Source organism: Pseudomonas sp. SGAir0191, from assembly GCF_002812565.2.
In the GTDB taxonomy this organism is placed as follows: domain Bacteria; phylum Pseudomonadota; class Gammaproteobacteria; order Pseudomonadales; family Pseudomonadaceae; genus Aquipseudomonas; species Aquipseudomonas parafulva_B.
In genome coordinates, this window is record NZ_CP025035.2 from 2598687 (window position 1) to 2829372 (window position 230686).

205 protein-coding genes and 3 pseudogenes (2 of these 208 only partly in view) are annotated in these 230686 nt (G+C 58.7%); 116 read left to right on the forward strand and 92 right to left on the reverse strand.

Annotated elements, in window-relative coordinates:
* A protein-coding gene (locus CWR53_RS11600) for an acyl-CoA dehydrogenase family protein (RefSeq protein ID WP_100851576.1) crosses the window boundary here: on the reverse strand, window positions 1-96 show its 5' portion. It extends 969 nt beyond the left edge of the window; only the first 96 of its 1065 coding nucleotides appear in the window; its start codon is at window positions 94-96; its stop codon lies off the left edge, out of view.
* A 100-nt stretch (window positions 97-196) separates the two neighbouring features.
* Entirely contained in the window at window positions 197-760 is a 564-nt protein-coding gene (locus CWR53_RS11605) for a carboxymuconolactone decarboxylase family protein (protein WP_023535132.1), read from the reverse strand.
* A gap of 102 nt (window positions 761-862) precedes the next feature.
* Here CWR53_RS11605 and CWR53_RS11610 point away from each other — a divergent pair, with 102 nt between their 5' ends.
* Both CWR53_RS11610 and CWR53_RS11615 read left to right on the forward strand, forming a co-directional pair.
* Window positions 863-1774, forward strand: coding sequence for an AraC family transcriptional regulator (locus CWR53_RS11610; protein WP_100851577.1), 912 nt, complete (start codon window positions 863-865; stop codon window positions 1772-1774).
* 273 nt (window positions 1775-2047) lie between these two features.
* Complete coding sequence (locus tag CWR53_RS11615) at window positions 2048-3523, forward strand: methyl-accepting chemotaxis protein (RefSeq protein ID WP_375335495.1); 1476 nt, start codon at window positions 2048-2050, stop codon at window positions 3521-3523.
* Window positions 3524-3661: 138 nt separating this feature from the next.
* Here CWR53_RS11615 and CWR53_RS11620 read toward each other — a convergent pair whose 3' ends face one another.
* The gene (locus CWR53_RS11620; protein WP_058605894.1) at window positions 3662-5068 is read right to left on the reverse strand and encodes a cytosine permease; all 1407 of its coding nucleotides are present in this window, start codon (window positions 5066-5068) and stop codon (window positions 3662-3664) included.
* A 317-nt stretch (window positions 5069-5385) separates the two neighbouring features.
* Between CWR53_RS11620 and CWR53_RS11625 the strand changes: the two genes are divergently transcribed.
* From CWR53_RS11625 to CWR53_RS11670, 10 genes are all read left to right on the forward strand, one after another.
* Complete coding sequence (locus CWR53_RS11625; RefSeq protein WP_023535123.1) at window positions 5386-5871, forward strand: flavin reductase family protein; 486 nt, start codon at window positions 5386-5388, stop codon at window positions 5869-5871.
* Between the two features lie 100 nt (window positions 5872-5971).
* Entirely contained in the window at window positions 5972-7012 is a 1041-nt protein-coding gene (locus tag CWR53_RS11630; protein ID WP_058605895.1) for an LLM class flavin-dependent oxidoreductase, read from the forward strand.
* A 249-nt stretch (window positions 7013-7261) separates the two neighbouring features.
* A complete protein-coding gene (locus tag CWR53_RS11635) occupies window positions 7262-7858 on the forward strand; it encodes an amino acid synthesis family protein (protein ID WP_058605896.1) in 597 nt (198 codons plus the stop codon).
* A gap of 67 nt (window positions 7859-7925) precedes the next feature.
* Window positions 7926-8759: an alpha/beta fold hydrolase gene (locus CWR53_RS11640; RefSeq protein WP_100851578.1), complete on the forward strand. Its 834-nt coding sequence runs from the start codon at window positions 7926-7928 to the stop codon at window positions 8757-8759.
* On the forward strand, window positions 8756-10237 hold the full coding sequence (locus CWR53_RS11645; RefSeq protein ID WP_058605898.1) for an aldehyde dehydrogenase: 1482 nt from the start codon (window positions 8756-8758) through the stop codon (window positions 10235-10237). The genes CWR53_RS11640 and CWR53_RS11645 overlap by 4 nt, the downstream gene beginning before the upstream one ends.
* Window positions 10238-10249: 12 nt before the next feature.
* The gene (locus CWR53_RS11650; RefSeq protein ID WP_058605899.1) at window positions 10250-10735 is read left to right on the forward strand and encodes a flavin reductase family protein; all 486 of its coding nucleotides are present in this window, start codon (window positions 10250-10252) and stop codon (window positions 10733-10735) included.
* A 73-nt stretch (window positions 10736-10808) separates the two neighbouring features.
* The gene (locus tag CWR53_RS11655) at window positions 10809-11198 is read left to right on the forward strand and encodes a carboxymuconolactone decarboxylase family protein (protein ID WP_023535056.1); all 390 of its coding nucleotides are present in this window, start codon (window positions 10809-10811) and stop codon (window positions 11196-11198) included.
* 91 nt (window positions 11199-11289) lie between these two features.
* Window positions 11290-12042: a GntR family transcriptional regulator gene (locus tag CWR53_RS11660; protein ID WP_058605900.1), complete on the forward strand. Its 753-nt coding sequence runs from the start codon at window positions 11290-11292 to the stop codon at window positions 12040-12042.
* A gap of 2 nt (window positions 12043-12044) precedes the next feature.
* Window positions 12045-12608: an NUDIX hydrolase gene (locus CWR53_RS11665; RefSeq protein ID WP_058638363.1), complete on the forward strand. Its 564-nt coding sequence runs from the start codon at window positions 12045-12047 to the stop codon at window positions 12606-12608.
* 83 nt (window positions 12609-12691) lie between these two features.
* Window positions 12692-14509 carry an ATP-binding protein gene (locus CWR53_RS11670; protein ID WP_100851579.1) on the forward strand — a complete coding sequence of 606 codons (1818 nt, stop codon included), beginning with the start codon at window positions 12692-12694 and terminating at the stop codon, window positions 14507-14509.
* Between the two features lie 10 nt (window positions 14510-14519).
* Here CWR53_RS11670 and CWR53_RS11675 read toward each other — a convergent pair whose 3' ends face one another.
* Both CWR53_RS11675 and CWR53_RS11680 read right to left on the reverse strand, forming a co-directional pair.
* Window positions 14520-16703 (reverse strand): response regulator, encoded by a 2184-nt coding sequence (locus CWR53_RS11675; protein WP_100851580.1) that lies wholly within the window; start codon window positions 16701-16703, stop codon window positions 14520-14522.
* Window positions 16704-16838: 135 nt separating this feature from the next.
* A complete protein-coding gene (locus tag CWR53_RS11680; RefSeq protein WP_058605904.1) occupies window positions 16839-17543 on the reverse strand; it encodes an NUDIX domain-containing protein in 705 nt (234 codons plus the stop codon).
* 137 nt (window positions 17544-17680) lie between these two features.
* On the opposite strand from CWR53_RS11680, the gene CWR53_RS11685 reads away from it, so the two are divergent.
* The 3 genes from CWR53_RS11685 (at window position 17681) to trbK (ending at window position 19872) form a co-directional block, all read left to right on the forward strand.
* Entirely contained in the window at window positions 17681-18331 is a 651-nt protein-coding gene (locus CWR53_RS11685) for an isochorismatase family protein (protein WP_100851581.1), read from the forward strand.
* Entirely contained in the window at window positions 18328-19530 is a 1203-nt protein-coding gene (gene pncB / locus CWR53_RS11690; RefSeq protein ID WP_100851582.1) for a nicotinate phosphoribosyltransferase, read from the forward strand. Before CWR53_RS11685 ends, pncB begins: the two co-directional genes overlap by 4 nt.
* A gap of 96 nt (window positions 19531-19626) precedes the next feature.
* Window positions 19627-19872: an entry exclusion lipoprotein TrbK gene (trbK, locus tag CWR53_RS11695; RefSeq protein WP_058605907.1), complete on the forward strand. Its 246-nt coding sequence runs from the start codon at window positions 19627-19629 to the stop codon at window positions 19870-19872.
* Window positions 19873-19957: 85 nt separating this feature from the next.
* On the opposite strand, the gene CWR53_RS11700 is transcribed toward trbK, so the two are convergent.
* Entirely contained in the window at window positions 19958-20875 is a 918-nt protein-coding gene (locus CWR53_RS11700; RefSeq protein ID WP_100851583.1) for a LysR family transcriptional regulator, read from the reverse strand.
* A 110-nt stretch (window positions 20876-20985) separates the two neighbouring features.
* Between CWR53_RS11700 and CWR53_RS11705 the strand changes: the two genes are divergently transcribed.
* Together CWR53_RS11705 and ppnN are read left to right on the forward strand one after the other, a co-directional pair.
* Window positions 20986-22047: a YeiH family protein gene (locus CWR53_RS11705; RefSeq protein ID WP_100851584.1), complete on the forward strand. Its 1062-nt coding sequence runs from the start codon at window positions 20986-20988 to the stop codon at window positions 22045-22047.
* A gap of 132 nt (window positions 22048-22179) precedes the next feature.
* On the forward strand, window positions 22180-23553 hold the full coding sequence (gene ppnN, locus CWR53_RS11710; RefSeq protein ID WP_058638370.1) for a nucleotide 5'-monophosphate nucleosidase PpnN: 1374 nt from the start codon (window positions 22180-22182) through the stop codon (window positions 23551-23553).
* A gap of 179 nt (window positions 23554-23732) precedes the next feature.
* Here the strand turns inward: ppnN and CWR53_RS11715 are convergent, their stop codons facing one another.
* The 3 genes from CWR53_RS11715 to pssA form a co-directional block, all read right to left on the reverse strand.
* The gene (locus CWR53_RS11715) at window positions 23733-24881 is read right to left on the reverse strand and encodes a GGDEF domain-containing protein (protein WP_058605911.1); all 1149 of its coding nucleotides are present in this window, start codon (window positions 24879-24881) and stop codon (window positions 23733-23735) included.
* Window positions 24882-25162: 281 nt separating this feature from the next.
* Complete coding sequence (locus tag CWR53_RS11720) at window positions 25163-27703, reverse strand: EAL domain-containing protein (protein WP_100851585.1); 2541 nt, start codon at window positions 27701-27703, stop codon at window positions 25163-25165.
* A 101-nt stretch (window positions 27704-27804) separates the two neighbouring features.
* Window positions 27805-29133, reverse strand: a complete 1329-nt coding sequence (gene pssA / locus CWR53_RS11725; protein WP_100851586.1) for a CDP-diacylglycerol--serine O-phosphatidyltransferase — start codon at window positions 29131-29133, stop codon at window positions 27805-27807.
* 52 nt (window positions 29134-29185) lie between these two features.
* On the opposite strand from pssA, the gene CWR53_RS11730 reads away from it, so the two are divergent.
* Window positions 29186-30178 (forward strand): GlxA family transcriptional regulator, encoded by a 993-nt coding sequence (locus tag CWR53_RS11730; protein ID WP_058605914.1) that lies wholly within the window; start codon window positions 29186-29188, stop codon window positions 30176-30178.
* Between the two features lie 15 nt (window positions 30179-30193).
* On the opposite strand, the gene CWR53_RS11735 is transcribed toward CWR53_RS11730, so the two are convergent.
* The 7 genes from CWR53_RS11735 to CWR53_RS11765 all read right to left on the reverse strand — a co-directional run bounded on the left by CWR53_RS11735 (window position 30194) and on the right by CWR53_RS11765 (window position 38308).
* Window positions 30194-31405 (reverse strand): M24 family metallopeptidase, encoded by a 1212-nt coding sequence (locus CWR53_RS11735; protein ID WP_100851587.1) that lies wholly within the window; start codon window positions 31403-31405, stop codon window positions 30194-30196.
* A gap of 150 nt (window positions 31406-31555) precedes the next feature.
* Window positions 31556-32434 carry a DMT family transporter gene (locus CWR53_RS11740; protein WP_058605916.1) on the reverse strand — a complete coding sequence of 293 codons (879 nt, stop codon included), beginning with the start codon at window positions 32432-32434 and terminating at the stop codon, window positions 31556-31558.
* A 167-nt stretch (window positions 32435-32601) separates the two neighbouring features.
* Complete coding sequence (locus tag CWR53_RS11745; protein WP_100851588.1) at window positions 32602-34014, reverse strand: DOPA decarboxylase; 1413 nt, start codon at window positions 34012-34014, stop codon at window positions 32602-32604.
* Between the two features lie 119 nt (window positions 34015-34133).
* Entirely contained in the window at window positions 34134-35078 is a 945-nt protein-coding gene (locus CWR53_RS11750) for a LysR family transcriptional regulator (RefSeq protein ID WP_100851589.1), read from the reverse strand.
* A 99-nt stretch (window positions 35079-35177) separates the two neighbouring features.
* Window positions 35178-35888, reverse strand: coding sequence for a YebC/PmpR family DNA-binding transcriptional regulator (locus CWR53_RS11755; protein WP_058605919.1), 711 nt, complete (start codon window positions 35886-35888; stop codon window positions 35178-35180).
* A 123-nt stretch (window positions 35889-36011) separates the two neighbouring features.
* On the reverse strand, window positions 36012-36788 hold the full coding sequence (gene tam / locus CWR53_RS11760; RefSeq protein WP_058605920.1) for a trans-aconitate 2-methyltransferase: 777 nt from the start codon (window positions 36786-36788) through the stop codon (window positions 36012-36014).
* 110 nt (window positions 36789-36898) lie between these two features.
* Entirely contained in the window at window positions 36899-38308 is a 1410-nt protein-coding gene (locus CWR53_RS11765; protein ID WP_027914808.1) for an amino acid permease, read from the reverse strand.
* A 323-nt stretch (window positions 38309-38631) separates the two neighbouring features.
* Here CWR53_RS11765 and CWR53_RS11770 point away from each other — a divergent pair, with 323 nt between their 5' ends.
* Window positions 38632-40056 (forward strand): PLP-dependent aminotransferase family protein, encoded by a 1425-nt coding sequence (locus CWR53_RS11770; RefSeq protein ID WP_058605921.1) that lies wholly within the window; start codon window positions 38632-38634, stop codon window positions 40054-40056.
* A gap of 206 nt (window positions 40057-40262) precedes the next feature.
* Here CWR53_RS11770 and CWR53_RS11775 read toward each other — a convergent pair.
* Both CWR53_RS11775 and CWR53_RS11780 read right to left on the reverse strand, forming a co-directional pair.
* A protein-coding gene (locus CWR53_RS11775) for an IS3 family transposase (protein WP_375335496.1) occupies window positions 40263-41632 on the reverse strand; the annotation gives its coding sequence in 2 pieces (ribosomal slippage) (window positions 40263-41150 and window positions 41153-41632; 1368 coding nt in all).
* A gap of 86 nt (window positions 41633-41718) precedes the next feature.
* A complete protein-coding gene (locus tag CWR53_RS11780; RefSeq protein ID WP_058605922.1) occupies window positions 41719-42696 on the reverse strand; it encodes a polyprenyl synthetase family protein in 978 nt (325 codons plus the stop codon).
* 185 nt (window positions 42697-42881) lie between these two features.
* Between CWR53_RS11780 and fni the strand changes: the two genes are divergently transcribed.
* The 5 genes and pseudogenes from fni to CWR53_RS11805 all read left to right on the forward strand — a co-directional run.
* Window positions 42882-43928, forward strand: coding sequence for a type 2 isopentenyl-diphosphate Delta-isomerase (gene fni, locus CWR53_RS11785; RefSeq protein WP_100851590.1), 1047 nt, complete (start codon window positions 42882-42884; stop codon window positions 43926-43928).
* Complete coding sequence (locus CWR53_RS11790; protein WP_100852630.1) at window positions 43925-45202, forward strand: glycosyltransferase; 1278 nt, start codon at window positions 43925-43927, stop codon at window positions 45200-45202. Before fni ends, CWR53_RS11790 begins: the two co-directional genes overlap by 4 nt.
* On the forward strand, window positions 45187-46353 hold the full coding sequence (gene crtY, locus CWR53_RS11795; protein ID WP_100851591.1) for a lycopene beta-cyclase CrtY: 1167 nt from the start codon (window positions 45187-45189) through the stop codon (window positions 46351-46353). The genes CWR53_RS11790 and crtY overlap by 16 nt, the downstream gene beginning before the upstream one ends.
* Entirely contained in the window at window positions 46350-47840 is a 1491-nt protein-coding gene (locus CWR53_RS11800) for a phytoene desaturase (RefSeq protein ID WP_100851592.1), read from the forward strand. The genes crtY and CWR53_RS11800 overlap by 4 nt, the downstream gene beginning before the upstream one ends.
* Window positions 47837-48769: pseudogene (locus tag CWR53_RS11805) on the forward strand (phytoene/squalene synthase family protein); the annotation flags it as partial. The gene CWR53_RS11800 and the pseudogene CWR53_RS11805, both read left to right, overlap by 4 nt.
* Here the strand turns inward: CWR53_RS11805 and CWR53_RS11810 are convergent.
* Complete coding sequence (locus CWR53_RS11810; protein ID WP_100851593.1) at window positions 48693-49244, reverse strand: sterol desaturase family protein; 552 nt, start codon at window positions 49242-49244, stop codon at window positions 48693-48695. The pseudogene CWR53_RS11805 and the gene CWR53_RS11810 sit on opposite strands and share 77 nt — an antisense overlap.
* Before the next feature lie 240 nt (window positions 49245-49484).
* Here CWR53_RS11810 and CWR53_RS11815 point away from each other — a divergent pair, with 240 nt between their 5' ends.
* A complete protein-coding gene (locus CWR53_RS11815) occupies window positions 49485-50420 on the forward strand; it encodes a LysR family transcriptional regulator (RefSeq protein WP_100851594.1) in 936 nt (311 codons plus the stop codon).
* On the opposite strand, the pseudogene CWR53_RS11820 reads toward CWR53_RS11815, so the two are convergent.
* A pseudogene (locus CWR53_RS11820) lies at window positions 50390-51601 on the reverse strand (MFS transporter). The gene CWR53_RS11815 and the pseudogene CWR53_RS11820 overlap by 31 nt on opposite strands.
* A 192-nt stretch (window positions 51602-51793) precedes the next feature.
* Between CWR53_RS11820 and CWR53_RS11825 the strand changes: the two are divergent.
* Window positions 51794-53164 carry an 8-oxoguanine deaminase gene (locus tag CWR53_RS11825; RefSeq protein WP_100851595.1) on the forward strand — a complete coding sequence of 457 codons (1371 nt, stop codon included), beginning with the start codon at window positions 51794-51796 and terminating at the stop codon, window positions 53162-53164.
* A 164-nt stretch (window positions 53165-53328) separates the two neighbouring features.
* On the opposite strand, the gene CWR53_RS11830 is transcribed toward CWR53_RS11825, so the two are convergent.
* Window positions 53329-53820 (reverse strand): GNAT family N-acetyltransferase, encoded by a 492-nt coding sequence (locus CWR53_RS11830; protein ID WP_058605937.1) that lies wholly within the window; start codon window positions 53818-53820, stop codon window positions 53329-53331.
* A 118-nt stretch (window positions 53821-53938) separates the two neighbouring features.
* Between CWR53_RS11830 and CWR53_RS11835 the strand changes: the two genes are divergently transcribed.
* From CWR53_RS11835 to CWR53_RS11845, 3 genes are all read left to right on the forward strand, one after another.
* Window positions 53939-54559: a biliverdin-producing heme oxygenase gene (locus CWR53_RS11835; protein ID WP_058605931.1), complete on the forward strand. Its 621-nt coding sequence runs from the start codon at window positions 53939-53941 to the stop codon at window positions 54557-54559.
* 148 nt (window positions 54560-54707) lie between these two features.
* Window positions 54708-55094, forward strand: a complete 387-nt coding sequence (locus CWR53_RS11840; protein ID WP_058605932.1) for a VOC family protein — start codon at window positions 54708-54710, stop codon at window positions 55092-55094.
* A 78-nt stretch (window positions 55095-55172) separates the two neighbouring features.
* The gene (locus CWR53_RS11845; protein ID WP_058605933.1) at window positions 55173-55742 is read left to right on the forward strand and encodes a hypothetical protein; all 570 of its coding nucleotides are present in this window, start codon (window positions 55173-55175) and stop codon (window positions 55740-55742) included.
* Between the two features lie 314 nt (window positions 55743-56056).
* On the opposite strand, the gene CWR53_RS11850 is transcribed toward CWR53_RS11845, so the two are convergent.
* The 4 genes from CWR53_RS11850 to CWR53_RS11865 all read right to left on the reverse strand — a co-directional run bounded on the left by CWR53_RS11850 (window position 56057) and on the right by CWR53_RS11865 (window position 61715).
* A complete protein-coding gene (locus tag CWR53_RS11850) occupies window positions 56057-56983 on the reverse strand; it encodes an alpha/beta fold hydrolase (protein ID WP_100851596.1) in 927 nt (308 codons plus the stop codon).
* A 176-nt stretch (window positions 56984-57159) separates the two neighbouring features.
* Window positions 57160-59631, reverse strand: coding sequence for a UvrD-helicase domain-containing protein (locus CWR53_RS11855; RefSeq protein ID WP_100851597.1), 2472 nt, complete (start codon window positions 59629-59631; stop codon window positions 57160-57162).
* Between the two features lie 22 nt (window positions 59632-59653).
* The gene (locus CWR53_RS22990) at window positions 59654-60154 is read right to left on the reverse strand and encodes a hypothetical protein (protein ID WP_181405500.1); all 501 of its coding nucleotides are present in this window, start codon (window positions 60152-60154) and stop codon (window positions 59654-59656) included.
* 197 nt (window positions 60155-60351) lie between these two features.
* Window positions 60352-61715 (reverse strand): IS3 family transposase gene (locus CWR53_RS11865; protein WP_100850704.1). Its coding sequence is split into 2 segments (ribosomal slippage): window positions 60352-61250 and window positions 61250-61715, totalling 1365 coding nucleotides; the frame shifts between segments, so codons are not numbered across the junction.
* A gap of 702 nt (window positions 61716-62417) precedes the next feature.
* On the opposite strand from CWR53_RS11865, the gene CWR53_RS11870 reads away from it, so the two are divergent.
* Window positions 62418-63116 carry a pirin family protein gene (locus tag CWR53_RS11870; protein ID WP_058603303.1) on the forward strand — a complete coding sequence of 233 codons (699 nt, stop codon included), beginning with the start codon at window positions 62418-62420 and terminating at the stop codon, window positions 63114-63116.
* Between the two features lie 28 nt (window positions 63117-63144).
* On the opposite strand, the gene CWR53_RS11875 is transcribed toward CWR53_RS11870, so the two are convergent.
* Window positions 63145-63636 (reverse strand): isochorismatase family protein, encoded by a 492-nt coding sequence (locus tag CWR53_RS11875; RefSeq protein WP_078478487.1) that lies wholly within the window; start codon window positions 63634-63636, stop codon window positions 63145-63147.
* 279 nt (window positions 63637-63915) lie between these two features.
* Between CWR53_RS11875 and mrdA the strand changes: the two genes are divergently transcribed.
* The gene (gene mrdA, locus CWR53_RS11880) at window positions 63916-65811 is read left to right on the forward strand and encodes a penicillin-binding protein 2 (RefSeq protein ID WP_100851598.1); all 1896 of its coding nucleotides are present in this window, start codon (window positions 63916-63918) and stop codon (window positions 65809-65811) included.
* A 32-nt stretch (window positions 65812-65843) separates the two neighbouring features.
* Here the strand turns inward: mrdA and CWR53_RS11885 are convergent, their stop codons facing one another.
* The gene (locus CWR53_RS11885; protein WP_100851599.1) at window positions 65844-66470 is read right to left on the reverse strand and encodes a glutathione S-transferase family protein; all 627 of its coding nucleotides are present in this window, start codon (window positions 66468-66470) and stop codon (window positions 65844-65846) included.
* A gap of 228 nt (window positions 66471-66698) precedes the next feature.
* Here CWR53_RS11885 and CWR53_RS11890 point away from each other — a divergent pair, with 228 nt between their 5' ends.
* The 6 genes from CWR53_RS11890 to CWR53_RS11915 all read left to right on the forward strand — a co-directional run bounded on the left by CWR53_RS11890 (window position 66699) and on the right by CWR53_RS11915 (window position 72967).
* On the forward strand, window positions 66699-67019 hold the full coding sequence (locus CWR53_RS11890) for a DUF2388 domain-containing protein (RefSeq protein ID WP_027915726.1): 321 nt from the start codon (window positions 66699-66701) through the stop codon (window positions 67017-67019).
* Window positions 67020-67138: 119 nt separating this feature from the next.
* Window positions 67139-68638: a glycolate oxidase subunit GlcD gene (gene glcD / locus CWR53_RS11895; protein WP_100851600.1), complete on the forward strand. Its 1500-nt coding sequence runs from the start codon at window positions 67139-67141 to the stop codon at window positions 68636-68638.
* The gene (gene glcE, locus CWR53_RS11900) at window positions 68638-69693 is read left to right on the forward strand and encodes a glycolate oxidase subunit GlcE (protein ID WP_100851601.1); all 1056 of its coding nucleotides are present in this window, start codon (window positions 68638-68640) and stop codon (window positions 69691-69693) included. Before glcD ends, glcE begins: the two co-directional genes overlap by 1 nt.
* Window positions 69694-69702: 9 nt before the next feature.
* Complete coding sequence (gene glcF / locus CWR53_RS11905; RefSeq protein WP_100851602.1) at window positions 69703-70953, forward strand: glycolate oxidase subunit GlcF; 1251 nt, start codon at window positions 69703-69705, stop codon at window positions 70951-70953.
* 161 nt (window positions 70954-71114) lie between these two features.
* Entirely contained in the window at window positions 71115-71453 is a 339-nt protein-coding gene (locus tag CWR53_RS11910; RefSeq protein ID WP_058603310.1) for a hypothetical protein, read from the forward strand.
* A gap of 80 nt (window positions 71454-71533) precedes the next feature.
* Window positions 71534-72967: a PLP-dependent aminotransferase family protein gene (locus tag CWR53_RS11915; protein ID WP_100851603.1), complete on the forward strand. Its 1434-nt coding sequence runs from the start codon at window positions 71534-71536 to the stop codon at window positions 72965-72967.
* On the opposite strand, the gene CWR53_RS11920 is transcribed toward CWR53_RS11915, so the two are convergent.
* Together CWR53_RS11920 and CWR53_RS11925 are read right to left on the reverse strand one after the other, a co-directional pair.
* Window positions 72960-74156 carry a CynX/NimT family MFS transporter gene (locus CWR53_RS11920; protein WP_100851604.1) on the reverse strand — a complete coding sequence of 399 codons (1197 nt, stop codon included), beginning with the start codon at window positions 74154-74156 and terminating at the stop codon, window positions 72960-72962. The genes CWR53_RS11915 and CWR53_RS11920 overlap by 8 nt on opposite strands.
* The gene (locus tag CWR53_RS11925; RefSeq protein ID WP_100851605.1) at window positions 74153-74611 is read right to left on the reverse strand and encodes a nucleoside deaminase; all 459 of its coding nucleotides are present in this window, start codon (window positions 74609-74611) and stop codon (window positions 74153-74155) included. Before CWR53_RS11925 ends, CWR53_RS11920 begins: the two co-directional genes overlap by 4 nt.
* Window positions 74612-74804: 193 nt before the next feature.
* Between CWR53_RS11925 and CWR53_RS11930 the strand changes: the two genes are divergently transcribed.
* The gene (locus tag CWR53_RS11930; protein ID WP_058603314.1) at window positions 74805-75242 is read left to right on the forward strand and encodes a carboxymuconolactone decarboxylase family protein; all 438 of its coding nucleotides are present in this window, start codon (window positions 74805-74807) and stop codon (window positions 75240-75242) included.
* Between the two features lie 643 nt (window positions 75243-75885).
* On the opposite strand, the gene CWR53_RS11935 is transcribed toward CWR53_RS11930, so the two are convergent.
* On the reverse strand, window positions 75886-76347 hold the full coding sequence (locus CWR53_RS11935) for a hypothetical protein (protein ID WP_058603315.1): 462 nt from the start codon (window positions 76345-76347) through the stop codon (window positions 75886-75888).
* 131 nt (window positions 76348-76478) lie between these two features.
* Here CWR53_RS11935 and CWR53_RS11940 point away from each other — a divergent pair, with 131 nt between their 5' ends.
* From CWR53_RS11940 to CWR53_RS11955, 4 genes are all read left to right on the forward strand, one after another.
* A complete protein-coding gene (locus CWR53_RS11940; protein WP_100851606.1) occupies window positions 76479-76970 on the forward strand; it encodes a DUF1543 domain-containing protein in 492 nt (163 codons plus the stop codon).
* 35 nt (window positions 76971-77005) lie between these two features.
* Window positions 77006-77974 carry a 5'-nucleotidase gene (locus tag CWR53_RS11945; protein WP_100851607.1) on the forward strand — a complete coding sequence of 323 codons (969 nt, stop codon included), beginning with the start codon at window positions 77006-77008 and terminating at the stop codon, window positions 77972-77974.
* A gap of 44 nt (window positions 77975-78018) precedes the next feature.
* Window positions 78019-78789 (forward strand): SDR family NAD(P)-dependent oxidoreductase, encoded by a 771-nt coding sequence (locus CWR53_RS11950; protein ID WP_058603318.1) that lies wholly within the window; start codon window positions 78019-78021, stop codon window positions 78787-78789.
* 72 nt (window positions 78790-78861) lie between these two features.
* The gene (locus CWR53_RS11955) at window positions 78862-79626 is read left to right on the forward strand and encodes a hypothetical protein (RefSeq protein ID WP_100851608.1); all 765 of its coding nucleotides are present in this window, start codon (window positions 78862-78864) and stop codon (window positions 79624-79626) included.
* Window positions 79627-79678: 52 nt separating this feature from the next.
* Here CWR53_RS11955 and CWR53_RS11960 read toward each other — a convergent pair whose 3' ends face one another.
* The 4 genes from CWR53_RS11960 to CWR53_RS11975 form a co-directional block, all read right to left on the reverse strand.
* Complete coding sequence (locus CWR53_RS11960; RefSeq protein ID WP_100851609.1) at window positions 79679-79996, reverse strand: hypothetical protein; 318 nt, start codon at window positions 79994-79996, stop codon at window positions 79679-79681.
* Window positions 79997-80105: 109 nt separating this feature from the next.
* Window positions 80106-80294 (reverse strand): hypothetical protein, encoded by a 189-nt coding sequence (locus CWR53_RS11965; RefSeq protein WP_138031817.1) that lies wholly within the window; start codon window positions 80292-80294, stop codon window positions 80106-80108.
* Window positions 80295-80869: 575 nt separating this feature from the next.
* Window positions 80870-81094, reverse strand: coding sequence for a hypothetical protein (locus CWR53_RS11970; RefSeq protein WP_100851610.1), 225 nt, complete (start codon window positions 81092-81094; stop codon window positions 80870-80872).
* A 121-nt stretch (window positions 81095-81215) separates the two neighbouring features.
* Entirely contained in the window at window positions 81216-82277 is a 1062-nt protein-coding gene (locus tag CWR53_RS11975) for an aldo/keto reductase (protein ID WP_100851611.1), read from the reverse strand.
* 221 nt (window positions 82278-82498) lie between these two features.
* Here CWR53_RS11975 and CWR53_RS11980 point away from each other — a divergent pair, with 221 nt between their 5' ends.
* Window positions 82499-83005, forward strand: a complete 507-nt coding sequence (locus tag CWR53_RS11980) for a GNAT family N-acetyltransferase (protein WP_058603480.1) — start codon at window positions 82499-82501, stop codon at window positions 83003-83005.
* Between the two features lie 3 nt (window positions 83006-83008).
* Here CWR53_RS11980 and CWR53_RS11985 read toward each other — a convergent pair whose 3' ends face one another.
* Window positions 83009-83179: a DUF2986 domain-containing protein gene (locus CWR53_RS11985; RefSeq protein WP_081322798.1), complete on the reverse strand. Its 171-nt coding sequence runs from the start codon at window positions 83177-83179 to the stop codon at window positions 83009-83011.
* Between the two features lie 78 nt (window positions 83180-83257).
* On the opposite strand from CWR53_RS11985, the gene CWR53_RS11990 reads away from it, so the two are divergent.
* Together CWR53_RS11990 and CWR53_RS11995 are read left to right on the forward strand one after the other, a co-directional pair.
* Entirely contained in the window at window positions 83258-84124 is an 867-nt protein-coding gene (locus CWR53_RS11990; protein WP_100851612.1) for an AraC family transcriptional regulator, read from the forward strand.
* 29 nt (window positions 84125-84153) lie between these two features.
* Window positions 84154-84540 carry a cupin domain-containing protein gene (locus CWR53_RS11995; RefSeq protein ID WP_100851613.1) on the forward strand — a complete coding sequence of 129 codons (387 nt, stop codon included), beginning with the start codon at window positions 84154-84156 and terminating at the stop codon, window positions 84538-84540.
* A gap of 190 nt (window positions 84541-84730) precedes the next feature.
* On the opposite strand, the gene CWR53_RS12000 is transcribed toward CWR53_RS11995, so the two are convergent.
* The 3 genes from CWR53_RS12000 to CWR53_RS12010 form a co-directional block, all read right to left on the reverse strand.
* Entirely contained in the window at window positions 84731-86305 is a 1575-nt protein-coding gene (locus CWR53_RS12000; RefSeq protein WP_100851614.1) for an aldehyde dehydrogenase (NADP(+)), read from the reverse strand.
* An 88-nt stretch (window positions 86306-86393) separates the two neighbouring features.
* Window positions 86394-87383 (reverse strand): AraD1 family protein, encoded by a 990-nt coding sequence (gene araD1 / locus CWR53_RS12005; protein ID WP_100851615.1) that lies wholly within the window; start codon window positions 87381-87383, stop codon window positions 86394-86396.
* Between the two features lie 29 nt (window positions 87384-87412).
* Window positions 87413-88720, reverse strand: a complete 1308-nt coding sequence (locus CWR53_RS12010; protein ID WP_100851616.1) for an MFS transporter — start codon at window positions 88718-88720, stop codon at window positions 87413-87415.
* 184 nt (window positions 88721-88904) lie between these two features.
* On the opposite strand from CWR53_RS12010, the gene CWR53_RS12015 reads away from it, so the two are divergent.
* The 5 genes from CWR53_RS12015 to CWR53_RS12035 all read left to right on the forward strand — a co-directional run bounded on the left by CWR53_RS12015 (window position 88905) and on the right by CWR53_RS12035 (window position 96175).
* Window positions 88905-90638: an IlvD/Edd family dehydratase gene (locus CWR53_RS12015; protein WP_078478470.1), complete on the forward strand. Its 1734-nt coding sequence runs from the start codon at window positions 88905-88907 to the stop codon at window positions 90636-90638.
* 233 nt (window positions 90639-90871) lie between these two features.
* Window positions 90872-91594, forward strand: coding sequence for a FadR/GntR family transcriptional regulator (locus CWR53_RS12020; protein WP_100851617.1), 723 nt, complete (start codon window positions 90872-90874; stop codon window positions 91592-91594).
* A 325-nt stretch (window positions 91595-91919) separates the two neighbouring features.
* A complete protein-coding gene (locus tag CWR53_RS12025) occupies window positions 91920-94940 on the forward strand; it encodes an autotransporter domain-containing protein (protein ID WP_181405488.1) in 3021 nt (1006 codons plus the stop codon).
* 603 nt (window positions 94941-95543) lie between these two features.
* Window positions 95544-95786, forward strand: coding sequence for a hypothetical protein (locus tag CWR53_RS12030; RefSeq protein ID WP_058603331.1), 243 nt, complete (start codon window positions 95544-95546; stop codon window positions 95784-95786).
* A 116-nt stretch (window positions 95787-95902) separates the two neighbouring features.
* Window positions 95903-96175: a DUF3077 domain-containing protein gene (locus CWR53_RS12035; protein ID WP_058603332.1), complete on the forward strand. Its 273-nt coding sequence runs from the start codon at window positions 95903-95905 to the stop codon at window positions 96173-96175.
* Between the two features lie 21 nt (window positions 96176-96196).
* On the opposite strand, the gene CWR53_RS12040 is transcribed toward CWR53_RS12035, so the two are convergent.
* On the reverse strand, window positions 96197-97375 hold the full coding sequence (locus CWR53_RS12040) for a multidrug effflux MFS transporter (protein WP_058603333.1): 1179 nt from the start codon (window positions 97373-97375) through the stop codon (window positions 96197-96199).
* A gap of 144 nt (window positions 97376-97519) precedes the next feature.
* On the opposite strand from CWR53_RS12040, the gene CWR53_RS12045 reads away from it, so the two are divergent.
* From CWR53_RS12045 to CWR53_RS12070, 6 genes and pseudogenes are all read left to right on the forward strand, one after another.
* The gene (locus CWR53_RS12045) at window positions 97520-98389 is read left to right on the forward strand and encodes a LysR family transcriptional regulator (protein ID WP_100851619.1); all 870 of its coding nucleotides are present in this window, start codon (window positions 97520-97522) and stop codon (window positions 98387-98389) included.
* A 166-nt stretch (window positions 98390-98555) separates the two neighbouring features.
* Complete coding sequence (locus CWR53_RS12050) at window positions 98556-98972, forward strand: VOC family protein (RefSeq protein WP_100851620.1); 417 nt, start codon at window positions 98556-98558, stop codon at window positions 98970-98972.
* 222 nt (window positions 98973-99194) lie between these two features.
* Window positions 99195-99860, forward strand: a pseudogene (locus CWR53_RS12055) (amino acid ABC transporter permease).
* Entirely contained in the window at window positions 99841-100500 is a 660-nt protein-coding gene (locus CWR53_RS12060) for an amino acid ABC transporter permease (protein WP_058603337.1), read from the forward strand. The pseudogene CWR53_RS12055 and the gene CWR53_RS12060 overlap by 20 nt, the downstream one beginning before the upstream one ends.
* Window positions 100497-101258 (forward strand): amino acid ABC transporter ATP-binding protein, encoded by a 762-nt coding sequence (locus CWR53_RS12065; protein WP_100851621.1) that lies wholly within the window; start codon window positions 100497-100499, stop codon window positions 101256-101258. The genes CWR53_RS12060 and CWR53_RS12065 overlap by 4 nt, the downstream gene beginning before the upstream one ends.
* Entirely contained in the window at window positions 101255-102088 is an 834-nt protein-coding gene (locus CWR53_RS12070; RefSeq protein WP_100851622.1) for a transporter substrate-binding domain-containing protein, read from the forward strand. The genes CWR53_RS12065 and CWR53_RS12070 overlap by 4 nt, the downstream gene beginning before the upstream one ends.
* Window positions 102089-102266: 178 nt before the next feature.
* Here the strand turns inward: CWR53_RS12070 and CWR53_RS22995 are convergent, their stop codons facing one another.
* Together CWR53_RS22995 and CWR53_RS23205 are read right to left on the reverse strand one after the other, a co-directional pair.
* Window positions 102267-102434: a hypothetical protein gene (locus tag CWR53_RS22995; RefSeq protein ID WP_181405420.1), complete on the reverse strand. Its 168-nt coding sequence runs from the start codon at window positions 102432-102434 to the stop codon at window positions 102267-102269.
* A gap of 531 nt (window positions 102435-102965) precedes the next feature.
* Window positions 102966-103223 (reverse strand): hypothetical protein, encoded by a 258-nt coding sequence (locus CWR53_RS23205; protein WP_258313146.1) that lies wholly within the window; start codon window positions 103221-103223, stop codon window positions 102966-102968.
* A gap of 661 nt (window positions 103224-103884) precedes the next feature.
* Between CWR53_RS23205 and CWR53_RS12085 the strand changes: the two genes are divergently transcribed.
* Window positions 103885-105276 carry a site-specific integrase gene (locus tag CWR53_RS12085; RefSeq protein WP_100851623.1) on the forward strand — a complete coding sequence of 464 codons (1392 nt, stop codon included), beginning with the start codon at window positions 103885-103887 and terminating at the stop codon, window positions 105274-105276.
* A 162-nt stretch (window positions 105277-105438) separates the two neighbouring features.
* Here CWR53_RS12085 and CWR53_RS12090 read toward each other — a convergent pair whose 3' ends face one another.
* The 3 genes from CWR53_RS12090 to CWR53_RS12100 all read right to left on the reverse strand — a co-directional run bounded on the left by CWR53_RS12090 (window position 105439) and on the right by CWR53_RS12100 (window position 109719).
* Window positions 105439-107631, reverse strand: a complete 2193-nt coding sequence (locus CWR53_RS12090) for a malate synthase G (protein ID WP_100851624.1) — start codon at window positions 107629-107631, stop codon at window positions 105439-105441.
* An 80-nt stretch (window positions 107632-107711) separates the two neighbouring features.
* Window positions 107712-108977: a glycine hydroxymethyltransferase gene (locus tag CWR53_RS12095; protein WP_100851625.1), complete on the reverse strand. Its 1266-nt coding sequence runs from the start codon at window positions 108975-108977 to the stop codon at window positions 107712-107714.
* A 7-nt stretch (window positions 108978-108984) separates the two neighbouring features.
* Entirely contained in the window at window positions 108985-109719 is a 735-nt protein-coding gene (locus CWR53_RS12100) for a GntR family transcriptional regulator (protein ID WP_100851626.1), read from the reverse strand.
* A 153-nt stretch (window positions 109720-109872) separates the two neighbouring features.
* On the opposite strand from CWR53_RS12100, the gene CWR53_RS12105 reads away from it, so the two are divergent.
* The 3 genes from CWR53_RS12105 (at window position 109873) to CWR53_RS12115 (ending at window position 113297) form a co-directional block, all read left to right on the forward strand.
* Window positions 109873-111084: an alanine--glyoxylate aminotransferase family protein gene (locus tag CWR53_RS12105; protein ID WP_100851627.1), complete on the forward strand. Its 1212-nt coding sequence runs from the start codon at window positions 109873-109875 to the stop codon at window positions 111082-111084.
* A 99-nt stretch (window positions 111085-111183) separates the two neighbouring features.
* Complete coding sequence (locus CWR53_RS12110; RefSeq protein WP_100851628.1) at window positions 111184-112482, forward strand: MFS transporter; 1299 nt, start codon at window positions 111184-111186, stop codon at window positions 112480-112482.
* Between the two features lie 50 nt (window positions 112483-112532).
* Window positions 112533-113297, forward strand: coding sequence for a 2-keto-4-pentenoate hydratase (locus tag CWR53_RS12115; RefSeq protein WP_100851629.1), 765 nt, complete (start codon window positions 112533-112535; stop codon window positions 113295-113297).
* 117 nt (window positions 113298-113414) lie between these two features.
* Here the strand turns inward: CWR53_RS12115 and CWR53_RS12120 are convergent, their stop codons facing one another.
* Both CWR53_RS12120 and CWR53_RS12125 read right to left on the reverse strand, forming a co-directional pair.
* Window positions 113415-115082, reverse strand: a complete 1668-nt coding sequence (locus tag CWR53_RS12120; protein WP_100851630.1) for an NAD-dependent malic enzyme — start codon at window positions 115080-115082, stop codon at window positions 113415-113417.
* Window positions 115083-115145: 63 nt separating this feature from the next.
* Window positions 115146-116069: a LysR family transcriptional regulator gene (locus CWR53_RS12125; protein WP_100851631.1), complete on the reverse strand. Its 924-nt coding sequence runs from the start codon at window positions 116067-116069 to the stop codon at window positions 115146-115148.
* A gap of 112 nt (window positions 116070-116181) precedes the next feature.
* Here CWR53_RS12125 and gcl point away from each other — a divergent pair, with 112 nt between their 5' ends.
* The 8 genes from gcl to CWR53_RS12165 all read left to right on the forward strand — a co-directional run bounded on the left by gcl (window position 116182) and on the right by CWR53_RS12165 (window position 125564).
* A complete protein-coding gene (gcl, locus tag CWR53_RS12130; protein ID WP_100851632.1) occupies window positions 116182-117960 on the forward strand; it encodes a glyoxylate carboligase in 1779 nt (592 codons plus the stop codon).
* A gap of 19 nt (window positions 117961-117979) precedes the next feature.
* Complete coding sequence (gene hyi / locus CWR53_RS12135) at window positions 117980-118762, forward strand: hydroxypyruvate isomerase (RefSeq protein WP_100851633.1); 783 nt, start codon at window positions 117980-117982, stop codon at window positions 118760-118762.
* 182 nt (window positions 118763-118944) lie between these two features.
* The gene (locus CWR53_RS12140) at window positions 118945-119838 is read left to right on the forward strand and encodes a 2-hydroxy-3-oxopropionate reductase (RefSeq protein WP_100851634.1); all 894 of its coding nucleotides are present in this window, start codon (window positions 118945-118947) and stop codon (window positions 119836-119838) included.
* Between the two features lie 224 nt (window positions 119839-120062).
* Entirely contained in the window at window positions 120063-120683 is a 621-nt protein-coding gene (locus tag CWR53_RS12145; RefSeq protein ID WP_258313147.1) for a GntR family transcriptional regulator, read from the forward strand.
* Between the two features lie 248 nt (window positions 120684-120931).
* Window positions 120932-121678, forward strand: a complete 747-nt coding sequence (locus CWR53_RS12150; protein WP_100851636.1) for a gluconate 2-dehydrogenase subunit 3 family protein — start codon at window positions 120932-120934, stop codon at window positions 121676-121678.
* Between the two features lies 1 nt (window position 121679).
* Entirely contained in the window at window positions 121680-123452 is a 1773-nt protein-coding gene (locus CWR53_RS12155) for a GMC family oxidoreductase (RefSeq protein WP_100851637.1), read from the forward strand.
* Window positions 123453-123466: 14 nt separating this feature from the next.
* Complete coding sequence (locus CWR53_RS12160) at window positions 123467-124792, forward strand: cytochrome c (RefSeq protein WP_100851638.1); 1326 nt, start codon at window positions 123467-123469, stop codon at window positions 124790-124792.
* A gap of 517 nt (window positions 124793-125309) precedes the next feature.
* Window positions 125310-125564, forward strand: coding sequence for a type B 50S ribosomal protein L31 (locus CWR53_RS12165; protein ID WP_100851639.1), 255 nt, complete (start codon window positions 125310-125312; stop codon window positions 125562-125564).
* Between the two features lie 281 nt (window positions 125565-125845).
* Here CWR53_RS12165 and CWR53_RS12170 read toward each other — a convergent pair whose 3' ends face one another.
* From CWR53_RS12170 to metC, 4 genes are all read right to left on the reverse strand, one after another.
* Window positions 125846-126601 (reverse strand): amino acid ABC transporter ATP-binding protein, encoded by a 756-nt coding sequence (locus CWR53_RS12170; RefSeq protein ID WP_100851640.1) that lies wholly within the window; start codon window positions 126599-126601, stop codon window positions 125846-125848.
* Window positions 126598-127248 (reverse strand): amino acid ABC transporter permease, encoded by a 651-nt coding sequence (locus tag CWR53_RS12175; RefSeq protein WP_100851641.1) that lies wholly within the window; start codon window positions 127246-127248, stop codon window positions 126598-126600. Before CWR53_RS12175 ends, CWR53_RS12170 begins: the two co-directional genes overlap by 4 nt.
* A 1-nt stretch (window position 127249) precedes the next feature.
* Window positions 127250-128077, reverse strand: coding sequence for a transporter substrate-binding domain-containing protein (locus tag CWR53_RS12180; protein WP_100851642.1), 828 nt, complete (start codon window positions 128075-128077; stop codon window positions 127250-127252).
* A gap of 89 nt (window positions 128078-128166) precedes the next feature.
* Window positions 128167-129321, reverse strand: a complete 1155-nt coding sequence (gene metC, locus CWR53_RS12185; protein ID WP_100851643.1) for a cystathionine beta-lyase — start codon at window positions 129319-129321, stop codon at window positions 128167-128169.
* A gap of 106 nt (window positions 129322-129427) precedes the next feature.
* Between metC and CWR53_RS12190 the strand changes: the two genes are divergently transcribed.
* Window positions 129428-130342 carry a LysR substrate-binding domain-containing protein gene (locus tag CWR53_RS12190; protein ID WP_100851644.1) on the forward strand — a complete coding sequence of 305 codons (915 nt, stop codon included), beginning with the start codon at window positions 129428-129430 and terminating at the stop codon, window positions 130340-130342.
* Window positions 130343-130445: 103 nt separating this feature from the next.
* On the opposite strand, the gene CWR53_RS12195 is transcribed toward CWR53_RS12190, so the two are convergent.
* Window positions 130446-131408 carry a LysR substrate-binding domain-containing protein gene (locus tag CWR53_RS12195; RefSeq protein ID WP_100851645.1) on the reverse strand — a complete coding sequence of 321 codons (963 nt, stop codon included), beginning with the start codon at window positions 131406-131408 and terminating at the stop codon, window positions 130446-130448.
* 265 nt (window positions 131409-131673) lie between these two features.
* Between CWR53_RS12195 and argH the strand changes: the two genes are divergently transcribed.
* The 3 genes from argH to CWR53_RS23500 all read left to right on the forward strand — a co-directional run bounded on the left by argH (window position 131674) and on the right by CWR53_RS23500 (window position 135179).
* A complete protein-coding gene (argH, locus tag CWR53_RS12200; RefSeq protein ID WP_100851646.1) occupies window positions 131674-133221 on the forward strand; it encodes an argininosuccinate lyase in 1548 nt (515 codons plus the stop codon).
* Window positions 133222-133441: 220 nt separating this feature from the next.
* Window positions 133442-134623: an FAD-binding oxidoreductase gene (locus CWR53_RS12205; RefSeq protein ID WP_100851647.1), complete on the forward strand. Its 1182-nt coding sequence runs from the start codon at window positions 133442-133444 to the stop codon at window positions 134621-134623.
* Window positions 134624-134894: 271 nt separating this feature from the next.
* Window positions 134895-135179, forward strand: coding sequence for a winged helix-turn-helix domain-containing protein (locus tag CWR53_RS23500; RefSeq protein WP_100851648.1), 285 nt, complete (start codon window positions 134895-134897; stop codon window positions 135177-135179).
* A 75-nt stretch (window positions 135180-135254) separates the two neighbouring features.
* On the opposite strand, the gene CWR53_RS12215 is transcribed toward CWR53_RS23500, so the two are convergent.
* Together CWR53_RS12215 and CWR53_RS12220 are read right to left on the reverse strand one after the other, a co-directional pair.
* Window positions 135255-136025, reverse strand: a complete 771-nt coding sequence (locus tag CWR53_RS12215) for an SDR family NAD(P)-dependent oxidoreductase (RefSeq protein ID WP_100851649.1) — start codon at window positions 136023-136025, stop codon at window positions 135255-135257.
* 70 nt (window positions 136026-136095) lie between these two features.
* On the reverse strand, window positions 136096-136929 hold the full coding sequence (locus CWR53_RS12220) for a transporter substrate-binding domain-containing protein (RefSeq protein ID WP_100851650.1): 834 nt from the start codon (window positions 136927-136929) through the stop codon (window positions 136096-136098).
* A 292-nt stretch (window positions 136930-137221) separates the two neighbouring features.
* Here CWR53_RS12220 and CWR53_RS12225 point away from each other — a divergent pair, with 292 nt between their 5' ends.
* From CWR53_RS12225 to ppsA, 3 genes are all read left to right on the forward strand, one after another.
* Window positions 137222-137734: a heme-degrading domain-containing protein gene (locus tag CWR53_RS12225; RefSeq protein WP_100851651.1), complete on the forward strand. Its 513-nt coding sequence runs from the start codon at window positions 137222-137224 to the stop codon at window positions 137732-137734.
* A gap of 99 nt (window positions 137735-137833) precedes the next feature.
* A complete protein-coding gene (gene gabP, locus CWR53_RS12230; RefSeq protein ID WP_100851652.1) occupies window positions 137834-139225 on the forward strand; it encodes a GABA permease in 1392 nt (463 codons plus the stop codon).
* 54 nt (window positions 139226-139279) lie between these two features.
* Entirely contained in the window at window positions 139280-141697 is a 2418-nt protein-coding gene (gene ppsA, locus CWR53_RS12235; RefSeq protein WP_258313148.1) for a phosphoenolpyruvate synthase, read from the forward strand.
* Window positions 141698-141749: 52 nt separating this feature from the next.
* Here ppsA and CWR53_RS12240 read toward each other — a convergent pair whose 3' ends face one another.
* From CWR53_RS12240 to CWR53_RS12255, 4 genes are all read right to left on the reverse strand, one after another.
* Entirely contained in the window at window positions 141750-142034 is a 285-nt protein-coding gene (locus CWR53_RS12240; protein WP_181405422.1) for a hypothetical protein, read from the reverse strand.
* 158 nt (window positions 142035-142192) lie between these two features.
* Window positions 142193-143497, reverse strand: a complete 1305-nt coding sequence (locus CWR53_RS12245; RefSeq protein WP_100851653.1) for an aspartate aminotransferase family protein — start codon at window positions 143495-143497, stop codon at window positions 142193-142195.
* 216 nt (window positions 143498-143713) lie between these two features.
* Entirely contained in the window at window positions 143714-145210 is a 1497-nt protein-coding gene (locus tag CWR53_RS12250; RefSeq protein WP_100851654.1) for a CoA-acylating methylmalonate-semialdehyde dehydrogenase, read from the reverse strand.
* 70 nt (window positions 145211-145280) lie between these two features.
* A complete protein-coding gene (locus CWR53_RS12255; RefSeq protein ID WP_100851655.1) occupies window positions 145281-146627 on the reverse strand; it encodes an aspartate aminotransferase family protein in 1347 nt (448 codons plus the stop codon).
* Between the two features lie 100 nt (window positions 146628-146727).
* Here CWR53_RS12255 and CWR53_RS12260 point away from each other — a divergent pair, with 100 nt between their 5' ends.
* The 11 genes from CWR53_RS12260 (at window position 146728) to CWR53_RS12310 (ending at window position 157679) form a co-directional block, all read left to right on the forward strand.
* On the forward strand, window positions 146728-147648 hold the full coding sequence (locus CWR53_RS12260; protein ID WP_100852631.1) for a LysR family transcriptional regulator: 921 nt from the start codon (window positions 146728-146730) through the stop codon (window positions 147646-147648).
* A gap of 216 nt (window positions 147649-147864) precedes the next feature.
* Window positions 147865-148701, forward strand: coding sequence for an ABC transporter substrate-binding protein (locus CWR53_RS12265; RefSeq protein WP_100851656.1), 837 nt, complete (start codon window positions 147865-147867; stop codon window positions 148699-148701).
* Window positions 148702-148757: 56 nt separating this feature from the next.
* Window positions 148758-149579 (forward strand): amino acid ABC transporter ATP-binding protein, encoded by an 822-nt coding sequence (locus CWR53_RS12270; protein WP_100851657.1) that lies wholly within the window; start codon window positions 148758-148760, stop codon window positions 149577-149579.
* Between the two features lie 10 nt (window positions 149580-149589).
* The gene (locus CWR53_RS12275) at window positions 149590-150261 is read left to right on the forward strand and encodes an amino acid ABC transporter permease (protein ID WP_100851658.1); all 672 of its coding nucleotides are present in this window, start codon (window positions 149590-149592) and stop codon (window positions 150259-150261) included.
* Window positions 150262-150271: 10 nt separating this feature from the next.
* Window positions 150272-150937, forward strand: a complete 666-nt coding sequence (locus CWR53_RS12280) for an amino acid ABC transporter permease (RefSeq protein ID WP_100851659.1) — start codon at window positions 150272-150274, stop codon at window positions 150935-150937.
* 50 nt (window positions 150938-150987) lie between these two features.
* Window positions 150988-151863: a dihydrodipicolinate synthase family protein gene (locus CWR53_RS12285; protein WP_100851660.1), complete on the forward strand. Its 876-nt coding sequence runs from the start codon at window positions 150988-150990 to the stop codon at window positions 151861-151863.
* 58 nt (window positions 151864-151921) lie between these two features.
* Window positions 151922-153202 carry an FAD-binding oxidoreductase gene (locus tag CWR53_RS12290; RefSeq protein WP_100851661.1) on the forward strand — a complete coding sequence of 427 codons (1281 nt, stop codon included), beginning with the start codon at window positions 151922-151924 and terminating at the stop codon, window positions 153200-153202.
* Window positions 153199-154680, forward strand: coding sequence for an aldehyde dehydrogenase family protein (locus tag CWR53_RS12295; RefSeq protein WP_100851662.1), 1482 nt, complete (start codon window positions 153199-153201; stop codon window positions 154678-154680). Before CWR53_RS12290 ends, CWR53_RS12295 begins: the two co-directional genes overlap by 4 nt.
* Before the next feature lie 10 nt (window positions 154681-154690).
* Window positions 154691-155719: a proline racemase family protein gene (locus CWR53_RS12300; protein ID WP_100851663.1), complete on the forward strand. Its 1029-nt coding sequence runs from the start codon at window positions 154691-154693 to the stop codon at window positions 155717-155719.
* 251 nt (window positions 155720-155970) lie between these two features.
* The gene (locus tag CWR53_RS12305; RefSeq protein WP_100851664.1) at window positions 155971-156678 is read left to right on the forward strand and encodes a GntR family transcriptional regulator; all 708 of its coding nucleotides are present in this window, start codon (window positions 155971-155973) and stop codon (window positions 156676-156678) included.
* Between the two features lie 245 nt (window positions 156679-156923).
* Window positions 156924-157679 carry an SDR family NAD(P)-dependent oxidoreductase gene (locus tag CWR53_RS12310; RefSeq protein ID WP_100851665.1) on the forward strand — a complete coding sequence of 252 codons (756 nt, stop codon included), beginning with the start codon at window positions 156924-156926 and terminating at the stop codon, window positions 157677-157679.
* Window positions 157680-157727: 48 nt separating this feature from the next.
* On the opposite strand, the gene CWR53_RS12315 is transcribed toward CWR53_RS12310, so the two are convergent.
* From CWR53_RS12315 to CWR53_RS12325, 3 genes are all read right to left on the reverse strand, one after another.
* The gene (locus CWR53_RS12315; RefSeq protein WP_100852632.1) at window positions 157728-158348 is read right to left on the reverse strand and encodes a LysE family translocator; all 621 of its coding nucleotides are present in this window, start codon (window positions 158346-158348) and stop codon (window positions 157728-157730) included.
* Window positions 158349-158430: 82 nt separating this feature from the next.
* A complete protein-coding gene (locus tag CWR53_RS12320; protein WP_375335465.1) occupies window positions 158431-160830 on the reverse strand; it encodes a membrane-bound PQQ-dependent dehydrogenase, glucose/quinate/shikimate family in 2400 nt (799 codons plus the stop codon).
* A gap of 200 nt (window positions 160831-161030) precedes the next feature.
* A complete protein-coding gene (locus CWR53_RS12325; protein WP_100852633.1) occupies window positions 161031-161690 on the reverse strand; it encodes a TetR/AcrR family transcriptional regulator in 660 nt (219 codons plus the stop codon).
* Window positions 161691-161863: 173 nt separating this feature from the next.
* On the opposite strand from CWR53_RS12325, the gene CWR53_RS12330 reads away from it, so the two are divergent.
* The 3 genes from CWR53_RS12330 to CWR53_RS12340 are packed head-to-tail and all read left to right on the forward strand — an operon-like array spanning window position 161864 to window position 167107.
* Window positions 161864-163990 carry a hydantoinase/oxoprolinase family protein gene (locus CWR53_RS12330; protein ID WP_100851667.1) on the forward strand — a complete coding sequence of 709 codons (2127 nt, stop codon included), beginning with the start codon at window positions 161864-161866 and terminating at the stop codon, window positions 163988-163990.
* The gene (locus tag CWR53_RS12335) at window positions 163987-165708 is read left to right on the forward strand and encodes a hydantoinase B/oxoprolinase family protein (RefSeq protein ID WP_100851668.1); all 1722 of its coding nucleotides are present in this window, start codon (window positions 163987-163989) and stop codon (window positions 165706-165708) included. Before CWR53_RS12330 ends, CWR53_RS12335 begins: the two co-directional genes overlap by 4 nt.
* Window positions 165709-165760: 52 nt before the next feature.
* Window positions 165761-167107: an aromatic acid/H+ symport family MFS transporter gene (locus CWR53_RS12340; RefSeq protein ID WP_100851669.1), complete on the forward strand. Its 1347-nt coding sequence runs from the start codon at window positions 165761-165763 to the stop codon at window positions 167105-167107.
* An 81-nt stretch (window positions 167108-167188) separates the two neighbouring features.
* Here the strand turns inward: CWR53_RS12340 and CWR53_RS12345 are convergent, their stop codons facing one another.
* From CWR53_RS12345 to CWR53_RS12360, 4 genes are all read right to left on the reverse strand, one after another.
* Entirely contained in the window at window positions 167189-169291 is a 2103-nt protein-coding gene (locus CWR53_RS12345; RefSeq protein WP_100851670.1) for a TonB-dependent receptor, read from the reverse strand.
* A 244-nt stretch (window positions 169292-169535) separates the two neighbouring features.
* On the reverse strand, window positions 169536-169790 hold the full coding sequence (locus CWR53_RS12350) for a DUF333 domain-containing protein (RefSeq protein ID WP_100851671.1): 255 nt from the start codon (window positions 169788-169790) through the stop codon (window positions 169536-169538).
* A 139-nt stretch (window positions 169791-169929) separates the two neighbouring features.
* Window positions 169930-173064 carry an efflux RND transporter permease subunit gene (locus CWR53_RS12355; protein ID WP_100851672.1) on the reverse strand — a complete coding sequence of 1045 codons (3135 nt, stop codon included), beginning with the start codon at window positions 173062-173064 and terminating at the stop codon, window positions 169930-169932.
* Window positions 173065-173118: 54 nt separating this feature from the next.
* Entirely contained in the window at window positions 173119-174228 is a 1110-nt protein-coding gene (locus tag CWR53_RS12360; protein ID WP_100851673.1) for an efflux RND transporter periplasmic adaptor subunit, read from the reverse strand.
* 339 nt (window positions 174229-174567) lie between these two features.
* Here CWR53_RS12360 and CWR53_RS12365 point away from each other — a divergent pair, with 339 nt between their 5' ends.
* Complete coding sequence (locus CWR53_RS12365) at window positions 174568-175152, forward strand: hypothetical protein (RefSeq protein ID WP_100851674.1); 585 nt, start codon at window positions 174568-174570, stop codon at window positions 175150-175152.
* 504 nt (window positions 175153-175656) lie between these two features.
* Here the strand turns inward: CWR53_RS12365 and CWR53_RS12370 are convergent.
* The 12 genes from CWR53_RS12370 to CWR53_RS12425 form a co-directional block, all read right to left on the reverse strand.
* On the reverse strand, window positions 175657-176181 hold the full coding sequence (locus CWR53_RS12370; protein WP_100851675.1) for an acyloxyacyl hydrolase: 525 nt from the start codon (window positions 176179-176181) through the stop codon (window positions 175657-175659).
* A 156-nt stretch (window positions 176182-176337) separates the two neighbouring features.
* Window positions 176338-176748 carry a hypothetical protein gene (locus CWR53_RS12375; protein ID WP_100851676.1) on the reverse strand — a complete coding sequence of 137 codons (411 nt, stop codon included), beginning with the start codon at window positions 176746-176748 and terminating at the stop codon, window positions 176338-176340.
* 84 nt (window positions 176749-176832) lie between these two features.
* On the reverse strand, window positions 176833-178050 hold the full coding sequence (locus CWR53_RS12380) for a cell wall metabolism sensor histidine kinase WalK (protein WP_100851677.1): 1218 nt from the start codon (window positions 178048-178050) through the stop codon (window positions 176833-176835).
* 8 nt (window positions 178051-178058) lie between these two features.
* The gene (locus CWR53_RS12385) at window positions 178059-178748 is read right to left on the reverse strand and encodes a response regulator (protein WP_100851678.1); all 690 of its coding nucleotides are present in this window, start codon (window positions 178746-178748) and stop codon (window positions 178059-178061) included.
* A 126-nt stretch (window positions 178749-178874) separates the two neighbouring features.
* Entirely contained in the window at window positions 178875-180269 is a 1395-nt protein-coding gene (locus tag CWR53_RS12390) for a hypothetical protein (protein WP_138031819.1), read from the reverse strand.
* Between the two features lie 71 nt (window positions 180270-180340).
* Window positions 180341-181255, reverse strand: coding sequence for a helix-turn-helix domain-containing protein (locus CWR53_RS12395; protein WP_100851680.1), 915 nt, complete (start codon window positions 181253-181255; stop codon window positions 180341-180343).
* Between the two features lie 77 nt (window positions 181256-181332).
* A complete protein-coding gene (locus CWR53_RS12400) occupies window positions 181333-182088 on the reverse strand; it encodes a TorF family putative porin (RefSeq protein ID WP_181405423.1) in 756 nt (251 codons plus the stop codon).
* 141 nt (window positions 182089-182229) lie between these two features.
* A complete protein-coding gene (locus CWR53_RS12405; protein ID WP_181405424.1) occupies window positions 182230-183543 on the reverse strand; it encodes a hypothetical protein in 1314 nt (437 codons plus the stop codon).
* Window positions 183544-183556: 13 nt separating this feature from the next.
* Window positions 183557-185086 (reverse strand): M28 family peptidase, encoded by a 1530-nt coding sequence (locus CWR53_RS12410; protein ID WP_100851683.1) that lies wholly within the window; start codon window positions 185084-185086, stop codon window positions 183557-183559.
* A gap of 246 nt (window positions 185087-185332) precedes the next feature.
* A complete protein-coding gene (locus CWR53_RS12415; protein ID WP_100851684.1) occupies window positions 185333-185995 on the reverse strand; it encodes a TetR/AcrR family transcriptional regulator in 663 nt (220 codons plus the stop codon).
* Window positions 185996-186076: 81 nt separating this feature from the next.
* Complete coding sequence (locus CWR53_RS12420) at window positions 186077-187180, reverse strand: polyamine ABC transporter substrate-binding protein (RefSeq protein WP_100851685.1); 1104 nt, start codon at window positions 187178-187180, stop codon at window positions 186077-186079.
* Window positions 187181-187256: 76 nt separating this feature from the next.
* Entirely contained in the window at window positions 187257-188558 is a 1302-nt protein-coding gene (locus CWR53_RS12425) for an FAD-binding oxidoreductase (RefSeq protein ID WP_100852634.1), read from the reverse strand.
* Between the two features lie 172 nt (window positions 188559-188730).
* Between CWR53_RS12425 and CWR53_RS12430 the strand changes: the two genes are divergently transcribed.
* Window positions 188731-189342, forward strand: coding sequence for a Crp/Fnr family transcriptional regulator (locus CWR53_RS12430; RefSeq protein WP_181405425.1), 612 nt, complete (start codon window positions 188731-188733; stop codon window positions 189340-189342).
* On the opposite strand, the gene CWR53_RS12435 is transcribed toward CWR53_RS12430, so the two are convergent.
* Complete coding sequence (locus CWR53_RS12435; protein ID WP_100851687.1) at window positions 189332-191053, reverse strand: AMP-binding protein; 1722 nt, start codon at window positions 191051-191053, stop codon at window positions 189332-189334. The genes CWR53_RS12430 and CWR53_RS12435 overlap by 11 nt on opposite strands.
* A gap of 358 nt (window positions 191054-191411) precedes the next feature.
* Here CWR53_RS12435 and CWR53_RS12440 point away from each other — a divergent pair, with 358 nt between their 5' ends.
* Window positions 191412-192032 carry a LysE family translocator gene (locus CWR53_RS12440; protein ID WP_100851688.1) on the forward strand — a complete coding sequence of 207 codons (621 nt, stop codon included), beginning with the start codon at window positions 191412-191414 and terminating at the stop codon, window positions 192030-192032.
* A 97-nt stretch (window positions 192033-192129) separates the two neighbouring features.
* Window positions 192130-192594, forward strand: a complete 465-nt coding sequence (locus tag CWR53_RS12445; protein ID WP_100851689.1) for an Lrp/AsnC family transcriptional regulator — start codon at window positions 192130-192132, stop codon at window positions 192592-192594.
* 36 nt (window positions 192595-192630) lie between these two features.
* Here the strand turns inward: CWR53_RS12445 and ggt are convergent, their stop codons facing one another.
* Window positions 192631-194214, reverse strand: coding sequence for a gamma-glutamyltransferase (gene ggt, locus CWR53_RS12450; protein WP_100851690.1), 1584 nt, complete (start codon window positions 194212-194214; stop codon window positions 192631-192633).
* 329 nt (window positions 194215-194543) lie between these two features.
* Here ggt and CWR53_RS12455 point away from each other — a divergent pair, with 329 nt between their 5' ends.
* The 7 genes from CWR53_RS12455 to CWR53_RS12485 all read left to right on the forward strand — a co-directional run bounded on the left by CWR53_RS12455 (window position 194544) and on the right by CWR53_RS12485 (window position 202471).
* Complete coding sequence (locus CWR53_RS12455; RefSeq protein ID WP_219995111.1) at window positions 194544-195830, forward strand: HAAAP family serine/threonine permease; 1287 nt, start codon at window positions 194544-194546, stop codon at window positions 195828-195830.
* A gap of 55 nt (window positions 195831-195885) precedes the next feature.
* On the forward strand, window positions 195886-197298 hold the full coding sequence (locus CWR53_RS12460; RefSeq protein ID WP_100851691.1) for a M20 family metallopeptidase: 1413 nt from the start codon (window positions 195886-195888) through the stop codon (window positions 197296-197298).
* Window positions 197299-197360: 62 nt separating this feature from the next.
* The gene (locus CWR53_RS12465) at window positions 197361-198368 is read left to right on the forward strand and encodes a bile acid:sodium symporter family protein (protein WP_100851692.1); all 1008 of its coding nucleotides are present in this window, start codon (window positions 197361-197363) and stop codon (window positions 198366-198368) included.
* 175 nt (window positions 198369-198543) lie between these two features.
* Window positions 198544-199761: a diaminopropionate ammonia-lyase gene (locus tag CWR53_RS12470; RefSeq protein ID WP_100851693.1), complete on the forward strand. Its 1218-nt coding sequence runs from the start codon at window positions 198544-198546 to the stop codon at window positions 199759-199761.
* A gap of 359 nt (window positions 199762-200120) precedes the next feature.
* Entirely contained in the window at window positions 200121-200489 is a 369-nt protein-coding gene (locus CWR53_RS12475; RefSeq protein ID WP_100851694.1) for a transposase, read from the forward strand.
* Entirely contained in the window at window positions 200486-200821 is a 336-nt protein-coding gene (gene tnpB, locus CWR53_RS12480) for an IS66 family insertion sequence element accessory protein TnpB (RefSeq protein WP_100851695.1), read from the forward strand. Before CWR53_RS12475 ends, tnpB begins: the two co-directional genes overlap by 4 nt.
* Window positions 200822-200902: 81 nt before the next feature.
* Window positions 200903-202471 carry an IS66 family transposase gene (locus tag CWR53_RS12485; RefSeq protein ID WP_100851696.1) on the forward strand — a complete coding sequence of 523 codons (1569 nt, stop codon included), beginning with the start codon at window positions 200903-200905 and terminating at the stop codon, window positions 202469-202471.
* A gap of 37 nt (window positions 202472-202508) precedes the next feature.
* Here the strand turns inward: CWR53_RS12485 and CWR53_RS12490 are convergent, their stop codons facing one another.
* Both CWR53_RS12490 and CWR53_RS23505 read right to left on the reverse strand, forming a co-directional pair.
* The gene (locus CWR53_RS12490; protein ID WP_100851697.1) at window positions 202509-203318 is read right to left on the reverse strand and encodes a class I SAM-dependent methyltransferase; all 810 of its coding nucleotides are present in this window, start codon (window positions 203316-203318) and stop codon (window positions 202509-202511) included.
* A gap of 100 nt (window positions 203319-203418) precedes the next feature.
* Window positions 203419-203730 (reverse strand): VOC family protein, encoded by a 312-nt coding sequence (locus CWR53_RS23505; protein ID WP_219995112.1) that lies wholly within the window; start codon window positions 203728-203730, stop codon window positions 203419-203421.
* A gap of 122 nt (window positions 203731-203852) precedes the next feature.
* Here CWR53_RS23505 and CWR53_RS12500 point away from each other — a divergent pair, with 122 nt between their 5' ends.
* A complete protein-coding gene (locus CWR53_RS12500) occupies window positions 203853-204257 on the forward strand; it encodes a YafY family protein (RefSeq protein WP_100851698.1) in 405 nt (134 codons plus the stop codon).
* Between the two features lie 107 nt (window positions 204258-204364).
* Window positions 204365-204541: a WYL domain-containing protein gene (locus CWR53_RS23510; protein ID WP_375335497.1), complete on the forward strand. Its 177-nt coding sequence runs from the start codon at window positions 204365-204367 to the stop codon at window positions 204539-204541.
* 303 nt (window positions 204542-204844) lie between these two features.
* Here CWR53_RS23510 and CWR53_RS12510 read toward each other — a convergent pair whose 3' ends face one another.
* From CWR53_RS12510 to CWR53_RS12540, 7 genes are all read right to left on the reverse strand, one after another.
* The gene (locus tag CWR53_RS12510; RefSeq protein ID WP_100852637.1) at window positions 204845-205621 is read right to left on the reverse strand and encodes an amidotransferase; all 777 of its coding nucleotides are present in this window, start codon (window positions 205619-205621) and stop codon (window positions 204845-204847) included.
* 111 nt (window positions 205622-205732) lie between these two features.
* Entirely contained in the window at window positions 205733-206629 is an 897-nt protein-coding gene (locus tag CWR53_RS12515; RefSeq protein ID WP_100851699.1) for an ABC transporter permease subunit, read from the reverse strand.
* Window positions 206626-207546, reverse strand: a complete 921-nt coding sequence (locus CWR53_RS12520) for an ABC transporter permease subunit (RefSeq protein WP_100851700.1) — start codon at window positions 207544-207546, stop codon at window positions 206626-206628. Before CWR53_RS12520 ends, CWR53_RS12515 begins: the two co-directional genes overlap by 4 nt.
* Window positions 207543-208685: an ABC transporter ATP-binding protein gene (locus tag CWR53_RS12525; RefSeq protein WP_100851701.1), complete on the reverse strand. Its 1143-nt coding sequence runs from the start codon at window positions 208683-208685 to the stop codon at window positions 207543-207545. Before CWR53_RS12525 ends, CWR53_RS12520 begins: the two co-directional genes overlap by 4 nt.
* Window positions 208686-208742: 57 nt before the next feature.
* Window positions 208743-210038 (reverse strand): FAD-binding oxidoreductase, encoded by a 1296-nt coding sequence (locus CWR53_RS12530; protein WP_100851702.1) that lies wholly within the window; start codon window positions 210036-210038, stop codon window positions 208743-208745.
* A gap of 13 nt (window positions 210039-210051) precedes the next feature.
* Window positions 210052-211140, reverse strand: coding sequence for a polyamine ABC transporter substrate-binding protein (locus CWR53_RS12535; RefSeq protein WP_100851703.1), 1089 nt, complete (start codon window positions 211138-211140; stop codon window positions 210052-210054).
* A gap of 43 nt (window positions 211141-211183) precedes the next feature.
* The gene (locus CWR53_RS12540; RefSeq protein WP_100851704.1) at window positions 211184-212542 is read right to left on the reverse strand and encodes a glutamine synthetase family protein; all 1359 of its coding nucleotides are present in this window, start codon (window positions 212540-212542) and stop codon (window positions 211184-211186) included.
* Window positions 212543-212974: 432 nt separating this feature from the next.
* Between CWR53_RS12540 and CWR53_RS12545 the strand changes: the two genes are divergently transcribed.
* Window positions 212975-215065 (forward strand): CocE/NonD family hydrolase, encoded by a 2091-nt coding sequence (locus CWR53_RS12545; RefSeq protein ID WP_100851705.1) that lies wholly within the window; start codon window positions 212975-212977, stop codon window positions 215063-215065.
* Between the two features lie 202 nt (window positions 215066-215267).
* On the opposite strand, the gene ykgO is transcribed toward CWR53_RS12545, so the two are convergent.
* The 4 genes from ykgO to hisI all read right to left on the reverse strand — a co-directional run bounded on the left by ykgO (window position 215268) and on the right by hisI (window position 217724).
* Window positions 215268-215408, reverse strand: a complete 141-nt coding sequence (gene ykgO / locus CWR53_RS12550) for a type B 50S ribosomal protein L36 (RefSeq protein WP_100851706.1) — start codon at window positions 215406-215408, stop codon at window positions 215268-215270.
* 124 nt (window positions 215409-215532) lie between these two features.
* Complete coding sequence (dksA, locus tag CWR53_RS12555; protein WP_100851707.1) at window positions 215533-215937, reverse strand: RNA polymerase-binding protein DksA; 405 nt, start codon at window positions 215935-215937, stop codon at window positions 215533-215535.
* Window positions 215938-215967: 30 nt separating this feature from the next.
* Window positions 215968-217314, reverse strand: a complete 1347-nt coding sequence (locus CWR53_RS12560) for a dihydroorotase (protein ID WP_100851708.1) — start codon at window positions 217312-217314, stop codon at window positions 215968-215970.
* Complete coding sequence (hisI, locus tag CWR53_RS12565; RefSeq protein WP_100851709.1) at window positions 217311-217724, reverse strand: phosphoribosyl-AMP cyclohydrolase; 414 nt, start codon at window positions 217722-217724, stop codon at window positions 217311-217313. The genes CWR53_RS12560 and hisI overlap by 4 nt, the downstream gene beginning before the upstream one ends.
* A gap of 102 nt (window positions 217725-217826) precedes the next feature.
* On the opposite strand from hisI, the gene CWR53_RS12570 reads away from it, so the two are divergent.
* The gene (locus tag CWR53_RS12570; protein WP_100851710.1) at window positions 217827-218264 is read left to right on the forward strand and encodes a DUF4440 domain-containing protein; all 438 of its coding nucleotides are present in this window, start codon (window positions 217827-217829) and stop codon (window positions 218262-218264) included.
* A 68-nt stretch (window positions 218265-218332) separates the two neighbouring features.
* The gene (hemB, locus tag CWR53_RS12575) at window positions 218333-219340 is read left to right on the forward strand and encodes a porphobilinogen synthase (RefSeq protein ID WP_100851711.1); all 1008 of its coding nucleotides are present in this window, start codon (window positions 218333-218335) and stop codon (window positions 219338-219340) included.
* Window positions 219341-219395: 55 nt separating this feature from the next.
* Here the strand turns inward: hemB and CWR53_RS12580 are convergent, their stop codons facing one another.
* On the reverse strand, window positions 219396-220595 hold the full coding sequence (locus tag CWR53_RS12580) for an N-acetylmuramoyl-L-alanine amidase (RefSeq protein ID WP_100851712.1): 1200 nt from the start codon (window positions 220593-220595) through the stop codon (window positions 219396-219398).
* Window positions 220596-220778: 183 nt separating this feature from the next.
* Between CWR53_RS12580 and CWR53_RS12585 the strand changes: the two genes are divergently transcribed.
* The 11 genes from CWR53_RS12585 to CWR53_RS12635 all read left to right on the forward strand — a co-directional run.
* Entirely contained in the window at window positions 220779-221180 is a 402-nt protein-coding gene (locus tag CWR53_RS12585; RefSeq protein ID WP_100851713.1) for a Fur family transcriptional regulator, read from the forward strand.
* Between the two features lie 46 nt (window positions 221181-221226).
* On the forward strand, window positions 221227-222438 hold the full coding sequence (gene zigA / locus CWR53_RS12590; protein ID WP_100851714.1) for a zinc metallochaperone GTPase ZigA: 1212 nt from the start codon (window positions 221227-221229) through the stop codon (window positions 222436-222438).
* A gap of 52 nt (window positions 222439-222490) precedes the next feature.
* Entirely contained in the window at window positions 222491-223411 is a 921-nt protein-coding gene (gene folE2, locus CWR53_RS12595) for a GTP cyclohydrolase FolE2 (RefSeq protein ID WP_100852638.1), read from the forward strand.
* Complete coding sequence (locus CWR53_RS12600; RefSeq protein ID WP_219995113.1) at window positions 223356-224528, forward strand: GTP-binding protein; 1173 nt, start codon at window positions 223356-223358, stop codon at window positions 224526-224528. Before folE2 ends, CWR53_RS12600 begins: the two co-directional genes overlap by 56 nt.
* Window positions 224525-225940, forward strand: a complete 1416-nt coding sequence (gene cysS, locus CWR53_RS12605) for a cysteine--tRNA ligase (protein WP_100851715.1) — start codon at window positions 224525-224527, stop codon at window positions 225938-225940. The genes CWR53_RS12600 and cysS overlap by 4 nt, the downstream gene beginning before the upstream one ends.
* Window positions 225937-226191, forward strand: coding sequence for a membrane protein insertion efficiency factor YidD (gene yidD, locus CWR53_RS12610; protein ID WP_100851716.1), 255 nt, complete (start codon window positions 225937-225939; stop codon window positions 226189-226191). The genes cysS and yidD overlap by 4 nt, the downstream gene beginning before the upstream one ends.
* The gene (locus tag CWR53_RS12615; RefSeq protein WP_100851717.1) at window positions 226185-226778 is read left to right on the forward strand and encodes a 6-carboxytetrahydropterin synthase; all 594 of its coding nucleotides are present in this window, start codon (window positions 226185-226187) and stop codon (window positions 226776-226778) included. The genes yidD and CWR53_RS12615 overlap by 7 nt, the downstream gene beginning before the upstream one ends.
* Before the next feature lie 744 nt (window positions 226779-227522).
* Window positions 227523-228260 carry a hypothetical protein gene (locus tag CWR53_RS12620; RefSeq protein WP_100851718.1) on the forward strand — a complete coding sequence of 246 codons (738 nt, stop codon included), beginning with the start codon at window positions 227523-227525 and terminating at the stop codon, window positions 228258-228260.
* Window positions 228261-228373: 113 nt separating this feature from the next.
* Window positions 228374-228589, forward strand: a complete 216-nt coding sequence (locus CWR53_RS12625) for an AlpA family transcriptional regulator (protein ID WP_100851719.1) — start codon at window positions 228374-228376, stop codon at window positions 228587-228589.
* Window positions 228590-228592: 3 nt separating this feature from the next.
* The gene (locus tag CWR53_RS12630) at window positions 228593-229471 is read left to right on the forward strand and encodes a ParA family protein (RefSeq protein WP_100851720.1); all 879 of its coding nucleotides are present in this window, start codon (window positions 228593-228595) and stop codon (window positions 229469-229471) included.
* Window positions 229472-229485: 14 nt separating this feature from the next.
* A protein-coding gene (locus tag CWR53_RS12635; RefSeq protein ID WP_100851721.1) for a ParB family protein crosses the window boundary here: on the forward strand, window positions 229486-230686 show its 5' portion. It continues 341 nt past the right edge of the window; only the first 1201 of its 1542 coding nucleotides appear in the window; its start codon is at window positions 229486-229488; its stop codon lies beyond the right edge, outside the window.

Genomic DNA, 230686 nt, shown 5'->3' on the forward strand with positions numbered 1-230686 from the left:
CGCTATCTGGGACAGCACCTGTTGCGGCTCGCACTGGCCACGGTCGATGGCTTCGGCATTGGCATCCAGCCACTGTCGAAATGCGCACTCTTGCATGTTTTCTTGCTCCTTTTGAAACGCCGCGGCCGCCTGGCGACCCGTTCACGGCCACTGGCCGTTCCTGCACCGACCGCCAAAGCGGCGGGTTGCCTGCGTCTTACGCAGACGGCTGTTGCCAGCGATACTTACCCAGCTCGTCGTTGAGCGGCGTCTGGGCGAACACATTAGCAAAGTTGCACAGGGTTGCGAGGCTGACACCCAGAATCACTTCCAGCGCATTGCCCTCGGTGAAGCCCGCGTCGCGAAAAGCCTGATAAGTGGCCGGGCTCACATCGCCGCGGGTGGCGATCACTTCGCGGGCAAACGCCGCCAGGGTTTCGTATCGCGCGTCGGGAAGCTCGCCGCGCGCGCGCAGGGCGTCGACCACTTCGTGGGGCAGCTTGGCTTTGTTCAGGGCCACTGCCGTATGGCCCGCCACGCAGAAGTCGCAACCGTGCTGGGTGGCGGCGATCAACTGCACCACTTCGCGCTCGGCCAAGGTCAGCTCCGACTTGCCGTTCAACGCCGAAACGGTGACATAGGTTTCCAGCGCGGCTGGGGCGTTGGCCAGGACACGCAGCAGGTTGGGGATGAAGCCCGAGTTCTTCTGGGCGTTTTCGAGGAACGGCTTGGCCGCCTCTGGTGCGGTCTGCAGGTCGTGTAGGGTAATGCGCGAGGACATGGGGTACTCTCCTTTGCCGTGTATCAGTACAGTCTGTTGGTTATAAGAAGTACGCTCCATATTCATCAGTCGTTTTTACTTGCTCCTGAGTGTTTGCCTTAGATGATTTCGTCCAGCCATCTCGTCGAGCGGTTATTAGAAAGCCTCGAGCTAGACGCCAGCCTGTTTCATGTCGGCCGTTACTGTGGAGGCTGGCACGCCAGCACCCACGGCATGGGCCACGCCAGTTTTCACCTGGTCGTGCAAGGCGGCTGTTGGCTGCACGCAGAGACCCTCGAGCAGCCGGTGCGCCTGGAGCGCGGCGATGCCGTGTTCCTGCTGCGTGACGTGAGTTATCGGCTTGCCAGCGAAGCCGATGCCGCGCAGGCCTGCGCCCAACCGCGCCAGCCCATGCAGCCCCTTGATGCCGAGGCGAGCGATGGGGTGGGCCTGGTCTGTGGGTTCTTCCATTTCAACAGCGGCCTCTCGGCGCTGATCATCGACGCAATGTCCGATCTGATCATCCTGCGCGCCGAGGATCCCGCAGGTAGCGCTGCACGTGCCTTGTTCGATCTGATTCTGGAAGAATGCCGGCGCGCCAACGGGCCCTCTCAAGTCTTGCTGGAGCGACTGACGCACCTGTTGTTCCTGTATGCCCTACGCCAACAGGTGCATGGCGCTCAGCCGCTGGGTGGGCTGATCGCCCTTGCCCGCCAGCCGGTGTTTGCGGACTTGCTCGAACAGTTGATCAAGGCGCCTGGGGCCATCTGGACGCTGGAACGCATGGCGGCGTCCACGGGTTTGTCGCGGTCGGCGTTCTTCAAGCGTTTCAGCGAGCTGGCCGGGCAGTCACCCGGCCAAGTGCTGTTGGCATTGCGCATGCGCCATGCCAGCCAGTTGCTGCGCGCCGGCCATACGGTCGAGCAGGTAGGTGCTCAGGCGGGGTATCAATCGGTAGCGGCGTTCACGCGTGCCTTCGCCAAGGCCGTGGGCGTACAACCGGGGGCGTATCGGCGTCAGCAAAGTGGACGGTGAGAGGCCGCTTCAAGAACTCAGTGTAGGGGCACCGGCACTCTCATCTCGTTACATTGCATGACTGTCCTACAATAATGGCTTTATGTCATCATCCGCGCGTTCAAGTCCACCGCTCTCCCTCTCCTGCCCCATAGCATCCCCAGAGCTTGTCGCCGTTTCGAACGGCTTGCGTCAACGCGCCTCGCCCCTGCACGCCTTCCCTAGGAGCCTTCAATGCATTTCAGGAACATGAAGATCGGCATTCGCGCAGCCTGCGTGTTTGCCTTGTTAGGCATGCTGATCCTGACCATGGGGCTGGTCGCCCTGTATGAAACACAGCAGATGGATGAGTCCACGGATGAAATCCGCCTGACCTGGATGCCCACCGTCATGTCGCTCAGTGCAATCAACAGCAACCTGGGCCGTACTCGCGCCCTCACCCTGCGCGGTGCATTGGAAGAGAATGCCAGCGAGCGCACCCGCTACCTGAGTACGATCCAGAGTATCGAACGCGAATTGGATGAAGGCTTCGAGGCCTATGTGGCCACCATCGTGTCCAACGAAGACCGCGCGCTGTTCGAAACCGCTCGCAGCGCCTACCAGCATTACCACGAGCTCCAGGAAACGGTCCTGGCCGAGCTTTCGGCCGGGCGCATGGACAGGGCTCGCCAGCTGATCAACGGCCCGCTGACGGCACGTGCCGAAACGATGATGCAAGCCATGTCCACGCTCATCGCCTTCAACGCCAAAGGCGCAGAAGCTGCCTCCCAACTGAGCAGCGACGTGGCCGATGAGGCACTGGTGGCCGTTATCACGGCACTGGTTGTGATCCTGCTGGCACTGGTGATGATCGCCTACCTGCTCACACGCAGCATCATCGTGCCGCTAGCCCAAGCCGTTACCGCCGCAGAGCGCGTGGCGGCCGGTGACCTGACCCAGCCCATCAAGGCCGAGGGCCGCGACGAGCCCGCCTTGCTGCTGCAGGCCTTGGCCCGCATGCAAGCCAACCTGCGCCAGACCATTGCCCGCATTGCGACCTCGTCGGACCAACTGGCGTCGGCGTCCGAAGAGCTGCACACCGTGACCGAAGACACCAGCCGTGGTCTGCACCAGCAAAGCGCCGAAATCGACCAGGCTGCCACGGCCGTCAACCAGATGACCGTCGCCGTGGAAGAAGTTGCCAGCAATGCCGTGAGCACGGCCGATGCTTCCAAAGACGCAGACCGCACGACCCGCGACGGCCGCGACCAGGTCAACCAGGCATTGCAATCCATCGAGCAGTTGGTAGCCGAAGTTACCGGCACTTCGGCGCAGGTGCAGCAGCTGGCCAGCAGCGCCGATGCCATTACCCGGGTGCTGGACGTGATCGGCGCTATCGCAGGGCAGACCAATCTCCTGGCACTTAACGCCGCCATTGAAGCGGCGCGGGCAGGTGAAGCGGGCCGAGGGTTCGCGGTGGTGGCCGACGAAGTGCGCGCCCTCGCCCACCGCACTCAACAATCGACTGCGGAAATCGAACAGATGATCGCGGGCATCCAGAACGGCACCGAACGCGCCGTGACGGCGATGTCCAGCAGTCAGGGTCGGGCGGCCGGTACGTTGGAGGTGGCCCAGGGTGCAGGGCGCGCGCTTGAGGTCATCGCCGAAGCCATCGCCTCGATCAACCAGCGTAACCTGGTGATCGCAAGCGCCTCGGAGGAGCAGGCTCAGGTGGCCCGAGAAGTGGATCGCAACCTGGTCAACATCCGTGATCTGTCAATGCAGACCTAGGCCGGGGCCAACCAGACCAGCGCAGCAGCGCAGGATCTGTCACGCCTGGCGGTAGACCTCAATGCCATGGTTGCGCAATTCAAGGTGTAATCCTGAGAGAGGGGCCGACCAGCGGCCCCCCAACGTGAGGCCACTGGCTCACTTGCTGACGCTGACCACCCGCCCCACGTTTTGCGCTGCCTTACCACGGGTTGCCAGGCAGTAGTACAGCGGCACCGTTACCAACAAACCGAACAGCCACGACAGATCGGCCCCTTCGACGATGTTCGAGTACGGGCCGACATACAGCGCCGTGTTGGCGAATGGCAATTGCACCAGGATGCCGCAGGCATAGGCAATGATCGCGTGGTGGTTGAAGCGGCCATAGATGCCGCCGTCGGCGCTGAAGATCGAGGCGATGTCGTACTGGCCTTTCTTGATCAAGTAGAAGTCGACCAGGTTGATCGATGCCCAGGGTACCAGCACCAGCAGAAGCGCCAGGATCAGACCGATGAACTGGCTGATGAAGTCGGCCGATGCATTGAGCGCCACCAGTGCGCAGGCCACGAGGATGACGCTGGCCAGCACCACACGCACCTTGATGCTCGGCGTCCACTGGGCGAAGAACGTCTGGATTGCCGTCACGATCGAAAGCACGGCGCCGTACAGGTTCAGGGCGTTATGGCTGATGATGTTGAGCAGGAACAGCACCATCAGGATCGGCCCGAGCCAGCCGGTGGCCTGTTTGACGGCATCCATGGCATCGGTGCCTTCGGGCACGCACAGCACGGCCACTGCCCCGAAGCTGAAGCACAGGATAGTGCCCAGGGTGGCGCCAAAGTAGGTCGCCCAGAATGGACGCGCGATCCCTACCTCACGCGGCAAGTAGCGCGAATAGTCGGAGGTGTACGGCGAGAAGCTGATCTGCCAGATCGTGCCCAGCGACACGGTGGCGATGAACCCGGACAGGTTGAAGGCACCACGGCTGAAGAAGTCGCCCGGCAGTACCTGGGTGAACATCATGATGAACCCAGCCAGCAACGCCGAGCCCATGACCCAAGTGCCGATGCGGTTCAGAATATGGATGAAGCGATAGCCCACGATGCCAATGGCAGTGGCGCTCAAGGCGCCGATCACGATCGCGCCGGGCATGGGGACCGTGGGTGCGATGCCGTGGATGGTCTTGCCTGCCAGCACGATGTTGGAAATGAAGAAGCCCACGTAGATCAGCGCGGTGAAGAAAACGATCAGCAGCGCGCCGTAGCGTCCGAACTGGCCCCGGCTCTGCACCATCTGCGGGATGCCCAGCTGCGGCCCCTGTGCAGAGGCCAGGGCAATCACCACGCCTCCCAGCAAGTGCCCCATGACGATAGCGATCAACCCCCACAACAGGTTCAGGTGGAACACCTGGATCACCATGGCGCCGGTGACGATGGGCAGTGGCGCAATGTTGGTGCTGAACCAGAGGGTAAACAGGTCGCGCGCCTTCCCATGGCGCTCGGCAGGTGGAACGTAATCGACCGTGTGATTCTCGACAAACTGATGTTGCGACGACGGTTGGGACATGGTTTTTAGCTCGAAAGGTCGTTTTTATCGTTGTAAGGAAACCGCATCTAGGCGGCCTCTCAGCTGAAGACCATATTATGGTATTCCAGGTTTTTGACAATACTGATCCGCATTTCTAAATGCCAGCTGATCCGATTCAGCCATTAACGAAAAGTGATCATGAGCGCTTGTAACCCTTTAAACACGCGGGTTTGGACCACTCATCGCGGTTTTAGCCAAGTCTAAAAATGTGCTTGCAAAAAAGGTATTACGGTATACCATCAGACACATCAACGATAAAAACCGCGGCCCACCGCAGCTTTAAAGAGGTACATCAGATGATCGACGCAACCGTCTACAAGAACGTCCTGGGTTCCTTCCCCTCCGGCGTTACCGTCATCACCACCCTGGACGACGACGGCTCGGTCGTTGGCTTGACCGCCAGCGCCTTCTCATCCCTGTCGATGGACCCTCCCCTGGTGCTGTTCTGCCCCAACTACACCTCCGACTCCTACCCGGTGCTGATCAAGCACAAACGCTTCGCCATTCATCTGCTGTCCGGCAATCAGCAGGCCGAGGCCTACGCCTTCGCCAAGAAGGGCAAGGACAAGGCCGCCGGCATCGAGTGGTCGTTGAGCGCGCTGGGCAATCCCATTCTCGCCGGTGCTACCGCCGTGATCGAATGCGAGCTGTGGCGCGAATACGAAGGGGGCGATCACGCAATCATGGTGGGCAAGGTGCACAACCTGATCGTGCCGGAGCAAGCGCCGCTGCCGATGGTTTACTGCCGCGGGAAGATGGCCAGCCTGCCTGCACTCGCCTGACCTCTGCCCCCCCTGAACGCACTTGGCGCAAAGCATTGCGCTGTCCGCTGCGATACCCGGCGGTACGCCGGGTGACACTACCCAGTCCGAGGAATTGCCCATGAAATTTTCGTTGTTCGTGCACATGGAACGTTGGGATGAACAGGTCAGCCACCGCCAGTTGTTCGAAGACCTCACCGAACTGACCTTGATGGCCGAAGACGGCGGTTTCAGCACCGTGTGGATCGGCGAACATCACGCCATGGAATACACCATTTCGCCAAGCCCCATGCCATTGCTGGCTTATCTGGCGGCGCGCACCGAGAAGATCCGCCTGGGTGCCGGCACCATCATCGCCCCGTTCTGGAACCCGATCCGCGTCGCCGGCGAATGCGCTTTGCTCGATGTGATCAGCAACGGGCGCATGGAAGTGGGCCTGGCCCGTGGCGCCTATCAATTCGAATTCGATCGCATGGCCAATGGCATGCCAGCCACCGATGGCGGCAAGGCACTGCGCGAGATGGTGCCTGTGGTACGCAAGCTGTGGGAGGGTGACTACGCCCATGAAGGCGAGGTGTACAAGTTCCCGACCTCCACCAGTGTTCCCAAGCCGTTCAATGCCACTCCACCCATGTGGATCGCGGCCCGTGACCCTGACTCGCATAACTTCGCCGTGGCCAATGGCTGCAACGTGATGGTGACGCCGCTGATGAAGGGCGACGAGGAAGTGCTGGACCTTCGCAACAAGTTCCAGGCCGCCTTGGACAACAACCCCGACGTGCCGCGCCCACAATTGATGGTATTGCGCCACACCCACGTACACAGCCCGCAAGAGCCGGACGGCTGGAAGGTGGGCGCCAGCGCCATCTCGCGTTTCTACCGCACGTTCGACGCCTGGTTCGGCAACAAGACCACGCCGGTCAATGGTTTCCTGGAGCCCAGCCCTGAAGCGAAGTTCGCCGAAGTGCCTGCATTCGAGCTGGAGAACATCCGCAAGAACACCATGATTGGCACTGCGGAAGAAATCATCGCGCGCATCAAGTACTACCAGGAACTGGGCGTCGATGAATTCAGCTTCTGGTGTGACAACAGTTTGCCCCACGCCGAGAAGAAAAAATCGCTGGAGCTGTTCATCAAGGAAGTGATCCCGGCATTCACCTGAATTCCCTTTACCTGATTCTTTGCGGGGCATGCCCGCTCGCGCGGGTCGTCTGGCCATGCGCGAGCGGGTTTTTTTCAGCCCAAATACAGGTACCGCCCCAGCGCGCTCAATACAGATGCGATGCGGACCTGCACATCAGCTCACCTTTCGTCTCGGTGGGATGAGAAAACGCCACGCAGTGCTTGCAGAACAAATATTATGGTATACCATCAGACAACAAGATCTGATCACACCGTACAGGAGCCCCCCATGAGTTTTGAAATTCGCAAGATCGTCACCTACTCCGAAGAGACCCGTATCGAAGGTGGCAAAGCCACTGACACGCCGGTCACCATGGTGGGCCTGGCGGTGGTCATCAAGAACCCTTGGGCTGGCCGTGGCTTCGTCGACGACCTCAAGCCCGAAATCCGCGCGCATTGCTCGGAACTCGGCGCGCTGATGGTCGAGCGACTGACCGCCGCCATCGGTGGTGCCGACAAGATCGAGGCCTACGGCAAGGCGGCAGTGGTGGGCGCCGACGGTGAAATCGAACACGCATCGGCCGTCATCCATACCCTGCGCTTCGGCAACCACTACCGCGAAGCCGTGCAGGCCAAAAGCTACCTGAGCTTTACCAACAAGCGCGGTGGCCCTGGCACGTCCATCCAGATTCCGATGATGCAAAAAGACGACGAAGGCCTGCGTTCGCACTACATCACTCTGGAAATGCAGATCGAGGACGCACCGCGCGCCGATGAAATCGTGGTGGTTCTTGGCGCTGCCGATGGCGGCCGCCTGCACCCGCGCATTGGTAACCGCTACATCGACCTGGAAGAACTGGCGGCCGAGAAGGCCAACGCTCAATAACAACAATCAAGCCGGGCCTGGGTGTGGCGATCCTTTCGCCACCCCCGACCTCAAAGGAGCGCCCTCCATGATTCAGCCCGTCGCTGAACGCACCCCCGCCGGCACCAGTTACCTGTCCGTCGGTCAGGGTCAACCCGTGGTACTCATTCACGGAGTGGGCCTGAACAAGGAAATGTGGGGCGGTCAGATCGTTGGCCTGGCCAACGACTACCGCGTCATCGCCTATGACATGCTCGGCCACGGCCAGAGTGCCTTGCCCCCGGCCGACGTCGGCCTCGAAGGCTATGCCGCCCAGTTGGCCGAGGTACTCGATCACCTGCAACTGAGCCAAGCCATCGTCGTCGGTTTCTCCATGGGCGGCCTGGTCGCACGTGCCTTCGCCCTGCACTACCCCCAGCGCATCGCTGCCCTGGTGGTGCTCAACAGCGTCTTCAACCGCAGCCCCGAACAGAGCGCCGGGGTTATTGCCCGTGCCGCTCAGGCAGCAGAGCTGGGCCCGGACGCCAATGTCGAGGCGGCACTGGACCGCTGGTTCAGCCGCGAGTACAAGGCGGCGAACCCCGCCCAGGTGGCTGCCATCCGTCAAGTGCTGGCCAGCAACGACCCACAGGGTTATCACACCACCTATTCGTTGTTTGCCACCCAGGACATGTACCGCGCAGGTGATCTGGGCAGCATCCAGGTGCCGACGCTGATCGCCACGGGTGAGCTCGATACCGGCTCTACTCCGGCCATGGCCCGCCAGCTCGCCGCCCGTATCCCGGGTGCGCACAGTGTGGTGCTGGCCGAGCAGCGGCATATGATGCCGGTGGAGGCACCGCGCGAAGTGAACAAGATGCTGCTGGATTTTCTCGCCAAAGCCCGCAGCCTGACCGAATCAGCCAAGGGGATTGTGGCATGAGCCTCGTTCGTTTTCAGATGTGCATCGACGGCCAATGGTGCGATGCGCAAAGCGCCAAGACCTTCGACAGCCTGAACCCGGCCACCGCACAGCCCTGGGCGCAGCTGCCGGACGCAGGCGAAGCCGATGTGGAGCTGGCGGTTCAAGCCGCGCAGCGGGCATTCGAAAGCCAGGCTTGGCGGGGTATAACCGCCACAGCCCGTGGCAAGCTGTTGCGCCGTCTCGGGGACCTGATCGCCGAGAACAAGGAACACCTGGCCCAATTGGAAAGCCGTGACAACGGCAAGCTGATCCGCGAAACCCGCGGTCAGGTGGGTTACCTGCCAGAGTTCTTCCATTACACCGCAGGCCTGGCCGATAAGCTCGAAGGCGGCACGCTGCCCTTGGACAAGCCGGATCTGTTCGCCTACACCGTGCACGAGCCTATCGGTGTGGTCGCCGGGATCATCCCGTGGAACAGCCCGCTGTACCTGACGGCGATCAAACTGGCGCCGGCCCTGGCTGCAGGCAATACCATCGTGCTCAAGCCCTCAGAGCATGCCTCGGCGACGATTCTGGAACTGGCGCGCCTGGCGTTGGAAGCAGGGTTTCCGGCTGGCGTTGTCAACGTGGTCACAGGCTACGGCCCGAGCACCGGCGCGGCGCTGACCCGTCACCCGCTGGTGCGCAAGATCGCCTTCACAGGCGGTGCGGCCACCGCTCGCCACGTGGTGCGCAGCAGCGCCGAGAACTTCGCCAAGCTGTCGCTGGAGCTCGGCGGCAAGTCGCCGAACATCATTTTTGCAGACGCCGACCTCGACAGCGCCATCAACGGTGCCGTGGCGGGGATCTATGCAGCGTCCGGACAAAGCTGCGTGGCCGGGTCGCGCCTGCTGGTGCAGGATGAAATCTTCGACGAGTTCGTCAAGCGCCTGATCGAGCGTGCCCAGCGCATTCGCATTGGCAACCCCCAGGACGATGCCAGCGAGATGGGCCCGATGGCCACTGCACAGCAGTTGGCCGTGGTCGAACAACTGGTCGCCGCGGCCAAGGCCGAAGGCGCCAAGCTGCACCTGGGCGGTAAACGGGCCCAGGTCGACGGCGAGGGCTGGTTCTACGAGCCAACGCTGTTCGAATGCGACAGCAACTCGATGAGCATCATGCAGGAAGAGGTGTTTGGACCGGTGGCGGCCGTCATTCGCTTCAAGACCGAGCAAGAGGCGCTGGCCATTGCCAACGATTCACAGTTCGGCCTGGCCGCCGGTATCTGGACCCGCGATTTGGGTCGTGCCCACCGCCTGGCGCGCGACGTGCGTTCGGGGATCATCTGGGTCAACACCTACCGCGCCGTATCTGCCATGGCGCCCATCGGCGGCTTCAAGAACAGCGGCTACGGACGCGAAAGCGGCATCGACTCCGTGCTGGCCTACACCGAGCTGAAAACCGTGTGGATCAACCTGTCCACCGCCCCCATGCCCGACCCCTTCGTGATGCGCTAAGAGGTAACACCGATGATCGAACCTGGCATCTACAAAGACGTGATGGGCTCCTTCCCGTCCGGGGTGACGGTCGTCACCACCCTGGACGCCGAGGGTGGCATCGTCGGCATCACTGCCAGTGCCTTCAGCGCGCTGTCGATCGACCCGGCGCTGGTGCTGTTCTGCCCCAACTACGCCTCCGACACCTACCCGATCCTGCGCGACAGCAAGCAGTTCGCCATTCACCTGCTGTCGGCAGGCCAGACGGCCGAAGCCTACGCCTTCGCGGGCAAAGGCAAGGACAAGGCCAAAGGCGTACAGTGGCACTTGAGCGCCTTGGGCAACCCACTGCTCGACAACGCCACGGCGATCATCGAATGCGAGCTGTGGCGAGAGTACGACGGCGGCGACCATGCAATCATTGTGGGCGCCGTTAAAAACCTGGTGTTGCCCGCCGACCCGATGACGCCCATGGTGTACCACAAGGGTAAGCTGGGCGCCCTGCCCCCACTGGGCTGAGGCGCGACTTTTTCAGGGGCGCGCTGGCCTCTAACTCTCCTTAGCGCCCCTGTTTTATTCCGGAGTAGCGTACATGAGCAATGAAAAGTACGAAAAAGGTCTGCAGATTCGCACACAGGTCCTGGGCGAAGACTATGTTAACCGGTCGATCCAGAATGCCGACGCATTCACCCAGCCTCTGCAGGAGCTGGTGACCGAGTACTGCTGGGGCCATGTCTGGGGCCGCGAAGGCTTGTCGCTCAAGGAGCGCAGCATGATAAACTTGGCCATGATTTCGGCACTCAACCGGCCACATGAGCTCAAGCTGCACATCCGCGGCGCCTTGCGCAACGGCCTGAGCCGCGAGCAAATACGCGAGATTCTGCTCCAGGTCGGCATTTATTGCGGCGTCCCGGCGGCGGTGGACAGTTTCCGCCTGGCCCGGGAAGCGTTCGCCGAGGCCGACGCGGAGTCCACCCGTTAACACCGGGCTGTTCGTACCCACGCAAGGAGCACCCAGGGTCGTGGTGCCCCGTTACGGTCGTGGCCGGGCAGCCTCATTCAGAGCGCACTCGATGAAACGCCAGCCACTGGACGACAGCTTCAAGGTCAATCGCAACCCCGTCACCCTGCGCGAAATCGTGCTCGACAAACTGCGCGGCGCGATCATGAACTTCCACCTGCTCCCAGGCGACCGCCTGGTGGAGCGCGATCTGTGCGACCGCCTTGGCGTCAGCCGCACGTCCGTGCGTGAAGCCCTGCGCCACCTGGAGTCCGAAGGCCTGGTGGAGTTCGCCGACGCCAAGGGCCCCCGTGTTGCGATCATCACCCTTGAAGATGCACGCGACATCTATGAGTTGCGCTGCGTACTCGAAGGCCTGATCGTGCAGCTGTTCACGCTCAATGCCAAGGCCAAGGACATCCGCGCGCTCGAACGAGCCCTGGACGTCAACCGTGAGGCGTTGGAAGAAGGTGAGCTGCAGCAGGTGCTCGAGTCGGTGCAAGGGTTCTATGACGTGCTGCTCGAAGGTTCGGGCAACCAGGTCGCGGCGCAGCAGCTTCGTCAGTTGCAGGCGCGCATCAGCTACCTGCGTGCCACATCGGTATCCCAGGCCAACCGCCGTGGTGCCAGCAACCTGGAAATGGAAAAAATGGTCGAGGCCATCAAAAGCGGCGACCCCCTGGTAGCTCACCAGGCCTCGGTCGATCACGTGCGTGCAGCCGCCAAGGTTGCACTGGACTATCTGCGCCAGAAACAAGACGACAACGCCAAGGTTCGCGAGATCGTCGCTCCCCTGGCCCTCAAGGAACCTCGCATAGGTCGCTGATCATGCCCAGTGCTCCCCGCTACTGCCCTCATTGCACCACGACGCTGGCCCAGGGCACACCTGCGGGGGACACCCATGAACGGCTGCACTGCGCCAGCTGCGGCTACATTCATTACATCAATCCGAAGATCATTGCCGGTTGCATCATTGAGCGCGACGGCAAATACCTGCTGTGCCAACGCGCCATCCCCCCTCGCCCCGGCACCTGGACACTTCCGGCAGGCTTCATGGAAGCCGGCGAGACCACCGAACAGGCGGCGCTGCGCGAAGTGTGGGAGGAAAGCGGCGTACGGGCGGAGATCGTCTGCCCCTACTCCATTTTCAGCGTGCCGAAGATCAGCGAGGTCTACATCATCTTCCGCGCCTTCGTCACCGAGGAAACGGGCCAGTATGGACCGGAAACCCTGGCCTATCGGTTTTTCGAACCAGAGCAGATCCCGTGGGACGACATCTATTACCCCGCCATCCGGCAGATTCTCGAGCGTTACATTCTCGAGCGTCAGGCCGGTGTCTACGGGATTTATACCGGCAACGATGACGTGGGCAAGGTGCACTTCATTCGCTGACTGGCCAAGCGCCATAAAACGCTCGCCAATCGTGCCTTCAGGGTGCACCCTAGAGCACCCTGTTTCAATGACCGGCAGAGCAGATGGCGAAGTGGCTAGCAGGCGGCGGCGTGATGGCCGACCGCATTCTTGGGCATGACTGGACGTGCACCTCGTTGGGTCCGCTGGAAAACTGGCCCGATACCCTCAAGACCACCTTGGCGCTGTGCCTGGGCTCGCATTTTCCACAGGCTGTGCTGTGGGGGCCGGATCTGCTGACCTTCCACAACGATGCCTTTCTCCCGATTCTAGGGCGCAAGCCGGTGGCGCTGGGGGTACCGTTTGCAGAGGTCTGGCAGGAAGCATGGGACGATATCCGCTGCATGGCCGACAGGGCACTCCAGGGCGAAGCGGTCTACATCCAGGACTTCCCCTTGGTCATCGACCGTAACAACGGGCCGGAGCGTGCCTATTTCACGTTCTGCTACAGCCCAATTCGTGACTTGCATGGCAATGTGCTTGGAATGCTCGATACCGTCACCGAAACCACGGCCACCGTGCTGGGGAACCAACGCCTGGCGTTTCTGGACACCCTCGGCCGGGCAGTGGCACAAGCGGTAGACCCTGAGGAGATTCTGGCAACGACCACGCGCCTGCTCGCTGAGCACCTTGGGCTATCAAGCTGTATCTATGCGGTCATGCAAGCAGACGATGACACCTTCACGGTCTGTGGTGAAGCGGTGACCGACGCGAGCCCCTCGTTGATCGGAGAGCATCGCCTGGGAGCTTTCGGCAAGCAGGTGAACGACCGACTGCGCAGCGGTCTGACATTGGCGCTCGATGATTGCAGGCAGGCACTTCCCGAGTCCGAGGCGGCTGTATTTGCAGCCCTTGGGATCAATGCCACGTGCTGCGTGCCGCTGATAAAAGGCGCAAGGCTCACCGCCTTGATGGCGGTCAACAGCGCGTCAGCGCACGCGTGGACCGAATACGAGCGGGTCTTGCTCGGTGACGTGACCGAACGCAGTTGGGCGCATATCCAGCATGCCCAATCCACGGGCGAAACGCAGGCCGCCTTGCTTGCGCTCGAGGCGCTCAACTCCAGCCTGGAGCAACGTGTGCAGACCCGCACCACGCAACTGCTGCACACCGAAGCGGAACTGCGTCAGGCCCAGAAGCTTGAGGCCATCGGCCAGCTTACAGGGGGTGTGGCGCACGATTTCAACAACATATTGACCATCATCCATGCCTCGCTGCATTTCTTGCAGCGTCCGGGCCTGGACGACGATCGGCGCATGCGCTATCTACGCACCATGGTCGAGACGGTCGAGCGCGGCTCCAAGTTGACCGGCCAACTGTTGGCCTTCGCACGGCGCCAGGCCTTGAATCCGCAGGTGTTCGACGCAGCGGCACGGCTGGCAGCCATGGCCGACCTGTTCGATACCGCAGCAGGCGCGAGCATTGATGTCGAGCTGGACTTGCCTGCTTCGCCGTGTCATGTGCGCGCCGACATCAGCCAACTGGAAACGGCGGTTATCAACCTGATGCTCAATGCCCGCGATGCCATGGCCGGTGTGGGCACCGTGCGCGTGCGCCTGCAAGCCCACCAGCACCTGCCGGTCAGCCGCGATGAGGTTCCCGATCCGTGCGCGTATGCCGCGATTTCCGTAACCGACACGGGAGTTGGCATCAGCACGGAGCTGTTCGAGCGGATATTCGACCCTTTTTTCACCACCAAACCCGCCGGGCAAGGCACTGGGCTGGGGTTGTCCCAGGTATTCGGTTTCGCCAAGCAGTCCGGGGGGGATATCAAGGTCAGCAGTGTCGAGGGCAAGGGCACGACCTTCACCCTGTACCTGCCGCAACAGGCACCGACGGCCTTGTCCGGAACGGATAGGACATGCAGCGTGCAAGCGGGCTAAAGCTTGCGTTTCAGCCTCGGTTAAGGGTAGTCCCGGCCAGCAGGCGCGCCACGCTCTGGGCGAGTTCGGCGCGTCGATAAGGCTTGCGCAGCACTTCGAAACCGCTTAGCTGGCGCGGCGTCAAATTGGCATAGCCCGTGATGATCAGCACCGGCAGCTCGCTGTGATGCTGGCGCATTTGCTGGGCAAAGCGTACACCGGTCATCTCCGGCATGACGTGGTCGGTCACCAACACATCAGGCAGCCACCCCTTTTCCACCAAGCGCAAAGCGGCCACGGCACTTGGCGCTTCGGTCACCTCATAGCCCAGGTCGCGCAATTGCAAAGCCGTTGCGTGACGCACAATCTCTTCGTCGTCCACCAACAACACCCGGCTTGGACGCTCGGCCACAGGTCCGTCGCAAGCCTCGGCATCGCGATGGGTGGGCAACGCATCGCTGGCCGGCAGCCACAATGTCGCCTGGGTGCCTTTCCCTGGCGTGGACTGGATCTCGAACCCTCCGCCGGATTGAACCGCCAAGCCCTGGACCATGGGCAAGCCCAGGCCAGTCCCCTTGCCCACCTCCTTGGTAGAAAAGAAGGGTTCGATGCACCGCCTGAGCTGTTCATCGTCCATACCGCAGCCATTGTCCCTGACCTGAATCCATACCAGACGTTTGCCCGCAAGGTCCTCGGGGGGTGTCAGGCAGTAGGTGTCATCACCGGCAATGATTTGCAGCTGACCGGCGCCGCCGATAGCATCCCGGGCATTGACCGCCAGATTCAGCAGGGCCAGCTCCAGTTGGTGAGGATCCACCACGACGCAGGGCAACGACGGGTCGATATTCACATGCACGGCAATGGTGGGTCCGAGCGAACGCGCCATCAACTCGTGCATGTCCTCGACCAGGGCTGCCAAGGATACCGGTTGCGGTTTGAGTGTCTGACGGCGTGCAAAGCTGAGCAGGCGAGCGACCAGATTGCGCGCCCGTTCTGCTGCCTGCAGGCCCCCGTCGATCAGCCGGGGCGCGCGCTCGGCATGTGGATGCCGGCGCAGCAGCTCGAACGACCCAATGATCGGCGTGAGCATGTTGTTGAGGTCGTGGGCGATACCGCCGGTCAATTGCCCGATCATCTCCATCTTGTGGGCTTCGTGCAGTTGCATCATGACTGATTCGCGCTGGGCCAGCGCCGTGGCAACCCGCTCCTCAAGGCTCTGGTTTAGCAAGTGCAACGCCTGCTCGGCACGGGCATGGAGGATTGCAGCCCACACTTGCTTGGCGGTTTCCTCCACAAGCTGACAGTCCTCCTCGAAGCACCCTCGCGCATCGCTGAAATGAACGCCTAACACTGCTTCGAGTCGCCCACCCCGTAGCACAGGGGCATGCAAGGCGGTGCTTATGCCCGCCAGACAAGGCTCAGGCTGTTCGTACCTGTGCTGAACGGTCCTGCCATCGCTCAATTGCTCATACAAGTCGGCGCCGAACGTCATGTACGAATGGGTGCCCACCAAGGACGCCACGCCATCGGACCAATCATGGCTGACTTTGAAACCAACACCGTCGCCTTTGTCTTCACCGAAGCAGACCCTGGCTGCGCCCAACTCCTGGGCCAGACGCTGAACGGCATACGACTCGATACGTGCGGCATCACCCAGCCCAGGCAATGTACGGCTCAATTCCAGGAGAAAAGCCTGGCGCTGGTGGAAACGCACGCGGTCCGTGGTCTCGGTGACCAGGCACAAGACCCCGCCGACGCTTGCATCAGCCTCGCGCACGGCGGAATACGACACGTCGAAATACACTGTCTCACCGTGCCCTCGGCGCTCGATGTAGAAGGGACGGTCCTTGGCCGAAAACGTCTGTCCTGTTTCACGCACACCGCGCAGCAACGGTTCGAGGTCGTCCCACAGTTCGGCCCAGTGCTCGCGCGCCGGGCGCCCGAGGGCTTGCGGGTGCTTATGACCAATAGTGGGCGCATAGGCATCGTTGTACAGCGCGACATAATCCGGGCCCCAGAACAATACGACCTGGGTCTGCGCGGGCAGCAATGTGGCCATGGCGGCCTGAAGGTGCGGGGACCAGCCATGCGGCGTCCCAAGTGGCGAATTCTCCCAGTTCATCGTTTGGAGCAGACGGCCAATCTCACCGCCATTGAGCAGGAAGCTCAGCGGTGTGGAGGCGTCGTCGATTAGAGGGGTTTGAAGCGATCTCATGTCAGGGGAATCCGCGGCACAGGCCAGCCATCTCTGGATAAGAGGCATTGATTCGCGGTTCGTTCCACTGAGATTGATCAGTCGTTCAATGTCAGTGTTGACCGCCCCGCGCACTCAATCTGCCAGAAGGGACGCTTAACTGCCCTCCGGCAGCAGGCTACGGTCGAACATGAATGGCCCCTGCCCTTGCGCCATGTATTGGTACAGTTGCTGCGGACGCCCCATGGGTGGCTGATTCTTTTCGCCTGTGTCCCTGACCCAGCCGAGCACGCGCAAACGCTCCAGGCGCTTGCGCAGCGACGTTGCATTTACAGGCTGGCCCAGACAGGCCTGCATGGCCCCCAGCGCGTCGAGCACGGTGAACCGGGTGTCGAGCAGGTACAACGGCAAACTGCTGTAGACGGACTTGGCCGCGAGCCGCTCACAGGCTCGGCGCGCCAACAAGTTGTGATCGAATGGCAGCAGCACCCTGCTATCTACCACGTCGGCGAGGTCGAAAAAGGCTAGTTGCTCATCCTCGACTTCCTGGCGGGCGGGCAACAGCGCCAAATAGCAGGTGCTCAATGACCAACCCCGCGGATCCCGAAAGGCATTGCCTTCAGTGCCGACTTGCTCCAGATAGTGTGGCTGTACGCGCGCTTTTTCGCTCAAGGCGCGATGGGCAGCGCTCTGGAGGCTGGTATCAGGCGTGCGCCCATTGATGATCACCCCAGGCAGTGCCCATTGGCCCTGATGCGGTTCTCGCTCACGGCGATGCAAAAGCACCTGCAGGTGCTCGCTGCCGGGCGGCAGGCGCAGCGCGACGATGTCGACGCTTGCCAGGACTTCAGCTGTACTCACTCGTAACTCCTTGACCGAAGTCTTTTATAGTTCACCAGAGCGAATAAGTAAATCGGCCGTAACGTCCAGATAATGGATGCTTGACACATATACAACACCAGGTGGATTATGTAGCCATTCCAGCGAGGAGAACCTCCATGAAAATCGCCAGCTTCGATGTCGACGCACAAATAGGCTTCACGTGCCATGCGCCCGAGGAACTCCCAGTCCCCGAGGGTCATGAAATCGCACCAGACCTCAACGTCATGGCACAACGGGCCGACCTGCGACTGGGCAGCAAGGATGCACATCCCGCCAATGCCGCGTGGGTAGTGGCCCAAGCCACGCAGATGCTGCAGCCGCTGACCCTGGCCAACGCGGACCTCACCTGGGTCAGTCATTGCGTCCCTGGCACTCCCGGTTTCGAGCTGCTGCCAGGCCTGCCTGCCCCCATCGAGTACGACTATTTCGTGTGGAAAGGCGTGGAGCCCGACCTGCATCCCTATGGTGCCTGCTACCACGACTTGGCCGAACGCCGCTCCACCGGCGTCATCGAATACCTCAAGGTGCATCAGGTGGGTGCTGTCATCGTTGGCGGGCTCGCACTGGACTACTGCGTGCGCACCACGGCCCGACAATTGCGCCAGGCCGGGTTCGAGGTGCTGCTGTACCTACCGGCCTGCCGCGCCCTGAGCCAGGCCGGTGCGATAGAGGCCTGCGGCGCCCTGGCTGCCGACGGTGTGAAGCTGTGCGGCGACGAGTCGGCCCTCGACCATCAACTGGCCCTGATCAAGGAGCAAGCAGCATGAGTGACAGCGTATTTGGCCCCCGTATCGTTCAGAACCTGCTGGACACCGATTTCTACAAGATCACCATGATGCAGGCGGTGCTGCACAACTACCCCAATGCCGAGGTGGAGTGGGAATTTCGCTGCCGCAACGGTGAAAACCTGGCCCCGTATCTCGCAGAAATCCGCTACCAGGTCGAGCAACTCGCCGAAGTCACCGTCACCCAGGATCAGCTTGCTTACCTTGAGAAGATTCCCTTCATCAAGCCTGACTTCATTCGCTTTCTTAGCCTGTTCCGCTTCAACTTGCGCTACGTGCATGTTGGCCTGGACGACGCCGGCCAGCTTGCGATACGCGTACGCGGCCCCTGGTTGCACGTCATCCTGTACGAAATCCCGTTGCTGGCGATCATCAGCGAAGTCCGCAACCGTTACCGCTACCGGGAGGTGGTGATCGAGCAGGTACGCGAACAGTTGTACCGCAACCTCGACTGGCTCAAGGCCCAGGCCAGCAGTGACGAATTGGCAGGCTTTCAGCTGGCGGATTTCGGCACTCGTCGACGCTTCTCATATCGGGTGCAGGAAGAGGTGGTGCACATCCTCAAGCGCGATTTCCCAGGCCGCTTCGTCGGCACCAGCAACGTGCACCTGGCCCGGGAATACGAGCTACGGCCAATTGGTACCATGGCCCACGAATGGTTCATGGCCCACCAGCAGTTGGGTCCTCGCCTGGTGGACAGCCAGGCTGCAGCCTTGGAGTGCTGGGTGCGCGAGTATCGCGGCCTGCTCGGTATCGCGCTGACCGACTGCATCACCATGGATGCCTTCCTTGGGGTCTTCGACCTCTATTTCGCCAAGCTCTTCGACGGCCTGCGTCACGACTCGGGCGACCCGCTGGCGTGGGCGGAGAAAGCCATCGCGCACTACCACCGGCTGGGTATCGACCCGAAGACCAAGACCCTGATCTTCTCGGACGGCCTGGACATGCCGAAGGCGCTTGGGCTTTACCGCGCGCTGCACGAGCGCATCAACGTGAGTTTTGGCATCGGGACGCGCCTGACCTGCGACATCCCGGGGGTCGAGCCGATGAACATGGTGATCAAGATGACGGCCTGCAACGGTGCGCCGGTGGCCAAGATTTCCGACAGCCCAGGCAAGACGCAGTGCCGCGATGAAAATTTCGTGGCCTATTTGAAGCACGTATTCAACGTAGGCGCGTGACTTTCTGCAGGTGGCATCGCAAGGACAGTGTCCGTATCATGCTGCCCGGTTCAACAATCACCTCCCCTTTCAGCGCACCAGGAGAAAGATCGCGATATGGACATCAAATTGGCAAAGCTGGTCACGGCAATGGGCTTGGCAGCCTTGCTCGCAGGCTGCAGTGAAGAAACGGTGCCCGAGCCGACCGCTGAGAACTGCACCCCGCAGATGCAGGAGAAAATTCTGGCGGATTTGTCCAAAGAGGCCAATCGCAATACCTTTACCGCCAACTGCAACAGCTTCCTCCAAGCCCGCAAGCATACCGACTGGACCTTCAAGAAGAGCCCGAAAGACGACTTCTGATGAGGTAGCGGCGGCCCTGACAGCACACGTGCCGCGTGGCAGTCGGGCTGCCTTGCGGCGATGTCTGCAGGGACGGGCGCATGTTTCATGAATTGCCGGTGGTGCGTGAAACGTGGGTCGAAGCCCCGGAGAAGGCCACACAAAGATCGTGAAAGCGGGCAGCCGCTCGAGAGGGTGAGCCTGCGTGGGGCAGGACTATCGAAAACCGGCGAACCAGTGAACGCGGCCCCACCTGGACCTTGCGTAAAACCATCCCTTCGTGACGAATCGACATGGCAGACACGAAACCTACGCCCATACCGGCGCGTACTGCTTCCTTCACCCCCTCCACGCCGGCGATCTCCAGGCCAATCCTCATCTGTAGTTGACTGTTGGCAAACGCTTGCTCGACGACCTGACGCACGCCCGAGCCCTGCTCACGCAGCACTATTGGGAAGTCGGCCACCTCCTTCAAGGCGCGAGGTCCGGCGCAAGCCAAGGGGTGTGCAACCGGGACGATGGCGACGATTTCGTCCTCCAGCCACTCGGTCACGCCAGTGCCCACGGGCAGGTCTCGCCCCGGCGGCCCTTCGATCAACGCCAAGTCCACGTCACCCAAGGCGGCGACGATTTCGGCGGTGTTGCCCTGGATGGTGGTGATCACCACCTCAGGGTAGCGTGCCTTGAATTGGGCGATCAGGTACGGCAGCGCGTAGCTTGCAGGCGTAGTGCTGGCACCGATCCGCAATGTGCCGCGCTGAAGGCCGCGCATCGCTTCGCGAAGTGACCGCGCCTGATCGAACGTATCGCGCAGGCGAGTCGCATACGCCAGTAGCTGTTCACCTGCTGCTGTCAGGCGCACCCCGCGCCCTGCCCGGTGATAAAGAGGCTCGCCAAACGCCTCCTGCATAAGTTTGAGTTGGCCAGACACCGCTGGCTGAGACAGATGCAGGGCCAATGCGGCATGGCTGATGTTGCCGTGCTCGGCGACGACGGCGAAAGTTATAAGCTGCTCTGGAGTCATCCCGAAAAACTATCAGCTAAATGGATATTTTTCATCCCTAATTACGATTTTTCATAAGCTTATAACCAACATACCGTGGTGTTCATTGATTCCAGTTGCTGGAGAATTCCATGACACCTGCCCCTTCTACGCCATCTGACGCACCTGCCGCGCACCGCTGCGCAACGCTCAAGGGTGTGCTTTTCGTTACCGTTCTCGCGCTTGGCATCAGCCAGGCGGCTGCCCTGCCCCTCTTCGTCCAGCTTGGCCTCAGCCCGTTGATCCTCGGCATCGTGGCCGGCGCGTTCGTTGGCAATGTGCTGAAAGATCGCTTGCCGGCCTGCTATGCACAGGGCATACACTTCTGCGCCCGGGCCCTGCTCCGGGTTGCCGTCGCCTTGTTCGGCCTGCGGATCAGCTTGCAGGAAATTGCACACGTTGGCTGGCCTGGCCTGGTGATCTCGCTGCTGGTGATCAGCAGCACATTGGCGATAGGCCTGTGGTGTGGCATGAAACTGCTCGGGCTTGACCGCGAGACTGCTCTGCTTACAGCTGCGGGCAGCGCCATCTGCGGGGCTGCGGCCGTTTTGGCCTTTGAATCGGCACTGCGCAGCGCGCCGCATAAAAGTGCAGTGGCCGTAGGCAGCGTGGTGCTGTTCGGCACGGCGTCGATGTTTTTCTATCCCTTTCTGATTCAGGCTGGCTGGCTGCACCTGGATGCCCAGACCGCTGGGCTTTGGCTGGGCGGCACCCTCCATGAAGTGGCTCAAGTAGTCGGCGCCGCCAGTACCCTCGGCCCTGATGCCAGCCATGTGGCAACCATCGTGAAAATGACGCGTGTGATGCTGCTGGTGCCTGTCTTGTTACTGGTTGGCTTGTGGATCAGCCGTACCCCAAAATCCGGCTTGGCGTCAGGCAAGGGTCGGCTCACGGTGCCGTGGTTTGCGTTCGGGTTTCTGGCACTGGTAGCGGTCAATTCGCTAGAGGTTCTACCTTTGAGCCTGCGCGAAGCCGTCAACGGCTTGGACACCTTTGCGTTGACCATGGCCATGACGGCATTGGGCATGGAAACCCGCTTCGAACAGATACGCCACGCCGGGCCTCGCGTGCTGGCAACGGGGGCAATCCTCAACGTGTGGCTGTTTGGGGGCGGCTTGGCCATTACCCTGGCCGTGCAGCGGCTGCTGGGGTGATTGTTTCGCAATGCGCGCCGCTGGGGCCGCCATGAAGTGCCGGGCTTTTTTTGCATGCCTCTCGTTGCCGCTTCCATTTCTCGGTATGGTGTGGTCAAAGAAGGATGTTTTACCCGCACAGGAAAGACTTAGATGCCCCAACGCCATGTCATCAATGCATCCGTCAGCCCCAAAGGCAGCCTAGAAACGCTGTCCCAACGTGAAGTACAGCAACTGAGCGAAGCCGGCTCCGGCACTCTTTACACCCTGTTCCGCCAGTGCGCCCTGGCCATCCTCAACACCGGCGCCCATGTCGACAATGCCAAGACCATCCTCGAGGCCTACCAGGATTTCGAAGTGCGCATCCATCAGCAGGACCGAGGCGTTCGCCTGGAGCTGCTGAACGCCCCGGCAGATGCCTTCGTCGATGGTGAAATGATCGCCAGTACCCGGGAGATGCTCTTCAGCGCCTTGCGCGATATCGTGTATACCGAAAGCGAGCTGGCCAGCCAGCGCATCGATCTGGAAAGCTCCCAGGGCATCACCGATTACGTGTTCCACTTGCTGCGCAACGCCCGCACCCTGCGTCCTGGCGTCGAGCCGAAGATGGTGGTGTGCTGGGGCGGTCACTCGATCAGCACCGAGGAATACCAGTACACCAAGAAGGTGGGCCATGAGCTGGGCCTGCGTAAGCTGGACGTGTGCACCGGTTGCGGCCCTGGCGTCATGAAAGGCCCGATGAAAGGTGCCACCATTGCCCATGCCAAACAGCGCATGCAGGGCAGTCGCTACCTGGGCCTGACGGAACCGGGCATCATTGCCGCCGAGGCGCCCAACCCGATCGTCAACGAACTGGTGATCCTGCCAGATATCGAGAAGCGCCTGGAGGCGTTCGTGCGGGTCGGTCACGGCATCATTATCTTCCCGGGCGGTGCAGGCACGGCAGAAGAATTCCTGTACCTGCTGGGTATCCTGATGCATCCGGATAACCAGGATGTACCCTTCCCGGTCGTGCTGACGGGCCCACGCAGTGCAGAGCCCTACCTGCAGCAATTGCATGCCTTCGTCGGCGCAACGCTCGGCGAGGCAGCGCATCGGTTGTACGAGATCATCATTGACGACCCGGCTGAAGTGGCGCGCCACATGGTCGAAGGGCTCAAGCAGGTCAAGCAGTTCCGTCGCGAACGCAACGATGCGTTCCATTTCAACTGGTTGCTCAGGATCGAAGAGAGCTTCCAGCGACCCTTCGACCCCACTCACCAGGCCATGGCTGACCTGGATCTGCGTCGCGAATTGCCACCTCACGAACTGGCGGCCAATTTGCGCCGAGCGTTTTCCGGGATTGTGGCGGGTAACGTTAAGGACAAGGGCATTCGCCTGATTGAAGAGCACGGGCCCTACCAGATTCGCGGTGACAGCGCTGTGTTGGATCCGCTGGGGCGTTTGCTGCAGGCATTCGTTGACCAGCATCGGATGAAGTTGCCGGGTGGGGCGGCTTATGTGCCTTGCTATCAGGTTGTGACTTGATTCACGCTTGACGGATAAAAGGGTCGCTGCAATGGATGGCGCAGCGGCCCCAGCCTACAAACTTCCCAGCCGCTTTTGCCCGAACACTGCGGCCCACTCCGGCCGGTGAGGCCTACAGGGCTGCACACGTAGATCAATGACGAGGCAGGATTAGCCGAACAACCGCACCCCTACCTCGCTCAAGAAAACTCGCCACCTGTCACCTGTCGCTCCACAAATCGAATGCTGTTGCGCCCTGCGCGCTTGGACTCGTACAACGCCACATCCCCCTGCTCGATCAGCGCCGCCAGACTCGCTGGCGCCTGGTCAAACACATTCACCCCAATGCTCAACGTCACCGCTGCAGGTGTCGGGACTGCCCCGCCGGCATAGGCCTGAAATTGCTCGCGCAATCCCTTGGCCAACCCCAGGACCCCTTCACGGCTTGCCCCACTGAGCAAAATCACGAACTCATCCCCGCCCAACCGTGCCGCCAGGGAGCGCTCGGGCAACACCGCACGAATCATTTCACTCAAGGCCACCAGCAACCGGTCCCCCGCTGCATGCCCATGCAGGTCGTTCACCAGCTTGAAATTGTCGATATCGATCAACAACAACGCTGCAGGCCGGACATTGCTGACCTCCTTGAAGAAAGGCCCCGCACGCACTTCCAGGGCACGCCGGTTGTACAGCGCAGTCAGCGGATCCCGTGCGGCCAGGCGAGCGATGCGTTCTTCGCGGCGGTAGCGAACCGTGCCTGTCATCGACAACGCGATTAGCATGATCGCCATGGCACCCTCCACCAGGGAGACCTGGATGATCAACCCCCCGAAACTGGCCAGGTCAATCAACGTGCCCGGCGCAATCGCAATGATCGCCTTGATCACGTAGAACAACCCATGGACCAGAAGCACGTACCGCAACTGGACTGCACCTACGCTCAGCGACTGCCCATGCGGCTGCAGCAGGCTACTGGCCTTCAAGGTCAGGGCGGCAACCAGCAGCGAGTTGGCCATCAGCATGACTTTCGACCACTCTGGGCCTGCAGGCAGCAGTAACAGGGCAAACCAGATCAGCACGATCACCAGCCAGGCCCGCGAAATCCGGTCCTGGGTGAAGCGCAGCACGCCTAGCAGGAACAAGCCATGGGCCACGACCAGCAGGCCGTTCGCGAACCAGATGCCGATGAACAAAAGGCCAACGCCTCGCAGCAGCGCCAAGGTGCAACCGACGGTAATGGTCGCGAACCCGGCGCTCCAGTACAGCAACGATGACTCGCGGACACTGCGCCACTCTATTGCCAGGTACAACGCCGCCGCTGCCGCCAAGGCGATGGAAATGGTGAGCATGGTAGGTGGGTCTAGCGCCATGGCGGGTGTAGCCTATCGAAGTGGTTCGTAAAGACGGCGATTGTATGCGCTCACGCTGGATTTTCAGAGCAGCAGACGACCGCGTGCGCCAGACTTTTCTGCTGCCGTGACTTGCAGCTTCATAGCAGCCCTCTGGTAGGCGCGGCCCTTGTGCCGCGATGGGCCGCGCAGCGGCCCCGGCGATCCGTGGTACAGCGTTCAAATCCCAGGGCCGCTGCGCGGCCCATCGCGGCACAAGGCCCGCTCCTACACGTGCTGCGTTAATCAGGGGTATGTGTGGCGGCCGACGCCATCAATGAGATCAACGCCTGGTTGTCCACCGGACGACTCAACCAGTAACCCTGCACCTCATGGCACTGGTCATCACTGAGCAAAGCGAGCTGCTCCGCAGTTTCCACCCCCTCGGCCGTGACCGTCATGCCCATGGCGTTCCCCAGGCTGATGATCGCCTGCACCACACTGCGGTCACTGCTGCTCTTGCCCAGCGACTGGACGAACCGACGATCGATCTTGATGCTGTCGAACGGATAAGTACGCAGGTAGCCCAGTGACGAATAGCCTGTGCCGAAGTCGTCCATGTTCAAGCGCACACCAAGTTCCTTCAATGCGTTCATCGTCTGCAACGCGCCTTCAACGTCGTTGAGCATCACGTTCTCGGTGATTTCCAACTCCAGCCGGTGCGCAGGCAGCCCGGTGGTGCGCAAGGCCTCGGCCACATCGCGTACCACGTCGCTGCGGCTGAACTGGGCAGGCGACATGTTCACGGACACCAGCACATCGAGCGGCCAGGCTCCTGCCTCCTTGCAAGCCTCCTGCAGCACCCAGTTGCCCAGCAACACGATCACATCGCTTTCCTCGGCAAAGCCGACAAATTCGTCCGGCATCAGCAACCCAAGGCGGGGGTGCTGCCAGCGCACCAGCGCTTCGGCGGAGGCGATCGTTACCCCGTCCACCTTGAACCGTGGCTGGAAATGCAAACGCAGTTCGCCACGGGGGATGCCTTCGCGCAGCTCCTGTTCGAGTACGCGCTTTTCAAGCAATGCAGCGCTCATCTGCGTGGAGAAATACCGCCATGTGTTCTTGCCCGATTGCTTGGCCCCGTACAGCGCGACGTCGGCATAACGGATCAGGTCGCTAGGGCCACCTGGGTAATCGTCGGAGATGACCACACCCAGGCTGGCGCCTATCTGTACCTTGTGGTGCTCCACCGCCATCGGCTGCTTGAGGGTGTCGATGAGCCGGGCACAGAACCGGTCGAGTTCATCACGCGTGCCCGGTGCGATCAGGACGATGACGAACTCGTCCCCGCCCAGGCGCGCTACCAGGTCGCTGGAACGGGTCATTTGACCAAGCCGCGTCGCCACCTCCATCAACACTGCATCACCGGCCGGGTGGCCGAGGCTGTCATTGATTGGCTTGAAGTTGTCCAGGTCGAGCATCAGCACGGCCCGCGACACCTTGGCGCTGTCCTCGAGGAAGCGGAACAGCTTGTTACGGTTGGGCAGCCCGGTCAGGGCGTCATGTTGTGACAGGTGCTGAATTCGGGCATGGGCTGCCACCTCATCGGTGATGTCGGTACAGGTGCCGCGGAATCCCTTGCAGATTTTGTGCTCGATGATGGCCCTGGCCGCGATTCGGCACTCGCGTCGCTGCCCGGCCTTGTCCAGGTAATGGCAGCGCAGCGTGCCGGTAGACTCGCTGGCGCCCAGGCTGTGCAGCCAGGTTTCGACATGACCGGTTTCACAATCGAACAACGTGCAGATCGGCTGATTGAGCCAGAGCTCGGCGTCGTGCCCGGTCAGTTCGGCAAAGCGTGGTGAAAGATAGATCAGGTGCTGCTGCGCATCGGTCTCCCAGATCCAGTCGGAAGCCGCCTCGGCCACGGCCTTGAAGCGCGCTTCGCTGGCCTCCAGCGCCCGCTTGGAAATAGCCAGCTGATGGTAGCTGCGGTCAATGTCGGCGCTGGTGCGCATGGCATAGCGTGCAAGCAATACCATCAGCGCCAGGATGATCAGCAGCGCCACCGCCAGCGGTGTGAATACCGTTTGCAACAGATCGCTGCCGGGCTGGTCCATGCGCCAGGTCAAACGATAGGGAACCCCCTGAAGTCGCAAATGCCCCATATCGTCCGCAGCATTGTCGCTTGCAGCGATAGCCAAGTCCGTGAGGCCGGCCGTCTTACCCATCTGACTCAACAAGTCGGCCTCGATCAATCGAATGAAGACCATCACCGAGTGATGCTTAGCCAGGCTGTCGGCGAGGCCAGGAGGACGTATCACGGCAGAGGTGAAGACCGCAGGCTGGCCTGCAAACATGACGTAGCCCGACGCCGGTTGCTTCTGCGCCATGGCCTGGCGGGCTTGTTGCAGGATGCGATGACCCTCGGGGCTGAAGTGATCGAAACCCAAGTCTGTCAGACGCCCTTGCACTATTGCATAAAGCGTACCTTGATCGTCCAGGACGAACACGCCCGCATAGCCATCATCGCTATAGAGCGTGGCACCAACGTTGCCCTCATCGAACGCCCATTGCCGGTCCGCTGGACGCGCCAGATGGTCGTAAGCTGCCTGCCAGGAAGCATGGGTCCACAGATAGGCGCGCTCGGCCTTGTGCAACTGTGCCAAGGCCGCATTCGCATGGAATCGGCTTTGTTCCAGTTCCCGCTGATCGAGCGAAACGGCGATGCGATAAAGCGACACCAGCCCCAGGATCATCGCCAACAAAAGCAGGCCCGAAAAAGCCAGCACAAGGCGGCGAACCATACGGCTGCGCGGCGAATCATTGCCAAAAGCTGCTTCCATTCCTTGAGCGCCTATTGTCGGGGATGCACAGGGTGGACCTACAGCGTGCCCGGCCGATCAACGCTATCGACCATCGGGCAGGCCGCACTACAGCCCCTGCCCTACAGCACCCGCTTGATCAACGGTTCCAACCGACTATAGCGTAGCCTGCGCAGCAGCTTGCGCACGGGTTTGGGGTGTTCGGCCTTGACGCCTAGAGCGTGCGCCGAACCGATAGCCGGGGCATGTTCACGCAATGCGCTCAGCTCCTGCTCGCACGGCCCCCGCCATTGCCCAAGGGGGTCATCGATAAGCAGGCCGTTCTCCAGGTCCAGGTTGAAGCCGCGCGGGTTCAGGTTGTTGCCGGTCAGCAAGCAATAACGCTCATCGACCCACACGCCCTTGGCATGAAAGGTGTGCCCGGGATCGTTCCACAATCGGACCTGCAGCTGACCACTGGCCAGCAGGTGCTCGCGACGGCGCGCAAAGGCCCTGAGGTTGTCCTCATACAGATAAGGCAATGCCCCGCTGGCATGGAACGGCTCCCCCGGAGGGACGTAGAAGTCATTGGCCGTACGATGGCCGACGATGAACTCTACCCGCACGCCGCGTGCCAACGCGTCGTCAATTTCGCGCATCACGACCCGCGGCGGATTGAAGTACGGGGTGCTGATGACGATACGTTCGCGGGCCACGGCCAACAGCGCGCACACCGTCTTGTTCAATGCATTGCGCCTGCCGACGCCGATCAGCGGAATCACTCGCAGGTGCCCCGGCTCGGTTGCAGGGCCTGGTGCATATGTCAGCCGGCGCATCCGTGCCCGCAGACGGCGAATGTCACTGCGCAAATCGGCGGTCGAAGGCGGCGCAGGAAGGTCCAGGCGCGGCGTGGCCTGCGGGTGAAGCAGCCGATGCACCAGGTCGGCCATGCAGTCGGCCAGGGCCTTGCTGTGGAACAGGTGGTAGCGATCGAGCCGGTAACGGTCGAACCGATGCAGGTAGACGTTGTTGAGGCTGGCACCGGTGTAGATGACGCAGTCATCGATGATGCTGCCCTTGAGGTGCAGCACCCCGAAGAGTTCGCGGGTCTGCACAGGCACGCCGTAGATCGCGATGTCCAACTGGCGGCTCTGGCGCTCGGCCTGGTACCAGGCTGCATTGCCAGGCTGCCTGCCCGCCCCCAGCAGGCCACGCCGGGCCCGGAACCAGTCCACCACGACGGTTATTTCAAGCCCTGGCCGAGCCGCCTTGGCCTGATAGAGTGCGTCCAGCACCTCCTGGCCCGCCTCGTCATGTTGCAAGTAGAGCGCCACGATGACGATCCGCCGGGTCGCTGCGCCGATACGCTCGAGCAGGCAGGCCCGGTAGGCCTGGGCATCGGGGAGCACTTCGATCGCATCGGCGGCCAACGGGTAGCCTGGCAACTGGGCCAACAGGTTTTCTGGGTTCACTTGCAGCCACCTTCTGGGCAAACTATGCCCCAGCTTGCACAGGAATCGCCCAATGGTCCACCCCGCTTCGGTAAATCCACACTCCGGCACGGTCAAGACATTCGGTTTTCTGATCATGCCCAATTTCACCACCATCGGCCTGGCATCGGCGGTGGAAACACTGCGCATGGCCAACCTGGCCGCATGTAGGCCCGTGTTTCGCAGCGTACTGATCGCGGCGCAGGAGGGGCCGGTCACCGCCAGCAACGGCATGCGCGTGCTGCCCGATTGCACGCTCGGTGACGCGCCAGCGCTGGACGTACTGTTGGTAGTGGGCCCCAACCCCATCGAGCGCGGCCCTGCCACCGGGGCGCACATCCGCTGGCTGCGCGAACGGGCCAGGCAACGCCTGCCGATCGGCGGCATTTGTACCGGCAGTTACCTGCTCGCCAAGGCAGGGTTGCTCGACGGCTACCGCTGTACCATTCATTGGGAGGACCTGCCAACGCTGCGCGCCCGCTTCCCTAACATCATTTGCTCGCAGCAGTTGTTCGAGCTGGACCGCGACCGCTACACCTGCTCAGGCGGTGTGGCGGCCATCGACATGATGCTGCAACTGGTGGCTCGCGAGCCGGACGGCCAAGCCATTGCCGCCAAGGCCGCCGAACTGCTGCTGTGCGACCGGGTGCGTAGCGAGCGCGAACGCCAGCGCGTTTCGCTGAGGACCTTGCTGGGTACTGCGCAACCGCGGCTCAGCCAGGTCGTTGCGATCATGGAAGCCAACCTCGAGGAGCCGTTGGCACCCAGCGAGCTGGCCAACCTGACCGGCATCACCGTGCGTCAGCTCGAGCGCCTGTTCAAGCATCAGCTGCAACGTACCCCCACACGCTATTACCAGGAACTACGGCTAACCCATGCCAGGCAGTTGCTGCTGCAAGGCGACGCGCCGGTTGGCGACGTCGCACTGGCCTGCGGCTTCGGCTCGGCGGCGCACTTTTCCAAGGCGTACAGCCGACTGTTCGGTGTTTCGCCTTCCGCGCAGCGCCGCCTGGCAGCCTTGCGCTGACAGAGCACTCGCTGCTCATTTGCAGATGACGTTGTGCTGCGGCCCATAGGGGAACTGGGTAATGTTATCGGCCCCCTGCTCGGTCACGACCAGAATGTCATGCTCGCGATAGCCGCCTGCCCCTGGCAGGCCCTGTGGCAGCATGATCATGGGCTCGATCGACACCACCATGCCCGGCTCCAGTACGGTGTCGATGTCCTCGCGCAACTCCAGGCCGGCCTCGCGCCCGTAGTAGTGGCACAACACGCCGAAGGAATGGCCGTAGCCGAAGGTACGGTATTGCAGCAGGTCGTGCTGGCGGTAGATTTCATTGAGCTCAGCAGCAATGTCGCAACACCGTACGCCTGGACGGACGAGGCGTTGACCTGCCTCGTGCACCTGAACGTTCACCTGCCACAGGCGCAGGTACTCGTCCGGGCAGTGATCGAGAAAGAGTGTGCGCTCCAACGCCGTGTAGTAGCCGCTGATCATTGGGAAGCAGTTGAGGCTTAAGATTTCACCCCTGCCCACGCGACGGCTGGTTACCGGATTGTGGGCGCCATCGGTGTTGGGCCCGGATTGAAACAGCGTCCAGGTGTCCATCAACTGGCTGTCGGGATAGCGCCTGGCAATGTCCCGGACCATGGCCTGGGTGGCATGCAGTGCCACCTCGAACTCCGGCGCCTGGTCAGCCAGCGCGTCGATCACCGCCGCGCCGCCAACATTGGCGACCTGTGCCCCCTGGCGGATCAGGGCCTGCTCTTCAGCCGACTTGATCAGCCGCAGGCGCATGCAGGCGGTGCTGATATCGACCAGCTCGGCATGCGGGTAGCATGCCGCGAGCGCGGCATGGGTGTGGAGCGTCAGGTGATCACCCTCCACGCCAATGCGCCCCGCCTGCGGCAGCGCCTGGCGCAGGGCGGTGAAAAAACTGCCCTGCCGCCAGTCGGTGTAGACGATGTTGTCGGTGCCGACCGACCGACGCCACGGCTGACCGCCATCGATGTTGGCACTGATCAGGACGACCTGATCAGGGGTGATCACCACCGCGTAGGCGCGCCCAAACGCGCAATAGAGGTAGTCACTGTAGTAGTTGACGTTGTGATAGGAAGTAAAGACGAGTGCCTCGAGCTGCTGAGCGCTCATCAGGGCGCGCACCTGGGCATGCCGGCGGGCATATTCTTGAGCCGAGAACGTCGCTTCGACCTTCTGGCCATTGCGAATCCTGAGGGTATCGGGCATGTGCATGATCGTGATTCCTTGGGGTTGTGAGCACGCAAGTCAGGCCGGCCGCCTGAAAGCATTGCAGCACGCATCCCACATGCACGTTTGTACCCAAGCGACTTCGAATTGGCAGCAGTACTGCCTTTCACATCTGCAGTGGCACTGGCCAGTGCGCTAACGCCGCCGTTGCATCCAGGCTGCCCCCAGCCCACTGAGGCAGATCACGCAAATCCCGACCAGGCTGAGCGTATCGGGGGTCTGGCCATAGAACACCAGGCCCAGCAGGCCAGCGAAGACGATCTGGCAGTAGCTGAACGGCGCCAACAGCGCAGGCGCTGCGAAACGGAAGGCCTGGGTCAGCAGCAGGTGAGCGGTCATACCGAAACCACCCAGCGCCAGCATCAGCAAGGCATGGTCCCAGCGCGGCGTTTCCCAGAAAAACGGCACCAGCGCACTCATGGCCAGGGTGTTGCACAACCCTGCATAGAAGTTGCTGGTGGTCGGGCTGTCGTGCGCCGCCAGGATGCGGGTCAACAGTTGGTAGAAAGAGAAGCCCAGCGCCGAGCCGAACGGGTACAGGATGGCGGGCGTGAACAGCGCCCCGCCTGGATGCACGACAATCAGCACCCCCAGAAAGCCCAATACCACTGCCACCCATTGCGCTACCGTGACCCGTTCCTTGAGCAGTGGTACAGACAGGGCAGTGACCAGTACCGGTGCAAGGAAGTTGACCGCAGTCGCTTCGGCCAATGGCAGGTACTGCAACCCAGAGGTGAACAGCAGGCTGGTGCTGAGCAGGCTCAAGGCGCGCAAGGTTTGCAGCAGCGGCCGTCGGGTGCGCAACACGTTGAGGCCCGAGCGCGGCAGGAAAATGCCAGCCATCAACAGTGTGTGCACCACGTACCGTGCCCACACCACCATCACGATCGGGTACAGCCCTCCCAGGAACTTGGACAAGGCGTCGTGGCTGGCGAACATGAACGTGGCGCACACCACCAACACGATGCCGCGAAGCGGTTGGTTGACGCCGGACAGCGGGGTACTGGAACTCATGGCTCTCTCGAAGTGGACGCAAAACCGCGCTGCGCCATTATGAAGCCGCGCGCACGCCCCGATTGGGCGTGGCAGCAGGATTCTAGAAGAGATACCGGGAACGCGGAAGTTCAATCATCACCACAGCGTGTTTTTCCTTGGGGCAACGGGCATGGGCGCCACGGTTGTCAGCCCTGCACCACATGCTGCAGCCTGGCCCAGAGACGTTGCACATCCTCCCTCTCAGTGCCCAGGGCGCCAATCGACACACGCACCATCCAGCGTCCATCAAGCACCGCGGGAGTCACATAGGCGTCGCCTGATGCATTCAGGCGCTCGGCCCAGGCTCGGGTATGGGCGTCCAGCGCCTGGCCGGCCATCCCTTCAGGGCAATGCCGAAGACACAGCGTCTGCAACGGCACAGGGGCGAGCAACTGCCAGTCGCTTGCCGCGCGCACTTGTTCGGCCAGCCACCTGGCATTGTCCAGGTCCCTGCGCAGCCGTGCTTGCAAGGCCTCGACACCTTCTGCGCGCAACATGAACCACAGTTTCAAGGCGCGGAACCTGCGCCCCAAGGGAATGCCCCAGTCGCGCAGGTTCTTGACCTGCCCATCGACCGAGGACTGCAAGTAGCTGGGGTTGGTGCTCATCACGCGCACGAGGTGCTGGGGGTCGCGCACATAATAGACCGAGCAATCGAACGCTACCCCCAGCCATTTGTGCGCATTGACCACCACCGAATCGGCAAGCTCTATCCCATCCCACATCCAGCGGCACTCGGGCAGTATCATCGCCGAGCCGGCCATGGCTGAGTCCACATGCAGCCACAGGCCATGTTGCTGGGCCAGCGCGCCGATGGCGCGCAGCGGATCGAGGGCCGTAGTGGCGGTAGTGCCGCAGGTGGCAACGATCGCACACGGGCGATTGCCAGCCGCCAGGTCCTGTTCGATGGCCTGCTCGAGCGCAGTCGGGCACAGCCCATAGGCTTCATCGGTCGCGATCAGGCGGATATTGTCGCGGCCAAAGCCTGCCAGCAACGCCGCCTTGTCCACCGAACTGTGGGCATGGGCGCTGACATACACGATCAGGGGCTTATCCTGGCCTTGAAGCCCGTGACGGACCAGGGCGTAATCACTTGAGCGCTCACGGGCGCAGATGAGCGCGACCAGGGTGCTGGTCGAGGCGGTGTCCTGAATCACCCCGCTCCACTGCTGCGACAAACCCAGCATCTGGCGCAACCAGTCCAAGGTCGTTTCTTCCAGTTCGCTCAACGCTGGGCTCGATTGCCACGACAAGCCCAGTACGCCAAGCCCGGTACTCAGGAAGTCCCCCAGCACGGAGGACAGCGCCCCATTGGAGGGAAAATAACCGTAGAAATCCGGGTGCTGCCAATGGGACAGGCCGGGCATGATCAACCCGTCCACGTCCTTGAGAATCGCGTCGAACGGCTCGCCCTGTTGCGGCGCGGCCGGCGGCAGCGCCGCCTTCAGGTAACCGGGCTCGACCTGGGCCATGACCGGGCGCTGCTGCACGGTCTGGCGGTAATCGGCGATCAGGTCGATCAGTTGATGGCCATACTGGCGAAACGCTTCGGGGGTCATGCACGTGCTCCTGTGGTGGGCGCCTCACGCGCTGATGGCGGTCAGTGCGGGTCGGCGGCTGGCTGGGAGCAGTGTAGAGTGCGCCGCCTGCGCGAAGAACCGCGCCCTGCGCATAGCTGCTATGGCAAATACGCAACGCCGCCCTGGACACCGAATTGAGATTGGCGCCACAGGTCGAACACCCGGTTTCGAAACCAGCGATGCTCGGCCGACCCATGCAAACGTTCGTGCCACACCACCCAATACCGCTGACTGTGCTCGACGAACCCCAACGGGCGCCACGCCAGCGGATACAGGCGGCACAATTGGCGGGCGATGTGTTCGGGCACGGTAGCCACTGCCTGGCTGCTGGCGACCACCTTTACCGTTGCGCAAAAAAACGGCACTTGCAGGCTGATGTGCCGTTGCAGGCCCTGCGCACGCAGATGCTGGTCAATGAAGCTGTCCTTGTCCCCGCCACCGGAGATTCGTACATGCCTGCACGCCAGGTAGTCGCTTTGCGAAACCCGCCCATGGGCGGTCAAGGGATGATCCGGTGCCATCAGGCACACCGCCCGATCCTCGCCAAGCAGACGCCCGTGCACATTGGGCGGCGACTCGTCGAACAAGGTGGTGGCAAGGTCGATCTCGCCACTGGCGAGCAGGTCATATTGCCCGGCTTGCCAGGTGCGGTATTCCAGGCTGATGCCTGGCGCTTCCTGCTCCAGCGCCGTCACCAGCAAAGGGAGCATATGCTCGGCGACATAATCGGAAGCAGCAAGGCAAAAGCGGCGTTGGCAGCGGCCAGGCTCGAATACCGCAGGCTGACGAAGCGCCTGCAGCTCGTCCAGCACCTGGCGCAAGGGCTCGCGTAGCGTCTGGGCATGCTCGCTCAGCACATAGCCTCGGCCTTGACGCACCAGCAGCGGGTCGTCGAAGGCCTCGCGAAGTTGAGCCAACTGACGGCTCAAGGCCGACTGGCTCACGCCCAGGCGCTCAGCCGTCCGGCTGAGGTTCTGCACCTGCAGCAGGTGATCGAGCACCCGCAGGTGCCCAAGGCTGAGCGTGGCAAAGGCTGGATTCACGGCAGCTCCCGCTCGGGGCACACCCCGGTGCGGTGCTGCCCAGCCATCGCCTGTGCGAGACGCCTGGCAATGGGCAGCATCGGCAGATGGGGCTCGCGCTTACTGCGTCAAGCCAACGTAGACGTTCTGGACGTCGTCGTTCTCGTCGATGGCTTCGAGAAACGCCTCGACTTCGGCCAGGGCTTCGGCACTCAGGCTCGAAGCACTCACCGGGTTTTTCGGGGTGTAGCCGATCTTGGCCGACGTGACGGTGAAACCGTGCCCCGGCAGGGCCTTCTGCACAGCGTCCAGGTCGGTGGTATCGGTGATGAACAGGGTTGACCCCTCCTCTTCGCCTTCTTCGAAGTCCTGGGCCCCGGCTTCGATGGCAGCCATCTCAGGATCAGCGTCACCGTTGGGGGTGGCCTCGATCAGCCCGACATGGTTGAAGTCCCAGGAGACCGAGCCGCTGGCACCGAGCTGACCCTTGCGGAACAGCACACGAATTTGCGCGACCGTGCGGTTGACGTTGTCAGTCAGGCACTCGACGATCAGCGGGACCTGGTGCGGGGCGAAGCCTTCGTAGCTGACAGCCGCATACTGCACGGCATCGCCATCCAGGCCAGCACCCTTGCGAATGGCCCGCTCCAGGGTTTCGCGGGTCATCGAAGCCTTCTTGGCCTGTTCGATGGCCAGGCGCAGACGCGGGTTCATGTCCGGGTCGGCGCCGGATTTGGCGGCGATCTGGATTTCCTTGGACAGCTTGCCCATGACCTTGCCCTTGGCATTGGCCGCGGCTTCTTTATGTTTGGCTTTCCACTGTGCGCCCATGTCGACTCTCTTGTTTCAGCGGCCGGTTCAGGAAGCGACCGGCACAAAAAGTGGGAGCAGTTTATACGCCTATGGGCAAGGATCGACAACCGTCTGCGCTGCGCCGACCCCTCACCAGAAGATTCAGCGGGTGGCGATCACGAACAAGCGCGGAAACGGCAGCAGTACCTTGCCGTCGGAGGCTGGCGGGTAGGCGCCTTGCATCGCCTGCAGGTACATCTGCAGGAAGGCCTCCTGCTCGTGCGGTTGCAGCCGCGACAGATAAGGCCGCAAGGCCGAACCCTTGAACCACTGCACCACGCCCTCAGCGCCGTCGGCCAAGGGATGGTGGTAGGTGGTGCGCCACACTTCGACCCGGGCACAGAGCGGGCTCAACAGGTCGTAATAGAACGCCGCGCCATGGCGCGGCGGCAACTGGAAGTCCTCGAACGTGGCCGCCCACGGGCCACGGCAGGCGATCTCGCGCAACGCGGTGTGTGCGGGCTCCTCCAGGTTGTCGGGCGTCTGCACTGCAAGGCTCGCCCCTTCGCTGAGCTGACGCACCAGGTGCGGGTACAGCCGCCCGTGGTCGGGCACCCATTGCAGCGAGGCGTTGGCCAGGATCAGGTCCTGGGGCTCAGGAGCGGCCCAGCCTGCGATGTCCGCCGTGACCATGTGCACGCGGGGGATGCACAGCCGCTTGCGCTCTCGGGCCTTCTCGATCATGTCCGGGTCGCTGTCCAGCGCGGTCACCTGCGCGTCGGGGCAGCGCTGCAGCAGCACCTCGGTGGAATTGCCGGGCCCGCAGCCCAGGTCGGTGGCATGCCGCACCGGGCGCGGCGGCACCGCCCCCAGCAGGTCGCGCACCGGCCGGGTGCGTTCGTCTTCGAACAAGGAATACTGGGTGGCAGACCAGGACATGGCGACGTTCTCCGATGAGCGATGCCCTCCAGCATATGCCATCTGTCGCCCAAAACGCGAAGCGGCCGGCCCCTTGGAGGGAACCGGCCGCTTCGCAGAGCCAATGAGGCTTAGTGTCGAGGCGCGCTGCGCATCTGGTGCACAACCCCCATCGCTACCACCAGCGCCGCCGCGATGCCGGTGGAGATCACCAGGATCTGGTAGTCAGGCATGAACGCCATGGTTACCAGGGCCGCTACGATGAAGGCGATCACCAGGTAGGTGAGCCACGGGAACAGCCACATCTTCAGGCGCACTTCCTTGCCTTCGGCAATCAGCTTGCGGCGCATGCGCAGCTGGGAGAACGCGATCACCAGGTACACCAGCAGGGCAATCATGCCCGTGGTGTTCATCAGGGTATCGAGTACGTCCTTGGGGCGCAGGGTCTCGCTGAAATTGATCAGCGCACACACCACTGCCACCGCGCACGAGCCCATGATCGCGTACACGGGCACGCCAGTGCCGGCACGAGTGATCTTGAAGAACGACGGTGCGTCGCCACGCTGGGCCAGGGAGAACAGCATGCGCGAGGCGGTGTAGTGGCCAGAGATCAGGCAGCTGCTCACCGAGGTCAGCACCACGAAGTTCATCAGCAACTCGGCGTAAGGCACGCCCAGCAGCTCAAGGGTACGGCGATAGGCGCCGTAGCCGGAGACGCCCAGGTGCGGGTCGTTCCACGGTACCAGGCAGACGATCAGGAAGATCGAGCCTACGTAGAACAGGCACACGCGCCATACCACCGAGTTGGTGGCCTTGACGATCTGCGCTGCCGGGTCTTTGGCCTCGGAGGCTGCGATGGTCACGATCTCGGCGCCCAGGAATGCAAACATCACCCCCAGCAACGCCCCGATGACGGTGGTGATGCCATTGGGCATGAACCCTTCGGCGGTCAGGTGGGTAATGCCCCGCACCTCGCCGAATTGCCAGATGTTGAGCACCGCTGCGGTACAGACGATCAGGAAGCAGACGATCGCGATGACCTTGATCAGGGCGAACCAGAACTCGAACTCACCGTAGTGCTTGACGTTGAAGAAGTTGACCGTGATCAGCAGCAACGTCGTGGCCAGCACGAACACGTTGACACTCACATCTGGGAAGAACCCGTGCAGGATCTTGCCGGCTACGTAGGCTTCCCAGGCCATGAGAATGACCCAGTACCACCAGTACAGCCAGCCGATGGTGAAGCCGGCCCAGCGCCCGATGGCACGGTCGGCGTAGGTGGAAAACGAGCCCGTGTCGGGTGAAGACGTTGCCATTTCGCCAAGCATGCGCATGATCAGCACCACGAGGATGCCGCCTGCCAGGTAGGCCAGCACCGCGGCCGGCCCGGCGCTGTGGATCACGCTGCCGGATCCTACGAACAAGGCGCCGCCGATGACCCCGGCGATGGACATCATCGTCAGGTGGCGCGACTTCAGCGAGGCACTGAGCTTGCTCTCATGCCCGCCGTTCGCGGTGGTGGTTGTGGATGTTGCGTCCATCAGTTGTGTACCCCGTGCTTCTTTTTATCCAAGGAAAACCGTGAAACCCCGATGGCTGGCGGTTTCACCTGTACATCAGTGCTAATGCGCGCAGGAGGTGTGAACGAACACACGCAGGCCATCCATGGCGGCCTGCTGACGCGCCCCAGGGCTGAGGCCTGGAGCGAACTGAACATGCTTTGTGTGGCGATATCCGACACCTAATGTAAAAATGTCCATCGCAGAGAGCCATGCACAGTGGCATGAAACTCGCACTGCACTGTACAGGTCGCCAACCCTATACACCGGGCCAGCACCTGGCGTTACACACCTGAAGGTCCCCCATGCTGCAATTGAACCCAGACGCTTCCACACCGTTGGTCAACCAGATCATCGACGGTCTGCGCACCCTGATCGACACACAGACGCTCAAGCCTGGCGCCAAGGTGCCGTCGATCCGCGCCTTCGCCGCCACCTACTCGGTCAGCACCTTCACCGTGGTGGAAGCCTACGATCGCCTGGTCGCCCAAGGGCTGCTGGTAAGCCGTGGCAACGCTGGCTTTTTCGTCAATCGCGCCGCCGCTGAACTGCTGGACACGCACACGGCTGACCCTGATGCAAGCCGACCAACGTTCAACACCGAGTGGTACCTGCAGCAGATCTTCGAAACCCGGCAGTTGCCGTTCAAGCCAGGCTGCGGCTGGCTGCCCAATGACTGGATGTACGAAGATGGCCTGCGCCGAGGGCTGCGGCAGGTGGCTGGCAGCCCACTGGAACTGTCCGGTTACGGTGACCCCATGGGGTTGCCCGAACTACGCGCGTTGACGGCGCAGAACCTGCAGCAGGATTTGTCGATCGTCGCCAACCCCGCTCAGCTGATGTTGACCCACGGTGCCAGCCAGGCCCTGGACCTGGCCGTGCGTACGCTGGTCCGGCCAGGTGACGTGGTACTGGTGGACGACCCTGGCTATCCCAACCTGATGAGCATTCTGCGCACCCAAGGCGCAACGCTACTGGGGGTGGCGCGCACGCCCAATGGCTACGACCTCAATCAGCTTGAGCGGTTGCTGGCGCAACATAGGCCCACGGCTTTCTTCACCCAGCCTCACTTGCACAGCCCGACGTGCTCGCGCACGCCGTTGCCCCAGCTGCACCGCCTGCTGCAACTGGCCAACCAGCATGGTTTCCGGCTGGTCGAAAACAACCTGTACGCCGACATGATCGCCGATCCGCAACCCTGCCTCGCCAGCCTGGACCACCTGCAGCAGGTGGTCTACGTGGGCAGTTACTCGAAAAGCATCTCGCCCAATGTGCGGGTGGGCTACCTGCTGGCCAATCCTGAACTGGCGCAACAGCTGGTACACCTGAAAATGCGCTCGGGCCTGACCACTTCGCAGGTCATGGAGCGGGTCGTCTATGCCGCCATCATCGACGGTCGCTGGCGCAAGCACCTCAAGCGTCTGCGCCAACGCCTGGCCGAGGCGCATCAACGGGTGGGTGAGCATCTGCACCGGCTAGGCTTCGAACTGTTCACCGAATCGGACGAGGGGATGTACATCTGGACCCGGCATCCCTCGATTCCCGACAGCGCGCTGTTGCTCGATGACGCGCTCGAAAAAGGCATCATGCTCGGCCCCGGACAGTTGTTCATGGTCGATGCCAGGGCAACGGGCTGGATGCGTTTCAACGTGGCGTTCAGCCTGGACCCAGTCATGTGGGAACTGCTGGAAAAGGTTTTTGCCCGGCATGCGAGGCAATTGGATCAGTGAGCCCGCTATTGCGCAGGCGCTTTGACTCCAGCTTCACAGGTTACGCGGCCCCCCGTAGGAGCGGCCCTTGTGCCGCGATGGGTCGCGCAGCGGCCCTAGGATTTAAGCTTCGCAGCTCATCTCGCCGGGGCCGCTCTGCGGCCCATCGCGGCACAAGGGCCGCTCCTACAGGGACTTGAGCTGCGCCCCAAATGTTGGACAGTTGGTTAGCCTATCTCAGCCTGAGTCCTGTAAGCCACAGGGCTCAGGCCGTTGAGCTTCATTTTGATTCGATCATGGTTGTAATAATGGATGTATTCATCCAACCCCGCCTTAAGCTCAGCCACGCTTGCGAAGCGCTCACGGTGGAAGTACTCCGATTTGAGCGTCCCAAAAAAGCTTTCCATCGCCGCGTTGTCCAGGCAGTTGCCCTTGCGTGACATGCTCTGTTCAAGCCCTGCTTCTTTCAACCGCTTGCAGTAGTCAGGGTATCGATAATGCCAGCCTTGATCTGAGTGCAAGAGTGGCCGGCTGTTAGCTGGTAGCCTATTGATTGCTGTCTCCAACATTTCGCCTACCAAGGTAAATCGGGGTCGGGAGTCGGTACGATAAGCAACGATCTCGCCGTTATAAAGATCCATGATCGGAGAAAGGTATAGCTTCTCACCTGCCACTTTGAACTCGGTAACATCCGTTACCCACTTTTGATTTGGCTGGTCTGCGCGGAAGTCGCGCTTAAGGATGTTGGGGGCGGCTTCGCCCATTAGCCCCCGATAAGATTTGTACTTCTTGGGGCGCACTGTACATTTCAGGTCCAGTTCGGCCATCAGACGGCGTACCTTCTTACTGTTAACCGATTGCCCTTCGCTACGCAGCGTAGAGGTGACTCGCCGATACCCGTAGCGGCCGCGGTGCCGGTGGCTGATGTCTTGTATCAACGTTTTGAGCGAGGCACACCGATCCCCAGCCTCGAGCACGCCGAGCTGGTAATAATAAGTGCTGCGCGACAAATGAGCTGCTTTGAGCAGCCAGGCAAGCGGGTAAAGCTTACGTAGCGCCGCGACTAGCCGGGTTTTTTTCTGGCTATCTTCTTCCTCGCCTTCTCCTCGTCTAGCTCCTCGAGCTTTTTTAGATAGGCGTTCTCCGCTTCGAGCTGGGCTAGCCTTGTCAGCAACTGCTCACGAGTGAGTTGCTCAGTAGGCGTGGATGAAACGTCTTCAGACTTGCGGGGTGCTTTAGGCATCGCGGTAATCACTGGCTTCTTACGGGGCGGTCGGGGTTGATGTCCGCCACTGTAATACTGTTCCTCCCAACTGCGAACCAGTGTGGAATTGCCAAGGTTGTAAAGCGCTGACGTGGCACGCAACGAAAGGTCTTCGCGCCATTTATGATGAAGAACGGCGAGCTTGAACTCGGCGCTGTAATGGCGGCCTGTTTTCTCCAGACTGGCCTGACCGTGCGTACGGTAGGCCACGACCCAGCGACGAAGGAGCGTCGGATCCATTTGGAACTGTGCGGCAACATGGCGAAAGCCATACCCGCGATCAAGAAAGGCCTGAATGGCTGACAGCTTGAACTGCTTCGAATACCTGCGCATAAAAACCCCAAAAGTGGACGGATGTCCAACATTTGGGGCGCAGCTCAACTTGCGTAGACCTTTGGATTGGCGCAACGCCCTGCGCCTTAGACGTGATGCACGACCGCTCCACCTACCGCAAGACCACCCACGCCCTGACGCCATACGGTGCTGCCGGCAGCCTGCACACCCTTCGATGCGAACACCTTGCGCAATACCCCACCGATCGGCGAGGTCCCAAGGCCCAGGCTGTTCAGGCACTGTTCGACGCTCTGCAAATGGGCTTCCAACCGCTGGCGCACCTGCATCTCGCCACACATCGCCAGCAGGGTCGACTTGCCCTGATCCAACCCCATGCTCTTGCCACTTTCCGGGTCACGGTCGTGCAAGTCGTCGTGCAACTGAAACGCCTGCCCCAACTCCCCCGCCAATTGCAGCAGGGTGCCCTGCTGGCTGGCGCCAGCCCCCGCCAGCCGGCCGGCCATGCCTAGCAGGGCCGAGAACAAGGCTCCGGTCTTGAGTTGATTGGTCTCGGCAATTTCAGCCGCCGTCCGCGGCCGTGCACCGTCACGCAGATCCTGCAACTGCCCCTTGACCAGCCCATCGGCACCGATGGCCGAGGTGAGGGTCACCACTAGGTCGCTGCGCACATCCGGCCCGACCGTCTGCAACCCCGCCACAACCCCGAACGCACGGGAGAGCAAGGCAATGGCCGTCAACACAGCCACGTCTTCGCCAAAAGCCAGGTGCAAGGTAGGGCGGCCGCGGCGCAAGGCGGCGTTGTCCATACACGGCAAGTCGTCCAGCACAAGGGAGGCTGCATGTACCATCTCGACCGCACAACCGAGGTCGAGCGCTGCGTGTGGGCATGCGCCCAGACCCTGCGCCGTAAAAAGTAACAACAGGGGCCGCAAGCGCTTGCCTGGCGCCAGGGTACAGTCGCGCATGGCCGCAACCACGAGGTCGCGCTCGTGACCTGCCGATGGCAGCAAGGCTGCCAGCCGGGCTTCTACGGCCGCATGTGCGACGGCCAGTGGCTGATCGTGATCAGCGCCAGCGCTGTGCGGGGGGGCGATGGTCGTCATCCTTGCCTCTCGATGTGGGCGGCCCATTGACCGTAGATGAAAAGGAACGACTGATGGGCGCCGTTGCCTGATGCTTTGCTTTTTATGAGCTTAGCTATACAAAACGGGTAGTGTTGTACAACTTGTCTGTCCTAAGCACACAGACCGCACGTACCTCAGGATGATTCCCTGGCAGTGGAGCCGGCATGAACAAAAGCCCGTTGAGTCAACGCAAGGATGATCACCTGGATATCGTCCTGGCCGCCGGCAGCACCTCGCATGGGGTCGATGCCGGCTGGTCGGCGCTGCGTTTCGAACATTGTGCACTGCCCGAGATGGCCCTGGAAGACGTCAACCTGGGTACCGAGCTGTTCGGCATGGCACTGCGCGCACCGCTGTTGATCAGTTCGATGACTGGCGGGGCTGATCGCGCACGGTTCATCAACCAGCACCTGGCCGAAGCTGCGCAGGCTTTGGGCCTGGCCATGGGTGTGGGTTCGCAGCGAGTGAGCTTGCGCAGCGGCCAGGACCAAGGATTGACCACAGAGCTGAGAAGGCTTGCACCCGATGTCCCGCTTTTGGCAAACCTGGGCGCGGCCCAGTTACGCGAGGCCGATGGCCTGGACCTTGCCCGTCGCGCGGTCGATACACTCGATGCCAGCGCCCTGATCATTCACCTCAACCCCCTGCAGGAAGCCGTTCAGCCCGAGGGCGACCGCAACTGGAACGGGGTGCTCGCCTGCATCGAGCACGTTGCCGGGCAGCTTCACGCGCCCATCATCGTCAAGGAGGTAGGCGCTGGTATTTCGCCAGGCGTTGCGCGGCAATTGTACGACGCTGGCGTGTCCATGATCGATGTGGCCGGTGCCGGCGGCACAAGCTGGGCCGCGGTGGAGGCCGAGCGTGCCAATGACCCTGCCGAGCGTGCGGTGGCAATGGCCTTCAGCGGCTGGGGCATCCCGACCGCCCATAGCCTGCTTGCCGTGCGCCGCGCCGTGCCAACGGTTGGCCTGATCGCCTCAGGCGGGGTCCGCGATGGCGTGGACGCGGCCAAGGCCATCCGCCTGGGGGCGGACCTGGTGGGCCAGGCTGCCGGGGTGCTGACCTCTGCAATGGCATCCACCGAAGCGGTGGTCTCGCACTTCGACGTGATCATCCGGCAACTGCGTATCGCCTGCTTCTGCACAGGCTCGGCCACGCTGGCGCAGTTGCGCCGGGCCCGACTGGTCAATGCCCAGCTAGACATCAAATGAGCCACTTCGCCCTGATTGCTCCGCCCTACCCCAGCCATTTTGCAGCGATGCAAGCCTTGGGCGGCGAATTGGTCGAACGCGGCCATCGGGTCAGTTTCTTTCACCAGCCTGAAGCCGAACGCTGGCTGAGCGACAGGCGAATGGGCTTCGTCGCCATCGGCCATGCCGAGTGCCCGCCGGGCAGCCTTGACCTTGCCATGCGTCGCGTGGCTGACCCCGCCGGGCCGCTGCGCCTGCGTCGCTTGATCAAACAGCTGGCGCACACCACGGCCATGCTGATCAGCAACCTGCCGCAGGCGCTCAGGGAACATCGGGTCGATGCCATGATTTGCGACCAGATGGAGCCCGCAGGCGGCTTGGTGGCCGAGGCTTGCAAACTGCCGTTCTTTTCAGTGGCCTGTGCATTGCCAATCAATCGCGAGCCAGGCTTGCCATTGCCCGTGATGCCGTTCGGGCTGGGCTTGGATGCGCGCCTCTACGAAGGCAGTGTTCAGGTCCATGACTGGCTCATGCGCCCGTTGCACGACACCTTGCTGCAGGCCTGTCATCGCCACGGGCTGCAACCGCGCAGCGGTGCCCATGAATTTCTCTCGCCACTGGCCCAGTTGAGCCAGACACCCCTGCACCTGGATTTCCCCAGAGTGGGTCTGCCCAAGCACTTTCACGCCGTCGGCCCGTTACGCAGCACGCCCTCTCAGGGGAGCCCCAACTGGTCTTTCGAACCCGGCAAGCCCTTGGTATTCGCAAGCCTGGGGACGCTCCAGGGCCACCGGTTCGATCTGTTCGCACGTATTGCCAAGGCTTGCCGACGCCTGGATGCCCAGTTGCTGGTGGCGCACTGCGGTGGGTTGGATGGCCATCAGCAGGCCAGGCTGCGCCAGATTGGCGCCACCGTCGTGACCGACTTCGCCCCTCAGCACTGGGCGGTGCGGCGAGCCAATGTGGTGATCAGCCATGGCGGCTTGAACACGGTGCTCGATACCGTGTGCGCCGGCACACCGTTGCTGGTCATGCCGATTGCATTCGATCAGCCTGGCGTGGCTGCGCGGGTGCGCCATCACCGTTTGGGGCGGGTACTCTCCAAACGAGCCAGCGTAGCTGCCATTGGCCAGACGTTGGGTCAGCTGCTTGATGAAGCTGCACCACGTGATGCCGCGCTGGAAGCCGAGCTTGCCGCCTGCGGTGGCGTACAGCGCGCTGCCAGCCTCATCGAAGCCGCGCTGCACAGTGGCCAACCCAGCATTTCGGAGAACACACCGTGCCCTATGACCTGATCCTGGTAGGTGGTGGGTTGGCCAACGGCCTGATCGCCTGGCGACTCCAGCAATTGCGCCCGCAATTGCGCGTGCTGTGCCTGGAACAAGGGCTGGCCCTGGGCGGGAACCACACCTGGTCCTTTCATGACGCCGACCTCACTCCCGAGCAACAACGCTGGCTGGCCCCGCTGGTCGAGCAGCGCTGGCCTGCGTACCACGTGCACTTCCCGGCTTTTTCCAGGCGTATGGAAGGCGGTTATGCGAGCATCACCAGCGAGCGTTTCGCCCAGGTGATCACCCCTGCCCTCGGCCCGAGCTTGCGCACGGGCTGCGCTGTCGCTGAAGTGGGTGCCAGCCACGTCACACTCGCCAGCGGCGAAACCTTGCACGCCGCGGTAGTGATCGATGGCCGGGGCATGCAGCACAGCCCTCACCGGGTGCTCGGCCAGCAAGCATTCCTTGGGCAGATCGTGCGCCTGACGGCCCCCCATGGCTTGGAGGCACCGATCCTGATGGATGCGCGGGTACCTCAGGGCGAAGGCTATCGCTTCGTCTATGTACTGCCCTTCACGGCCGACACCCTGCTGGTGGAGGACACCCATTACGTCGACAGCCAGGCGCCCGCCGCAGAGCAGCTGCGCCAGCACATCGAACGCTACCTGCAGCAGCGCGGCTGGCACGTCGCCGAGTGCCTGCGTGAAGAACAGGGCGTATTGCCGATCACCCTGGCCGACGACTTTCCTGGCTGGTGGAACGAGCAGCAAGGGCCGCTCGCCGTTGGCCTACGAGCCGGATTGTTCCACTGCACCACGGGCTATTCACTGCCCGATGCCGTGCGCCTAGCCGACTGGTTGGCGACGCAAGCGCTGGATGATACGGCGTCACTCAAGCCCGCGTTGGGCGCCTACCTTCGCCGACGCTGGCGTGAACAAGGGTTCTACCGCCTGCTCAACCGAATGCTGTTTCTAGCCGGCCGGCCGAACCGTCGCTGGCAGGTGATGCAGCGCTTTTATCGATTGCCTGATGGGCTGATCGCCCGTTTCTACGCAGGCCAGAGTACGCTGCGTGATCGTCTGCGGATCCTGTGCGGCAAGCCGCCTGTGCCCGTAGGCGAGGCCATGAAGGCTGCCTTGCGACACTCTCCTGCCCATTTCAAGGACTATCCATGAGCAACGAACGATCCGCCCTGGTCATTGGGGCAGGCCTTGGCGGCCTGGCCCTGGCCATTCGCCTGCAGGCCTCGGGTATCCCCACGACCTTGCTCGAGGCACGCGACAAACCCGGTGGCCGCGCCTACGTCTACAACGACCAAGGCTTTACCTTCGACGCAGGCCCCACGGTGATCACCGACCCAAGCGCCATCGAAGCCCTGTTCACCCTCGCCGGCCGGCCTATGCAGGATTACGTGGAGTTGCTGCCGGTAACGCCGTTCTACCGCCTGTGCTGGGAGGATGGCCGGGCCTTCGACTATGGCAATGACCAGGCCGACCTGGAACGCCAGATCGAGGCCTTCGAGCCCAAGGACGTGGAAGGTTATCGACAGTTCCTGGCCTATTCCAAAGCCGTGCTGCAAGAAGGCTACATCAAGCTCGGCGCGGTGCCGTTCCTGTCTTTTCGCGACATGCTGCATGCCGGCCCGCAGTTGGCTCGCCTGCAGGCGTGGCGCAGCGTCTATAGCATGGTGGCGCGGTTCATCCAGGATGACCAACTGCGCCAGGCGTTTTCGTTCCACGCCTTGCTGGTCGGGGGCAACCCGTTCGCCACCTCCTCGATCTACACCTTGATCCATGCGCTGGAGCGCACCTGGGGTGTGTGGTTCCCTAAAGGCGGCACCGGTGCCCTGGTGCAGGGCATGGCCAAGTTGTTCACCGACCTGGGCGGCACCCTGGAGCTCAATGCCAAGGTGGCCGCGTTCGAAACCCAAGGCAGCCGCGTGACCGGCGTGCGCACCCAGGACGGTCGGCGCTGGCTGGCAGACGCAGTCGCTTCCAATGCCGATGTAGTGCACACCTACTCCGACCTGCTGGGCGAGCATCCACGGGGTGAACAGGAAGGCAAGCGGCTCAAGGGCAAGCGCTTTAGCAACTCGCTGTTCGTGGTGCACTTCGGCCTCAAGCGCACCCAACCGCAACTGCGCCATCACACGGTCTGCTTTGGCCCGCGCTACCGGGAGCTGATCGACGAAATCTTCAACGGTCATGAGCTTGCCGAAGACTTTTCACTCTACCTGCACACCCCTTGCGCCACCGACCCGAGCCTCGCTCCGGAAGGATGCTCGAGCCACTACGTGCTGGCGCCCGTACCGCACATGGGCAACGCGGCCATCGACTGGGAGGTGGAGGGGCCACGGTTCCGGGACAAGATTCTCGACTACCTGGAACGTCACTACATTCCTGGCCTGCGCGAGGACCTGGTCACCTGCCGCACCTTCACGCCGCTGGACTTCCGTGAGGAACTCAATGCGCACCTGGGTTCGGCGTTTTCCCTGGAACCGATCCTGACCCAGAGCGCCTGGTTCCGCCCGCACAACCGTGACAGCCAAGTGAGCAACCTGTACCTGGTGGGCGCAGGCACGCACCCGGGGGCCGGTGTACCTGGCGTGATCGCCTCGGCCAAGGCCACGGCAGGGCTGATGCTCGAGGACCTGGGCGCATGACCGCACCGTCCCACGACCAGTTGCTTGCCCATGCCGAACACAGCATTGCCGTGGGTTCGAAGAGCTTTGCCGCAGCAGCCCGGCTCTTCGATGCGCACACCCGGCGCAGCGCCGTACTGTTGTATGCCTGGTGCCGCCATTGCGATGACGTGATCGATGGGCAGCAAGCCGGGCATGATGCGGTGGTCATCAGCCAGGAAGAAGCGCAAGTGCGCCTGTTGGATCTGCAGCGCCAGACCGAAGCCGCCTGCGCGGACTTGCCCGTGGATCAACCGGCCTTCGCCGCACTGCGCGAAGTGGCCAGGCGCCACGACATCCCCCGCGCCGAAGCCTTCGACCTGCTCGAAGGCTTCGCCCAGGACGTGTCCGCCTGCCGCTACCAGACCCTGGATGAGGTCATGGTCTACTGCTATCACGTGGCAGGTGTGGTGGGCCTGATGATGGCCAGGGTCATGGGCGTTCAGGAGGCGCGCGTGCTGGACCGGGCCTGCGACCTGGGCCTGGCCATGCAGCTGACCAACATCGCCCGAGACATCGTCGATGATGCCAAGGTGGGGCGCTGTTACTTGCCCCAGGCTTGGCTGTCGGAATTCGACCTTAGTGCAGACGACCTGGCCGATGTGCGTCACCGCGCAGCCGTCGCCACCCTGGCCAGGCGCCTGGTCGCCCAGGCCGAGCCCTACTACGCCAGCGCCCAGGCGGGGCTGCCGGCCTTGCCGCTGCGCTCGGCGTGGGCAGTGGCCACGGCTGGTCAGGTATACCGGCGCATCGGCCTGAAGGTCGACAGCGCCGGGATCGACGCCTGGGACGGTCGGCTGTCTACGTCAAAACGCGAAAAGGTCGGTGCCTTGGTCACGGGGTTTTGGCAGGCGCTGAGCTGTCGGCTGCGTCGCTACCCCCAACGCCCGGCTCGCCTGTGGCAGCGCCCTTCGCCCGCAGCGGCCCGCCATGCAGTGCCCGAAGTTGCTGGCGCAGCCGCTCGATAGTGGGGACATACAGAAAACCGAACGACACACAGCCTTCGCGTTCCTGTACGGCATGATGAAGCCGATGTGCCTGGTACAGGCGCTTGAAGTAACCCTTGCGCGGCACCACTTTGAAAGGCCAGCGCCGGTGCACCAGGCCGTCGTGGGCGACGAAATACAGAACCCCATAGGCCGTCATGCCTGCGCCTACCCATTGCAACGGGTACCAACCGGCATTGCCCAGGGCGATGAGCATGATCGCCAGCACGGCGAACACCGCAGCGTACAGGTCGTTCTTCTCGAAGATCCCGGTACGCGGCTCATGGTGCGAGCGGTGCCAGCCCCAGCCGAAGCCATGCATGATGTACTTGTGAGCAAACCAGGCCACGCCTTCCATGGCGGCCAGGGTGCCGAAAAAGGTGAGCAACGTCAGGGTCATGCGCAGGCTATCCAGGCAAAAGGGAACATGGGGGCAGTCCTTTGGTGCATCAGGGCCGGGTCGGTACAGCATGATCTACCCAAGGCGCTGGCGCAAAGCCTATGAGTGTGCAAGATGGGCTGGTGTTCCATTGCCGACGCGCTACCCAGGCCTGTCTCCCGACGCTATTACCCTAAAACGCCATCACAGGATCCCTTATGCTGCCGGGGTCTGCCCCACGAACCCATGTAAAGGCCGGTCATGCACTCCTCAGAACGACTCAAAGGGATCGACGTCTTCGTCGCGGTCGCCGACCTCGGCAGCTTCACGGCAGCGGCCGGGCGACTGAGCCTTACCAGCTCGGCGGTCAGCAAGAGTATCGCGCGCCTCGAGGCGCGCATGGGCGTTCGCCTGTTCGAGCGCACCACCCGCCGGTTGTCGCTGAGCGAGGCAGGCGTGGTTTTCTACCGCACCTGCACCTCGGTGCTGGCCGATCTGGAAGAAGTCGAACACACCCTCGCCACTACGGGTAATGAACCTCACGGACGGGTACGCATCGACTTGCCCGCCTCTTATGGGCGCTTGCATGTGCTGCCGCTGATCCTGGCGTTTACCCGGCAGCATCCGCTGCTGCAGCCGCACGTCTCGTTTTCCGACCGTTTCGTCGACCCGGTGCAGGAAGGCATCGACATCGTGGTGCGCATCGGCGGCCCCGATACCTGGCCCGCTGCCCTGGGCCATCAGTACTTTGGCGCCCAGCGCCTGATGTTCTGCGCAGCCCCCGACTACCTCGACATTTACGGTACTCCGCAAAGCGAGGAGGACCTGGAGCATCATCACTGCGTGGGCTATGGGCACACCGACGGCCTGGTCAGCCCGTGGTTCTTCAAGGGGCGCCAGCCTGGGGAGATGGAGCGTCGCACGGTACAGCCGCGCATCGCCGTGGGCGATGGCGAAGGCGAGGTCGCGGCGGTGCTGGCCGGCCATGGCATAGGTCAGCTACCCACCTGGTTGACCCAGCAGCACCTCGATCATGGACGGATGGTCGAGGTGCTGCCGGAGCTGGCAACCGACGGGTTGCCAATGAACCTGGTCTGGCTCAAGCGTCGCGAGCACCTACCCAAAGTGCGTGCACTGCTCGATTACCTGTTGCCCAGGCTCGCCCCTCACGGCACACGTACCGCCGAACCCGTCTGAGGCGCCAGCCTGCCCACTACGGGCACTGCCAGCAGCGCCAGCACAGCGACTGCGGCGGCCACATAGCCCAGATACGCAACCCCCAGCCCGTCGATGGTCATGCCACCGAGCACCGCACCCAGGCCGATGCCGGCGTTGGCAGCCGAAACGTTGGCGGTACCGGCCAGCGCCTTGGCGTGGGTCACCGACGCCATTACGCGCACTTGGCAGACCGGGTAAAGCGCGGTGTTGGCGATACCCCACAAGGCCAGCGCCAGGCAGAAAATCAGGCCTGCATGGGTCAAGGGCACCAGCGCTGCCATGCCGATCGCCAGCAGCACCAGAAAGCCCGCAGTGGCCTTGAGAACGGAGTGGTCGACGGCGCGCCCCCCGATCCAGTTGCCCAGCAGGCCAACGGCGCCGAAGCCCATCAGCCACCAACCGGTGTGAGCCGGGGCCACACCCGCCACACGCTCGAGCAGGTCGGCCAGGTAGGTTTAGCCGGTGAACATGGCAGTGAACACCAGAATCGACAGCAGCACGTTCGCTACGAAGAAACGTTCGGTGAAAATCCGCGCCTGACGGGCGAAATCCACCTTGGCGGTGCGGGCTACGTGGGGCATCCAGACGCCCATCGCCACGGCCATCACCAGGGAAAGCAACGCCAGCGCCCCGAAGGCGCCACGCCAGCCCAACGCGTCAGCGGCCAACGTGCCCAGCGGGATGCCCAGCAGCATGGCGGCAGAGATGCCCAGGTAAACCTTCGATACCGCACGCCCTGCATGCTCGGGCCCCGCGAGGTGCCCGGCCGTCTCGCTGGCAGTACCCCAGAACACCGGCAACGCCAATGCCGGTATGACACGTGCAATGGCCAGTACCCAGAAGTTATCGGCCACGGCCGCCAGGGCATTGGCCGCGGCAAAAACCAGCAAGATGGTGATGAACAGCCGTTTACGGTCCAGATGCGCCAGCATGGCCGTGAGGAACGGCCCTGCCAGCATGACTGTGAATGCGAACAGCGTGACCAGTTGTCCAGCCATGGAGATGGACACCCCCAGGTCGCGGCTCAGGGCAGGCAACAGGCCCACAATGAGAAACTCGGTGGTGACAATCAGGAAAGCGGAGAACGCGAGGATGGCAATGCTGATGGCTGCCCGTGGAGCTTCGTCAACGGGTGAAGCGGTGGTGAATGCGGCAGACATGGAAGAACTCTCAAGACGTTGGCTGCCAGTTTATTCGATCGCAGAGGTCTTATTTCTGGCCGATTTTCACATATGAGGTGACGCACATTCACAAATACGGTCAATGTATACAACTTGATCGTTTCCTGATTACATAGCCGCGTCGCCTACGACGCTGGCCATCGCCGGCGCGTATTGCAACAGGCATCGACCATGTCATCTGCACACGCACCAAGAACGCTCCTGATCAAGCATGCCCAACTGCTCGTCACCATGGATGGCGAGCGCCGCGAAATCCGCGGCGGTGGCCTGTACATCGAAGACAACCTGATCAAGCAAGTCGGCCCCAGCGATACCCTGCCCCAACAGGCGGACGAGGTGCTGGACATGTCCGGCAAGGTTGTCATCCCCGGGCTGGTCAACACCCACCATCACATGTACCAGAGCCTGACGCGGGTGGTGCCAGCCGCCCAGGACGGCGAGCTGTTCAACTGGCTCACCCAGCTGTACCCGATCTGGGCACGGCTCACCCCCGAGATGATTGCGGTCTCGACCCAGACGGCCATGGCCGAGCTGATCCTTTCCGGTTGCACCACCTCGAGCGACCATCTGTACATCTACCCCAACGGATGCAAGCTCGATGACAGCATCCATGCGGCTGCCGAAATCGGCATGCGTTTTCACGCCGCCCGCGGCAGCATGAGCGTGGGCCAGAGCCAGGGCGGGCTGCCGCCGGACTCGGTAGTGGAAAAGGAAGCGGATATCCTCAAGGAGTCCCAGCGCCTGATCGAGGACTACCATGATGCCAGCCATGGCTCGATGCGCCGGATCGTGGTGGCGCCCTGCTCGCCCTTTTCGGTCAGCCGCGACCTGATGCGCGAAGCGGCTGTTCTGGCTCGCCAGCATGGCGTATCGCTGCACACGCACCTGGCCGAAAACGTCAACGACATTGCCTACAGCCGGGAAAAATTCGGCATGACCCCTGCCGAGTACGCCGAGGATTTGGGGTGGGTCGGGCCCGACGTGTGGCACGCGCACTGCGTGCAACTGGACCAGCATGGCATCGAACTGTTCGCCCGCACCGGCACCGGGGTCGCCCATTGCCCATGCTCGAACATGCGCCTGGCTTCAGGTATCGCCCCGGTGCGCGCCATGCGCGATCATGGCGTACCGGTGGGGCTCGGGGTGGACGGTTCGGCGTCCAACGACGGTGCCAGCATGATCGGCGAGGTCCGCCAGGCCCTGCTGCTGCAACGCGTGGGGTTTGGCCCGGATGCGATGACGGCCCGCGAAGCGCTGGAAATCGCGACCCTGGGCGGCGCCAAGGTGCTCAACCGCAATGACATCGGCGCACTGGCACCGGGCATGGTCGCTGATTTCGTCGCCTTCGACCTGGGCCATGTCGCCTACGCCGGCGGGCATCATGACCCGCTTGCAGCGCTGGTGTTCTGCACCCCGACCCAGGTGCATACCAGCGTCATCAACGGCAAGGTGGTGGTCAGGGATGGTCAGTTGGTCACTGTCGACCTGCCACGGGTACTCGAAAGTCACAACCGCCTGGCCCATCAGTTGGTCGCAGGCTGATAGAGGCGCCGCCTCGTGATGCTGGCTGTCTTGTGCCTCTGGGGCTGCATGACAGCCCATCACCAGCAAGCCAGCCCCAGCTCACCGGCAGGTTCAACCTGTAGCGTCGCGCTTGCCGCCGGTGGGCCGCAGTGCGGCCCTACCTGACGCCGCCCGGCAATGGCTCACAGCACCATTACCATCTCATGCCACGCCATACCGCCGTGCTCGGAAGGTGAAGGCTGGACGTACTGATAACCCAGCTTGCGGTACAGCGGCACGTGCTGTTCTTTGCACATCAGGTGGATGGTCTGCTTCGCGCAGGCTTTCATTCGCAGGATGAACGCTTCCATCAATCGCTTGGCATGACCTTGGCCCTGATACGCCGGGTCGACCACCACCGACATGATCACTACGTTGGGGGCATCGGGGTCATGCCCCACCAGTTCCTTGAACGCTTCGTCCGACATCACAACCTGGTGGGCGCAGCCGCTGTTGATGAAGCCAACGATCTCTCCATCACTTTCAAGCAACAGAAACCCCTGTGGGTACTGACTGATGCGCGTCTGGATCTTTTCCAGCGTGGCAGCTTCGTCTCCCTCGTAGGCACCGATCTCGATGGCGTGGCAGCGGCTGGCGTCCTCAAGGGACGGCGTACGGAACTGAAGCGGAGACATGACCGGCTTTTCCTTGGGTCTGAACGATACGGCGGCCATGATAACCGTGCCTGATGCTTGCTGCGATGCTCACCGCCACGCATCATGGATGCCTTTCTGCCCGCGACGGACTCACCGAATGATCGCAGTACCCGTGTCACCCCTGGAGACAAGCCGTTGCAAACGCCTCAAAGCGGCCACCCACCGCGAACATGACAGTGTCGATCAGTTGGTCATGGCCGCACACCCCTTTCAGGACAGAGCGCGGTATGCGCGCTTCCTGCTGGTACAGCATCACTTTCACGGCAGCCTCCATGGACTTTACGAGGACCCCCACCTCAATGCGTGGCTGCCGGGCCTCTCGTCGCTGTCGCGGCTCGCTGCGGTCGAGCAGGACATTCGCGACCTGGGCCAACTGCCACCTGCCTTGCCGGCGAGGGTGAAGGTAGACCCGGCCCAGGCACTGGGCTGGCTGTATTGCAGCGAGGGTTCGAACCTGGGCGCCGCCTTCTTGTTCAAGCACACCCAGCGCCTTGGCCTGGACGAAGGCCTGGGTGCGCGGCACCTGGCAGCCCACCCGCAAGGACGCGCCCAGCACTGGAAGTCTTTCGTGAGCGCAATCGACGGCCTGGCCCTCGATGAACCACAAGAAGCTGACGTGATCGCCGGTGCCATTGCAGCCTTCGAAGCCTATCGGACGAAGGTCACCGAGGTATTCGCCGCTGACCTGCACACCACTACGGACACTTCCAAAGGCTGAACGCTTGTGCTGCGCCGGCCATTGACCAGTTTGCGGCCCTGATGCACCGATGACGCGACCAAAGAAGCGATTTGATACTGGGCTGCATTGCCAAACGTCAAGGGCCGTCTTTACTGGTAAGTAACGACCCCAGCATAGGTGTGCGCCCATGAAGATCATGCTCACCCGTATTCTTGTCGACGACCAAGCCAAAGCGCTTGCCTTCTATCACTACGTACTGGGCTTCGAACCTAAACAAGACCTCGCCATGGGCCAGCACCGCTGGCTGACCCTGACCTCACCCAACGACCCCAACGGCGTGCAACTGCAACTGGAGCCAGAGGTGCACCCTGCGTCGAAAGCGTACAAGGCCGCGCTCAAAGAAGACGGCATACCCACCGCAATCTTTGCCGTGCGAGACATACAAGGCGAATACATCCGGCTATCCGCTGCCGGTGTCCAGTTCCATCAGACCCCCGCCGAGGTCGATAACGTCATGACTGCAATCTTCGACGACACCTGCGGCAACCTCATCCAGATTACGCAGTTACACTGATTGGCGCCTGCACACCGCCTGCGCCCGTCCAACATCCCGACTGGCGCAGCCCTTCCGATCGTTGCCCAAGGACACACGATGCGTCATGAGTTCGACGAAGTGCTCAACGACCTGGTCGACTACTTCCTGCTAGGTGACATCCAACTGCTCGAGCGCTTCAAGCAGGAGCATGGCCTGCCTGACGACCTGGCCTACGAATTCACCCACCATGACAGCGGCGACAAGGCCGTCCGCGACGGCGTCGTGCTGCCTGTGGCCGGCGTCGACAACCTTCCCTACCACGTGGTGTTCACGCTCGATGGGCAAACGCCCAAATTGCGCGAGGCGAGCAGCCGTCTCAAGCACCAGCGCGGTGGCTATTCGCTGAAGATCGAGCATGGCGCTGTGATGCTGTATACCTGGCGTATCCTCCAGTACTTCACCCCCAAGACCCTGGGCGACTTGCTGGCGCGCTACCGTGAGCCGGGCCGCCCTGTGATCGAACTGGACAACGGCTGGTATGACGTCGAAGTCCTGGCCGGCGCCTGCCTGTGTGATGGCCTGTACGAACCGACCTTCGAGTTCGTCTTGAACAAGCGTGCTGGGCGTGTGGCGAACACCACCGTGGACACTGGGTATAATTTCAGCCTGCGAGGCTACTTTGACTGATACGCCTTCACTGTGGCCATGAACGGTGCAGCGCAGCCAAGTTGGCAGGGCGAGATCTGGCTGGCCGAGGACCACTGCCTGGTGACGGGACGACTGGGGCGCACCGACAGCCACCAGCACTATGCCCACCAGCAAGGGCAGCAACCAAAACAGATAGGTGTTCATCGCCGCTGCCAGGGCAGCGCCTATGAACCCAAAGAAAAACACAGGGGCGTAGAGGTAGCGCATGGGCAACTCCAGAATGACAGGAGCCCCCAGTGTCCCCGTACCGGCCGACACCGCGCTTGAACGAACGGCGCAACCGTGTGTAGGCGCTACTCGTTGACCAAGCGCTGCAACACACCGCCTTCATGGCGCGCGAGGATACGCAGCAGTTGATCAACCAAGGCACGGTCCGGCGCATCGAGGTGGAAATGGTGGCCGCCAGGATGCCAGGACACTTTCGCCTGTGGCGGCAATGCCGCTTCACGGCGGCCGAAGGCCTCGCCCGTGAAAGCGCCCTGCCGGCCAAACATCAGGTACAGCGGGCAGCGAATCTGGCTCAGCAGATCGCATGCCTCCGGCTCGGTGAGCGGCATGGGCTCAGGCAGCACCAACCGCGGATCGTGGCGCCAGCAATAACCGTCGTTGAGCTGGAGCAGGTCGCGCAGCGCCAGTAACCTCGCAGCCTCTTGAGACAAGTCGGTGTCGAGCCGTTCACGACGCTGAGCCAGCGCGCTGTCCAAATCGTCGAAGCGTTGCACATCCGGCTCGTTGAAGCCCTGCATCTGCGTACGCTGGACCATGCGCTTGAGGCGATAGGCCCGTGCCAGGTGCTGCACGCGGTCATGCTCGGCCACGGTGAACGGTGCCCCCATGCCGTCGAGGAAGGTCATGCTCGCAATCGCGCTGGTCATGGCCGCCAGCAGCGAAGCCACACCGCTGCCCATGCCGTGGGCCAGTACATGGAATTGCCGCAACCCAAGGCTTTCGGTGACCGACAGCATGTCCTCGGCGTGTTCCCATAGGTAGTAGCCGCTGTCATGGCGCCGATGGTCGGAACGCCCATGGCCGACCAGGTCGGGGGCTACCACGAAACAGCCATCGAGCAGGGGTGCCAGGCGCTCGAACGAGGCGGCGTTGTCCAACCAGCCATGCAAGGCCAGTACGGGAATGCCATCCTCCGGTCCCCAGCAGCGCACAGCCACTTCGATGCCATTGATGTCCAGCGGGTGATCCTTGGGTGTGGTGGTTGATCGCATGGGTATGCTTCCTGATCGGCAGCCTGATGCAGCTACACCAGACCGAACACGCCACCGCGTTCCACGACGCCTGTCGTCTGCGGCAACCCTTGCGCCGGAGCGCGCAGGGCGCCGACAGGTCACCTTGGCGCAAGCCAGTGGCCACCACTGGCCCCTTACCGACGGTGACTTAACCGTCACCGACCCCGACAGTCTTCGAAACAGTCCTGACGGCCATCCACACGGCTGGAAGCGCGAGCGGCCACGGCGGCATCGCCATTGGCCGGCTCCACGTGCCAGTAGCAATGCTGCACCGCTCGGGTCACGGCCACATAGGCCAAGCGCTGCACCTCCTCCTTCTGGGCGGTATCGAACGGCTGTGGGTCGCCCGCCTTGCCCAGGCCCGCCTGGCGATAGACCTGGTTCTTGTAGGGCGAGCTGGTCAGGTACTGGCAGTCGCCCAGCATGAACACCGCATCGGCCTGCAAGCCCTTGGCGCTGTGATAGGTGAGTTGCCGAAGACGCCGCTGCTCGGGGAGCACCGCTGCCTCGGCTTGAAGCACAGGTTCCAGGTGTTCGCTCATCGCCGCCCGGTCATTGCCCTTGCGGTAGAGCATCAGCACCGACTCGCCGCGCTGGTAATGCTCGATGAGGGTCTGGCCCAAGGCGGCCTCGTCACGCTCGAAGACCTTGACCGGTGAGCCTGCAAGTTCAGCGGCAGGGCCAGCGGCCCGGGCCTTCTTGCCGGCGATGGTGGACGTGCCCTTGACCAGGTGCTCGGCGGCATCGATCACCTGCTGCTGGCAGCGATAATTCTCCACCATCATTACCCGTGTGCTGGCGGGCGTTGGGAATGCCTTGGTGAATTCGGTGAAGTACTTGGGCGAGCTGCCTCGCCAGCCATAGATCGACTGCCAGTCATCGCCCACGCACAACAGCGATGAGTGCTGAGCATTGCGACCGACATTCAAGCCGGGGCCGCGCCTGCGGATTTCACGCAAGGACGCCCGCAGCCAGCTGACGATTTGCGGCGAGACGTCCTGGAATTCATCGATCATCAGGTGGGCCAGCGGCCGCAACAGCGGGTCGGGCAACAGTTGCAGGTTTTCCGGGTTGTTTTCCCCGAACAGCGCGAACATGCGGTTGTAGCTCATGACCGGAGGTAATTGGTCAAGCAAATGCGCTTCGAACGCTTTCCAGTAAAGGGCCAACGCTTCGAAGAACAGCGCGTCGCTGTCGCCTGGCACAAAGCGCATGTCGGCAATAGCCGTGTTCACATCCAGGCCGAGGTTTTCGATAAAGCTCGCGGCGCTGACGAATGCGTCGAGCAGCGGCGCGGCCGACAGCTCGCCCTTGACCTTGTATTCGAACCCAGGCCCGGCCACGGCGTCACCTGCCAGCGAAGCGGCCAGGCGCCGGGCCATGGCGTAGTTGTCCAGCCAGATCAACGGCTGATCGCAGAATGCCTGCAACAGGGTTCGTTTGACTGCCCACTCCGCGCGGACGGCGAGCTTGGCACCGGGTCGTTGGTACTGGGCGCTCTCGGAAGGGTCGAAGCCCAACACCACCCATGGCCCGGTGGCACCCAAGCGGCCGTGGACATGAAAACGGCACCCACGGATCTCAACGGTGTCACGCATCGGCTCAATGCCCTGGATTGGCCAGGCCCCCGCTGCGAACCAAAGGTCCTCGATCACATCGCACAGCTCTTCATCGCGTTGCGCGGCCAGTTGCGTCACCTGGGCGCGTTTCTGCACCTCGGGGTTGTCCGGGTCCAGTGGCTTGAGTTGCAAGGCTTCGTTGCGCAAGTGGCCGATCAGCTCGGCAAAGCGGGGGCTGTCCGCCAGCAGGGCGCTGTAGCAATGATTGAGCTGTTGGCGCTGGGCATCGTTCAGGCGCAGGTCGAACGGGTTGCTGTCCGCCTCGGCCTCACGCCCGGCGGGCATCTCGTTGCCCAGGGTCTCGAACGCGCGCACCTGCTCGAACCCAGGCAAGCTGCGCACCAGCGGCAGGATGCGGGAGTGGAAGGTGCGGACCAGTTCGCGCGCCTGTGCCGGTTGCAGGTGAACGTCCCACAGCGCGAACACCTGCACCAAGCGCTTGATGAAGTCCTTGCGCGACTCACGGGTGAAGGTGACGACCGTCATCGCATCGAGTTCGTAGCCCAGGTAGTGACGCAGCAGCACGATTCGCAGCACCAGGGAGGTCGACTTGCCCGCCCCTGCCCCGGCCACCACGCAGGTGGACGGTGTATCGCTGAAGATCAGTTTCCATTGCGCGGCGCTGGGTTGCGCGTGGCTGGGCAGGCGCTGGGCAACGTCGGCCTTGAAGCGTTTCTTCAGCTCGGCGGTCAGGGCCAGGCGCCAGTCTTCGAACAGGTGATCGTCCTGGCCGGGAATGGCTGGGGTGTCGGGGCGGTGGTCACGGATGACCAGCACTTGCTGGCCTGCCTCGTACCCCTGCGCATGGCCACGTTCGAACCCGGCGCGTTCGCCTTCGCCCCGGCCTTGGTGCTGGCCATCGGCATGGCCTAGCCACCAGGAGTGAGGGTGTTGCGCCTGAATGCGGGTCAGACCACGCCCGAGGCACTGGGCGATGAGCCGTTTGAGCCAGGGTAGGCGTGTGGGTGGGGTCAGTTCGGCGAGGGCCTTGGGTTGCTCGTTGGCCACAGTCACTCCGTTGGCAGCAAAATCAGCCGGCAATGTTCGCCGCAATGGCGCAAAAGCGCCAGCGAATGCGTGGGAAAACGTCTGGGGCGGTGGTTGGCGGGGGTGGGGGGTGCAGGGTAGGTGACCATGGGGCCGCTACGCGGCCCATCGCGGCACGAGGCCGCTCCCACACGGGTGTAATTGTAGCCTGGAGCAGTGCGCAAGCTTCGATCCATTCATTGAAGTCATTTAATACCTTCAAAGTTGCAACTTTTAACTCCCGGTAGCTGCCATTATTCTTGCTCTTGCTCTTGCTCTTGCTCTTGCTCTTGCTCTTGCTCTTGCTCTTGCTCTTGATCTTGATCTTGATCTTGATCTTGATCTTGATCTTGATCTTGATCTTGATCTTGATCTTGATCTTGATCTTGATCTTGATCTTGATCTTGATCTTGATCTTGATCTTGCTTTGGCTTTTGATCTTGCTTTTGATCTTCGCGACTTCAGAAGGCCGAACGTAGGTCTTGCGGAGGGAGGTGACAGGCATGGATGCCTGTCAAGCGCTGGGCCCCAGGATGGGGCCTGCAGCGCGGTCCTCCCGGGAGCAAGGCCGGAGTGAGGGAACCCCGAAGCGTAGCGTAGGGGCCGTATGAATGGAGCACAGCGTTTTTTGGTTACTTTTTGTCGCGTTTGACAAAAAGTGACTCGCCGTTGAACTGACCCCCAAAAGTTGGACAGTGAGCGCTATGGGGCCAGCGCGTGGGTCCGAAATTGTATCGGACTCAGGCCATTAAGTCTGAGGCTGATGCGTTTTTGGTTGTAGTAAGCGATGTAATCATCAAGTCCTGAAGCCAACTGCTCGACATTTTCAAACGACTCCAGGTAAAAATATTCGCTCTTGAGTGTGCCGAAAAAACTTTCCATTGCGGCGTTGTCTAGGCAGTTGCCCTTACGCGACATACTCTGCTCAATGTTCTTCTCGGCCAGCATATGCCGGTAAGTGGGCTGCCTGTACTGCCATCCTTGATCGGAGTGCAATATCGGTTTATCACCTGGATTCAGCCGCTCAAAGGCTTGCTCAAGCATTGCCGAGACCATCTTGAACTCCGGGCGCCGGTTAATCTGATAAGCGAGGATTTCGCCGTTATACAGGTCCATCAACGGCGAAAGAAACAGCTTCTGCCCCTTCACTTTGAACTCTGTCACGTCGGTTGCCCATTTCTGATTAGGGGCTCCTGCCTTGAATTCTCGCCTGAGCAGATCAGGCGCAACCAGTCCCTCTGAGCCTCGGTACGAGCGATATTTCTTCGCCCTGACCAGCGACTGGAGACCCATCAGCTGCATCAGTCGCTGCACCTTCTTGTGATTAATCATCCGACCGTTGTGCTTGAGGGTCTCAGTGATCCGGCGATAGCCATACCGTCCCTTATGCTCGTGATAGACGTTGTTGATACTCTCTTTCAAAGCCGCATGCTTGTCAGTCAACAACACCTTGCTTTGGTAATAAAAGGTACTACGTGCAAGCCCGGCAGCACGTAACAGCAGAGCGAGTCGATGCCCGTGCCTCAATCCCTGGACAGCCTTCGTTTTCTCGCCTGCGCAGTGCGAGGGTCCGCTTGGATCAAGGCATCGAGCTTTTTTAGATAAGCATTCTCCGCACGCAGATATTCCAGCTCTTCGAGCATTTGCTCGGGTGTCAGGTCGCTATCCGAAGCGGTAGGAGGACTTGCGCTGGTTTTTTTCGATGGCTTACGGGGCATGCTCAACTCTCGGGTATGATGCGGATGAAGTGCTTCAACTCCGCCTTGATCATACAACCTTTTCCACTGCCTGATGCTACTTGGACCACGGATATCAAACTGGATGCAGGCTTGCTGGGCAGACAATCCTTCTTGCTCAATGCACTGCAAAACCTTCAATTTGAACTGGGCATCGTAGCGGCTGTACTTGGCACTTAAACCGGCTGCGCCGTGTTTTTCATAGCCCTTTACCCACCGACGTAGCATCGATGGACTGAGGTCATGCTTTAGCGCCACTTCATGAATGCTAGGAGCAGAAAGGCACTCTTCGATGAGTGCCTGTTTGAGCGCCAGGTTGTATTTCGTCATGGAACACCCTCCGGTGAGATAGGTGTCCAACATTCGGGGGTCAGTTCACGTAATGGCGAAAAGGTGACTAAGCGTCGCCATCGCAAATGGAATATGCTCTCTTTCAATACCCACGCCAACGCAATCAAACTTGAAACTTGAAACTTGAAACTTGAAACCTGAAACCTGAAACCTGAAACCTGAAACTTGAAAGCGTGGGCGCGCACAGCAAGTTGGTATTCATTGGCGCGGGTGGCGCACAGTCACCTTTCCGCCCTTACGGCGGCTCACTTTTTGTCTTGTCAAAAAGTAAGCAAAAACCGCCTGCTCCTATCATCCGGCCCCTACGCTACGCTCCGGGGTTCCCTCGCTCCGGGCTTGCTCCCGGGAGGACCGCGCTGCAGGCCCCATCCTGGGGCCCAGCGCTTGACGGGCATCCATGCCCGTCACCTCCCTCCGCAAGCCCTGCGCTCGGCCTCCTGAAGTCGCGATCTGCGGCGCCTGAACTACCGCGCGTTTAGAAGCAAAAGCCAAAAAACCAACGGCAACGGCAACGGCAACGGCAACGGCAACGGCAACGGCAACGGCAACGGCAACGGCATTTTGGACGATAGCTCAGAGATATATCGATTAAAGCGATAAAATAGAGCCGATATTTACGCTTATTTTAGATGTTTCGTAAGCGCATGATGGCCCTATTCCACCTTTTGAAGGAGTCCAATCATGCTTCAACTACGACCATTCAACACCCTGGGCGCCGCCAACCACGGCTGGCTCGATGCGCACCATCACTTCTCGTTCGCCGAGTACTACGACCCAGCCCGCATGCACTGGGGCAACCTGCGAGTCTGGAACGACGACATCATCGCCGCTGGCAGCGGGTTCCCACCCCACCCTCACCGGGACATGGAAATCATCACCTACGTGCGCGAAGGGGCCATTACCCATGAAGACAACCTGGGCAACAAGGGTCGGACCGAGGCTGGCGACGTGCAGGTGATGAGCGCCGGCACAGGCATCGCGCACAGTGAGTACAACCAAGAGGACAGCGAGGCGCGCATTTTCCAGATCTGGATCGTGCCCGAGCGCACTGGTGATGCACCGTCCTGGGGTACACGCCCGTTTCCCAAGGGTGAACGCGGCGAAGGCTTCGTGACCCTGGCCAGTGGCAGAGATGGCGATGAAGGCAGCCTGCCGATTCGTACCGATGCCCGCCTGGTCGCCGCAACGCTGCGCGCCGGAGAAACCGCCGAGTACCGGTTCGACCCCAAGCGTCGCGGTTACCTCGTCCCGGCCAAGGGCCGCATCGAGGTCAATGGGCTGCAGGCCAATGCCCGGGACGGCGTGGCCATCGCCGAAGAAACGCTGCTGCAGGTCACCGCCCTGGAAGACAGCGAGATCGTGCTGGTGGACGTCGCCTGAAACGCTGGCACTCAGTCGGGCCGGTCCCTCAAGGATTGCCCGGCTGGGCCAGCTCAGCCAGCACTTCGGCGGACGTGGTGACCTGGCGGAAATGATGCTCCCACAAGGCGATGCCCATCTTCGCCGAACGATCCAGCGAGGAGCCGACGGTCATGTCGGTCACCAGAGTCGGCATCAACCCAGCGTCGAACAGCGCGAAACCGGCTGCCAGCACACAGGTGTCGGTCTGCAAGCCGCTCACCAGCACACGCTCCACCCCGAGACCGCGCAGGTACTCGATCATCTCTTTACCCGGTCCGTAACCATGCTTGATGAACACTCGATCGGCTTCGATCAGGCTTTCATCCTGGGCAGCCGGGTGCCAGCCCAATTGCCGCTCGAAAGGTGTCACTCGCTCATCGTGCAACTCGACCGAGGCGATGGTAGGTATGTTGGCCGAAAGCAGTCGCAGGCCGTCGACCAACCATTCCGGCGGGCTGAATGTGGACTGGACGTCCACGATGAGCAGGACCTGACGCATGAGCACCTTCCGTCATGAAAAAGCCATGGAGTATACCCGCCTGGGCCTGACAAGCGCGTTGAAGCCCAACCCGCTCATGCACGACGGTGCTCAACCAGGCTGATGAACAAATCTTCATGCAGGCTTGAGCCCCGCAGGCTCGGGCGGCCTGGGCGCGGCCCACCTCACCGCGCTGCGCGGCGCCTTGAGGCGGGCATGCAGCTTGCGTAGCATCACTGCCCCACCCGGCACCAGCCCGTTACCAACGCCTGCCCGCCCAGCCTTCTACAGACAGAGCCCATGCCCCAACCGATCCCACTCAAGGACCATGAAAAGGAAAAGCACCTGGTCAACCGCCGGCTCCTGGCCTGCGCTGCGCTGGTCTTCAGCCTGGTCGCCATCCTGATTGGTCGGTTGTATGTGCTGCAAGTCATCCAGCATGACCAGCAAAGCGCCGTGTCGGAAAACAATCGCGTCCATGTGCTGCCGATCGCACCCGAGCGAGGCTTGATCTACGACCGCAATGGCACTGTGCTGGCCGACAACAAGCCCAGCTTCGACTTGACCATGACCCGTGAACGGACCGGCGGCGACAGCGCCAAGGTGCTCGACACCCTGACCCAGGTGCTGGGGCTCGATGACGAGGACCGCAAGCAGTTCGACAAGGACCTGCGACGCGGGCGCAAACCCTTCGAGCCGGTCACCTTGATGGTGGGCTTGAACGAACAGCAGATTGCCTTGATTGCCGTCAACCAGTTCCGGCTGCCGGGCCTTGAGGTGGAGCCGCAATTCATTCGCGAGTACCCGCTGGGCGAGCACTTCGCCCATTCAGTGGGGTACGTAGGCCGCATCAACGAAAAAGAGGCCAAGACCCTGGACAGCACCGAGTACCGGGGGACTCAGTCGATCGGCAAGACGGGCATCGAACGTTTCTATGAAAGTCAGTTGCACGGCCACGTAGGCTACGAGGAAGTCGAGACCAACGCCCAGGGCCGGGTGATGCGTGTGCTCAATCACAAGGCCCCCACGCCAGGCCAGGACATCGTGCTGACCCTCGACGCCCACCTGCAACTGGCGGCGGAAAAGGCCCTGGGCGAGCGCCGAGGCTCGGTGGTGGTGCTGGACCCGGCCAACGGCGATGTGCTGGCGATGGTCAGCAACCCGGGGTTCGATCCCAACCTGTTCGTCAAGGGCATCAGCTTCAAGCAGTACGCACAACTGCGCGACTCCATCGACCGCCCCCTGTTCAACCGCGTGCTGCGCGGGCTGTATGCCCCAGGTTCGACGGTCAAACCCGAAGTGGCCATTGCCGGGCTGGACAGCGGCGTGATCACGCCGGGCAACCGCGTGTTCGACCCGGGTTACTACGAGTTGCCCAACTACGACCACAAATACCGTAACTGGAACCGCAGCGGTGATGGCTGGGTGGACATGTACACCGCGATCATGCGTTCCAACGACACCTACTTCTACGACCTGGCGCACAAACTGGGTATCGAGCGCCTGCACGACTACATGGCCGAATTCGGCCTTGGCCAGAAGGTGTCGCTGGACATGTTCGAAGAAGCGGCCGGGCTGATGCCTTCGGCCGAATGGAAGCGCGCGACCCGCCGACAGCCCTGGTTCCCCGGTGAAACGTTGATTCTGGGTATTGGTCAGGGCTACATGCAGGTCACGCCATTGCAACTGGCGCAAGCCACCAGCCTGCTGGCCAGCAAAGGCGTATGGCATCGCCCGCACCTGGCGATGACCGTCGGTGGCGATGCGCCCATCGACCCTAACCCCATGCCCGATATCGTGCTGCACGACAAACGCGCCTGGGATCAGGTGAGCCAGGGTATGCAAATGGTCATGCACGACCCGCGCGGCATCGCGCGCGCTGCCGCCGCCGGCGCGCAATACCGCATTGCCGGCAAGAGCGGCACGGCCCAGGTGGTGGCCATCAAGCAAGGGGAACGCTACAACCGCAACAAGACCCTGGAACGACACCGTGACAACGCCTTGTTCGTCGGGTTCGCCCCGGCCGAGCACCCCAGCGTGGTCGTGGCGGTGATGATCGAAAACGGCGAAGCCGGTGGGCGGGTGGCAGGCCCGGTAGTGCGCGAGGTCATGGATGCCTACCTGCTGGACGAACAAGGTCATCTAAAGCCCGAATACGCCGGCAGCTCGGCGGGCAAGTCACCTGCCCACGGCTGAAAGCAAAGCCCGCAGGCGGTCAGGCCTTGCGTTCAGGGCGCAACGCGGGGCATCAGATCGTAGGGGTGCTGCCACCCCGGTAACGCCTGCAGTCGCGCTTTCCAGGCTTCGATGTGCGTGTACTGCTGCACGTTCATGCCGGTATCCTCGGGCATGAACACATAACCGGCCAGCGACAAGTCGGCGATGGTCACCCGCGCGCCGACCATGAACGGTGTGCCGGCCAGGTGCGCATCGACGATGCGGTAGGCCGCGGCGGCCCGCTCGCGCAAGAACGTCGTCACCTCGGTTTCGCCCGTCTGCTTCAGGCACAACAAAAAGCGCAGCGCCGCGTAGTAGCTGGTGAACTTGTGGTTGTCGAACAGCATCCAGCGCCAGATCTCACGCCGCTCTTCTTCACTCTGGGGGCCGAACTGGCCTGTTTGTGCGCTCAAGTAGTCGAGGATCAACGCCGACTGGGTCAAACAGGTGCCCCCATGCATCAGCACCGGCACCTCACCCTGCTCGTTCACCTCGTCGCGCCACATCGGGTCGCGGGTCTGGCCATTGAAGAAGTCCACGAACACCGGCTGCCAGTCCTGGCCGGTCAGTTCGAGCATCAGCGCAGCCTTGTAGGCATTGCCGGATTCGGCGAAACAATGCAGCGTGTACTCGGACATGGTGCAGCCCTCGATGGCTGTCGGGGTAGGCCGCTGAGCAGAGCACGCGGATGGCGATGCGGTCAATCCAGGCCTGACGTCGATGCTGGCCAGGCCCGTTGACCCGCCCAACCCTGCCCCGCCTGAGCAGACCATCGGCTAACGCTTCGGTGAGGGAACTCCACCTGCATGCGTAGCCTCTCACCAATAGTGGTAATCCCCTGGGCTTCACCTATTGGAGAACACGACATGCGCCAACTTGCCCTCGTACCCGCACTGCTGCTTCTATTGCCTGCCGGCGCTGCCATGGCCCGCGTCGACGGCCGCGACATTGCCACTTCGGCCGGTGTCTCAGCTTCGCTGTACTCAACGTTCAAGGATGACAAACGCATCATTCCTGCCCGTGACGAGCTGTCTGCGTTCGTCGCCAGCGGTGGTGCCATTCGTGGTGCCTACGTGGAAGCTGCCTTGCAGCAAGCACGCAAGGACCACCCCGGCCTGCAAGTCAACGATGAAGAACTCGCTCGCGCCATCCTCTCCCAGGACGACCCTCTGGTCGCCCAGCAATGACTGCCGCCGGCGTTGGCCCTCGTTGTGGCCAGCGCCGGTCGTAGCCCGCCCCGCAAGCCCTAAGTCCAGACTGGGGCTACACTCGTCATGACCCTATAAGAACAACGCATCCAAGTGAGATGACGATGCTGTATGACGAACACGTCGACGGCGCGCTGCCGACGGTTGATCGCGAGCTTTTGATTCAGTGCCTGCGCGATGCACTGCCTGACCTTCAGGTGCTGCACCGCGAAGAAGACCTCAAGCCGTATGAATGCGACGGTCTGGCGGCGTACCGTACGGTGCCGCTGCTGGTGGTGTTACCCGAGCGCGTAGACCAGGTGCAGAGTGTGCTGCAGGTTTGCCACCGGCTCACCGTACCGGTCGTGGCGCGCGGCGCCGGGACCGGGCTGTCTGGCGGTGCCATGCCCTTGGCCAAAGGCGTGTTGCTGGTGATGGCGCGGCTCAATCGTATTCTTGAAGTCAGCCCCCAAGGCCGCTTCGCCCGGGTCCAGCCGGGCGTTCGCAACTTGGCCATTTCCCAGGCCGCCGCCCCTTACGGGTTGTACTACGCCCCCGACCCTTCATCGCAGATCGCCTGCACCATCGGCGGCAATGTCGCTGAAAACGCAGGCGGCGTGCATTGCCTGAAGTACGGTCTGACCGTTCACAACATCCTCAAACTGGAGGTGTTTACCGTGAAAGGTGAACGGCTGACCCTGGGTAGCGATGCGCTCGACAGCCCTGGGTTCGACCTTCTAGCACTGTTCACCGGCTCCGAAGGCATGCTGGGGATCGTCACCGAGGTGACCGTGCGGCTGCTACCCAAGCCACCCGTGGCACGGGTCCTGCTGGCCAGCTTCGACCGGGTCGAGGACGCCGCGCGGTCCGTTGCCCACATCATTGCCGCCGGCATCATTCCCGGGGGGCTGGAAATGATGGATAACCTGGCCATTCGGGCGGCCGAGGGCTTCATCCATGCCGGGTACCCAGTGGAGGCAGCCGCCATCCTCTTGTGTGAACTCGACGGGGTCGAGGCCGATGTGCACGAAGACTGCGAACGGGTGGCCACACTGTTCACCCAGGCCGGTGCCAGCGAGGTGCGGCTGGCGTGTGACGAGGCGCAGCGTGCACGGTTCTGGGCAGGACGCAAGAACGCCTTCCCTGCCGTCGGCCGCTTGTCCCCGGACTACTACTGCATGGACGGTACGATTCCGCGGCGTGAGCTGCCCCGCGTGCTGGTGCGGATTAGTGAAATGGCGCGCGAACATGGGCTGCGGGTGGCCAATGTGTTCCATGCAGGTGACGGCAATATGCACCCGCTGATCTTGTTCGACGCCAACCGGCCTGGCGAGTTGGAGCGGGCCGAGTCCCTGGGTGGAAAAATCCTGGAGCTGTGCGTGGCCGTTGGTGGGAGCATCACCGGGGAGCATGGGGTCGGCCGGGAGAAGATCAACCAGATGTGCGCCCAGTTCACCCATGACGAGCTGCGGGTGTTTCACGCCGTCAAGGCTGCATTCGACCCGCAGGGCTCGCTCAACCCTGGCAAGAACATTCCCACGCTGCACCGCTGCGCCGAATTCGGTGCGCTGCACGTGCACCACGGGCAGTTGCCCTTCCCTGCGCTGGAGCGGTTTTGATGGGCACGGACCAGGATGCAAGCCAGGCGTTGCTCGAGCAGGTTCGCCAGGCGCTGGATGCCGGTACGCCCTTGCGCATCCAGGGCAGTGGCAGCAAGGCCATGATCGGCCATGCCGTCAACGGGCAAGTGCTCGATACACGCGGCCATCGCGGCATCGTCAGTTACGACCCCACGGAGCTGGTGCTGACAGCTCGCGCCGGTACGCCGTTGCGCGACATCGAGGCGGCGTTGCAGGAAAAGGGGCAGATGCTGGCTTGCGAGCCACCGCACCTGGGCCCGGGTGCCACCTTGGGCGGCATGGTGGCGGCTGGCTTGTCCGGGCCCAGGCGGCCCTGGTCAGGATCGGTCCGTGACTTCGTGCTGGGCACACAGGTCATCACAGGCCAGGGCAGCGTGCTGCGCTTCGGCGGCCAAGTGATGAAAAACGTGGCCGGGTATGACCTTTCACGGTTGCTGGCAGGCAGTTTCGGCTGCCTGGGTGTGCTGACCGAGGTGTCGCTTAAAGTCCTGCCCGTGCCGCGGCACTGCGTAAGCCTGCGCCTTGGAATGGATCGGAGCCAGGCCTTGGCCACGCTCACGCGCTGGGGCTCGGAACCACTGCCGCTCAGTGGTGCCTGCCACGATGGACAAGCAGTGTTCGTGCGCCTGGAAGGTGGCGAGGGTTCGGTAGCGTCGGCCCGCCGGCGCCTGGGGGGCGAGTACGTGGACGGCGAGTTCTGGACGCAACTGCGTGAGCAGCGCCTGGCATTCTTCACCCAGGGCAGCGAGCCCTTGTGGCGTGTGTCGCTGCCCCTCGCAACAGGGGAACTGCAGCTGCCGGGACCCCAATGGCTGGACTGGGCAGGCGCCCAGCGCTGGCTGCGGACAGACGCCCCAGCCCATGTCATTCACCGCATCGCCGAACAGGCGGGTGGCCACGCGCTGTGCCTCACCCCAGGCCAGGCCCCCTACCCGCCCTTGTCGGAGCCGCTGATGCGCTACCACCGGAGCCTCAAGGCCCAACTGGACCCCAAGCGCATCTTCAATCCTGGCCGTCTGTACCCGGACCTCTGAGGGCAGCCCATGCAGACCAACTTGAGTGACAGCGCACGCACACTCGAGCGCGCCGAGGAGGCAGAACGCATCCTGCGCGCGTGCGTACATTGCGGCTTCTGCACAGCGACCTGCCCCACCTACCAGCTGCTTGGCGATGAGCTCGATGGCCCGCGCGGGCGCATCTACCTGATCAAGCAGGTGCTCGAAGGCCAGCCCGCCACTACCAGTACTCAATCTCATCTGGACCGATGCCTGTCGTGCCGCAGCTGCGAAACCACTTGCCCGTCGGGTGTGCGTTACCACGACCTGCTGGACATTGGCCGGGCCGTCGTGGAGCAGCAGGTGCCACGACCACTGGGCCAGCGCCTGTTACGTCACGGCCTGCGCTTTGCGATGGTGCGCCCCGCCGTTTTCAAGGCCCTGCTGCGAACTGGCCAAGCCCTGCGCCCCTGGCTACCGGCGCAGGTCCAGCAAAAGGTGCCTTTGCAAAAGGCGGCTGGCCTGATGCGCCCGGCGCTGCGCCATCCGCGCCGTGTCCTGATGCTCGAGGGGTGTGTGCAACCGGCATTGTCACCGGCGACCAACGCTGCGGCGGCGCGCCTGCTCGATCGCCTCGGTATCAGCGTGACCCCTGCACCGGCCGAGGGTTGCTGTGGAGCAGTGGACTACCACCTCAACGCCCAGGCGCAAGGTTTGCAGCGCGCACGGCGGCGCATCGATGCCTGGTGGCCAGCCATTGAGGCGGGCGTCGAGGCTATCGTGATCCCAGCAAGCGGCTGCGCCGCGTTCGTGCGCGAGTATGCTCACCTGTTGGCTGCTGACCCGGCCTATGCAGCCAAGGCGGCGCGGGTCAGCAGCCTGTGCCGTGACTTGGTGGAAGTCCTGGGGGATGCGCCCATCGAGCAGCTGGCGGTGCCCGCCGGACGGCGCCTGGCGTTTCACTGTCCGTGCACTCTGCAACATGCCTTGAAACTGGGTGGCGCTGTGGAAGCGCTATTGATCCGGCTGGGGTTTACCCTGACTCCGGTCACCGATGCCCACCTGTGCTGTGGCTCGGCAGGCACCTATTCGCTGACCCAGCCAGGGTTGTCCAGGCAGCTGCGCGACAGCCGCCTGGACGCTCTGGAACGCGGGCAACCGGACGAGATAGCCACCGCCAACATCGGCTGCCAGGTGCATTTGAATGGCGCAGGGCGCACCGCGGCTCGGCACTGGGTGGAGATCGTCGAAGAGGCGCTCAGGCACGCAGAAGAGCGCGCCGGGGCGAACGAGGGATAGGCACCCCCTGCCGCCTTGTGCATCTCGTCCTGGGTAAGCTTCATCTTCGCCCATTTACTTGATTGGGATTTTTCACCGGCCAACCTAGGAACCGTCCTACTTGTCGCTTGGCAGAGCAAAAAACATGATCGACGCAGTCGCCCCCACACAGGACGGTGCGCATGCTCGCCAACCCGCACCTTCTTGCCGAACTGCGCAGCCACCTGCGCGAACTGCTCACCCATGACCTGGCCAACCCAGACCAGGACCCTCATCTCTCTGGCGTCATGTTCTTCTGCGTCACCGACGAGCCATCCAGGCAACTGATCGAGCGAATCGAACTGCTCGCCAGCGAAGCGTTTTTCGATGCTCGGGGCCGGGCCATCACCCATCACATGAAGGCCGCCGTCGTGGAAGGGGTTCAGATCAAGCGCTGCCGTAGCGCCCCTGCCGACGAAACCCGCATCCGCATCATTCTCTCGGGCAAAGGCTACATCACGGTGAGCATGGCCAGGGCGTAAGCAGTCTTGCTGCGGCGTGAGCAGGCACCTCGCCGTACGCAATCCGCTATCCTGAGCGCTCTCTTGCTTTGGAATGCTCCATGGAACTGCATATTCGCCTGGAGGGCCGCAAAGGCTTGGCTGCCCAGCTCTACGCGCAGTTGCGCGCAGGTATCGAATGCGGTCACCTGGCGGCTGGCAGCCAGTTGCCGCCCAGCCGCTTGCTGGCCGAGCAATTGGGAGTGTCGCGCAAGACCGTCGCGGACGCCTATGCACGCCTTACCCAGGACAACCTGCTGAGCGCGGTAGTCGGCCGGGGTACGTTCATCAATGCGCTTGCACCCAAGCGCAGCGCGCCGCCAAGCGCCTTGACCCTTGCCGGCGATGCGTCGCTCAGGCGCTGGCAATCCCGCGCCACCGTACTGGGCCAACGTCACGCGCAATCGGGGGTGCGTTATGACTTCATCGGCGGTGTGGCGAGCAAGGCGCTATTCCCGTTCGACCTGTGGCGCAGCTGCCTGAACTACGCCGTGCGGCGAAGCCAGCATCATCTACAGCGGCATTTCCCAGCCCAGGGCCTTGCGGAACTGCGCGAGGTCATCGCCCACCACATCGCCTACGCCCGGGGCGTGCACTGCACGGCTGACGATATCCTGGTGTGCAACGGCGCCCAGCAGGCCCTGGACCTGATCGCCAGGGTGCTGGTGGAGCCTGGCTGCAAGGTCGCCATGGAGGACCCGGGGTATCCGCCGGCACGGCAGTTGTTCCTGGCCTTGGGCGCCCAGCTGCAGGGGGTGCCGGTGGATGAAGAAGGTTTGTGCGTTGACCAGATTGCCGAGGGCACGCGGCTGATCTATGTCACGCCTTCGCACCAGTTCCCATTGGGCATGCCGATGGGCGAGACACGCCGGCGAGCGCTGTTGGCCCGGGCAGCCGCGTTGGGTGCGCTGATCATCGAGGACGACTACGACTGCGAATTCCGCTATCTGGGGCCTAGGGCCGATGCGCTGCAACGCCTGGACACCCAGGGCCTTGTGGCTTACGTCGGCACGTTCTCCAAGACCCTGCTCCCGGAGTTGCGCCTGGGTTATGCCGTTTTGCCAGAAGCCGTGCTCAAGGCCAGTTGCGTAGCCAAGCAATTGAGCGACTGGCACAGCCCGACCCTGCTGCAGTGGGCCCTGGCCCGCTTCGTGGAACAGGGGCATCTGAACCGGCACATCCGCCGTTGCCATGAGATATACACCGCGCGTCGCGATCGCGTGTTGCAGCGTCTGGACGACGACCTTGCCCCTTGGCTCAGGGCCATTCCCGCCGAGGCGGGGTTTCATCTAAGTGCCTTGGCGCAAACGGGGTTCGACGTGGAGCACCTGGTCGAACAGGCACGCAAGGTCGACCTGGGCATTTACTCACTCGCCCCGTTCTTCAATGAAACGCCAGTGCGGCCGGGGCTGTTGATGGGCTTTGGTGCCATTGAAATGCTCGACATCGACCCAGCACTCGACCGACTGCGCGATACGCTGCGGCGAATCAGCTGAGGGCATCGACGTTATCGACCGGGACGGGTCGAGCTAAGGCCTTCGCGTAGCTCTGTGGGCTGAAGGCTATCGTCACCAGCAGCATCGTCAACACGCTGGCCGTGAGCACGGTCCACGCGCTTTGAAAATCACCGTCGAGCGCACGCAGCCACCCGACGATGTACGGCACACAGCCGGTGATGATGAAGCCGATACCCTGGACGAAACCCGCCAGGCGGCCGGCTTCGGCTGGCGTAGGAAGATGTTCGAGGGTCAGGGTCAGGCTTTGGCTGAAACAGGCGCCCAGCCCGAACCCGATCAACGCTACCCAAAGCCCTGGTGCGGCGGTGGGTGCCATCAGTAACCCCATGAACCCCACCAGCTGAATCGACAGCGCCAGCGCAAGGCCTGGGCGCCGATCCACCCAGCGCCTGAGCAGCAGCGGCAGGCCCAATGCGCCCAGTACCTGGAATATGGTCATCAGCCCCACCAGGTCGGCGCCTCCCTGTGCGCTGCCACCCTGCTCCAGATAAAACGCTGGCAGCCAGGCGACCATGCTGGTGTAGCCGCCATTGATCAAACCGAAGTACACGGCCAGCAACCAGGCCCGTCGGTGGCCAAACCAGTGCCCGCCGTTTCCTTTGAACACTGGGGACTGTATGTTGCGTGGCCGCAGGATGAGCCATGCCAGCATGGCAAGCATCGCCGGTGCGGCCCAGGCCTCTAGGCCCATTTGCCATTGCCCGGAATACTCGGCCAGGTGCGGGCCCAGCACAGCAGCCAGCCCGCCGCCGCTCATCAAGGCAGCCGAGTACAGGCCCATTGCGCCAGCAAGGCGCCCTGGAAACCAGCGATTGACCAGCCCTGGCATCATGCCTTGCACCACCGCCACGCCCAAGCCTGCGAGCACGGCGCTGGCAACCAGTGCCCAGGCACTTTGAAGTTGCAACCGCCAGAGGCACGCCAGCGCGATGGCCGCCAAACCACCGAGCATGCCGGCATGTTCGCTCAGCCATCGGCGTGACCAAGGGTGCAGTAACGGAACCGCCCCCATGCACAACACCGGCAGCGCCGTCAGCAATGCCGCTTGCTGATAACCCAGGCCGGTACTGATGCGCATTGGCTCGAGCAAAGGGCCGATGCTGGTCAGGATGGGGCGCAGGTTCAAGGCCAGCAGCACGACCAGCATCGCTCTCCAGACTACTGTCATTGATCGTTGGCCTGTTGCCACTGAGCGTACAGCCCGCTTTCGTCGTCGGGCTTGAAGGCGCGCAGCGGCAATGACTGCTGCTGGGGCGCACGCGTCATCTGCGCGTAAAGGTCAGCGGTCGACAGCCCGTAAGGCTGGCCTTCGTCGTTGTCATAGGCAAACCAGGCCTGGCTGATACCGCACAGGTGCATGGCCGCCAGGCACATGGGGCATGGGTGGCCGCTGGCATACACCTGGGCGCCGTCAAGACGGGCGCGCCCCAGCGCCTGGCTGGCCTGGCGGATGACTTGCATCTCGGCATGGGTGGTCGGGTCTTGTGAGCGGTGTATCTCATTGATACCGCGCGCCACAACCTGGCCTTGGTACACCAGGACGGCACCGAACGGCCGGCCTCCGGCTGCGATGTTGGCGCGTGCCAGTTCGAGGGCCTCGCGCATGAAACGGACTTCTGGCATGGCTCGATCTCCTTGGATGGGACGGGTCATTATCCTGAGTCGGTGGCAGTGGCAGAAATGAAGAGATTGGATGCCTGTCAGTGGGGATGCGAATGGCAGGATTGGCCTCCCCGAAGATGAGCGGATTGGCTATCGGACGTATCGGTGCTCGAGGGTATTGTGACGCCACCCTAAAGCGTTTCTGGAGAGCGCCATGCAACACCGCATCGACTGGTCGAAACAAGCCCCTGACGCCTACAAGGCCATGGCAGCCCTGGAGCAGGCGTTGACCCGCACGGGCCTTGAGCACGATCTGCTTGAACTGGTGCGCTTACGCGCGTCGCAGATCAATGGCTGCGCATACTGCGTCAATCTGCATGCCAACGACGCGCGCAAGGCCGGCGAGCGCGAGGCGCGCCTGCAGACGTTGTGTGTGTGGCGGGAGACGACCTACTTCACGGGGCGTGAGCGAGCGGCGCTGGCCTGGGTTGAGAGCCTGACCCGGCTGGCCGATTGTGGCGCCCCGCAGGGGGAGTATGAGGCATTGCTGGAGCACTTCGAGCCAGCCGAGGTGGTGAATCTGACGCTGGCTATCGCGACGATCAATGCGTGGAATCGGTTTGGTGTGGGGTTTGCCATGGTGGCGGGTTGAGGGAGCCTGGGAGGCTATTGTTCAATTCAGCCTTTCTCTAATTGGAAGCATCAATATCTAGCTATGCCCCGTGATGAATCGTGGCACATCCCTCGAAGGCTACTCTTTACCGGTGTAGATACCGTCTTGATCCTCACCTCGCAAGTGCGATTTGAGGGTCAAGATGGTATCTACCTTGGTCCGGTATTGGCTGAGATAGCGCAGGCCTAGACCATGCAGAGGTAAACGGCCTAGCGCCGTTTATGGAGGCTAGCCGATTTCCGGGTAGGAGCGGCCTTGTGCCGCGATGGGCCGCGCAGCGGCCCCAGCATTTCAGCTCCGCAGCTCATATCGCCGGGGCGCCGGACCGGCCGCGATAGGCTGCGCAGCAATCCCAGAATTTCAGCTCCGCAGCTCATATCGCCGGGGCCGCTGCGCGGCCCATCGCGGCACAAGGCCGCTCCTACAATGGCCGTGCGAGGTCTGGGTGAGCGGTGTCACACACTTGAGCTGGGAAGCCTGAATGCTGGATTGCTTCGCGGTCCGTTGCAACATATCGCTGAGCTCTCAGCGTGATGCGGTAATACCCTTGTGCGGTAAGAAAGGTGCCCTCGCTCCCAATCCAGACGCTTGTACGTCGTGCATCAACCCTCATGCCCGTGTATCACCCTCCCGCCACCCGCCCAGCCATCTTCACCAACGCCTGCCTCAAACTGGGCAAATCACTGTACCGCTGCTCGGCCATCACTTTGCCGTCTTGAACCTCCAGCCATTGCACCGATTCGCGGTCCCCGCCGTAGCCCTTGGCCACCTCCCCGTCCCGATCCAGCAAGATCCGATAATTGGCCGAGCGCATGGCAGGTACCATCACCGCTGCCACCATGCTGGGCATCTTCTCGATGTCCGCGACAAAGACTACGCCCCGCGCTTCAAGATAGCCCTCTGGCGTGTGCTCGACCGCATTGTTGACCAACCGTGCAGTGGCCATACTGCGCGCAACCATGACCACGCGGGTCTTGTCGTCCAACGTGAACGCCTGGTCGAACTGGTCATTCAAGGTCCAGTGCTCGGCGGCTTGCACCAGGGGTGCACAGAGCATCGCCAGGAACAGAAAAGGAGTGCGCATCTTGCTATCTCGCAGTCAAAGGTTCGCCCACACTAGCCGTCTTGTGCTCAGGCGCCAAGCACTGCGCTTGAAGCCGCCTGCGGATGCTGCAAAATGACGCCCTGCGATGACCGGTTCATCAAGGAAACCTCATGCTTTATATCGTCATGCTGGGGGGACGCCACGCAGGGGCCAAGATCGAGGTCCACGACATGGTGTTCGCCCAGGCACCCAACTTGCAACAGGCCTATCCGCAACTGCGCGACGCATGGTTCGGCAGCCAGCAGGGGCTGCACATCGATGCCTGGCTGGAAGTCGACGGCGTGGATGGCATGCGGGTGGAGTTGCACCCCCACCCGGCAAAACGTGGTGCGCTGCGCCTGTACTTCATCAACCTGGGCGGCTACGAACGCGGCGTGTTCGGCGAAGCGCACCGCTACGTGCTGGTCAGCGCCCGCAACAAGTCCGATGCCAAGGCATTGGGCAAGCAACACATGCAAACCGGCTGGCTCAAGCCGCATACCGATGCCGTGCTGAGCGTGGACGACTGCCTGGCGATCGACTGCGTAGACGGGTTGTACGTGCACCTGGTCGAAGGGCCGCACAAACCTGTCGTTTCGCGTAACGATTATATTCCCCTCTGACTTTTCGCCTCTGCCGGGGCCCTAGGGAGTCTCCCATGCCTTACTCCATCGAACAGAAACTGGTGATTGGCGTTGCCTCCAGTGCGCTGTTCGACCTGACCGTCTCGGACGACATCTACACCCAGGACGGCGTCGAAGCGTACCGGCGGCACCAGGAACAGAACCTGGATGAGCCTTTCCCCAAAGGCGTGGCGTTTCCGTTTATCCGTCGTTTTTTGCGTATCAACCAGGCATTCCCCGAGCAGCTGCCCGTCGAGGTGGTGTTGCTATCGCGTAATTCGCCAGAAACAGGCCTGCGGGTATTTCGCTCGATCAACCACTACGGCCTGGACATCACCCGCGCCGCGTTCATGTCGGGTCGATCACCGTACGAGTACATACCAGCGTTCAACGCATCGCTGTTTCTAAGCGCTAACGAAGAGGACGTACAGAAAGCCATCGACGCCAATTACCCCGCAGGCCGTGTTCTGCCGACACGCATCTACGATGACGAAATCGATACCGAGCTGCGCGTGGCGTTCGACTTCGATGGCGTGATCGCCGACGACGAAGCCGAAAGCGTCTACAAGCGTGGCAACAGCCTGGATGAGTTCCAGGCCCACGAGCAGGCACACCAGCGCGTTCCCCATACACCTGGTCCCCTGGCCGACCTGTACCGCAAACTGTCGCTGATTCGCACTCTCGAAGATCGCAAGCTCGAAGATGACCCCCACTACAAGCGCATCCTGCGTATCGCCATCGTGACGGCGCGCAATGCACCTTCCCATGAGCGAGTGGTGACAACTCTAAAAGATTGGGGCGTATCGCCCGACGAGTGTTTCTTTCTCGGTGGCATGGAGAAACCGCGCGTCTTGTCGATTCTCAAGCCCCACGTCTTCTTTGATGACCAGCGCAGCCACCTGCACTCGCCTGCGGGCGATTTGCCGATGGTGCACGTGCCGTTTGGGGTGGCGAACCGGATACCGACGGCTGAACCTCATATCGATGGAAATTCGGATGACTAAGGCGGTCTACCCATGACCGAAACGATGGCCAGAGTGTGCTTGTCATGAGTCTCATACCAGGGTTGGACGATAAAGCCTGCGTACTGATCTGCGGGGCCAGCCGTGGAATCGGGCTCGCGCTGTGCAACGCGCTGGCGAGGCGCGAAGACGTCGATCAGCTGATCGCTGTATCGCGCCATGCCACGCAGAATCCGGCATTGAGGGCGCTGGCCGACGCTCATCCGAATCGTATATTGCTAGTGGACTGCGACGCGCGCGAGGAGGCCAGCCTGGCCGCCATGGCCGCGCAAGCCGGCGAGCGATGTGCGCACTTGCACGTTGTCATCAGTACCTTGGGGATCCTGCACCAGGAAAACGCCAAGGCCGAAAAGTCTCTGGCGCAGTTGGACCTTGCCAGTTTGCACGCCAGCTTCACCACCAACGCCTTCGCCCCGATTCTGCTGCTCAAGCACCTGCTGCCTCTGCTGCGCAAGCAACCTGCAACCTTCGCGGCACTGTCCGCGCGTGTGGGTTCGATCAGCGACAACCGTCTGGGGGGTTGGTACAGCTACCGGGCCAGCAAGTCGGCGCTCAATCAGTTGCTGCACACAGCCAGTATCGAACTCAAGCGCCTGAACCCGAATGCGACTGTTCTGGCCCTGCACCCGGGCACCACGGACACAGAACTATCAAGGCCGTTCCAGGGCAATGTGCCTGAGGGAAAACTGTTCGAGACGACGTTTGCCGCGCAGTGCATCGTGGAACTGATCGGGCGTCTCGGACCGAACGTTACGGGTAGCTTCTGGGGCTGGGACGGTCGAAACATCCCTTGGTAGGCATCAGTGGCGGGCACCCGGGCATTCAACAGGGTAAAGTCGGCACTGTCTTGAGAGCCGGAACGCGCCGCGATGACCTTGTTCTACCTGAAACTTGCCATTACCCCTTTGCTGATGTGGGCCATTTCTCTCGCGTCCAGGCGCTGGGGCGGGCTGCTAGGGGGACTGCTGGCGGGCATGCCCATTACCTCGGGGCTGGTGATGACCTTCCTGAGCCTGGAGCAAGGGACGGACTTTGCCCTGAACGCCGTGCCTGGTGCACTCGGGGGGCTGGCAGCCGTGCTCGCTACCTACGCGTTCTATCTATATGCCACACGCAGGCTCGCCATCGGGGCTGCTGCGGGCCTGGCGATCGTCTTCTACGGCTTGGTCGCCTATGTGCTTACGCACTGGGGCCATTTGTACGTGTCGATAGGGGTGGCGCTGGGGCTGATCGTACTGCTGATTATCGCCAGCGGGCGCGAGCCCAAGCCTGAAACCCTGGCACGTGTACGGCATCGTTACTGGGAAATTCCCTTGCGCATGGTCTCGGCAACGGCGTTGCTGATGATCACCACGCACCTAGCCGCCTGGCTTGGACCCCAGACGAGCGGCATGCTCGCGCCGATCCCCGTCATCGCCTGGCCGTTGATGGTGTTTGCCCATGTGCAGAATGGGCGCGCGGGCATGGCGGCCATGGTGCGCGGCAATGCCATTGGCGCAGTGGGTGTATTGGCGTTCTACCTGATGTTGTCGGGGCTGATGAAAGCGCTGGGGGTCATGCCGACCATCGTGCTGGCCATGGGGACGGCGGTTGCGTTGACGGTAGTGCTGGCAGGCTTGCTGCGCGGCCGCTAGCGTTGCCCAAAGGCGCTGTGGACAGCCCCAGCGCCTCGGGTTCAAGCCAGTATCACGGATGTTCTTGCGAAACAGAGTTGTTGGCTTGCACGTCCTTCATGTCTTCCTCGAGCGCTGCATCGCCAGCGCCAGGGTCTTCATGGGTGCGTGCGGTACCGTTGTCGCGTGGCACCTGGCTGTCCTGGTCGGAGCCGGGGTTTCCGGGGGGTGGGTTCCAGTCCTCGGGGCGCTCGCCGCCTGCCTGGGCGGCGCCTTGCTTGGGTTCCGAAGGGGCCTGTTCAAGGCCTGAACCATGACCCTCACCGGTGTCCGGGGTGTTCTGAGCCGGGCCTGGGTAGGGTGCTGCAGGACCATTGTTATCGATTGGCATACGCATTCTCCTGATTGAGGCGCTGAAATAGCATGAGTCTGGTCAGAGCTGTCGCCGCCGGCACCTTAGCCAAGGCGGCGAGGAATGGCTGAAAACTGAACAACGCCTGTTATTCTCGGGGCGTATTCACATCCATGGGCGGCTGCTCGGTATCCTCCCAGTCACCACCCTCCTCTTCGTTCATAAGCGGATCATCGTCCGGATCGGGTATGGTCGGGTTGTCGGGGTTTACCGACGGGTCCGGTGAGACGGGCATATCCTCGTCAGCGTCGTCCTGTGCCATGGGGTCTCTGTTCATTGCCGCGTACCTCGAAAGAATGGATGAGGCTTACATGCTTTCGAGAACAGGGTCGGCGCAGGCGTTCGATCGGGTTGAAGCCCGTCCGTCGCAATCGAGGGAGACAAGGATGATGGCAAGTGTGATCAGAGCGGCGACCGTCCTGGACGCAGAAGGCATCAGCCGGGTGATCCTGGCTGCCCTGCGCCACAGCAACGCAGCTGACTATGACGCCGCCACACTGGCGCGCGTGGCGCGTTCCTTCACACCCCAAGCGGTGGCTGCATTGCTGGGCAGGCGGGTTGTATGGGTGGCTGTAGAAGACGGCCTCGTCGTCGCAACGGCAAGCCTTGAGAAGGATGTGGTGAGGAGTGTAAGCGGCTGCCTGGTGCCGCTTCTGAAGGCTAGCCGATTTCCGGTAGGAGCGGTCTTGTACCGCGATGGGCCGCGCAGCGGCCCCGGCAATCTAAGTTGCGGCGCCGAAATCCTGGGGCTGCTGCGCAGCCCATCGCGGTACAAGACCGCTCCTACGCGAGACTCGCTAGCCTGCGAAGGCGGCGCAAGACAGTGCCACCTAGCGTCCGCCAGCGAGCAACCTAGACCACCACGATATCCGTCAACCCCAGCACCTGGGCTTGCGCCAGGATTTCATCGGGCGTGGCATCGGCTGCGGGCATCACCAGGCTGTTCTCGCCGTCGCCGAAATGCAGCACGATCAGGTGCAACGCCGCTTCGTGCAGGGCCAGGCCACGCTGGTCTAACTCGAAGGTATGTTCTGTCGAATTGCCATTGAGCGAGTAGCGAACAGTGAAGGCGTGCATGAGCACCTCGGTCTAGGTTGGGAACTCATTACCTGACCGGCTAGACAGGAAATAATTCACACCACCACCAAGATCGTCTCGCCAGGCGGGCAAGACGACCTGGTATCAGGCGGCGCAGGTGTTACTTCATGGTCTCTCGGTACAGCTCGATGAACGGCGCTTCAGCCGGATCGATGCGGTCCATGCCGGCGGCAATGCGGTGCCAGTAGGGATACTGCGGCGCGATGCGGGTGGCCTGTTCGATCTGCTTCAGGTCCTCTTGCGTCAACAACAGGTCTGCCGCCTGCAAATTGTCCTGCAGCTGATCGAGGGTGCGGCCAGCGGTAATCACGCTGGTAATGCCCGGGCGATCCTTGAGCCAGGCCAGGCAGACGCGTGAAGGCGAGCAACCGTGGCGTTCGCCAACCGCGATCAAGGTCTCGATGATGTCGTAGGCGCGCTCACGATCATGCACATAGGGTTCCGGCCAGTCGTTGCCCTGACGAGTGCCCTTGGGCGTCTGCTGGCCACGACGGACCTTGCCAGTCAACAGCCCTTCACCCAACGGCCCCCAGACCAGCGTGGCAAAGCCCTGGTCAATCGCCATCGGCAGCAACTCGTACTCGGCCTCGCGCGATTCGGGCGTGTAGTAGATCTGCTGGGAAACGGGCTGTTGCCAGCCGTTCAATTGCGCGCTGCCCAGGGTCTTCATCATTTGCCAGGCGGTGTAGTTGGACGTACCGAAGTAGCGAATCTTGCCGCTTTGCACCAGGTGATCCAGTGCTGCCAGGGTCTCCTCCACTGGCGTGACGCCGTCCCAGTTGTGGATTTGGTACAGGTCGATATGGTCGGTACCCAGGCGCTTCAAGCTGGCCTCGCACGCGCGAATCAGATGGTAGCGCGAAGCGCCGCTGTCATTGGGGTTGTCGCTCATCGGGCTGCGCGCCTTGCTGGCCAGGATGATCGAGTGGCGACGCTCGCCCAGGGCCTTGCCGACAATTTCCTCAGCCAACCCATGTGAATACAGGTCGGCGGTATCGACCAGGTTGACCCCGGCGTCGAACGCCGCCGCGAACATGCGCTTGGCCAGGTCCACATCGACGCTGCCGGTCTTCTCGAACGAGCCTCGCCCGCCAAAAGGTACGGTGCCAATGACCAGCTCCGAAACCAGCAGGCCGGTGTTGCCGAGTGCGCGATATTTCATGGAAACCTCCGTAGCAAAAGACTAGAAATACCGACGTACCTGCGCGCTGAAACGTTCAATCGGAAGCTTTCGGCGGCGTTCCCTATCAAACCAGCGGTTGCGCCAACGACAGTCAAAGGCTTACCAACGCACCATGCCCGTCGTGACCCTATGCGTAGGTGGCAAAGGCGTTACGCCACAGGCATGCTGGCAAGCTGTTCAACGGACGACGCGAGATGACGATGCAATCCCCCTGCACCACGTACTACCTAGAAATGACCTCGCCAGAGCAACTGGTGGAAAAACCCCAGCGCCCGGATTTGCACATCGTCGAATGCGAGGTGCCACAACCGGCCTTCAACCGCTTTCTCTACGCGTTGGTCGGCACGCCCTGGTCCTGGGGTGACCTGGACGCGTGGAGCGAGGCGCAGTGGCAGGCGCAGGTCGAGCAGGAAGCTCACCGCACCTGGGTGGCTTACCACCGGGGCGCCATCGCCGGGTATTACGAACTGTATCGCCCTGACGGGCATAACGCCGAAATCCGTTACTTCGGCTTGGCCCCGCAGTTTCTGGGCGCAGGCTTTGGCGGCCCGCTGTTGAGCCAGGCGGTGCGTTGCGCCTGGGCGTGGCCCGGTACGCAGCGTGTATGGGTGCATACCTGCACCCTGGATCACCCTGCCGCGCTGGGCAATTACCAAGCGCGCGGCTTCAAGATCTACAAGCAGGAACAAACCCCGTCAGAAGCCTGAGGCTCAGGCCTGAGGTTCGGGTTGCACTGCGCCGTCTGCGGCCGTTTGCAGCGCCAGCTTCTCGCGATCGGCCTTGCTGATGTACTTGGGTTTGGTGCTGCGCGGCGCCAGCTTGGCGCTGGCCTTCTTGGCGTGCGCCTTGAGCAGTTGCTTGATTTTCTTCTGACGGTTCATGGTGGGTTCTGGTGAGGAGGAATGGGGCCTATGATAGCGCGTTGTCTTTCCTTTCCGTGAACCGCCGGGGCCAGTGCCATGAAACGTTCGCCCAGCATGCCCCCGGTTTCCGACTGGGTCATCCGCAGCACGCAGCCTGGCGCCATCGAGCGGATCGAGGCGTGGTTCGGTAGCCATGGCTATGATCCCCATCGGCACGACACCTACTCCATCGGCCGTACCTTGGCCGGGGTTCAGAGTTTTCATTACAAAGGCGCGTTGCGCCACGGCACGCCGGGCAACACGCTGGTGCTGCACCCCGATGAGTTGCACGACGGCATGGCCGGCACCGAGACGGGTTTCCGTTACCGCATGGCCTACATCGACCCTGCGCTGATTCAGGCCGCATTGGGCGGCCAGCCGTTACCGTTCGTGCCCGGTGGGCTCTCCAGTGACCCGCGCCTTTTCCACGCCAGCGAAACGTTCGTTCAGGCCGTGGACCACCCTCTGGAAAGGCTGGAGGAGCAAGACGCTGTCTACGACCTGGCCATGGCGTTGCGCGCTGTCGCGGGCAAACCACGCGGGCGCAAGCGCCTGGACTACCGGTCCGCCGAGCGCGCCAAGGCGTTCATTCTGGAGCACCTCCATCTGGACATTACCCTGGAGATGCTCGAACGCGCCAGCGGCCGTGAGCAATGGAGCCTGTCCAGGGACTTCCGGGCTTTGTACGGCACCAGCCCCTATCGCTTCGTCACCCTCCGGCGACTGGACAATGTGCGACGGCTGTTGCTCGATGGCTTCACCCTGGTCGACGCAGCCCTGGCGGCAGGCTTTCATGATCAGAGCCACATGACCCGACACTTCACCCGCAGTTATGGGGTGCCGCCGCTACGCTGGCTCGAACGCCTGCAGCCAGGCCAGCAACGTGCAGGATCGTACAAGCCTGCAGACACCGAGCTGCAATAGGCTGCGTGCTCCAATCAGGAGTAACCACCATGTTCGAATCCAATCAGCACATCCAGCCGCACCCTGTGAACCTGAACCAGAAGGCGTCGATGATCGACAGTCAGTGGAGCCCCAGGGTTGTTGCACAGATGAACGACTACCAGTTCAAGGTCGTGCGTATCGAGGGGGAATTCATCTGGCATGCGCACCCGGAAACCGATGAAGCCTTTCTGGTGCTCGAAGGCACGCTGCGCATCGATCTGCCGCAACGCAGCGTCCATGTAGCGCCTGGCGAGTTGTTCGTGGTACCCCGGGGTGTACAGCATCGCACGGCAGCCGAGGGCGAGGCCAAACTGCTGATGATCGAGCCATGTGGGGTCCTGAACACTGGCCATGAGGGTGGTGAGCGAACGGCGCCCAATGATCTGTGGATCTAGCCATCCAGGTACTGCGCTTTGTCAAAGCCTCTAGGCAGGCCTGGACGCTCGATAGCTCCCAAATCGGTCAAGAGCCTCATTCACTGCCTGACACTCAGCAGTCTTCAGTGATCACTTGGGACTTCCACCGCTGACAGCCGCCTGACCCTCACCAGGCGGCACGTGCTCCGGTGCCAGAACCGTCAAGCCGTCATACAAGCGCCTCGCGGCTATGCTGGCCGTCGATCAGGCGCAGCAGGCCCAGCGGGTTGGCGTCTTTGAGGGCGTCGGGCAGCAGCGCGTCGGGATAGTCCTGGAAGCAGACCGGCCGCAAAAAGCGATCGATAGCCAGGGTGCCTACGGACGTACCGCGCGCATCGGATGTGGCGGGATAAGGCCCGCCGTGCACCATTGCCTCGCAGACCTCGACACCCGTCGGGTAGCCGTTGACCAGCAGGCGCCCGGCCTTGCGTTGCAACACCGGTACCAGCGCGGCGAAGCGCTGGAAGTCTTCAGGCTCAGCAATCAGCGTGGCCGTCAGTTGCCCCTGCAACGCCTCGAGAGCCCGACGCAGTTCGGCTTCGTCAGCCACTTCGATGGCGACCGTGGTAGGCCCGAAGACTTCTTCCTGAAGGACTTCATCGCCCTGCAACAACAGGCTCGCCTGCGCCATGAACAGCTGGGGCTGGGCTTGGTTACCTCCCTGTTCGGACCCGGCCAGGTGGCGTATCTCTGGGTGCTGGTGCAGGCGCTGCACGCCGGCACAATAGCTGCGCAGGGTTCCGGCATTGAGCATGGTCTGGCCAGGCTGGTCAGCCAGGTGCGCGCCTAACTGCGCCAGGAAGTCGCTGAAGGCTTGGCCAGCGATACCGATGACCAGCCCCGGGTTGGTGCAAAACTGACCACACCCCATCACCACCGAATTGGCCAGATCCCGGGCAATCTGCGGGCCTCGCGCTTGCAGCGCACCTGGCAGCACCAGCACCGGGTTGATGCTGCTCATTTCGGCAAACACCGGAATCGGCTGCGCGCGAGCGGCCGCCATGTCGCCCAGGGCCCGTCCACCTTTGAGCGAGCCCGTAAAGCCCACGGCTTGAATCATCGGATGACGCACCAAGGCTTCACCTACCCCCGCGCCGTAGATCATGTTGAACACGCCAGCGGGCATGCCGGTCGCTACAGCGGCCCGTTCGATGGCTTCACCCACCCACTCGGCCGTAGCCATGTGCCCGCTGTGCGCCTTGATCACCACCGGGCACCCTGCCGCCAGCGCAGCGGCGGTGTCGCCACCGGCCGTGGAGAAGGCCAAGGGGAAATTGCTGGCGCCGAACACCGCCACCGGGCCCAGGCCGGTGCGGTATTGACGCAGGTCAGGCCGTGGCAGCGGCTGGCGCTGGGGTTGCGCGCGATCGATGCGGGCGCCCATAAAGTCGCCGCGCCGCAGCACCTTGGCGAATTGGCGCATCTGGTTGCTGGTGCGGGCACGCTCGCCCTGGATACGCCCCGCTGGCAGGGCAGTTTCTCGGCAGACGGTGGCGATGAAGGTATCGTCCAATGCATCGAGCTGATCGGCGATAGCGTCTAGAAACTGCGCGCGGCGCTCAGGTGCCAAGGCACTGTATGCGGGGAAGGCGGCTTCGGCGGCCTGGGCTGCGGCGTCCACTTCTTCGGGGGTTGCCTGGCTGAAGGTGACCGGCAGGGCCTCCCCCGTGCAGGCATCGAAGCTTTGCAGATGCACGCTGCCAGCGGCGCTGCGTTGGCCGCCAATGAAATTGCTTCCAGTCATGATGGACTCCTGAATTAAGAGATTGAAGTTGCCGCACCTGACCGCTGCCCAGGGCACGGGGCACGTGCCCTGACGGCCAGAGGTGGGCTTACAGGCTTTTCACGCTCCCTGGCTGCACCTGCTTCGCTGCTGGCGCAATGCCGTTGCGCAGCGGCTCGCCGAAGGCTGGCAGGCTGATTTCGAAGGTATCGCCAGGCTGCGCCTGGATGCCGTCGGCGAACGACAGCGTCGCAGTGCCGAAGTAGTGCACATGAATATCGCCAGGTCGCAGGAACTGGTCGTATTTGAAGTGATGGAACTCCAGGTTCTCGAAGCTATGGCACATGTTCTGCTCACCCGACAGGAAGGGTTGGCTCCATACCGGTTGGCCATCACGCAGGATGCGGCTGGTGCCCTCGAGGTGCGCCGGCAGTGCACCGAGCCGCAGCTCCGGTCCGAAACTGCAGGCGCGCAGCTTCGAGTGGGCCAGATAAAGGTAGTTACGCCGCTCCATCACATGGTCGGAGAACTCGTTGCCCAGCGCGTAGCCCAGGCGGTACGGCGTGCCATCAGGGCCGATCAGGTACAGGCCGACCAACTCCGGCTCCTCGCCTGCATCCTCGGCAAACGCCGGCAGCGGCAGGTCTGCCCCAGGGCGCACGACGATGGCGCCATCGCCCTTGTAGAACCATTCCGGTTGTGCACCCACCTGCCCTGCTGGTGGCCGGCCGCCTTCCATGCCCCACTGGAACATGCGCATGCTGTCGGTCACGGCGTCCTGGGCCTGTTGCTGATGCATCTTGTCGCGCGTGGCGGCGCTACCCAGATGGGTCAGGCCAGTGCCGGTCACCAGGCAATGGGCCGGATCGGGGTGATCCAGCGGCGGTAGCACCCGGCCCTCGGCCAACAGCGTTTGGTAATCGTGACGCTCGCCCAGGCCCACTACCTGCACGTGATCGGCCAGGGTCAGGCCAGCGGCGATGGCCTGCAGGGCCAGCTCGCGGGTGGTGTCGATGCCACACACGCGCAAGACATAGTCACCTTCCACCACGCCGACATGGCGCTCGCCGGTGGCGGTTTCAAATTGGATCAGTCGCATGGTCGTACTCGCTTGTCGGTTGCGAAAAATTATCGGGAGGCGCCAGCCACCTGGGTGGATGCATCACGCTGTCGACGCTCCAGGCGGGCGTAGACAACTCCGGTAAGCAGCACCCCGAACATGGTGACCAGGGCCAGGAAATACAGCCCGGACGACAGGTGCCCCGTGTGTTCTTTCAGGGCGCCGATGCCAAATGGGCCCAGGTAGCCGCCCAGGTTGCCGATCGAGTTGATCAGGGCGATGCCGGCCGCGGCGCTGGCCCCGGAGAAAAACCGCCCTGGCAGGGTCCAGAAGATCGCCGTGCACGAGAACAAGGCGAACGCCACCAGGCACAACGCCGCCAGTTGCAAGGCCGGCACGCTCAACCAGGCACTGAGGAACAGCCCGACTGCGGCCAGGGCGTACAGCAGACCCAGATGACCGTAACGGTCATTGAGGCGGTCCGAGCTGCGTGGCACGACCAGCAAACCAATGATGCCGAACAGGTAGGGCACCGCCGACACGAAACCGGTGACTAGGTCGCTGCCGCCGAACTGGTGGATCAAGGTGGGCAGCCACAACCCAAGCCCGTAGATGCTCAGGGTCATGGGCAGGTAGAACAGCGCCAACAGCAGCACGCGGCTGTCTTTGAGTGCATGCAGCGGGTTGCCGTGGCGGGTCTGGCCGTATTCACGCAGGTCATTGGCCAGCTGCTCCTGCAACCAGGTGCGTTGCGCGTCGCTGAGCCAGCGCACCTTGGCCGGGCCATCTGGCAACAGGCGTAGGGTGGGCCAGGCCAACAGCACCGCAGGGGTCCCGATGCAGATGAACAGCCATTGCCAGCCGTGCAGGCCATAGGTGCCGTCCAGGCCCAGCAATGCACCGGAAAGCGGCCCTGTAACCAGCATCGCCAACGGCTGGGAAAGGATGAACAAGCCCAGGATTTTGCCGCGATGCCGCACCGGGTACCACTGGGTGATGTAGTACAGCACCCCCGGGAAGAAACCGGCCTCGGCTGCCCCTAGCAGAAAGCGCATCACATAGAAGCCGTTCGGCCCGGTCACGAATGCCATGCCAACGGTGATGGCGCCCCATGTGAGCAAGATGCGAGCGAACCAGCGGCGTGCGCCAAAGCGGTCCAGCAGCAGGTTGCTCGGCACTTCGAACAGAAAATAGCCGATGAAGAACAACCCGGCGCCCAGGCCATAGGCCGCGTCGCCCAGGCCAATGTCGGCGCCCATGTGCAGCTTGGCAAAGCCGACCGCCGAGCGATCGACATAAGCCACCAGGTACAACAGAACCAGAAAAGGGATGAGCTTGAGTGTGATCAGGCGGACGAGCCGCTGCTCCTGAATCATGGCGATGTCTCCAATTGTTCTTGTAATGGGTACAACACCAGGCCGAGGTTTTTTGGCAGACCGCTGACCTAGGAAATCGATCATATAGTATTACTATTTAAAACAACAACCCTTCACATGTTGGTTTTTTGGCGATACATTGAGCGCCATAACGATAAATAGTAATACTAATAAGGTGTCCATCATGTCCGATAGCAAGCCGTCGCTGCGCTCCGCCCAATGGTTCGGTACCGCCGACAAGAACGGGTTCATGTACCGCAGCTGGATGAAGAACCAAGGCATTCCGGACCACGAGTTCCAGGGCAAACCGATTATCGGCATCTGCAACACCTGGTCGGAGCTGACCCCGTGCAACGCGCATTTCCGCAAGATCGCCGAGCACGTCAAGAAAGGCGTGCTGGAAGCAGGCGGCTTCCCGGTGGAATTCCCGGTGTTCTCCAGCGGCGAATCCAACCTGCGCCCCACGGCCATGCTCACGCGCAATCTGGCGAGCATGGATGTGGAAGAAGCCATTCGCGGGAACCCGGTCGATGCCGTGGTACTGCTGACCGGTTGCGACAAGACCACGCCTGCGTTGCTGATGGGCGCTGCCAGTTGCGACGTTCCGGCCATCGTGGTGACCGGCGGGCCAATGCTCAACGGCAAGCACAAAGGCAAGGATATTGGCGCCGGCACTATCGTGTGGCAGATGCATGAGGCCTATAAGGCCGGCCACATCGACCTGAACGAATTCCTCTCCGCCGAGGCGGGCATGTCGCGCTCAGCCGGCACCTGCAACACCATGGGTACGGCTTCGACCATGGCCTGCATGGCTGAGGCGCTGGGCACCTCGCTGCCGCACAATGCCGCCATCCCTGCCGTGGACGCACGCCGTTACGTGTTGGCGCACTTGTCGGGTATGCGCATCGTCGACATGGTGCGCGAAGACTTGCGACTGTCGAAAATCCTCACCCGCGAAGCCTTCGAAAATGCCATCCGGGTGAACGCCGCCATTGGCGGTTCGACCAACGCGGTGATTCACCTCAAGGCCATCGCCGGGCGCATTGGCGTCGACCTGCAACTGGAGGACTGGACGCGGGTGGGACGTGGTACGCCGACGCTGGTCGACCTGCAACCTTCGGGGCGTTTCCTGATGGAGGAGTTCTATTACGCGGGCGGTCTGCCGGCCGTGATCCGGCGCCTGGGTGAGCATGGTTTGTTGCCCAACCCGACTGCGCTGACCGCAAACGGCAAGAGCCTGTGGGACAACTGCCACACCGCACCACTTTACGATGAGGAAGTCATCCGCCCGCTGGACAAACCGCTGGTGGCCGACGGCGGTATCTGTATCCTGCGGGGCAACCTGGCGCCCAAGGGCGCAGTGCTCAAGCCATCGGCGGCCACCCCCGCGCTGATGCAGCATCGGGGGCGCGCCGTGGTCTTCGAGCACTTCGAAGACTACAAGGCCCGCATCAACGACCCGGACCTGGATGTGGACGCCAACTCGATCCTGGTGATGAAGTATTGCGGGCCCAAGGGTTATCCCGGCATGGCCGAGGTGGGCAACATGGGGCTGCCGGCCAAGTTGCTTGCCCAGGGTGTAACCGACATGGTGCGCATCTCCGACGCGCGCATGAGTGGCACGGCCTATGGGACCGTGGTGCTGCACGTTGCGCCGGAAGCAGCCGCAGGTGGCCCTTTGGCCGTGGTACGCGAGGGGGACTGGATCGAACTGGACTGCCAGCAAGGCCGCTTGCACCTGGACATCGACGAGCAGGAACTGGCCGGTCGCCTGGCGGATCTGCAGCCACCGCCACAGCTGATCACCGGGGGGTATGCCAAGCTCTACCTGGACCATGTGATGCAGGCTGATGAGGGCTGCGACTTCGACTTTCTCGTCGGCTGCCGCGGGGCGGCGGTGCCCAAGCACTCTCACTAGCCCAGGGGACATCACCCTAAGCGGGACCGTGACTGGCTGAACGGCACGAGGGCGCTTGATGCCGCTTGCCGCTTGAACGCCGTGGAGCTGTCTATGCACCGACAGCTCCGCGCCCGCTAGAGTGCCGAGGCCCGCCAGCCCCCCTCTGTCCGCCATCAAGGCGCTGCAAAACAGCCCTGCATCCATCAGTGCTATGATGCGAGCCCCCGCCAGAAGGACCTCGCACACCCCTCATGAATTACCGCCAGCCCTCAACGCGCAAGAGCATGCACGCGACCTTAGTCCAGGACCTGGGCCTGCAGATCGTGTCCGGTCAACTCGCCCCTGGGCAGAAGCTGCCGTCCGAGGCAAGCCTGTGCGAAAGCTACGCGATCAGTCGGCCGGTGTTTCGTGAGGCCATGCGTGCCCTGACGGCCAAGGGTCTGGTCGAAGCGCGCCCCCGGGTCGGCACCCTGGTCAGGCCGCGCCATGCCTGGCACATGCTCGACCCCGATGTGCTGCACTGGCTGATGCAGGCAACGCCGCAACAGGAGTTCTTCAATACCCTGTCCAGCGTACGCTGGGTCATAGAGCCTGCTGCTGCTGCCCTGGCCGCCACCAGTGCCACGCCAGAGGACGTGGCGTCGATCGGCGAGGCCTACCAGCGAATGGAAGCGGCGCGCACGCCAGATGAGCGGCTGCAGCCAGACCTGGACTTTCACGCCCGTATCGCCGATGCCACCCACAATGACCTGCTCGCCTACCTGTGCAACATGCTGTCGATGGCGTTGCGCGAATCGGTGCGCTTTTCCAACCAGCGTCCGAATTTCGATGAGCTCGCCCTCCCCCGGCACAAAGCCATTTTGACGGCTATCCAGAACGGCGACGCCCTCGGCGCCCGGCATGCCTCCCTGGTGCAGCTCGAAGATGCCCGCCTGGCGCTGAGCAAGGTGCTAGGGCAAGACCCGGCCAGCTGAGCGCCAAAAAGCATAATCATAAGGCCATCATTGGCGTAACAGCCTTTGGACGTGGCGAATCGGCCATCCGTTACCGCGGAGTGTGGCGTGCGTCACATTGGGCGCCTAACTAGCACATCCGTACTATTTCACCGTCTTGGGTCGCTCCCGATACTCCCCCTGTTTACCGCCGTACACAGGAACGCCAAGCCCTTGGGGCGCGGTGGCCACGCTGGTGGCATCTCATGGAGTCTCCGGAGCCGTTATGAACCCCTTATTCAAGTTATCCCCTCTCACCTTCGCGATTACGCTCGCCATGGCCCCCGGCGCGTACGCAGCCGACTACGTGCTCGACAGCGGTCAGGACACGTTCAGCAGCGACCGAGGCATCGATGGCGCTGTGGTGCTGCGCCCCAGCAACGGCACGCCGTCCACCCTTACCCTCAACAATGGCGCCCAGGTCACCAGCTTCGGCGGCCGGATCGGTGGATCGTCCACCAACGACGCTGCCAGTACGGCCATGGCCACGGTCGTCGTACAGGGCCCTGGTACACGTTGGAACGTGCCACGCACCGGCGCGGTGCTGGGCAACACCATCGTGATCGGTGGCGCCGGGCAAGGCACTCTCAACGTGCTTGGCGGCGGGCAGGTGTCGGTCCGGGACCTGCAGTTGAGCGACAATGGCAATGCCGGCAACGCACTGTCCCGGGCCAACCTGCTGGTCAGCGGCCAGGGCTCGAAAGTGGACACGGTCAACGTCACCTCCGGTGGCGTGTTCCTGTACGACTCGCGCATCAACCTCAAGGATGGCGGGCAACTGGTCAGTGAGCGTGTGGCCATCAACTCGATCAGCGAACTGTCGGGCGCTGGCACGCGCTGGGACAACACCGGCACCTTCAGAAACCGCAACGACCTGAGCCTGAGCGACGGCGCCGTGTTGACCAGCGACTCCATGGCGCTGGGGTCGGCCAACGTCAGCCGCAACACCCAGGTCAATGTCTCTGGTGAAGGCACCCGCCTGGCCACGCGTGCCATGACACTGGGCACCACGACTTCCAGCACCATCCTGACCCTGTCCAACGGCGCCGAGCTGAGCAGCACCGACGGGATCGATATCAGCGAGCTGACCAGCATCAACTCCGCCGCCCGTGGCACGCTCAGCATCGGTGGCGCCGTCGTGCGGGACGATGCGCGTACCGACATCGATGCCATCAGCGCCGGTACCGCCCAGGCGGCGGGCCGCCTCGACCCGCAAACCGCCATTCGCTTTGGCGCTGGCAGCGGTGCACTGGCGTTCAACCATACCGACAGCAACCTGCAAGTGAACAACCGCATCAGTGGCGCTGGCCGTGTGTACGCGTTCAGCGGCGACACCACCTTGGGCGGCGACCTGACCGGCCTTTCGGGGAGCACGGTGGTACGTGGTGGGCGGCTGGTACTGGGCGGCGACGTGGACCAGACCAACCCACGAGGCACATCATTGCTGAGCGTGGGCAACGGCACCTTGGTGGTCAACGGCACCGTTGGGCATACCGACGCTTCAGGCAACTACAGCAACCGTGCCCAAGTATTGGCCGGTGGCGTGCTGGCGGGCAACGGACAGGTCGGGAGCACGCAAGTGGCCTCGGGCGGTACGCTGTCGCCAGGTGAATCGGCACTGGGCACCTTGAACATCAAGGGCGACCTGGACATGGCAGAAGGCTCCAGGTACGCCGCCGATATTGCTGGCAATGGCGGCTCCGACCGCGTCAACGTGAGCGGCAGCGCCACCTTGCGCGGTACGCGTGTGGACGTGACCACCCTCAACAACGCTCAAAGCTACCAGACTGGGCAAACCTACACCCTGCTGGCTGCACAGGGCGGCGTGGTTGAGGGCGCAGCGGCAGGTACCGCGTATGCGCAAGCGTTTACCAACTCGGCATTTCTCAATGTCAGCCTGCAGCGCACCGCCAATGAACTGAACCTGACCATTGCGCAGAAAGGTACTACACCGCCTGTTGAACCACCCGTGGAGCCGCCTGTAGAGCCTCCCGTGGAGCCGCCGGTACAGCCGCCTGTAGAGCCCCCGGTCGAACCGCCCGTACAGCCGCCGGTCGAGCCGCCTGTTGAACCGCCGGTGCAGCCGCCTGTTGAACCGCCTGTCGAGCCCCCGGTACAGCCGCCGGTCGAGCCCCCAGTAGAACCACCGGTACAGCCCCCCGTTCAGCCGCCGGTGCAACCGCCAACCACAGGCACCCCGGGCATCTTCCAGACTGTGGCGCTCACACAGAACCAGTGGAATACGGCGGGCGCCCTGAGTGCATTGCAACAGAGCGGCGATCCGCTGCGCCTGTACAACAACTTGCTGGTACTGGATGCAGCCAATGCCCGCAACGCCATCGACCAACTGTCCGGTGACTACCACAGCAGCACGGGCACCGCGCTGATTGCCAACAGTCAAGTCGTGTCGGGCGTGCTCGGCACCCGCGTACGCGGCCTGCTGGACACTAACACCGTGCGCATGCCGCCAGGGGCATCGAACCTGATGCCGGCCACCCCCGAGGCGCAAGGCGGCGCGTGGGCGCAAGTGTTCGGCAACTGGTCGAAGCTCGATGGCAACAGCGGCGCCAGCGGCCTGCACCAACGCACCGGCGGTGTACTGATCGGCGCGGACGGCAGCATTACCCAGGACTGGCGTGCCGGCGTGTACGGCGGTTACAGCCGCTCCAAGTTCGATGCCGATGACCGCGATGCCAAGGGCCACAGCGACAACTATCACCTGGGCCTGTACACCGGCGCCCAGATCGACGCGCTGCGCCTGAGTGCAGATGTGGGCTACACCTGGCACAAGCTCGACAGCAGCCGCAACGTGGCGTTTGCCGGTTACAGCGACCACCTCAAGGGCAAGCGCGACGCCAATACGCTGCAAGCCAGTGGCGAGGCGGCCTACCGCATCGGCCTGGGCGCGGTGGCGTTGGAGCCGTTCGTAGGGGTGTCCTACGTGAACTACGACGCCGACCGTTTCCGCGAAAAGGGCGGCGCAGCGGCGCTGAACGTATCGAGCGAGAAACAGGACACCTGGTTCTCCACGGTCGGCATGCGGGCTTCGACCCACACACGTGTGGCCAATCACGATACGCAGCTGTTCGGCTCGCTGGGCTGGCGCCGGGCCTACGGCGACCTGGACCCACGCAATGAGCAGGCGTTTGCCGGTGGACCTAACTTTGAGGTGCAAGGGATTGCGCAGACGCGAAACGTGGCACTCACCGAAGTGGGGGCTAAGGTACAGCTGAACCGTCAGACTGATGTAGGGCTGTCGTATCAAGGGCAGTTTGGCTCTGATACACGGTTCCATTCGGTCAATGCGGGCATCACGGTTCGCTTCTGAGGGGTGGCGGGGGCACAGCCCCCGTCGGACATAGTGACTGCGACATCCAGGGCTTCCAGGCAGCCCTGGATGAGCCACCGGCACCTCCTGCCTGGGGACCCACCGGCTTTGAGATGCGCTGCTCGACGGTCACCGTCGTGGAGAACGCCTCACTCTCAGATGGACTGAGCAGTCGACTTCAAATCCCTGTTATCCAATGGCTACGTATCGATACTGTGCACACAGGTGTACCTGCCAGACAGGTGCGCATTCAATCGTCGAAGGCACCGCGGCGGTGACGGGTGCAGCGAGCGCATTGCGAAAAAATCAGATTTAAGCCCTTCCCTGTAGGTCATTTCCCAAAGATACTCTCAGCCCCCATTTTTCGTTGCACATGAGCGACGCGGATTCTAGTCTCGCCAGGTCGCTGCCAATTCAGCGACCGGTTTTGACAGATCGCTGACGTTGCCTTCAGGTGCACACTTTCTATGGTGGCTGTACGTGTGGGCACCCCTGTGGTGCGCCGAGTGCCAACGTCTCGGTCTGTCAACCCGCGTACAGCTGCCACCCTATTGTTTGACAGCAACAGTGAGGCGGCTCCACTTCCTACGTTGGAGTTGAACCATGCTCAAGATCGTCCCCGATCCCCCTCTCCAAAATGCCTGCCTCGAAGACATTCTGATCCAAGCCTCCGAGTACGCCACATGCGCAGCCGCAGTGGTGCAACAGGCCTTGTCATTGGGTTTCAGGTCGCCCTCTTCGGTCCTGATGCTGACGTCTCTGCATGAGCTCGAAACGCTGAAAGCTCTGCTCGAGTCTGCGGTAGCGCATGTCCAAGTGCGTCCGAAGCATCCGATCTGCCATTGACCCGTAGCTGTTGAAAAACCCGCTCGTATGGCGAACCGTCTGCTCCCCCCCACTGGGTGCTGGTTCGCCGGCGATGTGGCTCGCCCAAGCACCGCACCCTCGTGGGGAAAACGAAGATGTCTGGAGAAGAAACCAAGTTCACCGTTGGCCAAACCACCTTCTATCAGGGCACCGACCAAACAAGCCCTCTCTTTCGTATCGAGCCCGGTATACCCTGTGAGATGGCCCGCGAGCAGGCTTCGGAGCTGATGGGTTACGCTCGGGACATGACCCTTGACGGCCTGATGGAAAACAAACAGCACTTGATCTGGGCTTCGCACTACCTCTGCGCGATGGCCAAGGCTTTGCTGGACGACGCGCAATTGGGCGAAGCGCTGGGCCAGCATTAAGCGTGCAGGCCCGCCCGAGCGCTACCCTGGCTGCGCCGGTTGCTTGGGATAGAGCGACGGCATGCAAGCAAACAATGCCAAACAGCTCAACACCGTCACCGCCCCAGCGAGCACACCGAAACCTGTGCCTAATACCGCGCTCACACCCATCGCCACAACGGCTGCGCTGCCAATCTGGCAAAACCCCACCAACCCCGAAGCGGTGGCTGCATGCCCATGTTCACTGGCGATAGCACCTGAGATCGCCAGTGAAAGCGATGACCCATTGGCCAGGCTGACCAGGCACATAGGCAGCACCACGGCCGTAACGCTGCGCCACCCCATGGCGTAGGCCAGGAGAAACGCCATGGCGCCTAGTACGAAGCAGGTGATGCCGATCGCGACGATCCGGTCGTAAGGTAAGCGGTCAAGCAGCCGCCGGGCCAACAGGTTAGCCCCGATGATGCCCAAGGTAAGCGGCATATACAGCCAACCGCTTTGCGCCTCGCTCAAGCCTGCCTGTACGAAAAGGAATGGCGACTGCGTCAGATAAACGAACCAGGCACAGTAGATAGAACACACCACTAACGTGTAGCGGCAAAAGCTGCGGTCACCCAGCACACGGCTAAAACCCGCAAAGGGGGCGTTCCTGGCCCGCGCCGCGACCGGTAGCGTTTCAGGTATTACAAACAGCGCCAAAAGCAGCGCTACCGCCCCGAATGCGGCGACGAACAGAAAGTCGGCTCGCCAGCCGAATGCGACGGCCAAGTGCCCACCGATTGCCGGGGCCAAAGCCGGCGAGAGTGATACGAGGGGGTAAATCACGGCATAGACTTTCGCCGAGGTTCGCTTGTCGCAGGTGTCGGCGATCAACGCACGACCAATCACCAGCCCCGCCGCCGCGCCCACCGCTTCCACCATGCGCCACGCGATGAAGCCCATGTAGCTGCTGGACAGCGCGCAGCCCACGGAGCCCAGCAGATAGAGAACGCCACCGGCAAGCAGCACCGGCTTGCGTCCTCGTCGGTCTGACATTGGGCCATAAGCCAACTGCGCAATGGCCAGTGCCAGTAGATAGAACGAAACGGTTTGCGGCATTTGCCAACTGGCAATGCCAAATTCAGTGGCCATGCCGGGCATCGCGGGTAGATAGATATCCGAGGCGACGAGGCCGAAGGCGCTCAGCATGGCGACTGTCAGGATGAAGGATAAGCGAGGCATTGTGCTCCCTGGCATCCGGCTTGGCCCGGCTGCATGATCAGTGGGTGAAGGAAGCCGGCTATGTTATGCAGCTTGTATCCATGCGAAAATGCACGTAATTGCAGCCCATGGCTGCATATTTGCATCTTCAGGAGGCATGCAACGATGAATTGGGATGACGTCCGCATTTTTCTCGCCGTGCACCGTGCCGGCACCCTGCGGGCCGCAGCCACGGCGTTGGGCATTGACCAGACCACGGTCGGTCGGCGTCTGGCGGGGCTTGAGCAAACGCTGGGCAGCAGACTGTTTTTTCGCAGCACTGGGGGGCTGACGTTGACGACCAACGGACAACAGCTCGTCCAGAAGGCCGAAGCGATGGAGCGGATGGCCGTCTCCTTCGAGCGCCAGGGTGAAGGTTCCGACCGTCATCCGTCGGGTGAAGTGCGCGTCACCACCACCGATGCGCTGGCCGTTGATTTCGTCATACCCGCGATCGAGCAACTGCGGGCCACGCATCCTGAGGTGCGGGTCATTCTGACCACGACTACTCGCCTACTGGACCTGGGACGCAGGGAGGCCGACGTGGCCGTGCGCACCGTGCGCCCGGAACAACCCGACCTGATCGCACGGCGGCTGGCCCACTGGACCGTGGGGCTGTATGCGACACAGCGCTACCTCGACCTGCACGGGGAGCCAGAACCTGGCAGCGCCCTGGTGGGCCATGACATCGCCCTCTACCAGGAAGGTGTAACCAAGCGCCAGGATGACAGGCTGGCGGGGGAACCCAGATCTGCAGGCCGTGTTGTCGCCGAGCTGGACTCGAGCCTGATGCTGGCAACCTTCGTACGCGCCGGCCTGGCGCTGGGTGAGCTGCCGGAATACATGGCCCAGCGAGATGCCAGTTTGGTGCGGGTCTGGCCTGATCGAGAGCGAGCCACACCCTATGAAGCCTGGCTCGTGCTGCATCGGGACCTGGCGCACACGGTAAGGGTGAGGGTTGTGGTGGAGGCGATCGTTGCGGCTTTTGCCGAATGAGGGTCCCATGAGCGCTGCTTGGCTCGACCGCGCATCGCGAATGAGACTGAAGCTAGCTGGAGCCGGACACCGTGGGTGTGGAGTTTGGCTTGGTGAGTGATGGCATTGCGTTTCTCAGATGCGCTGTGTGTAACTGCTGTCGACCAACAGATCTTCTGGAGTGTTTATGTTCAGCCACATTCAGCTAGGTGCTCGCGACCTGCCGGCCATGATCAGGTTCTACGATGCCGTACTTGCCACCTTAGGGCTTGTCCGCATGCCCGATGACCACGATGGCGGCCCTGGCGGCGCTGGGTGGCAACGGCCGGACAGGGAGTGGCCGCAGTTCTATGTGCAACTGCCCTTCAACGGACTGCCTGCGACATGGGGAAACGGCGTGCAGATAAGCTTTGCCGCCGCCTCGAAAGATCAGGTACAGGCGGCATGGCGTACAGCTTTGGTAATGGGTGGTCAAGATGAGGGCGCACCTGGGTTGAGGCCGCAGTATGCGCAGGATTACTACGGTGCTTATTGCAGGGATATTGAGGGCAACAAACTGTGTTTCGTACACGCCTCGGGGCTTACCTCGTCTGATGTTCTATGACGTAGACGTTTCAGCCTGGGCCTGCCCTATACAGCAACGTCGCTCGGCAGGCTCTGCGTGATAGCATATTGTTATTCATAAACGATATTTAAAAAATTCCTGTTATTCCATTATTTTCTGACAGGCGACTTGATTCATTAAGTCACTCTATTCATTGGCTGACCCTGCGCACTGCTAAGGCAGCGGTCTATGACCTGATTCACTCCCTGTCGGTTTCCAGTAATGAATTTCGATGTTGCTTTCGCCCTGTCCACGTTACCCACGTTCATTTCGGCAGTTGGCGTCACATTGCAAGTAGGACTGATTGCTATCGTCACGTCACTAAGCGTGGCACTGCTAAACACCGCAATCGTGATGTTCCGAGTACCCGCGCTTCAACCGATGGTGCGGGTGTACGTGGAACTTGCACGGAACACACCGCTGCTGATCCAACTGTTTTTTATCTACTTCGCCTTACCCAGCATCGGTATTGGGGTCTCTGGGTTCGCTTCGGCGATCATCGCCATGACCTTTCTCGGTGGCGCGTACCTCACAGAAATTCTACGCGCGGGCATCGACGCCGTGCCTGCCGCACAGATTGAGGCAGGCCTGGCCATTGGTCTGTCGCGCTGGCAGCTGCTTCGTCACGTCATCCTGCCGCAGGCCGGCATCCTCAGTACACCGGCGCTGTTCGCCAACTTCGTGTTTCTGCTCAAGGAAACCACGGTAGTGTCTGCTGTAGCGGTGCCGGAAATCCTCTACACCACCTAGAACTACATCGCCCTTTACTACAAGACTTACGAGATGCTTGCGGTCATGACGCTGCTCTGCGTGCTGCTGTTCGTACCGCTGTCGCTACTGCTGCGTACGTTGGAAAGGAGGTTGCAACATGGCCAGTTCGGGCATTGAGCTGTTGTGGGTGTCTGCGCCACAACTGGCGATCGGCATTGGCCGCACACTAGGAATCTCATTGCTGGCGATACTGTTCAGCAGCTTGGGCGGGACGCTCTATGGCGTAATGCGCAACTTGGGTGTGCGTCGGATCGACGCTGTGCTGATCGTATACCTGGAGCTGTTCAGGGCTATACCTGTGCTGGTCTGGCTTTACCTGTTTTTCTTCGGTCTCCCGATCTTCTTGGGTTGGAGTATTTCGGGATTTTGGTGCGCTGTGCTGGTGCTGTCGCTATGGGGCGCTTGCGAAGTGGGTGAGGTGGTTCGTGGCGCGCTACGTTCCCTACCCCGTGGCCAGCGGGAGGCGGGCCTGGCAATCGGCCTGAACCTGCCGCAGTTGTACGTCAAAGTGCTGCTGCCCCAAGCCTTGCGCCGAATGACCCCCCCGCTGATCAACGTGTTCACACGGCTGATCAAGACGAGTTCACTAGCAGTGCTGATTGGCGTGGTGGACGTGATCAAGATCGGACAGCAGATCATCGAGCGCACCTATGAATCGGTGCTGATATACGGCTTCCTCTTCTTATTCTTCTTTCTGGCCTGTTATCCGCTGTCAGCCGCGTCGCGTGTGCTCGAACGGCGATGGAATTACTCATGACTGCTTTGATTGAACTGGCGGGGTTCTCCAAGAGCTTTGGTAGTAATCCGGTTTTAAAAGATATCGACCTGTCCGTTCGTGAGGGTGAGGTAGTGGTGATTCTCGGCCCCAGCGGCTGCGGCAAAAGTACCTTGCTGCGCTGCTTGAATGGCCTCGAACTGGGCCACGCGGGAACATACCGCTTTGCTGGACGCCAATTGCCCGGCAATGGCGGTTGGCGTGCGGTGCGCCAAGAGATAGGCATGGTATTTCAAAGCTATCACCTGTTCCCTCACATGACCGTGCTTGACAATATTTTGCTGGGCCCTGTCAACGTGCAAAAACGCCCCGTTCACCAAGTGCGCGCCCAGGCCGAAACGCTGCTTGCGCGGGTTGGACTGCTGGACAAGCGCGATGCCTGGCCGCGCGAATTGTCTGGCGGTCAGCAACAACGAATCGCGATTGTTCGTGCACTGTGCATGCACCCGAAGGTCATGCTGTTCGATGAGGTCACTGCCGCCCTCGACCCGGAAATGGTCAAGGAGGTGCTGGAGGTGATTCTGGACCTGGCCGACAGTGGCATGACGCTTTTGATCGTCACGCATGAAATGGCCTTTGCCCGCGCAGTGGCTGACCGGATCCTCTTCATGGACGGCGGTCGTATCACTGAACAGAGTAACCCTGAAACATTCTTCAGCTCCCCGCAGACCGCACGTGCGCAGCAGTTTCTGGAGAAGTTTTCCTACGTAGAAAATCTGCCCAAGAGGAACGCATCGTGAAACTAAAATCTGCCCTCGTTTTCCCACTGCTGGCTGTCGGTCTGCTAATCGGCAGCGCCGCTGCTAACGCTGAAGGGTATCTGGACAAGATAAAAGCTCGGGACAAATTAATTGTAGGCGTATTTGGCGACAAGCCACCCTTCGGTTTTGTCAACGAACAAGGTGATTACGTCGGCTTCGACACGGAGCTTGGCCGCCGCTTTGCGAAGGATCTGCTGGGCGATGAGAAAAAGATCGAATTCGTCGTGGTAGAGCCAGCTAGTCGCATTCCATTTCTGCAAAGCGATAAGGTGGACTTGATCCTGGCCAACATGACCGTGACGCCCGAGCGCGCTCAGGTAGTGGATTTCACCAACCCTAACCTGCGTGTGGCGGTGCAGGCATTGGTTCCGGAGAAAAGCACGGTCCAGCGCCTGGATGATCTGGCAAGCAAAACCGTCATTGTCACTGCTGGAACAACTGCTGACGTGTGGCTGACGAAAAATCATCCGGACTGGAAGTTGCTCAAGTTCGAGAAAAACTCTGAGTCCTTGCAAGCGCTGGCAAATGGTCGCGGTGACGCCTATGCGCAAGACAACCTGGTGCTGTTCGGATGGGCCAAGCAGAATCCGGGCTATCGCCTGTTGCCCCAGAAACTAGGCGACGAAGCGCCGATCGCGCCAGCGGTGAAAAAGGGCAATGCCGAGCTGCAACAGTGGGTCAATACCGAACTGGCGAGCCTGGGCAAGGAGAAGTACCTGCTCAAGTTGTATGATCAGTACGTACGTGCACAGCTGGCGGCTGATACCGATCCTGCTGCGGTGATTGTTGAAGGCGGTGACTGGAAGTAAGTCGTTCGAAGGTGGCAGGCTTGCCTGCCGCCTTGGACACCACTGAGCACTCGGCACCACAGCCGACCTTACTTGCAGACTGATTGATTTGGTGGCAACTGAAGCGCCGGCGGTGAAGCCTGCACGTGGACCTACCTGGTCTGCAATAAGCCAGTGTTCACCCGCTTACAGGCCTTCATTAACGCCGACGATACCCGGCGATCAATAATGCCATCCCAGGCACCAGCATCCCCACTGCTGTGTAGCCAAAAGCGGCCTGGCCCGATGCGCCCACGGCGGCAAACGCCGCACCTACGGCGAGCAGCGGCATTGCTGCGAAGTAAAAAGGTTTGGCTGCCTTGCTCATATTGAACCTTCTGTTTGCACTCATGTGTGTGAGGCATCCAAGCTTACATGCATGCGTGTTCGGAAGGGTAGCCATGCTTGCGCACCTCCTTCAAGCCAATGTGCAGCTAACTGACTGTCTGACTTGGTAAATCGCGTCGCCAAGGTGCCGCCCAATGGCCATCACCTAGCGTGCCTCGGGGGAATAGTTTCTGGTGATCTGCCCGTTAACCAATACACGTGATGCCGCAGCGCTGGCAGGGCACATCTGGCAAGCATACCGTGGTAAGCCATTGATCTATGAGCGCGCGCGGATCGACGTCGTTTAGTATTGGCTGCGCCTGTTTTGCGAGAGATGAACCTTTCGGGCAATCGCTCAAAAGAGCTGATGCTGCGATGTACCTGGCAAAACGCTCAGGCCGGGACGTGGCTGTGACGGACTGAACAAATGGGGGTTAAGCTCAAGTTCATTGATTAATCAAAAGACAACCCGTCCAATTCGCGCTGCGCTTGATTCTAAGGCTAGGATCGCAGTCGATTGGTCAGATAACCTTTACGCAGAGCCTAGCTGATCAAATCCGCCATTCTGATCGATGGCTATGCTGCGTGCCCTACCTGCTCCCCAAGGCAAGGCTCTAGTCATGGATTCTCCGGGTCGAGCATCGAATGCCTCTTCCAGGATCGGTAAGCCTCCTGAGGCGTAACTGCCTATGAACAATTGAGTGCTGCCTGTGCGCGAGAAACGTACCTGCACATCAATGTAAGTACCATCGTCCAACACTTCTTCGTGTATTCGGTGATGGAGATTCACATCACCCTATCCCCAATAAACACTGCCGCGGCGCCGCATACCAGCCTCCTCCGACTTAAGTCGTACTCGAATGGTGAACCTACCAGGTAGCTCTCTGTCCGGATGGCGCAACTTCAAAGCGGTATTACAGGAAAAACACCTGACGACCGGCTCATTTACCTGTACGCGCCCGACACCCTGTACAGCTATACGCACGGTACTCGCCCGCCCGCTGGTCAAAGGTGACCGCAATTCACACCTGGAGTATCCAGGTATTCTCAAATTGCCACTGCCCAAGGCTTAGAGGCAGCAAATGAACTGGTTCGTGCGTGCCTGTGCTAACTATTTTGAAGAGGAGGCAGGCGTAACAACCTGAGAAGTCGCGCAAAAGTCACGCACATGAAAAAGGCCACTCCTTTCGGAAATGGCCTAAGTCATTGAATATAATGGTCGGGACGGAGTGATTCGAACACTCGACCCCTTGCACCCCATGCGCTTATTTAGCGCATTTTCACGGACTACCCTGGACTGCCACGGATCTCCTATAAGCTAGTAAATACGCAGTATACAGGCTATATTATGTTCTATCACTGTCCATCAGCATCCACCTTTAGCCGGTCGATCCGGTGGGGCAAAAGTGGGGCAAAATTCCAAGGCAATCGATCTTGGCTAGGGGTAGACATTGGCAAAGATCACAGTGAAGCAACTCGAAGCACTCACTCCCGCCGATCATGGTAAAACACTCCGTGAAGAGGGTGGCCTGACCGCTAAAGTTCGTGCAGGTGTGCGCGGCGTTACAGCGCTGTTCCGCTACGAGTTCAAAATGGGCGGAGCCAAACGCGATCAGCGCCTGGGCAGTTGGCCCAAAAAATCGCTCGCGCAGATTCGTGCTGAGCGAGACGAAGTTAGAGCGAGTGTTACAAAAGGTATAGAACCTGCCATTGCCCGAAAGGCAGCTAAGATCGAGGCTCAAGCTGCGGTCGCCGCAACCATTGCTGAAGCAGAACGTCAGGCCGCAGAAAACAAGACGGTCACCGACCTTTTTGAAGAGTGGATGCGCGACGGGGTATCTCGCCAGGACGGCAACGCAGAACTCCGCCGCAGCTTTTCCAAAGACGTGCTACCAGCTATTGGCGATAAGCCACTCCGAACCATAACTGAAAAAGACCTGCTCACCCTCCTGCGCTCGGTCAAAGCCCGCGGTCTAAACCGTACCGTCGTTATCCGCAGCAAGGACATAGGTCAGATGCTGAGATGGGCTGAAAAACGCAAGCCATGGCGGTCTTTAATGGTCGACGGCAACCCCGCAGACCTGATAGATGTGAAGCAACTGCTTGATCACGATTACCAGGAAGAGCGTAACCGCCTGCTCTCTCCGGACGAAATTCGCGAGTTGCGTGATACTTTCGCCCGCTTGGAGCTCGACTATGAAGCTCTGGATGCAGGCCAGAAATACTCAGGCGTCCGCCCGGCCAACCAACGGGTGCAATGTGCAGTCTGGATTTGCCTAGGTACGCTCTGCCGCATCGGCGAACTGCTGAAAGCCCAATGGAAGCACCTGGATCTCGAAAAGGGCAGCTGGTTCATCCCGGCCGAGGCCACCAAAGGACACAAGGGGAAACGCCAAGATCATCACGTTTTCCTATCCGCTTTCGCCTTAAAGCAATTCAAGGTGTTGAAAGCACACACCGGACATACGCGGTTCTGCTTCCCCAGCAGAGACGAAAATAGCCACGTCGATACCAAGACCATCAGCAAACTGATAGGCGACCGGCAGTGCAGCCTCAAAAATCGCAGCAAACCGCTGCCGGGCCGGCATCACGATGATTCGTTGGTGCTAAGTCAAGGAACAAACGGCGAATGGACACCGCACGACTTACGTCGCACTGGAGCGACTCTGATGCAGGAGCTGGGTGTGACTTTGGACATCATCGATCGCTGCCAAAACCACCAACTCGGTGGTTCAAAAGTCCGCCGGCATTATCTACATTATGATTATGCGAAAGAAAAGAGTGAAGCATGGCGCATCCTTGGGGAGCACCTTGTCGATATTCTTTCTAGCTCAAACGACTGATCAGTGGAGGGTAACAATTGATTCGCATCGGGCCTGTGAACCATGGAAAACTAATGGTCTTCGGCTACCCCCAAACAGGGATAGCCTTAACCATGGACTCACTTTCCTACCATCGATAGCCCGTGGCGACAGGCAACGACAACAGACCACAGCGCGTCCAAATCACCACCCGTTCTTCGCCACAGATTCTTTATGAATTTGCCTGTGACGGTGGAGAAGCGGCTCCGTGTATCCGTTAGGTTGCTCCTGCCCTTCAAACACCAAGGCACACGCCGTTGCGAAGGCCAACGACGTCTCATAATCAGGCGCCATTGGTCGATAGTGGGGATCAGCTGAATTCTGGATATCCACGATCGCTGCCATGCGCTTGAGGGCAGACATCGCTTGTTCATTGGAGATCACGCCATGCTTAAGCCAGTTAGCCATGTGTTGACTGGATATCCTCAAGGTCGCGCGATCTTCCATCAGCCCAACGTTATGGATGTCAGGCACTTTGGAGCAGCCGATCCCTTGATCGACCCAACGAACCACATAACCCAGCAATCCTTGAGCATTGTTTTCCAGTTCCTCGATAACGGCTTGTGGTTCCCAGTCAGTGGCATGGCCCACGGGGATTTCCAGCAGCTCATCTTGCAAACGGGACAATTCGCCGGAATCGAAATCCTCCAAGAGGCGGCTCTGTACTTGCGCCACATCGACCTGATGGTAATGCATCGCGTGCAAGGTAGCCGCCGTGGGCGATGGCACCCAGGCTGTACTTGCACCTGATGAAGGGTGCGCGATCTTCTGTTCGAGCATGGCTCGCATCAAGTCCGGCATTGCCCACATGCCCTTGCCAATCTGCGCGCGACCGTGCAGCCCGCATTCAAGCCCGGTGAGCACATTGTTGCGCTCGTAGGCTTGCAACCAGCGGCTCGACTTCATGTCGCCCTTGCGTAACATGGGGCCTGCTTCCATCAGGCTGTGCATCTCGTCACCGGTGCGATCCAGAAAGCCGGTGTTGATGAACACCAGGCGGTCGGTGGCCTCGCCTATGCAGGCTTTCAGGTTGAGCGTGGTGCGGCGTTCCTCATCCATGATGCCCATTTTCAGCGTGTAGGCGGCGAGCCCCAACATCTGCTCGACACGAAGGAACAACTGCGCCGTGAAGGCGACCTCTTCCGGGCCATGCATCTTCGGTTTGACGATGTAAATGCTGCCGTTACGAGAGTTTCGGCGATGTTTCAGATCATGCATGGCCGCGAGACTGGTGACCACGGCATCGAGTATGCCTTCGGGGACTTCCTTGCCGTCCTTATCGAGAAGCGCCGGCGTCGTCATTAAATGGCCGACATTGCGCACCAGCATCAGCGCGGTGCCGGGCAGGTTCAAACAGCGGCCGTCGGGCGTTGTCCAGGTACGATCAGGGTTGAGCTTGCGGGTCTGGCTACGGCCGTTTTTTTCCAGCGTTTCGCTAAGATTGCCTTTCATCAGGCCGAGCCAGTTGCGATACACCACGACTTTGTCTGCGGCATCGACGGCGGCGACCGAGTCCTCACAATCCATGATGGTGGTCAACGCGGCCTCCAGCACCACGTCCTTGATCTGCGCCGGATCATCGCTGCCGATCGGCGTGTCGCCATCGATCTGAATCTCGATATGCAATCCGTTATTCACGAACAGCAAAGCGATGGGGGCATCGACTGCGCCCTGATAGCCCAGCCATTGCCGGGGATCTTTCAGCGTGGTGACAGCGCCATCGGCCAGGCCGATCTGCATTTGACCCTCCACCAGCCGATACCCAGTCGAACCCACATGGCTGCCCGCCGCCAAGGGCAGTGTGCGGTCGAGAAATTCTCGGGTGAATGCCACGACCTGCCTGGCGTGAACCCTGTTGAACCCGCCTGTGCTGCCAGAGCTGGCTGCCTGGGAAATCACATCCGTGCCGTACAAGGCATCGTACAGCGAGCCCCAACGAGCGTTGGCAGCATTGAGCGCGTAGCGCGCGTTCATGACCGGCACGACCAATTGCGGACCTGCCTGTACAGCGATCTCATCATCAACATTGGCGGTGCTGACCGCGACCTCGGCCGGAGCCGGCTGCAAATAGCCAATACGTTGTAGAAAAGTGCGGTAAGCCGTTTTGTCCTGCACAGGGCCTGGGTGTTCACGGTGCCAGGCGTCCAGTTGCGCCTGTAACGAATCCCGCTTGCGCAGAAGCGCTGCGTTCAAGGGCGCAAGTTCGTGCACCAAGCGATCGAAAGCTTGCCAGAAACGCTCACCGTCGATGCCGGTACCCGGGATGACCTCGTCTTCGATGAAATGCAAAAGCTGCGGTGCGACAGCCAACCCACCTCGGTGCAGATAATCGGTCATGTAGCTCCTCGCTGCGCCTTCGAACGGCGCTGTTTTTGTTGTATCGGAGCCCACAGTGTCAACTATTTTGTATTTTGAATTCAATATTCATTTTGCAACTGCATGGTCAAATGGGTTTGTCGCATCAACACCTCAACCCGCTTGCGAATCACAGTACTACTCGCAGCAGGGTCAACGCACAAGCGGCCACAAGGAGCACGGCGCAGAACCTGGGCCAGCAGCTGGGCCACCGCCTGCATGCTCCGAGTGCCCATACCCTGTCGGGTAATGAACTGTGTGCCCAGGCGCAAGGCGCTGTGGCCCAGGCGCGAGGGGTCGACGCAGGTGCCGATGAGAATCCCGTGGGTTTGCAGCGCCAGCATCGTGTCGCGCGGGTCGATATCGGCAGCCAACGGCAACAGCAGTTGGTGGGTATGGGTTTCGCCCGCTCCGGCCCCTGACACTGGCAAGCCTGCGGCCTCTAGCGCCGCATGCAACGCCGCGCTATTGCTGACGATAGCGCTGGCATACGCAGCACCATCGGCCAACGCTTCTTCAAGTGTGAGCAGCAGCGAAGGCAAGCGACCGGCGTCGTAGTTGGCAAGCATCTGGGCATCAAGCAGGTCGCGCAAGGTTTGCCCATCCTGCGCGGAGCGCCCCAGCACGAGACCTTGAGGACGCCCGGGCAACGTCTTGTAGGTGGAACTGCTGATCAGGTCGACCCCGGCATCGAAGGGATTGGGATAGACGCCCCCTGCGATCAGGCCGAGTACGTGAGAGGCGTCGAACAGGGTCTTGGCACCCGCCGCCTTCGCCGCGCGCACCACAGGTGCAATGTCGTCTGCCTTGAGCATCACACTGCGCCCTAGTACCACCAGCCTGGGTTGCGTGCTTTCAATCAGTTCGACGGTGCGGATCGTATCGAGTTGGCAAGCTGTAGTGTCGAACGGCAAATCCTCGACCAGCAAACCAGCCAACTGTGGCGTTCCTGCGCGGCGTTGGCTCAAATGCCCGCCGTGCTCAGCAGCTGGCGCCAGTATGCGATCCCCCGGCTTACAGAAAGCGTGATAGATCGCCAGGTTGGCCAACGTGCAGCTGGGCAGCCGCACTTCCGCCCACGCGGCGTTGAACAGACGCATTGCCGCATGACTCGCGCGCGTCTCCAGTTCACTGACCAGGTCGGCTTCCGGCTGCTCCTTGAAAAAGGACGGACCCATCGCCGGGTACGCACTCAGGGCGGGGTTGTATGCATCCATCGCCGCGGGGCTGGGCAGGTTCGCCCCGGCATAGAGCATCAAGCGCCGAAACTGTAATTCAGGCAAGCGACCGGCACAGGCGCTCAACAGATCATGAGAGTCAGAGGTCATGGTTCATTCAAGCTCCCTGCTGATGAATCGACTCAGGTTGTTCAGCTTCCGCACGCACCATCAGCAAGATCGCATCGCGCTTTTCCAGCAGGTGGTGATGCAGAATATGGCTCAGGCGCTTGCCATCACGCGCCTCCAGGGCAACGATCATTTCTTCGTGATCGTGCAACGCCCGTTCCCACTTGGGTGCTTGATGGTTGGAGCGAAAGCGCAAGGCATGGATACGTCGGTTCAACGACAGGTACACCTGACGCAAAGCCGAGTTGCGCGCAGCCAGATTGATCATGTCGTGAATACTGCGGTTTCGGTGGTAGTACCCTGGCAGGTCGTTCTGATTCTTGCTGACCACCATGGCGTAATGCAGGGCCTTGATCTCCTCCACCTCCTGGTCGGTGATGCGTTCGCATGCCAACTCGCCGGCAAACGCTTCGATCCCGCTCATCAATTCGAACGTCTCTCGAATCTCCTCCTCAGACATGCGCGAAACGCTTGCGCCACGGTTCGGGCTGATCTCGATGAGACCTTCCATTGCCAGCACCTTCAGCGCCTCTCGCAGGGGTGTCCGGGAGATACCCAGTGTGTCGCACAACTCGCGTTCGTTCAGTTTTTTGCCAGGGGCGAGAACACCTTCGGTAATAAACCCCCGCAGATGCTCTACGACCGTGTCGTGCAGGCGTTGGCGTTCGACCTTGGGCATGAGCCTGGGCAGATTGGATGTAATGGGTTCGCTGCTATTTTGCATTCAATTTCCTCACGGCAAGCGGTTGAATTCAGGGCTGTTATTCTAAATTGACCCGTATTTACAGGGATTCTAGTCCAAATTTCTGCGTTGACAGGGGCAACGGCCGTGCTAACGTATTTTGCATTCAAAATACAAAAACAAAAGGAGTCACCGATGTTGAAGCTCGATTTCCATCCCGCCGGTCGTCATTTCCTGCAGATCCCTGGTCCTAGCCCGGTGCCGGATCGCATCCTGCGCGCTATGAGCTACCCAACCATCGACCACCGCGGGCCTGAGTTCGGCGAACTTGGACTCAAGGTGCTCGATGGCATCAAGAAAATTTTCAAGACCGTGCATCCCGTGGTCATCTACCCCGCATCGGGTACAGGCGCCTGGGAGGCAGCACTGTGCAACACCCTGAGTGCCGGGGACGAAGTGCTGATGTTCGAAACCGGCCATTTCGCCACCTTGTGGCAGAAGATGGCTACCAGCCTGGGTCTGAAGCCCCAGTTCATCGGCCGTCCGGGTATCGAAGGCTGGCGCGGCGGCGTCGATGCCTCGATGATCGAAAGCCACCTTCGCGCCGATGCTGGTCACCGCATCAAGGCCGTCTGCGTGGTGCACAACGAAACCAGCACCGGCGTCACCTCCGACATTGCCGCCGTGCGCAAGGCGATCGATGCCGCTGGCCACCCTGCCCTGTTGCTGGTGGACACCATTTCCGGGCTCGCCTCGGCGGACTACCGCCATGACGAGTGGGGCGTGGATGTCACGGTATCCGGTTCGCAGAAAGGCTTGATGCTGCCACCGGGCATCAGCTTCAACGCGTTGTCCCCGAAAGCCATCGAAGCGAGCAAGCAGGCGAAGCTGCCACGCAGTTTCTGGGGCTGGGACGAGATCGTCGAGATGAACAAGACCGGCTACTGGCCCTACACGCCTAACACCAACCTGCTGTATGGGCTGGCGGAAGCCCTGGACATGATTCTCGGCGAGGGGCTGGACAACGTGTTCAGCCGTCATCAACGCCTGGCTCAGGCCTGCCGTACAGCTGTGAGTGCGTGGGGCCTGGAGATCCAGTGCGCTGATCCGAGCGTATACAGCCCCGTGCTGACGGGTGTGATGACCCCAGAAGGCATCGATGCCGACAGCGTGCGCAAGGTGATCTACGAGCGCTTTGACATGTCGCTGGGAACGGGCCTGGGCAAGATGAAAGGCCGCATGTTCCGCATCGGTCACCTGGGTGACTGCAATGACTTGACGCTGATGGCAACGCTGACGGGCTGCGAGATGGGCCTGCAACTGGCAGGCGTCAAGCTGCAATCCAGCGGTGTACTGGCAGCCATGGATTACCTGGGAGGGCAATCAGTGCCGCTGCGCCGCGAGTGATGTGATAAGCGCTGCGGCCCCGCCGCAGCGCGTTGAATCGACTGACTATCCCGAAACCTCGCGTTGTCGGCGAGAACAATAAGAAAGTGGAGATAGAACATGAAGTTTTTACGTCTGCGCCCCACCACGGTGGTGCTGTTCATGCTATGCGCCATGTACTTCATCACCTACCTGGACCGCGTCAATGTCAGCACCGCCGCTGTCGGTTTGGGCCCCGAGTTCAATCTGAGCAAAACCGAAATCGGCATCGTCTTTTCTGCTTTCGCCTATCCCTACCTGGTCTTTCAAATCATCGGCGGTTGGGTCAGCGACCGCTTCGGTGCCAAACGCACGCTGGTGTTCTGCGGACTGGTCTGGGCTGCCGCCACGGTCATGACCGGCCTCGCCGGGGGTTTCGTTTCCCTCATCATCGCCCGGGTATTGCTCGGGCTGGGTGAAGGGGCCACCTTCCCGGCCGCGACCGCGGCCATGTCGCGCTGGGTTCCCAAGGAAAAACGCGGATTCGCCCAAGGCATCACCCATGCATTCGCCCGGTTGGGTAACGCCCTGGCACCAGCCGCCATGATCGCGATCATGGCGGCGTACGGCTGGCGCGAGTCGTTTTACGTGTGTGCAGTCATCAGCTTCGTCTGGGTCGGCCTTTGGGCGCTGGTGTTTACCGATCTGCCAAAGAACCATCCACGCATTTCGCAACAGGAGCTGGACTCGCTGCCGGCGCCCAAGGCCAAGAACAAGCATCCACTGCCTTGGGGGCGCCTGTTCAAACGCATGGCGCCGGTGACCATTGTCTACTTCTGTTACGGCTGGACGTTATGGTTGCTGCTTAGCTGGGTGCCCATGTACTTCATGAACCTGGGGCTGGACCTCAAAGGCACCGCAATCTTCGCTTCTGCGGTATTTTTTGGTGGTGTGGTCGGCGATACGCTGGGTGGCATTGTCAGTGACCGGATCTACGCAAGAACCAAGAACCTTAACAAGGCCCGCAGCCGCATGGTCGCCATCTGCCTGAGCCTCACACTGCTCTCGCTGCTGCCGTTGATGTTCACCACCAACCTGCATGTTTCCCTGGCGTGCCTGGCCATCGGTTTCTTCTTCTCGGAAATGACCATTGGCCCGATGTGGGCCATCCCCATGGACATTGCACCAGACCACTCCGGGACGGCCAGCGGCATGATGAACACTGGCTCGGCCATGGCTGCGATCATAAGCCCGGTGGCGGCAGGCATGCTGATTGATGAGTTCAACAACTGGCAGCTGCCATTCCTCGTCAGCATCATCCTGCTGGCAATCGGTGTGCTGCTTTCCTTCCGCATGAAACCGCAGAACAAATTCGAATACGCAACGCCACCCGCGGAGCCGGCTAACGATCCTCAACCCTCTGCAGCCATCAGCAAGTAAACACATGGGCTCGCGCGTAAGTGCGCGGGCTTCTGACCAAGGAGCCTATCTTGAATACAGCAGTCAATTCTTCGCGCCTGGCGCAACTCATCGTCGAGGCTCAGCGCGAAGGCAATGCGCTGGGCGATCTCGAAGAAAATCTCTACCCAAAGGACTTCACCAGTGCATATCTGACGCAACAAGCTATCTTCAACCTGCGGGGGGTACAACCCGGCGGCTGGAAGGTGGGGTCGAAGTCTGCAACTGGCCCGATCCAGGGTTCACCCCTGCCGCTCGAGTGCATCCATACCCAAGCCCGGTCATTTGATCGTAACGCATACGCTCCGGCAGGCCTCGAACTGGAGATCGCCTTTCGCTTCAACCGAGCATTCGAGCCTCGCGACCATGACTACAGTGACGAGGAAGTGCTGGCGGGTATCGGAGAAATGGCCGCAGCGATCGAGATTGTCTCCAGCCGCTTCGCTGCCTGGCCAAAGGTCGAGCCACTGACTCAGTTGGCCGACCTGCTCAACCATGGCGCCCTGGTAGTGGGCGCATTCGTGCCATACCAGGAAGGGTTCCCGTTTGCACAGCCTGCTTTGGCATTCTCGTTCAATGGCGAGAGCATCGTACCTGGCGCCGTCGCCAACCCGGCCGGCGATCCACGCAGGTTGCTGCCGTGGCTCGTTAACCACCACACACGCCAGGGGCATGCACTGCCTAAAGACTTCGTGATCACGACAGGCTCGTTTACCGGCATGCACTTCGCTGATGGGCCAGGTGAACTGCGAGGCGAAATCGAAGGGCTACCGCCGGTGACGCTGTCGTTGACTTAACCACCCCGAGAGGCAGCTGTGACGACGAAAAAGCCAGGAAAATCTGGTTTTTTCGTATTCCAGGACTGACAAAAAACCCCGCATCAGCGGGGTTCCTGTGAACGCATCGAACATGCATCAGGCAGGTTCATAGCACCGATACTGAGGGTGCCAGAACATCGCCTCGATCGATTCACGAATCGTTTGCTCGTCCGTCTCCCCCGCTACACCGTCTTCGCACGCGGCTAGCGCTACGGCCAACGCGATCGCCTTGCTGACCGCCTGCACGTCGCTCATCGCAGGCAGCATCTCGCCAGCCATGGCCGAGGCAGCCAATGCTCTGGCCGAACTCATCAGCATCCCCTCGGTGACTCGCGTTGCGCGGCTGACGATCGTGCCCAGGCCAATACCCGGGAAAATGTAGGAGTTGTTGCATTGGGCGATCTTGAACGACCGGCCGGCCCACTCGACAGGCTGGATTGGGCTACCTGTGGCGATCAGTGCATTGCCCTCTGTCCATTCGAGAATGTCTGCAGGGTGGGCCTCGATTTGCGAGGTGGGGTTGGACAACGGCATCACGATGGGTTGCTTGCAGGCTCGATACAGGGTTTGGATGATTGGCTGTGTGAAGAGCCCTGCCTTGCCTGATACACCAATCAACACCGTGGGCCGTGCATTGGCCACGACTGCGTGGAGGTCCGGCCAGGCGCCTTGGTAGGTCCAGCCCGTCAATGTATCGGTCGCGTGGGCCAAGCGTGCCTGAAACGGATACAGACCTTCCTGCCGATCGGTGAGCAGCCCTTTACTGTTGAGCAGATAGACCTGGCGGCGAGCTTGGGCGTCGGTAATCCCCTCCTCGACCATCGCCTGGATGATCTGCTCGGCAATGCCACACCCGGCAGAGCCCGCACCCACGAATGCGATGGTTTGCTCGGACAGCTTTTCACCTTTGATTCGGCACGCTGCCAGCAAGGTTCCCACGGTAACAGCGGCGGTGCCTTGGATGTCATCGTTGAAGCAACACAGCCTGTCGCGGTACCGCTCCAGCAGCGGCATGGCATTGGCCAACGCGAAGTCTTCGAACTGTAGCAGCACGCCAGGCCAACGCTTTTGCACAGCAGTGACAAAAGCTTCAAGAAAATCGTCGTAAGCCGGGCCTCGGACCCTCGGTTGCTTGAGCCCAAGGTACTCGGGATCGTCGATCAAGGCTGGATTCTGTGTACCCACATCCAGCACAACAGGCAGTGTGTAGGCAGGGCTGATACCGCCGCATGCCGTGTAAAGCGAGAGCTTTCCGATCGGGATACCCATACCACCTATGCCTTGATCGCCCAGGCCCAAAATGCGCTCGCAATCGCTCACCACGATGACCTTGACGTTGTCCTTGGTCACATTCGCGAGGATCTGATCGATACGGTCCTGGTGCTCCAGCGAGATGAAGACACCGCGATGGCTGCGGTAGATTCTGGAAAAGTCCTGGCAAGCCTTGCCGACTGTCGGGGTGTAGATGATCGGCAACATCTCCTCGAGATGCGTCTCCACCAGCTGGTAGAAAAGCGTTTCGTTGCGGTCCTGTACGGAACGCAGGTAGACGTGCTTGTCCAAGGCCGTGGGCGCCTCGCTGAACTGGCGATAAGCCCTGGCTGCCTTTTCCTCGAGGGTTTCCACCCGAGCTGGGAGCAAGCCTTGCAATTCAAACAGCTCGCGCTCCCGCTCGGTAAAGGCCGTGCCCTTGTTCAGGAGCGGTGTTTCGAGCAGTGCAGGGCCACGAAATTTCACTGACAGCGGACGACGATTTACCGACATGGATAGCCTCTCTTGCTTTTTGTATTTTGAATTCAATATACCCGGCAATTGAGGAAAAGCAATTCACCCCGCCTGGGCACCGGTGTGATTCCAGTATCCAGGCGCGCTGTACACCTCCTTGAGGAAGTCGATGAAGCAGCGGGTTTTGGCCGGTAGCTGACGTTGCCGCGGCCACACCGCCTGAATGTCATAATCCGGCAACGCGTACTCATCCAGCACTGTCACCAATGCCCCCGCATCTAGCTCCGCCTGGATTTCCCAAGTGGAGCGCCAGCCTATGCCGACGCCCTGCTGCATCCAGGACGCCAACAACTCGCCATCGTTGCAGGCGAGATTGCCACTGACCTTCATGGCCACCAATCGCCCCTCTTTCATGAACGTCCAACCTCGCTGCTGGCCACCCTGCAGGGTGAACGCGAGGCAGTTATGGTTGGCCAGATCTTCAAGCGTCTGAGGCCTGCCGTGCCTGGCGAAATACGCTGGCGTGCCGCAAACGACTCGCCGGTTGGGGGACAGTTTGACTGCGACGTAGTTGGGGTCGCGTACTTCGCCAATCCGGATGCTGAGGTCGTAACCTTCGCTGACCAGGTCTACAACGCTGTCGGTAAGGTTGAAAGCCAGGCTGACGTTAGGAAAACGGCGCTGGAATTCCAATGCATGAGGCGCGACATGCGCGCGCCCAAAGGCTGCGGGTGCCGAGATCTGCAGGCTGCCCTTCACCAGGGAGGCACTGTTGCAGATCGCCGCCTCAAGGTCATCGAACTCCAGTAGTAACTGCTTGGCCCTCTCCAGCAGCTGCTCGCCAGTCGCGGTCAATGTCAACCCACGGGTGGAGCGGTGCATCAGCTTTACGCCAAGCCTTTTCTCCAGGCTGTCGAGCCTGCGGCCGAGAATGGCCGGTGTCACCCCTTCACTTAATGAAGCAGCGGCGAAGCTGCCTTTCTGTGCCACTTGAACAAAGCTCTGCAACTCAACATATCGCCCCATTGCATACCTCAGGTATCGACAGAAAGTAAATTTGTGGCCTTCAACAAGCCCTGCTTTTGAACCACCCTGCCACTCAATATCAAAAATATCGACCAGGGGACAGGAGATCATCATGGCGAGAATGAGAGCGATTGAGGCAGCTGTGCACGTACTGCGCCGCGAAGGTGTGGACGTTGCCTTCGGTATACCGGGGGCTGCGATCAACCCCTTCTATGCTGCAATGAAGTCAGTCGGTGGCATCGATCACGTCCTCGCTCGTCACGTCGAAGGCGCCTCGCACATGGCCGAGGGCTACACCCGTGCCAACCAAGGCAACATCGGCGTGTGCATCGGCACCTCCGGCCCAGCCGGCACCGACATGGTCACCGGCCTGTACAGCGCCTCGGCCGACTCCATCCCGATCCTCTGCATCACCGGCCAGGCGCCGCGTGCCCGCCTGCACAAGGAAGACTTCCAGGCTGTCGACATCACCAGCATCGTCAAGCCGGTGACCAAGTGGGCCACCACCGTTCTGGAGCCAGGCCAGGTGCCTTACGCCTTCCAGAAGGCCTTCCATGAAATGCGCACCGGCCGCCCAGGCCCTGTGCTGATCGACCTGCCGTTCGACGTGCAGATGGCCGAAATCGAATTCGACATCGACGCCTACGAACCGCTGGCCGTCAACAAGCCTTCCGCCACCCGCGCACAGGCCGAGAAAGCACTGGCCCTGCTCAATGACGCCGAGCGCCCACTGCTAGTAGCCGGTGGCGGCATCATCAATGCCGACGCCAGCGACAAGCTGGTCGAGTTCGCCGAACTGACCGGCGTGCCAGTGATCCCGACCCTGATGGGCTGGGGCACCATCCCCGACGACCACGCACAGATGGTCGGCATGGTCGGCCTGCAGACTTCGCACCGCTACGGCAACGCCACCCTGCTCAAATCCGACCTGGTGTTCGGTATCGGCAACCGCTGGGCCAACCGCCACACCGGTTCGGTCGATGTCTACACCGAAGGCCGCAAGTTCGTACACGTGGACATCGAGCCGACCCAGATCGGCCGAGTGTTCACCCCGGACCTGGGTATCGTTTCCGACGCCGGCAAGGCGCTGGACGTGTTCCTGGAAGTGGCCCGCGAGTGGAAAGCCGCTGGCAAGCTGAAGTGCCGCAAGGCCTGGCTGGAAGACTGCCAGCAGCGCAAAGCCAGCCAGCAGCGCAAGACCCACTTCGACAACGTGCCGGTCAAACCGCAGCGCGTGTACGAAGAGATGAACAAGGTGTTCGGCAAGGACACCACCTACGTCAGCACCATCGGCCTATCGCAGATTGCTGGCGCGCAGTTCCTGCACGTGTACAAGCCACGCCACTGGATCAACTGCGGTCAGGCTGGTCCGCTGGGTTGGACCATCCCTGCCGCACTCGGCGTGGTCAAGGCCGATCCAAAGCGCAAGGTCGTGGCGTTGTCGGGTGACTACGACTTCCAGTTCATGATCGAAGAACTGGCAGTCGGCGCGCAGTTCAACCTGCCGTACGTTCACGTGCTGGTGAACAACGCCTACCTGGGCCTGATCCGTCAGGCACAGCGTGGCTTCGACATGGATTACTGCGTGCAACTGGCATTTGAAAACATCAACGCCGAGGACGATGCATCCACTTATGGCGTCGACCATGTCGCCGTGGTCGAAGGCCTGGGCTGCAAGGCCATCCGCGTATTCGAACCGCATGCCATAGGCCCTGCCCTGCGCGAAGCTCAACGCATGACCGAACAGTATCGGGTTCCGGTAGTTGTCGAGGTCATCCTCGAGCGGGTCACCAATATCGCTATGGGCACCGAAATCAATGCCATAAACGAATTCGAGGAACTGGCTACCTCACATGCGGATGCACCCACGGCCGTAATCGGCTTGAAATAAAAATTCCAGGAGAGACCACATGCCACGATTTGCAGCCAACCTGTCGATGCTTTTTACCGAGCATGAGTTTATTTCACGTTTTCAGGCCGCAGCGAAGGCCGGTTTCAGTGGGGTCGAGTATCTGTTCCCCTATGATTACGACCCAGCCTCGATCAAACAACAGCTCGACGCCAACGGCCTGACACAGGTGCTGTTCAACCTGCCTGCGGGCGATTGGGCCAAGGGTGAGCGCGGTATCACCTGCCACCCCGACCGCGTGGAAGAGTTCCGCGCCGGTGTCGACAAGGCCATCGAATACGCCAAGGTGCTGGGCAACACCCAGGTCAACGCCCTGGCCGGCATTCGCCCACAGGGCCTGCAATGCGCCGATGTGCGCAAGACCTTCGTGGAAAACCTGCGCTACGCCGCCGACAAGCTGAAGGCCGCCGGGATCCGCCTGGTCATGGAAATGATCAACACCCGCGACATTCCGGGCTTCTACCTGAACACCACGAAACAGGCGCTGGAAATCCAGGCCGAAGTCGGCAGCGACAACCTGTTCCTGCAGTACGACATCTACCACATGCAGATCATGGAAGGTGACCTGGCGCGCACCATGGAAGCCAACCTGAAACTGATCAACCACATCCAGCTAGCCGACAACCCCGGCCGCAACGAACCCGGCACTGGCGAGATCAACTACCGCTTCCTGTTCGAGCACCTGGACCGCATCGGCTACCAGGGCTGGGTGGGCGCGGAATACAAGCCGCTGACCACCACCGAAGCGGGCCTGGGCTGGCTGAAGACGCACAACGCAATCTAAGGGCTGAACACAGGCCTCAGGGAAACACCAGACACTGTGGGAGCGGGTTCACCCGCGAATGCGATGTTGGCTTCACTGCCGATTTCGCGGGTAAACCCGCTCCCACAGGGTTCAGTGTTCCATAGGAGTGCTTGTGCGGCCTGCTCCATCGAGACTCGACAAATATAAAGAGGTAATTTCTCATGGCTAAAATCGGTTTCCTCGGCACCGGCATCATGGGCAAGCCCATGGCGCAGAACCTGCAGAAAGCAGGCCACAGCATCTTCGTTTCCACCCACCACGACGCGGCCCCAGCCGACCTGATCGCCGCTGGCGCAATTGCCCTGGCCAACCCAAAAGAAGTGGCTCAGGAAGCCGAGTTCATCATCGTCATGGTGCCGGACACCCCACAGGTCGAAAGCGTCCTGTTCGGTGAAAACGGCGTCGCCGAAGGTGTGGGCCCGAACAAGGTGGTGATCGACATGAGCTCGATCTCCCCTACCGCCACCAAAGCCTTCGCCGAGAAGATCAAGGCCACCGGCGCCGCCTACCTGGACGCCCCGGTGTCCGGCGGTGAAGTCGGTGCCAAGGCCGCGACCCTGAGCATCATGGTCGGTGGCTGCCCGAAAGCCTTCGAGCGCGCTCAGCCGCTGTTCGAAGCCATGGGCAAGAACATCACCCGCGTCGGTGGCAACGGCGACGGCCAGACCGCCAAGGTCGCCAACCAGATCATCGTCGCCCTGAACATTCAGGCGGTGGCCGAAGCCCTGCTGTTCGCTGCCAAGAACGGCGCCGACCCAGCCAAGGTGCGTGAAGCCCTGATGGGTGGCTTCGCTTCGTCGAAGATCCTCGAAGTGCACGCCGAACGCATGATCAAAGGCACCTTCGACCCAGGTTTCCGCATCAACCTGCACCAGAAGGACCTCAACCTGGCCCTGCAAGGCGCCAAGGAACTGGGCATCAACCTGCCCAACACCTCCAATGCCCAACAAGTGTTCAACACCTGCCAGGCCCTGGGCGGCGGCAACTGGGACCACTCGGCACTGATCAAAGGCCTGGAGCACATGGCCAACTTCTCGATCCGCGACGAAAAGTAACGCTACGCCTAGTCCCATAGGCCTGTTCGCACTCGCACGCGAACAGGCCCATTCCAGCGGTTCAATGAAGGATATGTAACTTGCGACCCATAGCCTGACTCCTGCTAAAATTACTGCCCGCCTGCCCAGACGTCCGATGGTGCGCTGGCTTGCATTAATTTTGGCTGAGGTAGGTTATGTCTTCTGGTGTTTCACCCCTGGGTGAATTGGCAAGAATCGAGCGCATGCACCTGCATGACACCGTACTCGATCACTTGCGCCGGTTCGTCATCGAAGGGACGTTGAAACCAGGCATAAAAATCAATGAGCGCGAACTCTGCGAGGTGCTTGGTATTTCCCGTACGCCGCTACGAGAGGCGCTCAAAGTACTCGCCATGGAAGGCCTCATTGAACTCAGGCCTAACCGCGGTGCCCGCGTCGCACAGATGAGCGATGTCGAAATACGCGAAACGTTCGAACTCATGAGTGGCATCGAGGCCTTCAACGGTCAGCTCGCCTGTGAGCGCATCACCGACAGTGAAGTTCAGACCATACGCTCACTGCACTTCCAGATGCTTCAAGCCAAAGCCAGTGATGACCTGTCACTGTATTTCGAAAAGAATGCAGCCATTCATGATGCCATCAGCCTCGCCGCTCGCAATGAAACGCTGAGGAAGACCTACCTCACGCTCAATCGCAAAATCCAGGCCGTGCGCTATCTCTCCAACCGCACAGAGGAGAAGTGGGAACGCGCTATTCACGATCATGAAGCAATGATCGACGCACTTGAAAAACGCGATGGGGAGCGCCTGCAGGCCATCCTGCGCAATCACGTTCTTGACGCGGGCGGCCTGCCACGCATCTGAGGCAACGCCCTCCGGCAGCTACGGCTGCCCCTGCACTCCCCTCCACGCAGCATCCCCAATCTCGCGCTCATTCCACCTGAATCTCCTGGCCCCGTGCCGGGTGCGCTCATGCGCCCGAAATAAGGCCGATCGAAGCGCGGCACCACTCCAGGCCTAGACGCATTTTATATTTTGAATGCAGAATACCAAGATGATGAGCAAATTGCCCATCATTTGCTCTACCCATTCATGCCTGAGAGGTCACCCTCGTGAGCCAACAAGACCAAGAAAAACCCTATGAATCGAGGCGAGCGTTCTTCAAGAAAACGTTGACGCTGATACCGCTGACGGTCATCGCCAGCCAAGTACCTGGCCTGGCCGATGCCACGCCGGCTGCAGACAACCCCGTAAAGGCAACTGAGCGCGACTCGGCCAAAGCCTACTCGCCACTCTTTTTCAATGAGATCGAATGGGCATTCATCAATGCGGCGTGCGCCCGGCTGATCCCACAGGATGAACTGGGGGCAGGCGCGATCGAAGCGGGTGTTCCCGAGTTTATCGATCGACATATGCAAAGCAGCTATGCGGCAGGTGATATCTGGTATCTGCAAGGCCCTTACTACGACGCAGGTCCGGAATTTGGTTATCAAGGCAAACTGCCGCCGCGCGACATCCTGCGTGTCGGCATTTCTGCCCTAAACGCCTGGTGCCAGAAAGAACACGCTGGCAAGCGCTTCAGTGAACTGTCCGCCCCTGAACAGGACGGCATTCTCAAACGCGTCGAAGCCGGTGAGATCAAGACCGAGGGCGTACCTGCCAAGGTGTTCTTCACGCACCTGCTGAACGAAACCCTGTTCGGCTTCTTCTCCGACCCGCAGTACGGCGGGAATAAAGACATGGTGGGTTGGAAGCTGGTGGGTTACCCAGGCGTTCGCGCCGATTTCATGGACTGGGTCGAGCAAACGTCGAAGCCCTACCCGTTGCCGCCTGTAAGCATGTCTGGTCGTAGAGGTTGATATGGCAATACAAGAAAAAGTCGATGCCGTGATCGTAGGCATGGGTTGGACCGGTGCGATCCTCGCCAAAGAGCTGACCGATGCTGGCCTTAAAGTCGTCGCCCTAGAGCGGGGTGCCGACCGGGATACCTATCCTGATTTCGTCTACCCGAAGGTCAATGACGAGCTGGCAGGGTCAGTACATCGCAAATACCTGCAAAGCCTGAGCAAGGAAAGCCTGACGATCCGCCACAACATGTCCCAGCGCGCCGTCCCCTATCGCCAGATGGGCTCCTTCAAACCCGGTGATGGGGTGGGAGGGGCCGGCACGCACTGGTCTGGCTGCCATTTTCGGGCGCTACCCGAAGACTTCAACCTGCGGTCCAACTACGAAAGCCGCTATGGCAAAGCCTTCATTCCCAAAGAAATGACCATTCAGGACTTCCCCGTGACCTATGCGGAACTGGAGCCGCATTTCGATCATTTCGAACAAGTCTGTGGTACCGCCGGCCAGGCAGGCATCATCAACGGGCTGCCCATCACCGGCGGCAACCCGTTCGAGGGCTCTCGCAGCAGGCACTTCCCTTTAGCGGCCAACCCTGATTACCTGGGCGGAAAAGCCTTCGCGAAAGCCGCCAAGGATTTCGGCTACCACCCCTACCCCATCCCAGCATCGAACGCGTCTGGCCCCTACAAGAACCCATACGGGTGTCAACTCGGCCCGTGCAACTTCTGCGGTTTCTGCAGCGACTACGGATGCTTGAACTACTCCAAGGCCAGCCCAAACGCCTGCATCTTGCCGGTATTGCGCCAGCGCAGAAATTTCGAGCTCAGGCCCAACTCGCAAGTACTCCAGGTCGAACTGGATAGCGACAAGAAGAAAGCAACGGGTGTTACCTACCTGGACGCCTCAGGACATGAGCAGACGCAGCCAGCGGACCTTGTGATCCTCGCAGCGTTCTCTTACCTCAACGTCCACCTCATGCTGCTCTCGGGTATTGGCAAACCTTACGACCCGCAAACTGGCAAAGGCGTGGTAGGCAAGAATTACACCTATCAGAACCTGACGCGCATGACGTTGTTCTTCGACAAAAGCGTGCAAGGAAACCCATTCATCGGCATCGGGGGTGCGGGACAAGTCATCGACGATTTCAACGGCAACCAGATCGACAATGCCAAGTTAGGGTATCTGGGCGGTAGTGTGTTGTGGGCACGCCAACCAGGCGGCGGTCCGGTGCGCGGCATCAGCTTGCCACCTGGTAGCCCAAAATGGGGCAGTGGCTGGAAGAAAGCGGCACAGGACAATTTCCGTCACCAGTTCTATTGGGAAGTCCAAGGGGCCAACATGGCTTATCAGGACTGCTACCTCGACCTCGACCCCACCTACAAGGATGCCTTCGGCCGCCCAATGCTGAGGATGACATTCGACTGGAAGGAAAACGAAATCAGAGCCAACCAGTACATGGTCGGCAAGCTTGAGGAAATGGCCCGTAGTCTCAACCCACTGGCAATCTCGGCGGACGCAAAGAAACCAGGCGAGCACTACAACACCACACGCTATCAAAGCACCCATACCTGCGGTGGCGCCATCATGGGCGACAACCCGATGACCAGCGCAGTCAATCGCTACCTTCAGTCGTGGGACGTGCCCAATGTCTTTGTCATGGGGGCATGCGTCTTCCCACAGAACAACGGATACAACCCGACCGGCATGGTAGGCGCCCTGGCCTACTGGTCGGCCAAGGCGATCCGGGAACAATACTTGAAGGCTCCAGGCCCTCTGGTGCAAGCATGAGGAGCCTTGCCGAGATGAACATTCGACTCTCATTGTCGGTCGCTCTACTTGCGGCGGCTCCGGCACTCTGGGCTGAAGACTACAAAAGCCCGGAGCTGATCAAACAGGGCGAATACCTGGCACGCGCCGGGGACTGTGTGGCTTGCCATACTGCAAAAGGCGGTAAGCCTTATGCAGGAGGCCTGTCAATGGCCACCCCGATCGGCACGATCTTCGCCACCAACATCACGCCCGACCCAGAGACCGGCATCGGGCGATACTCCCTCGAAGACTTCGATAAAGCGGTGCGTCACGGCATCGCGAAAGACGGGTATACGCTCTACCCGGCGATGCCCTACCCCTCCTACGCCAAGGTCACGGATGACGACCTGAAAGCGCTCTATGCATTCTTCATGAATGGCGTTGAGCCTGTCGTTCAAGCGAACCGGGAGAGCGAAATCCCTTGGCCGTTGTCCATGCGATGGCCGCTGAGTATCTGGCGTACGTTGTTTGCGCCAGAGGTTCAGGCAAGCGCTGCGGCTGGGCCGTTGAACTATGAGAATGCGCAAATCGCCCGTGGTGCGTATCTGGTTCAGGGGCTTGGTCACTGTGGCAGCTGTCATACACCACGCGCCCTGACGCTTCAGGAAAAATCGTTGGATGAACGAGATCCGACCTATCTTGCAGGAGGCCAGGTCATCGATGGCTGGGTTGCCATCAGCCTGCGCGGCAATGCCCCGGACGGCTTGGGAGGGTGGAGCGAAGAAGACATCGTGCAAACACTGCGCAACGGTCGCAATGCGCATTTCTCGTCCATAGGCGCCATGAACGATGTCATTCAGCACAGCGGGCAATACTTGACCGATCAAGACCTGGCCGCCATCGCCTTGTACTTGAAGTCGCTTCCACCCACCGCAGGATCCAGCCAGGTAGCATTCGAGCCGAACGACACGACAGCTAAGGCGCTCTGGTCTGGCGAATCGCCAAACCGTGGCGCCGAGATCTACGTGGACAACTGCGCGGCGTGCCACCGTACCGATGGCCAAGGCTACAAGGAGGTGTTCCCACGGCTGGCAGGCAATCCATCGGTGCTTTCCGAGGATCCAAGCTCAATGATCCGGGTCATATTGAGTGGAAGCAGATTGCCTTCCACGCAACAAGCGCCCTCCGACCTTGCCATGCCTGATTTTGCTTGGCGATTGGACGATCATGAAGCAGCAGAACTTGTTTCGTTCATCCGCAACAGCTGGGGCAACAAAGCACCAGCAGTGACGACGGATGCGGTCAGCAAGGTGCGGGAAACGATCGCTGAAGAGCACCGTGTGCTGGTCAGCGACGCTCAAAAGAATGTGAAACATTGAGTGCAAGGTAGGAGCTATTTCGGTGGCTCCTACCTGACGCTACGTATACCCGACAAAAGCAGCGGCCCGATAATTAACTGATGGTGAGCGTTCGCCCTCAGTGAAAAGCCTTATACCGAATCGCGCTTCGGTACATTCGTATCAGCGACCGATTCGGGGGGCTGGTCATAATCGCTGGTGACTTCCGCCGCCCCATCACAGCAGGACGCTGTCCAATCGTGGCGCCTCCGTGGGCCAAACCTGACCCCATCAACTCACAGCTGCAGGCCTCGATTGATACCGTGTAGCAGTGCCTAGAAGCCTCGTGCTCCGCCAAGATCCATTAACCAGCCATCTCGCCAGGCTAAGCGACGCCAGTCTATCTTGGAGCGCTTGCATTGCGCCCAAGGTTATCCACTACTCTCAAAAAGCCGTTCGCCAGGTGACCATACCCCAGGCAAGACAGAGAACTGGACAAACCAAGAAATGAGAGTCATTATCTCAATTGTTACTTTATATCATATCACAGGAATTCGTCATGAAAGCCGGCATCCACCCAACCTACAGACCCGTTCTTTTTCACGATGTATCCGCTAACGCCTTCTGGCTCATCGGCTCGACAATCGACACGGATAAGACCTTCGAACACAGCGACGGCATCACCTATCCGTACGTAACCCTGGACGTCTCCAGCGCCTCACACCCTGTCTACACCGGCCAAGAGCGCAAGGCAAAATCCGAAGGTCGCGTCGCAGGCTTCAACAAGCGCTTCGCAGCTTTTACCAGTAAGTAAGTCGCCTTACTCAGCAGCGATGCGACTCTGGAACCTCACGAGCAAGCTGCCATGCCCTGCCTGCTCAGTGTCGCTTTGACGTGAAATCCGTCTGACCGCACGACGAGCAATTTGTAGCAGACATGAATCGGGGCTGCTTTTAGCGATCGCGATCCCTTGGGCACTCGAAAGCACATATCCTGCCCCTGCTTGATATTTCAATGCCGACGACGCAATCAGGGGCCGCCCTACAATCACTAGGCTTTGAGTGGCCCCTGATCTCGCGCATTTACGTAGTGATGTCAGTATCGGCAGAGAAACTTCTGGATCCGCTCATTAGGACTGTTAAAGAAGCTCTCCGGTGGCTCATCTGCCACCACAACACCATGCTCCATGAACACGATCCTATCAGCAGCCTCACGAGCAAAACGAAGCTCGTGAGTTACCACCAGCATGGTCATCCCTGAACTAGCCAATGACCTCATGACCGATAGGACTTCATCTCGGAGTTCTGGATCCAGCGCAGATGTGGGCTCATCGAAGAAGATTACCTCCGGTTCCATTGCCAGGCCGCGCGCTATTGCCACCCGCTGCTTCTGTCCTCCAGACAGCTTTGCCGGATAGCTCTGTTCTTTGTTTTCTAGACCTACCTTTGCGAGCAATGTCCGCGCACGCTCATAAGCCTCAGCTTTTGCGATTTTCTTGATACTGATGAGACCCTCGGCCACATTTTGCAGAGCCGTCATGTGCGGAAAGAGGTTGAAGGATTGAAAGACCATCGCGGTTTTGCGTCTGAGCAACTTGACCTGGCGCTTGGACTCGCTATCGAGCTTACCGTCAACTCCAACTTCAACGCGATGACCACAGACTTCGAGGCGCCCTCCGTCCGGCCTCTCCAACAAGTTGAGCGAACGCAGCAATGTGGTTTTACCCGAACCGGATGGGCCCAGAATTATCACAACCTCGCCGCTGTTCACCTCGAGGTCAATCTGCTGAAGAACATTCAGCGTGCCAAACGACTTACGCAGGCCACTTACACGTATTTTTGGATTGTTCATCGCATGTGCCTCGTCCAGCGACCTTCCAGCCAAGTTTGTAGAATTGTCAGTAGCTGATTGACTACCCAGTACATGGCGCCAACCATCACGAACATCTCCATGTACTTGAACGTAGCAGCACCTACTTGCTCCGCCACGCGAGTAAGTTCCATAACAGTGATCGTGGAAGCCAGTGACGTGTCTTTAATGAGCGCAATCAGCCGGCTACCCATAGGCGGCAGCGCAATCCGGAATGCCTGTGGAAGAATGATTCTACGTAAACAAACCCAGTAACTCATGCTCATGGAGTCCGCAGCCTCCCACTGGCCAGAATCGACAGAGTTGATACCTGAGCGAAAGATTTCGCTCAGGTAGGCGGCTGCGAACAAACTTAGTGCAATCAAGGCGGAGGGTATCGGGCTTACGACAACTCCGTAATGGGGTAGACCAAAGTAGATCAGCAGCATCTGTACTAGCAGCGGAGTGCCGCGAAAGATAGAAACATAAGCGAATGCAATGGTTCGTAGCATCCGAATTTGGGAGTTTCTTAGCAGCGCGATAGCGAGACCCAGCACACAGCCAAGCACGAACGAGACAAAGCCTAAACCCAGCGTCATTACAAATGCCGTCTGCAGTAGAGGCAGTGAACGAAGGAACAGATCCCACATTTCAATTTTCCTCGGCAAGCTCAGCCAGTGCAGCATCGATGCCTTTGGTCATGTGGTAATCCGTTCCGATCCATTTGGCAGAATATGCGTCAATCGTGCCGTCGTTCACCATGCTGACGATCGCGCTGCTGATGGCATCTCGTAGAGAATCCTTACCTTTCGCGACGACGGGTGCAGATAACTGATAAGTCAGCGGCTCGCCGACCGCCTTGATCGGTAGATTGTTTGTTTTTTTGAATTTTTCGCCTCCGAACAGAGAAGAGAGCACCCCGTCAACTCGGCCAATGGCTAAATCGTTGAACAGTAGACCGCCATTCTCATAGGCCCGAATATCGGACGACATCATGTGCTTGCGGGCCCACGTTTCATTGCTACTGCCTGAAGTCACGCCTACAGAATTTCCAGGCATGTCTCTTATGCTTTTAATGGAGTCGTTGTTCTCTTTGACAAAGATGTAAAACTGCTCGACTCCATACGGGCTTGCAAAATCGACTTGCTTGCGACGCTCTTCGGTGGGTGTCACATCGTTCATGACCACATCGTATTTATCTGTTTTCAACCCTTCGACAAAATTTTTAAAACTGTCCGCCACGAACTCGACTTTCGACACCCCTATACGCCTTGCCACTTCTTTTGCAATGGCAACATCATAGCCAGCAGCATTATTGTCCTCCCCCAAGTAACTCCAAGGCGGACTGGACTGGGTATTAGCGATTCGAATGACACCACGCTCTTTAATGACCTTCAACGAGTCTTCAGCATAAGCACTCATAGATGTGCCGAACAACATCGCAACACACAAAACCACACACGTAGTGAACTGCTTCATTAATGTTCATCCTATATTATAGTGCAGAAACTCTTCTGCTTATGGCAGGATTAAATTTCATCGCAATCTAAACCCTTGCGAGATTTGCATCAATACAGTATGCGGGAATACGCAGCAAGCGCCTGCTGAAGGTCTTCCCTTAGGAGCTCTTCGTCTTCAAGCCCGATGGATACGCGGATAATGGATTGCGCGGTAGGCGAGAAGCGCCTCGCGGCCTGTTGGCTTGCTGGGTAATACGCAATCAGACTGTGGGTGCCCCCCCAACTTGCACCAATTGGAAACTTTTTCAATGCGTTGAAGAACACGCCAAATTGTTCCTCACTAGCAGGGGCTTGCAGTACAAGCGAAAACAAACAACCGGGGCCTTTGAAATGCTTCTTCCAGATCTCATGCCCAGAATGGCTTTCTAGCGGGGGATACAATACCTCCTTGACTACGGGCACCGTCTCCAACCATCTCGCAATGCGCAGCGCTTTTTGCCCCTGCTCCTTCAAGCGCAATGCGTAGGTCTGCAACCCTCGTTCGACCAAGAAGCAATCATCAGGGCTTACAGCTTGACCGAAAATGCTTTGCGCCTCCCGAAGCATACCGTAGAGCTCGAAGTTATCGAGGCTGACGCTTCCCATCAGGACATCAGAGTGGCCGCTGAAATACTTAGTAGCTGCTTGAACAACAAAATCTACACCGTGCTCAATGGCCCGGAAGAACAAAGGGCTGGCCCAGGTGTTGTCCAGCATGGTCAGCACCCCATGACGCTTGGCGATTTCGGTGATCGCAGGAATGTCCTGCATCTCCATCGTGACAGTGCCTGGCGCTTCCATGCAGATCATCTTGGTATTGGGGCGTATCAGGGCTTCGATTTCAGCATCAATCGTGGGCGGATAAAACTCTACGTCCACACCCATGTAAGCAAGCCACTGCCGACAGAAGGTTTTGAGCGAGCCATAGCATGACTCCGAGACTAAAAGATGATCCCCTGCCCTGACACAGGCCATGACCGTCGTGATCAGGGCCGATGCCCCAGAAGGCATGAGCACGCAGTGCTTTGCGCCTTCAAGATCTGCGATTCGACGCTCAAGGCCGCGAGCAGTTGGGGTGCCGGTTATACCGTAACTGTAGCCGTCGGGTTGACGTTCTTTACGAGAGACGAAGTCTTCAAAGGTGTCGAAGACGACTGTGGACCCTCGCCAGACTGTGGGTGATAGGCTAGCGAATGGGTTTCCAGCGTGATCCATGTACTTCATTGAACGCGCCCTGCGATATCAATTTGGGTGGATCATCTTGCGATAGGGGAAACGGTGTGGCTATATTTAGAATTATTAAAACAATAAGCAAAGGTTATAGCTTCCGATGAATCTCCGCGAAATCGAGGCCTTCAGGGTTGTCATGAATGCTGGCAGCACTAGCAAAGCAGCCAGCATGCTGGGCGTTTCCCAACCGGCAGTCAGCCAGGCCATTCGAAAGCTGGAAAGCAATGCAGGATTCGCGCTATTTCATCGCATCCGTGGGCGCCTGGTACCCACCCAGGAAGCCCAAGCCTTGATGGTCGATGTCGACAGAGTTTTCGTGGGCATGGAAGCCATCGAGCATCGTATGAAAAGCTTGCGAAACTACGGCACAGATCGTCTAACGATTGCTGCGCACCCCGCACTAGGAAACGCCTTCATACCTCGTGCACTGGCCAGCTTCGATCTACCGGCTCGAAACCTGCGCGTATCCATGAAGGTTCTGAGCAGCCGGGAGGTTCATCAGGAGGTATCGTCCGGGCAATGCGATTTTGGGCTGATGGCTGATGAGATGCCGGTGATGGGACTGGAGCACTCAGCGTTTCTCGACGTGCCTGGGGTGATTGTGATGGCGAAGGGGCATCCCTTGGCGCGTAAAACCGTGATCAACCCGACAGACTTGGCAGACCATGATTTTCTCGCCCTGAATCCGGAGGATAGCAGCCGGCAGCGACTGGAAGAAACATTGCAAGCCGCTGGCATCGCGCTTAACGTCCGGATCGAAACGCCCTATGGACACGCCATTTGTGAGTTGGCGCTTCGGGGAGTGGGAATCGGATTTGTAAGTCCCATTTCCGTGGTCGATTATCTGGATCGAGGGCTGGAGGTAAGGCGATTCGGGATCGACGTTAAATTCAGTAGCTTGCTGTTGTTCCGCCCCGGCATGCCGCTGGCAGAAAACTCGAAGAAACTCATTTCCAACCTAAGAATCCAGCTGAAGAAGGACTTAAACACGGTACAAAGCCGTTTACGAACGTAACCCTTCTCCACCCTAGAAGCTTTCATCGCCGCTGGTAAGTCTATCGGTCGCGGTAGAAACGACAGTCACCTGTCTGCGGCAGGTTCTTATAAGAAATCACGGCCTAAGAAGCCAAAACAGATAGTAAATCGTTCGTTTGCTCCGCCTGCTCATGGCAAAATGAAATGAACGCCTCGACCACTTGATCCGACGCCCTGTCCGGGCGCTGTCGAATAACATAGTGCCATGCACTCTTCTGCACCAGCTCGGGTTTCAATACGACGAGCCGGCCACTCGAAATCTCATCCAGAATCAATGGCGTCCTGCCTAAGGCGATACCCGCGCCAGATACGGCAGCGGCGACAATAGCACTCATGCCGTTCAGGATGAGCGGTTCTCTCCAAGGCGCATCAGCCATCCCGAGCCTTGAGCGCCAATGAGTCCAAGAGGTTTCAGGACTTGAAACATGTTTTTCAACGATCAGACGATGATCGTTGAAAAAGTTGATACTCGCGCTCTTGGGCTTCTTGATCAACGCGGGACTGCAGATTGGCATAATGTACTCATCCATCCATTGGATATCACCTTGCGCCCGATGATAGGGACCACCATCTTTGAGATGAAGCACAGCCAAATCAATATCCTTGGCTTTCCAAGCAGGATTCTGATTCGTGTGCAAATTGACTTCCACATCGACGTATGGATGCAGATCCATGAACGCCCCCAGCCGAGAAGACAGCCACAATGCTGAGAAAGATGCGCTCACGGATAATCTCAGCACTCTGCGCGCCCCTGAAACCGCCTGGACACGTGTCGCACGGCAAGCTGCCTCCAACGAACGCAGAGACTTTTTGACCTCCAATAGCAGGGACAACCCAATCTCCGTTGGCTCTGCACGGGCAAATGCACCTCCGCGCTTGAGCAAAGTCGCGCCCAAATCTGCCTCCAAGGCTTTGATCTGATGGCTGATCGCACTCTTTGTGACATGCAGCTCTTCAGCAGCAAGGGCCATGCTCCCCAGCCGTGCTACAGCTTCAAAGGCACGCAGTGCGGATAAAGCTGGCATGTGAGTTGAAATTTTTTTCATCGTATAGATTCCTTCAACCCCCGGTTAAATATAAATCGCTTTTCCGTCAGAAAAATCAAATATAGCGTAGGAAGTGAGCCGATGACAAAGCTTACAACAAGACGCCCTACCAAAACAAAATATTCCGACCTAGGACCAGGCAGACTATTCGCCAGATCGCTGCACATCTAACAGTTACTCGTGGTCAATTTTGGAAGACGGCACTCCCGTCACCCACCTGAAACTCAACGCGACAATTAACCCCCTACAACAACAAGAGACTTCAATGCCTTTAGCAAACAGATCAATCATTGCCATTTCGCTTCTTTTGGCCGTCGGGAGCACGTACGCCGATATGAAACAGGATGCAAGCCGCATTGGAAGAACTTCCGTTCCGAAAGCTCCTGGGTTTCAGAAGCTCTACGAATTTGACGCTGCGGCAAAAACGCTGCCTGAAGCCACGTTCCCCTTCGAAGTGACCGTTCACCGTGCGCACGTACTGATGCTTGCGGAACAAGGCATTGTGACAAAGCCGGATGCGGCTAAGATTCTTGCGGGCCTAACAAAGGTCGACGCAATGGCTGAGAAGAATCCTGAACTAAAAAACTATCTCTCCTATGAAGCAGCGCTCATACAGGAAATAGGTCCAGTCGCTGGCCGAATGCACACAGGCCGTAGCCGCAACGACCTTGCCAACACGGTAAACAGAATGTTCTATCGTGACCAACTTAATCAAATTATCGAAGCCCTTATTCACTTCCGCATTGTTCTTATCAAAAAAGCGGAGGAAAACAAGAATACCGTAATGGTGGTATATACCCACCGCAAAGAGGCACAGCCCATTACGCTGGGTCATTACCTCATGGCCGTATCCGAAAACCTTGGTAAAGCGATCACTCGATACGAAGAGCTTTATGCGCGCATGAATCAATCGCCCTTAGGTGCTGCCGCATCGGCAGGGACTGGATGGCCATTGAATCGCGAAAGAACTGCTGACTTACTAGGCTTTCAAGGCTTGATTATCAATACTATCGAAGGTACAGCAGGCTGGGATCACATCACTGAATTTGCAGCTGACAATGCTATGTACCTGAGCACTCTGAGTCGCCTGGGTTCCGAAATTCAGCTCTGGACTACGGACGAATATCGGTCGGCCGAACTGGACTCGGCTTACGCCGGCATCAGCAGCATCATGCCGCAGAAGAAAAACCCTGACTCCATCGAGCGCACACGAGCAATCGCAAGTAACAGCGTAGGTGCCCTGACCTCGATCCTCACATCTTTGAACTCCATTGAGTATCAGCACAGCGTCGCCCGGGTGCCGCTGGAGCCCCGCTCCCTGGACGCCCTGCTGGCCGCAACGGCAGCGATGACGGGAGTGGTAGAAACCCTCCACCCCAACAAGAGTCAAATGCTCAAATATGCTGCACAAAACTACTCCACCATGACGGACGTGGCTGATGTGATTGTTCGCGAAAGTGGGATTGATTTCCGCGAAGCGCATGAAGTGATGGCAGGCGTCGTCAACACCGCGCTGGACAAGGGACTGACAGCTGATCAAATAGACTTGTCCATCATCCAGGAAGTCGCCAAGTCAAGGCTTGGGCATACGCTTAAGCTCTCTCAGGCCGCATTGCTCGAAGCCCTGGATCCAATTAAAAACGTTGCACGCCGGAATGGCATAGGGGGGCCTGCTCCGGAAGCGGTTCAGAAGATGATTGATCAGCAGCGCATGGAGATCAGTGAACAAGTAATACGGGAGCGGGCACGTATCGATAAGCTGGAGACCGCTCGTAAAAAACTGGATACCGCTGTTAGTCAAGTTTCCAGTTAAACGAACCTTAGGATTACACGTGGCTTTGGAGCTCTCCTGAGGAGGTGCTCCAAAGAGGCCGCACATTTGATGCACAGTGGTTGTGAGCCGATTGAGGCCTGACAAACGAGGCTGACGGCCTCAGAACGCTATTCATGGCGCACTCAAGCTAACGGGGTCAGCGCATCCCTTATCTGTAAGCGATCACTCTGCTTAGAAACTCCACGTCCGAGGAAAAGTTATGAAACCGAAGATTGGTGTCATGGGGGCCGGAGTGATCGGCCTATCAGTTGCTCGTGAGCTTGCACTCAAAGGTGCGCAGGTGACGCTCTTTGAATCTGAATTTGTAGGAGGTGGAACCAGTTCGACCACTTACGCGTGGATCAACTCGAATGGAAAGTCCCCTTTGGGCTACCACCATTTGAACGTGGAAGGCATGAGGGAGCACCGACGCCTTCAAGAGCAGAACTCTGGTCGCGCAACCTGGCTTCACGAATGCGGGACGCTAGAGTGGGCAACGGATAGCGAGGCAATCAAGCGGTTGACTGCCCGAGCACTTTCGCTGCAGAGCAAGGAATACCCTGCTCATCTACTCAGCATCAATGAGATGAAGCGCCTCATTCCAGAGCTTATACCACCTGCAAGCGATATCCCGGTATGGAGCTTCCCTACGGAAGCAGTGCTTTTTCCAACTATTTTTCTCGCATTCTTGCGTAGCGAGCTTGAGCGCCTCGGCGTGACGATTTACGAGCGTCATCAGATCACAGACATCACAGAGTATAGAGAAGGTGTATCGCTGAAGATCAATCAAAGCGGTAGTTGGGAGGGTGACTTCATGGTCAGTGCCGTCGGACGGTGGACTGCATCAGTGCTAGGCAAGGCCAACATCCAAATTGCAATGATCGATGCCGACCAGGCCGGGAAGATCGGATGTAGCTTCCTGGGATACACCACCCCGGCTCAAATCCAATTGCGCTCAAACCTTATAACTTCCGAACTCAACATACGCCCGGATGGAGGTGGAAGATTGCTTCTGCAGGCTCCGGATCTTGACCACGCTGCCGACCCGAAAATGATTAACAACCTCGACGGCGATGTGGGACGGGAGCTGCTAGCGCGACTTGGCCGTGTCTTCCATAACACTCGAGAGGTGCGCCTTGAACGTCTGCTTGTGGGGCAACGCTGCCGTCCAGCTGATGGGTTGCCTGCCATAGGTTATGTCTCAGGTCACAAGCGACTGTATGTGATAGCAACGCATAGCGGTATGACCTTGGCACCCGTGCTGGGAAAACTCGCTGCACAAGAGCTGATTGAGGGTGAGCGCTCGCCCTTACTGAAAGGCTTCACACCGAATCGACTGATGGGCAAGACGAGTAGCGATTTCAAGCCTATCGAGACGATCCATTTCCCTGCCGCCCAATAGGTAGTACGAGCGACAGGTTTCTGAATGCAGCATGCCAGCTTCCAGTGACGCAACTGGCGGCTGGCACCTGGATTCCGGTCATGCGCTGCACTGCCCAAAACCGCTTGCCAGCGCTATATAGCCAAAAGTAACCAAACCGTCCGTTGAATTCAGCATTGCACACAGTATAGCATGCCACGTCTTGAGTACAGTAAGCGTGCGATTGAAGGTGAACAGCGAGCCTGGCGGTAATACAGTAATTCTGGCTATAAATTCGAATTGTGGCCAAGTAATGTCGTTAAATGTGCCTGAACATGAAATTGCATGCGACGGAGTCAGGTGTGCCCTAAAAGCCACCCCCTGTCGATTACTTCAGCTACTACTGGAAAATGCAGAACAGATTGTCAGCCGTAGAACAATCTACAAAACCATCTGGGGTTATGATTTCGATCCAGGAACGAAGATTATTGAAGTTCAGGTTCATTACCTGCGAGGCGTTCTGGCGGGATTGAAATCTGCTTTCGAAATCAGGACCCACCGCGGCAAGGGAATCAGCCTGCAGAGCAGCGTACGCTGAACCACTCTGCAAGCATGCTACGCGCCAGCATCCAGATGATCTGGCTGCCGGCCGCTTCGCCGGCCCCGTTATAGATCAGCGGATATAGCTGCCACCATTGACGTCCAGGGTGGCGCCATTGAGGGATGCCTGCGAGGGGCGCAGGGTGAAAGCCACCAGCTCGGCGATTTCCGCCGGGCTGGCCATGCGGCCAACGGGAATATCGGAAACCGCGGCAGCCTCACCATGCTGGGCGACAAATTGCTCTGCCATGTCGGTGCGCACCCAGCCAGGTGCGATCGCCACCGCCACCACGCCATCGCTTGCCACGCTGCGGGCCAGCGATTTGGTCAGGTTGACAAGGGCTGCTTTGCTCGAGCCATAAGGCAGCGCATCGGCTGCGTAACCGCGTTGCGCCGCGCGGCTTGCCATGTTGATGATGCGCCCGCCACCGTGGGTGCGGTAGTGCGCAACGGCCTCACGGCACAAGTCGGCAGCCGCGAAGAAATTGACCTGGAATTCCCGGCGCCACGCTTCGCGCCATTGAGCAGACGGCGCATCTAGCGCAATCTCGGTACGAATTCCGGCGTTGTTGACCAACCCGTGAATTCTGCCGCCACACAGCTCCAATGCTGCACGCCACAATTGCTCAGGGCCTGCCTCTTGGCTCAGGTCACCCTGCACGATCCAGCCTTGGCCATCGATCCGCTCCAGTATCTGCTGCGCACCTTGTGCATCGCGGCTGTAGTGGATAACCGGGCGGGCGCCTTCAGCGGCCAGCTGCTCGACAATCGCGGCGCCAATGCCACCTGAGGCCCCGGTTACCAGAACAGTTTGCCCTGCCAGGGGACGTGTTGGGTCACTCATCTGTACTCACCTTCCATTGTTGAAAACATCGGATGGCCGCCCACGCTTGATGGGCGGCCAAATCATCGTGTCAATTCGCCGTGTTGGCCTGGACGGACGCCTTGTCCACCAGTTGCTGGATTTCACCCGTGTCGCGGCGTTGCCGCAAATAGATGTTCAGTACTTCAAGGTCCGCTGCGCCGATATCGCGACGCACCCCGAACGACACACCCTGCTTGGCCAGCGCCGGCTTAGGTAGGATTTCCCGGGTCCAGTCGGGGTTCGCCAGGGCAAAGAGGTGGTTGGTATCGCTTGCGTCGACCAGAACATCGGCACGCTTGGACATCACGGCGAGGCGCGCCTCATCCATGCCGGGCAGACGCATGATCTTGCCGTTGTGCACCACCGAAGAAATTGCCTTGTCCTGCGCAGTACCTGACATCACGGCGAAGGTAACCTCTGGTTTGTCCAGGCTTGCGATGTCGTCTCTCACCTCGGCGACCTTGGGGTTGTTCTTGTTTACCAACAGCGACACCTGGTAGTCGGTTGCCGGCACGCTGAATGCCACCGCCAGTGCCCGCTCGGGCGTTTGGTTCAGTGCCATGGCCAGGTCCCACTTGCTGCTTTGCAGGCCGGCCACGAGGTTGTCCCAGTTGGTGTCGACGAAGGCAACCTTGACCTTCAGTACCTTCTCCCCAAAGTCCCTGCAGAGGTCGACGAAGTACCCGCTGTAGTCACCCGTCTTGGCATCGCGCATCACATAAGGTGCCGCGACTGCGGCACCGCAACGCAGCACACCCGCCTTCTGTATATCCTGCCACATCGACGTTTCGGCGGCCTGAGCCGCAGGCTGAGACAGCAAGGCACTGCACAAAGCAGTGCCGATCAGAAGCGATTTAAGCTTGGACGGGATAGGGAGATCCATTTTTCAACCTCACTGAATAGTCATTGTTGTTGGCAGGAAGGCAACGGCACCACATGCATGCTATTTTGTGTGCAGGCATGCACTCACATTAAAAATACTGCCCAATGGTGTCAACACCCACACGCTAAAAATCGCTTTCCGAAATTACCTGGGCCGACAAGATGATATTTACGACAGTAATCCGAAAAGAATACGTAAGAAAAAATAGATTTAACTCACCTTTCAAGCGGGCGATGCTGTTGCAGATTTTTGAAGCCGAGCTAGCCTGCGCGCTGCTAGAAGGAGAACGCCGATGAACCTTACAGACGAGTTGGCGGTACTGATTCGCCAAGAAGAAACACTGCAGTACTCGCGTTTCGATGAAGCGTCTGCCTGGCAACTGGGCAGCTATCTGTACGATCAGGCGGTGACCGAATCGTGGCCACTAGTGATCGCTATCAACCGGTTCGACCGACCCCTGTTCTTTGCAGCACGACCTGGCATCACCTCCGACAACCATGAATGGGTCAGGCGCAAGCAACGCACCGTGCAGCGTTTTTTGCGCAGCTCTTACCGGATTCGCTACCAACTGGCACTGGACGAACAGGACATCACCCAGCGCTACCACCTGGCTGAGGCCGAGTACGCCAGCGTCGGCGGCGGCTTTCCGATCATCGTCAAGGGCGCCGGGGTGATTGGCAGCGTGACGGTATCGGGGCTTCCTGACCGGCAGGACCACCAGATCATCGTCGACGCACTTTGCGAGTTGCTCGGCCATGAGCGCAGCGCCCTTTCGCTCGCTGCGGATTGCCCTTTCAAGCGCTAGAACGACTTAAACGCTGCCCTTGGATGCCGATGTCTGGCATCTGGCGGTAGCGTGCCCTACGGATTTAGAACGTTCCAAAAACAATTATCGAGTTCTTCCATGTCCAATACCTCACTTGCACCTGGCCTGAAACAGCGCCATGTCACCATGCTGTCGATCGCCGGGGTGATCGGCGCGGGGCTGTTCGTCTTTTCCGGCCACGCAATCGCCAAGGCAGGGCCCGCCGCCCTGCTCGCCTACCTCTGCACAGGCGCCCTGGTGGTGCTGGTGATGCGCATGCTGGGGGAAATGGCAGTGGCCTCGCCGGACACCGGTTCGTTTTCCACCTATGCCGACCGGGCCATCGGACGCTGGGCAGGCTTCAGCATCGGTTGGCTCTACTGGTGGTTCTGGGTGCTGGCCATCCCACTCGAAGCGATCGCCGCCGCCAACATCCTCAATGCCTGGATGCCGTCGGTGGACACCTGGGTGTTCGCTTCGGCGGTGATCGTACTGGTGACCGCGTCGAACTTCTTCAGCGTCGCCCGCTATGGCGAGTTCGAGTTCTGGTTTGGCTTGCTGAAGATTCTGGCAATCATTGGTTTCATCACATTGTGCAGCGCCGCATTGCTAGGTTTGCTGCCTGATCGCCCGGTCAGTGGCCTGCAGCGGTTGATGGCCGAGCATGGCGGCTTCGCGCCGAATGGCCTGCAGGCCATCGTCGGCGCGATGCTCACCACCATGTTCAGCTTTATCGGCGCCGAGGTAGTGACCATCGCGGCAGCTGAGTCGAAAAACCCTGCCCGGCAGATCACTCGCGCTACCAACTCGGTGGTATGGCGGATCTGCATTTTCTATCTGTTGTCCATCGCGCTGATCCTGTCGATCGTGCCGTGGAATGATCCACGCCTGCCCGAGGTCGGTTCGTTCCAGCGTGTTCTGGAAATACTGCAGATCCCCAACGCCAAGCTGCTGATGGATATCGTCGTGCTGGTGGCAGTGGCCAGTTGCATGAACTCGCAGGTGTATACAGGCTCGCGCATGCTCTTTTCGCTGGCCAAGCGTGGCGATGCACCGGCCTTCCTCGGCCGCACTACCCTGGCGAAGGTGCCGCGTGCCGCCGTGGCCTCGACCACGGTACTGGGCGTCGTGGCGACATTCATCAATTACTTCGCGCCGCAAAGCGTGTTCGCGTTCCTGCTGGCAACCTCCGGGGCCGTGGCTTTGCTGGTCTACCTGGTAATCGCCGTTTCCCAGCTGTGCCTGAGGAAAAAGCTGCTGACCAGCGGGCAACCGCTGGAGTTTCGCATGTGGCTGTTCCCGTGGCTGACCTGGGTGGTGATCGCCTTCATCAGTGGCGCGCTGATCAGTATGTTCTTCATCCCGGCCTACCGCACCGAGATCACGGCCACCGGCTTGCTGACCATTGTCATCGTTTGCCTGGGCTTGCTGACTGCAAGAAAGACCCGCCACCCGGCCACCGCACCGCTCAAGAAACGTGCAACGGCCTGATACACCCTTGCGCACCGGCCTCGGCCGGTGCGCTTCATTCTGGAGAGCTTCAACGTGGTTGATTACGTAGTCCCCCTGGACGCACTGGGCGTCCATGATGTGGAACAGGTGGGGGGCAAGAACGCATCCCTGGGCGAGATGATCAGTAACCTCGCTGGTGCCGGCGTGTCGGTGCCGGGCGGCTTTGCCACTACGGCTCAGGCGTACCGTGACTTTCTCGAACAGAGTGGCCTGAACGACCAGATCCATGCGGCCCTCGACGCGCTCGACGTGGATGACGTCAACGCACTGGCCAAGACCGGCGCGCAGATCCGTCAGTGGGTGATGGAGGCTGAATTCCCGGCTCGCCTGGATGCCGAAATCCGCACTGCCTTCGCCGAAATGTCCAAGGGCAACGACAACATGGCCGTGGCCGTGCGTTCCTCGGCCACCGCCGAAGACCTGCCGGACGCCTCGTTCGCCGGTCAGCAGGAAACCTTCCTCAACATCCGTGGCGTCGACAACGTGATCCGCGCGGCCAAGGAAGTGTTCGCCTCGCTGTTCAACGACCGCGCCATTGCCTACCGCGTGCACCAGGGCTTCGACCACAAGCTGGTGGCCCTGTCTGCCGGCGTGCAGCGCATGGTCCGTTCGGAAACCGGCACCGCTGGCGTGATGTTCACCCTCGACACCGAGTCGGGCTTCCGTGACGTGGTGTTCATCACCGGCGCCTACGGCCTGGGTGAAACCGTGGTGCAGGGTGCGGTCAACCCTGACGAATTCTACGTACACAAGCAAACCCTGGAGGCTGGCCGCCCGGCCATCCTGCGCCGCAACCTGGGGAGCAAGGCGATCAAGATGGTCTATGGCGACGAAGCCAAGGCCGGTCGCTCGGTCAAGACCGTCGAGGTCGACCGCGCCGAACGTGCGCGCTTCTGCCTGAGCGACGACGAAGTCAACGAGCTGGCCAAGCAGGCGATGATCATCGAGCAGCACTACCAGCGCCCGATGGACATCGAATGGGCCAAGGACGGTGACGACGGCAAGTTGTACATCGTCCAGGCCCGCCCTGAGACCGTGAAGAGCCGCGCCAGCGCCAACGTCATGGAACGTTACCTGCTCAAAGAGAAGGGCACCGTTCTGGTCGAAGGCCGCGCCATCGGCCAGCGCATCGGCGCCGGCAAGGTCCGCGTAATCAACGACGTGTCCGAAATGGACAAGGTACAGCCGGGCGACGTGCTGGTTTCCGACATGACCGACCCGGACTGGGAACCGGTGATGAAGCGCGCCAGCGCCATCGTCACCAACCGTGGCGGGCGTACCTGTCACGCGGCGATCATCGCCCGTGAGCTGGGTATCCCGGCCGTGGTCGGTTGCGGTAACGCCACCCAGGTGCTCAAAGACGGCCAGGGCGTGACCGTCTCCTGCGCCGAAGGCGATACCGGCTTCATCTTCGAAGGCCAGCTGGGCTTCGACATCAAGCAGAACTCGGTGGACGCCATGCCCGAGCTGCCGTTCAAGATCATGATGAACGTCGGCAACCCGGACCGCGCCTTCGACTTCGCCCAGCTGCCCAACGCCGGTGTGGGCCTGGCGCGTCTGGAATTCATCATCAACCGCATGATCGGCGTGCACCCCAAGGCGCTGCTGAATTACGCCGGCCTGCCAGCCGACCTGAAGGAAAGCGTCGACAAGCGCATCGCCGGCTACAACGACCCGGTCGGCTTCTATGTCGAGAAGCTGGTCGAGGGCATCAGCACCCTGGCGGCGGCCTTCTACCCGAAAAAGGTCATCGTGCGCCTGTCGGACTTCAAGTCCAACGAGTACGCCAACCTGATCGGCGGCAAACTGTACGAGCCGGAAGAAGAAAACCCGATGCTGGGCTTCCGCGGTGCTTCGCGCTACATCAGCGAGTCGTTCCGTGACTGCTTCGAGCTCGAATGCCGTGCCCTAAAACGCGTGCGCAACGAAATGGGCCTGACCAACGTCGAGATCATGGTGCCGTTCGTGCGCACCCTGGGCGAAGCCAGCCAGGTTGTCGACCTGCTCGCCGAAAACGGCCTGGCCCGTGGCGACAATGGCCTGCGCGTGATCATGATGTGCGAGCTGCCGTCCAACGCGATCCTTGCCGAAGAGTTCCTCGAATACTTCGACGGCTTCTCGATCGGCTCCAACGACCTGACCCAGCTGACCCTGGGCCTGGACCGCGACTCGGGCATCATCGCCCACCTGTTCGACGAGCGTAACCCGGCCGTGAAGAAGCTGCTGGCCAACGCCATCGCCGCGTGCAACAAGGCCGGCAAGTACATCGGCATTTGCGGTCAGGGCCCATCGGACCACCCGGACCTGGCCAAGTGGCTGATGGAGCAAGGCATAAACAGTGTGTCGCTGAACCCGGACTCAGTAATCGAGACCTGGCTGTTCCTGGCAATTGATAAGAATGATGACCGTCATCCCCTGACTATCCAATCCGATATCCCTCTGACAGCCTAACCTCACCAATCCCGCCCCTACCGAGATTTCGGTCAGGTAGGAGCGGGGTGATTTACTGCTTGTTCAATTCTTCTGGAGTGACCGTTGGTTCCGCTGGGACCAGCGGTGGATTCTGAGGGGGCGGCCCACCAGCCTCCTTCACTCTGGTACGATCAGCAGCCGCCTGATCTTTGGTAGCTTTAGCATTTTCTTTGGCAGCCTCATTCATCTTCTCCCTCGCTTCGACCATCTTCTCCTTAGCCTGCTCGCGATGCTCCTGAGCCTGCTGGGCCTTGTCACATCCGGCTATTCCCAACACAGTGAACAGTGCTAAGACACATGCATGCCGTTTAGACATATCCTTTCTCCAAGTGTGACTTCAATAATTCAGTGACCGCCACTACGACCCATGGGTTCATGCTGGTACCGATGCCGGCCAGTTCGACGCCCACAAAAAAGCCGCCAGCTAAGGCGGCTTGAGCGTGATCACTGACCACGCCCCTTCAGTTTACAACCTCAGCCCAGGATCGAACCAAGCACCTCATCGAGGATGGCAACACCGGCCTCAATCTCCTCCGGGCTGACAATGCATGGCGGCACCACGTGAATGCGGTTCTCGACCACGAACGGCAGCAGACCCAGCTCCAACAATTTGGCCTTGATTGCCTGCATCTTGTCGGCGGCCAGTGGGGCACGGCTTTGTTGGTCGCTGACAAGTTCAAGTGCCCAGAATACGCCGGCACCGCGGACTTCGCCGATCAAGGGGTGACGCTGCTGCAACTCGCGCAAGCGCGGGCCCAATACGTTGGTGCCGATGTCCAAGGCGTTCTCGACCACCTGTTCCTCGCGCATGGCGTCAATGGATGCAACGATCGAGGCCATGGCCAGAGGGTGGCCGGAGTACGTCAGGCCGCCTGGGAAGAAGTGGGTATCGAAGTAGCTGGAGATCTGCTCCGAGATGACAACACCACCCACAGGGACGTAGCCCGAGTTGACGCCCTTGGCGAAGGTGATCAGATCAGGCACTACACCATAGTGCTCCAGGGCGAACCACTTGCCGGTCCGGCCGAAGCCCGACATTACCTCGTCAAGGATCAGCATGATGCCGAACTCGGTTGCCAGCGCTCGAACACCCTGCATGTATTCGGCAGACGGCATCAAGATACCGGCAGTGCCAGGCAGGCTTTCCAGCAGAATCGCTGCAATCGAATTCGCACCTTCCGCCTCGATCACCCGACGCAAGTGACGCAGCGCACGCGCGGTCTCTTCGGCCTCGGTCTGCGCGCTGAACTCGCTGCGATACAGATAAGGGGTGAAGAAGTGGACATGGCCACGGGCATATTCATTCGGCACCCGGCGAGGGTCACCCGTAGCGACGATCGCCGAGCCGGTATTGCCATGATACGAACGGTAGGCGGACAGCACTTTGTCACGCCCAGTGAACAGCCGCGCCATGCGCATGGCATTTTCATTGGCATCGGCGCCGCCGTTGGTGAAAAACACCTTTTTGAAGCCCTGCGGCGCTTGCTCAATGATGCGCTTGGCCGCTTCGCCACGGGCCAGATTGGCGGTCGCCGGTGCCACGGTCATCAACGTAGAGGCCTGTTCTTGGACCGCTTTGATGACTGCGGGGTGCTGATGACCCAGGTTGGTGTTTACCAGCTGGCTGGAGAAGTCCAGATAGCGCTTGCCGTCGTGGTCCCATACCGTGCATCCCACCCCGCCTGCGATCACCAGGGGGTTGAGTAAACCTTGCGTCGACCACGAGTGGAACACATATTCGCGGTCCAGACCTTTTACGTATTCATTGGTGATTGCCATGATGCACAGCGACCTCTAGTTGATCAGCCTGACAAAGAAAAGCCGCCAGCGTGGTGGCGGCGAGGTCTCCAGCCAAGGCTTTTGACAAAGGGTGAGAAGGTTGGCCCGACAGGTCATCAGGCCCCTCTCTGGTGATTGCTACAGGTTGAGCGACAGCGCCATCGGCGTGTCTCCGTCAGAACGGCCGACAGCGCCGCCACCCGAACTCATGCGTCCTCAGCTGTTGCTGGGGAACGCGAATTGCGCAGCTTCGTGGCTGGTGCGTTTGGGCCAGCGCTGGGTGATGGCCTTCTTGCGAGTGTAGAAACGCACTCCGTCCGGGCCGTAGGCGTGCAGGTCGCCGAACAGCGAGCGCTTCCAGCCACCGAAGCTGTGGTAGCTCACCGGCACCGGCAGCGGTACGTTGACGCCCACCATGCCGACTTCGATCTCGTCGCAGAACAGGCGCGCCGACTCACCGTCACGGGTGAAGATGCAGGTGCCGTTGCCGTACTCGTGGTCGTTGATCAGCTTGATCGCCTCTTCCAGGCTGCCCACGCGGACCACGCACAGCACCGGGCCGAAGATCTCTTCCTTATAGATGCGCATTTCCGGGGTGACGCGGTCGAACAAGGTGCCGCCCACGAAGTAGCCGTCTTCGTTGCCTGCCACTTTGAATCCACGGCCGTCCACAACGACCTTGGCACCGGCGGCAACGCCGTCATCGATGTAACCCAGCACCTTGTCACGCGCAGCAGCGGTGACCAGCGGGCCCATGTCCAGGCCGCAGGTGGTGCCTGCACCAATTTTCAATGCCTTGATCTGAGGCTCCAGCTTGGAGATCAGCGCGTCGGCTACCTGGTCGCCCACGCACACCGCCACGGAGATAGCCATGCAGCGTTCGCCGCACGAACCGTATGCAGCACCCATCAGCGCGCTGACCGCGTTGTCCAGTTCAGCGTCCGGCATCAGCACCGCGTGGTTCTTGGCACCACCCAGGGCCTGAATACGCTTGCCGCGCTTGGTACCTTCGGCATAGATGTACTCGGCAATCGGAGTGGAGCCGACGAAGCTCAGGGCTTTGACTTCCGGTGCTTCGATGAGTGCGTCGACCGCTTCTTTGTCACCGTGCACAACATTCAGCACGCCATTTGGCAGGCCGGCTTCGTGCAGCAGTTCAGCGATCAGCAGAGTCGAGCTTGGGTCACGCTCGGACGGTTTGAGGATGAAGCAGTTACCGCAGGCAATAGCCAGTGGGTACATCCACAGTGGCACCATGGCTGGGAAGTTGAACGGAGTGATGCCGGCTACAACGCCGATTGGCTGCAAGTCGCTCCAGGCGTCGATGTTTGGGCCGACGTTGCGGCTGTACTCGCCCTTGAGGATCTCGGGAGCAGCACTGGCGAATTCGACGTTCTCGATACCACGCTTGAGTTCACCAATGGCATCTTCAATGGTCTTGCCGTGCTCTTCGCTGATCAGTTGGGCAATACGCTGCTCGTTCGCCTCCAGCAGCTGCTTGAAGCGGAACATCACCTGGGCGCGCTTGGCCGGCGGAGTGTTGCGCCAGGCCGGGAAGGCGGCTTGGGCCGAGTCGATGGCCTTTTGCACGGTGGCGCGGCTCGCCAGGCCCAACTTGTGGATAGCCTGGCCAGTGGCCGGGTTGAAAACGTCAGTGGTGCGAGCATCGTCAGCGACGTGTTCACCGTGAATCAGGTGCTTGATAGTAGCCATCTTCTTTCCTCAAGCTTGGTGCCAAGCTGTTTGTTTGTTGTATGGGTGTAAGCGCGGGTGCGCAGACTGATCAGTTGATGCCTTGGAGGGCTTCCCCCACAGCATCGAACAGACGATCCAGTTCCTGGGGTTTGGTATTGAAAGTTGGTCCGAACTGAAGGGTGTCGCCGCCAAAGCGGACATAGAACCCAGCTCGCCAGAGCGCCATGCCTGCTTCGAATGGGCGGATAGCGGCATCGCCATCGCGAGGGGCGATCTGAAGCGCACCAGCCAATCCGCAATTTCGGATATCGATGATGTGCTTTGCCCCACGCAGACCATGAATGGCCTTCTCGAAATACGGTGCCAACTCCGCGGACTGTTGAATCAGGTGCTCTTTCTCAAGCAGCTCCAGGGTCGCTAGGCCGGCAGCGCAGGCCACAGGATGGGCCGAATAGGTGTATCCGTGAGTGAACTCAACTGCGTACTCCGGAGACGCTTGGTACATGAAGGTGTTATAGATTTCGCCCGAGGCGATCACCGCGCCCATAGGAATGGCGCCATTGGTGATCTGCTTTGCCACATTCATGAGGTCCGGGGTGACACCGAAGTACTCTGCGCCGGTCATGGTGCCCATGCGACCGAAAGCGGTAATGACCTCATCAAAAATCAGCAAGATATTGTGCTGATCACAAATTTGCCGCAGGCGCTGCAAGTAACCTTGCGGAGGGACGATCACCCCTGCCGATCCCGACATCGGCTCGACGATAACCGCGGCAATGTTCGAGGCGTCATGCAGCTCGATCAGCTTCAACAGCTCATCGGCGAGCGCGACTCCACCGGTCTCAGCAGCGCCTTTGGTAAACGCAAGATCCGGTTGCAAGGTGTGCGGCAGATGGTCGACATCCATCAACTGACCAAACATCTTACGGTTGCCACCGATACCACCCAGGGAGGTGCCAGCCACGTTGACGCCGTGGTAGCCACGAGCGCGACCGATCAGCTTGGTTTTCTGCGGCTGACCTTTCAGGCGCCAGTAAGCTCGGGCCATCTTGACGGAAGTGTCGGCACTCTCCGACCCCGATCCTGTGAAAAAGACATGATTGAGGTTGCCCGGCGCAAGGCTGGCGATTTTCTCGGAGAGCTGGAACGAGAGGGGATGCCCGTACTGAAATGCCGGTGAGTAGTCCAAGGTCACCAACTGTTTCGCGACAGCGTCGGCGATCTCCTGCCTGGAGTGCCCAGCGCCGCAGGTCCAAAGCCCTGAGAGGCTATCGAACACCTCACGGCCATGCTCATCGATCAGCCAGTTTCCTTTCGCGCCAACGATGAAACGCGGGTCTTTTTTGAAGTTCCGGTTCGACGAAAAAGGCATCCAGTGCGATTCGAGCTGGAGACCACTGGCCAGAGATAACGGTGCTTGCAAGGCCTGATTCATGACAGTGGTCCTGAACGTGGATGATGGGCGTAGCTTGTGCCGGAACCTCACATACGTTAAATCTATATTTTCTTGCGCTCAGTTATCGGATTGCTCACGCATGACAAAAAAAATACCGTTACAGCAGATCAGTGATTTTGATTTAAGGCTCTTGCGAGTCTTCAAGACCGTCGCCGAGTGCGGCAGTTTCTCCGGTGCTGAGAGCGCCCTGGGCATTACTCGCTCGGCTATCAGCCTGCACATGGGAGACCTTGAAAAACGGCTGGGAATGCGGCTCTGTCAGCGCGGCCGAGCCGGCTTCGCACTGACGGATCAAGGGCGCGAGGTGTTGCGCGCGAGTGAAACGGTCCTGGTTGCCATCGAAGGCTTCCGCAGCGAAGTCAACCAGATGCACCAGCATCTGCGGGGCGACCTCAATCTGGGGATCGTGAATAACTTGGTGACTCAGCCCAAGATGCGCATCACCCACGCGCTCAAGGCGGTTCGCGCTGAAGGCAGCGGGGTCCGGATCAATCTAAGCATGAGCCCCCCTGGAGAAATCGAGCGTGGCCTGCTGGATGGGCACCTTCACGCGGGTGCCGTGCCGCTGATCTCTCCTCTGTCAGGACTGGACTACAGCCTCCTCTACGAAGAACGATCCAACTTGTATTGCAGTCATGAGCATCCATTGTTCAGCAAGGCCTCCAGCGCTAGCGACGAGGACCTGATGTTGGCCGATGCAGTCGTTCCAACCTACCGAATGACGGCCGAGGCAATCGGTCTGCACCAGTTGCTGAACTTTGCCGCTTCAGCGACTGACCGCGAAGGCATAGCGTTTCTGATCCTGACGGGTAGCTATATCGGATTTCTCCCTGACCATTACGCCGCAGCGTGGGTTGAAAAAGGGCTGATGGCGCCCCTGGACCCCGGTAGGCTGTATTTCGACTCCAAGATCGCCATTGCTACCCGAAAGGGACGCAGACAGAACCTCATCCTTGAGCGTTTCCTAGACACACTGCACCTCAGCAATATCCCCGCCTAACATCCCGATCATCCCCTCGCTTCCTACACCCCCACTCACAAAAACATCGTGAGCGGGGGCGCTTTGCTCCAAAAAATTATTTCAAGCGTGTTGACACACTCCGCATAACCGCAATAGCCTGAATGCACTGCTGCACACAATGTGGCACTCAAAACAAACAACGATTCGCCCGCTACCTCTTCTGCCTACAAAAACAAATCACCGGAGAGATTCAACATGGCACGGTCCTTTTCCAGCAAAGTCGGAGGCAGCCTCGCCTGCGTCACTACAGCGCTGACACTCCTTATGCAGCCCATCGCGCACGCGGATACTCAGACATGGCAGAGCGTGCAAAAGGCCGGGGTACTTCGCTGCGGTGCAGCGGTCGCTGCTCCCTATGTGATGCGCGACCCTGCATCAGGTCAGTACAGCGGCTACTTCGTTGACCTTTGCCGTGACTTCGCCGAGAACGTTCTGAAGGTGAAGGCTCAATTCGTTGACACCAGCTGGGATAACCAGGTGGCCGGTTTGCAGAGTGGTAAATGGGACATGGCGATGGCGCTCAATAAAACGCCAGAGCGTGCCAAAGCGGTGGCCTTCTCTGTGCCCGCTACGGACTACCAGATCTCGCTGCTGGTCAACAAAAAGAACCCCAAGTTCGCAGGCCTCGGTAACAATCTGGCCGACTACGACAAGCCCGGCGTGACGATTGCCGTGATCTCCGGCACCGCCGCGGACAAGGCCGTGTCGGCGGCGATCAAGAGCGCGACACTGATGCGCCTGCCGGGGTCCGATGAAACCCGTATGGCACTGATGTCCAAGCGCGCCGACATCCTTGCCGACGCCAACGACACCAACCATCTGTTCGCCATGGCCAACGACTGGACCCATGAAGTGCTGCCTGAACCGGCACTGGCCAAGCAGGGGGTGTCCTTCGCCCTCGCCCTGCAGACGCCCCCCGAGGACATGGCTCAACTCGATGCTTACCTGACCCAGCGCCGCGAGGCGGGTGAGATCGACAAGCTGGTAGACAAAGCTTCTGCCGAAATCCTTGCGGGCAAAAAAGCCCAGTAACTCCTGCCGATATGCCGAGGGGCCTGGCCAAAGGCACCCTCACGGAGACGACACTGATGACCAGTCCTCACTTGGTGGCCTCGCAGCCGCAGGCTTCGCTCAACTCGAATTTCGCCCAAGGCGGCTCATTCATCCAGCTTCAAGGCGTACGCAAAGCCTATTCCGAACAGCTTGTGGTCATGGACGGCATGAACCTGGACATGCGTGCCGATGACCGTCTGGTGATCATCGGGCCGTCCGGCAGCGGCAAAAGCTCACTGCTGCGGGTGCTGATGGGCCTGGAGGGCATCCAGGGGGGCAGCATTCAGTTCCAGGGCAAGCCGTACATCGACGGCAGCCGCAAACACGGCAAGCCACTCGACGAAACCCTGCACAAGCAGATCGGCATGGTGTTTCAGCACTACACCCTGTTCCCGCACCTGTCGGTGCTCGGCAATCTGATCCTGGCCCCCGTGAAGGTGCACGGCCTGAGCAAGGCCGAGGCCACCGAAAAAGCCCGCGCCTACCTCGCCCGCCTGGGCCTGGAAAACAAGCTGCACGCCTACCCCAGCCAGCTGTCCGGCGGCCAGAAGCAGCGCGTGGCTATCGCCCGGGCATTGATGCTCGAACCGCGCCTGATGCTGTTCGATGAGGTCACTTCGGCGCTGGACCCGGAGATGGTCATCGAAGTGCAGAACGTGATGATGCAGCTGGCCGAGCAGAAAATGGCGATGATCATTGTTACCCACGACATGCACTTCGCCCGTCACATCGCCACGCGCGTGGTGTTCTGCGCCAATGGGAAAGTTGTCGAGCAGGGCCATCCCGAACAGATCTTCACCCAGCCCAAGGAAGCTCGCACCCGCGAGTTCCTGGAAAAGGTCGTGCATTTCGAGTGAGGGCACTGCCATGAACTATCAATTCGACTTCCATTTCTTGAACGGCAGCCTGCCGGCGCTGCTGGACGGGCTCAAGGTGACACTGGAACTGGCCCTGGTCTCGAACCTCATCGGTCTGACCTGCGGCTTCCTGCTGTGCCTGATGACACTGAGCCGCTGGTTCTTCGTACGCTGGCCAGCTCAGCTGTTCATCGAGTTCTTCCGCTGCACACCGGCGCTGCTGCAGATCGTCTGGTTCTTCTACTGCGTGCCGATGCTGTTCGACGTGTTCATCGACCCAATCGCCATGGGTTTCCTGGCGCTGGGCCTGAACCTCACTGCCTTCAACGCCGAAGCCTATCGGGCCGGTGTGCAAGCGGTACCGCGTGAACACCTGGATGCATCGATCGCACTCGGCCTCAAAAGCTGGCAACGCACGCTCTACGTGATCCTGCCGCAGTCCCTGCGCAGTGCATTGCCCGTGCTGATCACCAATGGCATCGGCACCCTGCAACAGAGCGCGCTGGTCGCCATCGTTGCCGTCGCCGACCTGATGTATGTGGGCAAAAGCCTGGCCACCGAGGCCTATCGCCCACTGGAAACCTACACCCTGATCGCCTTGATTTACTTCGCCCTGTCGCTGCCAATCGCGCAACTGGTGCAGTGGTTCGAGCGGCGTCAGGAACTGGCCGGCCAGCGCTGAGGAGATAGCCATGCCACTCGATTTCTCGGTTGTTCTGGCGTACTGGCCAGTGCTGCTCAAAGGCCTGCTGCTGACCTTGGCGTTCACCGGCGCCTGTGCCCTGCTCGGCAGCTTGCTCGGCTTCGTCGTCAGCATGCTGCGCCAGGTGAAGACGCCGCTGCTGCGCCTGCCGCTGACCCTGTACGTGGAGTTTTTCCGCGGCACGCCGCTGCTGATCCAGCTGTTCTGGGTGTTCTTCTGCTTCCCGGTGGTGTTCGGGCTGGACATCCCACCGTATGTGTCGGTGCTGATCGCGCTGACGCTGTTCATGGGCGCCATCACCAGCGAAACCTTCCGCGGCGCGCTGAAATCGATCGCCAGCGAGCAGCATGATGCCTGTACCGCGCTGGGCCTGACCTCGAAGGTCAAGGTGCTCTACGTGATCTTCCCGCAGGCCCTTCTGCGCGCAGTACCGCCACTGCTGTCGAACGTGGTCAGCTTGTTCAAGGAGAGCGCGCTGATCTCCTCGGTGGGTGTCGCTGACCTGATGTTCGTTGGCCAGAACATTTCCAACAGCACTGCCCGACCGGTCGAGTTCCTCTCGGCGGTGGCGGTCATTTACTTCCTCGTAGCCTTCCCACTGACCCGACTGGTCGGCGTGGTTGAAGGGCGCCTGCTTCGCCGCTACGCCTACTGACCCGACCTGACCGGTCTTTACCCACTACAAAAACCACCCGGAGACTCATCATGAAACTGAACGGTATCCTCCCAGCCCTGGTCACCCCTTTCGACGCCGCCGGCAAAGTCGACCACGACACCCTGGCATCGATTCTTGAGCACCAGCTCAAGGCCGGCGTCAGCGGCTTCGTACCGCTGGGTTCCACTGGCGAATACTACGCTCTGGCCAACGACGAGCGCCGTCAGGTGCTGGCCACCGTCAAGGAGGTGGTCGGTGATCGCGGCACCCTGATTGCCGGTGCCAATGGATCGTGCACGCGTGAAGTGCTGGAGCAGATCAAGCAGACCGTCGATGCCGGCTACACCAACCTGCTGATCGCCCCGCCCTACTACGCACTGCCTTCCCAGGAAGAGCTGCTGGCCCACTACAACACCATCCTTGAGACCTTCCCTGAAATCAACGTGGTGCTCTACAACTACCCAGTACGCACCAACGTCGAAGTCGGCCTGGATGTGATCGCCGCGCTGCACGAGCACCCGCGCGTGATCGGCATCAAGGAAAGTAGCGGCAACCTGTTGCGTGCTATCGAAATCGGTGAAAAATACAAAGGCATTCAACTGTCTTGCGGCTCCGACGACCAGGCTTTGGACTTCTACCTGTGGGGCGCCGACAGCTGGATCTGCGGCCCGGCCAACATCTTCCCGGAGAAGGTCGTGGCCTTCCACAAAGCGTTTACCAGCGGTGACATCCGTGGCGCCCAGCAAGTCATGCGCAGCCTGTTCCCGGCCATGGCCAACCTGGAAAGCGGCAAGTTCGTGCAGAAGGTCAAGTACGGCGCCGAGCTCGCAGGCTTTAAGGTGGGCCCAGCCCGTGCCCCGCTGCTGCCGTTGACCGACGACGAAAAAGCCGAATTCCGCAAGGTGTTCGAAGCTTCTCAGCAGTAATGCTCCACGGGGCCGCCACGCGGCCCCCTCGCACCCTCTCTTGATACGAGATAGACCCATGAACACCCCACAATCGTCATCGCAGACCGCCGTAGTCATCGGCGGCGGTATCGTCGGTGTCTGCTGCGCGCTGTACTTGCAGCGCGAAGGCCACAAGGTCACGCTCATCGACCCCGCCGCACCGGGCGACAGCACCGCCAAGTGGAGTTGCGGTCAGATGGCGGTCAGTGAAGTCATTCCCTTGTCCAAGCCGGGCATTCTGATGAAGATCCCGGGTTGGCTACTGGACCAGAAAGGCCCACTGGCACTGCGCCCCAGCGCCCTGCCGGGCATTCTGCCCTGGTTCCTGCGTTTTCTGGCCTGCGCACGTTCGTCGAAGATCCATGAGATCGCCGAGGACATGGCACGCCTGACCCAACACGTCTACACCGACTACGCCCCGCTGCTGGATGCCTGCCCGGACAAAACCTTGTTGGGCGACCGCCCTATCCTTGAAGTGTTCGACTCGCCAGCCGGCCTGGCCCACGAGCGCCCGCACCTGGAGCTGCGCAAGCAGTTGGGCTTCAAGTCCGAAGAACTCGACGGCGCCGCCATCGGCGACCTGGAGCCGGCCCTGGCGGGCAAGTTCCAGCATGGCCTGATGTTCCCTGACTGGCGCGCCGTCAGCGATACCGAAGGCTTCATTGCCGCACTGACAGAAAGCTTCATCGCCCAAGGTGGCGTGCGCCTGCGTCAGAAAGCCGTGAAGATCGAAGAAAACCACGACCGCGCCAGCGGCGTGACCCTGGCCGACGGCACCCGCCTGCCAGCCGACCACGTGGTCGTGGCGGCCGGTACGGGGGCTCGCCCGTTCTTCGACAGCCTTGGAGTGAACATCCCGCTGGCCGGCATTGCGGGCTATCAGGCCGTGTTGCCCACGCCTGATGTCGAAATTCGCCATTCGGTGATCTACGCCGATGGCGGCTTCTGCTTCGCCCCGATGACCCGCGGCCTGCAAATCGGCGGCACCATCGAATTCGCCGCACCTGGCGCCGAACCGAACTTCAAGCGTGCCGAAATCATCATGGAAAAGGCCCGCCGTGTGCTGCCACAACTGAATACTCAGGGGATGGAGTTCGGCGTCGGCTACCGGCCGTTCCTGCCTGATACCAAACCGGTCATCGACCGCTCCCCCCGCCTGAAAAACGTGATCATGGCCTTCGGCCACGGCCAACTCGGCCTGACTCTGGGCGCCACGACCGGCCGCCTGGTGGCCGACCTGGCTGCAAACCGTACACCGGCACAAAACCTGTCCGCATTCAGCGCTCGTCGCTTCGCCCTTATTGGAGGTACTGCATGAACCGCTACGACCAGTTCTACATCAATGGCCAATGGGTCAGCCCTGTCCTGGGCGGCAGCTTCGATTCGTATGACCCAAGCGACGAGAGCCTGATCACTCGTGTGGCCTCGGGTAGCGAAGAAGACATCGATATCGCGGTAAAGGCTGCCCGCGCCGCCTTCGACGAGGGCCCGTGGCCGCGCCTGAGCGGTGCCGAGCGTGGCGAGTACCTGCGCAAGATTGCCGACGGCATCCGTGCCCGCCAGGAGGAATTGGCCGAACTGGAAGTGCGCGACAACGGCAAGCCGTTCCCGGAAGCCATGTGGGATATCGGCGACACGGCCGGCTGCTTCGACTTCTACGCCAACCTGGCCGAAGAGCTGGACCGCAACCGCGAAAAGCCTGTGGCCCTGTCCGACGACCGTTTCAGCTCGCTCGCCCGTAAAGAGCCCATCGGCGTCGCCGGCGCCATCGTGCCGTGGAACTTCCCGATGCTGATGGCTTCGTGGAAGATCGCCCCGGCCCTGGCCGCAGGTTGCAGCATCATCCTCAAGCCCGCCGAGCAGACCTCGCTGACCGCCCTGGAGCTGGCCCGCATCGCCGATGAAGCCGGTCTGCCTGCTGGCGTGCTGAACATCGTCACCGGCCCAGGCTCCAAGGTGGGTGCCGCCCTCACCGCGCACCCTGGCGTGGACAAGCTGGCCTTCACCGGCAGCGTGCCGGTCGGCAGCCGCATCATGCAAGCCGCGGCCCAGGACATCAAGAATGTCACCCTGGAGCTGGGTGGCAAGTCGCCGTTCGTGATCTTCGCCGACAGCGACATTGAAAAAGCCGTCGAGTGGATCATGTTCGGCATCTTCTGGAACAAAGGTGAAGTCTGCTCGGCCACCTCTCGCGTGCTGGTCGAGCGTTCGGCCTATGAGCCGCTGCTCAAGCGCCTGGCGGAGGAAACCCGTAAGATCAAGATCGGCAACGGCATGGAAGAAGGTGTGCTGCTCGGCCCGCTGGTCAACCGCAGCCAATACGAAGGCACTCTCAAAGCCATCTCCCGGGGCCTGGAAGCCGGCGCACGTCTGGTCTGCGGTGGCGAACGTCCGGCGCACCTGGACAAGGGCTTCTATCTGCAACCAACCGTGTTCGCGGACGTGCCAGAAGACAGCTGGATCTGGAACGAAGAGATTTTCGCCCCAGTGGTGTGCATCCGTCCGTTCGACACCGAAGAAGAAGCGATCAAGTCGGCCAACAACTCGCGCTTCGGCCTTGGCGCGGCGGTCATGTCCAAAGACCTGGAGCGCTGCGAGCGCGTCGCTCGCAAGTTCCGCGCCGGCATCGTCTGGATCAACTGCTCGCAACCGACCTTCACCGAAGCGCCATGGGGCGGCTACAAGACCAGTGGCATCGGCCGCGAACTGGGCGAATGGGGCCTGAACAACTACCTGGAAACCAAGCAGATCACCCGCTACGACAGCGAACAGCCCTGGGGCTGGTACATCAAGTGAGGTAACACCCATGCGTTGGAAACAGACGCTTCAGCTGGCTGAGGTGCACTGCGAAGGCGAGATCGGCAAGGTCATCACCGGGGGCGTCATCGGCGTCCCGGGTGCCACCATGCTCGACAAGATGAACTACATCAACGAAGTCGACGACAGCCTGCGCCGCTTGGTGACGCTGGAGCCGCGCGGCTGTCTGCAGATGTCGGTCAACCTGTTGCTGCCGCCGACCCGGCCCGAGGCTCAAGCCGGCTTCATCGTGCTGCAGGCCGACAAGGCCCACCCGATGTCAGGCAGCAACTGCATTTGCGTGGTCACCGCCCTGCTTGAACTGGGCATGGTGCCCATGCAGGAGCCGGAAACCACGGTGGTGCTCGACACGCCAGCAGGCCTGGTCACCGCTCGCGCCCAGTGCGCAGAAGGCCGCTGCCTGAACGTGTCACTGGACATGGTGCCGGCCTTTGTCGAGCACCTGGACCTCGCGATCGAGACCGAACAGTTCGGGACGATCAAGGTTGATGTCGCCTTTGGCGGGGTCTACTACGCCTTGATCGACGTCGAACAGACCGGGCTATCGATCGCCCCGGAAAATGCCCGCGCCTTGGCCGATGCCGGCGTTGCATTGAAGGATGTAATCAACCGCCAGCTGAACATCCAGCATCCGCTGCTGCCATCTGTTAACGAAGTGGCATATGTGATGTTCCGCAATCGCCTGGATGATCGCACTTACCAGACCTGCACCACCCTGCCTCCGGGCCGCGTCGATCGCTCGCCCTGCGGTACTGGCAGCTCGGCCAACTTGGCCACACTGGCCGCACGTGGATTGGTACAACCGGGGGATCATCTGGTTTCCCAATCGACCATTGGCGGCCAGTTCCAGGTCGCCCTGCTGGGCCATGCCGATGTAGCTGGCAAGCCTGCGGTTTTACCGCGGGTGACCGGTCGGGCGTGGATCTACGGCCTGCAACAGCTGGGAGTCGATCCAGACGATCCACTCGCGGGCGGCTTCATGCTGAGTGACACGTGGGGAGTCGGCTTGAGTCGGTGACCCATTATTTACCTGTGCTCGGGTTGAACCGAGCACAGGTGCTTAGTTTGAAATTGGAAGGCCAATGACCTGCATCAGACAGGTGTTGATCGGGGCGCTCACTCCCCAATGGATTTACTCTTCAGCTACATGGATGGCCACTGTTTGACGCTTAATACTCCCTCCCCCATGCTAGGGGGACGCAAAGTCAGCAGAGACTGAAAATTATCATGGCCTGACCTGTATGATACGGGCAGACCAACCGAGACCTGATGATGGCAAAAGATAACGACACCGAAAGCGGCCCTCGTCGGCACAGCGGACGGTACATTTATGAAGAGCTTCGTAAGCAGATTCTGACCCTCAAGCTCAAGCCTGGTGTTCAGCTAGATGAAGTATCCCTAGCCGCCCAATTTGGGCTCTCCCGCTCCCCGGTGCGTGATGCGTTGGCGCGGCTGATCACTGAAGGCTTGGTTGTCATTCTGCCCAACCGCACGACGCTGGTTACACCGTTCGAGATCGAGGAGTTCCCGAACTATGTTTCAGCCCTCGACCTGATCCAGCGAGCTGTCACTCGCCTCGCGGCGACCCAGCACCGGCCGGAAGATCTACAAGCGATCCGAGATGCGGATGCGGCCTACTTGAAGGCAGTGACCACAGGCGATTTCCAAGCCATGTCGGAACTGAACAAAGCCTTCCATATGGCGATCGCTCATGCAGGTCGTAACCCCTATTTCATCACTTACTACGAGCGCCTTCTCGGTGAAGGGCAACGACTCCTGCATCTGCACTTTGATCACGTCGTCAGCTCTGCAAGCGCTCACCGCCTGGGGCGCGACCATGACGAGATGATCGAGGCAATCGCAGCCCGGGATGCGGACGCCGCCGAGGCCGCAGCTCATGAACATACCATGTTGTTCCAACGTCGCTTCCTGGACTACATGCAACAGAACCTCACTGCGCGCATGTCGGTCGGTTAACGATCTATAAAATGCACTGCTGATGCGGCTCTTCCTGGCAAGCAGATAGAGCCGCAGCACTGCATTGCCCTTCTGCTCGCCTTTCCCAATCTATCACCCTGTATTCACGTCACACTGCGCATCACATAACCGGGATGCTGATTAGTTTCGGCCGCTCGACATATTGCATACATACTTGCACACATGATATCAATTTCTGAGTTCCACCCCTCTTTACAACAACAATCGGTGAGGTCTGGCATTCAATGAACAGGTTCGAAAACAAGGTTGTCATCGTCACCGGAGCTGCTGGCGGTATCGGCTCCTCCATTGCCAAGCGATTCGCAAGTGAAGGTGCCTCAGTGGTCGTCAGCGATGTCAATTTCGAAGCCGCAGAAGTGGTGGCGCAGGCTCTTCGCTCTGATGGATCCAAGGCCGTCGCCATTGGGGCCGATATCGCTCAAGGTGAAGCCTGCCGCCAACTGGTCAGGGAAGTGGTCGAGCAACTAGGTCGGATAGACGTGCTCGTCAATAACGCAGGTATCAATCGTCGCGGCAACTTACTCGCACTGAGTGAGGACGACTGGCACGCCAGCTTCGCGGTCAACGTCGATTCGATGTTCCATCTGTGTCGTGCAGTTTTGCCTGTGATGATGGGAGCGGGCTCTGGCGCGATCGTTAACACAGCCTCTCAATGGGGCCTTCACCCTGCCCCTGGGCATATCGCCTACAACGTCACCAAAGCCGCTGTTGCTTCATTTACTCAAAATCTTGCCCGCGATTACGCGCCACACAACATTCGAGTCAATGCGGTATGTCCGGGTGAAATTCACACGCCTATGCTCGAAGCGGGCGTGCTTCGTTCGGGGCGTACCATCGCCGATCTCGACCGGATGGTTCCGCTGGGCAGGATAGGCAAACCCGAGGAAGTCGCAGCGCTAGTGGCTTTCCTGGCATCTGAAGAAGCGGCCTTCATGTGCGGCTCGCTGGTAGAGATAACCGGCGCTCAAGCAGTGGCGTGAATCAACGAGGGAGGCACTCAGGAGGCTGGGTGCCATATACCTGCCAATTCAGCTACGGCTGAAAGCCAACTTGGCAGCGAATGCCATGAAGATGATTCCGGTTGTGCGATCCATCCAGCTGATCACAGCATCACGGCGTAGCACCTTGCCAAACGACTGTGTCGCTATGATCAACACCAGAGACCACGCAAGGCCAAGCAGGACGTGAATCCCTACCAACCCGAAGGTCCACTCAACCAGACGCTCTCCGTGAGGAATGAACTGCGGAAGAAACGATACGTAAAAGATGCCTACCTTCGGATTGAGTGCATTGCCCAATAGCCCCTTCACGAACCAATTGGACGCCGACTCGTTCTGTAGTGCGTCACCCGCCAAGGAACGGCGCGGGCGCAACAGCATGCCCAACCCCAGATACAGGAGATAGGCTGCACCGCCAAATTTCAGCACGCTGTAGGCAAACTCCGAAACTGCCAGCAGCGCCCCCAGTCCGAAGGCCACTGCCGCCCCCCACAGCATGCAACCGGCATTGATCCCCACCGCGGCGCGCATGGCCTGCGCCCGCCCCTCAACCGTTGCGGTTCTGAGTACCAGCGCCGTATCCAGGCCCGGCGTTAGCGTCAGCACCGTCGCAGCTAAAGTGAAGGCAATCACGTTATCCATGTAAGGCATGTACATCCACTCTATGTTGTGACAGAAAAACGGCCCAGGTCATAGTTTATGAGCTGGGCCGTATACAGCTTGTAGAGTCAGCTTATGGCAGCGTATACGCAATCACACTGTCACTGCGCGTATCGGAGTGCGGCGAACCGCCTGCGAAAATCACCACGTACTGTTTACCGGTCTTCTCAGAACGGTAAGTGATTGGGCCACTCTGGCTACCCGCTGGTAGACGAGATTTCCACACCTCTTCACCTGTACGGCTGTCGAAGGCTCGCAGGTAAAAGTCCTGGGTACCGGCGAAGAACAGCAAGCCGGACTTGGTTGCCAACGACGGGCCTAGAGTTGGCATGCCCAGAGGCAGTTTCAAACCGGTAGCGATGTTGAGCGGGCCGGTATCCTGAACCGTGCCGACCGGCACTTGCCAGACCAGCTTCTTGGTCTTCAGGTTGATCGCCGACAGCGTACCGAAAGGCGGTGCCTGGCACGGCACACCCAGCGGCGACATGAAGCGCTCGCGCCAGGTCCCGAACGGCGTGCCCTTCTGCACGATGATGCCCATACCTTCACTGCTGCCAGTGCCCGGCGGGATGTCCTTGGCCGGTACCATGTTGTAGTGCAGGCCCAAACGCAGGTCGTTGACGAACATCAGGTGAGTGGTCGGGTCGACCGAGGCACCGCCCCAGTTCATGCCACCCAGGGATCCTGGGTACTGGATCGCCCAGTCCTCACCCGGTGGGGTGAACACGCCATCGTAGCGGCTGGACTTGAAGATGATCCGGCACATCAGTTGGTCGAACGGCGTGGCACCCCACATGTCCGACTCTTTGAGCACTTCGTTGCCGATGTTCGGCATGCCTACGGAGTACGGCTGGGTTGGCGAATAACGCTCGCCTGGCAGATTGCCCTGAGGTACCGGACGCTCTTCGATATCAGCCAGCGGTTTGCCGTTGGTGCGATCCAGCAGGTAGATCATGCCGGTTTTCGAAGTAACCGATACCGCCTTGGAAACCGAGCCGTCATCGTTGGGGATGTCGTAGATCAGCGGCTGGCCGGTGACGTCGAAGTCCCAGATATCGTGGTGCACGGTCTGGAACGACCACACAGGGCGGCCGGTGGCGACGTTGACGGCAACAATGGAAGATCCGTACTTGTCGTCAGCTTCGGTGCGGAAGCCCGCCCAGAAGTCAGGGGTGGCGTTACCGGTCGGCAGATATACCATGCCCAACTCAGCGTCATAAGACGCGGCCACCCACACGTTAGGGGTACCGCGGGTGTAGCCTTCTGGCGACAACGGCTCGCGTGTCACCTCAGGGTTGCCCGGATCCCAAGCCCACACCAGCGTACCGGTAACGGCGTCGAAGGCGCGAACCACCCCTGGCGGCTCACCGGTTTCGAAGTTGTCGATCACTCGACCGCCGACGATAACCAGGTTACCCGCCAATAGCGGAGTCGAGGATTGCTGGTAGTAGCCTGGCTTGACTTCTCCCATGCCGGCCTTGAGATCAACGGCGCCATTGTCGCCAAAGTTGGCCACCGGCTTGCCGGTGTGCGCATCGATGGCCATCAGGCGACCGTCACCGGTCGGGAAGATCAGGCGTTGCGGGCTCACCGAGGCGTCCAGCGTTGCATCAGCGGCCACGCCTGGCACGTCAGCCACTTTCTTGGCCGTAGTGGCATCGAAATAGGCCATGCCGCGGCAGCGCTGATAGGTGGAGTTACCTTTGCCCGCCGCGAATCGCCAGTTTTCCTTACCGGTGTCGATGTCGTAGGAAATCACCGTGCTGTAGGTGGTGCAGACATACAGGCTGTCACCGATTTGCAGCGGTGTGTTCTGGTCCTCAGCATCGCCCAGACCAGGTACGACAGCCTCACCTGTGTGAGCTGTCCAGGCAACCTTCAGGTCCTTGACGTTTGCCGGAGTGATATCGGCTACACGCGAGAAGCGGGAACCATGGGTATCACCGGCCCATGCTTTCCAATCACCTGGTTCTTTGTTGCCTTTCTCGACAGGCACATCATTCGCGGCGGCAACCGACTCAGCGTCACGGATGACATTCTTGGGCTCAAATGCGCTGACGGCAGTGATTACCACCCCTACCGACGCCGCAGCGCCCAGGGCCACGCCTGTAATACGCGCTTTGCGCGACCGAGTGAACAGCGGTACGGAGAATGCTACCGCGGCACCAATCATTGCGAATGCCAGCACGCGAGAGAGCAGCGGCCAGAACTGCAAGCCAACGTCCCACAGCGCCCAGACGACGGTATAGAGCACCGCAACCGCGATGAGCAGCACACCCAGCGAGCGGCGACGGACGATGAGCCCACCGGCTGCAACCAGCATCAGGCCAGTGATCAGGAAGTACCAACTTCCTCCCAACCAGGCCAACCACCCGCCGCCACCGATGAAATAGAGGCCCGCCAACAAAATTATCGTGCCGAGAGTCGCGAGCCATACGCGCCCCAAGCGACCCGGAGTTACATCATTTACCACTTTTACATCCTTCCTAGACTGCTAAAGGTCAAATTGTCGCATGCGTACAGCTCAGCACACAAATTGGAAGACTGGATTGCGCACACATATTTCGATTTATTTCGTTTACGTCAGCCCCGGAGAGCGGGCTACGGGGATGCGCATCACGACTAGAGTCGTGATGTGCGCGCAATTCACCATTTAATTGGACTAAGAAGCAGTCAGGCTCGTGGGCCCAGATCGCAGAGATAGCTCATAATCACATCCGACGTATGCTTCAAGCGAGATGCCTTGCGCTCGGGCGAATCCAGATCGACGCCCAGGACATAGGACAGCGTGTAGCGATTGGTGATGAAATATGCACCAAGACCCGAGATTGAAACGTATAGATCAACCCATTCCGCATCTTGGCGAAAGACACCTTGCTCCTTGCCCTGCTCCAAGATTTCCGAGAGCGCCGCCCGCAGGGGGTTGAACATCTGAGAAATCACCGTCGATTTTCGGATGTGAGCGGCCTTGTGCAGATTCTCCGTCGACAGCAGCAGGTGAAAATCAGGCTGATCAATGAAGTGCTGTACCGTTTTCTGCACCAATTCACGCATGTCGCGTACCGGGTCGCCTGACAACGACAGCTCATTTTGCCTACCCCGCATGGCACCGTAGGCCCGCTCCATCACCTCGATGAACAAGCCCTCCTTGCTGTCGAAGTAGTGATAAATCAGATTTTTGCTGATTTTGCAGGTCAGCACGATTGCCTCGATGCTCGCCCCGTCGTACCCCCGCTCCGCAAACTCCCGGGTAGCCACCTTCAAGATATTTTCTTTCGTTAGAGCGGCATTGCGAGTTCGCGGCTTAGCAACCGTCTGAGCGTCATCTTTCATGCTGCGGCAATCCTCTGTGTAGCCATTCCTGGCGAGTGTATCAGCGGCTCCGCCGCGAAACATTCTTCCTTGCACACCCATTTGACACGGGCCCGATTTGATTCTAGCTTACCACTTACTAACTGAACGTCCAGTTAGTTAGCATCGATGATCAACAAGCCAGTGGAGCGATCATGAGCACTGCATCAACAACAAAAATCAGCAGGGGCGTACGGGTAGGATGCGACATCGGAGGCACGTTCACAGACGTCGTGCTTGCGATGCCAGATGGCCGCCTGTTCGTCAACAAAACCTCGACAACTCCCGAAAACCTCGGCGAAGCCATCGTGCAAGGTTTGAGCACCCTGCTACAGCAAGCAGGTGTCGAGCCAGGCGATATCACCGAAATCGTGCACGGCACGACCACTGCCTCCAACACCATCCTGCAAAAAGTCGGTGCGAAGACTGGCGTCCTGACCACCGCAGGCTTCCGAGATGTGCTCGAAATTGGTCGCATCCGCACTCCCACCATGTTTGACCTTTCCTGGAGCAAACCTGAACCCCTGGCTACTCGCCGCTGGAGGCGGGGTATCCAGGAGCGCATGAGCGCGACTGGCGACGTCGTAACTCCCCTGGATGAAGACCAGCTGCTTCGTGAAGCAAAGTCGTTGATCGACGAAGGCGTGACCGCGATTGCGATCGCGTTCATCAATAGCTACATCAACCCAGCCCACGAACGCCGTGCCAAGCAGCTTCTCCAGCATCATTTCCCGCAGGTACTGGTCAGCGCGTCGTTCGAGGTACTGCCGGAAATCAAGGAGTACGAGCGCACCAGTACGACGGTGGTGAACGCTTACATCCTTCCGGCAATGCGCACCTACCTGGCTCGCCTGCGGCAGGACCTCGAAGCGATGGGTGTTCGCGCCTCGTTGCAGGTAATGGCCTCCAACGGCGGCATGATGGGCATTGCATCCGCAAGTGAAAAACCGGTATTTGCCGTAGCCTCCGGCCCTGCGGGTGGCGTAACTGGCGCAGCGCGAATCGGTGCGCTGGCAGGCGACAGCAACCAGATCATCTTCGACATGGGCGGTACTACCGCAAAGGCGGCCCTCGTTGTCGATGGTCAGCCTTCGCTGACCAACGAGTATGAATTCCGCGACGGTATCAGTGCTCCCAGCCGCTTCGTTAAAGGTGGCGGTTATGTGCTCAAGGTCCCTGCGATCGACATCGCCGAGGTCGGCGCGGGTGGCGGTTCGATCGCCTGGATTGATGACGGCGGGTTGCTCTGCGTTGGTCCTGAATCCGCGGGCGCCTATCCAGGTCCGGCCTGCTATAACAAGGGCAACGATCAGCCGACGGTCACCGACGCAAACATGGTGCTGGGCTATCTCAACCCAACCGCTCTGGCGGGCGGTAGCCTGCCGGTGTTCCCAGAACGCTCGGCCAAAGCCATCGAACAATACATCGGCCAACCACTGCAACTCGACCTGCTCAAGGCTGCCCATGGCATCCGCCATCTGGCAAACGTGAACATGGCCCGCGCGATCCGTGCCGTGACTGTCGAGCGAGGCCTGGATCCCCGTGAAATGTCGATGATGGCATTCGGCGGCGGCGGCCCTCTTCACGCAGTTGCCGTGGCTCGCTTGCTGGGTATCCGCCGCGTCGTAGCGCCAATCATGGCAGGAGTGTTCTGCTCTGCCGGCATGCTCACAGCTGACGCTGAGCACAACTTCGTGAAAGCCATCCTCCGTCCGTTCGCACAATGCGACTTGAGTACGTTGTCGACTGAGGCGATTGCCCTCGGCGACCAAGGCTTCACCGTACTCGCGAGTGAAGGCTACGCAGCTGACGCCGCTCAAGTTGTCTACTCGGCAGACGTCCGTTACCTGGGACAAAGCTCTGAACTGACAGTCCCGCTGAGCAGTGCCCAGATCGATCAGCAAACACTCGACCAGCTGGGCAAAGATTTCAACGCCCAGTATCTGCAAACGTTCGGATATGCGAGCGACGAACCGCTGGAGCTGGTGAACCTGCGCGTCAGCGCACGGGGCCGCAGTGCTCACCGACTGGAGTTTGCAGATTGCAAAGTCGACTCAACTGCGTTGCAAGGGTCCAAAGGTGAGCGCCTGGTCAGCTTCGATCCTGACGCTCCGCTGCAATCCACCCCAGTGGTGCCGAGAGCGAGCATCGGTTTGGAGCCGGTACAGGGTCCTCTGATCATCGAGTCTTACGACACTACCATCGTTGTGCCGCCAGGCTGTAGCGCCCATGCAGACAGCATCGGGAATATCACCATCAACATCCAGGAGATCCGCGCATGAGCCAGGCCATCGATCCAATCACCTTTGCTGTTGTAAAGAACGCCATGGACTCGATCGTCGATGAAGTGGCCTACACCGTGCTGCGCACAGCTCGCTCGGAAATCGTCAAGGACGTCATGGATTACTCGGCGGCCATCTGTGACCGCCATGGGCAGATGATCGCTCAGGCCAAAACCATCGCACTCCACCTGGGTGCCATTCCCGAGGCAATGGCGCAGGTTAAACTTCGCTATGGCGATAGCCTGCAACCTGGGGATGCAGTGATCGTCAACGACCCGTACCAGGGCGGCATGCACCTGCCAGATATCTTCATGTTTGCGCCTTTCTTCTATAAAGGCGAGATCGAAGGCTACAGCGTGGTTATCTGTCACCACACCGACGTCGGCGGACGCGTTCCGGGGTCCAACGCCAGCGACTCTACCGAGATCTACCAGGAAGGTCTGCGCATTCCGGTGGTGAAGCTGTACGAAGCCGGAAAGATCAACGACATCATGGAGCGCATCATCGCGCAAAACGTCCGCGTGCCTGACCGAGTGCTGGGCGACCTCCGTGCTCAATACGCCGCTTGCCAAGTAGGCAGTCGCGAACTGACGCGCCTGCTCGATCGCTACGGCCGTGACGACAGTCGCCGCTACTTCGCTGAACTGCTCGACTACGCCGAGCGCCTGACGCGAGAAGAAATCCGTAATTGGCCAAAAGGCACCTTCGTCTTCGAGGACTTCATCGATGACGATGGTCTGTCGGAAGATCCGATTCCCGTGCGTGTGGCAGTCACCGTCCATGAGGACCGGGTCAGCGTGGATTACACCGGCAGTTCTGCGCAGGTGCGCGCCGCGATCAACTCGACGCTGTCCTACACCAAATCCTGTACTTACCTGAGTGTACGCTGCGCGCTCAAAGGTGACGTACCGAACAACGAAGGACTGTTCCGCTGCGTCGATGTGCATGTGCCGGAAGGAACCGTTCTGAATCCACTGGAACCTGCCGCGGTGGCTGCTCGCGCACTCACTGGCTATCGGGTGTTCGACGCCATGCTGGGCGCGTTGGCGCAAGTTGTCCCCGATCGCATTCCCGCAGCTGGTGAAGGCGGCAATACCGTCGTGTGCCTGTCCGGCAAGAAAGACAATGGCGAAGGCTACATCATCGTCGACATGGTCTGCGGTGCCTGGGGCGCGCGACCACATGCCGATGGTGTGGAAGCAATCACCAACGCTTCGCAAAACCTCTCGAACACCCCGGTCGAAACTCTGGAAGCACAGCATCCAGTGCGCGTTGAAGCCTATGAGCTGGTGGCCGACAGTTTTGGCGCCGGTCGTTACCGCGGCGGCCTGGGTGTGTTACGAAGCTACCGCGTGCTGGCTGACGACGTCCTGCTGCAACTGCGCGCCGACCGTATGAAATTCCGACCATACGGCCTGCAAGGTGGCCTACCTGCAAGCCCGGCGATCAATGCATTGCAACACGGCAGCGAGACTCGGTTCCTGCCGAGCAAGGTGGGTATCACCATTGCCCGGAACGACGTGGTCTCACACACCCAACCTGGTGGCGGCGGTTTCGGTAACCCTCTCGATCGACCGCTGGAGGACATCGAGCAGGATGTCTGGAACCACAAGATGACCGCGGCCTTTGCGCGGGAAAACTATCGGGCAGTCGTGGACCCCGATTCAGGCCGAGCCGATAAGATCGCCACCGCCGAGTTACGTGCCATGGCCAAATAGCAGTGGGGCGAAAGCCCCACTTCCCGTTTACAAGCCGTACGAGTACAACAAGATGAATAATAACGTGCTAGACGTGCATACCTTCCTGGACAACCGTCCAATTGGAAGGCAACAGAAAACCGTGATCATTCTCGGCCTTCTGATTCTGATGCTGGATGGTTTCGACACCATGATGATGGGCTTCATCGCCCCTGCTCTGCTTCAAGACTGGGGCATAAGCCGGGGTGACCTGGGGCCCTTGATGATGAGTGGTATTGTTGGCCTATCTATAGGTTCACTCCTCGCCGGCCCCTTGGCTGATCGATTCGGCCGGCGCTGGGTCATCATCGCAGCTGTATGTGCGGTGGGCGTATTTTGCCTTACCTGTGCGTTCATGAACGGCCTCCACACCCTCACCGCGGCACGCTTCCTCACCGGTGTTGGGCTAGGCGCGACAATGCCAAACATCACCACGCTGCTGGCTGAGTGCGCTCCACTGCGCCGGCGCTCACTCCTGGTGACATCCGCGTGGTGCGGATTCGGTATGGGTGGGGCTCTGTGTGGCCTGGTCAGCGAACATCTGATACAGCTGTACAGCTGGCGTGCCGTGTTCGTAACTGGAGGCGTACTGCCCCTACTGCTCGTTTTGGCACTCATCATCTGGCTTCCAGAGTCACTTCGATTCCGTCTACAACGCCAACAATCTCATGAGCGCTTAGTAGCGGCAGCCAACGAACTGATGCCAGGTAGCGCCAGTAGTTCGACAAAGTTCTTAAACAGTGAACAGGTAGTCACCGAGGAAACGATCCGTGGTCCGGTAGCTTTGTTGAACCGGGACTATCGACTTGGTACTTTGACTATCTGGCTCGCGATGTTCATGGGTTTCTTCCATCTCTACTTCCTCAGCAATTGGCTTCCGCTCACGGCGAGCGCTGCGGGCATGTCTTACTCGCAGGCAGTGACACTGGGAATTATTCTGCAAGTCGGCGGTGCTATCGGCAACTTCACGGTTGGCCTGAAAATGGATCGGTTTCAGCCAGACCGAATCGTCAGCATCATGTTTGCTGGCTGCGCAGCGTTTACCTTGCTGATCGCTCTCTTCAGTAGCTCTTTTGCGTTGGTAGGCACACTGGTTTTCTGCTTGGGCTACGTTCTAATGTCCGCAAACGCAGGCTGCTTTGCGCTGGGCGCGGCTCACTACCCAACACCTATACGGGCGACAGGTGTCAGCTGGGTCTTTGGCATTGGTCGGGTGGGGGCGATTTTAGGGGCGGGCTCCGGGGCGATTATCACGACCTGGGGCTTGACCATCAGCGACATCTTTATACTCCTGGCGATCCCTGTAATGATTGCGGCAACGGCTATCTACTTTAAAATGCGTGTTTTTACTAAAACACTATCGCCAGCAGCAGACCAGTGACACAGACCGGGTCGCTCGGTCCTGTCACCAGTCAAAGGAAGCCGGTTGTTTCAACCGGCTTCCTCTTTCTTGTTAGCAACTCTAGAAGAAATACCTGACCGAAGCGCCCAGTGTGGTGGATGGCTGGGGCACGATAACCAATCCACTGTTAGTACCGTAGGCGACCTCCGAGCCATACCGGTGTGGCTGGAAGGTGCCATAAACGCTGAACTGATAATCGCTGTAGTCGTAGCTTGCTCGCAGGTCATACCGCGTGTACGGAGGCATCTCATGCTTTTCGGATCCGGTGTAATAGGGGATTCCGTCAAGGTGATACACGTCAGCATTCAGCGTGAGCTGGCCGCCCATGAAGCCGTCGCGATATTGAATGCCGGCTTTATAGGTGTGCTCTGGAACCACCAGCGAAGCACCGGTACCTGCAGGTGGGTTGTTGATGACAGCGTCGATGATGCGACCATAGCTCAGGTAAGTACTGATGGTGGATGACGCTTGGAAATTGAAGCTAGTTTCTGCCCCTCTCCGCGTCGTGTCGCCTACCTGCTCATATATTCCAGGAGAGGTCTGCACCGTCTCGCTGTCGTTTTCGATGTAGTAGAACTCAGTGGTGTTGGAGAGCCGATCCGTTGGGCGGAAAGTGAAACCGACATCATAAGATTTGACCTTGCTTGGTCGCACATTGCTGTTGATCTGGCCACCCGTATCGCCGAGCGGCAGAGCACTGCCGCTGCCGGAACTGATGTATTCGGCAGCCGGGGATCGGAATCCTTCGGCGAAATTGGTGAACAGCTCGAGCTGCTCAACGGGCGTCCAAACCAGGCCCAATTTTGGAGTGGTCACCGAGCTGTGATACCCAGTGTCGGCATCTCGGAACTTCAAATTATCGATGTCGTAATCGAACCGATCGTAGCGGATACCGGCCAACAGCTTCAGCGACTCGAACGGTTTGTACTGACCCTGGGCGAAAGCGCCATAGGTGATCAGATCCATATCGAAGTCGTAGTAGAAATTCGAAGTGGGTTCGAAATTGCGATATTGCTGACGGTAGGCATCCCCCACGTCGCGCCGGATATCAGCGCCTACCATCAAGGAGGCCGTGTCACCGTGGACGAAGTTATAGGCAAGACGCCCACCGTAGATGTCTCGATCATCCTTGCCATAGTTGTGGGTATTCGTACCGTTGGAGATGGCTCTCACCCGCTTGAAGTTTTCATAATAGGCAGTGTAGTAAAGTCCAGCCTCATCATAGGCAGGGGCACGGTTGATGACGTAGGTGTTGCGATTGGCATCACCGAAGCCATAAAGATTATCGGTGTCACGCCTACTGATAGTTCCAGCCCTGAGCGCAGGAAGGCTCAGGTATCCATCGTTCTTGAAATCGGATTCATAGTGGCTGAAACGAGCCGAATACTTGGCATCGTCGAAGACCTTGGAAACCTTCCAAAAATAGTTATCACGGTTGGTTTCGGCAGCCTTGCGATAGCCATTCGTTTTGTACACATCGGCTACAAAAAGCGACTCAAAACCCTCATGCTCGCCACCTAGCACCAAGTTGGCGCGACGACCGTCGTAGCTTGCGATATCAAGGCCGACGCTGGAAGCTACATCGCCTCCATCCAGGGTCTCAATGTTCACGGATCCCGCGCGGTTCTGATCACCATAAAGGGCTGAGACAGGGCCCTTAATGACGTCGACCCGCTTAATCATTTGCGGGGTAAGCCACTCTAGAAAGACTGGCCCATGTCCAGCACCACCCTGGCTAGAAGGCACGTTCTGTGGTACGCCATCGACGTATACAGCTACGTCGGCGCCATGAGTACCGTTGGTGGCGAATCCACGCATACGAAAACCGTTGCCAGTATCTCCCTGATCGATATTGTTCGCGACTACGCCCGGTACCCGACGATAGATGTTGGAGATGTCGCGGTCTACGTTCAGAGTACGAAGCTCTTCATCAGTGATCGTGGTGACCGAGGCAGGAAGACTTTCCGGATCGTTGCTGACCTTGGCCCGAGACAGGGGTTGAATTCGGCTATCCGACGTTCCATTTCCTACCACCTCGATTGCTTTCAACTCGGTGACTCCCCCCTCTACTTCTGCAGCCGAAGCCCAATCGGAACCGCACCCAAGCGTTAATGCTGCACCTGTGAACACCCAAATCCTGCCGCCAATCAATGAACAACGCATCAATGCTCCTTAAGTGTTATGTTATATCGTTCGACAGCTAACCATACAGGAGACCGCGCGTATCGTCATTCAAGACCTGCAGCTCAGACAGAGGAAGCCCGTCGCTGACGGCAGAGAGGCCATCCGCGCTTGTCGCTGGGACGCAACAGAAATGTTTTCACATCGAGCTCGGTGCAAGGTTTCTTCACGAACCAGTTCCGCCTAAAAAGGCGGAACGTAGGTCGATCCGTGGTTTGTCCTGAGATTAATTAGAGTTCATCCTGTAGTACTCCCATTCATCCATGATCTTTCCGTTTTGCAGAGTACAGATCCCGATTTCGTTACCATCTGCATCCTTCTCGGTGGAGGGCTGTCCACCCTGCTTGGCGCAGAACACACTGGCAGGGTTCGCCATTCCGATATTTTCCTCATCGTTTACGCCGCCAGGGTGAGTGGTCGAGCAACCCGCCAGCACAGTCCCAATTAACGCCGAGCTAGCCAACACCGTTTTCATTTTCATGCGTTCACTCCATTAGGATTGGACATCAACTTTCAATTCCGAACTGATCAACACTTGCGCTCTGCTGCCGTAGCGCGCTCCTCCGTTGAGTAGGACGGCCCACAAAATTTTTCGCAGGCCGTGAGAGACGTCAGAGCTATTAGCTGTGTGCAATCGCACTGACATCTCTGGAAGCTCTAGTCTTGTATCGAACTTTCGATAGCACCCACACGAAGCACACAGGAACGAAGATCACGCCGAGCAATGTCGCGGAGAGCATTCCTCCGAGCACGCCTGTGCCGATCGCCCTCTGGCTTGCCGCCCCTGCGCCACTGGCAATTACCAGAGGAATGATGCCCAGAATGAAAGCCATGGAGGTCATCACGATGGGGCGAAGTCGCAAGCGCGCTGCTTCCAAAGCTGCGGTCTTAAGATCGCGCCCTTCCTCCAATAGCTCTTTAGCGAACTCCACAATCAGGATGGCGTTCTTGGCGGTGAGACCGATGATGGTGATAAGGCCTACCTTGAAGTAAACGTCATTCGGCATCTGGGCGACGATCAGCGATAAGACAGCACCGAGCACGCCGATAGGTACGATGAGCATCACAGAGAACGGGATCGACCAACTCTCATAAAGCGCAACCAGCAGCAGGAACACCACCACCAGTGACATTCCGAACAGTCCCGCCGCTTGACCACCGGCGAGCTTTTCTTGATAGGACAAACCCGTCCACTCGTACCCGATACCCGCTGGTAGCTGGCTGGCCAGTTGCTCCATGGTGGCCATCGCCTCTCCCGAACTCACACCGGGAGCTGCGTCTCCCGAGATCCGAATGGACGGGTAGCCGTTGTAGCGGGCGATTTGAACCGCGCCCATCTCCCACCGCGTGGTCACCAGAGAGCTCAGCGGAACGAGCTCGGCTTTGTCATTGAAGACGAAGAGTTTCATCAAGCCTTCAGGCGTTGCCCGAGCACTCTTAGAAGCCTGGATGATCACACGCTGTTGGCGACCGTCGTTTGAAAAGTCGTTGACCTCAGAAGAGCCGAACGCGACAGATAGTGATTGAGCAATCGTGTCAAAGGACACGCCCATTGCCTGAGCTTTCTCGCGATCAATCATGACTCTAAGCTGCGGAGCCTCGGCCAGGCCCTCCATTACGGCATAGGCGACCTTTCCGCTCTCGCCTGCCTTCTGAATCAATTCATCTCTAGCATCCAGAAGCGCTTTTCGCCCGAGGCCAGCTCTATCCTCCAATCGCAGAGAGAATCCACCGGACGTACCCAGGCCATCAATTGCCGGCGGCGGTACTGCCAAGACAGTCCCATCACTGACCCCGGAGAAATACTCATTCACAGCATCGCTGACGGCATCGGATGATTGCTGCTCATTTCGCTCCGACCAGTCGGTAAGCAATGGAAACGCAACTGCCGCGTTCTCACCCATACCTGAGAAGCTAAACCCTGTGATGAAGAAGGTGGAGGCGACTTCCGGGCGAGCTTTGAGGAAGTGCTCCAGGCGTTGGCCAGTTAAATCCGTGCGGCTTTGTGTTGCACCAGGTGGCAGCTGGACATCGACAATGATGTAGCCCTGGTCTTCATCTGGCACAAAGGCCTCAGGCAGTTGCATGTACAAATAGCCAAGCAAGCCAAACAGCCCGAGGTAAATCAGCATGAATCGCCCGGTGCGGAGCAGCACTGCATTGTTGAGCACATCGTATCGCTCCGTGAGCCTCCCAACAGCTCGGTTGAACGCGCCAAAGAACCCTTTCTTCTGATGGTGTCCTACTGGAATCGGCTTGAGGATGGTCGCGCACAGAGCTGGTGTGAAGGTGAGCGCGAGCACACCAGAGAACAAGATCGAGACGGCAAGCGAGAGTGAAAACTGCTGGTAAATCACCCCCACCGACCCCGACATGAACGCCAAGGGAAGGAACACGGCAGCCAATACCAGCGTGATGCCGACAATCGCGCCGCTGACCTGCTTCATGGCTTTGCTCGTAGCTTCACCAGGGGATAGTCCCTCGGTAGCCATAATGCGCTCAACGTTCTCCACCACTACGATCGCATCGTCAACCAAGATTCCGATCGCCAGAACGAGGCCGAACATGGTCATCATATTGACCGAGAAGCCAAGTAGGTACATCACCGCCAGCGTACCAAGTAGGCACACTGGAACCACGATCGCAGGGATCAGCGTGTAACGAATGTTCTGCAGGAACAGGAACATCACCAGGAACACCAGCACCATCGCTTCGAACAAAGTGTGGATCACCTTATCGATAGCGACGTCGACAAACCGCGAGGTGTCGTAAGGCACCGCATAAGTGACATCTGCCGGGAAATCAGCTGACAGTTCAGCCAGTCGCTGTTTTATCGCGGAAGCTGTTTGGAGAGCGTTAGCGCCAGGCGCTAGCTGAATAGCTGCCGCGACAGAAGGCTTGCCATTGAGACGGGAAGCGAAGGTGTAGCTCTCACTCCCGATTTCAAGGCGCGCTACATCCGCTAACCTCACGGTGGAACCGTCAGCTTTGGCTTTCAGGATGATCCGACCGAATTCCTCAGGTGACTCCAGCATGCCTTTGACAGCCAACGTCGCAGTGAGCTCTTGAGAGGACTCACCTAGCGAGCTGCCGAAGCTGCCGGCAGGTACCTGAATGTTTTGAGAACGGATAGCGTTGCTAACGGTATCCACAGAGAGCCCATAACCAACGAGTTTTTGCGGATCAACCCACACTCGCATGGCTGCTTCAGATGCGAAGAACTGAAGCTTACCGACCCCTGGAACACGCTGGATTTCGTTATTGATGTGCCGCGCTGCATAATCACCCAATGCCGCAGTATCGCCATTGTGGCTATCGTCTTTGTAGCTCAAGGCATACATCAGCAAGTAACCGGCGCTTGCTTGTTCGACCTGAAGCCCTTGTGAAAGGACGGCCTGCGGTAGACGAGCTTCCGCCTTTTTCAGCCGATTCTGGACATCCATCTGGGCCAAGGCAGGGTCAGTACCTGGTTCGAAGGTAACAACGATTTCCGCGCTGCCAGTAGAGTTACTGGTTGAGTCAAAATAGAGCACACCCTTGGCGCCATTGAGCTCCTGCTCGATCACGCTGGTCACCGAATCAACCATCACCTTTGCAGATGCACCTGGGTACGTCGCGTTGATGGAGATCTGTGGAGGCGCAACATTCGGATACTGCGCAATGGGCAGCTTGTGCATGACAAGCAGCCCCGCCAGAGAGATGAAGAGCGCCACGACCCAAGCAAAATTGGGGCGTCGAATAAAAAACTCAGACATGAAAAACCCTCACGCTGCTGACGCTAACGTCGGCAACGCTTGCTGTAACAACGATTAGCGACGCTTAACAAGAGTCCCTGGTGAGAGATCGGCGGGGCCGCCAACTACTATGAGGTCACCCGAAGAAAGGCCGCTGAGGATTTGCCAGCGCCCGTCCTGCATCACCCCTGTTTTGACGGCGCGATTTTCAATCTTGTCTTCGGCATTGATCAGCGAAAGCGTGGCATCTCCGCCATCCGAGAACTTGATAGCTCTCTGTGGGACGAAGATTGCATTCTTGTCTACGCCTTGCTGGACAGTGACTCTGACGTACATCCCGGGGAGCAGTAACGCATCAGCATTCGCAAACTCACCTCTCATGCTCACCTGCCCCGTCCCCGGATCGACTGCGATATCCCGGAACTGCAGCGTGCCTTTGCGCACGAGATCAGTGTTTTCGAATTGGATTGAGAGATCTGCTCCAGCCTGTTCAGTGAATTCGCCTTTGCTCGCGGCGATACGGAATGCCATCGCATCGCTGACCGACTGAGTGAAATCGACATACACAGGATCAAGCTGCTGGATCCGTGCCATCAACGTTGCCTCCCCTTGGCCAACCAGAGCGCCTTCAGTCACTAGGCCGCGACCAATTCGTCCAGAAATCGGCGCTCTGACAGAGGCGTATTCCAGATTGAGTTTCGCTGTTTCCACATCGGCTTGAGCCGTAGCCACCCCGGCTCGAGCACTGCCCAGCGCAGCTTTAGCGCTGTCAAATTCTTGGGGGCTGATAGCCGCGAAAGAGACCAGTTGCTCGTATCTTTTAGCCTTTCCACTAGCCTCGGTCAGCATGGCCTGAGCCTTGATCAGATCGCCCTTAGCTCGGGAAAGGGACGCCTTGAGGGGAGCCGGATCGATTTGGAAGAGCAGATCTCCTGCTTTGACATCGGCACCTTCACGGAAGAGCTGAGACACCACGATACCGGAAACCCGGGCACGCACTTCAGCAACACGAACGGGCTCGATACGCCCAGGCAGTTCGGACGTTACCTCAAATGGTTCGCTGACAACTCGTACTGCGTCTACCTCTGGGGTGGAGGTTACTTCAGGCGATTCAACGGCATCATTGCAGCCGCTGATCAACGTAATAGCGAATAGCAGAGAAACCATCTTAAATGACCGGGACATCTGATCTGTTCCTGTTGCAAATGGGTATGCTGTGACATTTTAGGTCGCGCCATCAGCTAACAAAGCCGAAACGGAGAGTGAGTCGATATCAATCAATTGATCACCCTAATATACAGCGACCTTATCGCAGGCCACCGCGGCAAGAAAGGAATAAAATATTTTTCTATTACTTAACAGTTTCTCAACAATTGCTTAACGAAGGCCCAACAATCCTAGTGGACAATGCCAGATCAAAATGAAAACAACCGAGACAACAGCGAAGAGCGCCCGTGGATAACGGAGCCATCTAACGTTGCATTGCCATTATCGGAGCCTGGGTTCAAAGACCGAGCAAAAAACATGACCATCACGCGAACGAAAGCCCTAACAATAGCGGTGATAATGATTGCCTTGGCTTCTATTGTGGTCGTATTACCCGCTAGCCAGCAGTGGCTATTTGTCAGCCGCCCCTTGATGAAAGTGACTGCACAGACGGCGATACTCCTGACATCCTATACCGCATTAATCGCAACCATAGTTTACGTCGCTTGCGATATCAGAAATGACAGAATAAATTCCAAAGCGCCTGAACCGGACAGACTTTTCAACCCTAAAAACATGAGATCGGATCTGCAAATCGATTACATGGAAGTAAAACTAAAAATACTGCAAGAGCAATATTACGAACTGGTTGATATACTGAAGCGACAAATAGCAACTTCCAAATCCGCCTCTCTCCAGCATCCGAAAATCAACGACTCGAGCGCTGCACTCAATCATCAATTGAGTGCTGAACTAGACCTCCAGCTGAACGCAGTTCAGCATTCCCTGGAGGATGTTAATTTCTATTTTGGGATGATCGCTTACTCAAGGCTGAGCCCTCCCAAGCGTGCACACGTGCTAAAAGAGCAGTACAAGAGTAAAAGCACCCAGCCGCTGGATTAAGCAGCGACACCGAATATTTGGTAGACTGGCATTCCAGCCGAGAGAGACTCTCAATGCCAGTTCTATATAGGTGATAGACAATCGTTAACGCCAGTGCTGGGCAGCAAGGTCAAGTCAGCGATTTCTAGTGACGATTACGGAACTGCTTAAGAAGCTTGAGGTTGAGTTTTTTGTGATCAGCAAGCGGCGGGTCACACAAGATCACTGTATCTCTACTGCTGAAGCCCGCCGGATTTATCCCTAGAGGATATTCGGAGCTATCTTCATCCGCCTGGTTTGATCGAGCAATCACCTCATAGTTTTTTGTACCACAGATTTGCTCTGCTCGATCATAACAATGGGCCCATGAAGATGTTAAACCTGAGCAGCTGATATATATGAAGTGCTTACCATGCCAGGTTTTATCCGCCATAACTGTTGAGCAGCCGGACAAGATGATTACAAATGCTGATAAGCACGCGAGCTGTCTTGTAGGGCCCATTATTCAACACTCTCCGCTACAGATCAAAAGTCGTGGCTATAAAACAAAGAGTAAGACTCGATACCATTATTTGGCTCTTTGATACCAGCATTCGAATAGTGGATAGCTCGAATCCCGACCTTATCATTGTTGGCAAACTTCACACCCGCGCCGATTCGATCTTCAAAATGGAAAGCAGATCCCATTTTTTGATCACCGACTTTCGTACCCGAAAATAGGGAAACGCCGATACCAGCCTCAATAAAAGGTGTGATGCTCGATTGGGTTTTGAATTCGTATACAAAAACGGGAGCGAAAGACAATGTGGTGCGCGCACCAGCACGTTTACCTGCTTCCCATTGCGTTACACCTGCGTCCCAGTAGCCGGTTAACCGCCCGGTGTCGCTCTCCCACCAGCTTTTGTCCCAATCAAACCCGAGGGCGATACGGCCGGTCATGCCACCTTGCTTCGTTGCGCCAATGGCACCGCTGATGTTCTGTGCGTTTGCACAAGCAGCCGCAGTTGCAAGTAAGACAGCTGCCGCTAGCTGGAATTTGACTTTGTTCATGCGATTCTCAGAATAATAATACAGGAAAAACAACTGCGAATGTGATGGAAAATTGTCAAGATTCCGTTAATGTCTTGACAAGATTCGATCAAGTTTCGCTCTTAAGCTGCAAAAAATGGATAGCACGCCTGAAGCCCTGCATCACCGACTTTCTAATCAGATGATGCAGTCACTTATATCTTCATGTGCGAAAATTTCGCCCCGAGCACCTTTTAGAACCACACTCGGCACACCGTCCCAGTAGCTTTCCACCACCGCATATACTTGCTCACTTTGGAAGCGATGATGCTTCAACGTTCTGCTGCAGCCACGCCCTTTGGGAAGTTCTTTCGCACCGCTAATGTTGACCTTAATTTCGTGAGCGCCTGGCTGTATATCGTACACTCCAGACGCCCCCACATATGTATCATCGATAGCCTCTACGACAAGAACACGCTTAGTTAATGAATCATAAACCTTTAAGTGCGCGGGCTTGATTTCAGGCTCACTAAACGGACTGGCGCACGCACTTACCAATGCGGCAAGCGTCACGACTGAATAGGCTTTGAAATTGAAGAAACTACGCATTGCTACCTCTTTATTGACATCGCGCACGGCCACCCGCACGCGTCACATACCGAAGCAGCTTAAAATTTTCAGGCCAAGGTAGCGTTAATGAAGTGTCAAGATTTGATTAACATCACTACAAGTTATGCGAGTTTCCTTGCGCAGGGAGGGCAATGTGATCGTGAATTTCATTCCACCACCCTCATGATGACGCGCCTCTATGCGTCCTTCGTGGGCATGACAGATCGCTTGGGCAATGGAAAGGCCTAAGCCACTCCCACCAGAGCGCCGGGTGCGAGAGCTTTCTTGCCTCCAAAACCGCTGGAACACCCTGTCGATTTCCTCGCTTGTGAGGCCTGGACCCTGATCCTGAAACGTTACAAACACATCTGAAGCTGTGTAACCGCTGATGATCTCTAAATCCCCGCCGGCTGTAGCATACCTAAGGTAATTATCCATGAGGATATTTATTACCTGCCCCAACCGGTTACGATCCCCCTCTACAGGCAAATCAGTAGCCGGTGAAAAATGAACGTTCCGGCCAACATCATCAAGGTGAGGCTTGAACCACTTAATCCGCTCCCACACCAAGGATGGCAAATCAAAACTTTCTTTACTTAGATGAAGCTGACCTGCTTGTGCGAGGGAGAGTAAATGCAAATCATTGACCAGCAGGTTAATATTCTCCAACTGATGCAGCACCAGCCCCAGCTGCTCCTGATTGGTAGGAAACACTTCGTCAAGCATCCCTCTAACTCTCCCCATTGCTGCGTTCAACGGGGTTCTAAGCTCATGCGCAACAACAGCGCTGGACTCTCTCACTTCTTGTTCGTACTGCCGAAGTCGATGCGTCATGCTATTAAAGTCTTTACATAATCTATTTAGTTCTAGAGGAATATTTTCAACAGTTTCGAGCTCAACATCCAAGTTGCCTTGCGCCACCTTCCTAGCCGCTTTCGCGACTTCGACAAATTTTCTGGACATTGGTCTCAACAACAAAAATCCTGCCGTAAATATAACGGGCATTGAAATTATCAAGAGGATGCATATCGTCCACCAATCGGATCCTGTTATACCAGGCAGCACATCATCCACTGAGTAATACTTGGACAGGTAGTACCAAAGCTCTTTCTGATGATTTAGCGGATCCTCCAAAAGCAATTCAATTTTTGATTTAGCAGGCTCGGGAATGCGGGACAGTGTTTCCATATCCCACCAAAGGAACCTTACCCACATAAAAAACGAGATAAGAGTCACTGCGCACGCGGCAATGAGCCCCATACGCCAACCTACCCACTGCCACAAACGAATACTCTTTCTCATGTCGACCTCTAGTGAAACCGATATCCGATCGAGCGGACGGTTACAAGAACCTCATTGATCCCGTGCGCCTCCAGCTTCCGGCGCACGTTGTGAATATGGGTGTCCACGACACGAGCGAGCGCTTCACTGTCCGGCAGGCAGCGTGCTAGCAGTTCCTCTCGTGTAAACGCCTTCTGCGGGGCGCTCAAGAGCACCGAGAGCAGATTAAATTCAGTCGGGGTTAGGTCAACCATCGCATCTTCATGAGCATCTCGAGAGACACCAACCGTACGACTATCCAGATCCAACCACAGCGCGTCGTGGCGCAGTCGGTTGTCCGGAGTAGTGTTTTTTTGTGCCCTCCGAAGGACAGCCTGCACCCTGGCAACAACCTCCTTAGGGTTGTAGGGCTTGACCACATAGTCATCAGCGCCATAGCGCAAGGCTCCAAGCTTCTCAGGCTCATCTCCGATCGCTGTGACCATGATCACGGGGGTGTCGCCTCGACGGCGAATGGTATTGAGCACGTCCGAACCGCTCATCATAGGGAGCATCATGTCCAGAAGGACGAGATCCGGCTTGAGTCGTTGATGAAGATCCACCCCCTTCAACCCGTCCTCTGCGATCACCACATCAAAGAAGTCGCGTTTGAGATAAGCCTCAAGAATGCTTGCACCGTCGGCGTCGTCCTCGACGATTAAAATCAGTTTGTTCGTCATAGAGGTCTCTCAATGGGAATGACGGAAGTATGTCCTGCAGACAAGCCACTAGCATATGACAGCACCCCGCAGAGACGAAAACGTATGAACCTCATCGCTGCTTTTTGACCCGATCCGCTGGGCGTATCAGCCCCTTTGATGATTTCGGAATACCTCTACCGATGACTTCGCGCCATTCATTGCATCGTAGATCGATAGGAGATTGAGCTTGATCAGGAGCCGGGTATTGACCATTGCTCTTTCCGTCTGCAAAGCGAGACTCTGTGCCTTAAGCACATCTAGCTGATTGCCCTCCCCCTTCAGCAAAAGCTCCCTGCGAGTAGCCAACTGCTCCCGCGCCAAATCGTCAATGGGAGACTGACTGTGCAAGCGCGCGATCAGCTCATTACGCTGTCTGAACCCGCCCGCAACCTCCTGATAGGCGATACTTTCAAAGCGTTTGAATTCGGAGGCGAAAGGACGCTCTACGGGTAGCGGCATCGTTGCCGTCTGCCCAAGTCGAGAAACGAAAGGAGAGATATCTGCCGACAGGTATTCGAAGGGTGAGGTATTTTCGGCCACTTCAACTTGGGTTGGCACATCCTGCGCGCTCGCTGCTCCGCTACCAGAGCCCAGGAGCTGGAGGTCGAATCGAGCATAGATGCGAGAGACTGGCACATTGCCCGGCCAGTCGGCAGTCGTCGGCGCAACAACAACGCTGCGTCGAGAGTCTTTAAGTACCGGGGCATGCCTGCAACCCGTTTCTAGCTGTAATGCCTGGCTCGACGACCGCAAATTTGCCACCGACTCACGTAGCAGTCGAGCCGCGGTCGACGTAGCTTCGACTACACGTTTGAGCTCGGCATCGTGCTTGCGCTCTCCAGACATCAAAGCGGCAATGAGTTTTCGCTGGTTGAACTGAAGCGAGATTGAGTCAGTGTCGATGGAGAGGAGCTCGCGTGCGGCTTCGGCCTTCACAAATCGGCGCGCCACCGCGCTGATCACAGCACTCCGGTAAGCCCGGGTTCCGATCTCACTCTCCAGGTATGCCTCACGTGCCGCTGGAGACAAAGACTCCAGGAGCGCGACAAATCCTCCAGCCGCAGATTCTTCTGAATGACTGACAGGCGCCGGCCCCTCTGGTAGGCGCCCAGTCAAATACATTTGTCTGACGTGTTTGAGCGTGTTTTCACTGAAACTAGGGTGGGCGGAGAGCGGCGCGGAGTCGTCTCCTGGAGCAGCGCTGATGTGGTGCGACAGAGAGCTAGGAGATAGGCGGCTCCCCAGGGCATGCACGACGAGCCCACGTAACTGTTCGGAGGTATCCAGCCCGGTAATCAGCATTTTCTCCTCATCGGAAAGCCGGATGCTCAACAGACGCTCGAACCGGCCCTTATCGTCAGAAAGGGCATGTGTCTCCTGATAACCTGACGATAATGCTGAACACCCGGAGAGGATCATGGCGATGCTGAGTAGCGCTAGAGGAGCTTGAAAGGCACTGCGAAGTCGAGGAAAAGTGCACCGCATTGTAGAACCGGCCATGGAAGTGATCCGGGGACCGTACAGCAGCTACGTTGAGATCCACTCAAGAGTTTATCAAGGTTGCGTCAAGCTCATTGAGGGGCCTCACTCGCTGATGCTGAATGCAAGAGGGTTGTGCTGGGATGTTCGCCAAACAGGGAGTAGTAGGATTGAGCGAATCGTCCCAAATGCCAGAATGACCAACGCATCGCTACTTCAGCGACGGTCGTCTCTGCCGCAGTCGAACGCATGAGATCACGCCGGACAGCATTCAACCGGCGTAATCGCAGCCATTGGGTAGGTGACATCCCTGCATACGCTCTAAAGAGCTGTTGGAGGCGGCGCAAACTTACTCCCGCAGCCGAGGCAAGCTCAGGGGCGGAAAAGCTTTCGCAAGGTGAATCCTCCACCAGTTCGATGACACGGCGGATGGCTTTTCTTGACTGCTCTGAGCGTACGACCTCAGATGAGACCCCGTCCATTTCCTGCTCCAGAATAAAAAAGCAGTCCTCGAGGAGCTGTTTTTTGATGCCTAGAGGGAGCCCCGCAGCAGGATTGCGCGCCGCAGAGTGGAGTGTCGTACTCAACCAATGACTGAACAAGCGGCAGTACTTTGATTGCAAAGGTGTCAGGATCAAATCGCCCAGATCAGCTGCAAGTCCATCAAGTATGGAAGCACTGCGCTTGAAAACTACGGCTAGCTCACAGTAATCAGCTGGCGTAACCCAAGTATTGGACGCTTGATCGGTTAAAATATGGAGCGTGCTATCTTTCATATCAAAGCTAAAAACCAATGCATCAACAGGGGTACGGAAGGTCTGCTCAACACGCAGATTCATCTGCTCCTCAAATATCTCAACGTCTTCTAAGGCAACGTGTACCGTACGGCCAGCGAAGCTGCCCGGAGACATCTGGTAATACTCGCCCTGCCAGCCAGGGATTGCCCTAAGCTGCTGATCTAACTCATGATAATTTCTGATATCAATTGAGGCTGCTGTCGAACACATAACGGCACCTAAGGGATTGCTCGCCCCATCGAGCGAGCACGGTAAACCTCCCCACACGCTTTCTGCAGGTCGGGGACTCAGAAGGTTTTGCTTACACCAAAAACTACAGTCGCAGAGCAGATATCGTCGAACCCGGAAGCCGAATAGCATTCGGACTTCGAAAGATTAGTGTCGATGTAGCTCGCAAACAAATTAACACCTAACACTTCCTTGGATAGCTTCACTTCCCAGTCATTGAATGTGCGGCTCGTGTCCCCGCTGCCGGACTCAAAAGCATCAATTTTTAGGTCAGTGTAGCCGTACCGTACTAGAACATTCGTTTCGTAGGGTAAAACGAAGTTGTAGCCAAGCGACCAGTTGACATTGTTTGGCACATGGCCACGCATATCGAAGTCATAGGTAAAGCCAAACTGGAATCCGTACGCACCTATCTCAGCAAAGTACTCATTGAGGTCGCCATACGCATCCTTCTGATATTCGTACCTACCAATATAGGTATCAAAATAAACATCCTCGGAAAACGGGATGGTTATACCGGCGTAGTACAGGTCTTCCCGGCGGGCATTAGTACCGGCATCAAAGCTGCTTGAAAAAATGCCAACATAGGCACCTGATTCGTGTTGGAAAATAGACTCGGCTTGTATAGCCGGATCACCCTTTGTTTGCGAAATGCCAGTGTCGCGGTAATCACTGAGAGCCGTGAGCGTGAGCTCCAGATCAAAACCCTTGCCCAGCTCAATTGCTTGCACACCGGTGGCGACTCCGAGCCCGCAGACGATTGCGAGCGATGTTTGTCCCCAGCCTTTTGTCGACTTTACCAAACCACGTTTCATGCTGTGCTTCCTCTTTTTGTTTTTACACGGCAGTTCTGAAAGGTGCTCAAAGCCCTCGATAGGGACTATTGCCATATCGAAGGCGGTACTCGTCACGCAAGTTTAATTAAAACGCCGGCCGATCCCTGACCGGACAGAACTTCAGAAAGCCAGCATCCTTGCCGGAGTTTGCACGAGGATCTGATCAATTTCCCTCTGATTAAGGCCGTTCTCAGTAAGCAACGGTACGACATAGTTCAGAAGCTTTGAAATTCCGCCACCACCGTACTTTCTAGTTGAATTGCGCATCCACAGGTCGGTACCCAAGACAATTCGATCACCGTAACCCTTCTTGACGTACTGATAGATTGCGGCCAAGGAAATTGGGTCATATGCGGGTACCAATCCTTCATGGGTATCAACCCACGACGAACCAGCCCCGAAAAGGTCGAATGAAAGAATGAAGCCTTGATCCATCGCCCAATATCCAATGTCTAGATCAGGCATAAAAGCCTTCGGATCCTGCAAGAGCGTCTTGTAATCCATAGGCATCAATGCCGTGGAAAAGTGCGCCAGGATCATCCGGCCTTTGGGCATGCCAAAACTATTGGCCATATTGAGGAAGCTTTTCAATACCTCGGTGCCCAGCAAGTAAGCATGCACGGTCACCGGTACTCCACTGTTCCGCGAAATACCAGCGGCTGCTTCAAGACCATGCAAAAGCGGCATGTCTTCTGTCGCCTTGACACCGAACTGCTCGCTCTCTGCCAACAATTTTATGTTGCCGCAACAAATGCCAGTGTCATCGATACCAACATGAATTTCCTTTTCGAAAAACTCTGCAAGCTGGGACACACTCATGTGTTTGTACTTATTAGGCAACAACACATGGGAGTTAATCCCGGTGCTCATGATCACGTTCACGCCAGTTTCTTCAGACATCTGTCGGATGACCTTAGGACTTCCGCGCTCATAGGTGGGGCTACAATCCAGGATGGACTGCCCCCCTAGTGCTGCGAAGTCTCGAAGTTCCCCCATCATCAAATCTTTATCCAGCAGGAACTGGTCTTTGCCGTTGGAATAGAAATGTGTCAGGTAATGACGGTTCTGAAGGGTGATCGGATTGCCCTTTTCCGGAAAGTAGCTTTTCGGTACCTCTTCCGGATCCGAGAACATCGCCATTTCTTTGAGCGTCTCGGCGTCGAACATTTTATGGGCTTCCGCCTCTGACACCACATGATCACGCAGGACGTGTTCATGCATGTCAGTGATGCCGAGGAACTCCGGCGCCATCAACCCCCTAACGGTGCGAACGTTCTTCCCGCCTGCCTTAGCAGCGATAGGCAAAGGGGTGGTCTTTTTCGCAGCGAACGCGCTACCTGCCTGCCCCAGCAGCAAGCTTCCAGCAGCACCAGCCAGCGCGACGGTTCCGGACAAACTTAGGAATTCTCGACGACTTTTCATATTTTTGTTCATCGTCATCGCCCTATTACTGTCCGAGATTGTCGCGTCCGAGCTTCTCAGCCGGAATGGTATCCAGGGCATCCAACAAATCAGCCACAAGGATTGCTGTCGGCTGGAGTTCCTCAACCGCGACCTTGTCGAGGGTGTCACCGATGTCGTAGAGATAGACTGGCGCGGAGATTAGGCTGATGACAGGCATACCTGTAATGAGCTGGATTGGGCCTACATCCGTGGGCAACCCCTCATCGTCAGCGAACAGCTTGGTCGATGCCACCATGGCGCGTTGGTAATCATGTTTTTTCACAACCTGGGTGGTGAGGTCAATCAAGCTTGGCGATGTGATGAAGACGCGAGGGTCAACTTGCCCTGTCATGACTGGTTCGCCGTCCTTGATCACCATTTCTCGTGCAATATGCTCAACCGTCACGTTTGCTACGACGTTCAAGCCACCACCCTTGATGGTGTTATGGGCTAAATCTTCATGCGCCTTGTAGTCGGTGAAATGGGTGTCCATGACAACAAACATCATGCTGCGCTCACGACTTTTAGCTGGTTGCTGGCCATAGTACTTAGCCAAAGCCAACACCTCGGAGACACCGCTAGCGTCCTCTACAGCTCCCAAGAATCCGGAGTCATGGTGTGACTGAACCATGAGCGTTTCGGCATTCTTGCCTGGCAGGTAGCCGACCACTGTCCGGTACTGCACCTTCTTGACGTCGCCTTCCAAGACCACATGGCCTTTGGCGCTAGGCTTGTCCTTCATCAGTTTCTTCAGGATTTCGCCGTCCTTTTTGGTCACCCACATTCCAGGGATGTTCAGGAACAGGTCGTCATCCACGAAGTAGGCCATGTCCTCGTTATAGAAACGATTGCTGTCGAAGTAATTGGACAGGATGCCGATGAAGCCTGCCGCACCACCCTCAATGGCGGACGCCATGTTGAATGGGTAGTTGTTCGGATTGAACGGATTGAGGCGATCATGCTTGTTGAGCGAGTTCTGCTTGTCGTTTACAAAATCTGCCGCCTCGAGCATGCCATTCATGTCGATGTCTTTGAGCTCAATATCGGCGACGACGATTTTGCCTTTGATATCCAGTCCCTTGAGATCTTTGCGATTGCCGACGTAAACGAGCTCTGCCTTCAACCCGTCCGGGCCCGTGCTGAAATGCCCTTCTTTGCCTGGATGAAAGCTGTGCCGCATGTAGAAGGCCGGCACCTCCGTTCCATCTACGTCAAAGCCCCACTTGGTAGCATCCCACTGGAAGGTATCCCCTTTCTCAATGGAGACCTTCTCGAGGCCAAAATCCTTGAATTTCCCGGCGATGTAGTCGGCAGTTTTGACGTTCGCTTCGCTACCGGTTCGCCGCGGCCCGAAATCGGTGATGTCCTGGATGAAGCCGAAGATATCCCGATTGGTGGGCATTGCGGGATGAGTGACTTGAGCATCCACTTGGGCAGTCGCCTGAAAGCTAGCCGAGGAAAGAATGAGGGTCGCGGCCGCCAGGAATGAGGCGTAGGTACGTCGCAACGTCTTGCCATTTTTCTGAAGTGTCATGATGGTTCCGTCGATTCTATTTGTTGTTCGCGGGACTACCGAAGGGGCCTTCCGCAGCGCGCGTCCCCAATCCGTGGCGGCGTACGAGCAGATTCACCCGACCTGGCCGCCAACGAGATATGGCTCACTATTACCTAGATCGACAAGAAAAGAAAGTGAGTACTCACTTTCATTTTTGTAACAGACAAGCCGAATGCTAAGCGGGATGGCTAGCCCGCTGCTGACGAAGCTTGGGGTGAGATGAAGCTAGCGGGGTGTAGCTGACTCACGCAGGGAATCGATCTCTCGGCAGACCATACCTACCAATAGATCCATTTTTGGCAATGCTTGGTCATCAGCCCCGACGCCATGGTTGAAGGACAGATACTCCAAGCTGGAATAGACCATCTGACTGATGAACTGGATGGCCATGCCGTTTTCCAGCTCAGGGAAATAGAAGGCCAAATCGCCGGCAATCACATCCGATTTGATGATTGGCCGCAGAGCATCAAGGAGTTGCTCATCGGTGCGGGATTCATCCCACACCTCGTCAATGGCTTTGAATTGGGGCGTCTGGACGAAGCGCCAGTAGGATTCGATGAAAAAGCGTACCCGGTCCTGGGTCGACGAATTGTGCAGGTGAGACGGTATCCGAATGGCTGCTTCCCTGCGTGCCTGTGCCTCAAGGTAACCCACCATGCAAGCCATAAGACTGACCTTCGTAGGGAAACGCTTGAACAGCCCACCGTGAGATATTTCAGCTCGTCGAGCGACCTCCTGGGTACTGGTCTTGCTATAACCCATCTCGGCAACGCATTCCTGAGCTGAACGCAGGATACGGTGGTAGGTATCGAAACTGCGCTGCTGCTTAGGCAACGGTATGCCGCACAGGTTGAGGACGCTGATCATCGCGTTATCGTCGGTCATCATTAGTAAGCAGTTCCAACCTTTTCGGTTTGGCGCAATGCGCCTAGACAGTGAATCATACTTCACGCGTGACGCTCTTGAACCTCAGTGGCTATTTTTGATCATGTTCCAGGCCCGAGTGACATAGCGCACGTAGCCTGCTGCCGGCTGCGTTGATACGTACAACCTCTGGATCATCGTCGCATCAGGGTAGACACCTGTATTGCGGACAATGCTATCCGGCAAGTAAGCCTTCGATGCAGGCGTTGGGTTGGTATAACCCGTGTAGGTCGTCACCTTTGCCATGTTTCTTGGGTCGAGGAGGAAGTTGATGAAGGCGTGGGCTTCCTTCACGTGTCGTGAGCCGGCTGGGATTGCCAAGACATCGAACCATAGGTTGCCGCCTTCCTTTGGAACCACATAGGCCAAGCGGATACCGCCGTGAGCCTCGTTTGCCGAATTGATGGCCTGGACTCCATCCCCTGAGTTAGCGATCGCAAAGCAGATCTCTCCATTGGCAAGGTCGCTTACAAACTTGGACGAATGGAAGTAGGTGATGAAGGGGCGGATTTTCTCGATGAGCGCGGTTGCTGAACGATAGTCTGCCAGGGTGGCATGCCGGACATCCTTGCCGAGGTAATGCAGCGCGGCTCCATAGAGCTCATCTGGAGAATCCATGACAGCGACTCCGCACCGGTGGAGCTTACTGACGATCGCCGGATCGAAGAGCGCAGCCCAGGAGTCGATCGCTTCAACTCCGAGTACCTGTTTGACCTTATCGACGTTGTAAGCCACGCCGCTCGTTCCCCACAAATAAGGTACCGCGTAGAGGTTGCCAGGGTCATTTTGCTCAAGCTGGTTGAGAATCGCAGGATCCAGGTTGGCGTAATTGGGCAGCAGGGACTTGTCGAGTTTGGCAAACACCCCTGCTTGCCTGAGCCGCTCTAGAAAATGGCTGCTGGGCACTACCACGTCGTATCCCGAGTGACCCGTGAGTAGTTTGGCTTCGAGCGTTTCGTTGGAATCGAAGATGTCGTAGTTGACGGCAATCGCCTTGCTTCTCTGGAAATCGATTAAGACAGAAGGATTGATGTAGTCCGCCCAGTTGTAGATATTCACGACCGAGTTGGGAGCACAGGTCGCTGCCGTTGAGGTAAGGATTGCTAGCGTCGCCAGAAAGCTCCGCAGATGGCCTTTGCTCGACGACATTGAACTGCTCTCCTAAGCGATCTGATTGCCCTAAGCCCAGCACCATGCCCCAGCATCTGAGCTACCGCAAGCCAGCTCATTCGGTGAGCCGTTCCTTGAGCCGGTGCCAAAGCATACCCACAGCCAGCAGAGGCGAACGGAAGTATTTAACGACCGGGAAGCTCATGTGAGGCACAGCAGCGAACAAATCGAAGCCACGACCATCGTCTTGCTGTGTGATCGCTTCCGCAATTAGCCTTCCAGCCATGTGGCTCATATTCAAGCCATGCCCTGAATACGCTTGGGCGTAGTAGACGTTTCGGTGACCTCTCAACCTGCCAATTTGAGGGAGTCTGTTAGCGCCGACACCAATCATGCCACCCCACTTGTAATCGATTCGCTTAGCTGCCAAATCAGGAAATACTCTCAGCATTTTCGGGCGCATAAATCCTTCGATATCTTTCGGGTCGGTACCGGTAAAAGGCCCTGAGCCGCCGAATAGAAGACGCCTATCGGCTGATAAACGGAAGTAGTTCAGAGCGACACCTTGATCGCATAGCGCCCTGTTGAAAGGGACAATGGAGTTAGCTTCTGATTGGGACAGACGTTCGGTAGCTATGATGAAGCTACCTGCGGGGAGCACCTTCGCGCTGATCCTTGGTTCCAGGGATCCCAGGTGTGCGTTACCAGCCAGCACGAGCGTATGGGCTGTTACTGATCCATCTGCAGTTTTAACGGTGACAGTACTGCCATAGGTTATGTCTAGCGCAGCAGTGTGCTCGAAAATCCGAACGCCCAATCTCTTCGCGGCTGCTGCCTCGCCTTTCGCGAGATTCAAAGGATGCAGATGACCTGAGCCTGGATCAATCAGTCCCCCTACATAGCACTGCGACGACGTCACCTTAGCCATTTCAGAAGGGGGGACAAGCTCGAGATGTTCTTGGTACCCGGCACGCTCCAACGCGGCTTTCTCCTCCGCTAGCCCCCGAAACTGAGCATGTGTCTTGGCCAGCTCGCAGAAACCCCACGTCAGATCGCAATCGATTTGATACTTGAGGATTCGGTTTTGGACAATTTCCACCGTCTCAAGACCGAGTTTGTAAAGAGCCGCAACGCCCTCTACGCCAAGGATGCGCTCGAACCGAGACAGGTCGGCTCCGAACCCTCGGATCAGTTGACCGCCATTTCGACCGCTAGCTGCCCACCCTACTGTCTTAGCCTCGACTATGACAACGGTCAGCCCACGCTCAGCTAGCTCAATCGCGGTATTCAGTCCCGAGAATCCGGCACCGACGACACACACGTCGACGTCAACATGACCATTCAACGATGGGTAGCGTTCCCCGTTAACGGCGGTGTCAGCGTAATAGCTATCGACCTCCCCGAAGAGATAGGACATGTCGACTCCCAGGCAAAGTAGAGTTTTGCAGATGCTGGCTCCAAGCATGGGCGTCCATCAATCCATAAAACGAAATGCTGGAGTTAGCTTCAGGAGGGAGGACTCAGGGTCAACAAAAGCTTACAGAGTCGCTACTGGCAGAGGCAGTGATGATTTTGATAGGTTCGGACTGATGAGCAGAGATCAACGTATGACACCTAATGCCGAATACCTCGAGTCGTTCCGTGAAGCCCTAGCCACAAGCGGCATCCTGGACGGCTGTCTGACGGATCGAATCCTGCAGATGAGTAAGGTCACCCGGGCGTCCAAACATACGAAAATCATCCACGCTGGTCATGTTCCTCACCATTGCTACTTCATCGTCCGAGGACTTGCCAGGTACTTCTACCAGGCCTCAAATGGAAAGGAGTGGAACAAGGCATTCTTCAGGGAAAATGAGTGGGCCGGCTCGCTTAACTCATACCTCACCGGTGAGGCGTGCGCCTTCAGCATCGACGTGTTGGAGAACTCGATACTGATCTCCATTCCCCTCGCCCTGTTCAAGCCTTTAGACGATGTACACCCAGAACTCAGGACGCTGGTTCAACACAAAATCCAAGAAATCATGCTTCGAAATGAGCAGCGCGAAGGCATGCTCCTAACGCTGAACAGCGAAAGTCGATACGCATGGATATGTCATCACCAGCGGTGGTTGTTGGAGAGGGTGGCCCAGTACCATCTGGCGAGTTACCTTGGTATCGAGCCACAATCTCTATCACGCTTGAAACGCTCGGTCAGTCTGTAGATCCATTAAAACGGACATCCACATTCAGCTTGGCCATGAGTTCGGAACACCAGCGCATTGCTTCGTCAGAGACGTGGGCAAGATCCACGTACAAGCGCCCCTGGTCTGTGTGCGCTGCAGTGACCGCCACCCCCTCATACTTCTCGCCGATTTTTTCTCTCACCACATCTACAGTAATGGCTTCGCGAAGCTCGGGCTTGTAGATTTTTCCCACAGCCGTAAGAGGTAGGCTCGGAAGGATGACAATTCGCTTTGGACATGCAGGACGCTCATCAATACGTTCTGCGGCAAATGCAATGAGCTCATCTGCGGTTACCGCAGAACCTTTCCGTAGCTGTACAAACGCTACAGGCAATTCTCCTGCATAGGTGTCTGGCATACCCACCGCCGCCGCCAGCGCAACCTCAGGATGTTTCTCAAGACAGCTTTCGATCAGTGCGGGATCGATATTATGGCCGCTGCGAATGATGAGATCTTTCACTCGACCGGTAACGTACAAATACCCAGCCTCGTCAACGTGGCCAAGGTCACCCGTTCTCAACCAACCGTCGTCCGAGACAGGCGAAGGTAAACCCAGGTAACCAGCAAATACAGTGTCGCCTTTGAGGCAGATTTCACCATCGATAATCGTGACTTTCACTGGCGCGGCGACATGACCCACAGCCCCAGGCACAGGATCGGCGTGTAGGTTGGGTAGTGCTGCTACGCCGGCGCTTTCGGTCATGCCATACCCTTGATAGAGAGGGCGACCGACACGGGCTTGAGCGAGTTCATGGAGCCGAAATGGCACAGGTGCACCACCCGAAATCAGGAATCGCAGGGTACTGATATCGCAGTCCCCTACAGGCACATCAATCAGGGCGGCCATCGACGTGGGGATAGCGGCGCTGACTGTGATTCCAAAGCGTTCGACCATCTGCCAGTGGCGGTGTACAGCCTCAGGATTGCGGAAACCCAGGGCTGTTGGAAGCACCATCTGAGATGCAGCCGCGAAAGCGCCCAAGCTGTTAACTATCGCACCCGCCACATGAAAAATCGGAAGCCCGTTGACTGTGACGTCGGTCGGGCCGAGTCGAATGCGTTGCGCAACAGCAAGCGCGGCAGAGGCCTGATTCGCATGGGTGTGACAGGCCAGCTTTGGATAACCTGTCGTGCCCCCGGTATGGAAATACGCGCAGATATCCGACGACGCCGGACACTCGGATTCCGACAGAGGCTCGTCACTGAACTCACTCAGAATCGACTCGAAGCAGGGAATTTCCCCGGAGCTCCCAACGGGCAAACATCTCGGTTGATTTGGCAGCCTCTGTGCAGCTTTGCTCGCCTTGTCCCACGTACCGCACCCGGCAGCTGGGCCAATCGCGAGGACGAGGTCAGTTTTAGCTTTCGACATGAGTTCAAAAAGCGCTTCATCGCTCAGTAACGGGTTTAAAGGATTCGCGATCCCGGCGACCTCTGCCCCCCACAGAATCACATGCGCTTGAGGAATATTAGGTATGAGAATCGAAACGACGGGGCGCTCCTTCCCAGTCAAGCCCCTCATCATACGCACAGCTCGATGGAGACACTTCAGTAAGCTCGAGTAGGATATCGCTTGGGTGTCATCCAAAGACTTCATGTCCTGGACGAAACGAATTGCAGTCGAGCCTGGATGGCTCAGCGCTGAATCGCTCAGCAGGCTGTAAACGGTACGGGGGTGATCAGCTGTCATTTTTTAGCTTCCTTATGAGACAATGCTCTATTGTTTCGACCCGCGAAAGAAATTTCCTTATCATTTGTTAACCATCATCAAGCCGAAGATAAAAAGAGATGCAAACAGCACCATTAACCCCCTTGCCCTGAAGTCGAAAGCTACTTCCCGACACCGAACTTATACACACGCACCCTACCCTGCACTCTTGATTCAAAAACGATAACTAGAGACCTAAAGGAAATCGTCCAAGTGAAAATCACCCCCCTCCAAGTCGATCCGGTTTAATCAAAAGTCATTCGAAACAGCTAGGCTAGACAGTAAAAACCTTATAGAATCCCAAGCTCTATATTTTCCTTCACGCACCAGGTTTTAGCCTATGTCTATGACTGAAAATCTTCTAGCTTTCACGCTGGCAGCCACGTTGCTGACTCTTACGCCAGGATTAGACACTGCTTTGGTACTTAGAACCGCAACCGTCGAGGGCAAACGCCAGGCTGTTCGCGCAGCGCTAGGCATACATGCGGGATGCTTACTTTGGGGTGCAGCAATTGCGTTTGGCCTAGGTGCAATCTTAGCGGTATCTGAGGTAGCGTACACGGCTTTGAAATATTGCGGCGCTGCCTACCTCAGCTGGTTGGGCATCAACATGCTATTGAAGCCACGGCTTGCGATCGCGGACGCCAACGTCCCGACCTCCCGGGAGCAGAACTGGTTCATCAAGGGTATGCTGGGCAATGCCTTGAACCCTAAGGTAGGCATTTTTTACGTATCCTTTCTGCCCCAATTCATTCCACACGGGCAGCCTCTTATTGTCTGGACATTTGGTCTGGTTGGGATACACATCATACTTGGCCTCATCTGGTGCATGACCTTGATCGCAGCCACCACACCTTTCGCCAAAGTACTAAAGCGAGAGTGCTTCATCAAATGGATGGATCGAACTACAGGCGTGATCTTCCTAGCCTTCGCTGCAAAACTAATATTTAGCAAGCGATAATCCTGCGATCCGTGCCGCTCGACGCGAGCGCCACACTCAATTGTTCTCCAACCCAGTTCGTGCTAGCGTAAGGGCACGCAGAAAGGAAGGACAAAAAATGCAGCTTGACTCCTACGACAGAAAACTTCTAAACATACTCCAAGAAAATAATAAGTTATCCCAACGGGAGCTTGCTGAAAAAGTTAATCTATCGCCTTCAGCAGTCAATCGCCGCATTGCTGCTCTGGAAGCCGCTGGCATCATAAAACTCAATGTCAGCATTGTAGATCCAGTTGCTGTAGGTCGTCCAATCACAGTCATAGTCGAAGTCAAACTCGAGAACGAGCGCCTTGATCTGCTTGACGAAATCAAGAAAAGATTCACCAGTCACCCAGAGGTTCAACAGGTCTACTACGTTACTGGGGACTTTGACTTTTTGCTGGTTATTAATGTTGCCGACATGGCCGACTATGAACAGATCACAAGAGATTTGTTTTTCTTCGGAAATATCAAACAGTTCAAGACCTTTGTCGCCATGCAGATCAACAAAAGGACACTCAAAGTCAACGTTGACGAGGAATAAAAATTCGTGCCCTGCGCAGGGCACGAACTACCGACCTCAGAAGCCCAACGCCACGCCATCTCTTCGCGGATCTGCCCCGCCTCGACGAACTCCATTGCCTTCCACCCATATGGCTTGAGCTGTCCCCAAAGGGGCGGCAGCACGCCGGGCGTCATGCCCAAGCATTCGCAGCTTCTGCAAAGTCTGCTCGGGGTAACGCCCTTCTAGCTCGAAGGTGTTCTCACGAGCGAACATTCGTGGGTGGTCTATGGCCTCTTGTACTCCCATTCCGTAATCGATCAGATTCGTGAGTACCTGGACTTGACCAATAGGCTGAAAATGAGCCCCTGTCACGCCAAAGCTGAGCACCATCTCACCCTCTCGCGTCACCATTGCCGGGATGATTGTATGCATAGGGCGCTTGCGCCCCTCGATACGGTTGGGATGCGACTCATCTATGACGAAACTGGAACCTCTGTTGTGCAACAGGACACCAGATTGAGAAGTCAGAACACCGCTTCCGAAGTCATCGAAGATGGAGTTGATAAGTGAGACAGCGAAGCCTTCCTCGTCCACAACCGAGATATACACGGTGTCGTTGTGAGCCGCATGGGGTAGTGGCGTGATATCCGTCATGCGACGATCAAGCTTGATACGTGAGGCCAGCGCTTGAGCGCGCTCATTCGACAGCAAATGCTCAACGGGACAGCTAGCGAATTGGGGATCACAGAGGAACAGATCCCTTTCGGCGTACGCCATGCGTGATGCTTCAGCCTGAAGGTGCAGACGCTCAGCTCCTAATGGAGCCAGATCCCCTAGGTTGAACTGCTCAAGGATTTTGAGCATTGCGAGAGCGATGATGCCCTGCCCACTAGGTGGGCACTCCCAGATATCATAATCCCTGTAGGACGCCGAAATCGGATCAACGTACTCTGGCTGATACTCGGAAAAGTCCTCGGCGCTATGTAACCCGCCACGTGATTGGAGGCTGCTCAGCAAGTCTTCCGCAACCCAGCCTTTGTAGAACACCGCCGCACCATCTTGAGCAATGGACTTCAGGGTCTTGGCCAATAAAGGCTGGCGGTGGATAGCTCCACAAGCGGGAGCGACTCCGTTAGGGAAGAAAACCTCGGCAAAGTTGGCGCAGCGATTCCGCTTCCAAGCGTTTCGGTGCCAGTCATAAGCCAGTCGCTCAGTCACTGGATAGCCGAACTCAGCGGCCTGAATGGCAGGCTCCAGAAGCTTAGAGAAAGGCAAGCGACCGTGGTCTCGAGAAAGCCGCTCCCAAGCAGCTACAGCGCCCGGGACAGTAACCGCATCCGCCGAATATGGGTCGATTTCCGTGATTTTTTTACCGCGATAATGCGCCACAGTGGCGGCTTTCGGCGCCCAGCCAGAGCCGTTAAGAGCCTTGACGGGCTCGCCGTTTTTTTTAAGTAGCGCAAAACAGTCTCCGCCGATCCCGGTTTGCGTTGGCTCAACCACTGCTAGCATCGCAGCAGCAGTGATAGCTGCATCGACCGCGTTACCTCCCTGCCTCAAAATTTCCAATGCAGCTGACGTCGCTAGACCGTGCGAGGTGGCGACCATTGTTCTTGTACTCATCGCTTCAGAGCGACCAGGTTGCTCGAAATTTCGCATGCTGACTCCTAATGCAAAGGGCTCACTAGCTGGAATGACCTTCCTGCGCATGAGCGTTGCCTGGCTAGGGGATGCCCATCAGCATATGCGTGACTGAACGCAACATCAGTGCGTTCTGCAGGGCCAATTAGCAACGATCGCTCGCAACTCCATGGTTAGCATGGCTCCGAGGTCGAACAGAACACCTGGCCATCGCCAGATAACAAGATGAACGACCCCCTCATGAATGCACGCCTTTCTCTGATAGCGGAAGGCTTTGATCTCTGCCCATTCCAGACCATAGGCCCAGCCATGGTTTGACCGTACTCATACAAAAACAACGGAGAGAGATGATGGATGCGGCGATAGCGTATGACCGTCCAGTGGTTGCGAGTAAATGGAATAAACAAGACACGCTGTGGGTGCTCGGCATCTACGGATGTGCCGTGAGCAGCGGTAGTCTTTTCTGGCCAGTCAGCCTTGGGCTTTCTGGCTTCTGGGCGATGTTGATTCTGACCGCCCTCGCCTTTCCAGTAACGTATTTCACATACCGGGCATTTGCCAGGTTCATTCAATCTGCCAGCGCTACGAACGGTCGCGAGGGGAACATTGTCGATGCAGTTGAGGAACATCTGGGTCTCGGTTGGGCCAAGTGGCTGACCCTGCTGTACTTTATCACCGTCTTTCCCACCATGATGGTTTACACGATCACGGTGACCAACACGATTATCGACTTCGTCGCGTCGCAGCTCCATATGGGTGTGCTGCCTCGCTATGTTGTCGCTCCCCTGGCAACGATCGCACTGGTGCTGCTAGTGCAGGGCAACACCACATTCATCGTGAAGGTGATGGGCGCCATCGTCTTCCCCTTCATCATCTCACTCGTGTTTTTTGGCTTCATGGCTATCCCAAGCTGGAACCTGTCCTACATGGAAACGGCTAAGGACTTCGGCGGCGCAACCGGGATCGCCACGTCCGTATGGTCATCACTTCCAATGGTGATCTACGCCTTCAGCTTTACATCGGTGGTGTCGAGCTTCGTGGTAGCTCAGAAGCGAGCCTACGGTGAGAAGGCCAACTTCAAGGTCAGACAGATCATGCTGGTGGCCGTCGTCCTCATTATCATGACCGTGGTCTTCTTCTCCTGGAGCTGCATCTTTGCCCTTTCGCCTGCCGAGCTGGCTGATGCTAAAGCAAACAACCTGACAGCTCTCTCCTACCTTGCTCGTAAGTTCGACAACCCATGGCTGGCCAGCGCCTCACAGCTGATCGTGTTCTCGGCGACCATCAAATCGTTCCTAGCCCACTTCCTCGCCACAAAGGAAAGTGCCAAAGGTTTCGCCACTACCTGTTTGGGCTGTCGCCCTGAGGTTGTGCACGGCAAGAGCCTGCAACGAGTACTCACTGTCCTCATTTTCGTAGTCACCTGTGTACCAGCAATCCTGAACTGGAACGTGCTCAACCTCATCAAGGTTGTGATGGTTCCGATCAGCGTGTTCATCGTGTATTTCCTGCCGCAATACGCCTTCGCCAAGGTTCCTTGCTTGCAGAAATATCGTGGCGGTTTCGCCAACTGGTTCTCGATTGCAGTAGGAATGGTGTGCCTGATCAACGGCTTCATGATCGCCTTTGGATAAACCTTTGAGAGACCTCCGGACGCTCCGCTGGCGTCTGGAACCTGGAGTAAAAAGCATGAGCACTAACGAACGCCAAGCAGTTGTAGACAGAGCCATTGAGATCGCCGACTCGGGCGCTTTACTGAGAACCATGGCTCGCCTGGTGGCTTACAAAACGGAAAGCCAGGAGCCGCATCAAGTGCAAGCTCAGATCGATTACCTCATCAAGGAGATCGCTCCAGCTTTGCATGAGATGGGCTTCACCACGCGTATGGTGAATAACCCCGTCAGCGCGACTGCCCCTTTGTTGATTGGCGAGCGCATCGAAGACCCTTCCCTGCCCACCATCCTCACATATGGCCACGCTGATGTGGTCAGGGGTTACGACGATCAGTGGGATGAAGGCCTTAGCCCATGGAAAGTCACTGTGATCGGTGACCGCTGGTACGGTCGCGGCATTGCCGACAACAAAGGTCAGCACGCTATCAACCTTGCTGCTCTGCAAACCGTTCTTGAGGCTCGTAACGGCAAGCTGGGCTACAACGTGAAGGTGCTGTTTGAGTCAGGCGAGGAAATCGATTCGCCCGGTCTGAACGCCGTGTGCGAGATTGAAAAAGAGGCACTGGCAGCAGACGTCTTCATTGCTTCTGACGGCCCGCGAGTATCAGCAGAGCGTCCTACCCTCTTCCTGGGTTCGCGTGGCGGTATCCTTTTTGACCTTGAAGTGACCCTGCGTGACTCTGCACACCATTCCGGTAACTGGGGTGGCGTGTTATCGAATCCTGCCACGATCCTGGCTCACGCAATGGCCAGCCTGGTCGACCAGAAAGGTCGTATTCAAGTCGATGCCCTCCTGCCGCCACCAATCCCAGAAAACGTATCTGCTGCGCTGGCTGATGTCGTGCTGGGCCAGGATGACGATGCTCCCGAGATTGACCACAGCTGGGGCCAACCTGGTCTTACAGCTGCCGAGCGCGTTCTGGCCTGGAACACCATCGAAGTGCTCGCGTTCAAGTGCGCCAACGCTGACTCTCCCGTAAACGCGATCCCAGCCACTGCCAAAGCCGTTTGCGATTACCGCTTCGTCGTTGGATCGGATTGGCGGAACTTAGAAAAACACCTGCGCAACCACCTCAACTCCCACGGGCTGCACTGTGTGAAGGTAAAGGTAACTGAGGGTCTGCCCGCAACTCGCCTTGATCCAGACGACGCCTGGGCGCAGTGGGCGGTCAAATCGGTTGGACTTACCTCGGGTAAGAAGCCCGCTCTATTGCCGAACTTTGGTGGCACCACCCCTAACTACATTTTTGCCGAAACACTCGGCCTTCCGACCATTTGGATTCCTCACTCCTATCCAGCTTGCTCCCAGCATGCACCGAACGAGCACTTCTTGGGCTCGGTAGCACGTGAGTCCATGGCGATCATGGCTGGTGTTTGGTGGGACTTGGGCGAGGACGCTCAGAAGGTCGTCAGCCAACGCACCAAGTAACGTGGTGAGCCCCGCAGGGTACGGCTCGGCGGGGTTGTTTTAACGAATGATGAGAGGCATTTATGGCTAGGCCAAAATGGTTGCCAGACAATTTCACAATCTCCCTTTTGGTCACAGTAGCGGTTGCATCCCTACTTCCTTGCTCTGGAGAGGTTGCGGTCGCCTTCGCCTGGTTGACCAACATTTCGATCGCGCTACTGTTTTTCATGCACGGTGCGAAGCTGTCGCAACAGGCGGTACTCGCCGGGGCCGGTCACTGGAAACTGCACCTCACAGTTTTCAGCGCTACCTTCATCCTTTTCCCTTTGATCGGCTTAGCGCTTCGCCCAGTCCTCGCACCTGTTATTGGCGAAGAGCTGTACATGGGCATCTTGTACCTCTGCGCTTTGCCCTCCACAGTTCAGTCCTCGATCGCGTTCGTGTCCCTCGCCCGGGGTAACGTTCCAGCAGCGATCTGCAGCGCTGCCGCCTCGAGCCTTTTCGGCATCTTCCTGACACCCATCATCGTTGCCCTGATCATGAATTCAGGCAGCTCTGATGGTGGTAGTTCCACACTCGACGCCATTGAAAAGATCACTGTCCAGTTACTGCTTCCATTTGTCGCTGGGCAAATCGCCAGACGCTGGATCGGCAAATGGGTAGACAAGCATAAGGGCACCCTCAAGTACCTTGATCAGAGCTCCATCCTCTTGGTGGTCTACACCGCGTTTAGCAGTGCAGTGATCGGCGGCATCTGGCACCAGGTACCAGCCGCATCGCTCGGAACCTTGATTGTGGTTTGCATTGTGATTCTGGCCGTTGCCTTGACCCTCACAGCAATAATTGGGAAGCGCCTCGGATTCAACCAAGAGGATCGCATCACCATCCTGTTCTGTGGCTCGAAGAAGAGCTTGGCTACTGGCGTGCCGATGGCCCAGGTGCTGTTCTCCGCAAGCACCATCGGGATGATCATTTTGCCGGTGATGCTCTTCCACCAAATCCAACTCATGGTGTGCGCGGTGTTGGCTCAGCGCTACTCGACTCGAGCGATCGAGGCGGAGTCGAAGCTGGCTGCCAAAGGGGGCGCCTAGCTGCACGATTCAAGCGATAGCTATCGGTGAAATGCACTTTTGTACCGATGCTGACGGGATAAACGCGCCGTTATTGATCACGGCGAGATCTACCATCTCTTCACTGTTTATTCGAAGCGATACAGCTAGACAGCTTCCACCTAAGTCGTGATGCACAGGTCACCAAGGAGACCCAATGTTTACTGCCAACAAAAACGCGATCCGCCAGGCTTACCCTCAAGAACTGCGTGCGATCATGAGCATTCACAAAGCTGCAGAGAGCCGCGCTTGGCTGTCCTCGTGGAACAAGATCAACAGCGACGGTACGCCTCTGTACAGCCTCCCAGGTCTTGCCCATGAGCTGGGCGTTAAAGAGCTGAAGGTCAAAGACGAATCTGTTCGCTCGGAGCTGGGTAGCTTCAAGGCTCTCGGTGCACCGATCGCCTTGGTACGCCTGATCCTGCGCACCTTCCCTGAATCGAACCTCGATCCGCGCCGCCTGCTGGCCGGTGACTACAAGAAAGAGCTCGCTAACTTTGTTGTAATCAGTGCCACTGACGGCAACCACGGTAAAGGTCTCGCAGCTGCTGCGAAAGATATCGGCTGCCGTTGCGTCATCGTTCTGCACGCGAATGTGAGCGTCGAGCGCGAAGAGGCCATCGCCGCCTACGACGCAGAAATCGTTCGCATCACCGGCAACTACGATGAGTCCGTTGAGCATGCAGCCTTCCTCGCTGACAAGAACGACTGGATCGTTGTATCCGACACCTCCTACGATGGCTACGAAGTGATCCCACGTGACGTAATGCAGGGTTACGGCACCATCGCCTCGGAAATCATCGAGTCGCTCGATGCCGGCGAAGAGTTTACTCATGTGCTGTTGCAGGGCGGCGTGGGCGGATTGGCCGCAGGCATCGTGAGCTACTTCTGGGAGTTCTACGGCACCAAGCGCCCAACCTTCGTCGTAGTGGAGCCAGAGCAAGCTGACTGCCTCTATCAGAGCGCCCTGGAAGGTAAAGCGGCAAAAGCGACCGGTTCCGTTGACTCCGTCATGGCCGGCTTGGCCTGCGGCGAAACCTCGCCTCTGGCGTGGAAATTCCTGCAGCCAAGCGTCGACTTCTTCATGACCATCAGCGACGATGAAGCAGTCGCTTCGATGCGTCGCTTGGCTGTAGAAAACGGCTCTGACATCCCAGTTGTCGCCGGCGAATCTGCCGTAGCAGGTCTGTCCGCTCTCAAGCGCATTTCGCAGTCCAGCAGCCTGGCCGCAGACTTGGGGATCGATGCAAACTCGCGTGTTCTTTTGATCAGCACTGAAGGTGCTACTGCTCCGAAGGTGTACGAGGAGCTGGTAGGGCAAACTGCCGAAGCAGTTGTAGCTCGTCAAAAAGACTGGTCAGCAGTCGCTGCCTGATCGTCGTCATTAACAGCGAAGCCGGACGACGTCATCCACGAGACTTAGTCCGGCTTGGTTGTTTCTTACCGCTGCGTAGAAGATCTCTAAACCTCGCAAAATCGCCCTGCTCCCTGTCCTCCGAATCCAGTCGACGCCGCGACGGTCTCAAGTCCAGGCGTACTGACCGGATAATGCTGAAGCATCAAGCGAATAAACAGCCTTGTGGAGCCGACGCACTATAAACGCGTGCGCCAGTTCCGCTTGCCTTTGAATAAAAGGCCTCAACGTGATATGGATGTATTAACTCCATAGTATCCGTCCGGCCAACACACCTTCCTGGCGCATCCGCCAAAGGCCATGGTGTCCACCTAATTTAAGTGGACACCATTTCTGGCCTATCAAGCGGATTTTCCATGCCCCCTCAGCGCCGTACCTACAGCAAATCCTTCAAAGCTCAAGTCATCCAGGAGTGTTCCGAGCCCGGTGCCTCCATCGCCAACATCGCCTTGGGTTACAGCCTCAATGCCAACCTCGTCCACAAATGGATTCGGCTGCACAATCAGAAAACCACGGCTATTCAACCGGCCTTCATCCCGCTTCATACTCATGTATTCGGCGCGGGGTCGCACGGCCAGCCTTCCAGCATTTGCCTTGAAATCCAACACTCACGCACGCCCGTCAAAATGACTTGGCCAGTGGACAGCGCAGCCGACTGCGCCAGTTTTCTTCGAGAGTTGCTGCGGTGATTCGCGTCGACACCATCTGGCTCGCTACCGAGCCGATGGACATGCGCGCGGGAACCGACACCGCCATGGCCCGCGTGATTTCGGTGTTCGGTGCGGCGCAGCCGCATTGCGCTTACCTGTTTGCCAACCGCCGCGCCACACGCATGAAAGTCCTGGTGCATGACGGTCTTGGTATTTGGCTGGCAGCACGTCGGCTCCATCAAGATAAGTTCGTCTGGCCAGGTATCCTCCACGGTTCGCAGATGGAACTGAGCGCCGAACAACTCTATGCCTTGATACTGGGCCTGCCTTGGCAAAGAGTTGGCCCCAGCAACGCCATTTCCATCCTCTGAAGCGAGCCATGCCGCATCCGGCAGTGCAATTGTCCGATCAGCCTATCGTCCTGTTTACGCTGATCTATCAAGATCGGCGGCATGACTTCGATCCCCGACCTAGACCAACTGAACCCCGAACAACTGCGCGCGCTGGTGGCGCAGTTGCTGCAACGCGTCTCGGCACTCGACGAACAAGTCGAGACGATGGGCAAAACCGTCCAGGTCATGGACAAAAAGATTCATCACGACAAAACGTTGATCGAAAAACTCAGCCACGAGATTGCCCAGCTCAAGCGCTTCAAGTTCGCCAAGCGAAGCGAGCAAATGAGCCCGGAACAGGCCAGCTTGCTCGATGACCTGATCGATACCGATATCGCCGCCATCGAAGCAGAACTGGAGTCGCTGCAAGTCACGCCGGCTCTCGTCCAGGAAAAGCAGAAGCCTAAACGTCGTGCCTTTCCGCCTGAGTTTCCTCGCACGCTGATCCATCACGAACTGGATAACACCGACTGCACGTGCGGCTGTGCGCTCAAGCGCATTGGTGAAGATGTCAGCGAGAAGCTCGATTACACACCGGGCGTATTCACCGTCGAGCGCCATATCCGTGGCAAGTGGGTCTGCGACAATTGCGAAACGCTGACCCAGGCTCCGGTGCCGGCGCAGGTGATCGACAAGGGCATCCCGACCGCAGGTTTGTTGGCTCACGTCATGATCGCGAAATTCGCCGATCATCTGCCGTTGTATCGCCAAGAAGCTATGTTTGGCCGCGCCGGCCTAGCTATTCCGCGCTCAACGCTCGCCCAATGGGTAGGCGCCTGCGGTGTGCAGTTGCAGCCACTGGTCGATGCGCTGCGCGAGGTGGTGCTTGAGCAGCCGGTCGTTCATGTGGATGAAACGCCGGTGCAGATGCTCATGCCGGGTACCAAGAAAACCCATCGTTCTTACGTTTGGGCTTACGCCACCAGCCCTTTTTGCGAAACCTCTGCGGTGGTTTACGACTTCAGCCAAAGCCGCGCTGGCGAGCATGCGCGTAACTTCCTGCAAGCCTGGAAGGGCAAACTGGTCTGCGATGATTTCGGCGGTTACAAGGCCAGCTTTGAACTGGGCGTGACTGAAATCGGCTGCATGGCCCATGCCCGGCGCAAATTCTTCGAGCTGCATACGACCCACAAGAGCACGCTGGCTGAGCAAGCCTTGCGTTACATGCAGGTGTTGTACGAGATCGAGGGTGAAATCAAGGATCTGGAGCCGGACTCACGCCGCCGAATACGGCAAGAAAAGGCGGTACCGGTGATGGATGCACTGCATGCCTGGATGATCGCCCAGCGCGATATCGTGCATAACGGTTCAGCCATCGGCAGGGCCCTGGATTACAGCCTGAAACGCTGGGCAGCGCTGTCGCGCTACCTCGATGACGGGGCTGTACCCATTGATAATAATTGGTGCGAGAACCAGATACGGCCTTGGGCGCTGGGGCGCAAGAACTGGCTCTTTGCAGGCTCACTGCGCAGCGGCAAACGCGCCGCCGCGATCATGAGTTTGATCCAGTCGGCTCGCAACAACGGGCACGATCCGTATGCCTACCTAAGAGACGTGCTGGCACGCCTACCGACGCAGCGGGCCAGTGAGATTACCGAGTTGCTGCCTCATCGTTGGGCTCCGGCGTAGCTACACGAGGTGTGCTTTGGGTCGCTCATCTTGCGACTTAGTCCACTTGCGCCTTTTTCGCCACCAAGGCGAAGCACATTGGTACCTGGACACCATTGTTCTCATAAACATCGTAGGTGTCTTCACGATTTGAATGAGGGTATTCAGCAAGATTACAAAGCTTTAAGTCAGCCCTTGCTATGCCTGTAAGTACATCACCCAGGCTATGAACATGCCAAAAAGATGGATGCCCGTTTTCCTCACCTTTACCTTCGTAGACGAGTTCGGTTGTTTCTATCACAGGGTCTGTTTGGAAATATGAGTTCTCGATTCGCCACGGATCATCCGATTCTGGGTCTAGCATTTCCAAGAACGGGTGGGTTTCGTAGACTACAAGGACACCACCCGGTTTGAGCACCCTCGCAACGTGGCTAAAAAATAAAGTCATATCCGGCATCCAGTTAAGAACACCGATAGTAATCAGAGCAACATCGAATCGACCGTAGAGACCTTTCGGAAGCTTGTGGATGTCAGCCTCAACGAACTCAGGTGTGTAGGGTGAACGGGTTGCTAGCTCCATAGCCTGCTCTAGGAATTCATTGGACTGATCCACTCCAACTACATGAGCCGCTCCAAGGGCAAACATTGAAAGCACTTCTCGCCCATTGTTACACCCGAGCTGTACAACTTCTTTCTGGGATAGGCCGACCTGCTCCAGAGTCACCGTCAGAGTCGAGTCCAAGCAAGAAAAATCATGCCGCTTTACCTCCTCAATGAGGTGGTTCCAGGCAGCACTTCTTCGATGGCGATCTGCGGATGCATTCCAAGCCTCGCGATTTCTAGCTATTACGTCCTTGAAATGAACCATATTTGCATCTCATCCTGAGTTAACTGTCGTCGGAGCCACAGCGTAGCATGGCTTAGGAGACTTCACCGGACGGTTACACTCCATATCCAAAAAGCTAAAGTCAATCAGGCAGACACACGCGTAGTCGATGACTATCAGGGTCGAGCGCCACGAATGTCAGTCCAAATACGGCGTGATGAAGCGGCTGTTCTATGTAGATCCCCGAAGTTGACCATTGTTGATGAAGGATTTTGACCTGCGCCTCCGTCTCAACCAGGAAAGCAATCTCGCTACGATGACCCGTATCTCCACTTCTGTAATCCTTGGCCTTGGTCGACCAAAGGCCCAAGGCTGACCCATTATCAAGCAGAAACGATACATAACTAGGGAATTCTGACTGCGCCTTCTGACCGAGCAACCTTTCATAAAACACGCAGCTCTTTGAGCGTCTTCTACGTACAACAGGAACAGATTTGGGCTTTTCATGAGATGTCCTCGATTGGCGAGGCTCAGATCCTACTCGACGATGCTGACAGAAAATGTCAGCATTAAATCATGACCCGTACTGAACGCCTTCTTGCTTTCCTACAAATCTTGCGCACATGCCGCCATCCTATGACCGGTCAGAGGCTTGCGCTGGAGCTCTCTGTAAGTCTGCGCACTGTGTATCGTGATATTGCCACGTTGCAAGCCCAAGGCGCCGACATTCGGGGTGAAGCAGGAATCGGATACATCCTACGGCCAGGGTTCTTGCTCCCGCCTCTCATGTTCAATGAACAAGAGATTGATGCACTGATGCTTGGCATGCGCTGGGTAGCACAGCAAGCCGATAAATCGTTGGTTCAAGCAGCCCTCGGCGTTTTGTCAAAGGCAGAAGCGGTAATGCTCTCAGCTATTGCTGGTAAATTTATCAAGACGGCATTATTCGCCGCACCTTCTCAATATCGCCCTGCATATTAATTTGATGCAAAACACTTACGCGATGCCATACGACACGAGAAGAAAATTCGTTTAGTTTATATTAGTAAAAAATGCCTTGAGACGGAGCGCATCGCTGGCCGCTGGGCATTGGTTATTTTGAAAGTGTCGAAATACTACCTGCCTGGTGTGAATCTCGAAGAGACTTCAGGCATTTCTTATTAGACCGAATTAAATCCCTGACACTCCTTAATGACAGCTTCGAAAACCAAGGAGGGTGGCTGCTGGCCATGTGGCGAGAGTCACGTTTGGATATAGTTCCGTGACCTTCATGTCTAAATAAAGCCAGCATCCCTCTGATGCTGTAGCAGTTGCCAAAATCTCACTGGCCGCTTCGCTTACAGTCGCTTCGGCACAACTTGAGACAGCCATCTGGATCACGCCAACTCTCACGCGCCGACTGTAAAATTCTCATGACAGCTGCCAACCACTTGCCGACGCTCAGGGCTCTCGATGGGCACAGACCATTCATCCAGGTAGCGAGTTAACGCTACCCAGATCTCCAGCCTTGCCCATGACCGCTCAATTGGGCTTGCGGTGGGACTACCTTGTCTTCAGCTACGCGCTGATCAACCTCGATCGATGCCTAGGGCGGATTTAGTGTCGGATCGTTCCTGAAAGGCGTCTGCGGGCCGGTGATCGTGGCTAATTAAGAATTGCGTAATCCATTGGGCAATCACAACTCCGTGATCCTGTTCATCCAGACTGGTCAGCGCCTTGTCAAACACATCAGGATCGAGGATGCCTTTACGCAAGGACAGGAGCTCACGAGTGTAGTTTTCCGTGAATTCCGGATGTCCCTGGAAGCAGAGGATTTGATCATCAACCACATATGCCGCTACAGGGCAGAACTCACTGCTAGCGATGAGCTCGGCCTCAGCAGGCAATGCCAGTACCTGATCCTGATGACTCACCTGTAGTTTGAAGCTGGTCTGCGGCGGGATCATCCAATCCTTGTGCGCACTCACCTCATAGCGGTGCACACCCATTCCCCATCCGCGTGGCGCGCGCCAGACCTCACCACCAAGAACGAGCGACAGCAGCTGGTGACCAAAGCACACACCGATGATTTTGTGTCCGTCATGGTAGAGGTTGGAGACAAATTCCTTGAGGACGAGAACCCAATTCTCGGTGGAGAACGAGTCGTACTTGCTCCCGGTGATGAGGTAACCATCGTACCTCTTCCGTGGATCCGGATACGCGCCATTGATGACGTTGAACACATCAAGACTTATCGGGAGTGGCTGTTTATCAAACAGCTGCTTGAACATCACTCCATAGCCAGAGTACTTCGGCGCCAATTCTTCACGAAGGATATCTGCCTCAAGCACACAAAGTTGCAGCACGGTCAAACCTCACATTCTATTGGACATTTTTTCTCGTAGGAGGGAGCGCGAACTGAGGCATCAAGGGGCACAAGATCTTAGCGTCTGCCTTCGAAATTGTGCCCCTCGTGGCTAATTCATCGCCATCAACGGAGAAGGCCGCTTCACCACTCTCGGCTGCTTTGGCAGCTCTTGAGCAGCCTCTTCGATAGCTTGCTGGATAGCCTTTCGACGATTCTCTTCGGCTCTGCGACTGAAGAACCAGACCAGGAATGTCACCAGCGAAACCGACAGCAGAATCAAGCTGGTCACAGCGTTGATCTCAGGTTTCACCCCCAATCTCACCGCCGAGAACACCTCCATCGGCAAGGTCGTGGAGCCTGGCCCGGAGACGAAGCTCGCCAAGACAAGGTCATCCAGCGACAGCGCGAAGGACATCATCCCGCCCGATGCGAGTGATGGGACAATCATCGGGATGGTGATCAGGAAGAACACCTTCCACGGCTTGGCACCCAAGTCCATTGCTGCTTCTTCGATCGACAGGTCCAGCTCACGCAGGCGAGCCGACACCACCACCGCCACGTACGCCGCGCAGAAGGTCGTGTGTGCGATCCAGATGGTGGCGATGCCACGCTCTTGCGGCCAGCCAACCATCTGCGCCATGGCCACGAACAGCAGCAGCAGCGACAGGCCGGTAATCACCTCGGGCATTACCAGCGGTGCGGTGACCAGACCACCAAACAGCGTGCGGCCTTTGAAGCGGGTGACTCGGGTCAGCACAAATGCAGCCAGTGTACCCAGCGCTACTGCAGCCACCGCCGTATAGCAGGCGATTTCCAGAGAGCGCATGACAGAGCCCATCAGTTGCTTGTTATCGAGCAGGCCGGCGTACCACTTCAACGACCAGCCGCCCCATACCGTCACCAGCTTCGAGGCGTTGAACGAGTAGACCACCAGGATCAGCATCGGCAAGTAGATGAAAACCAAGCCGAGCACGAGCATCAGCTTGGAGAAACCGAAGCGCTTCATGCCCTGCCCTCCATCTCTTTAGCCTGACTGCGATTGAACAGCAGGATCGGTACGATCAGGATTGCCAGCATCACCACTGCCAGAGCCGATGCCACCGGCCAATCGCGGTTGTTGAAGAACTCCTGCCACAGCACCTTGCCGATCATCAAGGTTTCCGGCCCACCGAGCAGTTCAGGGATCACGAACTCGCCCACCACCGGGATGAACACCAGCATGCAGCCGGCGATGATGCCGTTCTTCGACAGCGGTACAGTGATCTTCCAGAAGCTGTTGAAGGTGCTCGACCCCAGATCGGAAGCCGCCTCCAGCAACGAAGGGTCATGCTTCACCAGGTTGGCGAACAACGGCAGGATCATAAATGGCAGGTACGAATAGACCACGCCGATGTACACAGCCAGGTTGGTGTTCAGGATCTGCAGCGGCTGGTCAATCAGGCCAGTCCAGAGCAGAAAGCCGTTGAGCAAACCGTTATTGCTGAGGATGCCCATCCAGGCATAGACGCGGATCAGGATCGCCGTCCAGGTCGGCATCATGATCAGCAACAACAGGACGGTTTGAGTCTCTTTCCTGGCATTGGCGATGGCGTAAGCCATTGGATAGCCGATCAGCAGGCACAACAAAGTGCTGATCAAGGCCATCTTCAGGGATCCAAGGTACGCCGAGAGGTACAGCTCGTCCTCGGTCAACAGGCCGTAGTTGGCCAGGTTGAGTACCAGCTGGAGCTTGTCTTCGACGTAGCTGTAGATCTCGGTGTACGGCGGGATCGCCACATCGGCTTCGGCGAAGCTGATCTTCAGCACGATGAAGAACGGCAGCATGAAGAAGGTAAACAGCCAAATGAAAGGAAGCCCGATCACAAGGTGCCGCCCTTCCGGCTTGATTCGCAGGAAGGCTCTTCTGAGCTCGTAACCCGTCATGAGCGCAGTACCACGCCGCTGTCATCTTCCCACCAAACGTACACTTCGTCGCCCCAAGACGGTCGCGCGCCTTGTCGTACCGTGTTGGCCATCATCGACTGAACGATCATGCCACTAGGCAGCTCGACGTAGAACACCGAGTGGCCACCCAGGTAGGCAACGTCGTGGACTTTCCCCTTCGACCAGTTGAACTCGAAGCGCGGCTGCTGGTAGGTGATCTGAAGCTTTTCCGGGCGAAGAGCATAGGAGATCTGCTTGTCCTGCACCGCCGTGCTCACACCGTGACCGACGTAAATCTTCCGATCCAAATCGTCGGACTCGATGAGCGCGTAGCCCTCTGAGTCATCGATGACTAGGCCATCAAACACGTTCACATTGCCAATGAATTCACAGACCAACCTGTTGTTAGGCGTTTCGTAGATATCCACAGGAGTACCCACTTGGGCAATCCAACCCTGATGCATGATCGCGATGCGCTGGGCCATCGTCATGGCTTCTTCCTGGTCGTGGGTCACCATCACGCAAGTCACGCCCACGCGCTCGATGATTTCTACCAATTCCAGCTGCATCTGCGAGCGTAGCTTCTTGTCCAAAGCGCCCATAGGCTCATCAAGTAGCAATAGCTTCGGACGCTTAGCCAGCGACCGGGCAAGAGCAACGCGCTGACGTTGGCCACCAGAAAGCTGATGAGGCTTGCGCTCTGCGTACTGGACCATGTGGACTAGCTTTAGCATCTCCTCAACGCGCTCGGTAATCTCGCGCTTAGGCATTCTGTCCTGCTGAAGGCCAAAGGCGATGTTCTGCGCCACGGTCATGTGCGGGAACAGCGCGTAGGACTGGAACATCATGTTGATAGGCCGCTCATAGGCCGGCATCTCGGTGATGTCCACGCCATCAAGCAGGATGCGGCCTTCGGTAGGCTGGTCGAACCCTGCCAGCATACGTAGTAGGGTCGACTTACCAGATCCCGATCCACCGAGCAGTGCGAAGATCTCTCCTTTCTTGATCTTGAGAGATACGTCATCAACGGCCACGAACTCATTATATTTTTTCGTAAGCCTTTCGATTTGCAACAAATACTGCTCTGTCTTTTCAACTGAGCTATATTTCAGAGGTAGCAGCTGTTCTACTTCGGCCATTGCGCGCATCCTAAAACCTTAACTAACAACTGTTCCAGCCCCGAGAGCTTCTGCGTTTCAACCTAGCGTCTCTTTGAGCCTGTACCACATCATGCCGAGAGCAAGTAAAGGCGACCTGAATGCCTTACCTCCTGGGAATGTCATATGCGGGATCTTCTTGAATATATCGAAACCTTCAGTAGTGTCCCTGGCAATTACCTCTGCCAGCAATTTAGCGGCCCAATGGGTGACGTTTAGGCCGTGACCGGAGTAACCCTGAGCGTAGTACACATTCGGATGAGCTTTGAGCCGTCCCACTTGGGGAAAACGGTTCGAAGTGATGCCAATCATCCCACCCCAAGCGTAATCAACACGGACATGCTCTAGCTGCGGAAACACCTTGAGCATTTTCGGACGCATGTATTTACCAATATCTTTGGGATCTCGCCCCGTATAATTGCACGCGCCGCCGAAGAGCAATCGCTTATCAGCAGAAAGGCGATAATAATCAAGCCCAACCTTTTGATCGCACAATGCCATATTCTGTGGAATTAACTCCGCAGAGAGTGTTTCACCCAGTGGTTCGGTTGCAATAACATAGCTACCCGCAGGCAAGACCTTACCAGTTAGACGCGGCTCAAGATCGTCCAAGTGGGCATTACAGCCGAGAACGATAGTGTTTGCCCTAACCTGACCTCTGGCCGTTCTGACTGTCACGACATTACCGTGCTCAATGCTCAGGACTGGACTATCCTCGAATATGGCGACTCCCAGCTTCGAAGCGGCATGAGCCTCGGCCTGTACAAGGTCGAGAGGATGGAGATGCCCCGACCCCATATCAACCATGCCGCCCGCGTAGATGTCGCTACCCACGATCTCATGAAGCTTTTCAGAGGATATGACACGGGTTTCGTGCAGATACCCTAGAGTATCGAGTTCGTCCTGTTCTTCCTTGAACGCTCTGTACTGAGCTTGGGTGTTGGCCAATTCGCAGAATCCCATCTGCAGATCGCACTCGATCCCATATCGCTCAATCCGCTTTTTGACAAGACTCACCGACTCAATGCCAGCACGCTTTAGGTACCCAACGCCGGAATCACCAACGTAATTTGTGAACCCCGAGACGTCGTGGCCAATTCCTCGAATCAACTGACCGCCATTTCGCCCACTCGCACCCCAGCCAATTCGACGGGCTTCGATCAGTACGACAGAGATACCCCGCTCAGCAAGCTCCAAGGCGGTGTTGACTCCCGTAAGACCACCACCGATTACGCATACGTTGACTGAGCGGTTACCTTCAAGAATGGGATACCGGGTCTTCAGACGGCTTGACGCAGTATAATAGGATGCGGCGTGTGAATTGCTGCTAGACATATTGCACCTTGGCTCAACGGCTGGACTTGATCTTCGTCCACGAACGGGTCATGAGCCTCATGATCTTTGGACTTGGTGTAGTTGAAACGTATAGCTTGTCGATGACATCTGCCGAGGGGTAAACCTCAGGATTCTCTACCACTTCTTTATCCATGTATTCCTTCGCATCTTTGTTGCCATTGGCAAAGCCGACGTGATCACTGATTTGCGCAATTACTTTTGGCTCGAGCAAATAATTGATAAACGCATAAGCTTGATCGGGATTACTGGAGTCCTTGGGAATCGCCAGCAAATCGAACCAAAGATTCGCACCCTCTTTAGGAATGCTGTACGCAATCTTTACACCATTGTTCGCTTCTTCAGCACGGGCTGCCGCTTGGAAAACATCTCCGGAATAGCCGAATGCCACACAGATATTTCCATTCGCAAGGTCGGAAATGTACTTGGACGAATGGAAGTACGTTACGCTCGGGCGCAGGTCGACCAATCTTGCTTCAGCCTTTGCATAATCGGCAGCGTTTTCGCTGCTCGGGTTCAGCCCCATATAGTGAAGCATCGCGGGAAACAGCTCATCGGGTGAGTCCATGAAGGCCACACCGCACTGCTTGAGCTTCTCGAGATTCTCCGGCTCGAATAAGACGGCCCAGGAGTCCACTTTGTCAGTTCCTAAGACTGCCTTAACCTTCTCGACGTTGTACCCAATCCCGGTCGTTCCCCATAGGTAGGGAACCGCATGTTTGTTTCCAGGATCGTTTTCCTGCAAGCGCTCAAGAAGCTTGGGGTCTGCGTGTTTCCAGTTCGGAAGTTTGCTACGATCCAGCTCTAAAAACGCTCCTGCCTGAGTTTGGCGAGCAAGGAAGTGGTTGGACGGCACAACCACGTCGTAGCCTGTCCGCCCAGCCAACAGCTTGCCTTCTAAGGTTTCATTGGAGTCGAAGACGTCGTAGATTGGGGTAATACCCGTCTTGGCCTGGAAGTCCGCCAGCGTTGTCGTACCAATATAGTCAGTCCAGTTATAAATGCTCACAGACGGATTGGCTTGGACGCCGCAGCTGATTACCAAAGCGGCTGCAGAAGAAAGTAAAGCCCCTAAACTACGCATATCGATCCCCTATTAGATTTGTACCGTTCGACTGCTGAAAAACTTAGACACTGAACAGAAGAAATTCACGCTCCCAGGAGCTAATGATTCTTTTATAATTTTCGTGCTCGGCACGCTTGACCGCGACGTAACCGATGACGAAGTTGTCGCCTAGAACTTGCTTGACCGCTTGGCACTCTTCCATGTTCTGAAGAGCGTCCTCGATCGTAATTGGGAGCCTCAGATTCCGCCGCTCATACGCTCGCCCTTCCACCGGAGCGCTCGGGCTGCATTTCTCTGTCATGCCCAAGTAACCGCACAGCAGGCTTGCCGCGATGGCCAAGTAGGGGTTGGCATCAGCGCCAGGCAGTCGGTTTTCAACCCTCATGGCCTCAGGAGTCGAGACAGGAACACGGAGCCCGACTGTACGGTTTTCCTCACCCCACTCCACGTTCACGGGAGCTGACGTATCAGGAAGGAACCGTCGGAACGAGTTCACGTTGGGGGCAAACATCGGAAGCACTTTCGGGATGTACTTCTGCAAGCCGCCAATGTGGTTGAGGAAAAGCTCGCTCATCGAGCCATCTTCGTTCGCGAACACGGATTTCCCGGTTTCGATGTCGACGACACTCTGGTGCAAGTGCATGGCGCTGCCGGGCTCATCAGTGATGGGCTTCGCCATGAACGTTGCTGCAACGTTGTGCTTGAGCGCGGCTTCCCTCATCGTGCGTTTGAACACAGTGATCTGATCAGCCAGACTCAAAGCATCGCCGTGACGGAAGTTGATCTCCATCTGCGCTGGGCCGTCTTCATGGATCAAAGTGTCCAGGTCGAGCCTCTGGATTTCGCACCAGTCATAGACATCCTCGAACAGCGGATCAAACTCGTTGGCCGCGTCGATAGAGAAGGACTGACGCCCGCTCTCAGCGCGACCCGATCGTCCAACCGGTACCTGCAACGGCAAGTCCGGGTCTTCGCAGCGCTGGGTGAGATAGAACTCCATCTCAGGTGCTACGACTGGTTTCCACCCCTTAGCGGCATAGAGCTCAAGCACCTTCTTGAGGACGTTACGAGGAGACAGGGCAACGGGATTGCCCTGCTTATCGAATGTGTCATGGATGACAATGGCGGTTGGTTCGAGCGCCCAGGGAACCTGGTACACAGCAGACGGATCAGGTCGGCACACCATGTCGATATCAGCCGTATCTAGCAGGCTGTAATAGATATCGTCGTCAACATAGTCCCCGGTAACCGTCTGCAGCAACACACTTTCCGGGAGACGCATGCCTCGTTCATGGAGGAATTTAGCTGTGGGAGCGATTTTACCGCGGGCGATGCCGGTCAGGTCGCTGACCACGCATTCCACTTCGGTAATCTGATGTTCTTTCAGCCAGGTTGAAAGCTGATCGAAGGGGGCGTTCATACAAACCTCATTGTCGGTTTTTAGTAACGCGCCGGCGGTGAGTTGCCGAAGTGCGCGCTCCGGGCCATCTTGAGGCGAGGCCCTCTCAGTGATCTATCCGCTTTCCGAACGGAAAGACGCACCACATTGGTGCATGAGTGCCGGATGAATTCTAGAAGTCGAAGCTGCAGCGATCATGTCTGTTGACCCGCCCTGATATTGCCTCGGTTCGCCGCTCGGGATCACGAGGTGCTTCAGGTTTGAGTTCCCAATCACCGCACACTCAGAATCGTTAAAATCGTGTGAATTACGCATTTCGGATAGGCGCGCACGCGCGTCCTAGCGTAGGTTGAAAATTTAATAGCCGATAGACGGTTATAAACTGCAGCCAACATCTACTTCCAGGATCGCATTCCCGGAGCAAGACTCCAATTTGAAGGACTGAGGAAAAACATGAAGAATAAGCATAAAATTATAACCTCATGCACACTGTTAGGATTAACGGCACTTTCCATCGCTGGCTACAACACATATGTCGCTAAAGACGAGTCCTACAATAAGACCTCCCAATATGTTTCAATGCCCGACGGCACTCAGCTCGCTGTAGATATTTATACATCTAAAGACACACCAAAAAACAAGGCACTTCCGGTTATTTTTCAGTATACGCCTTACGGCAGAGCCTACGTCATACCCAACATGAAATGGTACGAAAAGCTCTATTATAAGTACGCAACTGGCCTCGGCGGGAGCGTCGCGGATCGCGCAAACAGCAATGGCATACTGTATGGATCAACTCGCGAGCAAATAAAAAACTTCCTATCTAACGGCTACGCTTATGTCATCGCAGATATGCGAGGCACGGGAGCAAGTTTCGGCCACAAAACAGACTTCACTCCGCAGTTAGGAAAAGACGGCGCAGAAATCATAAACTGGATTGCCAGGCAAGATTGGAGCAATGGCAATGTTGGCATGTTCGGAGGCTCCTATCTGGGATACTCCCAGCTAGTTACGGCAGGTCATAAGCCTAAGGCTTTGAAAGCGATATCTCCTGAAGTAGTACCTCTCGATGGGTTTAGCGGTGAAATCAGGCCAGGTGGTGTTGCACTTTGGGCGTACTCAACGAACGACGTGCAGTTCAACATGGAAACGAATAGCTATTCACCCGACGACGGCGTTTTCCCAACAGCACCGGTAGTGGACGAGGACGGCGACGGTGATATCTACGATGAGATACCTCTAGACTTGAATCAAAACGGATCCTTCCTAGACGATTATGACTATCCAAACAATCCGGCTGACGAGCCTCGATACGCCGATGGGCAACCTCGTAAGCACATCTATTACCTAGCGTCAAAGGAACACAGCAAAAATGTTCCTTATAACGAAATTGGCCCCAATACGCCCTTCATCGACACCAATTGGGTTTATCTTGTAGACGGTGAGAGTAAAAGCCTAAATACCTATTCGACAAGCCCATCAGGCTCAATCAAGGCTTTGATGGAAAGCGGGATTCCGATTTTCAATCGTGGCGGGTGGATGGATATCTTTGTGCGCGGCACATTTGAACTGTACTCGACCATGAAACTCACCAACCCGTCAAAAATCATGATTGACGCTGGATATCACGAAGAAAGATCGCCGTTCTGGTCATACTTCGGCGAAGACGAAGACAAAATGCTTCAAGTCTACAAAACCGAACTCGTGCGATTCTTCGACCACTACCTCAAAGGCGTAGATAATGGGGTGAACACAGATGCCCCGATACTAATCTACAACATGAATGGTGATGGGTGGCGCAAGGAGCATGAGTGGCCTCTTGCCAGACAAACCACGACGGCTCTTGCATTCGCTGGTGGCGGCAAACTCCAGAGCAATAGGAGTACCGATGGTACTGACAAGTACGTGGTGGATTACACGCACGACGCGCGCTGGGGAACAGATTACCCCACAAGCCGCTGGCAGATGTACCAGCCTGATGAAATGCCGATGAGAACCGAGCTCGATAAAAAGAGCCTGACTTACACCACGGATGCACTGACTAAGGATACCGAGGTTACTGGTCACCCTATCGTGGACATCTGGGTGTCATCCACTGCGGACAACGGGGACTTCTTTGTTTACCTTGAAGATGTAGACGCCGATGGCAAGGCAGTATTGGTCACTGAAAATGCTCTGCGAGCGGGCTTCAGCGGGCAGTATGACAGCGACCTGAAGATCAACCGAGGCCGAGATGGGATTCAGGTTTTGCCGAAGCTTCCTTGGAGCGGTTTCGAGAAAGCCCAGTACGATGAAAAAGTCTTTGCTGATGGTAAAGTTGTTCACCTAAAACTGGACTTACTCCCTACCTCGTGGGTCTTCAAAAAAGGTCACCGCATCCGGGTCTCTGTCGCAGGGTCTGACTATCCTAATTTTGAAGTACTGAAACAGCTGAGCCCCTCTCAAAACCCTAGTGATCCTAATAACATTGTTCCTACTATAACCATGTACCGTGACAGTCAGCGACCTTCGGGAATCACGCTACCCATCATTCCGAGGAATTGATCGTGCTTGCAGCATGGATCCCATGCTGCATCTTCAGCATATGGCTCAGAGGCCCTGCGGCGCAGGGCCTTGTCAGAAGAGATGCCCCTCGTGCCCTCACCCATGCCCCACCAGGCAGCTACCGACTGCACCTTCCTGGCTGTTCCGGCTTGCACAATCGTTCTCCGCCTCCCCGCGCGGGATAGTTCAGTGCGGACATTGCTCACTTATTCTTCACACCGCCCTGTCTGGCTTTGAACCGAGGGTTCGATTTGCAGATCACGTACAGCCTGCCGCGGCGCTTAACGACTTGGCAGTCCCGATGACGATTTTTAGCGTGCTTGAGCGAAGAAAGAACCTGCATGATAAATCTCCTGTTATGTGATAACATCACATTAACGAATCTCATTCTCAATCACAAGCAGTAATGAGGTTGCCAGCCAGGTTTCTCCATGCTCAAAATCATGCTGCACGGGGTGGTGTATAAATCAGCTTTCACGCATATGCCGCTCTTGGCGTTCCTGTCGCTCCTTTGCCTCGATGGTCAACGTCGCTGTGGGCCGCAGGAGCAAGCGCCTCAAGCCAATGGGCTCGCCGGTCTCCTTGCACCATCCATATTCCCCGCGTGAGATTCGCTCCAACGCCTCATCGATCTTGTCCAGAAGCTTTTTCTCACGCTCCAAAAGGCGGAGTTGCCACTGCCTCTGCTCTTCAACAGTACCCAGATCGGAAGGATCGCTGCTGGGCTCATACTCACGCATCACTTGGAATTCTCCGGAGATGCGATCCTGGAGCTCCGCCCGCTGGGACAGCAAGAGCTTCCGAAAAAACTCCTGCTGTGTAGCATCCATATATGCCTCATCGGGCAGAGAAAGCAGTTCTTGTTCAGTCATGGCGGTTATCCATATTGATTATTAAGTTGGTCAGGATCGCTGCGCACTGAAGGCAAGAGGCAACCCTTGGCACTCCTCGTTCAACCGGCCTTCGTGCCAAGCGACTTGTCCGGACACGATCGTGGTGCTCACACGATGACGAAACCGGTGATTTTGGAAAGGTGTCCATTGGCAGTGAGCAAGGATGGGATCAAGGCTGACGGGGCGCGGACTTTCGAGCCGCTCAATTAATGCCAGATCCGCCCAGTAGCCTTCGCGCAGGTATCCACGCTCATGAATTGCGAACAAATCGGCGACTGCATGGCTGGTTTTGCGCACCAGCTGAGTAATCGACAGAACGCCCTCCTCGACCAGTTCGAAAAGAGCCGGAAAAGCATGCTGCACCAGCGGTAGGCCTGAAGGCGCCGATGCATATGGCCGCTGCTTCTCCGTCAGGGTGTGAGGCGCGTGATCAGTGCCAATCACATCGATACGGTCACAGAGCAATCCTTGCCGCAGAGCATCTCGATCCTCACGAGTTTTGATGGAGGGATTGCACTTGATGAGATTTCCGAGGCTTGCATAGTCACGGTCATCGAACAGCAGATGGTGCGCGCAAACCTCAGCGGTGATCCGCTTGGTTGCCAGCGGCCCAGACTCGAACAATCCCAGCTCTTTGGCTGTAGTCAGATGCAGCACATGCAGCCTTGTACCGAACTTGTTAGCCAGCTCCACCGCCAAACGGGAGGAACGGAAGCACGCCTCCACATCACGAATTTTTGGATGCATCTGCGGCGGAATGAAATCACCGAATTGCTCCCGGTAACGCGCCTCATTAGCCAGGATTGAAGGCGTGTGTTCGCAGTGCGCCAGTAGGATCGTGGGCACGCAGTCAAAGAGGCGCTCAAGCACCTTAGGATCATCAACGAGCATGTCGCCCGTAGATGCCCCCATGAACACCTTTACCCCCGCTACATGGCGAGGATCGAGCCCGGCAACGATATCCAGGTTGTCTCTGCTCACGCCAAAATGAAAGCCATAGTTGGCTACCGAGGACGCCGCAGCCCGTGCCTTTTTGTCGTCAAGGGCGTCGACAGAAAGTGTCGCAGGATTGGTGTTCGGCATGTCCATGAAACTGGTGATGCCTCCTGCGACGGCGGCTCGAGACTCACTTGCCATGGTCGCTTTATGCGAGGCGCCTGGCTCTCGAAAATGCACTTGATCGTCGATCATCCCGGGCACAAGCCAACAACCTTGCGCATCGATTTCAACGGGTACGTTCTGGCCATCGATGCTTCCGGCGATCTTCTCAATCCGACCGTAGGAAATAAGAACGTCGGCATCGAAGACGTCCCCCTCGTTCACTAGCCGAGCATTTCTGATAAGAATGCGGCTCATGCGTGAGCCTCCTCTGGATTGCCAGTCACCACCACCTCATCACCGTCGATTACGTTATAGAAACAGCTGCGACGACCCGTGTGACATGCGGCCCCGACCTGATCTACGAGTAGCAGCAAGGCGTCTCCATCACAGTCCAAGCGAACCTCCTTAACGTGCTGAACATGCCCAGATGTCTCACCCTTACGCCAGAGACCCTGCCGAGAACGCGACCAGTAACAGGCCCGACGGGTTTCCAAGGTTTCTCTAAGCGCATCTTCATTCATCCAAGCAAGCATCAGCACCTCACCGCTGTCATGCTGCAGCGCAATTGCAGCGACGAGACCTTGGGAGCTCCAGGGCACCTGGCTGAGCACATCACTTAAAGCGAAGCGGCTTCCCGCCCCCGCCTGTTCGAGCTTGAGGAACATGATCCGAGATCCAAATCGAAAGAGTTATGTTATAACGTACCATATATTTTCTCTAGCATGAGCTTTTCACTTCCCAATTCAGACCCATTAGGTAAAGCATTTATGAGCGAAGCCCCTACCCTCTCCGTCTGCTTTGAAACGTACGCTGACACCGAGCTGGCCTGCCTCGCGGGGGCTAAAGCTGCCCTCTACCGGTGGGCGGCAACCGTCGCTACTCGTGATGTCGACAAGATTCTTGAGCTCTACGCCGCAGATGCCATTCTGGTTCCTACCCTGTCCAACCAGGTGCGTGATTGCGATGACAGTCGCCGGAACTATTTCGAGAATTTCCTAGCCAATGATGGCCTTGTCTGTGACATCCAGGTCTTCAAAAAACGGGTAAGCCGAAAGCTGGGTACAGTCGTTGTCGGAGGGCTCTATACCTTCGTCTACCTTGATGGCGGCGAGCAGCGCGTGGTACCAGCGCGATTCCTTTTCACTTTTGAGCTCATCAACGACGAGTGGTTGATCACTGGCCATCACTCTTCGATCGAGGCTTGATCCAATCTGGGCTTATCCCTATACGGGCGAGCCTGCTCTTCTGATTGCTCGCTAATACAGACTGACTCATGAATCACTTTCCAGCCCTAGGAAGCTATCCTGCCGTACGTCCTCGTCGTAACCGTGCTGACGACTGGACACGTCGGCTGGTAGCTGAAAACACGCTGTCCTTAAACGATCTGATATGGCCCATTTTCCTGAAAGGGGGTGCGGGTCTAAATGAACCCGTCAGCTCAATGCCAGGCCAGCTAAGGGTGGGCCTCAACGCGCTCGTTGACCATGTTGGGCGAGCCGTGGAGCTCGGAATTCCCGCTATCGCGCTGTTTCCAGCGACGTCACCAGAGCGAAAAGATAGCGAAGGCAGCGAAGCGCTTAATCCGGACAACCTGGTCTGCAAGGCAGCCAGATTACTGAAGTCGACCTTCCCTACCCTCGGGCTCATTGGCGACGTAGCCCTGGATCCCTACACCGACCATGGTCACGATGGCGTGCTGCGCAAGGGTTTGGTAGCTAATGATGAAAGCCTTGAGCTTCTGGCGCGACAGGCAATTGTCCAGGCACAGGCTGGCATCGACACGCTCGCGCCTTCAGACATGATGGACGGACGCATCGGCGTATTGAGATCAGCCCTCGACGCAGCAAATCTCAAAGACGTACGACTCATGTCCTATGCGGCCAAGTATGCCTCTGGCTTTTACGGGCCATTCAGGGATGCCCTCGGCTCCTCTGGAGCATTGAAAGGCGATAAGCGCACCTACCAGATGGATCCCGCAAACAGCGACGAGGCCCTGCGAGAGGTTGCTTTGGATCTTCAAGAAGGTGCGGACATGGTCATGGTCAAACCAGGCATGCCTTATCTAGATATCATTCAGCGCGTCAAGGCCACATTCGCCGTTCCGACTTTTGCGTATCAGGTCAGCGGTGAGTATTCGATGATCAAGGGCGCCATTGATCATGGATGGCTGGATCCGGACAAGGTCATCATGGAGTCCTTAATGGCGTTCAAGCGAGCCGGCTGCAGTGGCGTACTCACCTACTTTGCCATCGAGGCCGCTCAGCGATTGACCCGCGGCTGACATCAGGATCTCGCGACGTTGAGCAGGCTGCAGCGTCGCGAGAGTGCGCTATCCCTCAGGCTGTTTCGGCCCTGGCCTGAGAGGCGATCAGACTGCCTGGTGGTGGCTGCTGCCGGAAGTAGCTATCCACCCCCGCGAAAATCGCATCGGCAATTTTGCGCTGGTGACGTGTATCGTGCAGCCGTCGACAATCCCCGACATTGGAGATGAAACCTGTTTCGACCAGAATTGATGGTATGGCCGCAGACTTGAGTACCGCGAACCCAGCCTGCTCAACCTTCGACTGATGCAGCCCCGAAACCTGTCCCAACTGCGAAAGCACCTGATGGCCAAGATCCAAACTGGTTGAAATGGTGGCATTCATCGACATGTCGAGCAGCACACCAGCAACCATCGGATCGTCTTTCCTTAGCTTCACGGCCAAGCCGCCACCAACAGAATCAGCCCCATTTTCTCGCTGAGCCATCCAACGCGCCATGGAAGAACTGGCGCCATTCTGCGACAGCGCAAAGACTGATGCCCCTGAAGTGGTAAGTCTTGGGGCTGCATCAGCATGAACAGAGACGAATAGATCAGCGTTCAGACGCTGCGCCACCTCGGCTCGCTTGCGTAGCGGAAAGAAGATATCGCCGGAGCGCACGAGCCGGGCCTTGTAACCCTTTTGGGCATCAATTCGTTTAGCCAGCAGCGTCGCGATCTGGAGCGCAACAATCTTTTCTTTTTCCCCTTTTGCACCAACCGCACCCGGGTCTTTGCCGCCATGTCCCGCATCAATGACTACCAGCAGGTCTCGGTTGGCCTTCTCCTTTGCCTGTGCCGGTGATTGCTGAGTAGCAGCGGCGGCGACGCTCCCTCTGACAGGTAGATCAGGAAGAAGCAGCTCCAACTTACGCCCATTGCCAGAGATAGGCCGAAGCTCCCCTTGGATACCTGATTTGGCCAGATCCAGGACAATTCTCAGATCCCCCGTGGGTGTTTTCCCGCTACGTACAGCGCGGATCGGTGTACCGTCGAGCAAGAGACCGTCCAACGTCGTATCGAGTGCAGCTTGCTGAAGATCAAGTACCAGACGCGGCGGAGATTCCAAGCTGAAGCTGGTCGCCAGCACCGGGCCGCTCAGGTCGAGGAGAAGCTTGGTAGATCTCCCCGAACGAACGACGCTCACCCGCCGAACTGCCTGGGACGCCTGCGCAGCAAACGAGGCCGGCAGCGCTAGTCCAGCCAAGATAAATTTCAACAAGCTACGTCTGTTCATACACCTTCCGCACATTCAAAAATTTCCGCCCGCCAGACAGAATCTCGGCACCTCATACGCCTTCAACCGCCCGTAACCCTTCCACGCCCTCGCGACTTTTTTGTGGCGCACTTGATAATGTTACGTTATAACATGACATATATGGATGTTCAGACTCAAGGTTCACGTTCAACAGGGGGGCGCATGCAATTGACCACTAATCAGCAACGGGTGCTGGCAACCCTTCAGCAGTCGAGCAGGCCGCTGAGCGCATACAAAATCCTTGAGCGTCTGAAGGGCGAGGGTTTCAAGGCCCCCATACAGATTTACCGAGCACTTGGCTGTCTCGCCGAACGTGGTTTGGTGCATCGCCTGGAATCTCTGAATGCCTATGTGAGATGTGCTCCTCCTCCCACCGAGCAAGGTGTAAGGGCGTTTGCAATCTGCGACTCATGCGGCCACGTCGATGAGTTCATCGTCCCATCGCTCACCCAGTACCTCGGCACCTGGATGAAGCAAAACGTGTTTTCCCTGGGCAGCTCAACCATCGAGCTCCATGGGAAATGCGCGACTTGTAGCAAGCTCGATCGCACCTCCGACAGTTAGCACCGACGAGTCCGCTACTCCCGTCAACCTTCCGTGAGGCCTCCTGATGACAACCCAACATTTAAGTGAAGCGACAAAGCTTCCTGTGACAGTCCTTTCTGGCTTTCTGGGAGCCGGTAAAACCACGCTGCTCAACCACATTCTAAATAACCGAGAAGGTCGACGGGTCGCGGTCATTGTCAATGACATGAGTGACGTCAACATCGATGCTGCCTTGGTTCGTGAGGGAGGCGCAGAGCTCTCCCGTACCGATGAGAAGCTGGTTGAAATGAGCAACGGCTGTATCTGCTGCACCCTGCGTGAAGACCTGCTGCTTGAGGTAGATCGCCTCGCCAAAGAAGGTCGATTCGATCAGCTAGTCATCGAGTCCACTGGCATTTCTGAACCCCTGCCCGTGGCGGAGACCTTCACCTTTGAAGGTGAAGATGGTCGCAGCCTCGGTGAAGTCGCTCGGCTCGACACCATGGTCACGGTGGTGGATTCGTTCAACTTCCTCCGCGACTATAGCTCGCGCGACAGCTTGCAGGCGCGAGGTGAATCGCTAGGAGAAGAGGATGCTCGCACCGTAGTAGATCTGCTGATCGAGCAGATTGAATTCTGTGATGTGATCGTTCTCAACAAGATTGATCTGGTCAGTGAGGATGAACAGCAACAACTCATCGCGATCCTCAACAGCTTGAATCCTCGAGCAAAGGTCGAGATTTCAGAATTTGGCAAAGTCCCTCTGGATCGTGTGCTCAACACTGGCTTGTTCGATTTCGACGAGGCCTCGCGAGCCCCGGGCTGGCTGCAGGAAATGCGCGGCACCCACACACCTGAAACGGAAGAGTATGGGATCCGCAGCTTCGTATACCGCGCCCGTCGACCATTCCATCCCGAGCGATTCCATGAGCTGGTGGAGCGTGAATGGCCAGGCGTTGTGCGTTCAAAAGGCTACTTTTGGCTCGCCAGCGAGCCGGCAATGGCGGGAAACTGGTCGCAAGCAGGCGCTGTGGCCCGCCATGGCCCAGCGGGCTACTGGTGGGCAGCCATCCCACAAGACCGCTGGCCGACGGATACCGAGTCCGTCGAAAACATTCGCGCCAAGTGGGACAAGGACGTGGGCGATGCACGACAGGAGCTCGTACTCATCGGCATGGACATGGATGAGCCCACACTGCGCGCAAGCTTCGATGCCTGCTTGCTCACCGATGATGAAATGGCGTTAGGCCCGAAGGGCTGGATGAAATTGGCCAACCCACTTCCAGGCTGGAACTGAATTGAAAGAGCTCTCCTGTCATGGGAGGGCCGGACACCTGCGGACATACCAAATGAGTGCACAACTACCCGACGTTTCCGTCACCGATCTTGCCCCGACCCTTGGCCCCCTGGAATGGGTTGGCATGCAAGGCATCGACATACCGGTGACGATTGACGAAGCGGGCTATCACCGCGAGCTTCATGCCAGAGCGGATGTACAAGTCGATCTCCCTGCCCCCCAAGTCAAGGGCATCCACATGTCCCGGCTCTATCGCCTGCTGGACAGCTGGGGAGAGGATCGTCACATCTCACCAATGCATGTTCGTGAGTTGCTCAGCAGCATGATCGAAAGCCATCACGATTGTGACAGCCGAAGCGCTCGCCTTGAGCTGGACTTTGATCTCCTCGTGCGCCGACCGGCACTCGTCACCGAGGGTTTGTCTGGCTGGAAATCGTACCCAGTGAACGTAAAGGCATCCTTGGTAGAGGGCGCTTTTTCCTTGAGCGTTGAAGCCACGATTGGCTACTCATCAACGTGCCCCTGTTCAGCCGCATTGTCGCGTCAACTAGTCGAAGAAAGCTTCCTGAAAGCGTTCACAAGTCAGTCCGCAGTTGAACCCGCGATCGTGGCGCAATGGCTGCGTGCAAACGCATCCACTGCAACTCCACATAGCCAGCGGAGCGAGGCGCGTGTCTCTGTCTCGATTGATCAAGACGCTACCAATCTGGGCCTCCTCTCGTTGATCGACTCGGTAGAAAATGCGCTGGGTACGCCGGTGCAGACTGCGGTGAAACGAGCCGACGAACAAGCCTTCGCAGCATTGAATGGACAGAATCTCATGTTCGTAGAAGATGCCGCACGGCGGATTCGTGCAGCCCTTTCGAACTACCGAGCCCCAAGAATCCACGTCAGACACTTGGAAAGCCTGCATCCTCATGACGCTGCTGCGTGGTCTGCTCCTCACCGACATGGGGCTGATCATGGGAAGTGAATCGCTGCGCTCGTTGATCCCAGTCACGCTGCTGACTGGATTCCTGGGAAGCGGCAAAACGACATTGCTAAACCAGTTGGTGAGGCAGCCAGCGTTTGCCAACACACTGATCATCATCAATGAATTTGGTGAAATGGCTCTCGACCATCTTCTGGTTACCCACAGTAACGAGAACATCGTCATGGAGATGGGCAGCGGCTGTATCTGCTGCACGATTCGCGGTGACCTTGTCCAGACGTTGCAAGACATCACATGGCGTTTCTCGCGGGAAGGGAACCGCCAGTTTGACCGTGTACTGATCGAAACAACCGGTTTGGCCGATCCTGCACCGATCATCCACACGCTCATGACGCATGCTCAAATTGCGCCAAAGTATCGACTTGATGGTGTAGTCGCGACAGTAGACCTGGCCACCGGAATGGGAACGCTTGATGGTCATCAGGAAGCGGTCAAGCAAGCAGCCATGGCTGACGTACTGCTGCTCACCAAAGGTGACCTCGTGAGCCCAGAACACAGGGCCGATCTACTTGAGCGGCTCGCCGACATCAATCCGGCAGCACCTCGGTGGGAAATTCAGAACGGCAAGCTGCAGGCTGAGAAGATTCTTGGTTTGGGCCTGTTCACCCACGAGGGTAAGTCCCCCAATGTTGAAGGCTGGTTAAAGGAGCACGCGTACAAGGCCAGCGCTGCACCTAAATTCCAAGCCGCACCTCGGCCTGAGAACAGTATGAATCGAGGGCTGTTCTCTGCGGGCTTGCGAGCACCTCAACAGGACGTAAACCGCCACGGCGACCGAATTCGTGCGTTCTGCTTCACCATCGACAACCCCATCAGTGAGCTTGCTTTGGAATGCTGGCTCGAGGTGTTAATGACCTTGCTGGGGAGCAACATCCTCCGGGTTAAAGGGATCCTTAACATCGAGGGACGAAACACGCCGATCGCCCTGCATGGCGTGCAGCACATCTTCCATCCGTCTGCGCCGCTACCCGCCTGGCCGACTGACGACCGACGCTCCCGCCTGGTCTTCATCACTCAAGACGTGACAAGAGAGATGATCGAGGCGACGTTCAGGGCTTTTAAAGACAAGGCAGGCCATATCGAAGGCATCAGCGTATGAGGTCGAGCATTCTCCTTCACAACACCCTCACCCGGCAGAAAGAAGCGTTGAACACAGAGCAGCCTGATCGGGTGACCATGTATGTATGCGGCCCTACCGTCTACAACTACGCGCACATCGGCAATGCCAGACCTGCAGTAGTTTTCGACATCCTTGCCAGAGTCCTGCGCCACGAATTTAACGAGGTCGTTTACGCGCGAAATTTCACGGACGTGGACGACAAGATCAATGCGGCAGCAATCGCGTCAGGCTCTCCCATAGCGGACATCACTAGCCGCTTCATTGATGCCTACCATGAGGACATGGCAGCCCTTGGAGTCGCCTCCCCCGACCTGGAACCACGTGTTACCGACCATATTCCAGAGATCATCGCGCTGATCAAACGACTCATTGATCGCGGCCATGCCTACGTCGAGCAAGAGCATGTGCTCTTCCATGTCCCCTCGTACCCCGCATATGGCCACCTATCAGGACGCTCACCTAAAGACATGTTAGCGGGGGCAAGGGTCGAGGTCGCACCCTATAAGCGCAGCCCTTTGGACTTCGTTCTCTGGAAACCTTCGACCCCTGAAATGCCCGGCTGGAGCAGCCCTTGGGGACGAGGTAGGCCAGGATGGCATGTAGAGTGCTCTGCCATGATTGGTCGACACCTGGGCCATACCATCGACATTCATGGTGGAGGCCAAGACCTTATTTTCCCTCACCACGAGAATGAGATTGCTCAGGGCGCTTGTGCGAACGGCACACTCTACTGCCGCACGTGGGTGCACAACAGCTTCGTTACCGTTGATGGGCAGAAGATGTCCAAGTCATTGGGCAACGTATTGCTAGTCCGAGACCTGCTTGCTCAGGCACCGGGTGAAGCGATTCGATTCGCGCTGCTGTCTACCCACTACCGCCGTCCGATGGACTGGAATACGCAGCGCCTGCAGTCGGCTGTCCAAACCCTGACTCGGTTCTATACCTCACTGTCGAAGGTCAGTTCGCTGGCCGTCCCTGCTGATGTGGCGCCGGACGACCAAGTGCTGAATTCGCTGAAGAATGACTTGGGCGTGACCGAGGCACTGGCCCGGCTGCATGTAATCCGGTCGGAGCTTGATCGGGCGGGCACAGATGAAATGCGGTCGCTCAGTAAAGCACGGTTGCTCAAATCTGCTGGACTGCTCGGCCTACTGCAGCAAGAGCCTCACGCCGCCCTCGCTGCCTTGAGCCCGCCAGTAGAGCCTTTGGAACAACCGCTGAGTCATCGACAGCATCTTGAGTCATTGCTGGAAGCAAGAAACAAAGCACGTAGTGCGCGCGACTTCGCGAGAGCCGACGCCCTGCGTGACGAGTTGCTAGAAGCTGGCTTCAGCATCGAAGACAGCCCAGAAGGCTCCAAGCTGCGCCCGGCAGCAAGGAGCGTGATATGAAGCGATGGCCGAACGCGATCTTGATTGCATTGGTGCGCGGCTACCAACTGTTCATCAGCCCAGCCTTAGGCAATCGATGCAGATTTCACCCTTCATGCTCCCAGTACTCGATAGAAGCACTGCGAACTCATGGCGCGCTGATGGGCAGCTGGTTGACGCTACGCCGGCTCTTGCGTTGCCACCCACTGCATCCCGGTGGATTTGACCCAGTACCGTCGAAAGGCAGCAAAGAAAAAGGTGGTTCATGCTGATCCGTAAGCTATTCAAATTCGAAAACGCGCACATCGTGCGAGGCTGCAGCACCCGCCGCTGCTCTCACTCGATTCATGGGCACTCCTACAAAGTGGAGCTGCTCTTGCACGCTGACGCCCTGGATCACGGGCAGATGGTGTACGACTTTGGGCTGCTTAAAGGGGACGTTCGTGAATTGATCGATGCCTTCGATCACGCTGTCGCGATCTGGTCACAGGATGATCCTGATTACATTGCGTCCATTCGCAGGCATTCAGAGCGCTGGGTGCTCATCCCCGTGTCACCGAGTGCTGAACAGTTCTCCAGATTGATCTTCCGCCTGGTGGAAGCCGCCTTGGAGAACACCGAAATGAAGAACGGTGAATGCGGCGTTCAGCTCCACTCCGTAATCGTGCACGAAACCGAAACGGGGTATGCGCAGTGCTTCTACGAGGATGTTGTGAATCCCCGTATGGGTCTGATTGATCTCGATCTCATTGAGTTCTCTCCCGCGATTAGTGCCCATTGGACTGACCCCAAGCTGTTCGAGCGGCTGAAGTCGAAGCCCACCATGATCCAGACCGAGCTGGAAGGATTGAGCAACTGATGCCTTGTGCGAGTAGCCGTGCTCGCAGCAAGATCTATCAGCCAACCCAATTTGCGGCTACCGATCTGAATGGCAAGGTGGCGTAGAGGTCTGCGCCACATTTGGATCGGCGGACTTGGTAGATCGATTTCAAATGGTCGGGATAAATCGGATACCCCAGTCCTTCACCCCCCCCTATGCAGTGAAAGGGTGTGAGCCACCTTGTCTTTCTAGGTTTGCAAGTGACCGCCAGCCAAGACAAAGAGCTTCCCTGGCTGCGTCGTTGCCGCTAGAAGGAGAATAGCTGGCAGCGTCCATGAATCTTTCTCAGCAACCCCTCATCGGCCAACCGTTATTGATAATGTGCGTCGAGTGCCGGCTTTTCACCGTTTCAAATACTGGCTCCATGACCATCGCTTGCTTTCCGATGATGGGCTAAAATTCATCCCAACCGTTTGAGAATTGAAGGAGTAGATAAAAGATCTTGCTTATGCGTAAAGTCGATGAAAATTCCCTCTCTCAGGTATTGAAGCGTTCCTCCCCATTGCGCCCCCATTCTTCGCATTTTGTTCTATGGAAATTATCGTTCGACATAACACATTGATCCGCGTCGAAACCTGTCGCGGCTGCGCTGCCCCCACAGAACATTAGACGCAAGCAACTGTCCTCATTATTGGATCCATTAACGATCTTCTCAAAATGGCGCGCTTGTCGGGCCACTCCGGCCAGCGATTCTAGGACGAATGCAGCAGGAGGCTGTGTGCCATGATTTCCATAAGAAGCTCATACCACCCTATCGAGGCCGCGATTCTCTGGTGTGACCTCGTCGACCACGAAGCCGAGATCTTGCGAGTCGATCTCTCTCATCCCGGTAGCCTACTCAAGTGTTTTCCCCAATGGCCGCTGCTGGACAAATCAACCGAATGCATTTATGACGCAATCGCCTGCGGGGACCTGCCTGCTACTTATCTCGGATGCCCTATCTCGCTATCCAACCAAGTCCATTGTGAATACTGCTGTATTCGACGCGCCGATTTATTGGTTTGGTTCATACGCAACTTTCCAGATCAGAAGCCCAAATTCCTGTTTCCCCCAAACTTGAATCATGCGGAATGCATCAGCTTGAATGCGCATCTGGTTCAGCAAGCAGATCTCCAAGCGTCAGCGCGTATTATTGAAAAGCTTCAGGAGGAGCTGAAAACCTCTACTGCAGAAATGACAGCGCTTGCCAAGCTCAACAATGAGCTTTCAGCGCGGCTCGAGGCCTGCGGGATTCCGTCCGAGCTGTCCGAAGGTACGCACAACCTACTTGTCGGCGCCTTACTGGATGTCACACTGGGTAAATCGAAAAACGGCCAGCTGCAGTCGATATACCCAAGCCAGGCAGCATTGGTTGAGGCCATTACTATCCGATTCCCCGGGATGGGCGGTTTGAGCAAACACACCATTGATCGGAGATTTGCCGACGCTCGCCGTCATTTGGCCCAAGTCCTGCGGGGTTGATCTCGTGTAGCCAGGCAATGCCGAGCATTGCCTGGCAATGATTTTCGCGCTCTACCGGCCTTCACTGATTGTCACATCCCACCACGCGCCACCCGGTGCTAAGGAGTGACATCATGCAACCGACTACCCCTGCCCCGTTGACTGCCGACCGCCACATCATGCGTCGCGATGAAGTGGAACAGAAAACCGGCTTCAAACGTTCGCACATCTACAACCTGATGAAGGCCGGTCAGTTTCCGCAATGCCGGCGCATCGGCACGCGCGCTGTCGGTTGGGACTCAATGGAAATTGAACAGTGGGTCCAGGACCGACTCTCCACCGGGGACTGAACCATGGACGTCCTCTCGCTAATCTCGACCAAGGGCGGTGCAGGCAAGACCACCGTCGCAGCGAATCTCGGCGGAGTGCTCGCCGATGCCGGTCTGCGTGTCCTGTTGCTGGACCTCGACAGTCAGCCCACGCTGTCCAGCTACTACGCCTTGCGCGAAGCTCGTGAGGCCGGCAGCTACGAGCTCATAGCGCAGCGGCTCACGCCACCCGAGCAGGTGATTTCCGCCACCGTGATCCAACACCTAGATCTGATCGTGTCCAACGACCGCGCCGGGCATATCAGCACCCTGCTGCTACACGCGGCCGATGGCCGCCTGCGCCTTCGCAACCTGCTGCCAGCATTCGAAGATCTCTACGATGTTCTGCTCATCGATACCCAGGGCGCGCGAAGCGTGGTCGTGGAGATGGTTGTCCTCGCCTCGGATTGCGCCCTGTGCCCAGTGCCACCAGAAATGCTCGCCGCGCGCGAGCTGCGCCGCGGTACGCTTGGGCTGTTTGACGAGTTGGAGCCCTACCGTTATCTGGGCGTCGCCTTGCCGTCGGTGAAGCTGCTGCTCAACCAGGTCAATGCCAACCGCCGTGACACGCGCTTGATCATGCAGAGCCTGCAGACCTCCTTCAAGGACTATCCCCATGTCAGCATCTGCACCACGGTGATTCCTGACCGTGTGGCCTACACCAATGCCGCCTCGCTGGGGCTGCCTGCGCACCGTGTCGAACCCACTCCGCCGCCTGGCAGTCGCAGTCCTTGCGCCGCGGAAGTCATGCGCGCCCTCGCAGTCGAGTTGTTCCCGCAGTGGGCTGAAAGACTGGCCGCCTCAAGCACGCATGCTACTGGCCAATCAGCTGTTTCCGGCCGCCAACTGCTCCATCGCGACTGATTGGAGGGGGAGTGATGAAGCCGCCGACGTCCGAAGACATCACCCGTCAGTTGCAGCAGGCCCATTTTCCGCAGAAGCCTGGCCGCGACATCTCGCCGGTACCAATTGGCGACACACCAATGATTGTCAACCTGGAACAGCTGCGCCCTTACGAGCTCAACCCGCGGGTCGTCCGCAATCCGCTATATGACGAGATCAAGGCATCAATCCGCGAACGTGGCCTGGATCAGCCACCTGCGATTACCCGTCGTCCGGATGAACCGCACTTCATCATTCGCAACGGCGGGAACACACGCTTGAGCATCCTCGGCGAGCTCTGGCAGGAAACCCGTGATGAGCGCTTCTTTCGCATCCACTGTCTGTTTCGTCCTTGGCAATCCGAGTCGCATGCCTTGCTCGGGCACCTGGCCGAGAGTGATCTGCATGGCCAACTCACGTTCATCGAGCGGGCCCTCGCGGTGGCGAAGCTCCAGGACATGTTCCAGCAGTCGGGTGACACCCTCAGCCAACGTGAACTCTCCATGCGTTTGAGCAAGGGCGGCTACCCAATCTCGCAATCACATATCAGCCGCATGTTCGACACCCTTGAACACCTGCTGCCGGTCATCCCGCAAGTGTTGTATGCAGGCCTGGGCAAACCCGCCATCGGACGCCTCATCAACCTTCGACGCCGGGCGGAGTCGATCTGGAACCAATATCTAGGAGACCCTCAACACTTCGCACTGCTGTGGTTTGAAGTGCTATCAGCATTTGATGGTGAAAAGCCCGAGCTAGATTTGAGTGAGCTGCAGGACGAGCTGATTGCCAGGATGGCAGTACACCTGGAGCAGACACCGCGCTTGCTCGCCCTCGAGATGCATCAGGAACCGTGCCGTTCGCCTCTTCCTTTGGACACTCACCAGCCTCTTCCGCAGGAGGCACACGACGACTCTTCTTCGCCATCATCTGCCATCAAGGCCGCGGCAGTAACTGCCCATGAACTGCCTGTATTGGACAAGGAGAGTAGCGCGGGCGATAGTTCGACGATTCTTGAGCCCCGCCTACCGCACATCCGCGAGGCACTAAGTGATGAGGAGCCGCCGTCTGCGGGACCGCCAATTACCATCGAGATCGGCGAGTCGGCTGGAAACTCGCCCTCCCCCTATGCCCCGGCACAAGATGACATCGTTACCTTGCGTGAGCGCTGCGCCGCGCTAGCGACTGCACTGGCAACAT

Excerpts from the sequence above, each read along its gene's own strand:
- CWR53_RS11605 (WP_023535132.1), bottom strand. The coding sequence starts at position 760 with ATGTCCTCGCGCATTACCCTACACGACCTGCAGACCGCACCAGAGGCG.
- CWR53_RS11610 (WP_100851577.1), top strand. The coding sequence starts at position 863 with ATGATTTCGTCCAGCCATCTCGTCGAGCGGTTATTAGAAAGCCTCGAG.
- CWR53_RS11615 (WP_375335495.1), top strand. The coding sequence starts at position 2,048 with ATGCTGATCCTGACCATGGGGCTGGTCGCCCTGTATGAAACACAGCAG.
- CWR53_RS11620 (WP_058605894.1), bottom strand. The coding sequence starts at position 5,068 with ATGTCCCAACCGTCGTCGCAACATCAGTTTGTCGAGAATCACACGGTC.
- CWR53_RS11625 (WP_023535123.1), top strand. The coding sequence starts at position 5,386 with ATGATCGACGCAACCGTCTACAAGAACGTCCTGGGTTCCTTCCCCTCC.
- CWR53_RS11630 (WP_058605895.1), top strand. The coding sequence starts at position 5,972 with ATGAAATTTTCGTTGTTCGTGCACATGGAACGTTGGGATGAACAGGTC.
- CWR53_RS11635 (WP_058605896.1), top strand. The coding sequence starts at position 7,262 with ATGAGTTTTGAAATTCGCAAGATCGTCACCTACTCCGAAGAGACCCGT.
- CWR53_RS11640 (WP_100851578.1), top strand. The coding sequence starts at position 7,926 with ATGATTCAGCCCGTCGCTGAACGCACCCCCGCCGGCACCAGTTACCTG.
- CWR53_RS11645 (WP_058605898.1), top strand. The coding sequence starts at position 8,756 with ATGAGCCTCGTTCGTTTTCAGATGTGCATCGACGGCCAATGGTGCGAT.
- CWR53_RS11650 (WP_058605899.1), top strand. The coding sequence starts at position 10,250 with ATGATCGAACCTGGCATCTACAAAGACGTGATGGGCTCCTTCCCGTCC.
- CWR53_RS11655 (WP_023535056.1), top strand. The coding sequence starts at position 10,809 with ATGAGCAATGAAAAGTACGAAAAAGGTCTGCAGATTCGCACACAGGTC.
- CWR53_RS11660 (WP_058605900.1), top strand. The coding sequence starts at position 11,290 with ATGAAACGCCAGCCACTGGACGACAGCTTCAAGGTCAATCGCAACCCC.
- CWR53_RS11665 (WP_058638363.1), top strand. The coding sequence starts at position 12,045 with ATGCCCAGTGCTCCCCGCTACTGCCCTCATTGCACCACGACGCTGGCC.
- CWR53_RS11670 (WP_100851579.1), top strand. The coding sequence starts at position 12,692 with ATGGCGAAGTGGCTAGCAGGCGGCGGCGTGATGGCCGACCGCATTCTT.
- CWR53_RS11675 (WP_100851580.1), bottom strand. The coding sequence starts at position 16,703 with ATGAGATCGCTTCAAACCCCTCTAATCGACGACGCCTCCACACCGCTG.
- CWR53_RS11685 (WP_100851581.1), top strand. The coding sequence starts at position 17,681 with ATGAAAATCGCCAGCTTCGATGTCGACGCACAAATAGGCTTCACGTGC.
- pncB (WP_100851582.1), top strand. The coding sequence starts at position 18,328 with ATGAGTGACAGCGTATTTGGCCCCCGTATCGTTCAGAACCTGCTGGAC.
- trbK (WP_058605907.1), top strand. The coding sequence starts at position 19,627 with ATGGACATCAAATTGGCAAAGCTGGTCACGGCAATGGGCTTGGCAGCC.
- CWR53_RS11700 (WP_100851583.1), bottom strand. The coding sequence starts at position 20,875 with ATGACTCCAGAGCAGCTTATAACTTTCGCCGTCGTCGCCGAGCACGGC.
- CWR53_RS11705 (WP_100851584.1), top strand. The coding sequence starts at position 20,986 with ATGACACCTGCCCCTTCTACGCCATCTGACGCACCTGCCGCGCACCGC.
- ppnN (WP_058638370.1), top strand. The coding sequence starts at position 22,180 with ATGCCCCAACGCCATGTCATCAATGCATCCGTCAGCCCCAAAGGCAGC.
- CWR53_RS11715 (WP_058605911.1), bottom strand. The coding sequence starts at position 24,881 with ATGCTCACCATTTCCATCGCCTTGGCGGCAGCGGCGGCGTTGTACCTG.
- CWR53_RS11720 (WP_100851585.1), bottom strand. The coding sequence starts at position 27,703 with ATGGAAGCAGCTTTTGGCAATGATTCGCCGCGCAGCCGTATGGTTCGC.
- CWR53_RS11730 (WP_058605914.1), top strand. The coding sequence starts at position 29,186 with ATGGTCCACCCCGCTTCGGTAAATCCACACTCCGGCACGGTCAAGACA.
- CWR53_RS11735 (WP_100851587.1), bottom strand. The coding sequence starts at position 31,405 with ATGCACATGCCCGATACCCTCAGGATTCGCAATGGCCAGAAGGTCGAA.
- CWR53_RS11740 (WP_058605916.1), bottom strand. The coding sequence starts at position 32,434 with ATGAGTTCCAGTACCCCGCTGTCCGGCGTCAACCAACCGCTTCGCGGC.
- CWR53_RS11745 (WP_100851588.1), bottom strand. The coding sequence starts at position 34,014 with ATGACCCCCGAAGCGTTTCGCCAGTATGGCCATCAACTGATCGACCTG.
- CWR53_RS11755 (WP_058605919.1), bottom strand. The coding sequence starts at position 35,888 with ATGGGCGCACAGTGGAAAGCCAAACATAAAGAAGCCGCGGCCAATGCC.
- tam (WP_058605920.1), bottom strand. The coding sequence starts at position 36,788 with ATGTCCTGGTCTGCCACCCAGTATTCCTTGTTCGAAGACGAACGCACC.
- CWR53_RS11765 (WP_027914808.1), bottom strand. The coding sequence starts at position 38,308 with ATGGACGCAACATCCACAACCACCACCGCGAACGGCGGGCATGAGAGC.
- CWR53_RS11770 (WP_058605921.1), top strand. The coding sequence starts at position 38,632 with ATGCTGCAATTGAACCCAGACGCTTCCACACCGTTGGTCAACCAGATC.
- CWR53_RS11780 (WP_058605922.1), bottom strand. The coding sequence starts at position 42,696 with ATGACGACCATCGCCCCCCCGCACAGCGCTGGCGCTGATCACGATCAG.
- fni (WP_100851590.1), top strand. The coding sequence starts at position 42,882 with ATGAACAAAAGCCCGTTGAGTCAACGCAAGGATGATCACCTGGATATC.
- CWR53_RS11790 (WP_100852630.1), top strand. The coding sequence starts at position 43,925 with ATGAGCCACTTCGCCCTGATTGCTCCGCCCTACCCCAGCCATTTTGCA.
- CWR53_RS11800 (WP_100851592.1), top strand. The coding sequence starts at position 46,350 with ATGAGCAACGAACGATCCGCCCTGGTCATTGGGGCAGGCCTTGGCGGC.
- CWR53_RS11810 (WP_100851593.1), bottom strand. The coding sequence starts at position 49,244 with ATGACCCTGACGTTGCTCACCTTTTTCGGCACCCTGGCCGCCATGGAA.
- CWR53_RS11815 (WP_100851594.1), top strand. The coding sequence starts at position 49,485 with ATGCACTCCTCAGAACGACTCAAAGGGATCGACGTCTTCGTCGCGGTC.
- CWR53_RS11825 (WP_100851595.1), top strand. The coding sequence starts at position 51,794 with ATGTCATCTGCACACGCACCAAGAACGCTCCTGATCAAGCATGCCCAA.
- CWR53_RS11830 (WP_058605937.1), bottom strand. The coding sequence starts at position 53,820 with ATGTCTCCGCTTCAGTTCCGTACGCCGTCCCTTGAGGACGCCAGCCGC.
- CWR53_RS11835 (WP_058605931.1), top strand. The coding sequence starts at position 53,939 with ATGATCGCAGTACCCGTGTCACCCCTGGAGACAAGCCGTTGCAAACGC.
- CWR53_RS11840 (WP_058605932.1), top strand. The coding sequence starts at position 54,708 with ATGAAGATCATGCTCACCCGTATTCTTGTCGACGACCAAGCCAAAGCG.
- CWR53_RS11845 (WP_058605933.1), top strand. The coding sequence starts at position 55,173 with ATGCGTCATGAGTTCGACGAAGTGCTCAACGACCTGGTCGACTACTTC.
- CWR53_RS11850 (WP_100851596.1), bottom strand. The coding sequence starts at position 56,983 with ATGCGATCAACCACCACACCCAAGGATCACCCGCTGGACATCAATGGC.
- CWR53_RS22990 (WP_181405500.1), bottom strand. The coding sequence starts at position 60,154 with ATGCCTGTCACCTCCCTCCGCAAGACCTACGTTCGGCCTTCTGAAGTC.
- CWR53_RS11870 (WP_058603303.1), top strand. The coding sequence starts at position 62,418 with ATGCTTCAACTACGACCATTCAACACCCTGGGCGCCGCCAACCACGGC.
- CWR53_RS11875 (WP_078478487.1), bottom strand. The coding sequence starts at position 63,636 with ATGCGTCAGGTCCTGCTCATCGTGGACGTCCAGTCCACATTCAGCCCG.
- mrdA (WP_100851598.1), top strand. The coding sequence starts at position 63,916 with ATGCCCCAACCGATCCCACTCAAGGACCATGAAAAGGAAAAGCACCTG.
- CWR53_RS11885 (WP_100851599.1), bottom strand. The coding sequence starts at position 66,470 with ATGTCCGAGTACACGCTGCATTGTTTCGCCGAATCCGGCAATGCCTAC.
- CWR53_RS11890 (WP_027915726.1), top strand. The coding sequence starts at position 66,699 with ATGCGCCAACTTGCCCTCGTACCCGCACTGCTGCTTCTATTGCCTGCC.
- glcD (WP_100851600.1), top strand. The coding sequence starts at position 67,139 with ATGACGATGCTGTATGACGAACACGTCGACGGCGCGCTGCCGACGGTT.
- glcE (WP_100851601.1), top strand. The coding sequence starts at position 68,638 with ATGGGCACGGACCAGGATGCAAGCCAGGCGTTGCTCGAGCAGGTTCGC.
- glcF (WP_100851602.1), top strand. The coding sequence starts at position 69,703 with ATGCAGACCAACTTGAGTGACAGCGCACGCACACTCGAGCGCGCCGAG.
- CWR53_RS11910 (WP_058603310.1), top strand. The coding sequence starts at position 71,115 with ATGCTCGCCAACCCGCACCTTCTTGCCGAACTGCGCAGCCACCTGCGC.
- CWR53_RS11915 (WP_100851603.1), top strand. The coding sequence starts at position 71,534 with ATGGAACTGCATATTCGCCTGGAGGGCCGCAAAGGCTTGGCTGCCCAG.
- CWR53_RS11920 (WP_100851604.1), bottom strand. The coding sequence starts at position 74,156 with ATGACAGTAGTCTGGAGAGCGATGCTGGTCGTGCTGCTGGCCTTGAAC.
- CWR53_RS11925 (WP_100851605.1), bottom strand. The coding sequence starts at position 74,611 with ATGCCAGAAGTCCGTTTCATGCGCGAGGCCCTCGAACTGGCACGCGCC.
- CWR53_RS11930 (WP_058603314.1), top strand. The coding sequence starts at position 74,805 with ATGCAACACCGCATCGACTGGTCGAAACAAGCCCCTGACGCCTACAAG.
- CWR53_RS11935 (WP_058603315.1), bottom strand. The coding sequence starts at position 76,347 with ATGCGCACTCCTTTTCTGTTCCTGGCGATGCTCTGTGCACCCCTGGTG.
- CWR53_RS11940 (WP_100851606.1), top strand. The coding sequence starts at position 76,479 with ATGCTTTATATCGTCATGCTGGGGGGACGCCACGCAGGGGCCAAGATC.
- CWR53_RS11945 (WP_100851607.1), top strand. The coding sequence starts at position 77,006 with ATGCCTTACTCCATCGAACAGAAACTGGTGATTGGCGTTGCCTCCAGT.
- CWR53_RS11950 (WP_058603318.1), top strand. The coding sequence starts at position 78,019 with ATGAGTCTCATACCAGGGTTGGACGATAAAGCCTGCGTACTGATCTGC.
- CWR53_RS11955 (WP_100851608.1), top strand. The coding sequence starts at position 78,862 with ATGACCTTGTTCTACCTGAAACTTGCCATTACCCCTTTGCTGATGTGG.
- CWR53_RS11960 (WP_100851609.1), bottom strand. The coding sequence starts at position 79,996 with ATGCCAATCGATAACAATGGTCCTGCAGCACCCTACCCAGGCCCGGCT.
- CWR53_RS11965 (WP_138031817.1), bottom strand. The coding sequence starts at position 80,294 with ATGAACAGAGACCCCATGGCACAGGACGACGCTGACGAGGATATGCCC.
- CWR53_RS11970 (WP_100851610.1), bottom strand. The coding sequence starts at position 81,094 with ATGCACGCCTTCACTGTTCGCTACTCGCTCAATGGCAATTCGACAGAA.
- CWR53_RS11975 (WP_100851611.1), bottom strand. The coding sequence starts at position 82,277 with ATGAAATATCGCGCACTCGGCAACACCGGCCTGCTGGTTTCGGAGCTG.
- CWR53_RS11980 (WP_058603480.1), top strand. The coding sequence starts at position 82,499 with ATGCAATCCCCCTGCACCACGTACTACCTAGAAATGACCTCGCCAGAG.
- CWR53_RS11985 (WP_081322798.1), bottom strand. The coding sequence starts at position 83,179 with ATGAACCGTCAGAAGAAAATCAAGCAACTGCTCAAGGCGCACGCCAAG.
- CWR53_RS11990 (WP_100851612.1), top strand. The coding sequence starts at position 83,258 with ATGAAACGTTCGCCCAGCATGCCCCCGGTTTCCGACTGGGTCATCCGC.
- CWR53_RS11995 (WP_100851613.1), top strand. The coding sequence starts at position 84,154 with ATGTTCGAATCCAATCAGCACATCCAGCCGCACCCTGTGAACCTGAAC.
- CWR53_RS12000 (WP_100851614.1), bottom strand. The coding sequence starts at position 86,305 with ATGACTGGAAGCAATTTCATTGGCGGCCAACGCAGCGCCGCTGGCAGC.
- araD1 (WP_100851615.1), bottom strand. The coding sequence starts at position 87,383 with ATGCGACTGATCCAATTTGAAACCGCCACCGGCGAGCGCCATGTCGGC.
- CWR53_RS12010 (WP_100851616.1), bottom strand. The coding sequence starts at position 88,720 with ATGATTCAGGAGCAGCGGCTCGTCCGCCTGATCACACTCAAGCTCATC.
- CWR53_RS12015 (WP_078478470.1), top strand. The coding sequence starts at position 88,905 with ATGTCCGATAGCAAGCCGTCGCTGCGCTCCGCCCAATGGTTCGGTACC.
- CWR53_RS12020 (WP_100851617.1), top strand. The coding sequence starts at position 90,872 with ATGAATTACCGCCAGCCCTCAACGCGCAAGAGCATGCACGCGACCTTA.
- CWR53_RS12030 (WP_058603331.1), top strand. The coding sequence starts at position 95,544 with ATGCTCAAGATCGTCCCCGATCCCCCTCTCCAAAATGCCTGCCTCGAA.
- CWR53_RS12035 (WP_058603332.1), top strand. The coding sequence starts at position 95,903 with ATGTCTGGAGAAGAAACCAAGTTCACCGTTGGCCAAACCACCTTCTAT.
- CWR53_RS12040 (WP_058603333.1), bottom strand. The coding sequence starts at position 97,375 with ATGCCTCGCTTATCCTTCATCCTGACAGTCGCCATGCTGAGCGCCTTC.
- CWR53_RS12045 (WP_100851619.1), top strand. The coding sequence starts at position 97,520 with ATGAATTGGGATGACGTCCGCATTTTTCTCGCCGTGCACCGTGCCGGC.
- CWR53_RS12050 (WP_100851620.1), top strand. The coding sequence starts at position 98,556 with ATGTTCAGCCACATTCAGCTAGGTGCTCGCGACCTGCCGGCCATGATC.
- CWR53_RS12060 (WP_058603337.1), top strand. The coding sequence starts at position 99,841 with ATGGCCAGTTCGGGCATTGAGCTGTTGTGGGTGTCTGCGCCACAACTG.
- CWR53_RS12065 (WP_100851621.1), top strand. The coding sequence starts at position 100,497 with ATGACTGCTTTGATTGAACTGGCGGGGTTCTCCAAGAGCTTTGGTAGT.
- CWR53_RS22995 (WP_181405420.1), bottom strand. The coding sequence starts at position 102,434 with ATGAGCAAGGCAGCCAAACCTTTTTACTTCGCAGCAATGCCGCTGCTC.
- CWR53_RS12090 (WP_100851624.1), bottom strand. The coding sequence starts at position 107,631 with ATGACCGATTATCTGCACCGAGGTGGGTTGGCTGTCGCACCGCAGCTT.
- CWR53_RS12095 (WP_100851625.1), bottom strand. The coding sequence starts at position 108,977 with ATGACCTCTGACTCTCATGATCTGTTGAGCGCCTGTGCCGGTCGCTTG.
- CWR53_RS12100 (WP_100851626.1), bottom strand. The coding sequence starts at position 109,719 with ATGCAAAATAGCAGCGAACCCATTACATCCAATCTGCCCAGGCTCATG.
- CWR53_RS12105 (WP_100851627.1), top strand. The coding sequence starts at position 109,873 with ATGTTGAAGCTCGATTTCCATCCCGCCGGTCGTCATTTCCTGCAGATC.
- CWR53_RS12110 (WP_100851628.1), top strand. The coding sequence starts at position 111,184 with ATGAAGTTTTTACGTCTGCGCCCCACCACGGTGGTGCTGTTCATGCTA.
- CWR53_RS12120 (WP_100851630.1), bottom strand. The coding sequence starts at position 115,082 with ATGTCGGTAAATCGTCGTCCGCTGTCAGTGAAATTTCGTGGCCCTGCA.
- CWR53_RS12125 (WP_100851631.1), bottom strand. The coding sequence starts at position 116,069 with ATGGGGCGATATGTTGAGTTGCAGAGCTTTGTTCAAGTGGCACAGAAA.
- gcl (WP_100851632.1), top strand. The coding sequence starts at position 116,182 with ATGGCGAGAATGAGAGCGATTGAGGCAGCTGTGCACGTACTGCGCCGC.
- hyi (WP_100851633.1), top strand. The coding sequence starts at position 117,980 with ATGCCACGATTTGCAGCCAACCTGTCGATGCTTTTTACCGAGCATGAG.
- CWR53_RS12140 (WP_100851634.1), top strand. The coding sequence starts at position 118,945 with ATGGCTAAAATCGGTTTCCTCGGCACCGGCATCATGGGCAAGCCCATG.
- CWR53_RS12145 (WP_258313147.1), top strand. The coding sequence starts at position 120,063 with ATGCACCTGCATGACACCGTACTCGATCACTTGCGCCGGTTCGTCATC.
- CWR53_RS12155 (WP_100851637.1), top strand. The coding sequence starts at position 121,680 with ATGGCAATACAAGAAAAAGTCGATGCCGTGATCGTAGGCATGGGTTGG.
- CWR53_RS12160 (WP_100851638.1), top strand. The coding sequence starts at position 123,467 with ATGAACATTCGACTCTCATTGTCGGTCGCTCTACTTGCGGCGGCTCCG.
- CWR53_RS12165 (WP_100851639.1), top strand. The coding sequence starts at position 125,310 with ATGAAAGCCGGCATCCACCCAACCTACAGACCCGTTCTTTTTCACGAT.
- CWR53_RS12170 (WP_100851640.1), bottom strand. The coding sequence starts at position 126,601 with ATGAACAATCCAAAAATACGTGTAAGTGGCCTGCGTAAGTCGTTTGGC.
- CWR53_RS12175 (WP_100851641.1), bottom strand. The coding sequence starts at position 127,248 with ATGTGGGATCTGTTCCTTCGTTCACTGCCTCTACTGCAGACGGCATTT.
- CWR53_RS12180 (WP_100851642.1), bottom strand. The coding sequence starts at position 128,077 with ATGAAGCAGTTCACTACGTGTGTGGTTTTGTGTGTTGCGATGTTGTTC.
- metC (WP_100851643.1), bottom strand. The coding sequence starts at position 129,321 with ATGAAGTACATGGATCACGCTGGAAACCCATTCGCTAGCCTATCACCC.
- CWR53_RS12190 (WP_100851644.1), top strand. The coding sequence starts at position 129,428 with ATGAATCTCCGCGAAATCGAGGCCTTCAGGGTTGTCATGAATGCTGGC.
- CWR53_RS12195 (WP_100851645.1), bottom strand. The coding sequence starts at position 131,408 with ATGAAAAAAATTTCAACTCACATGCCAGCTTTATCCGCACTGCGTGCC.
- argH (WP_100851646.1), top strand. The coding sequence starts at position 131,674 with ATGCCTTTAGCAAACAGATCAATCATTGCCATTTCGCTTCTTTTGGCC.
- CWR53_RS12205 (WP_100851647.1), top strand. The coding sequence starts at position 133,442 with ATGAAACCGAAGATTGGTGTCATGGGGGCCGGAGTGATCGGCCTATCA.
- CWR53_RS23500 (WP_100851648.1), top strand. The coding sequence starts at position 134,895 with ATGTCGTTAAATGTGCCTGAACATGAAATTGCATGCGACGGAGTCAGG.
- CWR53_RS12215 (WP_100851649.1), bottom strand. The coding sequence starts at position 136,025 with ATGAGTGACCCAACACGTCCCCTGGCAGGGCAAACTGTTCTGGTAACC.
- CWR53_RS12220 (WP_100851650.1), bottom strand. The coding sequence starts at position 136,929 with ATGGATCTCCCTATCCCGTCCAAGCTTAAATCGCTTCTGATCGGCACT.
- CWR53_RS12225 (WP_100851651.1), top strand. The coding sequence starts at position 137,222 with ATGAACCTTACAGACGAGTTGGCGGTACTGATTCGCCAAGAAGAAACA.
- gabP (WP_100851652.1), top strand. The coding sequence starts at position 137,834 with ATGTCCAATACCTCACTTGCACCTGGCCTGAAACAGCGCCATGTCACC.
- CWR53_RS12240 (WP_181405422.1), bottom strand. The coding sequence starts at position 142,034 with ATGTCTAAACGGCATGCATGTGTCTTAGCACTGTTCACTGTGTTGGGA.
- CWR53_RS12245 (WP_100851653.1), bottom strand. The coding sequence starts at position 143,497 with ATGGCAATCACCAATGAATACGTAAAAGGTCTGGACCGCGAATATGTG.
- CWR53_RS12250 (WP_100851654.1), bottom strand. The coding sequence starts at position 145,210 with ATGGCTACTATCAAGCACCTGATTCACGGTGAACACGTCGCTGACGAT.
- CWR53_RS12255 (WP_100851655.1), bottom strand. The coding sequence starts at position 146,627 with ATGAATCAGGCCTTGCAAGCACCGTTATCTCTGGCCAGTGGTCTCCAG.
- CWR53_RS12260 (WP_100852631.1), top strand. The coding sequence starts at position 146,728 with ATGACAAAAAAAATACCGTTACAGCAGATCAGTGATTTTGATTTAAGG.
- CWR53_RS12265 (WP_100851656.1), top strand. The coding sequence starts at position 147,865 with ATGGCACGGTCCTTTTCCAGCAAAGTCGGAGGCAGCCTCGCCTGCGTC.
- CWR53_RS12270 (WP_100851657.1), top strand. The coding sequence starts at position 148,758 with ATGACCAGTCCTCACTTGGTGGCCTCGCAGCCGCAGGCTTCGCTCAAC.
- CWR53_RS12275 (WP_100851658.1), top strand. The coding sequence starts at position 149,590 with ATGAACTATCAATTCGACTTCCATTTCTTGAACGGCAGCCTGCCGGCG.
- CWR53_RS12280 (WP_100851659.1), top strand. The coding sequence starts at position 150,272 with ATGCCACTCGATTTCTCGGTTGTTCTGGCGTACTGGCCAGTGCTGCTC.
- CWR53_RS12285 (WP_100851660.1), top strand. The coding sequence starts at position 150,988 with ATGAAACTGAACGGTATCCTCCCAGCCCTGGTCACCCCTTTCGACGCC.
- CWR53_RS12290 (WP_100851661.1), top strand. The coding sequence starts at position 151,922 with ATGAACACCCCACAATCGTCATCGCAGACCGCCGTAGTCATCGGCGGC.
- CWR53_RS12295 (WP_100851662.1), top strand. The coding sequence starts at position 153,199 with ATGAACCGCTACGACCAGTTCTACATCAATGGCCAATGGGTCAGCCCT.
- CWR53_RS12300 (WP_100851663.1), top strand. The coding sequence starts at position 154,691 with ATGCGTTGGAAACAGACGCTTCAGCTGGCTGAGGTGCACTGCGAAGGC.
- CWR53_RS12305 (WP_100851664.1), top strand. The coding sequence starts at position 155,971 with ATGATGGCAAAAGATAACGACACCGAAAGCGGCCCTCGTCGGCACAGC.
- CWR53_RS12310 (WP_100851665.1), top strand. The coding sequence starts at position 156,924 with ATGAACAGGTTCGAAAACAAGGTTGTCATCGTCACCGGAGCTGCTGGC.
- CWR53_RS12315 (WP_100852632.1), bottom strand. The coding sequence starts at position 158,348 with ATGCCTTACATGGATAACGTGATTGCCTTCACTTTAGCTGCGACGGTG.
- CWR53_RS12325 (WP_100852633.1), bottom strand. The coding sequence starts at position 161,690 with ATGAAAGATGACGCTCAGACGGTTGCTAAGCCGCGAACTCGCAATGCC.
- CWR53_RS12330 (WP_100851667.1), top strand. The coding sequence starts at position 161,864 with ATGAGCACTGCATCAACAACAAAAATCAGCAGGGGCGTACGGGTAGGA.
- CWR53_RS12335 (WP_100851668.1), top strand. The coding sequence starts at position 163,987 with ATGAGCCAGGCCATCGATCCAATCACCTTTGCTGTTGTAAAGAACGCC.
- CWR53_RS12340 (WP_100851669.1), top strand. The coding sequence starts at position 165,761 with ATGAATAATAACGTGCTAGACGTGCATACCTTCCTGGACAACCGTCCA.
- CWR53_RS12345 (WP_100851670.1), bottom strand. The coding sequence starts at position 169,291 with ATGCGTTGTTCATTGATTGGCGGCAGGATTTGGGTGTTCACAGGTGCA.
- CWR53_RS12350 (WP_100851671.1), bottom strand. The coding sequence starts at position 169,790 with ATGAAAATGAAAACGGTGTTGGCTAGCTCGGCGTTAATTGGGACTGTG.
- CWR53_RS12355 (WP_100851672.1), bottom strand. The coding sequence starts at position 173,064 with ATGTCTGAGTTTTTTATTCGACGCCCCAATTTTGCTTGGGTCGTGGCG.
- CWR53_RS12360 (WP_100851673.1), bottom strand. The coding sequence starts at position 174,228 with ATGTCCCGGTCATTTAAGATGGTTTCTCTGCTATTCGCTATTACGTTG.
- CWR53_RS12365 (WP_100851674.1), top strand. The coding sequence starts at position 174,568 with ATGACCATCACGCGAACGAAAGCCCTAACAATAGCGGTGATAATGATT.
- CWR53_RS12370 (WP_100851675.1), bottom strand. The coding sequence starts at position 176,181 with ATGAACAAAGTCAAATTCCAGCTAGCGGCAGCTGTCTTACTTGCAACT.
- CWR53_RS12375 (WP_100851676.1), bottom strand. The coding sequence starts at position 176,748 with ATGCGTAGTTTCTTCAATTTCAAAGCCTATTCAGTCGTGACGCTTGCC.
- CWR53_RS12380 (WP_100851677.1), bottom strand. The coding sequence starts at position 178,050 with ATGAGAAAGAGTATTCGTTTGTGGCAGTGGGTAGGTTGGCGTATGGGG.
- CWR53_RS12385 (WP_100851678.1), bottom strand. The coding sequence starts at position 178,748 with ATGACGAACAAACTGATTTTAATCGTCGAGGACGACGCCGACGGTGCA.
- CWR53_RS12390 (WP_138031819.1), bottom strand. The coding sequence starts at position 180,269 with ATGGCCGGTTCTACAATGCGGTGCACTTTTCCTCGACTTCGCAGTGCC.
- CWR53_RS12395 (WP_100851680.1), bottom strand. The coding sequence starts at position 181,255 with ATGTGTTCGACAGCAGCCTCAATTGATATCAGAAATTATCATGAGTTA.
- CWR53_RS12400 (WP_181405423.1), bottom strand. The coding sequence starts at position 182,088 with ATGAAACGTGGTTTGGTAAAGTCGACAAAAGGCTGGGGACAAACATCG.
- CWR53_RS12405 (WP_181405424.1), bottom strand. The coding sequence starts at position 183,543 with ATGAACAAAAATATGAAAAGTCGTCGAGAATTCCTAAGTTTGTCCGGA.
- CWR53_RS12410 (WP_100851683.1), bottom strand. The coding sequence starts at position 185,086 with ATGACACTTCAGAAAAATGGCAAGACGTTGCGACGTACCTACGCCTCA.
- CWR53_RS12415 (WP_100851684.1), bottom strand. The coding sequence starts at position 185,995 with ATGATGACCGACGATAACGCGATGATCAGCGTCCTCAACCTGTGCGGC.
- CWR53_RS12420 (WP_100851685.1), bottom strand. The coding sequence starts at position 187,180 with ATGTCGTCGAGCAAAGGCCATCTGCGGAGCTTTCTGGCGACGCTAGCA.
- CWR53_RS12425 (WP_100852634.1), bottom strand. The coding sequence starts at position 188,558 with ATGTCCTATCTCTTCGGGGAGGTCGATAGCTATTACGCTGACACCGCC.
- CWR53_RS12430 (WP_181405425.1), top strand. The coding sequence starts at position 188,731 with ATGAGCAGAGATCAACGTATGACACCTAATGCCGAATACCTCGAGTCG.
- CWR53_RS12435 (WP_100851687.1), bottom strand. The coding sequence starts at position 191,053 with ATGACAGCTGATCACCCCCGTACCGTTTACAGCCTGCTGAGCGATTCA.
- CWR53_RS12440 (WP_100851688.1), top strand. The coding sequence starts at position 191,412 with ATGTCTATGACTGAAAATCTTCTAGCTTTCACGCTGGCAGCCACGTTG.
- CWR53_RS12445 (WP_100851689.1), top strand. The coding sequence starts at position 192,130 with ATGCAGCTTGACTCCTACGACAGAAAACTTCTAAACATACTCCAAGAA.
- ggt (WP_100851690.1), bottom strand. The coding sequence starts at position 194,214 with ATGCGAAATTTCGAGCAACCTGGTCGCTCTGAAGCGATGAGTACAAGA.
- CWR53_RS12455 (WP_219995111.1), top strand. The coding sequence starts at position 194,544 with ATGATGGATGCGGCGATAGCGTATGACCGTCCAGTGGTTGCGAGTAAA.
- CWR53_RS12460 (WP_100851691.1), top strand. The coding sequence starts at position 195,886 with ATGAGCACTAACGAACGCCAAGCAGTTGTAGACAGAGCCATTGAGATC.
- CWR53_RS12465 (WP_100851692.1), top strand. The coding sequence starts at position 197,361 with ATGGCTAGGCCAAAATGGTTGCCAGACAATTTCACAATCTCCCTTTTG.
- CWR53_RS12470 (WP_100851693.1), top strand. The coding sequence starts at position 198,544 with ATGTTTACTGCCAACAAAAACGCGATCCGCCAGGCTTACCCTCAAGAA.
- CWR53_RS12485 (WP_100851696.1), top strand. The coding sequence starts at position 200,903 with ATGACTTCGATCCCCGACCTAGACCAACTGAACCCCGAACAACTGCGC.
- CWR53_RS12490 (WP_100851697.1), bottom strand. The coding sequence starts at position 203,318 with ATGGTTCATTTCAAGGACGTAATAGCTAGAAATCGCGAGGCTTGGAAT.
- CWR53_RS12500 (WP_100851698.1), top strand. The coding sequence starts at position 203,853 with ATGACCCGTACTGAACGCCTTCTTGCTTTCCTACAAATCTTGCGCACA.
- CWR53_RS12515 (WP_100851699.1), bottom strand. The coding sequence starts at position 206,629 with ATGAAGCGCTTCGGTTTCTCCAAGCTGATGCTCGTGCTCGGCTTGGTT.
- CWR53_RS12520 (WP_100851700.1), bottom strand. The coding sequence starts at position 207,546 with ATGACGGGTTACGAGCTCAGAAGAGCCTTCCTGCGAATCAAGCCGGAA.
- CWR53_RS12525 (WP_100851701.1), bottom strand. The coding sequence starts at position 208,685 with ATGGCCGAAGTAGAACAGCTGCTACCTCTGAAATATAGCTCAGTTGAA.
- CWR53_RS12530 (WP_100851702.1), bottom strand. The coding sequence starts at position 210,038 with ATGTCTAGCAGCAATTCACACGCCGCATCCTATTATACTGCGTCAAGC.
- CWR53_RS12535 (WP_100851703.1), bottom strand. The coding sequence starts at position 211,140 with ATGCGTAGTTTAGGGGCTTTACTTTCTTCTGCAGCCGCTTTGGTAATC.
- CWR53_RS12540 (WP_100851704.1), bottom strand. The coding sequence starts at position 212,542 with ATGAACGCCCCCTTCGATCAGCTTTCAACCTGGCTGAAAGAACATCAG.
- CWR53_RS12545 (WP_100851705.1), top strand. The coding sequence starts at position 212,975 with ATGAAGAATAAGCATAAAATTATAACCTCATGCACACTGTTAGGATTA.
- ykgO (WP_100851706.1), bottom strand. The coding sequence starts at position 215,408 with ATGCAGGTTCTTTCTTCGCTCAAGCACGCTAAAAATCGTCATCGGGAC.
- dksA (WP_100851707.1), bottom strand. The coding sequence starts at position 215,937 with ATGACTGAACAAGAACTGCTTTCTCTGCCCGATGAGGCATATATGGAT.
- CWR53_RS12560 (WP_100851708.1), bottom strand. The coding sequence starts at position 217,314 with ATGAGCCGCATTCTTATCAGAAATGCTCGGCTAGTGAACGAGGGGGAC.
- hisI (WP_100851709.1), bottom strand. The coding sequence starts at position 217,724 with ATGTTCCTCAAGCTCGAACAGGCGGGGGCGGGAAGCCGCTTCGCTTTA.
- CWR53_RS12570 (WP_100851710.1), top strand. The coding sequence starts at position 217,827 with ATGAGCGAAGCCCCTACCCTCTCCGTCTGCTTTGAAACGTACGCTGAC.
- hemB (WP_100851711.1), top strand. The coding sequence starts at position 218,333 with ATGAATCACTTTCCAGCCCTAGGAAGCTATCCTGCCGTACGTCCTCGT.
- CWR53_RS12580 (WP_100851712.1), bottom strand. The coding sequence starts at position 220,595 with ATGAACAGACGTAGCTTGTTGAAATTTATCTTGGCTGGACTAGCGCTG.
- CWR53_RS12585 (WP_100851713.1), top strand. The coding sequence starts at position 220,779 with ATGCAATTGACCACTAATCAGCAACGGGTGCTGGCAACCCTTCAGCAG.
- zigA (WP_100851714.1), top strand. The coding sequence starts at position 221,227 with ATGACAACCCAACATTTAAGTGAAGCGACAAAGCTTCCTGTGACAGTC.
- folE2 (WP_100852638.1), top strand. The coding sequence starts at position 222,491 with ATGAGTGCACAACTACCCGACGTTTCCGTCACCGATCTTGCCCCGACC.
- CWR53_RS12600 (WP_219995113.1), top strand. The coding sequence starts at position 223,356 with ATGACGCTGCTGCGTGGTCTGCTCCTCACCGACATGGGGCTGATCATG.
- cysS (WP_100851715.1), top strand. The coding sequence starts at position 224,525 with ATGAGGTCGAGCATTCTCCTTCACAACACCCTCACCCGGCAGAAAGAA.
- yidD (WP_100851716.1), top strand. The coding sequence starts at position 225,937 with ATGAAGCGATGGCCGAACGCGATCTTGATTGCATTGGTGCGCGGCTAC.
- CWR53_RS12615 (WP_100851717.1), top strand. The coding sequence starts at position 226,185 with ATGCTGATCCGTAAGCTATTCAAATTCGAAAACGCGCACATCGTGCGA.
- CWR53_RS12620 (WP_100851718.1), top strand. The coding sequence starts at position 227,523 with ATGATTTCCATAAGAAGCTCATACCACCCTATCGAGGCCGCGATTCTC.
- CWR53_RS12625 (WP_100851719.1), top strand. The coding sequence starts at position 228,374 with ATGCAACCGACTACCCCTGCCCCGTTGACTGCCGACCGCCACATCATG.
- CWR53_RS12630 (WP_100851720.1), top strand. The coding sequence starts at position 228,593 with ATGGACGTCCTCTCGCTAATCTCGACCAAGGGCGGTGCAGGCAAGACC.